This window comes from Paraburkholderia sp. BR10936 (assembly GCF_040965735.1).
Classification (GTDB): domain Bacteria; phylum Pseudomonadota; class Gammaproteobacteria; order Burkholderiales; family Burkholderiaceae; genus Paraburkholderia; species Paraburkholderia nodosa_A.
Window position 1 is genome coordinate 55,970 of sequence record NZ_JBFRCM010000010.1, and the last position, 222,582, is coordinate 278,551.

Below are 222,582 nucleotides of genomic sequence, written 5' to 3' on the forward strand. Positions count from 1 at the left end.
AACGTCGTCGGCCTTGGCCGGGTCGGTGTTCATCGTGATGCCGTTATCCGACTGCGCATGCGCAGCGCCCGCCAGTGCGGAAAGTGAAATCAGGACTGCGAGGGACACTTTTTTCATCTCTACCTCCGAAGGAGCGGTTTATGGACCCAGCCGGTGCCTGTCCAAGCAGGATGGACACCCCATTCTAACGATCAAATACTCGCTCCAGATGACATCACGTAAGCCGTTCGTGCGGGAGTTACATCTCGTTACATCTAACGTCGCCTAACGGTCATATTAGAACCAGCCGATCATCCGATACACATAGAACTGGGCAACCCCAATCGATTCGTGGAGCGCCGTTTCAGCGGACTTGAGATTTGCGAGGCGCGGAAGCAGGCCGCGCTCGACATGCCGCACGCTGGAAACCGCAGGCAGCGGGTCCATGTCGAAACGCCGGAAATCGAGCATCGCACGGCGCATCTGGTACGAGGACGTGACGAGCAGGAGCGTTTCGTCATTCCCGGCGCGGACGATGGGCGCGACGTTGCGCGCGTTCTGATACGTCGTGAGGCTCTGGTTTTCGAGCACGAGATCGGCGCTCGGCACACCGGCGCGCAGCAGGTAGGGCGCGTAGTTGTCGGCCTCGGCGCTCGCATGGTGCTCCGGGTTGCCGCCACTCACGATCACGCGGCAAGTGCCGCCCGCGCGCGCGCACTGTGCGTACAACTCGGCGGCAAGCGCAATGCGCGCGTAGACGTCGCGCGCGGGGACCAGTCGGCCGCCGTGCGATTCGGTGCCGCCGCCCAGCATGATGATGGCGGTGCGCGCACCGAAGTGCGCCGGGCCGATTTTCGCCTGATCGTAGGGAGTGCGATACAACTCCGGCTGGGCGATATCGAGCAGCACCGCGGTGAGCCAGCCGGTCGCGAGCAGCCAGAAGACCGCGGCCGCGCAGACCGCGACACGCCAGCGCGCGCTGCGCCACAGCAGGCCGAGCGCAACAAATAGCACAAACAAAACGAATAGAATCAATTTGGATGAGGTAACGTATTGTTTTCGGGAAAATGCGCGTCCAACCGACCTTTGCGCCGCGAGCGTGGCGCGGCGTTGGCCGTGCGGGAAGCGGTGAAGCCGCTTTCACGGGGGCCCGGATAACCTGCAGTCCCTGCCGCTGCTCATCGCACGGATAGGGCGCGTGGGCCCGCCAGGGCACAGACTGCGCCATTCTCAGGTCCGCGTTGCGCCGCAGCCGGCTCGCGTGAGACTCAATGATCGCAGGACTGCATTTTAAGAAAGAAGTGAGATGACCACGTATTCCAACGAAGCAGTACTCGAAGCGCTGAGGCGGGTGCAGTATCGGCAGGTCCCGTGGGCGCGTCGTCCTGAAGTGTTCCAGTATTTGCGCGATCTCGGCATGATGGACATCGTCCGGCAGCGCACGGTTGCGCCGGCGCCGGGTTTCCATGCGCCGGTCGATATCGCGGTGCTGACCGATCGCGGCCGCGCCGAATTCGCCCGGCTCGCTCGCGACGAGCGCACGGTGCAGTGGAGCGCGCATCGCGTGGCCGACTATGTCGCGGAGCGCGTACCCCAATCCGGCCTCGAAGCCAGCCAGTAGTACCCCCGTTTGTACCCCCGTCCTCTTCGTCCCGCCAAAAAAAAGCCCGCATCGAAAGATACGGGCTTACCGGAATTACTGCTGCCACGCTGTGCTTGATGGCGTAAGGATAGACCGCACATGAAGCGCGGTGGTTCCCCGGGGCAGGGTATTTGCTGAGCCCGCGACGTGCCGGACGCTCTTACCGTCCTGCGTCATCGCTGCTCGTTCGTCGGTTCCGGCCGTCCTCTCGATGGTGTTTCGCTGGCCGGCTTACCGGCGCTGCGCTGGTTCCTGCCTCTGCGGCGCGCTGCGGCGGGCATTGTCCGCAATATCGCCCCGCAAGTCGCCGCGCGGCACTGGCGGTTTGCTCGCGTTCGGGCCAGGCGCTACGGGCGGCATGGCGTGCGCGCCGGTGCGCGCGATCGACCATGTCGGTACGGAGGCATGCGGCGGGTGGGCCGCGGCGCTGAACGACACGAACGAAGCGGTCGGCGCGAAAAGGGCGAGGGCGAACAGCGAAACCATGATGCCCCGGATGTGCAGGTTCATGGATTTCATGGTGGTTCCCCGTCAATCCAGTTTCTTGACGTTAGTGGACATGCTCCTAAGCTAACGTCGGGCACGAAAGCGCGCTGTAAATATTAGTAAAGAGATGTATCGCGCGATGCCGATCGCCTGGTTGCGGACGCAGCGACGTCGATGCGGCCCGCATCAGTGGGGAGGGGTGGCGCTGCTGGCACGACCGGAAAGCGGTCTGCAGCGGCCATGAAATACGCAAAGGATGGGGAGATAAACACGCCGGGCGCACGATGCGCCCGGCGGAAAAGCAGTTTAAGCGTGGCTCAGGCCATCTTGACCGGCGCGCGCCACGATTCCGGATTGGTCCAGAACGCGCCGCGCAGGCGATCACGGCTGGGCGGTGCGGGCGGCTTGGTCGCCGTGGCGCCGATACGGCCGCGCAGCGAAATTTCGCGCCCGTTCGTGCTCAGTCGCTTGACGATCTCCGCAAGCGTGCCGTCTGCCTGCCACTCGTCGAAACGACGGCGGCAAGTCGGCGGCGAGGGGTAGCGGCCCGGCAGCTTGGACCAGCCTTCACCCGTCGAAAGCACCCAGAGCACCGCGTTGACCACAGCACGCGCTTCGACGCGAGGCCGTCCGCGCCGTTCGCTCCGTGCCGGTTCAGCACAGAACAACGCCTCGACCAGCGCCCATTCGTTGTCTCTCAAATCGTCGAACAGCATCATGTTTCACCTCAGCGAAGCTATCTCCGGTGCGCTGCCCCGCGCTGCGCACTCTTCATGGACTCCCGGCCGGATGCCGGAGTACCAGGCGGGCCCGGCTGGATCGTCCCGGACTGCATGCTTCCGGTACGTCCATCGAACCTGTGCGTGCCTTAATGCGAAAACCGTGCCAGCACGTACGTTCTCGTCTTGAAGCCGCGTGGCGCCAAGCCCGCGCGGGAGATTGCCAGGGGCGTATAAGACTCGAAAACACTTATCGAGAAAATCGGGAGAATCACCAATCTTGTGCAGACAAGCCCGTCCGCCGTGCGTTTGCGCCGTATTGCTGCATTGCGGCGAATAATGGGTGCGAGGTTCCTCTATACGTAACGAGGGGTGACCGGCATAAAATTGCATGAAAACGGACAATTCATGAGGCAAGCGGATGAATGTGACGCTGCGGCAGTTGCGGGTTTTCATCGAGGTTGCCCGGCTGCAGAGCTTTAGCCGGGCCGGGGACGAAATCGGGCTCACGCAGTCGGCGGTGAGCCGATGTGTACGCGAGCTCGAAGCCGAGATTGGCGTGAAGCTCGTCGACCGGACCACGCGCGAGGTGCAGCTCACCGATGTCGGCGCGAACCTGATCGCGAGCATTCCGCGCCTGCTGGGCGATCTCGATGACGCCCTGCGTGAAATTCGCGAGATCGGCGAGCAGCGGCGCGGCCGCGTCGTCGTGGCGGCCAGTCCGACGGTCGCGTGCCGCTTGATGCCCCAGGTCGTCGCCGCGTGCGGGCGGCAGTTTCCCTACATCACGCTTGGCTTGCGCGACGACGTGCAGAGCGACGTCGTGCGCAAGATCCGCTCGGGCGAGGTGGACTTCGGCGTCATCATCGGGCCCTTTGCCGCTGAGGATCTCGAAACCGAATGCCTGACCACGGACTCGTTCTGCGTGGTCGTGCGCGGCGATCACGCGCTCGCGCTGAGCCAGGAAGTCTCGTGGAAGGAGCTGGACGGCGAGCGTCTGGTGATGCTGGATTACGCTTCGGGCAGCCGCCCGCTCATCGACGCCGTGATGAGCGAGCAGGGCGTGCGTGCACGCGTGGTGCAGGAGCTGGGCCATCCGGCCACGGTCTTCGGACTCGTCGAAGCGGGGGTGGGCATCAGCGTGTTGCCCTGGCTCGCGCTGCCCGTGCCGGCGGGTGCTCCCTTGCTTGCGCGGCCGCTCGTGCCGCGCGCGCAGCGCACTGTCGAACTCGTGCGGCGGCGCGACCGCTCGCTTTCGCCGGCCGCCGAGGCGGTCTGGTCGCTGATCCGTCAACTTGCCGGCCAGCCCGAAGCGCGGCACTGAAACCGCTGCGCGTATGCCTGGAGGCGCGGAGCTCGTCGCGCGGGGCCGCGCGATACACTGCATGCTTCCCCACATTCTGTGCCACCCGGAACCCCGATGAGCGATTTCGAACCGTCGTCCTCCGTCTCCCTGCCCCGTGAAGCGGTGCGTGCGTTGCGCTCGTCGCAGATCCGCGAAGTGGCGAACGCCGGGTTCGGCGTTCCCGACGTGCTGCCGTTCTGGTTCGGCGAGTCCGACCGTGTGACGCCACCGTTCATCCGAGAGGCGGCGGCCGACGCGCTGGGGCGCGGCGACACGTTCTATACGCACAACCTCGGCATCGCGCCGCTGCGCGAATCGCTCGCGCGCTACGTGAGCGAACTGCACGGCGCAACGTCGGTGGATAACGTGGCGGTCACGAGCGCGGGCGTCAACGCGTTGATGCTGGCGGCGCAGCTCGTCGTCGGCGCGGGCGACCGGGTGGTGGCAGTGACCCCGCTGTGGCCGAACCTCGTCGAAATCCCGAAGATTCTCGGCGCCACGGTCGAGACGGTCTCGCTCGACTACGGCGAGCGCGGCTGGACGCTCGATCTCGACCGGCTGCTGGCGGCGCTCACGCCCGAGACGCGTCTTCTCATGATCAACTCGCCGAACAATCCGACCGGTTGGGCGATGACGCGCGACCAGCAGCGCGTGGTGCTCGAGCATTGCCGGCGCCTCGGCATCTGGATCGTCGCCGACGAGGTCTACGAGCGCCTTTACTACGGCGCCACGAGCGAGCGCACCGCGCCCTCGTTCCTCGATCTAGCGTCGCGCGAAGAGCGCCTGATCTGCGTCAATTCGTTCTCGAAGGCCTGGCTCATGACCGGCTGGCGGCTCGGCTGGATGGTCGTGCCGCGCACCTTGACCGACGATCTGGGCAAGCTGGTCGAGTACAACACCTCGTGTGCGCCCTCGTTCGTGCAGCAGGCCGGCATTGCGGCCGTCGAGCACGGCGAGCCGTTCACGCGTGCGCTGGTGGCCGATCTGCGCGCCTCGCGCGACCACCTCGCCGCGGCGCTGGCGAAGCTGCCCGGCGTCGATGTGAAAGTGCCGCACGGGGCGATGTACCTTTTTTTCCGGCTGGCGGGCGCGCAGAACAGCCTCGAGTTGTGCAAGGCGCTGGTGCGCGACGTGGGCCTCGGCCTCGCGCCGGGAAGCGCGTTCGGACCGCAAGGGGAAGGCTTCGTGCGCTGGTGCTATGCGTGCGACCCCGCGCGGCTCGACGCCGGCGTCGAGCGTCTCGCGCGCTACCTCGAGACGGTGCGAGCGCATTGAGCGTGCGTCGGCGCGGCTTGCACCGCGCCATGCACCGGCGTGGCGCGAGCGGGCATAAAGCGGTGACGGGGCCCGGATTAAAATGATGCCCCTCATGCGGAATGGCGTCTTTACGCACCCGGCGTTTTTGCGTAATATGGCGCTCAGTCAAGCGATTCCCTGCGGGAACTTCGCGGCTCCCTCCGGCTGGGTCTGGCTCTTTGCCTGAATTTCGGCCCCCCGGTGCGTGCTCCCATCAATATGACCGATCAGAATCGGGCGAGCGCGTCTCCAAGTTCCATATCGTCTTTCGTCTGTCTGATCCGGTTCCTTGAACCTGATTTACCTTACTTAGGGTCTGACCTGGCTGCATGAATACCCAAGAGGCGAAAATCGTCCTCGAGACTGCATTGATCTGCACGCAGGAGCCGTTGAAGATCGGCGAACTGCGCAAACTGTTTGCCGACGACATTTCGGCCGACACGGTCCGCAACCTGCTCGAAGACCTGCGGCATGAATGGTCCGGGCGCGGCGTCGAGCTGGTGGGGCTCGCGTCGGGCTGGCGCTTTCAGAGCAAGCCGGCCATGCGGACGTACCTTGACCGGTTGCACCCCGAAAAGCCGCCGCGCTATTCGCGCGCGGTCCTCGAAACGCTCGCGATCATCGCGTACCGGCAGCCGGTCACGCGCGGCGATATCGAGGAAATTCGCGGCGTCACGGTCAACACGCAGGTCGTCAAACAGCTCGAGGACCGTAACTGGATCGAAGTCATCGGTCATCGTGACGTCCCGGGCCGCCCGGCGCTCTATGCAACGACACGGGAGTTTCTCGACGATCTCGGCCTGAAGTCGCTCGACGAATTGCCGCCGCTCGACGATCCGTCGAGCCAGTTCGGCGAGCAACTGCTTGCCCAGCATGCGATCGAATTTCCCGATAGCGCTGCGGCACAGTTCGTTGCGCAAGGCCAGCCCGAGGCTGCCTCCAGTGTCGCGGGCGCGGAAGATGCGCTGACGCCGGTAGCGGAAGGCGAAACGCCGGGCGATGAAACGCCCGCACAGCCCGAAAGCGAAGCGCACGAGACGCACGCAACGGAAGAAGCGGAATCAACGCACGAGGCGGCAGGCGCAAACGTTGCATACGCAGCCGATGCCCCGGGCGAAGCGGTACATGACGAAGCAAGCCTCGCGCAGCACGGGTCAGCCCCGGACGCTCACGCGCAGGATGCCGCGCACGCAGCAGATGCGGCGGGCGAAGAAGAACACGAAGACCGCCGCGACGCGGCGCAGGACGACCCCGTCTCGACGACGGACGACGAAGCCGCACGACGCGGCATCTGAAGCAACAAGTATTTTTGACGCGCCCCGCAAGCGGGCGCGCAACCTGACATTTTGAGGTTGTTTTGACTGATATCCACGACACCGATTCGACCGACGCGTCCTCCGCGCGCGACGACGACACGCGGGCTTCGCAGGTCGAAGGCGAAGCACAGGGCGGCGAGGGCGAAGAGCGTCCGCGCCGCGGCCTGCGCCGCGGGCCGCGCAGCCTGATCGCGCGCCGCCGCGCGGGTGCGAAGGCCAAGGCCACAGAAGGCGCGGAGGGCACCGACGCGCCCGCAGCGCCCGCTGACGCGCCGCAAGCGGCGCCTGAGCGTGCTCCTGCCGGGCGCGCACCGCGCAACAAGGACGCAGGCGCGAAGAAGCCGGGCCGCCGGCAGAATGCGGGCGCTGCCGCTCAAGGTGAGCGTCAGGGCGAACGCCAGCAGGGCGAGCGCCAGCAAGGCGCGGGCAAGCGACAGAAGGGCCAGGTGCGAGGCGAAGGCCAGCCGGCCGCCGCCGCGGGCGAGTCCACGCAGGACGACCTGTTCCTGTACGTGACGTCGCCGGCGTTCGACGCCGACAACGGCGCCGGTTCGGGCGTGCGCGCGCCGATGCTGCGCCGCGGCCGTGCCCAGCAGCCCAAGCGCGTGCTGAGCCCGGACGACGACGCACCGAAGCTGCACAAAGTGCTGGCGGATGCGGGCATGGGCTCGCGCCGCGACATGGAAGAGCTGATCATCGCCGGGCGCGTCTCGGTGAACGGCGAGCCCGCGCACATTGGCCAGCGCATTCTGCCGACCGACCAGGTCCGCATCAATGGCAAGCCCATCAAGCGCAAGCTGCAGAACAAGCCGCCGCGCGTGCTGATCTATCACAAGCCGACCGGCGAAATCGTGAGCCACGCCGATCCGGAAGGCCGTCCGTCGGTATTCGATCGCCTGCCGCCGATGAAAACGGCGAAGTGGCTGGCCGTCGGCCGTCTGGACTTCAACACCGAAGGTCTGCTGATGCTGACCACCTCGGGCGATCTGGCCAACCGTTTCATGCACCCGCGCTACAGCGTGGAGCGCGAATACGCCGTGCGCGTGGTGGGTGAGCTGACCGAGGGGAATCGCCAGAAGCTGCTCAAGGGCGTCGAGCTCGAGGACGGCCCCGCGAGTTTCCTGCGCATCCGCGACGGCGGTGGCGAAGGCACGAATCACTGGTATCACGTCGCGCTGGCCGAAGGCCGTAACCGCGAAGTGCGCCGGATGTTCGAGGCGGCAGGCCTGATGGTGAGCCGCCTGATCCGCACGCGCCACGGCCCGATCGCGCTGCCCAAGGGTCTCAAGCGCGGCCGCTGGGAAGAGCTCGAAGACAACCAGGTGCGCGCGCTGATGGCAGCGGTCGGCCTGAAGGCGCCGAGCGAAGAGAAGGGCGGTCGCGGCGGCAAGGAGCAGGAGCGTCGCCAGCCCGATCCGATGCAGACGTCGATGGGCTTCATCAACCGCGAGCCGGTGCTGAGTTCGCACGGTGCGATGGGTCAGCCGCGTCAGGGCCAGGGACGGCGCGGTGCGGCGGGCGGCTTCGGCGGCGGCGCGGGTGCCGGTCACGGCAATTTCGGCGCGGGCTCCGGTTTCGGCGGCCGTGGCGGCAACCGTGCGGGCGGCCGCGAGGTCGACGGCAACCGTGCGCCGGGCGCGCAGGGCAAGCGTGCGGGCGGCAATGCCGGCGGCAACCGCCGCAGCGGTCCCGGCAACGGCGGCAACGGCGGCAATGCCAACCCCAACGGCAACCGCGCGGGCGGCAACAGCCGTGGCGGCCCGCGTGGCACGCCGCGCAATCGCACGCGCGGGCACTGACGCGTGAAGCGCGCGACGCCCGGCTGCGACATGCGGCGGGCGTCGCGGCGATGCAACGGCGGCAATGCGCGCGGTTCGCGCATAAAACACCGGAAAATCCCCTTGCTAGCCCATAAATAACGGTAAAAGGCGGCTTGGGCTTGACCGGTGATTTGCGTTAATGTGCAAAAAAGGCTAGAATCACAAAGTCGCTGGGCGTGCGGCTGTTTTTCTGCGCTGTAATACGCGCCCCAGGTGCGACCACCTGGCTAAGTGAGAAGATGGGCGTTTCGCCCATTTTTTTTTGGTTCGCCCCAAATTGGATACCAACAGATGCCGACGTTTCACGTTCGGCATTGTCAATTTGGGGGCCTCCAATCATCCGGGTCGTTCGTCATCGTGGGGCAGGTAGGTGAGAAGCGCGCGCGCTCACCTGGCGCGCGGCCCGCGAATCCCTAGCGAAGCAAGAATTAGAGCGAAGGAAGTTGCTGGCCCGCTGCGCAGAACATCTGGAGTGGGCATTGTGCAACTGACGGAACTGATTGAAACCACGGTCACCGGGCTCGGTTACGAGCTGGTCGACCTCGAGCGCACCGGGCGCGGCATGCTGACCATCTTCATCGATCAGCCCGCGGGGATCGCGATCGAGGACTGCGAGAAGGTCACGCGTCAGCTGCAGCACGTTCTGACGGTCGAGAACATCGACTACGAGCGACTCGAGGTTTCGTCGCCCGGTCTCGACCGTCCGCTGAAGAAACTGGCGGACTTCGAACGCTTCGCAGGCTGCGAAGCGGTAATCACGTTGAAAAAGCCATTGGACGGACGGAAATCGTACCGGGGTATCGTGCATGCTCCCGAAGGCGAATCCATCGGTCTGGAATTCGAAGGGAAGGCGGGTCCCGCGATGCTCGATTTCACGCTCGCGGACATCGACAAAGCACGCCTTGTCCCCAAAGTTGACTTTAGGAGCCGCAAACAATGAGTCGCGAAGTGTTGATGCTGGTGGATGCGCTGGCACGCGAGAAGAATGTCGACAAGGACGTGGTGTTCGCCGCCCTTGAAGCGGCGCTTGCGTCGGCCTCCAAGAAACTCTTCGACGAGGATGCGGATATCCGCGTGCATATCGATCGCGAAAGCGGCGAACACGAAACGTTCCGCCGCTGGCGCGTCGTGCCGGACGAGGCGGGCCTGCAGGAGCCGGACCAGGAGATCCTGCTGTTCGAAGCGCGCGAGCAAGACCCGGAAGCGCAGATCGACGGTTTCGTCGAGCAGCCGGTACCTTCGGTCGAGTTCGGCCGTATCGGCGCGCAGGCCGCCAAGCAGGTCATCCTGCAGAAGGTGCGCGACGCCGAGCGCGAGCAGATCCTGAACGACTTCCTCGAGCGCGGCGAAAGCATCATGACCGGTACGGTCAAGCGCATGGACAAGGGCAACTTCATTGTCGAATCCGGCCGTGTGGAAGCGCTGCTGCGCCGCGACCAGTTGATTCCGAAGGAAAACCTGCGCGTGGGCGACCGCGTGCGCGCGTGGATCGGCAAGGTCGATCGCACCGCTCGCGGCCCGCAGATCGAACTCTCGCGCACGGCGCCCGAGTTCCTGATGAAGCTGTTCGAAATGGAAGTGCCCGAAATCGAACAGGGCCTCCTCGAGATCAAGGCGGCGGCGCGCGATCCGGGCGTGCGCGCCAAGATCGGCGTGGTGGCTTACGACAAGCGCATCGACCCGATCGGCACCTGCGTCGGCATCCGCGGTTCGCGCGTGCAGGCCGTGCGCAACGAGCTCGGTGGCGAAAACGTCGACATCGTGCTATGGTCGGAGGATCCCGCCCAGTTCGTGATCGGCGCGCTCGCGCCGGCTGCCGTGCAGTCGATCGTCGTCGACGAGGAAAAGCACTCGATGGACGTCGTGGTCGACGAGAGCGAACTCGCGGTCGCGATCGGCCGTAGCGGCCAGAACGTGCGTCTCGCCAGCGAACTGACCGGCTGGCAAATCAATATCATGACGCCGGACGAATCCGCGCAAAAGCAGAATCAGGAGCGCACGGTGCTGCGCGACCTGTTCATGGCGCGTCTCGACGTGGATGAAGAAGTCGCCGACATCCTGATCGACGAAGGCTTCACGAGCCTCGAAGAGATCGCCTACGTGCCGCTCAACGAAATGCTGGAAATCGAGGCGTTCGACGAGGACACCGTGCACGAACTGCGCAACCGCGCTCGCGACGCGCTGCTCACGCAGGCGATCGCGAACGAGGAGAAGGTGGAAAGCGCCGCGCTGGACCTCAAGAGTCTGGACGGTATCGACCCGGACCTGCTCGCGAAACTGGCGCAGCATGAAGTTCACACCCGCGACGAGCTCGCCGAGCTGGCCGTGGATGAACTGGTCGAAATGACGGGAATGGAAGAGGACGCCGCCAAGGCGTTGATCATGAAGGCACGTGAGCACTGGTTCCAGTAACCCGCCAACGGGAAACTGCATCAGGGCGCGACGAGCAGGAAGCGACCATGACCCACTGAACTGAACGCGGCGGAGCCTTGCAGAACGCGAGGCACCGAAGGCCGCATGACCCGATGTCAACCGCAAGGAATCGGTCCTTGCATTAAGAGGAATGAATGGCGAGTAACAACGTAGCCCAATTTGCCGCGGAACTGAAAATGCCTGCCGGCGTGCTGCTCGAGCAGCTGCAGGCGGCGGGCGTCACGAAAGCGAGCGAGAGCGATGCCTTGTCGGAGACCGACAAGGCGCGTCTGCTCGATCACTTGCGCAAGTCTCACGGCTCGACTGATGCAGACAAACGCAAGATCACGCTGACGAAACGGCATACGTCGGAGATCAAGCAGTCCGATTCGACGGGTAAGGCACGCACCATTCAGGTCGAGGTGCGCAAGAAGCGCACGTTCGTCCGCCGCGACGAGTCCGCCGGAGAGGCGGAGGCATCGAATCATGCAGCCGACGCAGCTGCTGCCGCCGAAGAGGCGGAGCTGCAGCGCCGCGAGGAAGAAGCGCGTCGCGAGGCAGAACTGCTCGAGCGTCAGGCCCAGGAGCTCAAGGAGCGCCAGGAACTGCTCGCCCGTGAAGAGTCGGAGCGCCGTGCGCGCGAAGAGGCCGCCGAGGCCGAACGCCGCCGCGCCGAAGAAGAAGCTGCAAAGAAGAGGGCGGCGGCCGATACCGCCGCTCGCGAGCTGGCCGCTCAGGCCGTGGCTGCGCAGCGCAATGCCGAAGCGGAAGCGAAAGAAGTGAAGCAAGCGCAGGATCAGCAGGAAGAACAGCGCGCCGCAGCCGAGCGCGCCGCGCAGCGCGAGGCGGCCCAGAAGGCCGAAGCCGCCGCACGCGAAGCCGCCGATAAGGCGCAGAAGGAACAGGACGAGATCGCCCGCCGCCGCGCGGCTGCAGAAGCCGAAGCGCGCGCGATCCGCGAAATGATGAACACGCCGCGCAAGGCGCAGGTGAAGGCGCCCGAGCCGCCCAAGCCCGTCGAGCCGGCCAAGCCCGCCGAAGCCAAGGGCACGCTGCACAAGCCGGCCCGTCCGGAAGGTGCGCCGGCACGTCCGGCCGCCGGAGCAGGCGCCGCGGCGAAGAAGCCGGCCACGACGGCCGCGCCTTCGACGAGCGCGCCGGGTGCCGGTGCGGGCGACCGCAACAAGAAGCCGGGCGCAGGCAAGGGCGGCTGGCAGGACGACGCGGCCAAGCGCCGTGGCATCAAGACGCGCGGCGACTCGTCGGGCGGCGTGGACCGCGGCTGGCGCGGCGGCCCGAAGGGCCGTGGCCGTCACCAGGACGCGTCGACGTTCCAGGCGCCGACCGAGCCGATCGTGCGTGAAGTGCACGTGCCGGAAACCATCACGGTGGCCGACCTCGCGCACAAGATGTCCGTGAAGGCATCGGAAGTCATCAAGGCGATGATGAAGATGGGCCAGATGGTCACCATCAACCAGATGCTCGACCAGGAAACGGCGATGATCATCGTCGAGGAACTCGGCCACCGTGCGGTTGCCGCGAAGCTCGACGATCCGGAAGCGCTGCTGGTCGAAGGTCAGGGCACGGCTACGGATGCCGAGCAGCTGCCGCGTCCGCCGGTCGTCACGGTCATGGGTCACGTCGACCACGGCAAGACCTCGCTGCTCGACTACATCCGCCGCGCCAAGGTTGCCGCGGGCGAAGCGGGCGGCATTACGCAGCACATCGGCGCTTACCACGTCGAAACGCCGCGTGGCGTCATCACGTTCCTCGACACGCCGGGTCACGAGGCCTTCACGGCCATGCGTGCTCGCGGTGCGAAGGCAACCGACATCGTCATTCTGGTGGTCGCAGCCGACGACGGCGTGATGCCGCAAACCAAGGAAGCGATCGCGCACGCCAAGGCTGCGGGTGTGCCGCTCGTCGTGGCGATCAACAAGATCGACAAGCCGGACGCGAATCTCGAGCGCGTGAAGCAGGAGCTCGTCGCAGAAGGCGTCGTGCCGGAAGAGTACGGCGGCGACTCGCCGTTCGTGCCGGTGTCGGCGAAGACCGGCGCAGGCATCGACGACCTGCTCGAAAACGTGCTGCTGCAAGCCGAAGTGCTGGAACTCACGGCACCGGTCGCAGCGCCGGCCAAGGGTCTCGTGATCGAAGCGAAGCTCGACAAGGGTAAGGGGCCGGTTGCAACGATCCTCGTCCAGTCCGGCACGCTGAACCGTGGCGACGTCGTGCTCGCTGGCAGCGCCTACGGCCGCGTGCGCGCCATGCTCGACGAAACCGGCAAGCCCACGAAGGAAGCGGGCCCGTCGATTCCGGTCGAGATCCAGGGTCTGTCGGAAGTGCCGGGCGCGGGCGAAGAAGTCATCGTGCTGCCGGACGATCGCAAGGCGCGTGAAATCGCCATGTTCCGTCAAGGCAAGTTCCGCGACGTCAAGCTCGCGAAGCAGCAGGCCGCGAAGCTCGAAAACATGCTCGAGCAGATGGGCGAAGGCGAAGTGCAGAACCTGCCGCTCATCGTCAAGGCGGACGTGCAGGGTTCGCAGGAAGCGCTGGTGCAATCGCTGCTCAAACTGTCGACCAGCGAAGTGCGCGTGCAGATCGTGCACAGCGCGGTCGGTGCGATCAGCGAGTCGGACGTCAACCTGGCAACGGCTTCGAAGGCGGTCATCATCGGCTTCAATACGCGTGCAGATGCGCAGGCGCGTAAGGTTGCCGAGGCGAATGGCATCGACATCCGTTACTACAACATCATCTATGACGCAGTGGATGAGGTGAAGGCGGCGATGTCGGGCATGCTGGCGCCGGAGAAGCGCGAGACGGTCACGGGCATGGCCGAGGTGCGTCAGGTGATTCGCGTGCCGAAGGTCGGCCTGATCGCAGGTTGTATGGTCACGGACGGTTTCGTCAAGCGTTCGTCGTCGGTGCGCGTGATCCGCAACAACGTCGTCATCCATACCGGCGAACTCGACTCGCTCAAGCGCTTCAAGGACGACGTCAAGGAAGTCAAGCAAGGCTTCGAGTGCGGTATGTCGATCAAGAACTTCAACGACATCGTCGAAGGCGACCAGTTCGAAGTGTTCGAGATCACCGAAGTCGCGCGTACGCTGTAATACAGCGGCGCCTGCGGGCAGACCTTCGGGTCGCCCGCCTGACCGCGGGTTTGCCGCGGTTTTGCCGATAACGGGCGGGGCAGGCGCTGGCCAGCCCCGCCCGTTTTGTTTTTTGCGCGGCCGTGTGCGCCTTCATGGACGCAACGCCGCCCGAATGCCTCGCAGATCAAGAGGTGGAACCATCATGCCGAAAAAACGTACTTCCCCGAATCGCAACGTGCAGATCGCGGATCAGATCCAGCGCGATCTGTCTGAGCTGATGCGCGAAGTCAAGGACCCGCGAATCGGGCTCGTGACGATCCAGAGCGTGGAACTCACGCCCGACTATGCGCACGCCAAGGTCTACTTCACGACCCTCACGGGCGACCCGAAGACCACGCAGGAAGCGCTCAATCACGCCGCAGGTCATCTGCACAACCAGCTCTTCAAGCGCCTGCATATTCACACGGTGCCGACGCTGCATTTCCACTATGACCAGTCGGTCGAGAAGGGTGTCGAGATGTCGCGCCTGATCGACGAGGCGAACGCGACGCGCGCGAAGGACGACTGACGCGGGCAATGACTGGATCATCGAAACAGAATCAGGGCGGGCAGCGATCTGATGCGGCGCGACCGAGAGTCCCGCGCCGCCTGCTCGACGGCGTGCTGCTGCTCGACAAGCCCGTTGGCCTCTCCAGCAACGACGCGTTGATTCGTGCGAAGCGCCTGTACCGCGTGAAGAAGGCCGGCCACACCGGTACGCTCGACCCGCTCGCGTCGGGTCTGCTGCCGCTGTGCTTCGGCGAGGCGACCAAGTTTTCGCAGGATCTGCTCGAAGCCGACAAGACCTATGAGGCGACCATGCGCCTCGGCATTCGCACGGCCACCGGCGACGCCGAAGGCGAGGCGATCGAAACGCGCGAGGTCACCTGCGACGAAGCCGCCGTGCGTGAGACGATGACGCGCTTCCTCGGCGACATCGTGCAGGTGCCGCCGATGTATTCGGCGCTCAAGCGCGACGGCAAGCCGCTCTATGAATATGCGCGTGCGGGCCAGACGGTCGAGCGCGAAGGGCGCGAGGTGAAGATCCTTGCGTTGGAGATGATCGCCAGCGCGCTTCCCGAGGTTCCCGAGGTGACGTTTCGCGTGACCTGCAGCAAGGGCACGTACGTCCGCACGCTTGCCGAAGATATCGGCGAGGCACTTGGCTGCGGCGCGCATCTCGTGATGCTGCGGCGTACCGGTGTGGGCGCGCTCACGCTCGAGCATGCAGTGACGCTCGACGCACTCACCGCCGCCGACGAGCCCGAGCGCGACACCTGGCTGCGTCCCGTCGATGCGCTACTCTCCACGTTCCCCGCCGTGACGCTCAATGTAGAGGCGGCGCGCCGCTTCACGCATGGCCAGCGCTTGCCGCTCAACGAGCTGGTGCTCGATCGCGCGGTTTGCGAAGCGGCTGAACGCGTGCGCGTCTATGCAGAGGATGGGCGCCTGCTTGGCGTCGCGAAGGCCGCGAACGGCGTGCTTGCGCCGGAGCGGCTGGTGGTCAGCGGCGCAGCCTGAGTACGCTTGCGTCGCGCCCGGAGCGCACGAAAAAAAACGGCACGTCGGTGAGGAACCGGACGTGCCGTTTTGCTATGGACACCTGCAAGCGCTAGCGCATCGACCTCAGTGCGCTGCCGAAGCCGCTGCACCCGCGTCCGCACCGCCGGCGCGCTCGGGCCGCGTGATCCAGATGAGTGCGATCAGCACGATGAAGATCATCGAGGAAATCCAGAACAGGTCGTTCACGCCGAGTTGCGCGGCCTGCTGCGAGAGCATCCGGTCGAAGAGCCCGTGCGCCTGGGAAGGATCGAGACCCGCGCCCTGGAACTGCTGCATCGACTCGTTGAAGACCGGGTTGGTCGGCGTAGCCACTTCGTTCAGGCGCGCGTGGTGAAACGTCGTCCGGTGATCCCACGCTGTTTCGAAGATCGAGGTGCCGATACCGCCGCACATGATCCGCACGAAGTTCGACAGGCCCGAGGCCGCGGGAATGCGATGGCCCGGCAGACCCGACAGCGTGATCGACACGAGTGGAATGAACAGACCCGCCATGCCGATGCCCTGGATGAGCGTAGGCAGCGTAAGCGCCCACGTGTCCACGCCCGTCGTATATTGCGAGCGCATCCAGAAGCACAGCGCGAACACGATGAAGGCTGTCGTCGCGATATAACGCGGGTCGGTGCGCGGCAAGATCTTGCCCGTGATCGGCGAGAGCAGGATGGCGAAGAAGCCCACGGGCGCCATCACGAGGCCCGCGTCCGTTGCGGTGTAGCCGAGCGTGGTTTGCAGCCACAGCGGCAGTAGCACGAGATTGCCGAAATACAGCCCGTAGCCCACCGAAAGCGCAATCGTGCCGCCCGTGAAATTGCGTCGCGCAAACAGCGACAGGTCGACCACAGGGTGATCCGCGGTCAGCTCCCACACCACGAAGAACGCGAATGCGATCACGGCGGTGAGCGCGAGCACGACGACCGTGGTGGACGAGAACCAGTCGAGGTCCTTGCCCTTGTCGAGCATCACCTGCAGCGAGCCCACCCAGATGATGAGGAGCGCGAGGCCCACGCCGTCGATCGGCGCCTTCCTCACCTCCGAATCGCGATTGCGGAAGATCGCCCACGTGGCGAGCGCCGCGACGATGCCCACCGGAATGTTCACGTAGAAGATCCAGGGCCACGAAATGTTGTCGGAGATCCAGCCGCCGAGAATCGGGCCGGCCACCGGCGCGATCAGCGTGGTCATCGACCACATCGAGAGCGCCATGGGCGCCTTCGCGCGCGGGTAGCTCGCGAGCAGCAGCGTTTGCGAAAGCGGGATCATCGGGCCGGCCACGGCGCCTTGCAGCACGCGCGAGGCGAGCAGGAAGGGCAGCGTGGGCGCGAGGCCGCACATCCATGACGAGATCACGAACAGGATGATCGACGCCATGAACAGGCGCACCTGGCCGAAACGCTGTGTGAGCCAGCCGGTGAGCGGCACGGAGATCGCGTTGGCCACCGCGAACGAGGTGATGACCCACGTGCCCTGGTCCGACGACACGCCGAGGTCGCCCGAGATCGACGGGATCGACACGTTCGCGATCGAGGTGTCGAGCACGTTCATGAACACCGCGAGCGACACCGCGATGGTGCCGATCACGAGTTGCGCGCCCTGTAGCGGCGGATGCGCGACGGGTTGTTGTGCTGCTGCCATGGCGTCCTTTCTTGTTGACCTGTTGGAGGCCGCGCGAAACAAAGCGGCGCGGGCTGACGATCAGCCCGCGCCGGCGTCTGCGAGTGCTTTTATCAGGGCTTCAATCAGCCTTTTGCGCCCGGCTTCGCCGCGTGAGCGGACGACACCTGCGCCTTTGCGGATGCGTTGCCGGTCGCGCCGCTGGCGTTGTTGCTGACGCTAGCCGCCTTGTGCGCGTTCGGACCGGCGTTTTCGGCGATGATGCGCGCGATTTCCGCGTCGGCTTCCGCGCCGTACTTGGCGAACACATCGGTCTCGTAGACGGTGTTCTGCGCATTGCCGAGCTGCGTGCCCGAATCGTTGCGGATGCTCACGTCCACCTGCATCGAGAGGCCGATACGCAGCGGGTGCTTCTGCAGGTCTTCCGGATCGAGCGAGATACGCACCGGCAGGCGCTGCACCACCTTGATCCAGTTACCCGTCGCGTTCTGCGCCGGCAGCAGCGAGAAGGCCGAACCCGTGCCCGCCGAGAAGCCCACCACCTTGCCGTGGTAGACGACCGACGAGCCATAGACGTCGGCCGTCATCTCGACCGGCTGGCCGATGCGCATGTGCTTGAGCTGCACTTCCTTGAAGTTGGCGTCGACCCACAGCGAGTTCAGCGGCACCACCGACATGAGCGGATTACCCGGCGAGACGCGCTGGCCCACCTGCACCGAGCGCTTGGCCACGTAGCCGGTAACCGGTGCGGGCAGCGTGTTGCGCGCATTCGCCAGATAGGCGTCGCGCACCTTGGCGGCGGCGGCTTCCACGTTCGGGTGATTGGCGATGGTCGTGTTCGCGGTCAGCGCGCGGTTTGCGGCGAGCTGCTGCTGTGCGGCTTCGAGCGCGGCTTCGGCACTGCGCACGGCGTCGCGTGCGTGCGAGATCTCTTCCTGCGAGACGGCGCCCGTCTGCGCGACCTGCATGCGGCGGCGCAGGTCGTCCTGCGCACGCGAGAGGTCGGACTGACGCTGGGCGACTTGCGCTTCGTACTGGCTGTCGTCGGCGAAGAGGCCGCGCACCTGGCGCACCGTCTGCGCGAGTTGCGCTTCGGTTTGCTCGAGCGTTACGCGTGCGTCGGCCGGATCAAGCAGCACGAGCGGGTCGCCGACGTTCACGGTTTGCGTGTCGTCTGCTTTCAGTGCGATCACCGTGCCGGTGACCTGCGGCGTAATCTGCACGACGTTGCCATTCACGTAGGCGTCGTCCGTGCTTTCGGTGAAGCGTGCGACGAGGAAGTAGTAGAGGCCGTAGGCAACGGCTGCAATCACGATCACGAGGACAAGCAGCGTCATCATGCGCTTGCGCTTGCCGCTGTTCGCGTTCGGCTGCGGGTTGGCCGCCGGCTGCTGGGGGGTGCTCATGGAAGGATCTCCGGATGCTTGCGTGCTGTTCGTTCAGTTTTTGATGTTCGTGTGCTGCTCGGCGCTCAGTTCGACACGGGCGCGGCGTTTGCAGCGTTCGCCGCCGCTGCCGCGTTCTGCGGCGAGCGCGTACCGCGCCACGGTGCGCCGTTCACGTCGCTCTGGCCGCGCGCTTCGCTGCCGACTTCGGCCGGCGGCGTGAGCCCCGCGCCTTGCGCTTCGAAGCCGCCGCCAAGCGACTTGATGAGCGCCATCTGCTGGTCGCGGCGCTGCGCCTTCAGGTTCGACACCGTCTGCTCCGCGGCGAGGCGGTTCTGGTCGGCGGTGAGCACCTGAAGCTGCTCGGAGAGCCCCGCCTTGTAGCGGATCACCGCGAGCTGCCAGGCCTTGGTCGACGCGTCGAGCGCGCGATCGGCGTCCACCAGTTGCCGGTCTGCCGAACGGATCGTCGACACGTTGGTCGCCACGTCCTGGAACGCGCCGATCAGCGTCTGGTTGTAGTTCGCGACATCGAGCTCGAAGTCGGCGTAGCGGCCCTTCAGTTGCGCGCGCAGCGCGCCCGCGTCGAAGAGCGGCAAATGCACGGCCGGGCCGATGTTCGCCTGGCGGCTCGTGAAGTTCAGGAATTTGCCCCAGCCGAACGCGTCGAAGCCGAAGCCGGCCGCAAGGTTCACGTCGGGATAGAACTCGGCCTTGGCTTCCTTCACGTCGTGCATCGCGGCTTCCACCTGCCAGCGCGCGGCGACGATGTCGGGGCGGCGCGCGAGCAGGTCGGCGGGCAGATTGTCGGGCAGGGCGACGTTGGCAACCGGGTTGAGCACCGGTTGCGCGATCTGCAGGCCGCGGTCGGGGCCCTTGCCGAGCAGCGCGCCGAGCTGGTAGCGCACGGATTCGATCTGGCCGTCGATCTGCGAGAGGTTCGCCTGGCTCGTCGCGATGTTGCCGTTCGCGGTCTGCTTCTCGACGTTGGTGTCGAGGCCCGCCACCACGCGGCCGTTCGTGATCGTGCCGATGGTCTTGCGGTTGTCGATCTCGTGCACGGCGATGTCGCGCAGTTCGTAGAGCTGGGCGAGCTGGTTGTACGTGCGGGCGACCGAAGAGGCGAGCGTGATGCGCGCCTGCTGCATGTCGGCCTCGGCGGCACGCTGCGAGGACACGGCTTGCGCGAGGCGCTGACGGTTCTTGCCCCAGAGGTCCAGATCCCACGAGGCGCTGGCGAGCACGTTGTTCTCGCTGTACCAGGTGCCGCCATACGGGGGCGGGAACAGGGCGTTGGCCGAGTACAGCTCGCGGGTCCACGAGTAGCTCAGGTTGGCCTTCGGGAAGAGCGCCGAGCGCGAGGTTTCGATATACGACGAGGCCTTGGCGAGGCGCGCCTGCGCCTGAGCGATGGTCGGGCTGCCTTCGAGCGCCTCGTCGATCAGCTTGGGCAGCTGCGGGTCGCCGAACTGGTTCGCCCAGTCGAGCGTCGGCCACTGGCCGCCTTGCGCCGGAATGCTCTGCGAGCTTTCGAACTGCTGCGGCTGATCGATGGTCTTGTCGCTCTTGATGCCGATGTAGTTCGCGCAACCCGCAAGGGCGAGCGCCGCGACCGCGGCGGCGACCGCCGCCCGGCAGGACAGTGCCCGCACGGCCGGAACTGGCGCAAACTCGGTTTGGGATTTCATTGCTCGTCTCGATGCGTGAGAGTGTGTGGTGATACTGGACGCTGCAGCTATTTTCTTGTTCGGCGATTTCAAATTTGCTTGCCCCGTCATCGATTCTCGGGCGGATTCGGGTTCGAACTCTGGCTAGCTTCGCAGCTATTCGAAAGAATCCGCCGCAACATGCTCTTCAGGAAGCCCACTTCCTCAGGCGTGAATCCGGCCGACAGATGCTCGGTGACACTGCGGAAAATCGCCGGCATGCGCGCGGCGATGGCAAGGCCCTCGGGCGTCAGCGCGAGGCGCACCGCGCGGCGATCTTCGGAGCTGCGCACGCGCTTGAGGAGCCCGCGCTTCTCCAGCCGGTCGACGAGACGTGTGACGGCGCTTGCGTCGATGCCGTACTCGCGGGCGAGTTCGGCTGCGAGCGTGCATTTGCCGGTCGCCACCATGAAGAGGATGCTGGCCTGCTGGCTCGTGACGCCGAGTTCGGCGACGGCGCGCTGGGTGACCATGTTCGACATCGTCGATTTCACCCGCGAGATCAGGTAGCCGACGCTTTCACCGAGGTCGTAGTCGCGGACTTCGGGCGGGGGCGTGGGAGTCGGATCCGTCATGATTCTGCTGCGAGTGCAATGGTTGACCAGGCAGGGATTATAGGGGCGGTTAGTTGACGCGGCAAGGTTTATTCTGCCTTTGCCGAGAAACCTTTGCAGAGTAGGGGCTTAATCCGGCCCCGTGGGCATGGGAAAATCCGGCGTAAACGGCGCGCGGCGGCGTCCGTCGAATCTTTGCCCGCGTTGCGCGGTTGCGACGCCGGCCGCCCCGATCAGGGTGCTTCCTGATATGCGCGAGATCAATTCATCTGCGCGTGCTATAATTTCAGGTTCCCAAAAGTGCGTCATCGCAGCGATGCTGAATTGACCCGCCGGCAGCAAGTCCGGGGCGGGTCGAAGCGGCGGCCGCGCGCCCTCGCCGGGCCTGCCAGCAGGGCATGCGCGACGCACTCAACTGTACCCAGGTTCCTATGTCCCGCGCTCTTCGCAACATCGCCATCATTGCCCACGTCGACCACGGCAAGACCACGCTCGTCGACCAACTGCTGCGCCAGTCCGGCACCTTCCGCGACAACCAGCAGATCGCCGAACGCGTCATGGACTCGAACGACATCGAAAAAGAGCGCGGGATCACGATTCTCTCGAAGAATTGCGCCGTCGAGTACGAAGGCACCCACATCAACATCGTCGACACCCCGGGCCACGCCGACTTCGGCGGCGAAGTGGAACGCGTGCTGTCGATGGTCGACTCGGTGCTGCTGCTCGTCGACGCCGTCGAAGGCCCGATGCCGCAAACGCGCTTCGTCACGAAGAAGGCGCTCGCGCTCGGCCTCAAGCCGATCGTCGTCGTGAACAAGATCGACCGTCCGGGCGCCCGTATCGACTGGGTGATCAATCAGACCTTCGACCTGTTCGACAAGCTCGGCGCGACCGAAGAGCAGCTCGACTTCCCGGTGGTCTACGCTTCGGGCCTGAACGGCTACGCTTCGCTGTCGCCGGATGCGCGCGAAGGCGACATGCGCCCGCTGTTCGAAGCCGTGCTCGAGCACGTGCCGGTTCGCGACGCCGATCCGGAAGGCCCGCTGCAGCTGCAGATCACCTCGCTCGACTACTCGACCTACGTCGGCCGTATCGGCGTGGGCCGTATCAAGCGTGGCCGCATCAAACCGGGTCAGCCGGTGGCGCTGCGCTTCGGCCCGGAAGGCGAGGTGATGAACCGCAAGATCAACCAGGTGCTGTCGTTCAGCGGCCTCGAGCGCGTGCAGGTCGAATCGGCCGAAGCCGGCGACATCGTGCTGATCAACGGCATTGAAGACATCGGCATCGGCGCGACGATCTGCGCGGTCGACACCCCCGAAGCGCTGCCGATGATCACGGTGGACGAGCCCACGCTGACGATGAACTTCCTCGTGAACTCGTCGCCGCTCGCCGGCCGCGAAGGCAAGTTCGTGACGAGCCGCCAGATCCGCGACCGTCTCACGAAGGAACTGAACCACAACGTCGCGCTGCGCGTGAAGGACACCGGCGACGAAACCACGTTCGAAGTGTCGGGCCGTGGCGAACTGCACCTCACGATCCTGATCGAAAACATGCGCCGCGAAGGCTACGAGCTGGCCGTGTCGCGTCCGCGCGTGGTGCTGCACGAAGTCGACGGCGTGAAGCAGGAGCCGTACGAAATGCTGACCGTGGACGTCGAAGACGGCCACCAGGGCGGCGTGATGGAAGAACTGGGCCGCCGCAAGGGCGAAATGCTCGACATGGCTTCGGACGGCCGCGGCCGCACGCGTCTCGAGTACCGTATTCCGGCGCGTGGCCTGATCGGCTTCCAGGGCGAATTCATGACGCTCACGCGCGGCACGGGCCTGATGAGCCACGTGTTCGACGCCTACGGTCCGATCAAGGAAGGCTCGCTCGGCGAGCGCCGCAACGGCGTGCTGATCTCGCAGGACGACGGCGCCGCTGTCGCCTACGCACTGTGGAAGCTGCAGGACCGCGGCCGCATGTTCGTGAAGCCGGGCGACGCGCTGTACGAAGGCATGATCATCGGCATTCACAGCCGCGACAACGACCTCGTCGTGAACCCGATCAAGGGCAAGCAGCTCACCAACGTGCGCGCCTCGGGCACCGACGAAGCCGTGCGCCTCGTGCCGCCGATCCAGATGTCGCTCGAATACGCCGTGGAATTCATCGACGACGACGAACTCGTGGAAGTCACGCCGCAGTCGATCCGTCTGCGCAAGCGTCACCTCAAAGAGCACGAGCGTCGCCGCGCGAGCCGCGAAGGCGCTGCCGAGTAATTGGCATTTTTAGCGCTTTTTTCTGCACTGCAATGCACAAAGACTCACAGAAAAGCCGCCGCTTTATGGGCGGCTTTTTTGCGTCTGGCGGGGATTGTATTGCGGTGCGGGAAGAGTGCGTTGCGAATGCCGCAAGGGCCCGTGGAAAAAGGGTTCCCGCGTGGTGTTCGGTCGCATTGCATCCTGTGGCGAGATGCGCATATGCGCTATACTCCGCGGATGCATGATTTAGGTCCTTCCAAGCAGACTTGATTCGCAATCCGCTAAACGGTCAGGCCGTGGCGCGGAAGGTTGAGTAACCCGCTATTTCTCGAGAAACTCGAAGAAAGGTGAGCGTAAATGTCGGAAACGATGAAGCAATTCCAGCTGAACTCCTATTTGTTCGGCGGCAATGCTCCGTATGTCGAAGAGCTATACGAAGCATATCTTGATAACCCTGCGTCCGTTCCGGACAACTGGCGTGAGTACTTCGACGCACTGCAAAACGTGCCGTCGTCGAGTGGCACGGCAGACAACGACATCGCCCACGGGCCGATCGTCGAATCCTTCGCTCAACGCGCGAAGGCCAATGCATTTGTTCCGCGCGGCGGCGGCGAAGATCTCGCCACGGCACGCAAGCAAGTCTACGTTCAGTCCCTGATTGGCGCTTATCGATTCCTCGGCTCGCAATGGGCCAATCTCGATCCGCTCAAGCGTCGCGAACGTCCGAACATCCCCGAACTCGAGCCTGCGTTCTACGACTTCACCGAAGCCGACATGGACCAGACGTTCAGCGCCACGAACCTGTACTTCGGTTTCGAGCGCGCGACGCTGCGCGAGATCGTCAAGGCGCTGCGCGATACGTACTGCGGTACGATCGGCGCCGAGTACATGTACATCAGCGATCCTGAACAGAAGCGCTGGTGGAAGGAGCGTCTCGAGTCGATCCGCTCGACGCCGAACTTCTCGAACGACAAGAAGAAGCACATCCTGCAGCGCCTGACGGCCTCCGAAGGCCTCGAGCGCTTCCTGCACACCAAGTACGTCGGCCAGAAGCGCTTCTCGCTCGAAGGCGGCGAGTCCTTCATCGCCGCGATGGACGAAGTCGTTCGTCACGCGGGCGCGAAGGGCGTGCAGGAAATCGTCATCGGCATGGCTCACCGCGGCCGTCTGAACGTGCTGGTCAATACGCTCGGCAAGATGCCGGCTGACCTCTTCGCCGAATTCGAAGGCAAGCACGTCGACGACCTGCCGGCAGGCGACGTGAAGTACCACAAGGGCTTCTCGTCGGACGTCGCGACCGAAGGCGGTCCGGTCCACCTGTCGCTCGCGTTCAACCCGTCGCACCTTGAAATCGTCAACCCGGTGGTCGAAGGCTCGGCGAAGGCCCGTATGGATCGCCGCGGCGATGCAGACGGCCTGCAGGTGCTGCCGGTGCAGATCCACGGCGACGCGGCCTTCGCAGGCCAGGGCGTCGTGATGGAAACGCTGAACCTCGCGCAAACGCGCGGCTACGGCACGCACGGCACGCTGCACATCGTCATCAACAACCAGATCGGCTTCACGACCTCGGACCCGCGCGACGCGCGTTCGACGCTCTACTGTACCGACGTGGTCAAGATGATCGAAGCGCCGGTGCTGCACGTGAACGGCGACGATCCGGAAGCGGTCGTGCTGGCGATCCAGCTCGCGGTCGAATTCCGCATGCAGTTCCACAAGGATGTCGTCGTCGACATCATCTGCTTCCGCAAGCTGGGCCACAACGAGCAGGACACGCCCGCGGTCACGCAGCCGCTGATGTACAAGACGATCGCGAAGCACCCGGGCACCCGTGCGCTGTACGCCGAAAAGCTCGTGCAGCAAGGCGTGATCACGGCTGAGGACGCGGACAACTACGTCAAGGCCTACCGCGCCGCGATGGACGAAGGCCACCACACGGTCGACCCCGTGCTCTCGAACTACAAGAGCAAGTACGCGGTGGACTGGGTTCCGTTCCTGAACCGCAAGTGGACCGACGCAGCCGATACGGCTGTGCCGCTCGCCGAACTCAAGCGTCTGGCTGAGCGCATCACCACGATCCCCCAGAACTTCAAGGTTCACCCGCTGGTCGAGCGCGTCATCAACGACCGCCGCGCGATGGGCAAGGGCGAAGCGAAGCTCGACTGGGGCATGGGCGAGCACCTCGCGTTCGCGTCGTTGGTCGCTTCGGGCTACGCAGTTCGCCTGACGGGCCAGGACTCGGGTCGCGGCACGTTCACGCACCGCCACGCCGTTCTGCATGACCAGAACCGCGAGCGTTGGGACGACGGCACGTACGTGCCGCTGCAGAACATCGGCGAGAACCAGGCGCAGTTCACGGTGATCGACTCGGTGCTCTCGGAAGAGGCAGTGCTGGGCTTCGAATACGGCTACTCGACTGCCGAGCCGAACACGCTCGTCGCGTGGGAAGGCCAGTTCGGCGACTTCGTCAACGGTGCGCAGGTCGTGATCGACCAGTTCATCTCGTCGGGCGAAGTGAAGTGGGGCCGCGTTTCGGGTCTCACGATGCTGCTGCCGCACGGCTATGAAGGCCAGGGTCCGGAGCACTCGTCGGCGCGTATCGAGCGTTTCCTGCAGCTGTGCGCCGAGCACAACATGCAGGTCGTTCAGCCGACCACGCCGGCCCAGATCTTCCACGTGCTGCGCCGCCAGATGATCCGCCTGTTCCGCAAGCCGCTCATCATCTTCACGCCGAAGTCGCTGCTGCGTCACAAGGAAGCCGTGTCGGACCTGTCCGAACTCGCGAAGGGCACGTTCCAGCCGGTCATCGGCGAAGTGGACGAAGCCATCGACTCGAAGAAGGTCAAGCGCGTGGTCGCCTGCTCGGGCCGCGTGTACTTCGACCTCGTGGCACACCGCCGCGAAGCGAAGGCGAACGACGTCGCGATCATCCGTATCGAACAGCTCTATCCGTTTGCTCACAAGCAGTTCGAAGCCGAGCTGAAGAAGTACGACAACGCGACCGAAGTGGTCTGGGTGCAGGACGAGCCGCAGAATCAGGGCCCGTGGTTCTACATCGAGCACCACCTGAAGGAAGGCATGAAGGAAGGCATGAAGCTCGCGTACAGCGGCCGTCCTGCTTCCGCATCGCCGGCTGTCGGCTACTACGCGAAGCACTACGAGCAGCAGAAGGCGCTGATCGAAGGTGCATTCGGCCGCCTGAAGGGCGCGCAGGTCGCGAAGTAAGCACTAGAGCAAATCGAACCGGGAAGGCGTGCTGAACGACGCGCGCTTTCCCGCGCTCACGTGCGCGACCCGGTTCGTACCCAGATACGTATTCAGGAAAATCACATGGCTATCGTAGAAGTCAAAGTTCCGCAGTTTTCGGAGTCGGTGTCGGAAGGCACGATGCTGCAGTGGAAGAAGAAGCCGGGCGAAGCTATCGCCCAGGACGAAGTTGTCATCGAGATCGAAACCGATAAGGTCGTGCTCGAAGTGCCCGCGCCGGCTGCCGGCGTGCTGGCCGAGATCATCGTGGGCGACGGCGCTACCGTCACCAGCGAACAGGTGATCGCGAAGATCGACACGGAAGCCAAGGCTGGCGCCGTTGCAGCGCCCGCAGCCGCAGCCGCGCCGGCTGCCGCCGCGGCTCCCGCAGCTGCACCGGCTGCCGCCGCCGCAACGACGGCAAGCAGCACGGTCGCCTCGCCCGCAGCGACGAAGCTGATGGCAGAGAAGGGTCTCGCAGGCGGCGACGTCGCCGGCACGGGCCGTGACGGCCGCATCACGAAGCAGGACGTGCTCGGCGCAGGCGCGCCGAAGGCCGCTCCCGCAGCCGCCCCGGCTGCGAAGCCGGCTGCCGCCAAGCCGGCGCTGCCGCAAGTCAACGCACCGGCATCGGCTGCGAACTGGCTCAACGACCGTCCGGAACAGCGTGTGCCGATGTCGCGTCTGCGTGCGCGTATCGCCGAGCGTCTGCTCGAGTCGCAGCAAACCAACGCCATCCTCACGACGTTCAACGAAGTGAACATGGCGCCGGTCATGGACCTGCGCAACAAGTACAAGGACAAGTTCGAGAAGGAACACGGCGTGAAGCTCGGCTTCATGTCGTTCTTCGTGAAGGCTGCGGTTCACGCCCTCAAGAAGTTCCCGCTCGTCAACGCGTCGATCGACGGCAACGACATCGTCTACCACGGCTACTTCGACATCGGTATTGCGGTCGGCTCGCCGCGCGGTCTGGTGGTGCCCATCCTGCGTAACGCAGACCAGATGAGCCTCGCCGACATCGAGAAGAAGATCGCCGAATTCGGCCAGAAGGCCAAAGACGGCAAGCTTTCGATCGAAGAAATGACGGGTGGTACGTTCTCGATCTCGAACGGCGGCGTGTTCGGCTCGATGCTCTCGACCCCGATCATCAACCCGCCGCAGTCGGCGATCCTCGGCGTGCACGCGACGAAGGAACGCGCTGTGGTGGAGAACGGCCAGATCGTGATCCGCCCGATGAACTACCTCGCGATGTCTTACGACCACCGCATCATCGACGGCCGCGAAGCCGTCCTGTCGCTCGTCGCGATGAAGGATGCGCTGGAAGATCCGGCTCGTCTGCTGCTCGACCTGTAAAGATCGGCCTCATCAAGCATCAAGTCTCACACTGAGCGCCGTGCGCGCGGATTCCGGAAACCGGGCTCCGCGTGCCGCGCTCACGTCTCGAAAGGATGACCATGTCCAAAGAATTTGACGTCGTCGTGATCGGCGCCGGCCCCGGCGGCTATATCGCGGCGATCCGCGCCGCACAGCTCGGCAAGTCGGTTGCGTGTATCGAAAAGTGGAAGAACCCGGCCGGCGCGCTGAAGCTCGGCGGCACCTGCCTGAACGTCGGCTGCATTCCGTCGAAGGCGCTGCTCGCCTCGTCGGAAGAGTTCGAAAATGCCGCGCATCATCTCGTTGACCACGGCATCAGCGTGGGCGACGTGAAGATCGACGTCGCGAAGATGATCGCCCGCAAGGAAGGCATCGTCGAGAAGATGACGAAGGGTATCGAGTTCCTGTTCCGCAAGAACAAGATCACGTGGCTCAAGGGCCACGGCAAGTTCACCGGCAAGAACGAAGCCGGCGTGCAGATCGAAGTGAGCGGCGAAGGCGAAACCGAAGTCGTCACGGCGAAGAACGTGATCATCGCGACGGGCTCGAAAGCACGCCATCTGCCGGGCATTCCGGTCGACAACAAGATCATCTCCGACAACGAAGGCGCGCTCACGTTCGACAGCGTGCCGAAGAAGCTCGCTGTGATCGGCGCAGGCGTGATCGGTCTGGAGCTCGGCTCGGTGTGGCGCCGTCTCGGTGCCGACGTCACGATCCTCGAAGCGCTGCCGGAATTCCTCGGCGCGACTGACCAGGCGCTCGCGAAGGAAGCCGCGAAGCTCTTCAAGAAGCAGGGTCTCGACATTCACGTTGGCGTGAAGGTCGGCGAAGTGACGACGACCGACAAGAGCGTCACGATCAACTACACGGACAAGGACGGCAACGCGCAGAAGCTCGAAGCCGACCGCCTGATCGTGTCGGTTGGCCGCGTGCCGAACACCGACAACCTCGGTCTCGAAGCGATCGGGCTGAAGGCCAATGAGCGCGGCTTCATCGACGTGGACGACCACTGCGCAACGTCGGTGCCGAACGTGTACGCGATCGGCGACGTGGTGCGTGGCCCGATGCTCGCGCACAAGGCAGAAGACGAAGGCGTGCTGGTGGCCGAGATCATCGACGGCCAGAAGCCGCACATCGACTACAACTGCATTCCGTGGGTGATCTACACCGAGCCGGAAATCGCATGGGTCGGCAAGACGGAGCAGCAGCTCAAGGCGGAAGGCCGCGACATCAAGACGGGCCAGTTCCCGTTCATGGCGAACGGCCGCGCGCTCGGCATCAACAAGGCCGACGGCTTTGTGAAGATGATCGCCGACGCGAAGACCGACGAACTGCTCGGCGTGCACATCATCTCGGCCAACGCATCGGACCTGATCGCGGAAGCCGTGGTGGCGATGGAATTCAAGGCTGCCGCCGAAGACATCGGCCGCATCTGCCATCCGCACCCGTCGCTGTCCGAAGTCATGCGCGAAGCTGCACTCGCCACTGACAAGCGCGCGCTCAACATGTAAGCGCCAAGGGCAGGGCGGCCGACTTTTTTGGCCGCGCTGCCCCGCAGTACCCAGCATCACGTACGGAGGCGGGTGGGCTTTTGCTCTCCCGCCTTTCCTCATTTGCGGCCCAGAAAATGAACGTCACCGAATACTACGAAAACGAACTGCAGAAGCGGGGATACAAGCCCGATACGGCGCAACGCGCCGCGATCGACCGGCTGCAGCGGTGCTACGACGAGTGGGTCGCATACAAGTCGCGGCGTTCGAACGCCTTCAAGAAGTTTCTTATTCACCCGGACCTGCCGCGCGGCGTGTACATGTGGGGCGGTGTTGGGCGCGGCAAGAGCTTCCTGATGGACAGCTTCTATGCTGTCGTGCCGCTGCAGCGCAAGACGCGTCTGCACTTTCACGAATTCATGCGCGAAGTGCACCGTGAGCTCGAAGAGCTCAAGGGCCAGGCCGATCCGCTCGACGAACTCGCACGCCGCATTGCGAAGCGTTATCGCCTGATCTGCTTCGACGAATTCCACGTCTCGGACATCGCCGACGCGATGATCCTTTACCGTCTGCTCGACCGTCTCTTCGAGAACGGCGTGCAGTTCGTGATGACGTCCAACTACGATCCCGATCTGCTCTATCCCGACGGGCTGCATCGCGACCGCATGCTGCCTGCGATCGAGTTGATCAAGAGCAAGCTCGACGTGCTCAACGTCGATGCGGGCATCGACTATCGTCAGCGCACGCTCGCGCAGGTCGAGGTCTATCACACGCCGCTCGGCGCCGCCGCCGACAAGGCGCTGCGCCACTCGTTCGCGGAGCTGGCCGCCGTCCCCGACGAAAGCCCGCTGCTGCGCATCGAAAAGCGCGAACTGAAGGCGCTGCGCAAGGCCGACGGCGTGGTGTGGTTCGATTTCGCGACGCTGTGCGGCGGTCCGCGTTCGCAGAACGATTATCTGGAGCTGGCAAGCCGCTTTCACGCCGTGATCCTCTCCGACGTGCCGCAGATGACGCCTCGTATGCAGTCCGAAGCACGCCGCTTCACCTGGCTCATCGACGTGTTCTACGACCACAAGGTCAAGCTGCTGATGTCGGCCGCGGTGCCGCCCGAGGAACTCTATGTGGAAGGCCCGATGGCCAACGAGTTCACGCGCACGGTGTCGCGCATCGTCGAAATGCAGTCGAAGGAATATCTCGAAACGCCGCGCCGCATCGTCGATACGGCCCTGACCTGAGCGCACGGCGTCCGCGCCGGTCCAGGGGGTGTCACGCAGGCGTCGAGCCAGTCTCAAAAGAGCGCGGCGGCACCCTTTTCAAGATTCGGACTCGTCTGATATGGATGGCGGGGGTGAGTGGATATCGTTTGTCAGCACACCGTCTGACAAAGGACCTTCCATGACCCCGCATCGCGATATTACCGACGAAGAGTGGCAGCGCGTGATGCTGCTCCTGCCCGAACTGCGTCCGCGCACCGAGTTGCGCGGACGGCCGCTCGCCAATACGCGCTCGGTGCTCAACGGCGTGCTGTGGGTCATGTATAGCGGCGCGAACTGGTCGGCCATGCCGCGCCGCTACCCCTCGTATCAAACCTGCCATCGCCGCTTCAAGACCTGGCACTACAACGGGGCGCTCAAGCGCGTGATGGGCGAGTTGTTCGGCGAAGACGGCGTGAGGTTGTGCGACACCATCGAAACGCGCATGCGCAAGCACGCGAGCCGTGCAGAAAAAGCGGCGCGCAGGCAGGAAGCGGCGCGCAACGTGCCGCGCAATTCGCCGTTCGTCCTGGTGGCGAGCGCGTCCGCGCAGTCGCAGCCTTTCACCTGTCGCTCCGTGTATCGCCACACAGCGTAATACCGGCGCTGATGAAGTCCGGCCGAAGCGGCTCATGTGCGCGCTTCGGCCGGTTTCGTCTCCCAGGTCCCCTGGCTGGTTTGTGCACCGGTCCTCAGGTCGATCCGCTCACGCATGCAGTCACTGCTGACGCACCCAGGTTTGCGAGCGGCCAAGCAGCGAAATACCCATATAGCCGCGCACGACGAGTTTCTGGCCGCCGTCTTCCGTATGCATCTTGCAGCGGTACACCTTGCCGTTCTCAGGGTCGAGAATGTGCCCGCCGTCATACCCCTCAGCGGTCTTTTTCATGCTGTCGATGATCGTCATGCCGAGGATCAACTGATCCTTGCGCGAGTCGGTGCAGGCCGTGCAGCGCCGATCGGGCTGATCAGTCGCGCCGAGGCCCTTGATGACCTTGCCGCTCAGGTCGCCGTTGGCGTCGGCGCTGATCTGCACGAGCGCTTTCGGCTGGCCGGTGTGATCGTCGATGGTCTGCCAGACGCCGACGGGCGTGTCGGTTTGAGCGTGCGCGGCGAGGGCGCCGCATAGCAGTGCACTCGCAAGCGCAACGTGGCGCGCCGCGCGTCCGATGACTCGATTCATGTCTTCCTCCACTGATGTTGTTTGTCGTGTCGACGCTGACCGTGCGTCGCGCCAGGCACGCCTGGCAAGCCGCAAGGTCAGGGCAGGATACTGGAAAGCATCGCGCGCGTTTGAGAGAAGGAACTCTAGTTTGGTCGGCCCTGGCCGCGCTGGACCAAAACGGCTGGCGATGCAAGGACAGCGCGCAATTCCCAGGAAATTCTTGCTATGTGTTGTGGGAAAAGATACGTAATCGGCAAATTTTCTACGAGTGGCCCGAAACACGTGAAAGTGAGTAATAATTGTGCCGATTTGTAAAAATTAGAACTGTTCAAAGCAGGTACTACATGGACTACAAGTGGAGAGTTCGTCGCACCGCTCTGGCGGCGCTGGTATTAATCGGGGGAATCGGTACGGGCTGCGCACAGACGCCGCCTGACAATTCAGCAGCAGCGAATGCAGCAGCAGCGGCGCCCGTAGCACAGACCACCGCCGCACCCGCAGTGCAGGACGATCAGGCCGCAACCCCTGCGTTGCCTTTGGCAGCGAGCCAGCCGGGCGTACTCACGCCGGATGAAGCGAAGCAGAACGCCGCGGGCAACGTCGCCGAGCTGCAGGAGATGCTGCGAGGCTCGGATCTCGCCGAACTGCGCACGACCTACAACGGCTCGTATGGCGCAAGCTTGCTGTTTTACGGCAAGGAAATGACGTACTACGTCACGCTGTTCCAGAACAAGACGTTCTGGCGCGTGATCAAGACGAGCGACGAGACGCGTGCTGAAGCCATCTATCGCGACTTCGCGGTGAAGTCGGGCCAGCTCGCCGAAGTGGAAATTCGCCGCACGCGCCTCGAAGCGCAGAAGGCGTTCACGGACCGCATGATCGCGCTCACGCAGGACCACGCGAACCGGCTCCAGGCGGATCTGGCTATCGCGCGCGAGCAGCAGGCGCTTGTCGCCGACCGGCAGAAGCAGGGCCGCGATCAGGCGAACGCGTTGCAGGCGCAGAAGACGGCCGCCCAGGCGCAACTGCGCACGGTCCAGCGTCAAGTGCGCGAACTGCAGCAACAAGTGGAAGGCGGTCTGCCGATCCGCTAATCGCCGGTGCGCGGTGTGGCCAGCGTGCTCACCCGGCGCCCGGCTGTGCAACGGGTTGCGCGGAACACGCGTATGCGGCACGCAAAAGGCGGAGCGTCATGGGCGCTCCGCCTTTCTTTATGGTGCGATCGTTCGGGTCGCGCTCAGTGCTTGCCGTGGCGATGCGTGTCGCGACCCTTGCGAGTTTCGTCTGCGGAATGGGGCTTCGGTTGAGAGCCGGCAGGCGAGGGGTCGACGGCGATCGGATCGCTCGCGGGGAAGGTTTCTTCGAGCGCTTCGTCGAGCGGGTCTTGTTGCGAGGGTTGCGGGGCTTTCGGCTTGGATGCGCTCATGGCGGTCTCCGTTGCGATATTCGTCACGCCCAGAATAACGCAAAGCCGGAATCGTGACCGCGAGTCACGGCTGTCAGAGCGCGTCGGAAGACGGTGGAACGAAACTGAACGCAACCGCACCGTAGCTGTAGGAAACGCGCGCACAAACAAGCAGGCGCGCCAAGGCGCGCCCGTACTGTACTGAATGTCGGCGTGATCGGCGTACCGTGCAGCGAGTACGCCAGCCAGCAGCGGCTTAGCTGTTGCCCGAGCCTTCGCCGCCGTTGCCGCCGTTGTTCACCGCGCCGTAGAGGCGGCGGCGGCGCGTGACGACGACCGGGCCGTCCTGAGAGCCACGGTCATTGCCGGGGGCGCTCGATGCGCCCGACGGCGCGCCCGACGGCGCCGACCAGTTTTCACGTGGCTCGCGCGGTTCACGCGGTTCTCGTTGTTCACGCGGGCCATGGCCACCGTGGCTGCCGTGCGGGCCGCGGCTCGTATGCTCGCCGTGCGAGCTGCGAGCGCCGCCCGGGCGCGGACCCGGACGGGTGCCGGTGTCGAGCTGGATGGTCGAAATGGCGCGCTTGTAGATGCCTTGCAGGCCAACGGGCGTGCGCAGCATCACCAGATACTGATCGAACGACTCGATGCATCCGGTCAGGCGAATGCCGTTGACCAGATAGATTTCGACGCGCTTTCTTTCCTTACGCGCGGCGTTCATGAAGTCGTTTTGCGGGTGCGATTCTGCGGAAGGCATGGACTAGATTTGGCCAGGCGGCGCAATGCCGCAATCAGTTGGAAACGTTTGCTCGCCGCGATTCTACCTTGTGTCGGCGAAGCGCGCGTGCGGGAAAGTAAGCTTACTGCAGAACTATACCGGCTCGCGGCCGCGACCGCAGATTGACGAAAAATGCATCGCTGCGTCCCTTGTCGTCGGCTGCCGGGAAGGGGCGTGTCCGGATGACAGGTAGCGATGGGCAGCGACAGCGGTTTTCGGAAAGAGGCCTGCCGACGACAGGCCCGCGGATTGACAGACCCGCGCGACCTTTCGACGCGCATGCACTCACTCACACAGCGTAGTCCAAGACGGCCAGCCATGCTCGACCGATTCGAGGCGGATCACACGCTTATACGATGACACGATGGTTTTCGATCCGCTTGCGATGATTCTCGCGGTGCCCGAGGGCTTCGTTCCGTGCGGCGGCACACGAAAACCGAAATCGCCGCCTGCGCGGAATAAGCGCACCCGCTGCAACGTTTAACGCGATATCGGTGATGAACCCAGTGGAGGTGATCATGGAGCGGCTTCGCAAAGGTCTCGCGTGTCTCGTTTGTGTGGCGCTGGCAGGCGTCGCGGGAGCCGGCCTCACGGCTTGCAGCGACATGAATTCAGGCGGGGCGTCGTCGAGCAGTTCGGGCGGCTCGTCGGGCGGCGGCTACTGAGCGGCGTGCGGCGTGTTGCGTCATCCGTCGCCGGAGTTCGAAGCGCAGGTCGTGGCGCAGCTCGGACCCATGCGCCGCTATGCGCGCGCCTTGACGGGCGACGCCGCCTGGGCTGACGACCTCGTGCAGGACGCCGCGGAGCGTGCGCTTTCGCGCTGGACTTCGTTTCGCCCGCAGAGCAATCTGCGCGCGTGGCTGCTCACGATCCTGCGCCATCTGTACATCGATCAGTTGCGCGGCCGGCGTGAGATTGCCGTCGACGACGAAGCTGCGCCGTGGCGCACGCTCGAGGCGCCGCACGGCGAGGTCGACGGTCTCGTGCTGCGCGATCTGCAGCGCGCGCTCTATGCGTTGCCTGCGGCGCAGCGCGAGGTGCTGCTGCTCGTGTGCGTGGAGGAGTTGAGCTACAGCGAGGCGTCGGCGGTGCTCGGGGTGCCGGCCGGCACGGTGATGTCGCGCCTGTCGCGAGCGCGCGAGCATCTGCGAGCGTTGCTCGATACGGGGCCGGTGCAGGATCCGGGGCGCGATCCGGCGCAACGCGCGGCGCCGCTCAGGGTGGTGGGGACGCTACGATGAACGACAACGATCTCGGCCACGAACGCGACGGCGAAGGCGTGCCGCCGGCTTCGCCAGAAGAGGACCTTACGATGCTGGGCGCTTTCGTCGACGGCGAACTGCCCGCGGGCGAGTGCGAGGCGCTGCAGGCGCGCCTCGCCGACGATCCGCGGGCAGCGGCGCGCGTCGCGGCCTATCGCGCGCAGAAGGCCGCGCTGCAGGCGTTGTGTGAAGGCGCGCGCGTCGCGGGCGAGGGTGCCGCGCCCGGCGCAGCCGAACCGGCAGGCAGCGCGCCCGCCGTGTTCGTCCTGCGTGGGGGCGTGCCGTGGTGGTGGCGCGCCGGCATCGCGGCGTCGTGGGTGGCGGTGGGCGCGGGGCTCGCGGTGGCGGCCACCGCGCTCGTGCCGCGGCTCGCGCCGGGCCTGGCTCCAGAACTGGCAGCCGTCTCCGCGCCGGCGGCCGCGCGCAGCGAAACGCCCGAAGCGTTTGCGCGCCGCGCCGACATCGCCTACGCGGTGTATTCGCCGGAGCAGCGGCATCCCGTGGAAGTGGGCGCGGCCGACGAGGCGCATCTCGTCGCGTGGCTCTCCAGGCGGCTAGGCAAGCCGCTCTCGGTGCCGTCGCTGGCCGAATACGGCTATACGCTGGTGGGCGGGCGTCTCTTGCCCGGCAACACGGGGCCGGCCGCGCAATTCATGTACGAGAACGATGCGGGCGAGCGCCTCACGCTCTACGTGGCCAGTTCGGCCCGGGACCGGGACCCCGTGCGCCTCTTGCGCGACGGCAACCGCCGGACGTTCTACTGGAGCACCGAACGCACGGGCTATGCGCTCTCCGGGCCGCAGACAGAACCGAAGCTGCGCGAGATCGCGCTGGACGTATGCGGCGCGCTGGGCGGCAAGCCCGGGCAGTGGTGATGCGCGACGCCGGCGGAGCAGGCCCATGAGCGACCCCGCGCGCCGTGCCGCGCCCACCTTGCCTCCTGGCATCGACGAGGCCCGTTTCGCGCGTGCGCTCGCCGCGTTCGAAGGCATCGTGGGCGCGCCGAACGTCTGCCGTGGCGGCGCAGCGCTCGATCCGTATTTCGATCCGTTCGTACCGCTCGCCGATGCGCACGCCTTCGCCCCTTCCGCTGCGATCCTCCCCGCAAGTGTCGAAGAGATCCGCGCGATCCTGCGTGTCGCGAACGAAACGCGCGTGCCGCTGTGGACCGTTTCCGCGGGGCGCAACTTCGCCTATGGCGGTGCCGCGCCGCGTCTGGCGGGCTCGGTCGTCCTCGACCTGCAGCGCCTGAACCGGATCCTCGAAGTGGACGAGCGCCTCGCATGGGCGCGCGTCGAGCCGGGCGTGAGCTACTTCGATTTGCACGCACATCTGCGCGAACAGCATCTGCGCCTGTGGGTCGATCCGCCCGCGGCGGGCTGGGGCAGCGTGGTCGGCAATACGCTCGAGCGCGGCTTCGGGACGACCGCCTATGGCGACCACGCCGCCTCGCAGTGCGGCATGGAGGTCGTGCTCGCCAACGGTGATGTAGTGCGCACCGGCATGGGGGCGATCGAAAACGGCACGGCGTGGCAACTCTACCGGCCGGGCTACGGGCCTTCGTTCGATGCGCTCTTTACGCAGTCGAACTACGGTGTCGTCACGAAGATGGGGCTCTGGCTCATGCCCGCCCCGCGGGCCTTCGTGATCGGCGAGATCCAGTTCGCGCGTGAGGACGATCTCGGCGTGCTCGTCGATACGCTGCGAGCGTTGCAGCTCGGCGGCACGATACGTCAGCACGCAGCGATCGAAGGCGCGATCCGCCGCGCCGCGAGCCTCGCGCCTCGCGCTCGCTGGTACGAAGGCGAGGGCGCGATGCCCGAGGCCGCCGTCGCCGCGATGCAGCGCGATCTGGGCGTGGGCCGCTGGAATCTGCACTATGCGCTTTATGGCGAGCCCGAGGTGATCGACGTGGAACGGCGCATCGTCGAGCGTGCGTTTGCCGGCGTACCGGGTGTGCGTTTCTCGGCGCGTCGCTATGCCGAAGGCGACGAACCGCGGGGCGGCGCTGACCGCAATCTCGCCGGCATTCCCGCGATGAGCGCGTTTCGCATGCTCGACTGGCGCGGTGGCGACGGCGCGCACGTGGACTTCTCGCCGCTGTGTCCCGCTGATGGCCGCGACGCGCTGCGCCAGTACGCGCTCGTCAAGGCGCGCGCGGCCGAGTACGGTTTCGATTACTACGGCGGTTTCACCGCGGCGGGGCGCTATCTGCATCATGTATTCGCGGCGATCTTCGCGCGCGAGCGCCGCGACGATGCAGCCCGCGCGGGGGACCTGCTGCGCGCGCTGATGAGCGACGCGGGCGCGGCCGGCTACGGTGTCTACCGCTCGCATCTGCTCTACATGGACTACGCCGCGGCGCAGTACGCCTTCAACGACGGCGCGCTGTTGCGTCTTGCGCAAACCGTGAAAGACGCACTCGATCCGCAGGGCGTCCTCTCGCCGGGCAAGCAGGGCATCTGGCCCGAGGCGTGGCGTGCGGAGCGCGGCTATACGTGATCGATTTAATCAAGACTGCGTAGCGATTGGCGGGAAGGATTCGTTGCAAGGCGCACGGAGGACACGATGGACAGACGGGCTTTTCTCTGCGATGCCGGGGCCGTGGCGCTAGGCGCGGCTTGGCAGGCGCATGCGCTCAGCGTTGCGTTGGGCGTACGCGCGCCTCGTGCGGGTGCAGCGTTGGATGCGCCAGGCGCCGCAGTGTTCGACCCGGCGCTCGAGCAGGGCCGCGTGCTCGCGCGCGCAGCGGCGCGCGCGGGATGTGTTGCGTGGGCCATCGGCGACGGCTGCGCCGACACGGCCGATAGCGACATCGGCACACTGTGGCACGCGCGGATCGCCCGGCGCCTCGAGCCTGGCGCGGACTTGACTGGCGCGTTGCGTCCCTCGGACCGATTCGTACTCGCGCGGCTAGCCAGCGCGCGCGGGGTGACGCTGCGCGACTTCGCTTAGGCAACCTTAGCAATAGCGCATCGACATCTCATGTCTGCGACTTCTTCGCCGCTTTTGCGATTTCTTCGTCGCGCAGCTGGCGCCGCAGGATCTTGCCGATGGTCGATTGCGGCAGCGACTCACGGAACTCCACGATGCGCGGCACCTTGTAGCCCGTGAGCTGCTGGCGGCAGAACTGGATCAGCGCGGCTTCCGTGAGCGCGGGATCGCGCTTCACGATGAACACCTTGACGCGCTCGCCCTGCACCGGATCGGGCACGCCGATCGCCGCCACCTCGCGCACGCCGGGGTGCATCGCGACCACGTCCTCGATCTCGTTCGGATACACATTGAATCCCGACACGAGAATCATGTCCTTCTTGCGGTCGACGAGACGGATATAACCGCGCGCATCCATCATGCCGATGTCGCCGGTCGTGAGCCACCCGTCGGCAAACACCTCTGCCGTTTCGTCCGGGCGATTCCAGTAGCCCTTCATCACTTGCGGACCCTTGACACAGAGCTCGCCGGCTTCGCCGATGCCGGCCCACGTGCCGTCGTCCCTGCGAAAGCGCACCTGCGTGGACGGCGCGGGCAGCCCGATCGAGCCTTCCGGATGCGCCTCGTCTCCCTCTGCATGCGCGATATCGACGGGATTCATCGAAACGATCGGCGAGCACTCGGTGAGACCGTAGCCTTCCACGACGGGCTTGCCCGTGACGGCCCGGAACCGGTCGGCAACGGCCTTCTGCATGGCCATGCCGCCCGCCATCGCGAGTTTGAGGCCCGAGAAGTCGCGCTGGCGGAACGCCGCGTTGTCGAGCAGCGCGCTATAGAGCGTGTTGACCGCGCTGATGCAACTGAACGTCTCGTGCTCCAGTACCTTCATCACGCGCTTCATGTCGCGCGGATTGGCGATCAGGATGTTGCGTCCGCCGAGCGCGAGGAAGATCAGCGCATTGATGGTGAGCGAATAGATGTGATAGAGCGGCAAGGGTGTAAGCACCGTCTCGGCGTTGGCGTCGAACTGGTTGCCAATCCACGCCTTTGCCTGCTGCACGTTCGCGAGCACGTTGCCGTGCGTGAGCATCGCGCCCTTCGCGACACCCGTGGTGCCGCCCGTGTACTGGAGGAACGCGAGATCGTCGGCGTGGGTCGCCACCGGCGCGTGCGGGGCGCGCGCGCCTTGCGCGAGTGCATCGAGCAGGCGCACGGCACGCGGCAGGTGGTAGGGCGGCACCATCTTCTTCACGTGGCGCAGCATGACGTTGACGAAGCGGCCCTTGAGGTTTAGCCCTTCGCCCAGCAAGTCGCCGAGCGCCGTCACGACGATGCGTTGCACCTGTGTGCCGGGCAGCGCCGCTTCGAGCGTGGCGGCGAAGTTCTCGAACACGACGATGGTCTGCGCGCCGCTGTCCTGCAACTGATGCTCGAGCTCGCGCACGGTGTAGAGCGGGTTGACGTTGACGATCACGGCGCCGGCCTTGAGCGCGCCGAAGAGGGCAACCGGATACTGCAAGGTGTTGGGCAGCATGATCGCGACTCGCTCGCCTGGCTGCACGCCCGCGCCTTGCAGCCAGGATGCGAACGCCGTGGCCTTGCGGGCGAGTGCGGCGTAGGTCATCGGCGAGCCGGCGCTCACGTAGGCGACGCGCTCGCTGAAGCGCGCCGTGCAGTCGTCGAAGTAATGGGTGAGCGAGGCGTACTGGCTTGCGGGGATTTCGCGCGGCACGCCGGGAGGGTACGAGGCGTACCAGATGCCGTCGGTGTTGGGAGGGGCCGCCTGAGGTGGGGCCGCCTGAGGTGCGCAAGCTGCCACCGGGCTCGCCGGATCGGGCTGGGGCGTGTCGCTCATAGTGGATCTCCGGACGGTAGCGCAACCGAGTGCCTTTCATCATGCAACGCCGCGCGCCGTGCGGCCAGGAGGTCTTACCCTGTGTGCGCACGCGGGTGTTCGACCATCGTCAAAACCAGCAAAAAGGCCGTGCGGGCGAACCCGGCACGGCCTTTCATGGTGGTGCTGCGGTGCGGCGTTACGGGGCCGCGGGCACGTCAGACGCCCGACACCTCTTTCGCGGTCTGCGTCATGTCGATGCCTCGACGTTCGCGGCTGAACGGGATCAGCACAGCGATCACGATGGCGACCGTGCCGGCGACGATCGCCATGGCCATCGAGTAGTCCTGGTTGTGCGTTTCGGCGAGCGACGCCTGCAGCGTGGCGTTCACCGAAGCGAACAGGTTACCGAGCTGATAGACGAGGCCGGGGAAGGTCGCACGCACTTCGTCAGGCGAGATTTCATTGAGGTGAACCGGGATCACGCCCCAGGCGCCCTGCACCGAAATCTGCATGAGGAACGCGCCGAGCGCGAGCAGCACCGGCCCTTGCGAGAACGCCCACAGCGGCAGCACCGGCAGCGCGATCAGCGCGGCGATGAAGATTGCCTTGCGGCGGCCGATACTTTCGGAAATCCGACCGAAGAAGAGGCCACCCACGATCGCGCCGATATTGAGCACGATGGTGATGATTGAAACCGTGTGCGGATCGAAGTGATGCTGTTCGCGCAGGAAGGTCGGATACAGATCCTGCGTGCCGTGTGAGAAGAAGTTGAACGCCGTCATCAGCACGATGGCGTACAGGGAGAGCTTCCAGTTGTGCTTGAGCGTGGTGAGCAGGCTCGGACGCGGGCGCTTTTCCATCTCCTTGAAGGCCGGCGACTCGGGCACGTGCATACGCACATAGACCACGAGCAGCGCGGGCAGCACGCCGACGAAGAACATGCCACGCCAGCCGATGTACTGGTACAGCACACCGAACACGATCGAGGCGAGCAGATAGCCGCTCGGATAGCCCGCCTGCAGCAGCCCGGAAATGATGCCGCGCGACTTGGGCGGAATGGTTTCCATGGTGAGCGCCGAGCCCACGCCCCACTCGCCGCCCATCGCGACGCCGAAGAGCGCACGCAGGACGATGAAGGTCGCGAGGTTGGGCGAGAAGCCCGTGAGCAGTTCGAGTATCGAGTAGCACGCGATGTTGACCATCAGCGTGGGACGACGGCCGTATTTGTCGGCGAGGCGGCCGAATATCAGCGCGCCGAGCGGACGCATGGCCAGTGTCAGCGTAATGGCAAAAGCCACTGCGGGGATTTTGGTGTTGAATTCGGTGGCGATGTCTTTCAGAACGAAAACCATCAGAAAGAAATCGAATGCATCGAGCGTCCATCCCAGGTACGCCGCGATCGTGACGTTCTTCTGTTCACGCGTCCAGCTCATGTTGATTGTTCTCCTGTGATACTGGGGGCAATGCCATGTCTCCTGTCGATCGCAATTGGCGCTTGCGCACCTCGCGCGATCTCATGCATGTGTCGGCATTGCCTTGTGTGGCTTGATTGTGTGGCTTGGAGCGGCCCCCCCGCAATGGGCTACGCGCCAGCAGTGTACGCCCGGCATTAAACATTTGCATGCATGTTGACTGGAACCCGTAGTAATCCCTGGGGGATTCAGCTAAATGCGAAAGCTTTTTGTTTTATTAGTAATTTAAATGTAATTTAAATGAAGGTCACTCAATGTGCGAATGAGTTAATCGATGCGCATGAATGAATGCAAACGAGCGGGCATTTGTCCGCTCGTTTGCGTTGAGAAGGCGCGCGTTGACACTCGTGTGCGCTATCCAGATGCCCCGCCGCCGCCGTGCCGGTCATCAGACCCGGCGAGGCAATCCGCTATTAAAAGATGTTGCGAAAGCCGACGGCGACGCCGGTCTGGTTGTTGCGACCCGGAAAGTCGGCCGTTGCCGAACCGGTGCCGCGCATGAAGTCGACCGTGCCATAGACTTCGGTGCGCCTCGACAGCGAGTACTCGGCCAGCAGGACTGCCGAGTAGCGCACGCCGGTGCTGAGCGTCACGCCGTCTTCATTGAGGCCGTTCTTTGCGTGGTCGTAGTAGTACGCTGCGGTCAGCAACAGCGGCGAGCTGACCTGCCACGTGGCACCCGCATAGAGACCGTTGTCGATACGGTTGGTTTTCGTCACGGGCGTCACGAAGTTGATCGCCGCGGGCGAGTTTGCGGCTGCCATGTACTGGTCGACCACGCCCGTATTGTCCTGCCCCCACAGCCAGCCGCCGTACAGGTGCACAGGACCGAGCGCATAGACCGCGCCGAGGTTGGCCACGCGGTACTTGTTGTTGTGTGCGTCGCTATTCTGCTGGTAGCCCGCGAGCAGCGAGACCGGACCGGCTGCGTAGGTGGCCGTGAAGCCGTACATGTTGCTCGCGCCGACGCTGCCCGCCACGCCGCCGAAGCTGTACATGCCTTCGACTTCGAGGCCGCCGAACTTGCCGTCGTACTTGACCGAGTTGTTCTCACGCAGACCGTAGCCGAGTGCGCCCGGCAGCCAGCCGTCCTGGTCGAAGTTGCCTACGGTCAGCGGGTCGAAGGTGTTACCCAGTTGATCGAACAGGGGCGTGTTCTGACGGCCCATCGTGACCGTGCCGTACTTGTTGCTCGACAGCCCCACGTACGCCATCCGGCTGAACAGCGTATTCGAGCTGGCCAGTTGGCCGTTCCAGAGATTGAACCCGTTCTCGAGGCGGAATACGGCCGAGAGGCCGCCGCCCAGATCCTCGGAGCCCTTCAGGCCCCAGCGGCTGCCGGTGACCGGACCTTGCGTCATCTGCAGTTCGTTGTCGTTGTGCGAGTTGGCGTTCGTGAGGTAGCGGATGCTGGTGTCGACGATGCCGTACAGCGTGACCGAGCTTTGCGCGAAGCTGTGCTGGCAAGCCAATGCGAGGGCGAGGCCGCCGAGGGCGGATGCGATCTGGGTATGTCTCACGGTGGAATCCTTTCTTCTGCTGCGTGTTGTCAGTGCGTCGGGCCGCCGGGGTGCCGGGGCCCGAATTTTTCGTATGCCGGGCCAGTGGATGCCGGCCGGGGGGCCGATGATAGACGCTTGGTGAAGGGGTGAAAACGCTGGCTGTCGCGCGATTGCAACGGTTGCGCGCGCAATTAACTCGCCGCATGTTTGTTTTTTCAGCCGACCCAACCCGCATATCGCCGGCGGCAAAGGCACAAATGCCGTTTAATGAACGGTCGTGCTTTTCCCTATTTTCCTGACTAGCGGGCCTCGCTAGAATCCTTGGTATCTCATCGCGTTCCGCAATCCGGAACGTCGGCCGGTCGACAGACATCAAGGAGACGAAAGCATGCGGGTCAGGGAAATGTTCGAGCTGGGCGGTCAGGTCGCACTCGTTACCGGCGGCTCGCGCGGGCTGGGTCTACAGATGGCGCAGGCGCTCGGCGAGATGGGCTGCCACGTGGTGATCACGGCGCGCAAGGCCGACGAGCTGGCCGAGGCGGCGGCCCATCTGCAGGCGCTCGGCATCAAGGCGACCACGATCGTGAGCGACCTGCAGCGCGCCGAGGCCGTCAAGCCGCTCGTGGACGAGACGCTGGCGGCCGGCGGGCAGATCGACATTCTCGTGAACAATGCGGGCGCCACGTGGGGCGCCCCTGCGGAGGACTATCCCGACGAGGCGTGGCACAAGGTCATGAACCTGAACGTGAACGCGCCGTTCTTCCTCGCGCGCGAAGTGGGCAAGCGCAGCATGATCCCGCGCCAGCGTGGCAAGATCATCAACGTGGCTTCGATTGCCGGCCTGAAGGGGGCGCTCGGACCCATGCAGACCATCGCGTACAACACCTCGAAGGCGGCGGCCATCAACTTTACGCGTGCGCTGGCTGCCGAATGGGGCAAGTACAACATCAACGTGAACGCGATCTGCCCGGGCTTCTTTCCCTCGAAGATGTCGGCGGGCCTGCTCGACAAGCTGGGACAGGTGGTGATCGACCATACGCCGCTGCACCGTCTCGGCGACGACGACGATCTCAAGGGCGCCGTGGTGTTTCTCGCGAGCCAGGCGTCGCGGCATATGACGGGTCAATATCTCGCCGTGGATGGCGGCGCGAGCATCGTCTGATTCCGCACGGTACGCGGCGCCAGCGCTCAGCGAGCAGTTGGCGGCCGCGTTCTTCACAAGTCTTGCCCGACGGAGCCCGCCATGTCCACGTCCGCCCCGACGCCTTCTGCACATTCACCGTCATCGCCGCTGCCGGCCTCGCCGCATTGGCCCTCGCATCTTTCCCCGCATCTGAGCATTCCGCAAACGAACCTCTTCTATAACGCAGAGGTGTCGGCGGCACGCTATCCCGACAAGCCGTTCATCGTCTTCTACGACACGCCCGTCACGTTCGCGCAGTTCAAGGACGAGGCCGAGCGCGTAGCCGGCTATCTGCAGCAGGAATGCGGCGTGAAGGCCGGCGACCGCGTGCTGCTCTACATGCAGAACAGCCCACAGTGGGTCATCGCTTACTACGGCATCCTGCGCGCCAACGCCGTGGTCGTGCCGGTCAACCCGATGAACCTCACCGAGGAACTCGCGCACTACGTGGAAGACAGCGGCGCGACCACGGCTTTCGTCGCGCAGGACCTCTACCCGCGTATTGCGCCGCTCGTGCAGGAAGGTGAGGGCCTGCAGCATCTGCTCGTTGCGACGTATAGCGACTATCTGAAGTGCGAGCCGTTTTCGCCGCCGCCCGAGTTCGTGAGCGCACCGCGCACTGTGAGCGGTCCGGGCGTTGCGCACTGGGTCGACGTGCTCGAGGCGCGCTGCGTACCCGGCGCGCTGACCGCCGGTCCCGACGACCTCTGCGTGATGCCGTACACCTCGGGCACGACGGGCAAGCCCAAAGGCTGCATGCACACGCATCGCAGCGTGATGGCGACGGCCGTGGGCGGTTGCAACTGGTTCGGAAGCAATCAGGATGCCGTACAGCTTTCGGTGCTGCCGCTCTTTCACGTAACCGGTATGCAGGGCGGCATGAACAGTCCGATCTACAACGGCTCGACGGTGGTGTTGCTGCCGCGCTGGGATCGCGACGCTGCAGCGCGTGCGATCGAGCATTACCGCATCAACGGCTGGCAGGCGATCTCGACGATGGTGGTGGACTTCATCTCGAACCCGCGCATTCACGAGTACGACCTGTCGAGCCTCGCCTGGATGCGCGGCGGCGGCGCGACGATGCCCGACGCAGTCGTCAAGAAGCTCAAGGATCTCACCGGGCTCGACTTCGTCGAGGGCTACGGCATGTCGGAAACGATGGCAGGCACCCATATCAATCCGCCGCAGCGTCCCAAGCCGCAATGTCTCGGCATTCCGGTATTCGATGTCGACTCGCGCGTGATCGATCCGATCACGCTGGAGGAGGTCCCGCCAGGCGAATCGGGCGAGCTGATCATGCATGCGCCGCAAGTGATGCGGGGCTACTGGCGCAACCCCAAGGCGACGAGCGAAGCGTTCATCGAACGCGACGGCAAGCGCTTCCTGCGCACGGGCGACCTCGTGCGGCGCGACGAAGAAGGCTATTACTTCATGACCGACCGCCTCAAGCGCATGATCAACGCGTCGGGGTACAAGGTCTGGCCGGCCGAGGTCGAGGCGCTGATGTACCGGCATCCGGCGATCAACGAGGTGTGCATCATTGGTACCCAGGACGCGCGCCGCGGCGAGACCGTGAAGGCCGTGGTCGTGCTCGATCCGAAACAGGCCGGCAGCGTGAACGAAGACGACATCATCGCCTGGGCGCACGACAACATGGCCGCGTACAAAGCGCCGCGCATCGTGCAGTTCGTGGACGCCCTGCCGAAGTCGGGCAGCGGCAAGATTCTGTGGCGCAAGCTGCAGGAACAAGAGGCCGAGGCGCGCCGCAACGCCTGAACGCGCAGTTCTCCTTCGTTGTCCTTCAATATCGAGCCCGCCTGGATAGCGCGCTAACGCGCGCGAATCCAGCCGGGTTTCGTCTTTATCGGGCTCGCACTTCGCCCTTGCGCATCAGGCGCCGGCAAGTGCAGGCAAACCGCCTTCGCGCCAATCCTGCTCCATCGCGGCTGCCATTCCCCATTCCTGTGAACCGCGTTGAGCGGGCGCGGCCAGCGGCCATTCACCGGGCGCCTGTGCGTTCTTGCGAGCAAGGATCGCCTCGCACAGGAACTCCATGCTGTACGCCTTCAGCAGATGCGGGTGATTCGTCTCGATATAGGCGGCGACGCGCGCATATTCGCCGGCGATCGATGCGAGCGAGTAGAGCGTACGTGCATCCCAGCGAAAACGCAGGCCGAGTTCGGCGAATGCCGTATTGAACGCGCACAGCTGCGCTTCCAGTTGACGATCTTGGCGGGTGTCCAGGTGGCTCATGGCTGTCTCCTCATGTCGAGTGGCGTGAAGCAAGAGTAGAAGCGCCAATGAATAAACGATAGTTAAAGTTTTTTTAGAAAAATATAAGTAAGGCTGTATGGGTTGAGGATTAGGCTGGCCAATCTAGCGAGACCTGCATCCGGTCCGCGTAAACCCCGCTTAGCCACGAGCGCTGTACTGATATATTGTATTGGAAATATGAAATCACCCAGCAGCGCCGGCTAAACAGAACGTTGGAGACAAACGACCGATGTCCGCCGAAAGAGAATTCGTCACCGGGATGCCCCCGGTCACCTTGACGCTGGAGCCGATCAACGCAACCGCTTCGCTGCGCGATCAGGCTTACGCGAAGCTCAAGCAGGCCATTGCCGAAACCGACATCTACCGCTCGCGAGACGAGATCCGGCTAGACGAGAAGGAATTGACCGAGAAGCTCGGCGTGAGCCGAACGCCGGTTCGCGAGGCGATGACGCTGCTGGAACAGGAGGGCTTTCTGCGCACGGTGCCGCGCCGCGGTGTTTACATCCTGCGCAAGACGCGCAAGGAGATCGTGGAGATGATCTATATGTGGGCCGCGCTCGAAAGCATCGCCGCGCGCCTCGCCACGCAACGCGCCTCGGACGACGACATCGCGGGTCTGCGGCGCATGTTCGCGACCTTCGGCGATTCGACGCCATCGGACCACATAGAGGAGTACTCGGAAGCGAACATCATGTTTCACCAGTCACTGGTGGAGCTATCGAAGTCGCCCATCATCGTCGACACCATCAAGAACATCTTCATGCATGTGCGCGCGATCCGGCGCATGACGATCGCGCAGAGCGATCGCGCGTCGCGCTCGATCGTGGAGCACATGCGCATTATCGAAGCGCTCGAGGCGCGCGACACCGAGCGCGTCGAGCAGCTCGTGCGGCAGCACTCGATCGAACTCGCGCTGTTCGTGGAAGCCAACTGCGATTTTCTGGACTGACACGTAGGGGCGCCGCGTCGATCCGCCGGTTCATATCGGCTCGGCGCATGAGTCAGGGGCATCGATACGCAGGTCGTCTGAATGAGCGTCGCAATGCTGAAAGAAAAGTATGGAGTCCGTAACAAGTTCGTTGGGACGTTTGGGCCGATTGTAGGTGCTTGCCCATGGTGTGCCGCATCAACGTTTGCCGCTTGGCGAGCGATCGAACGAGACCGCAACGGTGCAGCGCGGCGCGATGCAGTGCAGCAAACGCGGCATGGATAAAAAAACGTCTTGACTAATACTGTGTGTGGAATATTGTATATCACGGATCGCACAACGCCCCGCCAAAGAGGAGACGTCATGGCAGAAGCAGGCATCAACGAGGCACAGCAGAACCCTGTGCCCCAAGCGCAGCAAACGACCGATGGTTTTCATCTCGTCATCGACGCGCTGAAACTCAACGATATCGACACGATCTTCGGTCTCGTCGGTATTCCGATTACCGATCTCGCCCGTCTCGCGCAGGCCGAGGGCATGCGCTTCATCGGCTTCCGGCATGAGCAGAACGCCGGCAACGCCGCGGCCGTGGCGGGCTACATGACGAAGAAGCCGGGCATCTGCCTGACCGTCTCCGCGCCGGGTTTCCTGAACGGCCTCACGGCACTGGCCAACGCGACCACGAACTGCTTCCCGATGATTCTCATCAGCGGTTCGAGCGAGCGCGAGATCGTCGACTTGCAGCAGGGCGACTACGAAGAGATGGACCAGCTCAACGCGGCGAAGCCTTATGCCAAGGCGGCGTATCGCGTGCTGCACGCCGAGGACATCGGCGTCGGCATTGCGCGCGCGATTCGCGCGGCCGTCTCGGGCCGCCCCGGCGGCGTGTATCTCGACCTGCCGGCCAAGCTGCTTGCGCAGACCATCGACGCGGTGAAGGGCCAGCAATCGCTCATCAAGGTCGTCGACGCGGCGCCGCGCCAGATTCCCGCACCGGATGCGGTGCAACGCGCTATCGAAGTGCTCAGGAATGCAAAGCGTCCGCTGATCCTGCTCGGCAAGGGCGCCGCCTACGCCCAGGCCGACGCGCAAATCCGCGAACTGGTCGAGAAGAGCGGTATTCCGTATCTGCCGATGTCGATGGCCAAGGGGCTCTTGCCCGACACGCACGAGCAGTCGGCGTCGGCCGCGCGCTCGTTCGTGCTGGCCGAGTCGGACGCCGTGGTGCTGATCGGCGCTCGCCTGAACTGGCTGCTCTCGCATGGCAAGGGCAAGACCTGGGGCGCGGCCGCCGGACCGAAGAAGTTCGTGCAGGTCGACATCGCCCCGACGGAAATCGACAGCAACGTCGCCATCGAAGCGCCGGTGATCGGCGACATCGGTTCGTGCGTGGAAGCGCTCGTGGCCGGCCTCGGCACTGACTTCCCGAAGCCGCCGGCAGAGTGGCTCGATGCCGTGGCCGAACGCAAGAACAAGAACCTCGAAAAGATGGCCGCGACGCTCGCGAAGAACCCGTCGCCGATGAACTTCCACAGCGCGCTGCGCGCCATCCGCGACGTGCTCAAGACGCGCCCCGACATCAACGTGGTCAACGAAGGCGCGAACACGCTCGACTACGCGCGCAGCATCATCGACATGTACCAGCCGCGCAAGCGCTTCGACTCGGGCACGTGGGGGATCATGGGCATCGGCATGGGCTTCGCGATCGGCGCGGCGGTGACGAGCGGCACGCAGGTCGTGGCGATCGAGGGCGACAGCGCGTTCGGCTTCTCGGGCATGGAGCTGGAAACGATCTGCCGTTACAACCTGCCGGTCTGCACCATCGTGTTCAACAACAACGGTGTGTATCGCGGCACGGACATCAACCCGAGCGGCGGCTGCGACGTCGCGCCGACGGTGTTCGTGAAGAACGCGCGCTACGACAAGATGATCGAGGCCTTCGGCGGCATCGGCCATCAGGCGACGACGCCCGAAGAACTCACGAGCGCGCTGCTCGAAGCGATCGCGTCGGGCAAGCCCACGTTGATCAACGCAGTCATCGACGAATCGGCCGGGACCGAAAGCGGTCGTCTCACGAATCTGAATCCGCAAAGCGCGGCCATGAAGAAATAAGCCCCCATAAATCAGCTAGATCAGATCGATCAGGTAGACCAGGAGATACGAGAAATGAGCAAACCCCTCGACGGTATCAAGATCATCGACTTCACGCACGTACAGGCCGGTCCCGCCTGCACGCAGATGCTCGCGTGGTTCGGTGCGGACGTGATCAAGGTGGAGCGCCCCGGCGCCGGCGACGTGACGCGCTCGCAATTGCGCGACATTCCCGAAGTCGATGCCCTGTACTTCACCATGCTCAACAGCAACAAGCGCTCGCTCACGCTCGACACGAAGAAGCCCGAAGGCAAGGAAGTGCTGGAAAAGCTGATTCGCGAATCGGACGTGATGGTCGAAAACTTCGGCCCCGGCGCACTGGACCGCATGGGCTTCACGTGGGAGCGCATCAAGGAACTCAACCCGAAGATGATCGTTGCTTCGGTGAAGGGCTTCAGCGAAGGCCACCACTACGACGACCTCAAGGTCTACGAGAACGTCGCGCAGTGCGCGGGAGGCGCAGCCTCGACCACGGGCTTCTGGGACGGTCCGCCCACGGTGAGCGCCGCTGCGCTCGGCGACAGCAACACGGGCATGCACCTCGCCATCGGCATTCTCACGGCGCTGATCGGCCGGGACAAAACGGGTAAGGGCCAGAAGGTGGCCGTGTCGATGCAGGACAGCGTGGTCAACCTGTGCCGCGTGAAGCTGCGCGACCAGCAGCGCCTGGACCGCCTGGGCTACCTCGAGGAATACCCGCAGTACCCGCACGGCACCTTCAGCGACGTCGTGCCGCGCGGTGGCAACGCAGGTGGCGGCGGCCAACCGGGCTGGGTTCTGAAGTGCAAGGGCTGGGAGACGGACCCGAACGCGTATATCTACTTCACGGTGCAGGGCCACGCGTGGGAGCCGATCTGCCGTGCTCTGGGCAAACCCGAATGGATCGACGACCCGAACTACGCTACGGCGCAGGCGCGCCAACCGCATATCTTCGACATCTTCGCGACGATCGAAGCGTGGCTCGCCGACAAGACCAAGTTCGAAGCGGTCGACATCCTGCGCAAGTTCGACATTCCGTGCGCGCCGGTGCTCAGCATGAAGGAAATTGCTAATGACCCGTCGCTGCGCGCGAGCGGTACTATCGTCGAAGTGCCGCACAAGGCGCGCGGCTCGTACCTCACGGTGGGCAGCCCGATCAAGTTCTCGGACCTGAAGCCGGAAATCACGGGTTCGCCGCTGCTCGGCGAGCACACCGACCAGGTGCTGGCCGACCTCGGCTACACGGCGCAGCAGATCGCGGCGCTGCACGAGGTGCGCGCGGTTTGAGCTCCGCGTCGAGTTCCGCAAGCTGAATGCAGGAAGCGGGCGCGGCCAACGCTGCGCCCGCGCAGCACCGCAATACCAGAGTGGCAGGCAGGACGCCGCGCGGCATGTGCAATGCGTGCCGCGCGGCGCCGATAAACGACATCCCCCACAGAGTCATCGCATGCAATCCGCCATCGATTTCGAGCAGCTCGCAAACGCCATCGGGGACGCCATCGTCATCTCGGACGCAGCCGGCGACATCACATTCTGGAATCCGGCGGCCACGCGTATGTTCGGCTATACGCAGGAAGAAGCGCTCGGCAAGACGCTCGATCTGATCATTCCCGAGCGGCTGCGCGGCCGCCACTGGGAGGGCTATCACAAGACGATGGCGACCGGCCAGACGCGCTATGGCAACGACGTGCTGCGCGTGCCGGCCGTGGACAAGGCGGGCAAGGCGCTTTCCATTGCCTTCACCGTGGCGTTGCTGCACTCGCCGCAGGGCGAACTCGATGGCATCGTCGCCGTGATCCGCGACGAAACGGCGCGTTTCCAGGAGGAGCGCGCGCTCAAGAAACGCATCACCGAACTCGAAGCACAGGCCCAGCAATCCTGAAACCTCGGGAGCTCTTCGATGCATACCGAAAGACTCGGACATTTCGAGGTCGAACTCTCGGCCCGACAAATGATTCACAACGGGGGCTGGGCCGCGTTCGCCGCGATCCACGCGGTCGAGCCCGCTGCCGACGAACCGGCGGCGGCTGTATTGCCCCGTCAATGGGTGGTCGACGAAACCGTATTCGAAAGCGAGGCGGCTGCGATTGCCGGTGCGCGCCAGGCGGCGCTCGCTTTTCTCAAGAGCGGCAATTCGCCCAGCCTGGGCACGTCATAGGGCAAAGCCGTCATCGAGCGGCGGCATACAGCATTCCAGCATCAGGCAAAAATCCAAACTGCGTTGAACCAGAATAAGGCGCTGAAGCGCCAACTCTGGCCGACATAGGAGACGTTTCATGAAGTCGTGGCTACGCTTTCGGCGCGCCAGATGCATTGGCGCGCCGCCGATTCCGTTTGTTCTCGCCGCAGCGCGCGCTCTTGTGCAGCAGGGAGGCGCATCATGGCGATGACGATTGCGGTCCCACGTGAGATACACGAAGGCGAACGACGCGTAGCGGCGACGCCAGAAAGTGTGGCACAACTGATCAAACTGGGCTACGCCGTCGAAGTGCAAACGACGGCGGGCGCCAGTGCCTCCTACCCGGACGACGCTTACCGTGCGGCGGGCGCGCGCGTCGTGGACGACGCGCAGGCGCTCTTGAGCGGCGCGGATATCGTCATCAAGGTGCGTCCGCCTTCGAGCGAAGAAGTGCAGCGACTCAAGCCCGGCGCGACGCTGATCGGTTTCATCTGGCCCGCGCAAAACGCCGCGCTGCTCGAACAACTCGCGGCGCGTGAGGCAACGGTGCTCGCGATGGACTGCGTGCCGCGCATCTCGCGCGCGCAGAAGCTCGACGCGTTGAGTTCGATGGCGAACATGGCCGGCTATCGCGCGGTCGTCGAAGCGGCCCAGCATTTTGGGCGCGTTTTCACCGGGCAGATCACGGCAGCCGGCAAGATGCCGCCCGCCAAGGTGCTCGTGATCGGCGCAGGCGTGGCGGGGCTTGCGGCGATCGGCGCCGCGCGCGGTCTTGGCGCCATCGTGCGCGCGTTCGATACGCGCCCCGAAGTCGGCCAGCAAGTCGAAAGCATGGGCGCGGAGTTCCTGAGCATCGACATCGAGGAGGAAGGCGGCGGTTCGGGCGGGTACGCCAAACAGATGAGCGCGAAGTTCATCGAAGCGGAGATGGCGCTGTTCGAGGCCCAGGCGCGCGAGGTCGACATCATCATCACGACGGCGCTCATTCCCGGCAAACCGGCGCCGCGCCTCATCGATGCGAAGACGGTGGCGTGCATGCGCGCGGGCAGCGTGATCGTCGACATGGCGGCCGAGCAGGGCGGCAACTGCGAACTCACTCGCCCGGGTGAAGTCGTGAATGCGAACGGCGTGACCGTCATCGGTTACACGGATCTGCCAAGCCGCATGGCGAACCAGTCGAGCCAGCTTTACGCGACCAACGTCCGCCATCTGCTGACCGATCTCACGCCTGCCAAAGACGGCGAGTTGAAGGTCGATATGGACGACGTCGTGCAGCGCGGCACCACTGTCATTCAGCGCGGCCAGGTGTGCTGGCCACCGCCGCCGGTGCAGGTCTCGGCCACGCCGCAAGCGGTTGCACAGGCGAAGTCCGTCGCCGTCGCGACCGGCAACGGGAAAGAAGCCGCCGCGCAGGCCGCGCGCCGCAACGGCGTCTGGTCGCTCGCGGCGCTCGTCGTTACCGCGTTGCTGCTGCTCGCGCTCGGCGCGGTCGCGCCGCCCGCGTTCGTTGCGCACTTCACCGTGTTCGTGCTGGCCGTTTTCGTCGGCTATCAGGTGGTCTGGAACGTCACGCCCTCGTTGCATACGCCGCTCATGAGCGTGACGAATGCGATCAGCGGGATCATCGTGATCGGCGCGTTGCTGCATCCGGGCAACGCCGGCACGATCGTGACCGTGCTGGCGGGCATTGCGCTCGTCGTCGCGACCATCAACATCGCGGGCGGCTTTCTCGTCACCCAGCGCATGCTGAAGATGTTCCAACGGACCTGAGGAGACGTCATGCTCAACGGAATCGGCAACATGGCGTGGCTCGGTGCGGCGACGCTCTTCATCCTCAGTCTGCGCGGGCTGAGTCATCCCGCCAGTGCGCAGCGCGGCAACCTTTATGGCGTGACCGGCATGGTGATCGCCGTGCTCGCCACACTGCTCGTCACGGGCGGTGCGGGCCTGCAAATCGCGCTCATCGCCGCGCTGGTGGGCGGCGGGATGGGCGCGATGCTCGCGCGCCGCGTGGAGATGACGCAGATGCCGCAGCTCGTCGCGATGTTGCACAGCTTCGTGGGTCTTGCGGCCACGCTCATCGCCTTTGCGAACTTTCTCTCGCCCAAGGCGCCGATGAGCGGCGTCGAGCGCGCGATTCACGACACCGAGATCTATGTCGGGGCTTTCATCGGCACGGTCACGTTCAGCGGTTCGATCGTCGCGTTCCTGAAGCTGCAGGGCACGGTGAGCGGCAAGCCGTTCGTGCTGAGCGCGCGGCATCTGCTCAACGCGGTCGTGCTGGGCGCGTGCATCGCGCTCGGCTATCGCTTCGTCAGTGCTCCTGATGGCGGCGACGCGCTCTACGCGCTCATCGTGATGTGCGTGCTGGCGGCGGCGCTCGGCGTGCATCTCGTAATGGCGATCGGCGGCGCGGACATGCCCGTGGTGGTCTCGATGCTCAACAGCTATTCGGGCTGGGCCGCAGCGGCAACGGGCTTCATGCTCGACAACGATCTGCTCGTCACGACGGGCGCGCTGGTTGGATCGAGCGGCGCGATTCTCAGCTACATCATGTGCCGCGCGATGAATCGCAGCTTCGTTTCGGTAATCCTCGGCGGTTTCGGTACGGTGAGTTCCACGGCAAGCGAGGCGCCGCAAGGCGAAGTCGTGCCGACCAGCGTGGACGAAGTGGGGTCGCTGTTGCGCGATGCGCAGGAGGTCGTGATCGTGCCGGGCTATGGCATGGCCGTCGCGCAGGCGCAAGGCACCATCAGCGAGATCACGCGGCGGCTGCGCGCGCTCGGCATTCGCGTGCGTTTCGGCATTCACCCCGTTGCGGGGCGCTTGCCTGGCCACATGAACGTGCTGCTCGCGGAAGCGAAGGTGCCCTACGACATCGTGCTCGAAATGGACGAAATCAACGAAGACTTCACGAGCACCGACGTCGTGCTCGTGATCGGCGCGAACGATATCGTCAACCCGGGCGCGCAGGAAGATGCGGGTAGTCCCATCGCCGGCATGCCGGTGCTGGAGGTGTGGAAGGCGCGTACCGTGGTCGTCTCCAAGCGCAGCATGGCGACCGGCTATGCGGGCGTGGACAATCCGCTCTTCTATAAGGACAACACACGAATGCTGTTTGGCGATGCGAAGGGCAGCGTCGACGCGCTGCTGCGGCAACTCGAAGCCGCTTGACGTTTGAAGCAAGGCGCGGCGGGCACACGTCTGCCGCGCTCGCTGTAACGCGGGAAGTGGCGGACGCACCGGCGTCGAGGCGATGCGCAACCAGCCCGCGCGCAATCACAACAGATGGAGGCAGACAACGTGGCATATACCGATCGTATCGATGGCGGCTACACCGCCCGGCGGCACAACCGCTGGGTGCAGCTCGTCGCTGGCATTCTCTGTATGGGGCTCGTGGCGAACCTGCAGTACGCATGGACGCTCTTCGTCGTGCCGATGGATGCACGGCATCACTGGGGGCAGGCTGCGATTCAGCTCGCCTTTTCGATTTTCATCGTGACGGAAACGTGGCTCGTGCCGGTGGAGGGTTGGCTCGTAGACCGCTTCGGCCCGCGCCCCGTGGTCATGGGCGGCGCCTGTTGCGTGGCGCTCGGCTGGGTGCTCGACGCGTGGGCGCCCGCGCTGCCGGTGCTCTACGTCGCGGCAGTGATCTCGGGGATCGGCGCGGGGTGCGTGTATGGCACGTGCGTCGGCACTGCGCTCAAATGGTTTCCCGACCGGCGTGGTCTCGCCGCCGGCATGACGGCGGCAGGTTTTGGCGCGGGCGCGGCGCTCACGGTGATTCCGATCTCGAACATGATCCAGCAGTCGGGCTATGAGCGCGCGTTCGTGTTCTTCGGACTCCTGCAGGGTGCCTGCATCATGCTGCTCGCGCTGGTGATGGTGCGGCCGAAGCCTCCCGCTCACGCGGCGGGCATGAAGCGCATCGTCGCGACGAAGACCGACTACACGACGAGGCAAATGATTCGCGCGCCCGTCTTCTGGGTGATGTATGCGATGTTCGTCTGCGTGGCGGCGGGCGGCATCATCGCGACGGCGCAGATCGGCCCGATCGCGAAGAGCTACGGCTTCGCCTCGATGCCGGTCACGCTTGTCGCGGCGACGCTGCCGCTGCTCACCATGACGCTCTCGATCAACAATCTCTGCAACGGCTTTACGCGGCCGCTGTGCGGGTTGATTTCGGATCGCATCGGCCGCGAGAATACGATGTTCATCACGTTTCTCGGCGAGGGACTCGCGCTGCTGGGCTTGCGCGCGTTCGGCCACGACCCGTATCTCTTCATGTTGTTCTCGGGGCTCGTGTTCCTGTTCTACGGCGATATCTTTTCGAACTTTCCGGCGACCTGCGCCGATACGTTCGGAGCGAAGTACGCGGCCGGCAACGCGGGCACGCTCTATACCGCGAAGGGGACCGCGGCGATGCTCGTGCCGGTCGCTACGCTGCTGGCGATCCACGGCGGGTGGAACATGGTGTTCGACATGGTCGCCTGCGTGGCGATGATGGCGGGCGTGAGCGCAAAGGTGATCTTGCAGCCGATGCGCCGGCGCTGGATCTTTCAGTCGGGTGAGGAGTCGAGGATTGCCGATTCGGCTTTCGTCCGTTCGCCGCTGGGTTCGCGTGAGTGAGCGCGATTGAAGCGCGTCCAGAAGCGTTACGGGCGGGCGGTGCGGTCGTGATCGCGGCGAGCGATTGCGGGGCGCAACGCCCGCATCATCCGCGCGGCGCCCTGTATTCTTGCGCGCACGCGTGAGCGCCGTACGCGCCGCGTATCGATGCGAGCTTGCTCGCGACGCGGGTCCGCTTCGGCGGCGCGCTCGTTTTCCAACCCGAGATGGGCATAACGGCCCTCACTGGCGCTCTTGTCGAGCCAGTGTTCGGGCAGCCGGGTTGCGAGCAGCCAGGTCGCGGCGGCGCCAAAGCTGACGGCGACGATCGCTGCGACGACAACGAGTTCCATTCGGTCTTCCTCAATCGGCTTGTCATGGGTTTGCACGCACGCGCCGTGCCGTGTGGCAATGTATACCATGAAACATAACGGAGCGAGGCAGGCGGATACAGGCCGCAAAACGAAAAAGCCCGCAGATTTGCGGGCTTTTTCGATGAATCCTGTGTGCTGCTAACTTCTGCTTGATGAGACGTGGTGCCCAGGAGAGGACTCGAACCTCCACAGTGTTGCCACCGCCAGGACCTGAACCTGGTGCGTCTACCAATTCCGCCACCTGGGCACGTCTTCAAGCTAGAAAAAGATTGTGACGCGATTTCGCGTGCCTGTCAATAAATCTTTTCAAAAAATCTTCATCCCGGGAACGCGGCTGCTGCGTTTTACGCGATAGCAGGGCAGTTGTACTCGCTGCTGCCGCCGGAAATGAAAAAGGCCGGCATGAAGCCGGCCTTTTGAATCTGGTGCCCAAGAGAGGACTCGAACCTCCACAGTGTTGCCACCGCCAGGACCTGAACCTGGTGCGTCTACCAATTCCGCCACCTGGGCAAGGTGTCGTTTGCTGTTCAACGTGTTGTGCAGCAAAGACCAAAATTATAGCGGGATCGGAACGGCTGTCAAGCGTTTTATGGAAGGCGATAAAGCGCGGCTGCCCAGGCGTTGCAGACCGCGTGGAGTGGCCGTCTCGTCGCGCCGCAAGGCCGCTCCCACGGCTCGTAGGGTGCGATGCGGGTGTTAGAATGCCTCGCAGAAGTTCCGCCGGCCAAAGTCCGTGATTCTGGTGCTGCGTGCAGCGTGGCGCACGCAGCGCGAGCGGTCAGGCAATCCACGTACGGGCCGGCAGATTGCAGCACTCGAAGACCGGGCGCCGCCCGCATGTATCACACATTCGGGCCGCGCGAAATCCGACGTCCACGCAACGAGAACAACCATCGATAAGCCCTTGAGCAAATATCCGTATCCGATTCCCAGCCGCGAAGAGATTCTCGGCGTGCTGCGGACCAGCGACTCGCCGTGCACTGCGAACGATATCGCCGAGGCGCTCTCCATCAAGCGCCAGGAGCGTGAAGGGTTCTTCAGGCGGCTCGCCGCCATGGAGCGCGACGGGCAGATCCGGCTCGACTCGCGCGGCCACTACCAGCTCGCCCATCCTTCGAATTTCGTCGCCGGTCGCGTGCAGGGGCATCGCGACGGCTACGGCTTCCTCGTGCGCGACGACGGGCAGGACGATCTGTTCCTGCCGCAAGGCGAAATGCAGAAGGTCATGCACAACGACCGCGTGCTCGCGCGCATCGTCGGCTATGACCGGCGCGGGCGGCCGGAAGGGCATATCGTCGAAGTCACCGACCGTGCGAACCGCAGTGTCATCGGGCGCCTGCTCAACGAGAACGGCGCGCTGATCGTCGCGCCGGAAGACAAGCGCATCGGCCACGATATCCTCGTCACGCAGAATCCCAAGAAGGCCAAGGTCGGCCAGGTCGTTGTCGTCGAGCTCACCGATTTCCCCAGTCGCCACTCGCAGCCGCTCGGCCGCGTGATGGAAGTGCTTGGCGACATCGACGATCCGGGCATGGAGATCGAGATCGCCGTGCGCAAGTACGGCGTGCCGCACGAGTTCAGCAAGAGCGCGCTCGACGAAGCCGCGAAGCTGCCCGACGCCGTGCGTCCCACCGACATTCGTTATCGCGTGGACTTGCGCGACGTGCCGCTCGTCACCATCGACGGCGAAGATGCGCGCGACTTCGACGACGCCGTGTATTGCGAGCCGATGCAGGTGGGCAAGGGCGAGGGCTTCCGCCTGATCGTCGCCATCGCCGATGTCTCGCATTACGTGCTGCCGGGCGGCGGTCTCGATGTGGACGCGATCGAGCGCAGCACGTCGGTGTATTTCCCGCGCCGCGTGATTCCGATGCTGCCCGAGAAGCTCTCGAACGGGCTCTGTTCGCTCAATCCGCACGTCGACCGCTGTGTGCTCGTGTGCGACATGGTGATCACCGCGCGCGGCGAGATCAAGGCCTACCAGTTCTATCCGGGCGTCATGCACTCGGCGGCGCGGCTCACGTATACCGAAGTCGCGGCGGTGCTGACCAACACCAAGGGCCCCGAGGCCACGCGCCGCGCGGCGCTGCTGCCGCAACTGCAGAATCTCTATGGCGTGTACAAGTCGCTCTTCGCCGCGCGCCAGAAGCGCGGCGCGATCGATTTCGATACGACCGAGACGTACATCGTCTGCAATGCGCAAGGCAAGATCGAGCAGATCGTGCCGCGCCAGCGCAACGATGCGCACAAGCTGATCGAAGAGTGCATGCTCGCGGCCAACGTGTGCGCGGCGGACTTCATGAAGCGCCACAAGCACCCGGGCCTGTACCGCGTGCACGCGGGGCCGACCGCCGAAAAGCTCGAAAACCTGCGCACCTTCCTGCGTGGCATGGGCCTTTCGCTCGGCGGCGGCGACACGCCGCACGCGAGCGACTACGCCGCGCTGATGGCGCACATCCGCGACCGCCCCGACGCGCAGATGCTGCAGACCATGCTGCTGCGCTCGATGCAGCAGGCCGTGTACAGCCCGGACAATATCGGTCACTTCGGTCTTGCGTACGAGGCTTACGCGCACTTCACGAGCCCGATTCGCCGCTATCCCGACCTGCTCACGCACCGCGCGATCTACGCGATCCTGCAGGGCAAGAAGTACCAGCCGCAGGCGCCCGAGGGCGTCGAGCTCAATACCGCGCTCTCGCCGCGCGCCCGCGCGCTGCAGGCCGAGGACGAGGAGAAGCGCGGCAAGCGCGCCCGCGGCGCCAACACGGCGATCTGGGAAGAACTGGGCCTGCACTGCTCGGCGAACGAGCGCCGCGCCGACGAAGCCTCGCGCGACGTCGAAGCCTGGCTCAAGTGCTACTTCATGCGCGACAAGCTCGGCGAAGAGTACGGCGGGATGGTGAGCGGCGTGACGTCGTTCGGCATTTTCGTGCAGCTCGACGCGCTCTTCATCGAAGGTCTGGTGCACGTGACGGAACTGGGCTCGGACTACTTCCAGTACGACGAGATCAAGAACGAACTGCGTGGCGAGCGCACGGGCATTCGCTATCGTCTGTCGGATCGCGTGCGCGTGCAGGTGAGCCGCGTGGATCTCGACGCACGCAAGATCGACTTCCGCCTCGTGCGCGATACGCCCGTGAAGCCGGGCGGCAACCGGCCGATGCCGGTCGACAAGAGCACCATGGAAGGTGGACCGCGTGTGCGCGCGCTGCCGGGCGGCGACATGGCGCGCCAGAAGAAGGCTGCGCCGGCGCCGAGCGTCGCGGTGAAGGAGGCGCGCGCGGCCCGCGGCGCCGCCAAGACCGCGAAGAAGCGCTCGGCCGTGAAGCCGGCGCCCAAGAAGCAGGCGCCGCGCAAGAAGCGCTGAGCGCCATGCATGCGGAGCGTCAAACGCGCTCCGCAGCCAGTACCTATCCGGGCCGCGCCGCCGTGCGCGTGCCCGGTTTTTTCACTTGCTTGCCGCGCCGGGTTTTGCCGCATGGGCGCGCGGCTTGCATACGCCGGACCGCACGATGCGTGCCGGCTGACTATCGTTGCTGGCGGCGCTGTGTCTGCGCCGCGAAACGTTCATCAGGGGTTGTCTCAGTCATGTCACGTCTCAAGGTTCTTTACGGGTTTCATGCGGTGACCGCACGCTTGCGGCACGACGCGTCCACGGTCGAGGATGTCTACTACGATCCGACGCGCCGCGACCGCCGCATGCAGGACTTCCTGCACACCGCGAAGGAAGCCGGCGCGCGCGTGATCGCAGCCGACGAAACGCGTCTCTGGGGTCTCGCGCACACGGAGCGCCACCAGGGCGTGGTGGCCCGCGTGCACGATCTGGCGCTCGCGCAGAATCTCGCGGAGCTGCTCGACGGCATCCAGGGCTCGCCGCTCTTGCTCGTGCTCGACGGCGTGACCGATCCGCACAATCTCGGCGCGTGCCTGCGTGTAGCCGACGCGGCCGGCGCGCACGCGGTGATCGCCCCGCGCGACCGCGCCGTCGGTCTGAACGCCACGGCCGCGAAGGTGGCGAGCGGCGCGGCGGACACCGTGCCCTATATCACCGTGACGAACCTCGCGCGTGCGCTGCGCGAGCTCAAGGACGCGGGCGTGTGGGTGGTCGGCACCGCCGACGACGCGAGCGCGAGCCTCTACCAGACGAAGCTCGACGGTCCGGTCGCGCTCGTGCTGGGCGCCGAAGGCGAGGGCATGCGCCGCCTCACGCGCGAAACCTGCGACGAAGTCATGCAGATTCCGATGGCGGGCACGGTCGAGAGCCTGAATGTTTCCGTCGCTTCGGGCGTCTGCCTGTTCGAAGCGGTGCGCCAACGCTCGGCCGCGCGCTGACCGCCGGCAGGATCAGCCGTTTCGCGATCCTGCGAGATGCGGGCAGCCCGTGCCCGCATCTCCGGTAAACTATGCGGATTCCGCGTTTTTCTCCTCCTCGGGCTGTACTCCCATGACTCAAGACGAACTCAAGCAACTGGTCGGCCAGGCCGCCGCCGACTATGTCAACGCGAACGTGCCGGAAGGCGTCGTAATCGGCGTCGGCACGGGCTCCACTGCGAACTGCTTCATCGACGCGCTGGCGGCGAGCAAGGGCCGCTACCGCGGCGCCGTGTCGAGCTCGGTCGCGACCACCGCGCGCCTCGAAGCACACGGCTTCAAGATTTTCGACCTCAACGAGATCGAATCGCTGCCCGTATACGTGGACGGCGCCGATGAAATCGACGGCGCCGGCGCCATGATCAAGGGCGGCGGCGGCGCGCTCACGCGCGAGAAGATCGTGGCTTCGGTGTCGGACGTGTTCGTCTGCATCGCCGATGCGAGCAAGCGCGTCGACGTGCTCGGCCAGTTCCCGCTGCCCATCGAAGTCGTGCCGATGGCGCGCACGGCCATTGGCCGCCGCGTGACGGCGCTCGGCGGCGTGCCGGTGCTGCGCGTGCAAAAGGACGGCTCGCCCTTTATCACCGACAATGGCAACGAGATTCTCGACGTGAAGGGCCTGCGCATCAGCGACCCGCGCACGCTCGAGGCGCATGTCAACGCATGGCCGGGCGTGGTGACGGTGGGGCTGTTCGCCGCACGCGGCGCGGACTTCTGCCTGCTCGGCGGCGAATCCGGCGTCGAGCGCATTGATTACCGCAAGGCCTGAGCGGCCTCGCGCGAGCGGCGCGTGCAACAGGCTTGCGCCTGATTGCCTGTGCGCTGCCGCTCTTTATCCGGCAGGCCTGCGTGGCCTGCCGAACCGAACGTCGCGATTAATCATTAAAAGAACGCGATTTTCCGGATCTGGTTGTCCGCGCATCTATCTGAGACTTCAATTTGCCCTTCAATGATTTTTGAAAGGGAATCTCCGAATTCAAGGCGTTCGCAATTCGCTACGTTGAGAGCCGCACACAAAAATGCGAATGACGTAGCAATAATCTGACTGTCTGAGATATAAATTCACCGTCCGGCGGCGTTATGCAAAAAGTTCGCTAAAAGAGACGTCGAAGCGACCGGACAGGGGAAGGGCGGCGCGCGAAAATGCGCGGCGGCCCATGGGTTTCGGTCAGGCGGTGCGTGAAAGTTGCTGGCGTACGCTGCGTGGCGCACGGGGAAATAATGACAACAGCGGGTGTTGAGCGATTTGTGTCGGACTACTATTCAATGCGGGTCCGAAAAAAAGGCACAGGGTTTTACGGGGTATTCCTTTTTGCTCTCTGGATTTTCAATTCTGCATGATCGCCTGATTTGCGCGAATGCGTAAAGCTTGGTGGCGTTCTGCGCGCGAATCTAATCTGGTAACTCCATTAAACGGTCTTCCTATATCGGGCTGGTCCGCGGGGATATTTGCGCGTAGTAGATGCAGTGATTTTATCGGCATTGCAATTGAAGTCGTGTTAAATGCGCCCGCACTATCAGGGGAGTGTGCGCGCATTCATCCAACGTTCCCCTGTCTTATCAGGAAGACCACAATCATGAAGAAGATTCAGGCCATTTCGCTCGCCGCCATGCTCTCTTTCGCTTCGGCTGCCGCATTCGCAGGCGGTGCCGGCGGTATGGGCGCGCCGTCGTCCTCCACCACGTCGGCGGTGGGCGCAGCGGGCGTCGGCTTTGGCGCTACGGCACTCACGTCGAACTCGACCTCGTCGGTCAACGGCAGCTTCACGTCGGCGCTGACGGTGCCGGGCCATATCGACGCTACGGTGTCGCAAGGCAACCAGTCGTTCTCGAACGCGAGCCTCACGTTCGGTTCGAGCTACACGACGCAAAACGGCAACTCGCAGACTTACGGCCAGACGGCTAACGGCAACGTCGGCCAGACCGGCACGACGACCACGAACCAGAATTCGTCGACGCTCGGCTTCACGAGCGCCACGCAGTCGGGTTCGCAGAACTTCAATTCGTCGGTGATCAACACGTCGTTCAACGGTTCGAGCGGCAGCTACGGCGGCTCGGGCTTCACGTCGAACGCGAGCGCGAACGGCACCGGCACGGCCAATGCCGATGGCGGCGTCGGCATCGTCGCAGCGGGCGGTTCGGGTTCGCTCACGGGCGGCATGCACTGGTAATCCGAACGGGTCAGCCGTTCACTAGCGCGTCGGAGAGGGGGCGCTGCCCCCTTTCCGTTCACGGAGAGAAGAATGAGCAAGCTGAAACAAAAAATGGCCGTTGCCGGGGTGTTGCTGTTTGCAGGCGCCGCGTGGGCGCAAACCACGCCGACGATGACGTCGGGGACCACGTCCACGTCGAGCCAGACGAGCACCGTCTCCAATACCGTCGTATTGCCGAGCGGCGGTACGTCGGACGTCACGTATCACGGCGGCTACGATGTGCGCACGACGCCGACGGTCTATGCGCCGGCCTTGACGGCCTCGGTGACCGAGACCTGCTGGGGCAGCATTTCCGCCGCGGTGTCGGTGGTGGGCGTGGGCGCGACGGCGGCGGGCACCATCAAGGACATGGACTGCAACAAGCGCTTGAATGCGGCTGTGGCATGGCGCATGGACCGCAAGGACATTGCGTTCAACATCATGTGTCAGGAAGAGGACTTCCGCGAGGCTGCCGCGTTGACCGATCATCCTTGCGGCGACAATCGCAAGGTCGCGAAGAACGACGGCGCACCCGTGGAGTTGCGCAGTGCCGACACGAGCCCGGACTCGAAGCTTCAGGAGCCGACCGACCCGTTCGTGCGCGAACGCGAGCATTTGCCCGCCTTGCCGCTTGCACAGGCGGTCGTGCCTTCGGCTCATTGAATCGCGCAAGGCTGAAGAGGAGAGGGCGCGCTCCTGTTCTCTTCAGCTGGCACCGCAAGATACGATCGATTCGGAATCCTGTGCAATCCCTTCCGTGCCTGACGAGACGCGAGTGAACTCGCGGCGCGCAACGAAAACGCGCGCGCGATTACGCGTTCACTCGACCGTTTCCGCCTGGTGCAGGCGCGGCAGCAGCCGGTCGAATTCGCGGCGCACGAGCCCGTAGCACTCGCAGGCGCGGGCTTCGAGGCCCTCGCGATCGAGCACGCGGATATGGCCGCGGCTGTGATGGATCAGGCCTTCGTCGTGCAGCTTGCCGGCCGCTTCGGTAACGCCTTCGCGGCGCACGCCGAGCATGTCGGCGATGAGCTGCTGCGTGACGCTGAGATCGTTGGACGCCACGCGGTCCACTTCGATCAGCAGCCAGCGGCACAGCTGCTTGCTGAGCGAGTGGTGACGATTGCACGCAGCGGTCTGTGCGACCTGCGTGAGCAGCGCGTGCATATAGAGCAGCATGAGGCGGCGCAGGAAGTCCGAGCGCGCGAATTGCTGCTTGAGGGCTTGCGCGCTCATGCGATAGGCGAAGCCCGCGCATTGCACCTGCACGCGGTTCGGCATCGTTTCGCCGCCCGTGAGCACGGGCACGCCCGTCATGCCTTCGCGGCCGACTGCCGCGATTTCGACCGAACTGCCGTCCTCCATCGTCGAAAGCAGCGAGACGATCGCGGTAGTCGGAAAGTACACGTGATGAATGCGCTGGCCGGAATCGCAGATCAACTGTTCGGTGCGCAGATGAACGAGTTCGAGGTGCGGGGCGAGAGCCTGCCATTCGTGCGACGGGAGGGCGCCCAGCAAATGGTTGCCGTGAAGATCGGATTGAAGGGTTAACATGACTGGTCCTCGTGCGAAGCGGCGCGAGCCGCCTCCTGTTTTTTGATTCCGTGCGCCGAACTCGTTGTTGTCTGCCGTTTCCCGTGCGGCTCTTGTGTTCGTCGTGCCGGCCCCATAGTCCCGCTTGTTCGTGCCTCGTCCCACTCTCGCGTTTGTCTGCGCGGTTTCGTTCGTCCGCATCTGCGCTCGTGTGGCGATCTCTCTTTAGCAGGGTGTGTGCCAGTTGGTGCGAAAGCACGCATTGAAGCGGCTGAGCGCGAGTCGGCCATGCGGCAGCGCGGCGAAACACCGCATTTTTGTTTCAGTTTTGTACGGCGAATTTGCGGACCACCGCCCTGCGCATCGCCTCGGTGGAAGTCGCAAGCCGGTGATTTCATTGAATTATTTCCCCTGTCGAGCGGGGGATTCAGAAATGGCTCCTCGTTGAAACATGGCTCCGGGGCGATTCGGGCAGCGACCAGAAAACAAGCGGTTTTGATTCAGTTCTGTTGCAACGCAAACGAAGCCGCCGAAAAAAAGTTCGGCGCTGAAACGTCGCGTGCGAGTGGCTTTACGGCGCGCCCGCCGTTGCGCATGCGATCAGTGTGGGTATGCGTACAGATTGGCATGCCGAGGTTTGCTCCAATGAGGTCCGTAAAAAGCCTCGAGGCGTTGCGAGGCTTTAGAGGTCCGGGAGGCGCGTGACGCTTCGCACGAGCCCGCCGGCAGGCAGGCGCGGCGTTCGTCGACGTGACCCGACGTATTTCAACGGGGAGCTCACTGCATGAATCAGCTTGTGACGCCTGCCGGTTTGATCGCGGCAGCCAATGAACCCGAAGTCGCGCTCATCGTTCAGCCCGTGGTGCTGGCCGGGGGCTCGGGCACGCGGCTTTGGCCGCTCTCGCGCGAGCACTGCCCGAAACAGCTGATTGACCTGCTCGACGGCGAGTCGCTGCTCGAAGCCACGGTCCGGCGGCTCGACGGGGTGTATGCCGAGGCGGGCGCGGCGATCCGCAAGGCCGCGCCTGTCGTCGTGAGCAGCGAGGAGCTGCGGCTCATGACCGTCGACCGGCTCGGCCGCAGCGGCACGCCCGCTCGCGTCGTGCTCGAACCGGTCGCGCGCAACACGGCGCCGGCGCTCACTGTGGCGGCGCTGGCGGCGCGCGCCGGGCACGAGGCGACGCTCGGTCGCGATGGCGCGCTTGCCGGATGCGACAGCGACCCGGTGCTCATCGCCATGCCGGCGGACCACCTGATCGCGGATCGCGCCGCGTTTGCCGCCGCGCTCGAGGAAGCAGTGGGGTATGCGGCGCGCGGCGCGATCGTCACGCTGGGCGTGCCGCCGCAGCGCGCGGAGACCGGCTACGGGTACATCGGCGCGGGCGCGGCGCTCGGCGCGAGCGGCGCACGCGTGATCGAGCGCTTCGTGGAAAAGCCGGGCGCCGAACTCGCGGCGACTTACGTGGCCTCCGGCGATTACCTCTGGAATAGCGGCATTTTCGTGGTGCGCGCATCGGTGTGGCTTGCCGCGATCGCGCACTGCCGGCCGGCTATCGCGGCGCAATGCGCGGCGGCGTTCGAGGCGGCCGCCATCGACGCCGACGGCACCGTGCATCTCGACGCCGCAGCGCTCGCCGCGTGCCCGTCCGATTCCATCGACTACGCGGTGATGGAGTCGCTCGGCGCCGACGCACGGCTCGCGGGCGTGGTCGTGCCGCTCGTGGCCGGCTGGTCCGACGTGGGCGCGTGGGATGCGGTGTGGCAGGTGTCGAACAAGGACGAGAGCGGCAACGTGGCCCGCGGGCGCGTGATGTTCGAAGACGTGACCGACACGTTCGCACATTCGGACGGACGGCTCGTGGCCTGCGTGGGTGTCCACGGCGTGGTGGTGGTCGAAACGGCCGACGCGGTCCTCGTCGCGGCGAGAGATCGCGTGCAGGACGTCAAGGCGATCGTGGGCAAGCTCAGGCAGGAGCGCAGCGCGGTCGCGCAGCATCACCGGCGCGTGGAGCGGCCGTGGGGCTGCTACGACTCGCTCGATCAGGGCGAACGCTTCCAGGTCAAGCGCATCGTCGTGAAGCCGGGCGGGCGGCTGTCGCTGCAGATGCATCATCACCGCGCGGAGCACTGGACCGTGGTGCGTGGCACGGCGCGCGTCACGCGCGGCGAGGAGGTTTTCCTGCTTTCGGAAAACGAATCGACCTATATCCCGCTGGGAGTGAGGCACCGGCTGGAGAATCCGGGCAAGACGCCGCTCGAGATCATCGAGGTGCAGTCAGGCGGTTATCTGGGCGAAGACGACATCGTGCGCTTCGACGATGAGTACGGCCGGATACAACGGTGAACAAGTACAACATTGAAAAGCACGATGTTGGGCCGCGCGCGAAAAAGCGTGCGCAGAAGAAACATGCACGCCGGCATCCCTGCATATGCACAGCCAGGGACTGCCGATCGATTTGAAGCCAGTTGAAAGCGTGCCGATTGAAGTAAGCGGGCGATCCATACGATCGCCTTACAAAAACAGCAGCGCAAGGGCCGACGTAACACGCGTAAATACGAACAAGATGCATGCCGCAAGCATCATGTCAGGAGATATCCTGGCTGGCGAATTATGCGAAGCGCATGCAACGTAATACCTAAGTTCGACGACGCACGAGGGCCCGCGCAGTATCCGGCAAACAGGGGCGATAACGCCCACATCGGGGGGGGTAGGGTCATGGAACTGGGGAACAAGGAACGCTCGCTCGTCAGCAAGGTGATGGACGGGCTGATTTCAGGCATCGTCGAGGAGCGGTATGGCGCCGTGCTGCCACCGCAGGACATCCTCTCGAAGGAGTTCGACGTGAGCCGCACGGTGATGCGCGAGGCGCTCTCCATGCTGCTCGCGCGTCATATGCTCGACGTGCGGCCGAAAATAGGCACGCGCATCCGGCCCATGCGCGACTGGCGCATGATCGACGAGGACGTCGTGAACTGGCGTTTCCGCTCGAAACCGGACAAGACGTTTTTGCGCGACGTAATCGAATTTCGCGGCCTGATCGAACCGGCGGCGTGCGCGCTCGCGGCCACACGCGCGAGCGCGGCGGACATTGCCGGCATTCGCGAGGCGTTCGAGGCGCTGCGCCAGACGAGCACCGACGATCCGAATTTCCAGACCGCCGACGCGCTTCTGCACACGCGCATCCTCGCGGCGAGCGGGAATCAGTTTTATCAGCAGATGGCCGCGATCATTCGTGGCGCGCTCTCGCTGGTGAATCCGATTCTCAGCACGCGTGACGGCGGCTGGAACAACGTCGTGGCGGCCCATGGGCGCATCGTCGAAGCGATCGAGCGGCGTGCGCCGAAAGAAGCCGAAGCGGCCGCGCTCGCGATGATCGAATACACCGCCGACGAACTCACTCGCGCGCTCGCGCCGGAGTTGGAGCAGCGCTAAGGCCGTTCGCGGCGTCGCTTCGCTCGCATCGATCCAGGCGCTGAGCGTGGATCGATGCGAGCGCATTGCGGCGCGCCGCGTGTGCCGGTATCGTGCGTGTCTTTGGGTGCGCCGCGCGTGACGTACATGACGTACGTCGTGCGGCCGCCCTCGACTTCACAGCCGGAGCACGCAGCACATGAGCGAAACACAAACGATACGGTGGGGCATCGTCGGCGCGGGCCGCATTGCGCATCGCTTCGCGCAGGGCGTCGCGCACGTGCCGCATGCGCGCGTCGAAGCGGTCTGGTCGCGGCGCGCGGCCACTGCGCAGGCGTTTGCCGCGACCTGCGGCGCGCAGGCGTGCGAGAGCGTGGATGCCCTCTTCGCGAGCGGCATCGACGCCGTGTATATCGCCACGATGCAGGACAGTCACGCCCAGTACGCCATTGCCGCGCTCGAAGCCGGCCTGCCCGTGCTGTGCGAAAAGCCCGCCACGGTCAACGGCGCGCAGCTCGAACGCGTGCTCGACGCGGCGCGCCGCGCGCAGCGCCTCTTCATGGAGGCGATGAAGCCGCCGTTTTATCCCCTCTATCGAAAGTTGCGCGCGCAACTGGACGATGACCCCATCGGGCCGGTCGGGCTCGTGCGCGCGGGCTGTTCGGTGGCCAGCGTGCCTGCTGACCATCCATCGCTTTCGTTCGAGCAAGCGGGCGGTGCGCTGCTCGACATCGGCGTGTACGAAATGTTTCTTGCCGTCGACTGGCTCGGCGCGCCGCGCGAGGTGCAGACCGTCGGGCGCCTCGGCTCGACTGGCGTGGATACCTTCGCGAGTCTCAATTGCCAGCATGAGCGCGGTATTGCGCAATTATTCTGCGGGCTCGATCTGCACGGTTATGGCGACGCACTGCTGGCGGGGCCGCACGGCAACGTGACGATACACGCGAACTGGTGGAATCCGGTTCGCGCAACGGTGCGCTATGTGGATGGCCGCGTCGTCGAACTCGACGAGCCGTTCGAGGGTGGCGGCCTCAACTACGAAACGGCGCACTTCTGCGAGCTGCTGCGCGCGGGTGCGCTCGAAAGCCCGGTGATGACGCACGATACCTCGCGCCGCATGCTCGCCATGGCCGACGCGGCGCGAGCGGCGCTCGGACTGCGTTTTCCGTGCGAATGACACGCTAAACAGCGGCCCGTAAGCGAAACGGCCCGCATGTGCGGGCCGTGTCTGTAAACGCATGTGCTATCAGTGGCGCGCAGGCAGCGCGAGGCGCCTTTCGTACCAGTGCTGCACCCATTCGAGCACCTGGCAAAGCACCCAGTACACGGCGGCGGCCGCGAGATAGAGCGGCAGCGGCTGATACGTCGAAGCGATGATTTCCTGCGCGCTGCGCAGCAGCTCTGTCACGGTGATGACCGAAACGAGCGAGGTGTCCTTGATGAGGCTGATGAGGCTGTTCGAGAGACTCGGCACGGCGATGCGCAACGCCTGCGGCGCGATCACGTAGCGCAGCGTCTGCGTGCGCGAGAGGCCTAGGCTATAGGCCGCGAGCCACTGTCCGCTATGAATGCCGAGAATCGCGCCACGCATGCTCTCCGAGAGATACGCCGCCACGTTCGCAGAGAGCGCGATCACGCCTGCGGGCGTCGGGTCGAGCGAGATGCCGACGCTCGGCAATCCGTAATAAATGACGAAGATCTGCACGAGCAGCGGCGTGCCGCGCATCAGGCTCACATACACGCGCGCGATGAACACGAGCGTGCGGTTCGAGCTGATGCCCATGAGCGCGAGCACGGCACCGCCGATGAGCCCGAAGATCATCGAAAGCACGGCGAACTTGACCGTCAGCACCGCGCCCTGTGCGAGCACCGGCAGCGACTGGATGATGAGCGTATAGATGGGCATGGGCGTGGGTAACGAATGGAAGTGGCGCGGTTTGCAATGGAGGCGTATGTGCGAAGGGCGGCATCGTGCGATGCCGCCCTTCGCGTCAGCCGGACTGTGCGGCGCTCGCGATCATTGCCGGATCATTGTGAGATCGGCTTGGTCACGTCGATGCCGAACCACTTGTCCGAGATCTTCGTGAAGGTGCCATCGGCTTCGAGTTGCGTCATCGCGTCGTCGATCGCCTTGGCGAACTTCGGATTGCCCTTCTTGAACGGGATGGCCGACGGGTTGCCGGCGCCGACCATCGCGCCCGTGCGCAGCGGCAACTGCGAGTTCTTCAGCAGGTAGGCGAGCATCAGGCGGTCGTTGAGCGCCGCGTCGAGGCGGCCCGCTGCGAGGTCGCGCAGATACTCGGGGGCGCCCGGGTAGGTCTTCACGTCGATGCCAGGCACCGACTTGGCCATGTCCATGTAGTTGGTGCCGAGGCCGACGCCGAGCTTCTTGCCCTTCAGGTCTTCGAGCGTCTTGAACTCGCGCGTGTCGTCCTTGCGCTGGATGAGCTGCGCGGCCGAGTACGTGTACGCCGGCGAGAAGTCGAGCACGGCCTTGCGCTGGTCGGTCACGCCGACCTGGTTCACGATCACGTCGAACTTGCCTGCCTGCAGGCCCGCGATGATGCCGCTCCATTCGGTCGTGACGAATTCGGGCTTGAGGCCCATTTTCGCGGCGACGGCTCGGGCGATGTCGACGTCATAGCCGACCAGTTCGCCGTTGGGCGCCTTCGAGTTGAACGGGGGGAACGTGCCTTCGAGACCGATGCGCAGCGTGCCGCGCGCCTTGACCTGGTCGAGCAGGTCATCGGCGTGGGCGCTGGCTGCGACGAACGATGCGCCAACGATTGCAAGTGCAAGGAGTTTTTTCAGCAAACCGGATTTCATGTTTTCCTCTTGTTCTGCTGCTGCGATTCTGGTGCTAGTGCACAGCGCCTCCGATGCGCCATGACTAGCCTGCCACTATAGCTTTACGCGCGGCCCGGGGCCAGCGCCCGCGCACATTCGGCGACGAGTGCCGGGCCGCGGTAGATGAAGCCCGTGTAGACCTGCACGAGCGAGGCGCCGGCCGCGATCTTCGCGCGCGCGTCGTCGCCCGAAAAAATGCCGCCCACGCCGATGATCGGCACGTCGCCGCCCAATTCGGCGCGCAGCTTGCGGATCACGTTGTTCGAGGCGTCGAACACCGGGCGTCCCGAGAGGCCCCCCGTTTCGTTCGCATTTGGCATGCCTTCCACCGCCGCGCGCGAGAGCGTGGTGTTGGTCGCGATCACGCCTTCGATCTTGTGGCGCAGGAGCGTATCAGCGATTTCCTTGACCTGCTCGTCGTCGAGATCGGGCGCGATCTTCAGCGCGAGCGGCACGAGCTTGCCGTGCATGTCTGCGAGACGCTGCTGCTTGTCCTTGAGCGCGGCGAGCAGGGCGTCGAGTTCGCCGCCGCCTTGCAGCTGGCGCAGATTCTTCGTGTTCGGCGACGAGATGTTGATCGTCACGTAGCTCGCGAACGGATAGACGCGCTCGAGGCAGAAGAGATAGTCGTCGGCGGCGCGCTCGATCGGCGTGTCGGCGTTCTTGCCGATATTCAGGCCGAGAATGCCGCGATAGCGTGCGGCCTGCACGTTCTTCACGAACTGCTCGACGCCGTGGTTGTTGAACCCCATGCGGTTGATGATGCCGCCCGCCTGCGGCAGCCGGAAAATGCGCGGGCGCGGGTTGCCCGGCTGCGGGCGCGGCGTCACGGTGCCCACCTCGATGAAGCCGAAGCCGAGCGCGGCGAAACCGTCGATCGCGGCGCCTTCCTTGTCGAGGCCCGCGGCGAGTCCCACCGGGTTGCGGAAGGTGAGGCCCATGACGGTGCGCGGCGAATCGGGCACGCGCGGGGCGAGCAGGCCCGCCATGCCGGTGCGGCCGGCGGCGCCGATCATGCGCAGCGTGAGGTGATGGGCGTCTTCGGCGTCCATGCGAAAGAGCTGGTCGCGGACGAACGGATAAAGGGTGCTGAACACGGGAAGAAGGCGCGGGCGCCAGAAAATGGGAACCCGCTATTTTAGCGGTAACGCGGACCCTGGGCGATGCGCCGCGGGCTCAGGCTTCGGGCGTGAGCGGCGTGAGCGGCGTGAGTGGCGTGAGTGGCGCCCATGCGCCGTCGAAGAGCCCTTCGAGCGGCTGAAAGTGCGCCTTGTAGGCCATTTTCGGGCTCTCGCGGATCCAGTAGCCCAGATACACGTAAGGCAGCTGAAGGCTGCGGGCCTGCTCGATCTGCCAGAGGATGTTGTAGGTGCCGTAGCTCGTGTGGAGCGTGTCCGGGTCGAAGAACGTGTAGACCGACGAGAGCCCGTCGCCGAGGATGTCGATCATGCTCACCATGCGCAACGCGCCGGGCTCGTCCGGATGCGCAGGGTCCGGCTCGCGGAATTCGACCAGCCGTGAGTTGATCCGGCTTTGCAGCAGGAACTGCTCGTACTGGTCGCGGCTGTCGCGATCCATGCCGCCGCCCGCGTGGCGCGCGGACTGATAGCGCATGTAGAGCGCGTAATGCGCCTCGTCGTAGTGCAGCGGCGCGACCGTGGCGACGAGCGCGCCGTGCCGCTTCCACGCGCGACGCTGCGTGCGGCTCGGCGTGAAGCGCTCGACCGGCACACGCACCGGCACGCACGCGCGGCAGCCATCGCAGTAGGGGCGATAGGTGAACACGCCCGAGCGCCGGAAGCCGGCCTTCACGAGATCGGTATAGACGTCGGAGTTGATGAGATGACTGGGCGTTGCCACCTGCGAGCGCGCGATGCGCCCCTCCAGGTAACTACAGGGGTAGGGCGCCGTTGCATAGAATTGCAGCGCGGAAAGCGGTGAAAGCGGCAGCTCGTTTGGATGCGTCACGTTGGCAGCTCTCGTAGCAGTTCGGATCGTCGCGTGGCGCGCGCGTCGCGCACCCAGCCTCACGCGCAAGCCTTGCCAGGCCATACGGCGCGCCGCACAGGGCGTGCCAGGGAAGGCCGGGCTGCGATGGGTTCGCTATTCAGTCTAACATTGACGCCGAACATGTATCCATCGAATTGCGTGGGCTGTCGCAAGCTCGCACGCGAGCGATCATACGCCGCTCATGTGCCACTCATTTGCCGCTCGCCTGCCATTCACGCTGCGGGCAAGAACTCGTCTGGCGCGCCCCTGCCGCCGAGCAGATCGGCGAGCACGGCTTTGTCGAACTTCCAGGGAATGGGCGCGGCATTCACGTGCGTGCGCACGTGGGCGATGAACGCCTTGCGCGAGATTTCGCGCCCGCCGAGCGAGGCGAGATGCGCGGTGTTCTGCTGGCAATCGATCAACTCGACGCCGTGACGGCGCAGATGCGCGACGAGTGCCGCGAGCGCGATCTTTGACGCGTCGGTCATGGAAGCGAACATCGACTCGCCGAAGAACATCGTGCCGAGCGCCACGCCGTAGAGGCCCCCCACACGCTCGCCGCCGAACCAGGCCTCGACGCTGTGCGCGTCGCCCACGCGGTGCAGGGTGGAGTAGGCGTCGATCACGTCGCCGGTGATCCACGTGCCGCGCTGGCCGCGCCGCGGCGCGTTCGCGCACGCGCGCATCACGGCGGCGAAATTGTTGTCGACGCGAATTTCCCACGCGTCCTCACGCAGCACGCGCTTGAGCGTTTTTCTGAAGGAGGGCGAGACCTTGAATTCGTCGGGGCGCAGGATCATGCGCGGGTCGGGGCTCCACCAGAGCACCGGCTGGCCGTCCGAGTACCACGGGAAAATGCCGCGCCGGTAGGCATCGATGAGGCGTGACGGCAGCAGGTCCGCGCTGGCGGCGAGCAGGCCTGGCGCGCCGCTCGACGCGCCGAGTGCGCGCTCGACGGCGGGAAACGGTTCGTCGGGCGAAAGCCAGGGGACCATCGTCGCGGGCTTGGTTAGAAGGGCGATCAGCCGTCGCGCAGCGAGCGCAGGACGTCGCCGGTGTGCAGCCCGAAGCTGCCCGACTGGCGATCGGCGAAGAAACAGCGCAGGGTCTGCCCGACCGTTGGGAACGCAATGTCGTCCCAGGGAATTTCGTGCTCGTCGAAAAGCCGCACTTCGAGACTTTCCTCGCCGGCTGCGATATCGATGTCGAGCAGGCGCGCGAGATAGAACAGATGCACCTGATGCACACGCGGCACGTTCAGGAGTGAAAAGAGGTTCTGCACCTCGACGCGCGCGCCGGCTTCCTCGAGCGTTTCGCGTGCCGCGGCTTCGGCGGTCGTCTCTCCCATCTCCATGAAGCCGGCGGGCAGCGTCCAGTAGCCGTAGCGCGGCTCGATCGCGCGGCGGCACAACAGCACCTTGTCTTCCCAGACCGGAACCGTGCCGACCACGTTGCGCGGATTCTGATAGTGGATGGTGCCGCAGTGTGAGCAGACGTAGCGTTCGCGATTGTCGCCGGGCGGAATGAGCAGGCTGACCGCCTGACCGCAAGTCGAGCAGAATTTCATGGGCACGATAGGGGGATGGGTGATGCGAGTTTATCACCGCTCAGCGGCTTCGCTCATGTGCCCAGCGATGGGAAGACCGCGCCTGGAAGAGGCGTAAACGGAAAAAGGGTTACAGGCCAATGACCTGTAACCCTTTCGAATTCTGCTGGTTGCGGGGGTAGGATTTGAACCTACGACCTTCGGGTTATGAGCCCGACGAGCTGCCAGACTGCTCCACCCCGCGTCCGTCGAAGAAAAGATTATATGACAGTTCGCGCCGCGTTGCAACAACAAATGACGAGCGCCTTTCCACGCGTTTGCAAATAGTTTGCAGGACGCGCGTGGATGGCTTCTTGAATCGTCAGGATAGAATCGGGGCTCGTTCGGCGCCGTGCACGCTCTTCGCGATGTTCACGCTGCGCCGTTGCCTTGTACAACGCACTGCGACAACGCACTGCGCCTCATTTGCCTCTTCCATGGACATTCCCCTCGATCTGCAATCGATAGCCGCGCAAGAGCATGCGCTGGTGTTCCCGCGTTTCGACGCCGATCGTGCCTGGCAGCTCGGCTCGCATCTGCATGAACTCGCGCGCGCCCGCGCGCTGCCCGTCGCCATCGATGTGCGCACCTTCGGCCAGCAGCTCTTTTTTTGCGCGCTGGACGGCGCCACGCCCGACAATGCCGACTGGGTGCGCCGCAAGTCGCGCGTGGTCGAGCACTTTCGGCGCAGCTCCTATGCGATCGGCCTGCGCATGCAGCAAACCGGTTCGACGCTTGCCGACAAGCACGGCCTGCCGATCGCCGATTTCGCGCCGCATGGCGGTTCGTTTCCGCTCACGGTGGAGGGTACGGGCGTGATCGGCTCGATCACGGTCTCGGGCCTGCCGCAGCGCGCCGATCACGAACTGGTAGTCGAAGCGCTCTGCGCGCAACTCAACGCCGACTACGCGCAGCTCGCGCTCGCGAAGGTCTGAGACGATGCGCATTCCTCCGTTCTCGGCCTGGACCTGGCTCGTCATCGCGATCGTCGCGGAAGTCATCGCCACTTCTGCGTTGCGCGCGTCGAATGGCTTCACGCGGCTCGTGCCGTCGGCGATCGTCGTGGTGGGGTATGGCATCGCGTTCTACGGGCTCTCGCTCACGTTGCGCAGTTTGCCGGTGGGCATCGCCTATGCGGTGTGGTCGGGCGTGGGCATCGTGCTCATTACGCTCGTGGCGATGGCGCTCTATCGGCAGGTGCCCGATCTGCCGGCCGTGCTCGGGCTCGGGCTCATCGTGGCCGGCGTGGTCGTGCTGAATCTGTTCTCGAAGATGCAGGCGCATTGAAAGACGGCGGCCGAACCGGCCACCGCACTGGCCACATTCGCGCCAGACATTGCGCCTCGCGCGTAACATGGCCGGTTACCGCCGTGCACCGCGTCGTCCTCCGGCGGCAGTGCTTTCTGCTGATTTTCCCCATTGGGGCTGGACATGATCATTCGTTTTCCCGCCGACGCGCCGCTCTATCGCGACGCTAATCTGACCGTGGTCTTTCCCGCGCTCGTCGACGGCACACGCGTTCCCTGCGCGATTTCCGTCGAGGCGCTCGAGGACCATTTCGGTGCGCTGCCCGCGAACCGCGACGCGTGGATGCAGGCGTTCGACGCCGGCCGATCGCGCATCGAAGCTGTGGCGCGCGCCCATCTCGAACTCAGCAACGGCACGCCGGTGCTGCTCAAGAGCGGTCACTTTCCCCCCGGACGCCTGGACTCGTAGGCTTGTACGCGTAGTCAGGCACGCCCCGCACGGGCGTCACGGGAAATTTCGGTTGCCGCAACTGGCTAGCGTCGTCATGAGCATCGTCGAACGCAAGGACCGCGAACTCCACGCAAGGCACGCAGCACGCGCGCACGATCAGCGCGAGCGCATCCTCGACGCTGCGCGCCGCATCGTCATGCGCGACGGGCTCGCCGCGCTCTCCATGCGCAAGATCGCCGACGCGATCGGTTATTCGCCTGCGTCCCTCTATCTTTATTTCGCCGGCCGCGACGAGATTGCCGAGGCGCTCGGCCGCGAATGTTACGCGCAACTGCTTGCGCAGCTCGAACCGCTCGGGCTGATCGCCGACGCGCGCGAACGGCTTCATGCCCTCGCGCATGCATACGTGGCGTACGGCTGCGACCATCCGCAGACTTACGAACTCATCTTCATGGCGCACAAGACGCGCGCAGAGCACGTGGGACCGGCCGCACGCCGTCATCGCGCCGCGCTGGCCGAGGCGGCGGGCGAGCCTGAGGCGGGCGCTGCGCCGGCCTGCGGCGCACGACTCTTTGCCGCGACGCTGTCCGTGCTGACGCCGCCAAGCGGGGCGCATGTCGATGGGCCCCTGCTTGCGCAGTCGCTTTGGGCCACGCTGCACGGCGCGGTGATGCTCACGCTCGCGCGTGCCGGCTTTGAGCACGCGGCGCCCGGTCCGTTGATCGACGCCACGCTCGATGCGTGGTTCGGCGCGCGCGCCGCTGCGGCTGCGTCGCCGGCCGCGCAAGCGCCCGGTGTGGCGTCGTGATAGCCTCAGAGTGCCTGTGATCGCGCCTCGCCCGATTCAGGCGCCGCTCATCGTTCTGCCTTGCCAATCGCCATGTCACACGAAGCCAACGCAAGCCCGACCGCAGCCAACGCCGACTCGCACGTGCTTACGCGCGTAGCGAACCGCATCGGCTATATCGAACTCGAGCGCCCGCAGGCGCTCAATGCGCTCACCACCGCCATGGTCCGCACGATGCACGCCGCGCTCGATCGCTGGCGCGACGACCCGGGCGTGCTCGCGGTGATCGTGCGTACGCGCCACCCGCGCGCGTTCTGCGCGGGCGGCGACATTCGCTTTTTGTACGAGTCGTACCGCGCGGGCGACCAGGCGGCGCTCGACACGTTCTTCGCCGACGAATATCGCCTCAACCACGCCATCTTCACGTTTCCGAAGCCGTACATCGCGATGCTCAACGGCGTGGTCATGGGCGGCGGCATGGGCATTTCGCAGGGCGCGCATCGCACGGGCGGGCTGCGGCTCGTGGGTCCGACCACGCGCATGGCGATGCCGGAGACGCGCATCGGCCTCTTTCCCGATGTCGGCATGGGCTGGTTCCTCGCGCGCACGCCTGGCGCGATCGGCCGGTATCTCGCGGTGACAGGCGAGACGCTCGATCAGGCCAGCGCCGTGTATGCGGGCCTGGCCGATGCGTCGCTCGACGAGTCTGCGTGGCCGGCGCTGCTCGATGCGCTGGAGAGCGAGCCGTTTGCGAGCGGCGCGGAAGTGGTCGCGCGCATGCGCCAGGCGGCGCTGCCCGCGCCCGAATTGCGGCGACTCGCCGAAGGATCGTCGCTGGCCGCGGTGCGCGGCTGGATCGACCAGCATTTCTCGCTCGCCGATGTGCCGGCCATGCTGGCATCGCTCGAAGCCGCTCGCCATGCGCGCGCGGGCGACGAGGCAAAATGGGCCGGGCAGATGGTGGACGTTCTGCGCGAGCGTTCGCCGCTTTCCATGGCGGTGTCGCTCGAGGTAGTCTCGCGCGCGGAGGGCACGATGGCCGACTGCCTGCGCCGCGACCTCGACCTCACGCGCTCGAGCTTCGCGATTGGCGACGTGCTGGAGGGCATCCGTGCGCGCATCATCGACAAGGATAATCAACCGCATTGGCGCTTCGCGAATATCGAAGACGTGCGCCGCGAAGACGTCGAGCGGATGTTCGAGAGCCCCTGGCGCTTGATGGAGCACCCGCTGCGCGAACTCATCGGTTGAGCTGGCTGGCGCGAGGGAGCAGTGGAGGAGGTGTGAGGGGGAAAGCGCGGTGGGAAAACGCGGGCCGCGCATGGCGCACGGCCCGCAGGCGCAGTCAGTCTTCGGCCGTTTCGCTCATGAACGCGCGCATGAAAACCAGCGCGCCCCAGCCCCACATCGCATTCGAGGCGAAGCCCGTGGCAAGCCGCGGCAGCATGTTGCCGGTCGGCCAGATGCCGCGCAGAGGATCGACGACGAACACCATTGCCGCAGTGAGGACGATGCCGCCGAACACGAAGGCCTGAACCCACGGCGCGGGCCGCGAAGGCGACACGCGCAGCAGCCACGCCATCAGCACGGCCCAGATGGCGCTCCAGATCGCATTCACGAGGAACTCGGGCAGCCCGAGCGGCTGGAATGGGTTCGTCGAAAATCCGGCCGCGTCGATGACCTGGGCCGCATGCAGGAGCGCGAGCGTCGCCTCGCGAAAGAAGAGCGACGCGAGAAAGCCGGATACGAACGGCAGAATCAGTTTTTGCATGGAATCGTGCGAGAGCTTCTTGGCCTCGCTGCGCAACGCGCCTTATGGAGCGTGATGCGCGCGGCGTGCCGGTGTTTTTGTGGGTGCGTGCGCCATTATATCGGCGCGCGGTGCGCGCGAGGCGCACCGTACGCTAAAGCGTCGGGTAAAGCACGAAAGTGGAAAACCTAAGCTCAAAAAAATCGTTCTAAAGGGTGCGAGCGGTCCCTAGACTGGTTCCCCATGAAGACGGCGCCGCCGTCGCCGGGCGCTCTCGCGAGGCGCACGGGGAACGCGCCGGCGCATTCCGTCTGCTGTCGAATCCTCTCAATCGAGCCACGAGCGGCGCATTCGCTTGCGCGGCGTGCCCGCGCGTGCTCGCTGGCCGGCAGTCACCCGATTCGTTTCGAATTTCCAGGCAGGAGCAATGCATGAATGTGTTCTGGTTCATCCCGACCCACGGCGACAGCCGCTATCTGGGCACGACCCAGGGCGCGCGCGCGGCCGATCTCGCGTATTTCCAGCAGATCGCCGTCGCCGCCGATACGCTCGGCTATGAAGGCGTCCTGCTGCCTACCGGGCGCTCGTGCGAGGACGCGTGGGTCGTGGCGTCGAGCCTCATCGCCGCGACACGGCGCCTGAAGTTCCTCGTGGCGATCCGCCCCGGCCTCTCGTCGCCGGCACTCTCCGCACGGATGGCCGCGACGTTCGACCGGCTCTCCAATGGCCGTCTGCTCATCAACGTCGTGACGGGCGGCGACACGGCCGAGCTGGAAGGCGATGGCCTCTTCGTCGATCACGACACGCGCTACGAAATCACCGACGAGTTCCTGCATATCTGGCGCAAGCTGCTCGCCGCGTCGCACGCGAACGAGGCGATCGATTTCGAGGGGCGACATCTGCGCTCGGTAGGCGGCAAAGTGCTGTATCCGCCAGCGCAGCATCCGCATCCGCCGTTGTGGTTCGGCGGCTCGTCGCCGGCCGCGCATGCCATGGCGGGCGCGCACATCGACACCTATCTGACGTGGGGCGAGCCTCCCGAAGCCGTCGCGCGCAAGATCGCCGACATCCGCGCGCGCGCCGCCGAGCACGGCCGCACGATCCGCTTCGGCATTCGCCTGCACGTGATCGTGCGCGAGAGCGAAGACGAAGCGTGGGCCGCCGCCGACAAGCTCATCAGCCACCTCGACGACGAGACGGTTGCGCGCGCCCAGGCCGCATTCGCGAAGATGGATTCGGAAGGCCAGCGCCGCATGGCCGCGCTGCACGGCGGCAAGCGCGGCACGCGCAAGGACCTCGAGGTGTATCCGAACCTGTGGGCTGGCGTGGGCCTCGTGCGCGGCGGCGCGGGCACGGCGCTCGTCGGCAATCCTGAACAGGTGGCCGCGCTCATGAAGGAATACGCGCAGCTTGGCATCGAGACGTTCATCTTGTCCGGCTATCCCCATCTCGAGGAATCCTACCGGTTTGCGGAACTCGTGTTCCCGCTGCTGCCTGGGCGCACGGCGAAGGGCGCGGGCGGCCCCCTTTCGGGGCCTTTCGGCGAAGTGGTCGGGAATCACTATCTGCCGAAAGTGAGCCAGAGTTGAGGCGCTGGAGAACGGCAGCAATCGTGGAGGATGCAACGATGACGCAATCCGTAGTAAGGGCCGCACCCGCGCGCGATCACACCACCGCAGGCGGTGCGCTGCGCGCCGCGCGGAGATTCGTGCGGGGGAGCCGGCGGCGGCTCGCGCCCTGGCTAGTGCCGCTGGCGGTGCTGGTGATCTGGGAGATCGCCGCAAGAAGCGGCGCGCTTTCGACGCGCGTGCTGCCCGAGCCGCTCGCCGTGGTGCGGGCGGCCTGGTCGCTGATCGAGTCGGGCGAAATGTGGGCGGACGTGCGCGTGAGCACGTGGCGGGCGCTTTCGGGGTTCGCGATCGGCGGCGGCATCGGGCTCGTGCTCGGATTGGCTACCGGGCTTTTCAAGCCCGCGGAAACCGCGCTCGATTCGACCGTGCAGATGGTCCGCAATATCCCGGCGCTCGCCATGATTCCGCTCGTGATCCTGTGGTTCGGCATTGGCGAGGAGGCGAAAGTCTTTCTCGTGGCGCTGGGCGTGTTCTTTCCCGTCTACGTGAATACGTTTCACGGCATCCGCTCGGTGGACGCCAATCTCGTCGAGATGGCGCGCAGCTATGGGCTCAAGGGTTTCGCGCTCTATCGCGAGGTGATATTGCCGGGGGCGTTGCCATCGATTCTCGTCGGCGTGCGCTTTGCGCTTGGGCTGATGTGGGTGACGCTGATCGTCGCCGAAACGATCTCCGCGCAGTCGGGCATTGGCTACATGACGATGAACGCGCGCGAATTCCTGCAAACCGATGTGGTGGTGGTCGGCATCCTGCTCTATGCGGCGCTCGGCAAGCTCGCCGACTGGCTTGCGAAGTCGCTCGAGCGCGTGGCGCTGCGCTGGCACCCCGCTTATCAACAGGAGAACGAAGCATGAGCGCGAGTCAACTGGCGCCGAACTACGGCGGGGGGTGGGAAGACGCCGGGCGCGTGCAGGCGCGCGAGCGCAACGACAGGGCGCAAGCGGCGCGCGAGGGCGTGGCACCGCGTACGCCCGAAGTGGACGCCGCCGTTGCCCTTCGCGGCGTGGGCAAGCGCTACGGCGAGCACGCCGTGCTCGCCGGCTTCGACCTCGCGATCGAGCGCGGCAGTTTTGTGTCGATTGTCGGACGCAGCGGTTGCGGCAAGTCCACGTTGCTGCGCCTGATCGCCGGCCTCGAAACGCCCGACGAGGGCGTGGTCGAGCGGCGCGGCGCAGATGGCGCGCCGCTCGATACGCGCATCATGTTTCAGGACGCGCGCCTCTTGCCGTGGAAGACCGTCTTGCAGAACGTGATGCTCGGACTCGGGCGCGGCGCGCGTGACGACGCCCGCGCGGTGCTCGACGAAGTGGGCCTGCTCGCGCGCGCCGACGAGTGGCCCGCGCGCCTCTCGGGAGGCCAGCGCCAGCGCGTTGCGCTCGCCCGTGCGCTCGTGCATCGTCCGAGCCTGTTGCTGCTCGACGAGCCGCTCGGCGCACTCGACGCGCTGACGCGCCTCGAGATGCATGCGCTGATCGAGCGCCTTTGGCGCGAGCATCGCTTCACCGCGTTGCTGGTGACGCACGACGTGCACGAAGCTGTCGCACTCGGCGACCGTATTCTGCTCGTCGAGGCAGGGCGCATCGCGCTCGATCAGCGCGTGCCGCTCGAGCGCCCGCGGGCGCGCGTCGACGCACGCTTTGCTGCGCTCGAGGAGAGCGTGCTGCAGCGCGTGCTAGGCCACGGCCCACTGCCAGCCGCCGGGCGGCCAACGGGCGCAGTGGTCTGAATTATTCATCAGGAATCCTGTTGTTTTTACTCGAACCCACGGAGCCGAATCTATGAGCATTACCGCTATCAACGTGCGCAACCAGTTTCGCGGCAAGATCAAGGAAATCATTCGCGGGCCCGTCGTTTCGGAAGTCGATGTCGATACGGCATTCGGCATCGTCACCTCGGTCATCACCACGCGCTCGATCGACGAACTCGAGTTGAAGGTGGGCTCGGAAGTGGTCGCGCTGGTGAAGTCGACGGAGGTGTCGATCGCGCGCCTGTGAAGCGTGCCCGCGCCGGCGCCGCCTGCGAGTCGCGGCGCGCGCAAGTGCTAGCATGAACCGTCAACGGAAGACGGAAGAGGCGAGCATGGAGCCGAAGGGCATCGACATGGGCGACTACCAGGAGCGCTACAAGGACTACGATATTGAAGTCGCAGTCGAGCAGGTGCTCACGGGCGTGAAGGCGCACTATCGTGTGCTGAAGGACGATACGATCGTGGAGGACTGGCAGCTCGTGCCTATCACGCGCCTCTGGTCCACCGAGCACGCGGCGGCCGAGGCGGGCTTCGGAGCGGCGCGCGCGTGGATCGATGCGCGCGGCACGCAAGCGAGCTAGCGTTTGCCTTGCGAACTCGCGCTGGGCGACTGGCTTGCCCGGCGCGCTGCATCGGCGAACATGTCGCGTAGTTGCTGGCGCTCGGCCCCGGTCAAATGTGCAGCGGCGGCCGGCATCGTGAGGACCAGGTGCAGCGTGAGGTTGCCGCGCCCGCCGTTGCGGTCCGCGAGTCCAAGACCCGGCAGACGGATCGGCGTGCGCGCATTCGCGTTCGCCGGAATTTTCACGTCGAACGTGCGGCCGAGCACCTTGGCCTGAACGCCGCCGCCTAGCATGGCCGTCACGAAGTCGACTGGAAGCTCGCAAGCGAGATCGAGCCCGTTGCGCGTAAAGCCCGGGCCGCAAACGATGGAGACGGAGAAAGTCGCGTCTCCCGGTGGGCCGCCGTTCACGCCGGGGTGGCCGCCGTCGGCCACCACCAGACGCTGGCCGTCCCATGCGCCGTGTGGAATTGCGACCACTTCCGACTTGCGCCATGTCTTTACGCCGGTGCCGTGACATTGTTCGCAAAGCGCGCCGCGATCTTCCTGTTCGCACGCGGGACACGGACCTTTGACAGGGTAGTGGGCTTGAACGCCGCCGCCATTGATCGCGACTTCTAGCGGCACGAATAGCTCGACGAGGCAGTTGGCGCCGCGCATGGGCGGCGCCGCGCGACGCTGACGCGGTTGCGCTTCGCCGTTGCGGGTCTTGCCGGCCGAACTCGCGGCGCCAGTTGTCCTCGCCGTTGGCGCGATGCGCCTGCCGCTCAGAATCTCGAAGGCCTCCTGAATGAGCTTGAAGACCGGCTCGACTGCCGCCTCGCGACCCTTGTTGCGGTCGGGGTGGTACTTCGCGCGCAGTTGACGGTAGGCGCGCTTGATTTCTGCCGGGGACGCAGTCTCCGGCAGGTGCAGCCGCCTGTAGTATTGCTCGAAGCTCAAAGACGTTCCCGGGTGTCTCTCGTGCACAGACGCAATTGAGCCCGCAACCCGTGCGGGCTCATTTGTTCACTGCTGAATTCTTTGGGGTGGCTGATGGGACTCGAACCCACGACAACAGGAATCGCAATCGAGTCGGCGAACAGCAAATTCAGGTTAAAAATCAAAGCGCTGTGATTTTGATTTCGGAATATGGCCCACTTTATCGACCCACACCGGTGTGGGTTTGCGGCGGGGCATTCCGAAATGCTGTCGCTATTTTAGCCGCTCCTCCTAATTTCGTTGCTCTGGTATCCGCACTGAGTCCAAGCCAGTCGGCGAGTTCGTGGTCAGGTCGTCGCTCAGCGATTGCTCTATTCGCTACTTGCCTTGAGTGCGTGGGTTCCCAGCTATTGGGGGGCGATTACCTGTTACATGCATAACTGCGACGTCGGCCATGCTACTATTTCCTTTCAATTTGAAAGGAGACTGCCGATGGGCTGGAACGTGCGTTTTACCGACTACCGTGGTTACGACCTCCATTCGGAAACCCTTGAGTGCCCCAATGAAATGTGGGTATGGCGCGCGAAAGTAAGCAGGGGCCCAGAACGCGAGATCGCTTCGAGTGAAGACCTGAAGACGAGCCACAGGACTCGGGACGATGCCGAAAGCGCCGGGTTCGCTTGGGGGCGCGCGATGGTCGATGAAATCTTGATGGGCTAGGCAAACCTGTTTCACTCGGCGCTCTCGTCGCATCGGAAGGCGCGAGAGCGGCTCGTTCGCCGGTTGCTGCTATGACGCTGCCGCGCGCTTCGCTTGTCGATCTCGGCGTAATACGCAGTCATCTCTCTTCCGCTATGTGATGGGGGGATTGCCCCAAGTCGCTAAAGGTTGCTGCCACAGCGGCCGTTAACGATTTCCGTGGCGCGTCCACATTCACTTAACGATCTCTAAAAATTCACCCTCGGCGCCGGTGTTAGATTGCAACCGGGAGGAGAGCCAATGAACAATCACGTCATTCGCTACAAGGGATACATCGTCGATTTCACGCCGTTTGATGTTGGCAACGGAGAATTCGGTCCGCGGTGGGCCATCGCAATGGACGATACTGTCTGGGCTGGCAGTGTCCCGTTGTCTAGTGGTCGTTTGATGCATCGCGGTACCTACGAAGAGGCAACAGCAATCGGGAAGCTGCAAGCTTTGCAAATGATTGACCTCGACTAATGCTGCGTGTCAGGTTACGCAACCATTGCGCTGCGTATTGATTTGATTGATCTCGTCGTCGTACTTGGCCATCTCTCTGCTGTTGTCTGGCAGGGATCCGGCAGCGCACGAATGTACTGAACGCTGCCTCGAAAATCCTTGGTCGTTTCCGACGCAAATGTGTGATTAACTTGCTCCCGCTCGCGCCCATGCGAGCGGCGCAGCAAGCGAAATCGGTGCAATGGTTCGGAGAATCATTGCCAGTCGTCGGGGACAGACTTTGGACAAAGTTGACGAGCTCACAACTGCCTACGAGGCTTGGGTTGCGGCACGCGAAGGATTGGCGCGTGATCTGCCGCCGCTGATCCTCGAAAACCCAAACGACGATTTGATACGCGCCCTGATCGCGCGCGAGGTCGCTACCCATCGCCAATTCGTTGCTGCGAAAGAGCGGGCAAACGGCATTACTTAGGCGACGGTTCGAAAGTGTTTCATGCCGGGCTCAGGCTGACGACCCAGGCCAGCTACGCGCACACTCAAAAGATTGCAGCGTCGCATGCGGGATCGCTTTCGCGACCAACCGCTCGCGCCGCTTCGACTTGAATTGCTTGCACCGGCGCTTAAACGGATTCCAGAAAGCAAAAAGCCCAGTTCATCGAACTGGGCTAAGTGCTTGAATTCTTTGGGGTGGCTGATGGGACTCGAACCCACGACGACAGGAATCACAATCCTGGACTCTACCAACTGAGCTACAGCCACCGCTGTTTTCTCAACTAGCGCTGCTTCGAAAGCGGCGTCAATCAAGAAGCAAGATTATATACATACTAAAGTTGCCTTGCCTAGCCCTTTATTCAAGAATTTCGTCCGGAACGCGCAGATATTCGCGGGCCTCGTCGAAGATCGCGAGATCTGCCTTCGCGAGCTTGCGGCTGTCCGAGAGGATGCGGCGCCAGCCGCGCGCGCCGGCCACGCCGCGGTAGAGGCCCAGCGCATGGCGCACGATCGCGCCCAGGTAAGTGCCGCGTGCGATTTCGCTCGCGCAGTACTCGATGAGCTTCGCTTCCACTTCCTCGCGCGTAAGCGCAGCATCGGTCGAGCCATAGAAGCGCGCATCGACGTCGGCGAGCACGTAGGGGTTGTGGTACGCCTCGCGGCCGAGCATCACGCCATCGACGTGCTGTAGATGCTGCTCGACTTCGTCGAGCGTCTTGATGCCGCCGTTGATGATGATTTCGAGCTGCGGGAAGTCGCGCTTGAGCTGGTATGCGTAGTCGTACTTGAGCGGCGGGATCTCGCGGTTTTCCTTCGGGCTCAAGCCCTTCAGGATCGCGTTGCGCGCGTGCACGATGAAAACCTCACAGCCCGCTTCGGCAATCGTGCCGACGAAGTCGCGCACGAACGCATAGTCCTCGACCGTATCCACGCCGATGCGGTGCTTGACCGTCACGGGTACCGATACGACATCGCGCATCGCCTTCACGCAGTCCGCCACCAGTTGCGGTTCGTTCATCAGGCATGCGCCGAACGCGCCGCGCTGCACGCGCTCGGACGGGCAGCCGCAGTTCAGGTTGATCTCGTCGTAGCCCCACTGTTCTCCGAGCTTCGCGGCGCGCGCGAGGTCGTCGGGTTCGCTGCCGCCCAGCTGAAGCGCGACCGGCGCCTCGGCCGGCGTGAACGCGAGATGGCGCGGCACGTCGCCGTGGATGAGGGCGCCCGTCGTCACCATCTCCGTATACAGCCACGTGTGCCGGGAGATGAAGCGATGCAGCGAACGGCAGTGGCGATCGGTCCAGTCCATCATCGGCGCGACGGAAACGCGGCGGGGGCTGGCTTGACGGGTGGCGGACATGGCGATGGGAAACCGGGAAGTAACGGCTGACGTGGGATCAACCTTGCATTTTAACGCATGCGGGCCTGGCTCTTCGTACCCTTTGCGCACTGCGCCAATTTGCGGGATACCTAAGCAGGATGTGCGCCCGATGGCCATTTTCGGCCGAAAAACCCTATCTGCGTTATGTAATCCGTCCGCAATTTGCTGCGTCGCGCAAATTTTTTTGAGAGCACTTTTAGGGTCTGTTCGGCGCTCAGCCCCGTCAGATCTGCCTGACAGGATTGTTGTGGAACGGAGAATAGTAAATTCGGATTATCGCGATTATTTTCCGATAGTAGGTGTATACACTGAGTTTCGTTGACGCAGCTCGTGGGCACTGACCTCCCAGGCGCGGCGCCTTCCCGATCCGCAACTGAACCTGATATTGGAGTCCACCATGAAGACCAAACTCATCGCAGCGCTGCTGGTCGCAGCTACCGCTTCTGTTGCCGCTCCGGCGTTCGCCAGCGGCTACGGCCCGGCACCGTTCTATCGCCCGGACGTCGGCGCGCCCGCTTCGCAGCGTGGCCAGAGCGTCCAGACCGTGGCCGCCGAACGCGTCCAGGAACAAGGCGCCCAAACGGCTTACGGCGGTGTCGCCGGCTCGGCTTCGCAGTCGGGCAGCCACGCAAAGGCCACGGGCCCGCAATCGGTTTTCTTCGGCCAGTAAGTCGCGCCGAAGTTTCCGATTCGTTGCTGAGCCGCCCGTGAGTCGGGCGGCCTGAAAGCCGGATGTCGTTGCGACGTCCGGCTTTTTGCTTTTCTGCGGCCGTTCTGTTTCTTTCCCGTGCGCCGCTCAGGAAGCGGCGCGCAGGCGCTTGTCGATCGCTTCGCGAATGCGATCGAAGGCCGCGTCGAAGGCGTTGTCCTGGGTCGGAAAGCGGCCAGCGGCGATGCCGTCGACCGGCACGTTGGCGTTTTCGGCGTCTGTGAGGCTCTGGATGATCTGCGTCGAGACGTAAAAACCGGCTTCGTGATCGCCGTCCACGCCGGCTGTCATGTCGAAACCCATATATTCGTAGCTGCGTCGGTTTTCCATGCCGATTTCTCCTGGTAGGCGCACGTGCGGATTCTGGCACGTCTGTCGCCGAGCGGCGCCGCGACCGCCGCGGCGCATTGCGCCACTTGCGGAAGCATGCGGTCGTATTCTGCAACTCCTGAAAAATTTCCCGCGTCGTGGTAGTTTCAGCGCTCCCCAACCGAACTGATGGACAACGTTTCCATGGAATACCGCACACTCGGCGAGACCGACGTCAAGGTGAGCCTGATCGGGCTCGGCACGATGACGTGGGGCGAGCAGAACACGGAGCGCGAGGCGCATGCGCAGATCGACTACGCGCTCGACCAGGGCGTCACGCTGATCGATGCCGCTGAAATGTACCCCGTGCCGCCGCGCCCGGAGACACAGGGACAGACCGAGCGCTTCATCGGAACGTGGCTCGCGCAGCATCGCGCGGCGCGCGAGCGTATCGTGCTCGCCACCAAGATTGCAGGCCCGGCGCGCCAGCCGCACAATCCGCAGCACATTCGCGGGCCGCAGAACCAGTTCGACCGCAAGAACCTGACCGAAGCGCTCGACGGCAGCCTGAAGCGCCTGCAGACGGACTACGTCGACCTGTATCAGCTGCACTGGCCCGATCGCAGCACGATGACGTTCGGCCGCAGCATGTACCCGTATCTCGACGATGCATACACGGTGCCGATCGAGGAAACGCTCAGCGTGCTCGCCGATTTCGTGAAGGCGGGCAAGATCCGCCATATCGGCGTGTCGAACGAAACGCCGTGGGGCGTCGCGCAGTTCCTGCGTGCGGCCGAAAAGCTCGGGCTGCCGCGCATCGTCAGCATCCAGAATCCGTACAGCCTGCTCAACCGGACGTTCGAGAGCGGCCTGTCCGAATTCGCGCACCGCGAAGCCGTGGGCCTGCTCGCGTATTCGCCGCTCGCGTTCGGCTGGCTTTCGGGCAAGTACGAGGGCGGGGCGCGTCCCGAAGGCGCGCGCATCACGCGGTTCGAGCGCTTCAAGCGCTACAGCAAGCCGGAATCGGTGGCCGCAACGACGCGTTACGTGGAACTCGCCCGCGCCCATGGCTACACGCCTGCGCAGTTCGCGCTCGCGTTCGTCAACAGCCGGCCGTTCCTCACCAGCAATCTGATCGGCGCGACCTCGCTCGAGCAGTTGAAGGAAAACATCGCCAGCGCCGACGTCAAGCTCACCCCCGAAGTGCTCGCGCAGATCGACGCGCTGCACGAGCAGCAGCCGAATCCGGCCCCTTAAAGGGAAAGCGGCAAACCGCGCTGTCCCTCACCGGGCCGCGCGGCGTCGCGTGAGGCGCCAACGCAGCAAAGGCGTTGGCGATTCGCAAGGCATACACTACGATCCAGCATGCGCCGCCGGGGCGCCATCACGCCTCGCGTGACGGCGCCCCGTCGGCCGTTCATACGCTCAATCCCGGAGAATTTTTACAATGACGAGCGCACGTCCAGCGCAATCGCCCCCGTCTTACGGCTGGCCCATTTTTATTTTGCTGGCGGTGGCCGGCCTCTTCTACGTGAAGTGGTTCCCGTACTATCACCGCGCATTTACCGCCGAGGAGACGCACTCCATCGGCAAATCGATCCTGATGGGCGGCGCGGCCACCGCCCCCGATCCCTCGTTCTCCGCCGCGCTCGATTACGCCTACGCCTATGGCAAGGCGATCTGGCAGGCCATGGTGCTCGGCCTGCTGCTCGGTTCCGGCGTGCAGGCGCTCCTGCCCGTGCAATGGGTCGCGCGCGTGCTTGGCCGACGCGGCTTCGGCAGCGTCGCGGCGGGCGGCCTGCTCGCCGTGCCCGGCATGATGTGCACCTGCTGCGCCGCGCCCGTGGTCGTGGGCCTGCGCGCGCGCAATGCGTCGGCTGGTGGCGCGATTGCGTTCTGGCTCGGCAACTCCGTGCTCAATCCCGCGACGCTCGTGTTCATGGGCTTCGTGCTCGGCTGGCAGTGGAGTGCGCTGCGTCTCACGCTGGGCCTGCTGATGGTGTTCGGCCTCGGCTGGGTCTGCAACCGGCTCGTGACGCCCGAGGAATCGCGTGCCGCCGACGATCGCCTCGCGCAACTCGCCCAGCAGCAGGCCGAAGGCGGCAACGTCTTCGTGCGCTGGGCGCGCATCTTTGCGCGCATGGCCGTGCGGCTGGTGCCGGAATACATCGTGCTGGTGCTGTTGCTTGGCGCCGCTCGCGCATGGCTGTTCCCGCATATCGGCCCGGAAGTCACGAGCGGCCTTGGGTGGATCGTCACGTTCGCCGTGGTCGGCATGCTGTTCGTGATCCCTACGGCCGGCGAGGTGCCGATCATCCAGGCGATGCTGGCGCTCGGCATGGGTGTGGGTCCAGCGGGCGCGCTGCTGATGACGCTGCCACCCGTGAGCGTGCCGTCGTTCGCGATGCTGGCGGGCTCGTTCCGGCCGCGCATGCTCGCGGTCGTGGGCACGACGGTGGTGTTCTTCGGCATCGCCGCCGGGCTCGCGGCGGTGGCGCTAGGCTTCTAGGGACGCCGGGACGAGGCAGGCGCCATGCGTTCAGCGTTGGCATTCTTGTAATACGCGGGCGGTTCGCCGTCCGCCACGGAGCGGGCCGCGGCCCGAAAACCAGCATGGCAAAGCAAAAAACCAATCCGAAACTCGAGCAGGCGCTCACGCGCGGCGATCTCGCCATTCGCCAGGCCAATTCGGCACGCGCCACGGCGGTGCTTCGTGCACTCGGCAAGATGATCGTCGAGGCTTCGGCCACCATCGGCGTCGAGGCGGATACTTCGATCCCCGACGGCGATCGCATCTACGACCCGGCCGACGGTCTCTGGCCGCAGTCGCTGCTGGTCTCGCTCGATGGCCCGGTGGAGGAGTCGGATCCCGAAGAGATCCGCACGGTGCGCTTGCTCGCCCAGACCCAATCGACGATGTTCCGCGTGGAATGGCATCGCGCCGACGGCAAGGTCGGCCGCCAGGAAGGCGGCCCGTTCGCGACGGTCGCGTTTATTTCGGACGTCGATATTCCCTGGGGCGACGACGAGGACTGAACGCCGCGCTATGGGGTGTCAGCGCATCATGCGCCGGCGGAACAGCACGGATGCGATCGCGAACGGCACCACTACGTAGATCGCGAGCACGAGCAGGTGCAGGCCGGCCTGCTCGACAGGCCGGTCGAGCATGGCGGGGCGGATCAACGCAACGGCATGCGCGAGCGGTAGCATCAACGTGATGTGCTGCGCGGCGGCGGGCAGTTGCGCGATCGGAAAGAACACGCCGGAGAGCAGCAGCATCGGCGTGAGCACGAGCGTCTGATAGAACATGAAGAAGTCGTAGGACGGTGCGAGCGCGGTGACGATCATCGCGCAGCTCGCGAACGCGAGGCCCGCGAGCGCGATCACGGGCAGCGCGAGCAGCATGGAAGGAAAGCTCGCGTAGCCGAGCAGGCCCGCCACCACCATGATCGCCACGCCCGATAGCATCGACTTGCTCGCGGCCCACATCACCTCGCCGAGCACCACGTCGCCGAGCGTGAGCGGCGTGTGCATGATCGCTTCCCAAGTGCGCTGCACGTGCATGCGCGAGAAGCCCGAGTACATCGACTCGAAGCTCGCCGACATCATCACCGAAGACGACACCGTGCCTGCCGCGAGAAACGCGATGTACGAGACGCCGTCGACGTGCCCGACCATCAGCCCGAGCCCGAAGCCCAGACCGAAGAGATAGATCATCGGATCGGCGAGATTGCCGAACATCGACGCGAGGGCGAGCTTGCGCCAGACCAGATAGTTGCGCCGCCACACGGCCATCCAGTGCGTCGCGTTCGAAGGCAGCGCAGCGCGCGGCTCGCGCACGCTCGCATGTTCGGGGCGCGAGGGCGTCGGGTTGTTGGTGCGTGTCTGCATGGTGTCCTTGGCGATTCGTACGCGGGCGTTGATCCTGCCGCCGTTAATCCTGCATCTCGCGGCCCGTGAGCCGCAGGAACACGTCTTCGAGATTCGCGGGCCGGTGCAGATAGCGCAAATCAGAGCGATGGCGCAGCTTCGCATGGACAGGCGCAGGGTCGTCGACATAACAGAACAGCGTCTCGCCGCTGATCTCGGTGCGCTTCGCGTCGGCCGCAAGTTCATCGCGCAACGCGACCGGGTCCGGTCCGTACACCTCGATCACATCGCAGCCGATCTCCGATTCGATCAGCGCCTTGGGTGCGCCCTCGGCGATCTTGCGGCCTTCCTCGATCACGCAGACCCGATTGCAAAGCCGTTCGGCCTCCTCCATGAAATGCGTGGTGAGGAGAATCGTTTTGCCGCGCGCGAGCAGCGAGCGCAGCCGCTCCCAGATCAGATGCCGTGCCTGTGGATCGAGGCCCGTAGTGGGCTCGTCCATCACAAGCACGTCCGGGTCGTTCACGAGCGCGCGCGCGAGTGTGAGACGTCGGCGCATGCCGCCTGAGAGTTCGCCCACGCGTGCGTCGGCCTTGCTTTCGAGGCGCGCGAATTCGAGCAACGGCGCGACGAGGTCGCGCGTTTCGCGCGCAGACAAGCCGAAGTAGCGGCCGAACACGAGCAGGTTCTCGCGCACGGTGAAGTCGGGGTCGAGATTGTCGAACTGCGGCACCACCCCCACGCGCTGGCGGGCGTGGCGCGCGCGCGCCGGCACCGGCTCGCCGCACAGGCTGATGCGACCCGCATCGGGCGAAACGATGCCGAGCAGCATGCGCAGTGTCGTGGTTTTTCCCGCGCCGTTCGGGCCGAGCAGTCCGAAGCACTCGCCGGGAACGACGTCGAACGACAGGCCGTTGACGACCGTCCTGTCTCCATAATGTTTGATGACCTGCTCGAATTCGATGGCGGGTGCGGGCATGGACCGGTTGAACGTGAGTCGATCGGGCATCGCGCGAGTCGCTCGAAGTACCGAACGAAAAATCGCACGAAACGAGGCGGCCCATTTTAGTGCATTGCTGCGCGGCGGGTCGGGCGTCGCTCACAGGTGTTTTGACGACGCACGAGGTAAATGCATGTCGCGGCAAGCATCCAGCACTGTGCAAGATGCGTGCGCCGATTGAGACGTGCCTGGCGTTTTTCGATGCACACCTGGCGTTTTCCAGCCCTTGCGTGTGGAATTGCGGCGCACCATCATGAGAATCGCACAGCCTGCAAATCACGCGGGCGGGGAGAAGCGATCATGGCGAGCTATAAAAAAATTCTGCTCTGTTACGACGGCTCGCGCGAAGGCCGCAAGGCGCTGCGGTGCGGCGCCGATCTTGCACTCGATCTGCAGGCCGAGACGCACTTGCTCTCGGTCGTCGACATGCGTTCGACGATCGCCCAGAGCGCCGGCCTGTTGACCGACGTGGCCTGCGGCCGCTTCGAGGAAACGGCGCGCGAGATTCTTCAGGAAGGCGTGGACTGGCTAACCGAGCGCGGCGTGCGCGCTCAGGGGCATTTCGCGTTCGGTCATCCGATCGACGAAATCGCGAATCTGGCCAACGAGCTGAATGCCGACCTCGTGGTGGTGGGCCACCGCTGCCGCACAGGGCTCTCGCGTTGGTGGATGGGCGCCGGCAACACGCCGCTGCTCGACCGCGTTTCGTGCAGCATTCTCGTGGCGTGTTCGTCGGCGGCTGAGGAAAAGCAGCAGCAAGCCGCCGCGTAGGGGATCAAGCGGGCCGGCTCGCCTGGAACCGGCCTGTTAGCGCTGCCACTGCCGATCTATCTCAGTTCGAGACGTTTCCTTCGCTTAGCTCGACCGCCGAGAGCTTCCACGAGAAGAGCCCGTGACGCTGCAGAATGGCGGCGTAGTGCTCGCCCGTACTGCCGCGGTCCCACGTGAGCGCGAACTCATTGAGGCCGCGATAGCCCGCCGTGGTCACCGGCCGCGCCTCGGGCGCGGGGGTGCCGGATACGGCCGGGGCCGGTGGCGCGGCGGAGGCGGGTGCCGATTGCGGCGGCTCTGCCGATTGCGCGGATGGCGCGCCGGATTCCGCTGGCGGCGGCGCGTGTGGCCGGTCGCCGGGCTTGCCCGTCGGCGGCATGCCATCGAGCAGGGCGGCCACGCCTTCCGGTGTGGCGTAGGCATCCACGAGCGGACTAATCAGTGCCGCGCCAATTACGGCGCCGAGGATCAGCAACGGATTGCTGCTGTGCTGCCCCTCGACGCGCCGGTGCAGCATCTCGCCCACCTGCTGTTTCAGGCTCAGGCGCAGCGCAGGGTAATCGACGTATTCGTTGAGCGCGACGGCGTCACGCGCGTCGGCCGCGGCTTTCATGTGTTTCACCGCGATATAGGGCGACGCATAGGCGTAGCCGATCGCGGCAACGACCATTGCGACGGCGACCGTGATCGCAACGGGCTTTTTCCAGCCTTGGGTCTTGCGCGGGGTAGAGAGAGATTCCGTCATCGGCATAGGGCAAATCGTTTAAACACGGTGTTGACCGCAAACCGGGCTAAACGATCCCGCCCGTAACCTCTTCTCACATTTGTGCAGCGTTGCTGCTTACTTCGCGAGTGCCGCGGGCAGGTCGCTGTGCTGCTCGGCGATGCAGCGGTCGATTGCGCGGCAAACCGCGTCGACCGTGCCGACGAGGATGAGCCGCGACGGACCCTGATAGACGCGCACGGGCGCGCGGCGCATGGGCTGTTCGGTGTTGAGCGTGCTGTTGAGCGACACGCGCGCAAACGCCGGCTGTGCCGAGGGCAGCACGGGCAGGTCGGCTGCGCTGGCCGCCACCATCTCAGGCGAGTCTTCGAAGAGCGAACCGCTCAGTGCGGCAGCCGAATCGCGGACTTCGCGGACCGCGCACGAGGCGATTCCACGGAGATGGCGAAGGCGGCCGAATTGGCGGAAGGGCAGCAGGCGGGCAAGACGTTCCATGACTCTCTCCAGGTATGCGCAGATGGTGCGCAAACAATGTGCAAACCGCGCTCAGACGGATTCCTTAGAATTCGGTGGGGCGGATCAGCCCGACCGCGATGCCTTCGAGCGCGAATTCCGCGCTGCCGGCCTCGACGAAAATATTGTCGTAATCGGGGTTCTCGGCGATCAGCTCGAGCCCGTTCGGACGGCGCTTCAGGCGCTTGACGGTCACGTCGTCGCCGAGGCGCGCCACGATGATCTGGCCGTCTTTCGCTTCGGCCTTTTTCTGCACGGCGAGCAGGTCGCCGTCGAGGATGCCGGCGTCGCGCATGGAAAGGCCGCGCACCTTCAACAGGTAGTCGGGGCGGCTCGAGAAGAGCGCCGGGTCGCACATGTAGTTCTGCGAGATGTGCTCCTGCGCGAGGATCGGGCTACCCGCAGCGACGCGGCCGACGAGCGGCAGCGAGAGTTGCATGATGCTCGGGTGCGGGAGCGTGAACTGGTGCGGCAGGTCGTCGGGCCCCGGCACGAGGCGGATGCCGCGCGAGGCGCCCGCAGCCAGTTCGATCACGCCCTTGCGCGCCAGCGCACGCAGATGCTCCTCCGCGGAGTTGGCGGAGCTGAAGCCGAGTTCCGCCGCGATCTCGGCGCGCGTGGGCGGAAAGCCCGTGCGCTCGATGGCCCGGCGAACCAGATCGAAAACCTGCTGCTGTCGTGCGGTGAGTTTGGTCATGGCGCCACTGTATGTTTGAACAGGTAACTGTATTTTTATACAGTACTCGCCACTTTTCAAGTGTTACTTGAAATTCATCGACTGAACGTTGCCATCAGGCCGTTTTCCCGTGTTTGCGCGGATGAAACCGCGCTCCAACAGCGACTTCCTCTGTCCTTACCACTTTTGCGTATTAAAAAATAAGAAAACATCATTTTTAATAATGTAAGGGGATCGCTAGACTGGCCTCCATCGTTAGCTGCAGTTTCATCAATGAGCGCAAACGAGCACACACGAGAACGGAGAACAGATAGATGGGCACGACACATACGGGGCGCGCGGGCTGGCTGAAAACACTGGCGGCAAAACTGGTCATCGGCGTTGCGCCGCTCGTCGGCGTCACGGCGATGGCGGCTATGGTGCCGCTGGCCGCTCACGCGGATACATCGCTGCTCAACGTCTCCTACGATCCGACGCGCGAGCTGTACCAGGACATCAACGAAGCCTTCATCAAGCAGTGGAAGGCGAAGACGGGCGAAACGCTCACCATCAAACAGTCGCATGGCGGCTCGGGCGCACAGGCGCGCTCGGTGCTCGACGGTCTGCAGGCCGACGTCGCGACGCTCGCGCTGGCATGGGACATCGACGCACTCGCCAACAAGGGCATCGTCGCGAAGGACTGGCAAAAGCGCCTGCCCGACAACGCCTCGCCATACACGTCGACCATCGTGTTCCTCGTGCGCAAGGGCAACCCCAGGCACATCAAGGACTGGGACGATCTGACCAAGCCGGGTGTCTCGATCGTCACGCCGAATCCGAAGACCTCGGGCGGCGCGCGCTGGAACTATCTCGCGGCGTGGGCGTATGCGCTGCACCAGCCGGGCGGCGACGAGCAGAAGGCGAAGGACTTCGTCACGAAGCTCTACAAGAACGCGGGCGTGCTCGACTCGGGCGCGCGGGGAGCCACGACGAGCTTCGTGCAGCGCGGCATCGGCGATGTGCTGATCGCATGGGAAAACGAAGCATTTCTCTCGCTCAAGGAGTTCGGCCCGGACAAGTTCGAGATCGTGGTGCCTTCGGTGAGCATTCTGGCTGAGCCGCCGGTTGCCGTGGTGGACAAGGTCGTCGACAAGAAGGGCACGCGCAAGGAGGCCGAAGCCTACCTGCAGTTCCTCTATAGCGAAGAGGGCCAGGAGATCGCCGCGAAGAACTTCTACCGTCCGCGTTCGGACAAGGTCCCGGCGGCGCTCACGGCGAAGTTTCCGAAGCTTAAGCTCTACACGGTCGACGACACGTTCGGCGGCTGGCCCAACGCGCAGAAGACGCATTTCGCGGATGGCGGCGTGTTCGATTCGATCTATCAGCCGCAGTAAAGCTGTCGAGCAGTCAAGCAGCAGGCGGTCAAGCAGTAAGCGGTCCGCATAACGACGTGACCGCATAACAACGAAGCGCGCCTACGGGCGCGCTTTTCGGCGCGAATCTGCAACGCACGAATCGCGCAACCCATGTCTGGACGATGAGCATGACAACGTTTCGATTGCGCAAGCCCAGTGCGCTGCCTGGCTTCGGTTTGACGCTTGGCATCACGGTGGCCTATCTGAGCCTCGTGGTGCTCATTCCGCTTGCCGCCACCTTTCTCAAGACGGCGACACTCGACTGGAGCCAGTTCGTGCGCGCCGTGTGGTCGCCGCGCGTGATCGCGTCGTACCGGCTCACGTTCACCGCCGCGCTCGGCGGGGCGCTGATCAACGCGGTATTCGGCTTCCTGCTCGCGTGGGTGCTCGTGCGCTATAGGTTTCCGTTCAAACGGGTGATCGATGCGCTCGTCGATCTGCCGTTCGCGCTCCCGACTTCCGTGGCGGGCATTTCGCTCGCCGCCGTGTATGCCGGCAATGGCTGGATCGGCCAGTTCCTGCAGCCGCTCGGTCTGAAGATCGCCTTCACGCCGCTCGGCGTGCTCGTGGCGCTGACCTTCATCGGCTTGCCGTTCGTCGTGCGCACGGTGCAGCCGGTGCTCGAGGACTTCGAGCGCGAACAGGAAGAGGCCGCTGCGTGCCTCGGCGCCTCGCGCTGGCTCACGTTCCGCCGTGTCGTGCTGCCCGCGGTGCTGCCGGCGCTCCTCACGGGTTTCGCGCTCGCGTTCGCGCGTGCGCTGGGCGAGTACGGCTCGGTCATCTTCATCGCCGGCAACGTGCCGATGAAGTCGGAGATCACGTCGCTGCTCATCATCACCAAGCTCGAGCAGTACGACTATGCGGGCGCAACGGCGCTTGCCGTGATGATGCTCTGCGTCTCGTTCGTCATGCTGCTGCTCATCAATTCGCTGCAGTGGTATTTGCAGCGCCGCACGAGCCGGGGTGTAACGGCCGGCAGCGCGCCGAGTGCCGTGGTGGGCGCAACCGTCGCGGGAGGTGCGCAATGAGCACGCTGCCGCAACAACGAAGCACGCGCCGGCCGGACCCGGTCACCGAATCACCGTGGGTGCGCTGGCTGCTGACCGGCATTGCGCTCGCGTTTCTCGCGCTGTTTCTCGTGGTGCCGCTCGTCGCGGTGTTCTGGCAGGCGCTGTCGAAGGGTATCGGCTTCTACTTCACGTCGCTCGTCGATCCCGACGCGCTCTCCGCGATCAAGCTCACGCTCATCACCGCGGCGATCGCGGTGCCGTTGAATCTGGGCTTCGGCCTCGCGGCGTCGTGGGCGATCGCGAAGTTCGAGTTTCGCGGCAAGGCGCTGCTCACCACGCTGATCGACCTGCCGTTTTCAGTTTCGCCCGTGATTTCAGGTCTCATCTACGTGCTGCTGTTCGGCGCGCAGGGCTGGCTCGGGCCGTGGCTCGAAGACCGCAACGTGCAGATCATCTTCGCGGTGCCGGGTATCGTGCTCGCCACCATCTTCGTGACGTTCCCGTTCGTCGCGCGCGAGCTGATTCCGCTGATGCAGGCGCAGGGCAACGACGAAGAAGAGGCCGCCCACGTGCTGGGCGCCTCGGGCTGGCAGATGTTCCGCCGCGTGACGCTGCCCAATATCCGCTGGGGTCTGCTGTACGGCGTGATTCTCTGCAACGCGCGCGCCATGGGCGAGTTCGGCGCGGTGTCGGTGGTGTCGGGTCATATTCGCGGCCAGACCGACACGATGCCGCTGCACGTCGAGATTCTTTACAACGAGTACAACTTCGCGGCGGCGTTCGCCGTGGCATCGCTGCTCGCGTTGCTCGCGCTCGTCACGCTCGGCCTGAAGCTGCTCGCGGAGCGCCGCCTTTCGGCGGAACTGCGCGGCGCGGACGAGATTCCCGCCTACGCCGGCCCGCAACCCGTGGCCGTGCAACATGTTTCACAACACGCAGCGCCTCGCGCCGTGCGCCAACCGATTCAAGTAGGGGAGCAGTAAACATGGGCATCACCGTCAGCAATCTGCACAAGCGCTTCGGCGACTTCACCGCCCTCGACAACGTCTCGCTCGACTTTCCGCCGGGCGAACTGGTTGCGCTGCTCGGACCTTCCGGTTGTGGCAAGACCACGCTCCTGCGCGTCATTGCGGGCCTCGAATACGCCGACGCGGGCCAGGTCGTGTTGCAAGGCCAGGACGTGGGCGAGGTGGGCGCGCGCGAGCGCCAGGTGGGCTTCGTGTTCCAGCATTACGCACTGTTCCGCCACATGACGGTGTTCGAGAACGTGGCGTTCGGCCTGCGCGTGAAGCCGCGCAGCGAGCGGCCCTCGGAGGCCGTGATTCGCGAGAAGGTGCATGAACTGCTCAAGCTCGTGCAGCTCGACTGGCTCGCGCAGCGCTATCCGTCCGAGCTGTCGGGCGGCCAGCGTCAGCGCATCGCGCTTGCGCGCGCGCTCGCCGTCGAGCCGAAGGTGCTGCTGCTCGACGAACCGTTCGGCGCGCTCGACGCCAAGGTGCGCAAGGAGTTGCGCTCGTGGCTGCGCCGCCTGCACGACGACCTGCATATCTCGACGATCTTCGTCACGCACGACCAGGAGGAAGCGCTCGAGGTGGCCGATCGCATCGTCGTGATGAATCATGGGCACGTGGAGCAGGTCGGCAGCCCGCAGGACGTCTATGATCATCCGCAGACGGCCTTCGTCTACGAATTTCTGGGCGCCGCAAACCGGCTGCGCGGCAGCGTCGATGCACGCGGTTTCGTCGCCGAGGGCGCGGCGCAGCCGATCTCCGTGCATGCGAGCTTCGAAGGGCCCGCGCTCGCCTACGTGCGGCCGCACGACCTCGTGCTGCACCGCCAGGCGAGCGATCATCGCGACGGCATCGTCGTCGACGTGCGCCGCGTGGTGACGCTGGGCGGCTCGGTGCGCGTGGAGCTGGAAAGCCGCACGGGCGGCGCGCTCGAAGCCGAGCTCGACCGCGAGTCGTGGCGTGCGCTGGGCCTTTCGGTCGGCGAGGGCGTGACGGCCGTGCCGCGCGGGCTTCGCGTATTTCCGGCGCAATGAGCGCTGTAAAAAGCGGCGCAGCAAGCGTTACAGTGCTCACATCGACAAAAACGAATAATCGGTCAGCAGTCCCGGAGAGAAGACCATGAATTTTCAGCAGTTGCGTTTCGTGCGCGAAGCCGTACGGCAGAACATGAACCTGACCGAAGTGGCGAACGTGCTGTATACGTCGCAATCAGGCGTCTCCAAGCAGATCAAGGATCTCGAAGACGAGCTCGGCGTGGACATTTTCATTCGCCGCGGCAAGCGCCTGACCGGCCTCACGGAGCCTGGCAAGGCCGTGCATCAGCTGATCGAGCGCATGCTGCTCGACGCCGAGAACCTGCGCCGCGTGGCGCGCCAGTTCGCAGACCAGGACAGCGGCCACCTCGTGGTCGCGACGACGCACACGCAGGCGCGTTACGCGCTGCCTAAGGTCGTGCACCGGTTCCGCGAAGTGTTTCCGAAAGTCCATCTCGCGTTGCGTCAGGGCAATCCGCAGCAGATCGCGCAGATGATCATCAACGGCGAGGCCGACATCGGCATCTCGACCGAGGCGCTCGACCGCTTCCCCGACATCGTCACGTTCCCGTGCTACTCGTGGCATCACGTGGTGGTCGTGCCGAAGTCGCATCCGCTCGTGGGCCGCGAAAATCTCACGCTCGAAGACGTGGCCGAGTATCCGGTCATCACCTACGACCAGGACTTCACGGGCCGCTCGCACATCGACCAGGCGTTCGCGAAAGCGAGCGTGGTGCCCGACGTGGTGCTGACCGCCATCGACGCGGACGTGATCAAGACCTACGTCGAACTCGGCATGGGCGTGGGCATCGTCGCGGCGATGGCCTACGACCCGAAGCGCGACAGCGAACTCGTCGCGCTCGACACGGAGCATCTCTTCGATGCGAGCACGACGCGAGTGGGCCTGCGCAAGGGCGCATTCCTGCGCCAGTACGCGTACCGGCTCATCGAAATGTTCGCGCCGCAGCTCACCGAGCAGCAGATCGCGAGCCAGCTGCGCGAGGCAACCTGAAAAGCGCGCTGACTTTCTCGGCGGGCGGCGGATCGCTTAAAATCGCCGCCATGAATACTTCCACTTCCTCCTCAGCGGCGGCGCCCAGGCTGCCGCGCATTGCCGTGCTCGCCACGGGCGGCACGATTGCGGGCTCCGCCGCGGACGCCGCGAACACCGCGGGCTACCAGGCCGGCGTGATCGGCGTTGCGCAGCTGCTCGCAGCCGTGCCGGGCCTCGACGCCATCGCCCAGATCCATGCCGAGCAGGTCGCGAGCATCGACAGCAAGGACATGTCGCTTGCGCTATGGACTACGCTCGCGCAGCGCGTGAACGAACTGCTGGCCAGCGACGAGATCGACGGCGTGGTGATCACGCACGGCACGGATACGCTCGAAGAAACCGCGTACCTGCTGCATCTCACGGTGAAGAGCGCGAAGCCATGTATCTTGACGGCCGCCATGCGGCCCGCCACGGCGCTTTCCGCCGACGGCCCGCTCAATCTGCTCAATGCCGTCACGCTCGCGGTGAGCGAGGCGGCGGCGGGACAGGGCGTGCTGGTGGCGTTCAATAACCGCATTCATTGCGCACGCGACGTCGCGAAGATCAGCACCTATGCGGTGGATGCATTCCAGTCGCCGGAAATCGGCGCGCTGGGCTGGGTGCAGGATGGGCGCGTGGAATTCCAGCGCCGCGCGCTGCGCCCGCATACGGTCGATGCGCCGTTCACGGCACCGGTCCAATGGCCGCAGGTCGAGATCGTGACGAGCTACGCGGGCGTGTCGCGCGCGGCGGTCGAAGCACTCTTTGCCGCCGGTGTAGATGGGTTCGTCGTGGCCGGCACGGGCAACGGCTCGATTCACGGCGCGTTGCAGCAGTCGCTGGCCGAAGCGGCCGCCAAGGGCGTGGCCGTCGTGCGCGCCTCGCGCGTCGGCTCGGGCCACGTGATGCACAACGGCGCGGCCAAGGACGATACGCTCGGCTTCGTGTCTTCGGGCACGCTTAGCCCGTACAAGGCGCGTGTGCTGCTGCTGCTCGCGCTGGCGGCTGGCACGACCGACAAGGCGGGGCTGCAGGGCGTGTTCGACACGTACTGAGCCTGGCCGCGTACAAAGTAAAAACGGGCCTGGCGGATCGCTCCGCCAGGCCCGTTTCGTTTCTGGCCCTGTTCGTGTGTCGCCGCACTTACTGCAGCGGCGGAATCACGAGCACCTGACCCGGATAGATCTTGTCCGGGCTCTTGAGCATCGGCGTGTTCGCCTCGAAGATCGCGTCGTTCTTCGCGCCGCTGCCATAGTACTTTTCGGCGATCTTCCAGAGGTTGTCGCCGGCAACGACCGTGTGGTGCTGCGCTTCGGGCGCGGGGTTGGTCACGGTCATCTGGTCGTCGACCTTGTCGACGTTCTGCACGTTGCCGGCCGCGACGAGGATCTTCTCCTTGGTGGGCTGGTCGGCGGCGTTGCCGGTGACCGTCACCGTGTGCGAGACGCCGTCGTAGGTCACGCCGAGGTTGTCGGCGTCGAGGCCCTGCGAGCGGATATAGGCCGCGATCGCGTCGCCGGCCTTCTGGTTCAGCTCGGCGAGATTCGCGGCGGGGTCTGCCGGTGCGGCAGCGGGTTCCGCGGCGGCGGCCGGCGCGGCAGCCGTGCCGAAGAGTTTTTCGCCTGCTTCCTTGATGAAATTGATAATGCCCATCGATCACACTCCTCACGTGCTGGAAATGACTGGGTGGTCACGCGTCGGGTCCACATTGACCCGTCGGCATGACAGCCCGATGAAAGCACGATTCTAGAAACGCGGTCGCGAACGCGTCCATCGGGGCAGCGTCAAAGAGTGTGAAACCGGGGAAAGAAGAGAGAAGGCAAAGAAAAACGGGCATCCGACACGCGGACACCCGATGACGACGTCTGACCGACCAAGGCTTCCCCGCCGTCACCGGGCGCCGCTTTCGGACCCCACTGGCCGCCCTCAGCCCAGAGCGGCACCGATTTGCCTCGCGACGGTTGCCGCCGCCGCGAAGCGCCCCACGGGAGGCTGATGCACACGCTCGAATGCCTGCGCACCAGCCGGTATGCGTGATCCGGTTCTACAGGCGGTCCGCACGTTGCGTCGCGCGAACCGCCGTGCTGCTACCTGCTACCGCTGAAAATCAAGCCACCTTCACCTGCGCTTGCGGCTCGGCGATCTCGAAGTTCGCCATGATCTCGAGCGCGCGGATCATGGCCGAGTGGTCCCATGCCTTGCCGCCGTTCGCGGCGCACACGCTGAAGAGCTGCTGCGCGCTCGCGGTATGCGGCAGCGCGATGCCCAGCTTGCGCGCGCCGTCGATCGCGAGATTCAGGTCCTTCTGGTGCAGTTCGATGCGGAAGCCCGGATTGAACGTGCGCCTGGTCATGCGCTCGCCGTGCACTTCGAGAATGCGCGACGAAGCGAAGCCGCCCATGAGGGCCTTGCGCACGCGCTCGGGGTCCGCGCCCGAACGTGCTGCGAACAGCAGCGCTTCGGCCACGGCCTCGATGTTCAGCGCGACGATGATCTGGTTCGCCACCTTGCAGGTCTGGCCCGCGCCGTTGTCGCCGATGAGCGAAATATTCTTGCCCATCAATTCGAACAACGGCTTGGCAAGATCGAACGACTTCTGCGGGCCGCCCACCATGATCGTGAGCGTGGCTTCGCGTGCGCCGACTTCACCGCCCGAGACCGGCGCGTCGAGATAGTCGCAGCCGAGTGAGTTGATCTGTTTGGCGAACTGTTGCGTTTCGAGCGGCGAGATCGAGCTCATGTCGATCACGAGCTTGCCGGCCGAGAGACCCTTGACGACGCCGTCGTCGGCGAACAGGACGTTGGCGACATCAGGCGTGTCCGGCACCATCACGATGACGATGTCCGATACCTTCGCGACAGCCGTCGAATCGGCGACGACTTCGGTTTGCGTGCGCAGGTCGTCGGGCACCGGATACTTGCCGTTCACGGCGAGCGTGTGGCCGCCCTTGATGAGGTTGCGCGCCATGTGCGCGCCCATGATGCCGAGTCCGATAAAGCCAATCTTTGCCATCTTGTGTCTCCGTTAAAGCGAATGCGTGAATGTGCGTCGTTGCGTCCGATTGCGGGCTCAGGCGAGTTCGGCGGTGCGCTGCTTCGCGCTGCGCAGCCAGCCGAGGCCTTCGACGGTCGTCGTGCGCGGCTTGTACTCGCAGCCGATGTGGCCTTCGTAGCCGAGCGAGTCGAGCAGATCGAACAGGAACGGGTAGTTGATTTCGCCCGTGCCGGGTTCGTTGCGGCCAGGATTGTCGGCGAGCTGGACGTGGGCGATTTTCGCGAAGTGCTTCTTGATCGTCGCGGCGAGTTCGCCTTCCATACGCTGCATGTGATAGATGTCGTACTGAAGGAACAGGTTGTCCGAGCCGGTCTTTTCGATCACGTCGAGCGCTTCGCCCGAGCGGTTCAGCGCGAAGCCGGGAATGTCGTACGAATTGCACGGCTCGACCAGCAGGCGGATGCCTTCGCGTTTCAATTCGCCCGCGGCGTAGCGCAGGTTCTCGACGATCGTGGCGAGCGCCGTGTCGCGATCGACGCCTGCCGTCGGAATGCCGACGAGGCAGTTCAGTTGCGGCACCTTCAGCGCCTTTGCGTATTCGATCGCGCGGCCCACGCCTTCCTGGAACTCGCCGCGGCGCTCGGGCAGGCAGGCAATGCCGCGCTCGCCCGCTTCCCAGTTGCCGGCGGGCAGGTTGTGGAGGACGAGCTTCAGCCCGTTGACCTCGAGGCGCTCGGCCAGTTCGGCGGCCTTGTACGGATACGGGAACAGGAACTCCACGGCGTCGAAGCCCGCTTGTGCGGCCGCTGCGAAGCGGTCGAGGAAGGGCACTTCGTTGAACAGCATGGTGAGGTTCGCGGCGAATTTTGGCATGGTGCTGGGTCTCGCTGGTCGGTCAATGAAAGAAGTCAGGCGGAAGGTCACGCAGTCAATCATTCAGGCAGCGCGCCGATGCCGGGCGCGCTGCTCGTGCTGCGTTGATGCGGGCTCGAGTGCGCTCAGTCGAGGGCATTGATCGCGCTGATGGCAGTCGGCGCGTGCTCGGGTTTTTCGGCCAGTTCCTCGAACTCGTTGATGGCGTCGATCTCGGTGCCCATCGAGATGTTGGTCACACGCTCGAGTATCACTTCGACGACGACCGGCACGCTGTGCTCGGCGGCGAGCGCCTGGGCCTCTTTGAGCGCCGGGGCGATCTCTTCGGGCTTGAACACGCGCAGCGCCTTGCAGCCGAGGCCTTCGGCGACCGTCACGTGATCGACGCCATAGCCGTTCACTTCAGGCGCGTTGATGTTCTCGAACGCGAGCTGCACGCAGAAGTCCATGTCGAACGCGCGCTGCGCCTGGCGGATCAGTCCGAGATACGAGTTATTCACGACGACGTGCACGTACGGCAGCTTGAACTGCGCGCCCACGGCCAGCTCTTCGACCATGAACTGGAAGTCATAGTCGCCCGAGAGCGCCACGATGGGACGCGTCGGATCGGCTGCGCGCACACCGAGCGCCGCGGGAATCGTCCAGCCGAGCGGGCCCGCCTGGCCGCAGTTGATCCAGTTGCGCGCCTTATACACGTGCAGGAACTGCGCGCCGGCGATCTGCGAAAGGCCGATGGTGCTCACGTAGCAGGTGTCGCGGCCAAACGCCTTGTTCATCTCTTCGTACACGCGTTGCGGCTTGATCGGCGTGTTCTCGAAGTGCGTCTTGCGAAGCATCGTGCGCTTGCGCTCCTGGCAGTCGGCCACCCACGCGCTGCGATCCTTCAGCTTGCCCGCGGCCTTCCATTCCGTGGCGATTTCGGCGAATAGTTCGAGTGCGGCCTTCGCGTCCGAGACAATGCCGAGATCCGGGCCGAACACGCGGCCGATCTGCGTCGGTTCGATATCGACGTGCACGAACTTGCGACCCTTCGTGTACACCTCGACGCTGCCCGTATGGCGGTTCGCCCAACGGTTGCCGATGCCGAGCACGAAGTCGGAGGCGAGCATCGTGGCGTTGCCGTAGCGATGCGAGGTCTGCAGGCCGACCATGCCGGCCATGAGCGGATGGTCGTCGGCAATCGCGCCCCACGACATGAGCGTCGGGATCACGGGCACGCCCACGGTTTCGGCGAACTGCACGAGCAGGTCTTCGGCTGCTGCGTTGAGCACGCCGCCGCCCGAGACGATCAGCGGCTTGTCGCTCGCGTTGAGCAGTTCGAGCGCGGCTTCGATCTGCTTGCGCGTCGCGCGCGGCTTGTAGACCGGCAGCGGCTCGTACGTGTCGATGTCGAATTCGATTTCGGCGAGCTGCACGTCGATCGGCAGATCGACCAGCACCGGACCCGGACGGCCCGAGCGCATCAGATGGAACGCCTGCTGGAACACGCGCGGCACGAGCGCCGGCTCGCGCACGGTGACGGCCCACTTGGTGACGGGCTTGGCGATCGACTCGATGTCGACGGCCTGGAAGTCTTCCTTGTAGAGGCGCGCGCGCGGCGCCTGGCCCGTGATCGCGAGGATCGGAATCGAATCGGCCTGGGCCGAGTAGAGGCCCGTGATCATGTCGGTGCCCGCGGGGCCCGAGGTGCCGATACACACGCCGATGTTGCCCGGCGTGGCGCGCGTGTAGCCTTCGGCCATGTGCGAGGCGCCTTCGACGTGGCGCGCCAGCACGTGCGTGATGCCGCCGGCCCTTTTCATCGCCGAATAGAACGGATTGATGGCGGCGCCCGGCACGCCGAAAGCGGTGTCGATGCCTTCTTTTTCGAGCACCAGAACGGCGGCGTCGACGGCTCTCATTTTGGCCATGATTGTCTCCTGAATGTCTCGTATGCGAGGAATGGCGATGCGTTGAGGCCCACTTTAGGGGCGCAGGAAAGGTTTGATAAGATCAGTCCAGGTCGTTTATTCCGAAACAAAAAGTATGGAATGCCGGCGGGAGGGGCTTTCCGGCTCGCAACCCGACGGGGGAGACACGCAATGGACCGATTCAAGCAGATCGAAACCTTCGTGCGCGTCGCAGAAGCGGGCAGCCTCGCGGCGGCGGCGCTCGAGGAAGGTGTTTCGCCGGTGATCCTCGGGCGGCGTATCGACGCGCTCGAAAAGCGTCTCGGCGTGAAGCTCATTTACCGTTCTACGCGCAGGCTCGTGGTGAGCGAGGAGGGCGCGGCCTTTCTCGAACGCTGCCGCGGCCTGCTCGCCGACTGGGATCAGGCCGAAAACGAACTATCCGCCGGGCGCCAGGTGGTGAGCGGCCATCTGATCGTCTCGGCGCCGGCGGCGTTCGGGCGCAAGCACGTCGCGCCGCTCGCGCCCGAGTTCCTCGCCGACAAGCCCGAACTGCAGGTGTCGTTCAACCTCACCGACCGCGTGGTCGATCTGGTGCGCGAGGGCTACGACCTGTCGATCCGCATCGGCGGCGCGGTGGACCCGAACTTCGTCGCCGTGAAGCTCGCCACCAACCGGCGCGTCGTGTGCGGCACGCCCGAATATTTCCGCAAGCACGGGCGGCCGAAAACGCTCGAAGACCTGCCAAACCACAATTGCCTCGCGTTCAACCTGCAGGGCGGCCAGAACCGCGGCTGGTACTTCAGCCGCGGCGGCAAGCTCGTCACCGTGCGCGTGGGCGGCACGCTCGACTGCAACGACGGCGAACTGCTGCACCGCTGGGTGACCGAGAGCCTCGGCCTTGGCTGGCGTTCGACCTGGGAGATCGACGCCCAGCTCGCGCGCGGCGAACTCGAAACGGTGCTCGACGAATACGCGCTGCCCGATTACGACATCCTCGCGGTGTATCCGCAGCAGCGCTACGTGCCGGCGCGCGTGCGCTACTTCATCGACTACCTAAAGGAGGTCTACGCGCGTCCGGGGTACTGGGCCGGCGCGTAGTCGCGCATTTCGCATTTATTTTTCGTTTTCGTGCACACGGAGCGGGAATAAACTGGCCCGAGCTTCGGTAGTGCCTGTATGCGGCCACGGTCGCGTAAGCCAAACGAAGACGCGAGGGGACGACGTGGGAGAAACCGCGTACGAGCAGGATGAGGCCGCACGCAGCCGCCGCTTTCAGGCGCTGGCGCTGCCGCATCTCGATGCGGCCTACAACCTCGCGCGCTGGCTCTCGCGTAACCCGGGCGACGCGGAAGATATCGTCCAGGAGGCGTTTCTGCGGGCGTTCCGCTTCTTCGACGCGTTTCGCGGCGACGAGGCCCGCCCCTGGCTGCTCGCGATCGTGCGGCGCGTCTGGTACGACGAATGGCGGCGGCGCGCGGGCGCGGAAGAGGTGGCGCCGTTCGACGAGTTGCGCGACGACGCGCCGCTCGAAGGCTGGGAAACGGGCGGCGTCGATCCCGAGACGCTCGCGATCCGCGCCGAAGACACCCGTTATGTGCAGGATGCGCTCAGGCGCCTGCCGGTGGAGTATCGGGAAGTACTGGTGCTGCGCGAGCTGGAGGAGCTGGGTTATCGCGAGATCGCGGCGATCGCCGATCTGCCGCTCGGCACCGTGATGTCGCGGCTCGCGCGTGGCCGCAGACGCTTGGCGACGCTGCTGGCGGCGTACCACGGCGGCGAGCGAAACAGGTCAGCGGCAGGTAGTGCAGTCGGTGAGACTGCAAACGATTCGGTTGTCCGCGCCCCCGGCTGCGCGGACGACAGGGCAGGAGTCGGGGGAAGCAGTCAAGCCAGGAGACCATCCGGCCGGGGGAACGGCGGTCGGTTCCGCGAGGAGCCGGCCGCCGACGGCGGAGCGCCGTTGCGCACTCGCTCTCAAACCGAAGGCCGAACGACGGAGGCGCCCGATGAACTGTAACGAAGCGCGCCCGCTGGTCGACGCGAGCGTCGACCGCGAACTCTCCGCCGCCGACGAATGGCGTGTGCGCGAGCATCTCGCAGGCTGCGAGCCATGCCGGCGTGTCGCCGACGACGCGCAGGCCATCTCTCGAATGACCCGATCCGCGCCATACCACCGTGCGCCGGCTGGGCTGGCTGCGCGTATCGTCGCGGCATTGCCGGCGACGGACGTACCGCCGGCGGAAGCAATGCCTTCGCCAACCCCCGCGCGCGCTTCGGGCGGCTGGCGCGCCTGGCTGCGCAACTGGTGGCCGGGCAGCGGCGGCGGGGCGCGAGGCGAGGCGGGCGGTCGTGGCTGGGGCGCTGCGTCCGTCAACGCGGGGCCGCGCGCGGCCACGCTCGCGTGGTTCGGCTGCGCGGTGTTGATTCTTTGCGCGCTGGCAGTGATTGCCACGCTGCAACTGCGCCGCCCGGCCGCTGAGATGGCCTTCGTCGACGATCTCGTGTCCAGCCACGTGCGGGCCCAGATTTCGGGCCGCGATATCGACGTGATCTCGACCGACCGCCATACCGTGAAGCCGTGGTTCAATGGCCGGATCGACTACGCGCCGCCTGTCTTCGATCTGGCGCAGCAGGGCTTCGCGCTCGCGGGCGGGCGCCTCGATTATGTGGGGCGCGAACGCGTCGCCGTGCTCGTCTATCACCATGGCAAGCACGTGATCGATGTCTATGTGTTCCCGCCAGGCGCGAACGGGCCGGCCGTCTCGGGCGCCGTGCCGCAGAGTTCGAGCGAAGGCTACGCACTTCTGCGCTGGCAGGCGGCGGGCATGACCTTGTGGGCGGTGTCGGACGCCGGTGCGGACGCGCTCGACGGCCTGCGCGCGGCGCTCGACGCCCGTCTCGCGGGCGGCGCGAGCGAGGCGGCCGGCAGCTAGGCTGTCGCCTCACACGGCCGCACAGGGGCGCCTTCATGGCGCTCCTCGCCGCGCAAGTCATTGAAAACACGCCCGAATCATCGCCCGAACGCACGATCTGTCTTGCGTGCGTAGCCCATGCGCGCTACAATCTTCGGCTTCTCACTTGCCGCACCGGTTCCGACGCCCGGGTGGCTTAAATCCACAAGGAGTGATACATGCGTCATTACGAAATCGTCTTCATCGTGCATCCCGATCAGAGCGAGCAGGTGCCCGCCATGATCGAGCGCTACAAGAGCACGATCACCTCGCACGGTGGCCAGATCCACCGCATCGAAGACTGGGGCCGTCGTCAACTGGCCTACATGATCGAGAAACTCGCGAAGGCTCACTACGTCTGCATGAACATCGAATGCGACCAGGCCACGCTCGACGAACTGGAACACGCGTTCAAGTTCAACGACGCTGTTCTGCGTCACCTCATCGTCAAGATGAAGAAGGCCGAAACCGGCCCGTCGCCGATGATGAAGGAAGTGCAGCGCGAAGAAGCCAAGAAGGCGGCTGCCCAGCCGACCGAAGCGCAGGCTTAAGTACGTAAGCCATCAGGATTCAAGCAAAGTCATAGCCAACCCCGCGTGAACAGGCTTCAACTTACCGCTAGCGTCGTCGAACGCGAACCGGTGCGGTATACCCCCGCCGGCGTTCCGATCGCAAGCGTCACGTTGCAGCATCGCACGGAGGTCGTCGAAGCCGGCATTCCCCGCTTCGTCGAACTCACGATGCCCGCGGTCGCGGCCGGCAAGGCCTGCGGTCTCGTAGAAAGCTGTGAGATGGGCGTGGAAGCGCTCTTCACCGGTTTTCTGGCGAAAAAGCACCGCAATGCGCGAACCCTGGTGTTTCACATCACCGAAATGCAAGGCACAGGAAAGGACTAATCATGCCCCGCCCGACTGGTAAGAAATTCGACAAGCGTCGTCAGCAACAAAACCCGCTCTTCAAGCGCAAGAAGTTCTGCCGCTTCACGGCTGCAAACGTCGAACAAATCGACTACAAGGACCTCGACACGCTGAAGGACTTCATCGGCGAAAACGGCAAGATCACGCCGGCTCGTCTGACGGGTACGAAGGCCCACTATCAGCGTCAGCTGGACACGGCTATCAAGCGCGCGCGTTTCCTCGCGCTGATGCCGTACACCGACCAGCACAAGGCCTAATAAGACGACGCGATAAGGAGCAATAGAATGCAGATCATTCTTCTGGAAAAAGTCGTCAACCTGGGTAACCTCGGCGACATCGTCAAGGTGAAGGACGGTTACGCACGTAACTTCCTGATCCCGAACAAGAAGGCACGCCGTGCTACGAAGGACGCAATCGCTGAATTCGAAGTCCGCCGCGCAGAACTCGAAAAGGTCGCCGCTGAAAAGCTGGCGGCAGCGCAAGCCGAAGGCGAAAAGCTGAACGGCCTGACCGTCCAGATCGGCCAGAAGGCCGGCGTGGACGGCCGCCTGTTCGGTTCGGTCACGAACGCGGACATCGCCGTTGCGCTCACGAAGCAAGGCTTCGCAGTGGAAAAGGCGCAAGTGCGTCTGCCGGAAGGCCCGCTGAAGATGGTGGGCGACCACCCGGTGCAGGTTGCACTGCACACCGACGTCCTCGTCGACGTCACGGTGTCGGTGCTCGGCGAGCACGCCTAAGTACCCACGTGCGGCCCTCACGGGCCGCGCGGTTTGACGCAAGACTCAGGAAGGGCAGGAGCCGCAGGGCTTCTGCCTTTTTTGTTGTGCGCGGCCTGGACGCTACGCGCGTTGCAAGTTTTCAAGCTTGTTCGAGGCACCCCCTTGTCCGATAATTGCCCTCCATGAACGCTCCGAAAGATCCCCAACTCGACTCGCTGAAAGTCCCGCCGCATTCGATCGAAGCCGAGCAATCGGTGCTCGGCGGCCTGCTGCTGGATAACGGCGCATGGGACCGGATTGCCGACTTCCTCTCGCAAAGCGACTTCTATCGCTACGATCACCGCATCATTTTCGAGCACATTGGCCGGCTGATCGCCGCCACGCGCCCGGCCGACGTGGTGACGGTGTACGAGGCGCTCGGCACCTCGGGCAAAGCGGATGACGTGGGCGGCCTCGCATACCTGAACGCGCTCGCGCAGAACACGCCGAGCGCCGCGAATATTCGCCGCTACGCGGAAATCGTGCGTGACCGTGCGGTGCTGCGCCGACTCGTGTCCGTCGCCGACGAAATTTCCGCCGACGCCTTCAACCCGCAGGGCAAGGAAGTGCGCCAGCTGCTCGACGAGGCCGAGTCGAAGGTGTTCTCGATCGCCGAAGACGGCGCGCGCGGCACCCAGGGCTTCCTCGAGATCGGGCCGCTGCTCACGCAGGTCGTGGAGCGCATCGACACGCTCTATCACACGGCCAACCCGAGCGACGTGACGGGCACGCCTACGGGCTTCATGGACCTCGACCGCATGACGTCGGGCATGCACGGCGGCGAGCTGATCATCGTGGCAGGGCGCCCCTCGATGGGTAAGACCGCGTTCTCGATGAACATCGGCGAGTACGTGGCCGTCGAGTATGGCCTGCCGGTGGCCGTGTTCTCCATGGAAATGCCGGGCACGCAGCTCATCATGCGTATGCTCGGGTCGGTGGGCCGTCTGGATCAGCACCGCATGCGTACGGGCCGTCTGACCGATGAGGATTGGCCGAAGCTCACGCACGCCGTGCAGAAAATGAGCGAGGCGCAGATCTTCATCGACGAAACCGGCGGCCTGAATCCGATGGAATTGCGCTCGCGCGCGCGGCGTCTGTCGCGCCAGTGCGGCAAGCTCGGGCTCATCATCATCGACTACCTGCAGCTGATGAGCGGCTCGGGCACGGGCGAGAACCGTGCGACGGAAATTTCAGAAATTTCGCGCTCGCTCAAGAGCCTGGCGAAGGAACTAGATGTCCCTGTGATCGCGCTCTCGCAGTTGAACCGCGGTCTGGAGCAGCGTCCGAACAAGCGGCCGGTGATGTCGGACCTGCGCGAATCGGGCGCAATCGAACAGGACGCGGACGTCATCCTGTTCATCTATCGCGACGAAGTCTACAACCCCGACAGCCCAGACAAGGGCACGGCCGAAATCATCATCGGCAAGCAGCGTAACGGTCCGATCGGACCTGTTCGCCTCACGTTCCATGGTCAATACACGAAGTTCGATAATTTTGCCGGGGCGCAGACCTTCTACGGCGAATAACGCAAAGCGTTGCGCGGCTTGCGCCAAAGTGGCGCAAATGCCGCGTTGGCGGCTGCCGATCCATGCGGCAGCTCCCGCCTGACGATACAATATTGCCGTTTTATGACAGCCATCTCTGTCACTTATTTTGCTGCCCGATTGCCGCGAAGTGACCGCGAAGTCACCGCTTCGTGACGGCAATCCGAGACCAATTTCCGGGATACCAATGTTCGGTCGATTCATGCCCACCGAGGGCAAGTTCTTCGAGATTTTCAATGCGCATGCGAAATGCATCGTTTCCGCGAGCCGCGAACTCGAACTCCTGATCGATAACCTCGCTGACGCCGAGGTTCACAAGCAGAATGTGCAGGCCTCCGAAAAGGCCGCCGACAAGCTCACGCACGAGGCGATCGACCTTCTGCACAAGACCTTCATCACACCGCTCGACCGCGACGAGATCCACAAGCTGATCACGACGATGGACGACTGCCTCGACCTGATGGAAGACGTCGCCACGGCCATCTCGCTCTACGACGTGCAAGCCGTGACCGCCGAGGCGAGCCAGCTGGCGCACGTGGTGACGGCCACGGCCGAGCGCGTGCAGCTGGCGGTGGGCCTGCTCTCCGACATGAAGCAGGCGCGCGAGATCCTGCAGGCCTGCGAAGACATCGACCGTCTGGAGTCCGACGCCGACCGCTTGCTGCGCGGGGCCATTTCGAAGCTCTTCCGCGAGGAAGACGACGTCAAGAACCTGATCAAGCTGAAGGCGATCTACGAACTGCTCGAAGCGATCACGGACAAGTGCGAGGATGTCGCGAACATCATCGAAGGCATCGTGCTAGAGAACGCCTGAGCACACTGCGATGCAATCGATACAACTCGCTCTCTGGGCGGTCGCGACGCTGGTCGCCATCGCTCTCGTCTTCGACTTCATGAACGGCTTTCACGACGCGGCGAATTCCATCGCCACGGTCGTGTCTACGGGCGTTCTGAAGCCGCAGCAGGCGGTGGCTTTTGCTGCCATGTTCAACGTGATCGCCTATTTCGTCTTCCACCTGAAGGTGGCGCAAACGGTAGGCAAGGGCACCATCGACCCCGATATCGTCGACCACTACGTGGTGTTCGGCGCGCTGATGGGCGCGATCGGCTGGAACGTGCTCACCTGGTACTACGGCATTCCATCGAGTTCGTCGCACGCGCTGATCGGCGGCCTCGTGGGGGCGGCGCTCGCGAAGTCGGGCTGGGCCTCGCTCAACTTCGACGGACTCATGAAGACCGTGGCGTTCATCTTCATCTCGCCGCTGCTCGGTTTCATCCTCGGTTCATTCTTCATGCTCACGGTGTCGTGGCTGTACTTCCGCACGCCGCCAAGCAAGGTCGACCGGCGCTTCAGGCGCCTGCAGCTTCTTTCCGCTGGCCTCTATAGCCTCGGCCACGGCGGCAACGACGCGCAGAAGACCATCGGCATCATCTGGATGCTGCTGATCGCAACGGGCTACTCGGCGATCGGTTCGGACGCGCCGCCCATCTGGGTGATCGGCGGCTGCTATCTGTCGATGGGTCTCGGCACGCTGTTCGGCGGCTGGCGCATCGTGCGCACGATGGGTCAGAAAATCACCAGGCTCAAGCCGGTGGGCGGTTTCTGCGCGGAGGCGGGCGGGGCGCTCACGCTTTTCACGGCTTCGTGGATGGGCATTCCCGTTTCGACCACGCACACGATCACCGGCGCGATTGTCGGCGTTGGCGCGACGCAGAAGCTCAGCGCGGTGCGCTGGGGCGTGGCGGGCAACATCGTCTGGGCCTGGGTGCTGACCATACCGGCCTCGGCCACGCTGGCCGCGGCCGCGTGGTGGCTCGGTCACCGCTTCATGTAAAAGCTGCGGCGCCTTCGGGCGCCGCAGTGCTTTTGAGGCCTCGCCCACGCGCTGACGCGCGCTTCAGATCAGCGGCGTGCTCGCCCCATCCATCGGAATGAGCGCGCCCGTGACGTAGCTCGCGCGGCGGCTCGCGAGGAAGAGCGCGACATCGGCAATTTCCTCCGGCTTCGCGTAGCGCCCGAGCGGCACCTTCGATTCGCCGTTCGCCAAGGCCTCTTGCGCACCGACGCCCGTGCGTTGCGCCTCCAGCTGAACGGCCTCCTGCAGCCGCTCCGTGAGCGTGGCGCCGGGGTTGATCGCGTTGATGCGGATGCCATAGCGCGCGTGGTAATGCGCGAGGCCCACGGTCGCGAGCATCAGCGCCGCGTTGGCCGCGCCGCCCGCGATATGGATGTCGCTCGCGAACTTGCCGCCCATGCCGATGATGTTGACGATCGCCCCGGGTTCCATGCTCTCGCCCGACTTGATCCGCTGCACCATGCGGCGCAGCACCTCCTGCTGCGGGTAGATGTAGGGGAAATATTTCGCCTCCATCGTGGCCCTGAACGCGTCCGCATCGAGGGTTTCCGGGTCGTAGCGGCGTGCCGCGCCCGCGCTGTTGATGAGGATATCGATGGGGCCGACCGCGGTGGAGACTTCTTCGACCACGTCGGCCGCGCTGTGCGCCTCGTGCAGGTCCGCGCGCGTGAGGTGCACGTGCAGGCCTTCGCTCGCTAGTTGCTCACGAGCACGCGCGAGATTGGCGGGGTCGCGCGAGACGATCGCCACGCGGGCGCCTTCCTGCGCAAAGGCGCGCGCGCAGGCAAGGCCAATGCCCTTGCTGCCGCCCGTCACGAGTACCACCTTCTTGCTGAGTCCAAGATCCATCGTCGCCTCGCTGCGCGAAAGTATGAAAAACGGTCCCAAAACGATAGCAGAGGCGCGGGGCGCCGCAAACCGCTGCAAGCATGCGCGGCCGTTCGGCCAGGGGCAACGTGCCGCGCAGCGCCGTGGCCGGGTCGCTTCAGTCGCCGCCGTTGGCAAAGCGCGCGATTGGGTCGTCGCTGGACTGGGTCGGGGCGGGCGAGGCCGGGCCGGCCGTCGAGGCGCGCATGATCTGCGCGCCTCCCGCGGCTGGCGACGTCGCCTGGATCGGCGTCGAGCCCACCTGGCCGGCCTGGCGCGCCGCTGCGCTTGCCGTGGGCGGAGGGGGCTCGAAGGCGTCGGCGGCGGCGTCGATGGCGTCGCGCGGGGCGCTGGCGGCGGGGTTGGTAGCGTATGCAGGCGCGTTGTTGGCAGGCGCGGCCGCCGGTGCGAGCGCGCCCGCGTCGCGTGCCTGCGTCTGCGCCGCGCCGAGCGAGGCGGGCGGGGGCTCGAACGCGTCGGCCGGAGCGGCGGTGGAAGCCGTCGGCGTGGTGGCTGGCGTTGTCGGTGGCGTTGCCGCATAGGCCGCCTGCGGTGCGCCGACGACGCGGTTCTGGCTCGCGGCCGCGACTCGCGGCACGGGCTGCGCCGCCGCAGCCGGCGCGACGCTCGCCATTGCGGCAGCCGGTGGCGCGGTGTTCGCGCCAGGCACGCGTTCAGCCGGCGCAGACGCGTCCCAGGTCGGCGTCTCGAAAGGCGTGCGTTTGGGCGGCGCCATGCGGCGGATCCCGTCGAAGCGCTTCGCCCAGTACGGGTTGGTCAGATAGTCGAGTCGCACTGTGCCGCCGGTCGAAGGCGCGTTGACGAAGCGCAGGTTGCCGACATATATCCCGACGTGCGAATGCGGCCGCCCCGTCGTATTGAAGAAGACGAGGTCGCCGGCGGCAATCTCGTCGGGCTCGATCGTTTCGCCGCGCATACTCATGTCGGCCGTGGTGCGGGGCAAGTCCACCGAGGCCGAGCGCGCGAGCACGTATTTGACGAGACCGCTGCAATCGAAGCCGCTGTCGGGCGTATTGCCGCCCCAGCGATACGGAATGCCGACGAGCCCCATCGCCTGGATCGAGATTTCCTCGCGGCCCACGCTGTGATCGACGAAATTGGGGAAGCCCGCAGGCTTGGTGCGCCACGCGTTTTCGCCGGCGGACGAACCGCTGCGCGATACCCTTTGCGGCGCACTGGAGCACGCGGCAAGCAGGACTGCGATCAGAAGCGGAAGCCAGAGTCGACGCATGAAGCGGAGGTGGCGCGCGCGACGCTCGCGCCATCGGGAAAACGGATCATGGGCGGATGGTAGCCCGCCCGTCAGCGCTTTCGCAAGAATTCTTCACAACTTACTTGAAGTTCGTGCGCCAACTGTTGTGCCTCGGGGACGCCTGGGCAATAAAAAAGGACCGTATCCGGTTCCCCGGATACGGTCCTCGCCATCTGCACGGGCGCCCCAGAAAGGCGGCGCCCAAGCGAATGGATTACAGGATATCGGACGCGTAATCGGCAAGCCGCGAGCGTTCGCCGCGTGCGAGCGTCACGTGGCCGCTGTGCGCCCAGCCCTTGAAGCGGTCCACCACGTAGGTGAGGCCGGAGCTGCCTTCGGTCAGATACGGCGTGTCGATCTGCGCGATGTTGCCGAGACACACGATCTTCGTGCCCGGACCCGCGCGCGTGACGAGCGTCTTCATCTGCTTCGGCGTGAGGTTCTGCGCCTCGTCGATGATCAGATACTTGTCCACGAACGTGCGGCCGCGCATGAAGTTCATGCTCTTGACCTTCAGGCGCGAGCGGATCAGTTCCTGGGTCGCGGCGCGCCCCCATTCGCCGGCGGCGTCATCGGTCTTCTGAAGCACTTCAAGGTTGTCGTCGAAGGCGCCCATCCAGGGCTGCATCTTTTCTTCTTCGGTGCCCGGCAGGAAACCGATGTCCTCGCCAACCGGCACGGTCGCGCGCGTGACGATGATCTCGTTGTAGCGCTTCTCGTCGAGCACTTGCGCCAGGCCCGCCGCGAGCGCGACGAGTGTCTTGCCCGTGCCGGCCTGGCCGAGCAGCGTGACGAAGTCGATCTCCGGGTTCATCAGCAGGTTCAGCGCGAAGTTCTGCTCGCGGTTGCGCGCCGTGATGCCCCACACATTGTTCTTGTGGTGGCCGTAGTCGCGCAGCGTTTGCAGGAGCGCCGTCTTGCCGTTGAGCTCGCGCACGATCGCGTGGAACGCCGGTTCGCCGTTCTGCGGTTCGAGATAGACGAACTCGTTCACGAGCATCGAGAGGCACTCGGGACCCGTCACGCGGTAGTACGTCGTGCCGGTCTTGGTGTCCTGCCAGGACTCCATGCCCTTGGCGTGCTTCGACCAGAAGTCCTGCTGGAGCGCACGCACGCCCGAGTAGAGCAGGTCCTTGTCTTCGAGAACCTGGTCGTTGAAGTAGTCTTCCGCAGGCAGGCCGAGCGCATGAGCCTTGATGCGCATGTTGATGTCTTTCGACACCAGCACGACGAGGCGGTCCGGCCGGTCGCGCTGCAGCGCGCGCACCACGCCGAGGATCTGGTTATCGGCTTTGCCCTGGGGCAGGCCGTCGACCGGATCGATATGCGTGAGCGTGGTCTGGAAGTACAGGCGACCAAGCGCCTCGCGGCTGCCGAGGCGGCCAAGCGAAATGCCTTCCGAGATCGGGCCCGCATTGGCGACCAGCTGGTCGAGCGTGCGGCTCACCTGGCGCGCGTTGCGCGCGACTTCCGACATGCCCTTCTTGTGGTTGTCGAGTTCTTCCAACGTCATCATCGGCAGATAGACGTCGTGTTCCTCGAAACGGAACAGGCAGGTCGGGTCGTGCATCAGCACGTTGGTGTCGAGCACGAAGAGCTTCTGGACTTCGGTGCTCTCTTCGGGATGCACGCGTTTTTTCGTGCCGGCGCGCGTGGCGGGCGCAGCGGCGCCGCCGGACGCTTTTGCCGAGGCGGGTTTGCCGCCGCGCGCAACGGGTGTCTCGTCGGCATCGGTGCGGGCCTCGAGAGGCTGCAGCAGCGCTGCCGTGACTTGCTTGCTGTGGTTGCGCTTGTTGCGCGCGGGCGCCGGTGCGACCGGTTCGAGCGCGGCCAGTTCGGCGCTGGCGCTCGAAAGCGGCACCGTGCGCAAGGTGGTTGCGGCGTTGGCGGCCTGCGTCATCGGCTCGGCAACACTGCCGGGGCCGTATTCTGCAACGTCGGCCGCGTCGTTCTCGCTCGCGGCCTTGCGTGTGCTGCGCGTCGTGCGGGCACGCGCCTTGTATTCTTCGGGCGGCAGCAGGTTGCCGAGCTTGCTGGGGGGAGTAGGCAAAGGCATGGTGTCCCTCGAAAAAATCGGGTCGAGTGGTCGCGGGGTTACCCAGTAAGGCGCGCTTTCGGGCGGTGCGTGCGGGTGCCGGGTAGGCCTCCGCCGTTACTGCGCAAGGTGCGCGCTCATGTCAGAAAATGCCGGTTCGCCTGGTTTTCGATCAGCTCCTTGATGTTTGCGCGCGCCGGGTCGCAAAGCCGGCACGAACGGGGAGAAAAGCGGAAGAGAACAGCATCGAACAAACAAAAAAGCCGCCGCCCCGGATGACGAGGCAAGCGGCTTCACTTCGGTGTTGTCCCGTTGCCTCGGATACGCCCTTCCGGTCATTCCATGACCGGCTGCGAAACCGCCGCAACGCGACGTAAAAAGGGTTGGACAGGCACTCATTGCAGCCCAATATAACGCTCCTCAAAGCGCTTGTACAGCCTCCAGCACTTCATCGACATGGCCCGGGACCTTGATGCCGCGCCACTCCTGGCGCAACACGCCAGTCGCGTCGATGAGAAAGGTCGAGCGTTCGATCCCTCGTACCTGTTTGCCATACATTTTCTTCAATTTGATGACGTCGAAGAGCGTGCACAGCGCTTCGTCGGCATCCGATACCAAGGTAAACGGCAGTTCGAGCTTGGCCTTGAAGTTATCGTGCGAACGCACGCTGTCGCGCGACACGCCCACGATCTGCGCGCCGGCCTTTTTGAACTTCGGATAGAGGTCGCGGAACTGCAGGCCTTCGGTCGTGCAGCCGGGCGTGTTGTCTTTCGGATAGAAGTACAGCACCACCTTGCTGCCCTTCAGGCTCGACAGCGTGAAGTCGCCGCCGGTAGCGGGGGCGGTGAAGTCCGGAACGGGGTGGTCGACTGCGATGGTCACGTCAGGCACGTGGCTCTCCCTTTGTTATTGGCTGGCTTTGCCGCAGCGCACGGCGCCGTTTCGCCGGGACGGCGTGCCGCAACGCGGCGGGCGGTGTTGCGCGGGCGCGGGTCCTGGCAGACACCCCGCGGCGCGCAGGCGGCGGATTCAGTCGGGCTGCACGATCAGCTGGCCGGAGCGGCCGGCGATCTCGCCCCAGGTGACAGGGTACGATGGCAGCGAATCCGGGTCCAGCGTCGCATGGTAGTCGCCCATCGTGGCAAACGTATGGCCTTGTGCGCGCCAGCCGGCGAGCAGCTGTTCGAACACCGGTGCGAGCTTCTGGCCTTCGAGTTCGGCGTGCAGCGTGAAGACCTGATCGTGCGGGTTGTTTTCGGTGCGCTTGAGCATCCACGCCGCGACCGTATCGGTATCGACGCCATCGACACCGAGCACCTCGTCGAGCGTGGGCAGCGTGGTGGGCATCTGCACGTGGTTCAGCGTGCGGCCCGCCACCACCGGACGGTAGGGCGAATGACCGCGCCCGTCGGAGGCGTAGCGCATGCCCCACGTGTCGATCTGCTCGAAGGCGGCTTCGTTCATCTGCCAGCCTGCCGCGCCGTGCGTGACGGGCGGCGTGCCGAAGATCCGCGTGAAGCGGTCGTGGCTCTTCTGCATCTGGCGCGCGGTCCACCGCGCGTCGCGCTTGCGCACGTTGTCCTGCCAGTACACGTGATCCCACGTATGGATGCCGCACTCGAAGCCGGCTTCGTGAATCGCGCGCATTTCCGCCGCGGCTTCTACGCCGATGTCGGGCCCCGGCAGCAGCACGCCGTACATCAGCTGCTTCACGCCGTAGTGCTCGACCACCGACGTGCGCGAGACCTTCTTGAGAAAGCCAGGTCGCAACACGCGACGCAGCGCCCAGCCCGTGTGATCGGGGCCGAGGCTGAACAGGAACGTGGCGCGCGCCTTGTAGCGGTCGAAGATGCGCGCGAGATTCGGCACGCCTTCGCGGGTACCGCGCAGCGTGTCGACGTCGATTTTCAGGACGATGCGGGCCAAGAGGCGATGACCTTTCTCTAACGCTTAATGTTGCTCGACGAGCGCACGCGCTTCGGCGACATGGCCGCGGTATGCTTCGAAGATCTTGCGCAGCGCTTCGTCGAAGGTCGACTTCGGCGCCCAGCCGAGTTCCTGCTTCGTGTTGTCGATCTTCGGCACGCGGTTCTGCACGTCCTGGTAGCCCGCGCCGTAGTACGCGCCCGACGACGTTTCGACCAGCTGCACCTTCTTGGCCGTTTCCGCGTATTCCGGGAATTCGGCGGCGAGCGCGAGCATCTTGTGCGCGAGTTCGCGCACCGAGAAGTTGTTGGTCGGGTTGCCGATGTTGTAGATCTTGCCCGTGGCGACGCCGTCCTTGTTCTCGATGATCTTCATCAGCGCCGCGATGCCGTCGTCGATGTCGGTGAACGCGCGCTTTTGCGCGCCGCCATCCACGAGGCTGATGTTCTCGCCGCGCACGATGTGGCCGAGGAACTGCGTCACGACGCGCGACGAACCTTCCTTCGGCGTGTAGATCGAGTCGAGGCCCGGGCCGATCCAGTTGAACGGACGGAACAGCGTGAAATTCAGGCCTTCCATGCCGTAGCCCCAGATCACGCGGTCCATCAGCTGCTTCGAGCACGCGTAGATCCAGCGCGGCTTGTTGATCGGGCCGTAGGTCAGGGCGGACGCATCCGGGTCGAACTGCTCGTCCGAGCACATGCCATAGACTTCCGATGTCGACGGGAAGACGAGGTGCTTGCGGTACTTCACGGCCGAACGCACGATCGGCAGGTTCGCTTCGAAGTCGAGCTCGAACACGCGCAGCGGCTGCTGCACGTAGGTGGCGGGCGTCGCGATGGCGACCAGCGGCAGGATCACGTCGCACTTCTTGACGTGGTACTCGACCCACTCCTTGTTGATCGTGATGTCGCCTTCGAAGAAGTGCATCCGCTCATGCTTGACGAGGTCGCCGAGGCGATCCGTCTGCATGTCCATGCCGAACACTTCCCAGTTCGTGCTTTCGAGGATGCGCTTGGAGAGGTGGTGGCCGATAAAGCCGTTCACACCCAGGATCAGAACTTTTTTGGTCATGGACGGGGGACAGATGAAATGAGTTCGGAGAACGCGGCGGGGCTGATGACGGTCTCCTGACCGTTATGCTGATGCCGCAGTTCGTGGATCGCGATGGCGCGTGCGTCGCCGCAAACGGCGAAAAGCGCATTATCGCTTACGTGGATGCCGGCGGGCAATCCGGCGAGGGGGCGGACCCTTTCGGCGTCTTGCGAGCCGGGGCGCACGAGACGCGCGCGGGCAATCACGAAACGTTCGTTGCCGATGTCGGTGAACGCGCCCGGATAGGGCGGCGCGACGGCGCGGATCAGGTTGTACACGTGCTGCGCGCTCTCGCCGAAGTCGATGCGGCCGTCTTCCGGCTTGCGCCCGCCGTAATAGCTGCCCTTCGTGAGATCGTTCGGCAGATGCGGCGCTTCGCCCGCGATCAGCGCGGGCAGCACGCGCCAGAGCGTCTGCTCGGCGGCGACCGTCACCTTGTCGAAGACCTGCGCGGCGGTGTCGTCGGGCAGGATCGGCACCGGGGTCTGCGCGACGATTGCGCCAGCGTCGGGCTTCGCGCCCATTTCGTGCAGCGTGGCGCCCGTTTCGGTTTCGCCGTTGAGCACGGCCCAGTTCGTGGGCACGCGGCCGCGGTATTTCGGCAGCAGCGAGCCGTGCACGTTGTACGCGCCGCGCCCGGCGAGGGCGAGCAGGTCCAAGGGCAGCATGTGCCGGTAGTAGAACGAGAAGATGAAGTCCGGGCGCGCCGCCGAAACGGCCGCGCGCAACTCGGCGCTCTTCGGGTCGGCGGGCGTGACGACTTCGATGCCATGCTCCTCGGCCACCGACTTCACGCTGCCGAACCAGATGTTTTCGGTCGGGCTGTCTTCATGCGTGACGACGAGCGCAACGTCGACGCCGCCCGCGAGCAACACCTGCAGACAGCGCACGCCCACGTTGTGATACGCGAACACAACGGCGCGCGGTTTCATTGGCCGGCTCCTTCATTGGCCGCGTTCGTGGTGGCCGGCCTCGCAGCCGCACCTGCCGCTCGCGCGGGTTCAGCCGGCTGCGCGAAGGCGGCGGCCTGCATGAAATCCTGGCGCGGCGTATCGACGACGGCGCGGCCATTGCGCTCCTCGAGGATCGTCTGGATCAGGTAACGCGGACGCGCGCGCACCTGCTGGTAGATGCGGCCGATGTACTCGCCGAGCAGCCCGAGCGCGAAGATGATCACGCCGAGCAGGAAGAACGTGATGGCGAAGAGCGTGAAGACGCCTTGCACTTCCGCGCCGAGGACGAAGCGGCGAATCAGCAGCAGCAGGAAGAGGCCCGCCGAGCCGAGCGAGAGGATCACGCCGATGAACGAGAGCCACTGCAGCGGCACGACGGAAAAGCCCGTCACGAGGTCGAAATTCAGGCGAATGAGGCTGTAGAGCGAGTACTTCGATTCGCCCGCGAAGCGCTCCTCGTGCGCGACCTCCACCTCGACCGGGTTCTGCGAGAACGTGTACGCGAGCGCCGGGATGAAGGTGTTGATTTCGCCGCAGCGGTTGATCGTGTCGATGATGCGGCGGTTGTACGCGCGCAGCATGCAGCCCTGATCGGTCATCTTGATGCGCGTGATGCGCTCGCGCAGACGGTTCATCGCCTGCGAGGCCTTGCGCCGCCAGAGGCTGTCCTGGCGCTGCTTGCGGATGGTGCCGACGTAGTCGTAGCCCTCGCGCATCTTCTCGACGAGCTTGCCGATTTCCTCGGGCGGATTCTGCAGATCGGCGTCGAGCGTGATGACGATCTCGCCGCGGGCCTGCTCGAAGCCCGCGAGAATCGCCATGTGCTGGCCGTAGTTGCCGTTGAGCAGGATCGCGCGCGTGGTATCGGGCCGCGCGCGGAACTGCTCCGCGAGCATCGCGGCCGAGCGGTCGCGGCTGCCGTCGTTGATGAAGATCACTTCGTACGAGGTGCCGAGCTTGTCGAGCGCCGGATACAGGCGCGCGAACAGCTCGGGAAGGCCAGCTTCCTCGTTGTAGACCGGAATGATGACCGAGACTTCCGGCGTGTCCGGGGTCAAGGTGCCTTGTTCCGTTTGACTCATGTGTGCGTCGATTCCGTTATTGGATGCTGCGGTTTGCTGCATGCGCAAATCGGCGGCGCATGCGCCGCGCCGTCCGCCTGCGTTTCCCCTGTGTCGACCCGAGTTGGCGCTTTAGCGCTGCCACGGGTCCCATGCCCGTCAGAGCGGCGTTATCCCGTCCCCGACTTCCGTTACTGCCTGTTTTGCCAACTACTTCGCAAACTTCGCGCAAATCTCGTTCACTGCGCTGCACACGCGCGCCACGTCGGCTTCGGTCATCTGCGTGAAGAGCGGCAGCGTGACCGTGCTCGCACCGAAGCGCTCCGCGTGCGGGAACATGCCCGCCTTGAAACCACGCTCGCGGTAGAGCGTGAAGAGGTGGATGGCCGGGTAATGCACGCCCGAGCCGATGCCGCGCTCCTTGAGTTCGCCCATGAAACCGGCGCGGTCGATCGCGAGCGTGTCGAGCGGCAGCGTGATCTGGAACATGTGCCAGTTGCTGTTGGCGAAATCGGCGAGCGGCAGGCCGACGCCGAGCTTAACCGCCGCGCCGCCTTCGAAGCCCGCGAAGTAAGCCCGCGCAAGCTCGCGGCGCTGCCGGATGAAACGCTCGATGTGCTTGAGCTGGCCGAGCCCGACGCGCGCCGCCACATCCGTGAGATTGTACTTGCCGCCGAGCACGTCGCAGTCCATGCCGTCGAAGCCCGTGCGCGTAATGCCCTGGAGACGGTATTTCTGCGCGAGCACGGCCTCGGCTTCGTCGTTGAGGACGAGCGCGCCGCCTTCGATCGACGTGAGGTTCTTGTTGGCGTGGAAGCTGAACGAGACGATGTCGCCGATCGCGCCGATGCGCTTGCCGTTCCAGCTCGAGCCGAACGCCTGCGCGGCGTCCTCGATTACGCGCAGCTTGTGCTGGCGGGCGATCGCGTAGAGCCGGTCCATGTCGACGGGCAGGCCCGAGAGAAAGACCGGGATGATGGCTTTGGTCTTCGGCGTGATGGCGGCTTCGAGCTTGTCGAGGTCGATGTTGCGCGTGACGGGATCGATGTCGGCGAACACCGGCGTCGCGCCCACCTCGTAGATCACGTTGCTCGTGGAAACCCACGACGCGGGCGTCGTGATGACTTCGTCGCCGGGACCCACGCCGGCAAGGCGCAAACCGATTTCGAGCGTCGCCGTGCCCGAGTTGAAAGTGCGCACCGGACGGCCGCCGCAATACTCCGAGAGCGCCGCTTCGAACGCCTGGTTCTGCGGGCCGGTCGTGATCCAGCCCGAACGCAGTACGTCGGCGACGCCCTGGATGGTTTCCTCGTCGATTTCGGGACGCACGAACGGCAGGAACGGAAGGGTCGACTGCGGGGATGACTGGGTCATGAGTGCTTTGCTCTTTGCTCGTCAGAAAGTGGGGGCCGGGCGGCAAGGCCGCCGCGGCGCATCTTACGAAATACTTATATGGGCGCAATATGCCGCGCTGCAAGCGGCCTCTCCACGCGCGCCACAGCGCGCCGCGGCGCGTCAGCTGCGCGCCAGCACGAACACGCCGATCAGGATGATGCCGATGCCCACGAGCCGCTGCACGCTCAGCACCTCGCCGAACAGATACCACGCCGCGAACGCGTTGACCACGTAGCCGAGCGAGAGCATCGGGTAGGCGATCGAGACGTCCACGCGCGAGAGCCCGACGATCCACACGACCACGCTGAACACGTAGCAGGTGAGGCCGCCGAGAATCGGCACTTGCGTCGCGAGCTTCAGGCCAATGGGCAAGATGTTCGCACGGCTGAATTCGAAGTGTCCAACGGCATTGACACCCGCTTTCAGCAACAGTTGCGCGCAGGCGTTGAGGCCGACGCCGGCGAGGATGCAGATGAGGGAAATCGGATTCATCGGAAAGGGTAGTTCAACGGGTTGTCGGGTTGGGGCGGGAGCCCGGGCTGCGCAGGCCGGTCGTGCCGTTCAGGCCAGCCCGGGCCGCCGCGCACCGGCGCGGCCCGGCCCGATTATCGCCCATGCGTCAATCGGGGCCAGGAAGCGCTCAGGATTGCGGCTTTTCAACGATCACGCGCCGCGCGTCGCGCGCGACAACCTGCATCGGCAGGCCCTGCGCGGCCAGCTCTTCGTAGCGCTTCACGGGAAGCAGCGCGAGCGCATAGCGGTCGGACTTCCAGCGCGCCTCCCAGTCGGCAATGGTCGGCACCCATTTTTGCGGCTCCTCGGAGATGCCGAAGGCCAGTTCGTCGGTGACCTCGACCATCGTCATCGTATGGCGCACGTAGAAAGGCATCGTATGGTCGAGTACGCCCACCGAGTAGAACGGCGTGTCGGGCGGCAACTTCGCAATGGCGGCGCGCACAGCGGGCGCGAGCGGCGCGCCGGAACTCAGCGTGCCGAACACGTCGTGGCCCGTGCCCGCAATGGTCGCGAGCAGCAGCCACGCGGTGCCGAGCGCAACCGCTGGCGCGCGCGCACCGGTTTCGGGCGTGCGTTTCGCGCGGTTCAGGCGCAGGCCGACCATGGTGACGACGAAGGCCACCGCGGCCGCGGCGAACACCCAGACCTGGAACTCGCGGTAGAGCGCGTTGGGATTGCGCGCGTCGCCAAGCCGCGTGAGCACGAACGAGCCCGCCATCAGCGCGACGGCGAACACCGCGTAGCCCGCGAGGTGCTTGTTCCACTGGGCGCGCGTCATGACCGGCAGATACATGCCGATGATGAGCGCCACGGGCGGCGCGATCGGCAGGACGTAGGAGACGAGCTTCGAGTGCGAGGCGCTGAAGAACAGGAAAATGAACACCGTCCACACGAGCATCAGCATGACGGGCGAGAACCCGTTGGGCTGGCGCGGCGCGCGCAGCGCATGGCGCACGCTCTGCACGCTCACCGAAAGCCACGGCAGGAAGCCCACCAGCATGACCGGCACGAAGTAGTAGAACGGGCCGGGGCGGTTCTGCGCGGGCGTGAGGTAGCGCTGGAACTGCTGGACGATGAAGAAGAAGTTGAAGAACTCGGGATTGCGCTGCTGCACGAGGATGAACCACGGCGACACGATCGCGAAGAAGACGATCAGACCGCTCACGAGATAGAGGCGCTTCCAGAGCGCCCAGTCGCGCGAAATCGCCGTATAGAGCACCAGCACGGCGCCTGGCAGGATCAGGCCGACGAGGCCCTTGGACAGCACCGCCATCGCCATGGCGGCCCAGCACACCCACATCCACAGGCGCGCGTTCGCCTTGGGCAGGGTCGGGCGCTGGGCGAGCAGCAGCGCGCACAGCGTGAGCTGCATCCAGAATGCCAGGCCCATGTCGAGCGTGTTGAAGTGGCCCATCAGGTTCCAGTACGGCGCGCAGGCGAGCACGACCGCGGCGAAGAAGCCCGTGGCGGCGTTGAACACGCGCGCGCCGGTGAAGCCGATCAGCAGCACGCCCGCGAAGCCGGTGAGCGCCGTGTAGAGGCGCGCCTGCCACTCGCCGATGCCGAACCACGCGAAGGTGAGCGCGTTCATCCAGGTTTGCAGCGGCGGCTTTTCGAAGTACTTGTAGTCGTTGTAGCGCGGCGTGATCCAGTCGCCGCTCGCGAGCATTTCGCGCGCCATTTCGGCGTAGCGGCCTTCGTCGCTCGGCAGCAGGTGGCGCCAGCCGAGCGGCAGGAACCAGATCACGGCGAGGGCGAGGATCAGTAGCAGGATCGCGCTGCGGTTGAGCGGTAGCCTCGATGGCGTATCGTTCATGGGTTTCAGCCTGTTCTTGTTGCAGTCGTTGCGGTCGGGGTGCGAAGCGCGCGCTGGCCGCGCGCGGTGTGCGGCCGGGTCCGGGGCGCGCGCTACGCACTCGGCGCGCAAGTGTACTACGCCGCCGCGCGGCGACCTGATGGCAAGCTTAAGGGGCGTCAGCTTTCGATCAGAAGCGCGGCCGCCACACGGCGGCCTTCGGCCATGAGGATGTTGTAGGTGCGGCAGGCGGCCTTGAAGTCCATCGCCTCCACACCGATGCGCTTCCTGGCGAGCGCCGCGGTCAGGCGCGGATGCGGAAAGCGCAACCGCTCCCCGCTGCCGAAGACGACCACTTCGGGGTTCAGCGGGAGAAGCAGCTCGAAGAGTTCGGGCGTGAGGGCGTCGAACGACTGCACCGGCCAGGGGGTGACCGGCGATTCGGGCATCACGATGATGCTGCCCGTATGGCGTTCGAGGTTCACTTCGACGTAGTCGGCGCCGTAACCGGTCACGGTGTTCAGCGCGGCGCTGGAGTCCTGGTGTAATTTCAAAACGGGGTTCCGGGGTAAGGGCAGGTCGGGTGCGCAAGCGAGGGGCGCATATCCTGTGCCGCCGCCCGCCTCGGCGAACCGCCTTGCAGCCCGCCGTGTCACCCGCTTCGCGACCCGCCTCGTGGCCGATTGCGCATTGCGGAAGTTGGTCAAAATCCGCTAAATTATAGCTTTTTAGCCGCCGCTGCGGCGGCGCCCGCGGGTAGACCGCGCCGGCAGGCCGCTACGCGCGCCATCCGCGCATCGGGCGAGGGCAGCCACAAGCTGCTGGGGCGGTTTTGGGGTAGTCGGGTCGGCCAGCGCACGCTTTGCGAAGCGTCGCGCGTGCGCCCGGTGCTCCCCACGCAATCGTGCACGGCTTTTGTCCCGCCGGGGGCGCCCCTCCGGCTCCCTTGCATGTCCTGTCCACCAAGGCGCCATCCGCCGGCCGGTCGACGGCATTTCAGCCTGTTCCAGCCCTTTTACCGCGTCTTACTCGCCTCTGACGCCCTGACTGATTCTCTGACCGCTTTACTGACCGATAACCGATAGCCCGCCGTGAAACCGATTCTCAAATCCAACAAGCTGCAGAACGTTTGCTACGACATCCGCGGGCCGGTGCTCGAGCACGCGAAGCGCCTCGAAGAAGAAGGCCACCGCATCATCAAGCTGAACATCGGCAATCTCGCGCCGTTCGGTTTCGACGCGCCCGACGAAGTCATTCAGGACATGATCCTGAACCTGCCGGGCTCCTCGGGCTATTCGGATTCGAAGGGCGTGTTCGCCGCGCGCAAGGCGATCATGCATTACGCGCAGCAAAAGGGCATCAAGGGCGTCGAGCTCGACGACATCTACATCGGTAACGGCGCGTCCGAACTGATCGTGATGGCCATGCAGGCGCTCCTGAACGACGGCGACGAAGTGCTGCTGCCCGCGCCCGACTATCCGCTGTGGACGGCGGCGGTGAGCCTTTCGGGCGGCACGCCCGTGCACTACATCTGCGACGAGTCGAACGCGTGGATGCCCGACCTCGACGACATCCGCTCGAAGATCACGCCGAACACGCGCGCGATCGTCGTCATCAACCCGAACAACCCGACCGGCGCGCTTTATTCGGACGACCTGCTGCGCGGGCTCGTTGCGATCGCGCGCGAGCACGGCCTGATCCTGTTCGCCGACGAGGTCTACGACAAGATCATCTACGACGGCAAGACGCACACGGCGCTCGGCTCGCTCTCGGAAGACGTGATCACCGTCACGCTCAACAGCCTGTCGAAGAGCTATCGCGCGTGCGGCTACCGCGCGGGCTGGATGTTCCTCTCGGGCATGACGGGGGAAAACCGCCGCCGCTCGAAGGACTACACGGAAGGTCTCGGCATTCTCGCCTCGATGCGCCTGTGCGCGAACGTGCCGGGCCAGTACGCGATCCAGACGGCGCTGGGCGGCTACCAGAGCATCAACGAGCTGATCCAGCCGGGCGGGCGCCTCTATCGCCAGCGCGAACTGGCGTACAACATGCTCACGGCCATCCCGGGCGTGACCTGCGTGAAGCCGGAAGCGGCGCTCTACATGTTCCCGCGCCTCGACCCGAAGCTCTATCCGATCGAGAACGACCAGCAGTTCATCCTCGATCTGCTCTTGCAGGAGCGCGTGCTGCTCGTGCAGGGCACGGGCTTCAACTGGAAGCAGCCGGACCACTTCCGCGTGGTGTTCCTGCCGAACGTCGACGACCTGACCGATTCGATCAACCGCATCGCGCGCTTCCTCGACGGTTATCGCCAGCGGCACGGCACCTGAGCCAGTCACACGCATCCCCTTTTCAAACACTTGGACGAACACACGCTGCATGGATCCGATCAAAGTAGGTCTCTTGGGCTTCGGCACGGTGGGCAGCGGCACCTTCACGGTACTGCGCCGCAACCAGGAAGAAATCAAACGCCGCGCGGGCCGCGGCATCGAGGTGGCGCGCATCGCCGTGCGCAACCCGGCCAAGGCCACGACGGCGCTCGGCAGTGAAGCCGGGAGCGTCGAGCTGACGACCGACTTCAACGCCGTGGTCGACGATCCCGCGATTTCGATCGTCGCCGAAATGATCGGCGGCACGACGCTCGCGAGGGATCTCGTGCTGCGCGCCATTGCCAGCGGCAAGCATGTCGTCACCGCGAACAAGGCGCTGCTGGCGGTGCACGGCACCGAGATCTTCGAAGCGGCGCGCGCCAAGGGCGTGATGGTCGCGTTCGAGGCGGCGGTGGCGGGCGGCATCCCCATCATCAAGGCGCTGCGCGAAGGCCTCACGGCCAACCGCATCCAGTACATCGCCGGCATCATCAACGGCACGACGAACTACATCCTCTCGGAAATGCGCGAGCGCGGGCTCGACTTCGCGACCGCATTGAAAGCCGCGCAGGAACTGGGCTACGCCGAAGCCGATCCGACCTTCGACATCGAAGGCGTGGACGCCGCGCACAAGGCGACGATCATGAGCGCGATCGCGTTCGGCGTGCCCGTGCAGTTCGACAAAGCCTATGTGGAAGGCATCAGCAAGCTCGACGCCATCGACATCAAGTACGCGGAAGAACTGGGCTATCGCATCAAGCTGCTCGGCATCGCGCGCCGCACCGATCGCGGCATCGAGCTGCGCACGCATCCCACGCTGATTCCGGCCAAGCGCCTGCTCGCGAACGTGGAAGGCGCAATGAACGCCGTGGTCGTGCACGGCGACGCGGTCGGCACGACGCTCTACTACGGCAAGGGCGCGGGCGCGGAGCCGACGGCATCCGCCGTGGTGGCCGATCTCGTCGATGTGACGCGTCTGCACACGGCCGACCCCGAGCACCGCGTGCCGCATCTGGCGTTCCAGCCGGACAGCCTCTCGAACACGCCGATCCTGCCGATCGACGAAGTCACGAGCGGCTACTACCTGCGCCTGCGCGTGGCGGACCAGACCGGCGTGATGGCGGCCATCACGCGCATCCTCGCGGACAGCGGCATCTCGATCGACGCGCTGCTGCAAAAGGAAGCGGAGCAGGTCGACGCGCAAGGCAAGGCGGAAACCGACATCATCCTGATCACGCACGAGACGATCGAGAAGAACGTCAACGCGGCGATCGCGCAGATCGAAAAGCTCGCGACGGTGAAGTCGCAGGTCACGAAGCTGCGTATGGAAGGACTGAACTAAGGCAAGGGCTATGAATTACGTATCTACGCGCGGCGCGGGCGCCGGCGAGCATCATTCGTTTTCCGACATCCTGCTGGGCGGCCTCGCGCGCGACGGCGGCCTGTATCTGCCGGCCGGGTATCCGCAGATCAGCAAGGAAGAACTGGCGCGCTGGCGCGGCCTTTCGTACGCGGACCTCGCGTTCGAGATCCTCTCGAAGTTCGCGGGTGACATTCCGGCCGACGATCTGCGCGACATCACGCGCCGCACCTACACGGGCGAGACGTACCGCAACGTGCGCCATGGCGAAGACGCAAGCAAGATCACGCCGCTCACCACGCTCGGCGAGGAAAACGGCGCGCCGCTCTCGCTGCTCGAACTCTCGAACGGTCCGACGCTCGCGTTCAAGGACATGGCGATGCAGCTGCTCGGCAACCTGTTCGAGTACGCGCTCGCGAAGGCCGGCCAGGAGCTGAACATTCTCGGTGCGACGTCGGGCGACACCGGCAGCGCGGCGGAATACGCGATGCGTGGCAAGAAGGGCGTGCGCGTGTTCATGCTGTCGCCGCACAAGAAGATGAGCGCGTTCCAGACGGCGCAGATGTTCAGCCTGCAGGACCCGAACATCTTCAATCTGGCCGTGGAAGGCGTGTTCGACGACTGCCAGGACATCGTCAAGGCCGTTTCGAACGACCACGCGTTCAAGTCGCAGCAGAAGATCGGCACGGTCAACTCGATCAACTGGGCGCGCGTCGTGGCCCAGGTCGTGTACTACTTCGCCGGCTACTTCGCGGCGACGAAGTCGAACGACGAGCGCGTCTCGTTCACGGTGCCCTCGGGCAACTTCGGCAACGTGTGCGCGGGCCATATCGCGCGCATGATGGGTCTGCCGATCGAAAAGCTCGTGGTCGCGACCAACGAGAACGACGTGCTCGACGAGTTCTTCCGCACCGGCATTTACCGCGTGCGCGGCTCGGCCGAGACGTATCACACGACGAGCCCGAGCATGGACATCTCGAAGGCGTCGAATTTCGAGCGCTTCGTCTACGACTTGCTGGGCCGCGATCCGGCGCGCGTGACGCAGTTGTTCCGCGACGTCGAGGAGAAGGGCGGTTTCGATCTCGTGGCGAGCGGCGACTTCGTGCGCGTGAAGCAGTTCGGCTTCGTTTCGGGCCGCAGCAGCCACGACGACCGCATCGCCACGATTCGCGACATCTACTCGCGCTACAAGACGATGATCGACACCCATACGGCCGACGGCGTGAAGGTCGCCCGCGAACACCTGCAGCCCGGTGTGCCGATGATCGTGCTCGAAACCGCGCAGCCGGTGAAATTCGGCGAGACGATCCGCGAAGCGCTGGACCGCGAGCCGGAGCGTCCGGCGGCGTTCGAAGGCCTCGAGGCGCTGCCGCAGCGCTTCGAAGTCGTGCCTGCCGACGCGCAGCGCGTGAAGGACTATATCGCCGCGCACACGGCGCACTGATGGACGCAGCCGGGGCCGGATCGGTTCGCGGTCCCGGCGCGTGGACATCGCATCGGCTTTTACGCGTCGGCGGGTCGATCGCACCCGCGCGCTGCATCACTTCAGCCGGGCCTGCGCACTCGCAGGCATTGCGCGCCAGGGATATCCACGGCATAAGGCACGGCGCGCCGGTCGCGCCGCTACAATAACGACAGACCAACCGCTGCTGGCGGCCCCGCCGGCCACGTCCGAGACGACCTCGATGTCCACGCCTACGTCCCCGTCTTCCGCTGCGCCGGCGCCCGCACCGCGCGCGCCGATGCTCTCCACTGCCGACGCCCTCGCCACGCTGCTTGCCGCGGCGAAGCCGCTCGCCGGTGCCGAAACGATTTCGACGTTCGACGCGCTGAACCGCGTGCTCGCCGCAGACGTCGTCTCGCCGCTCGACGTGCCGCCGATGCATACGAGCGCAATGGACGGCTACGCGGTGCGCGTGGCCGATCTCGCGCAAGGCAGCCGCCGTCTGCCGGTTTCGCAGCGCATTGCCGCGGGCCACGCGCCACAACCGCTCGCGGCAGGCACGGCCGCGCGCATCTTCACGGGCGCGACGGTGCCGCCGGGCGCAGACGCCGTGGTGATGCAGGAGCAGACCGAGGCCGCGCAAGGCGCCGTCACCTTTGTGCACACGCCCAAGGCGGGCGAATGGATCACGGCGCAGGGCGCCGATATCCGCAAGAATACGGTGATCCTGCCGGCGGGCACGCGCCTCACGCCGGCGGCACTCGGGCTCGCGGCGTCGGTGGGGTGCGCCACGCTCACCGTCGTGCGCCGCGTGAAGGTCGCGGTGTTCTTCACCGGCGACGAACTGACGATGCCCGGCGAGCCGCTCAAACCCGGCGCGATCTACAACTCGAACCGCTTCACGCTCACGAGCCTCTTGCGCAATCTCGGCTGCGAAGTCACCGACTACGGCATCGTGCCGGACCAGCTCGAGCTCACGCGCGCGACGCTGCGCGAGGCGGCCGCTGGCCACGACCTCATCCTCACTTCGGGCGGTGTCTCGGTCGGGGAGGAGGATCACGTGCGGCCCGCCGTCGAGGCCGAAGGGCGCATCAACCTGTGGCAGATCGCGATGAAGCCGGGCAAGCCGCTCGCGTTCGGCGCGGTGCGTCGGACGCAGGGGGCGGCGGACGCGGAAACCGGCGAGGCGTTTTTCATCGGCTTGCCGGGCAACCCGGTGTCGAGTTTCGTCACCTTTCTGTTGTTCGTTCGTCCGTTCCTGCTGCGCCTTGCGGGCGCGACGCAGGTGAGCCCGCGCGCGCTCTCGCTGCGCGCCGACTTCACCCAGGCGAAGAGCGACCGCCGCAACGAATTCCTGCGAGCGCGCGTGAACCCGGCTGGCGGTCTGGACCTGTTCCCGAACCAGAGTTCCGCGGTCCTCACCTCCACGGTCTGGGGCGACGGTCTCATCGACAATCCGCCCAATCATGCGATCAGCGCCGGCGAGACCGTGCGCTTTATTCCGTTCACCGAATTGCTGTACTGAAAAGCCTCGAGCGATGAAGATCCAGTTGAAATTTTTTGCGAGTGTGCGCGAGGCGTTAGGCGTCGCGGACGAAACGGTCACGCTGCCAGATGCCATCGTGACGGTCGGCGATGTGCGCGGCTGGCTGCGTGCGCGCGGCGGTGTGTGGGCCGAGACGCTGGCGGAAGGCCGCGCGCTGCGCATGGCTTGCAATCACGTGATGACGGATCCGCGCACGCGTATCACCGAGGGCTGCGAAGTCGCCTTTTTCCCGCCGGTGACGGGCGGCTGAGCGCCACAGGAGACTCACGATGCCCGTGCGCGTACAAACGGAAGATTTCGATCTCACCACCGAAGTTGCGCAACTGCGCGCGCGCAATCCGGCGATCGGTGCGGTGGCGTGCTTCGTCGGCACGGTGCGCGATCTGAACGACGGCAGCACGATCGCCTCGCTCGAACTCGAGCACTATCCGGGCATGACCGAGAAGGCGCTGGAGGCGATCGTCGACGATGCACAACGACGCTGGGCCGGCATCGAGGTGCTGATCGTGCACAGGGTGGGCAAGCTCGCGCCGCTCGACCAGATCGTGCTGGTCGCGACGACCTCGAAGCATCGCGGCGACGCGTTCGCGTCCTGCGAGTTCGTCATGGACTACCTCAAGACCGAGGCGCCGTTCTGGAAGAAGGAAGAGACGGAGCGGGGCGCGCGCTGGGTCGATGCCCGCGAGAGTGACGATAAGGCGCTGGCGCGCTGGGGGGGGGCCTCGGGGAATGCGTCGCGGGAATCCAGCTAGGCGCTCGTCCGCAGGGGCGAAGGGACGGATTCAGCTCACCCGCGCCCCTATTTAACGCAACTAACCGCCGATTCGGATATACCGCTTGAAGCAGATGCGCTCACTCCGCGGGCGTGTTCTCGCCGACATCCATCTGGCGGCCGACGAAACGGGCCGGAAACGGCTCGCCGGTCGGGCGCGTTGGCAAGTCATGACCGTGCCCGGCGTGGCGCCTGCGAGGCGCCACGCGATCGAGAATCGCCTGTTGCTCGGGTGGAATCGTGTAGTCCCAGCCAAAGCGACTCAGTTGCAGGCTTTGCGCGATACGCAGCGCGGGTTCCATGAACTGCACCGCTGCCGCGGGCTCGTAGCGACCCTGAACCGTATCGAGGAAAAGATAGAGCCAGCGGCTGAAATGCTGCGGCTCGACGCCAGGCACCGGATCGTGCGCCTGCTGCACGTTGCCGCGGTAGCTTTTGGTGCCGAGCACGAGGCTCGACCAGAAGCGGCACATCTTGGGCAGATGTTCGTCCCAACGTCCAGCGAGCACGCCGTCGAACACCGGGCCGAGCATGGCGTCGTCGCGCACGCGGTCGTAGAACGCGTAGACGAGTTCGCGGATGTTTTCTTCAGTTGGCCGGGCGTGCAGCGCGGCAGCGGGAGGGGTGTCGGGGCGAGTCATTTGGGGCCTGGGTGATGCCTGAAGTGCCTGGAGTGTAGTCGGCGGCGGGGCGCCGGCACGATGCGACAACGGGCCGCATGCAAGCTGCCAAGCGCTGCGAAGCGTCCATCGGAGTGACAATGATACTCAGTCCAGGCAAAACCTGCATGCTAACTGCATGTTATTGTATGGGTTCTGTCACCTGCACCCTCTCTGTCATTGCGATCGCCATGAGACTGACCGACTACACCGACTATTCCTTGCGCGTGATGCTGTATCTCGCGCTGCGTCGCGACAGCCTGGCCACGATCCAGGAGATCTCGGACGCCTACGGCGTTTCGAAGAATCATCTGATGAAAGTGGTGCAGCGCCTGGGCGAACTCGGCTGGGTCGACACCGTTCGCGGACGCAATGGCGGCTTGCGGCTCGCACCGGCGTCGCTCGATCTGAGCGTTGGCGCCGTTGTCCGTGAGACAGAGAGCGACTTCTCGCTCGTCGGCTGCTTTCCGGACGAACATGGCGACCGGCGCAGCTGCGTCATCGAGCCGCAATGCCGACTCAAGCACGCGCTGGCCGCGGCGCGCGATGCGTTTCTCGCGGAACTCGACTGCCATACCATCGGCGAACTGGCCCAGCCTGCAGGCGAACTGACCGGGTTGCTCGGCCTCGCGCCGATCCAGTTCATGCCGCGCGCCCAGGCGGCTCGCTCCGCGTCTTCGCGCGAGCATTGAAGCGCGCGTCAGCGTCACCTCTTCGTTTTTCTTCCCCTACGAGTCGCGGCGTTCAGCCGTGACGCGCTGCCTCGCGCGGCAGCGGCCGCCTCGCATTCTTCCCCGTTTTCTCACGCCGCGGCAGCAACGGTAGACGGACGCTACCCGCGCCTGAATCGCAAAAATCGGAAAAAATGACGCCAGAGCGCTTGAAACCGGCGCGTCCCCCCTCAAATTTGGTGACAGTCTAGAAATCTGGAGGTCTCGCATCAAATGAGAATCGACAAACTCACCACCAAGTTCCAGGAAGCCATCGCCGACGCGCAAAGCCTCGCGGTGGGCCACGATAACCAGTACATCGAACCCGTTCACCTGCTGGCTGCGCTCGTCGCGCAGCAGGACGGCTCCGCGCGCTCGCTCATGTCGCGTGCGGGCGTGCAGGTCCAGGCGCTGCAGAACGCGCTGAACGACGCCATCAACCGCTTGCCGCAGGTGCAGGGCACCGACGGCAACGTGCAGATCGGCCGCGAACTCACGGGGCTGCTCAATCAGGCCGACAAGGAAGCGCAGAAGCTCAACGACACGTATATCGCGAGCGAGATGTTCCTGCTCGCCGTGTCCGAAGACAAGGGCGAGGCGGGTCGTCTTGCTCGCCAGCACGGCTTGACGCGCAAGGCGCTCGAAGCCGCGATCGTCGCGGTGCGCGGCGGCGCGCAGGTGCACAGCCAGGACGCCGAGAGCCAGCGTGAAGCGCTCAAGAAGTACACCATCGATCTGACCGAGCGCGCGCGTTCGGGCAAGCTCGACCCCGTGATCGGCCGCGACGACGAAATCCGCCGCTCGATCCAGATCCTGCAACGCCGCACCAAGAACAATCCGGTGCTGATCGGCGAACCGGGGGTGGGCAAGACGGCAATCGTCGAAGGCCTCGCGCAGCGCATCGTCAACGGCGAAGTGCCCGAAACGCTCAAGGGCAAGCGCGTGCTCTCGCTCGACATGGCCGCACTGCTCGCGGGCGCGAAATATCGCGGCGAGTTCGAAGAGCGCCTGAAGGCCGTGCTCAACGACATTGCCAAGGACGAAGGGCAGACCATCGTCTTCATCGACGAAATTCACACGATGGTCGGCGCCGGCAAGGCCGAAGGCGCGATGGACGCGGGCAACATGCTCAAGCCGGCGCTGTCGCGCGGCGAGCTGCACTGCATCGGCGCGACCACGCTCGACGAGTATCGCAAGTACATCGAAAAGGACGCCGCGCTCGAACGCCGCTTCCAGAAGGTGCTCGTCGATGAACCGTCGGTCGAGGCGACCATCGCGATCCTGCGCGGCCTGAAGGAGAAGTACGAGCTGCACCACGGCGTGGAGATCACCGACCCGGCTATCGTCGCGGCGGCGGAACTCTCGCATCGCTACATCACCGACCGTTTCCTGCCGGACAAGGCCATCGACCTGATCGACGAAGCAGCTTCGAAGATCAAGATGGAAATCGATTCGAAGCCCGAAGCAATGGATAAGCTCGATCGCCGCCTGATCCAGTTGAAGATCGAGCGCGAGGCCGTCAAGAAGGAAAAGGACGAAGCGTCGCAAAAGCGTCTGCAGCTGATCGAGGAAGAGATCGACCGGCTGAGCCTCGAATATAAGGATCTCGAAGAGATCTGGACCACCGAGAAGGCCGCGGTGCAGGGCGGCGCGCAGATCAAGGAAGAGATCGACCGCGTGCGCGCGGAGATCAATCGCTTCCAGCGCGAAGGCAAGCTCGAGAAGGTCGCGGAACTGCAGTACGGCAAGCTGCCGGAGCTCGAAGCGCAGCTCAAGCAGGTGACGCTCGCGGAGGCGAACGAGCAGAACAACCCCACGCGCTTGCGCCTGCTGCGCACGCTCGTGGGCGCCGAGGAAATCGCGGAGGTCGTGTCGCGTTCGACCGGCATTCCCGTTTCGCGCATGATGCAGGGCGAGCGCGAAAAGCTGCTGCAGATCGAAGAGAAGCTGCACGAGCGCGTGGTGGGTCAGGACGAGGCCATTACCGCCGTCGCCGACGCGATTCGCCGCTCGCGCGCCGGTCTCTCGGACCCGAACCGGCCGTACGGCTCGTTCCTGTTCCTCGGGCCGACGGGTGTGGGCAAGACCGAGCTGTGCAAGGCGCTGGCGGGCTTCCTGTTCGATTCGGAAGATCACCTCATCCGCATCGACATGAGCGAGTTCATGGAGAAGCACAGTGTGGCGCGTTTGATCGGCGCGCCGCCGGGATACGTGGGCTACGAAGAGGGCGGCTATCTGACCGAGGCCGTGCGTCGCAAGCCGTATAGCGTGATCCTGCTCGACGAAGTCGAAAAGGCGCACCCGGACGTGTTCAACGTGCTGCTGCAAGTGCTCGACGACGGCCGCATGACCGATGGCCAGGGCCGCACCGTCGACTTCAAGAACACCGTAATCGTGATGACGTCGAATCTCGGTTCGCACCTCATTCAGGCGATGGCGGGCGAGCCGCAGGAAGCGGTGAAGGACGCCGTGTGGAACGAAGTGAAGCAGCAGTTCCGCCCCGAGTTCCTGAACCGGATCGACGAGGTCGTGGTGTTCCATGCGCTCGATCGCTCGAATATCGAGTCGATTGCGAAGATCCAGCTGCAGCGTCTGCGCGAGCGTCTGGAGAAGCTCGACATGGAGCTCGTGGTGTCGGACGAGGCGCTGAGCCAGATCGCCAAGGTCGGCTACGACCCGCTGTTCGGCGCACGGCCGCTCAAGCGCGCGATCCAGCAGGAGATCGAGAACCCGGTCGCCAAGCTGATCCTCGCGGGCAAGTTCGGGCCGAAGGATGTCATCCCGGTCGGCGTGCACGACGGCAAGTTCGTGTTCGAGCGCGTGGTGCACTAACGCGAGTAGAAACCTCGGCTGAGGCGCGCGCCGGCAGGCGGCGCACTGAGCCGAAACGAAAAGGGCAGCGGAGTGATCCGCTGCCCTTTTTTCATGCCTGCAAGGAAGCGCTAATGGGCGCTCATGCCTGCTTGTTGCCGCCGCCGAGCAGCGACGCCAGCCCACCAAGCGTGCCGAGCACGCTTTCGGTGTTGATCTGGCCGCCTTGCGGCACTTCGCCGGTCGGCGTGCCCGCGTTGACCACGTGCGGCAGCACCTGGGCGAGCAGCCCGCTCACCTGGTCGGGCTGCATGCCGACCTTCTGCGCGAGACCCGAGACGACGTCCGAGCCGAGCACGTTGTGCAGCTGATCCGCCGAAACAGGCTGATTCTCGCCGTTGCCGACCCACGACTGCACGATGTCGCCGAGGCCGCCTTGCTGGAACTTCTCGATGAGGCCGTTCAGCCCGCCGGGCTGGTTGTTGACGAACTCCATCGCCGCGGCGAGGAGCTGGGCCTGGCCGCCGCCTTGCTGTTGCGACTGCGAACCGAGCAGGGAACCGAGGGTATCTAGCAGACTCATGACGATCTCTCTGGGTGATGGCCGCGACGGGGACGCGGCCGGTAAGTCGGACGGCGCACGCGAGGGTGGCGCCGCGTTTTCGAGATCCAGTGCACGGCTTGCGCGCGCCGGACGGTGGCGGCAATCAGGCGCCGGAAGCGGCCGCAGCGGACGCGGCCTTGTCTTTCTTCGACTTCCTGGGCTTTTTCGCCTTCGTATCGGATGCCGTGGCCGGAGTTGCCGCAGCGGAGCCCGCTTCGGGCGCGCTGGCAGCGGCGGCCGTCTTGTCCTTCTTGCTCTTGTGCTTCGACTTGCCGGCGGCCGTGTCCGAGGCGGCTTGCGCCGTGGTCGCGGCCGCCGGCGTCTGCGCCGTCATCGGATTGGCCGTGGTCGCAGCGGGCGCGGCGCTCGTGGCAGCGGCGCTCTTGCCGCTCTTCGCGCTAGCCGTCTTGCCCGCGGGCGGCGCCGAGGAGCCGTTGATCGTGAGCCCCGCCGCCTCGAGGTTCTGCACCGACTTCGGGCCAATGCCCTTGACGCGGTTCACCAGGTCGTCGGCATCCTTGAACGGGCCGTTCTTCGTGCGTTCGTCGATGATCGCCTTGGCATGGACGGGGCCGATGCCCTTGACCGATTCGAGCGCGGTTTCGTCGGCGGTGTTCACTTCCACGGCTGCGGCGAGCACGGCGGACAGCGACAGGCCGATTGCGAGGAAGAGCATCAGCAGCTTCTTGAGCATGGCAATCACTCCATTGAGGGCATTTTCAGTGAGCCGGGAACGGACGACGCATCCAGCGGAGGGGGCTGCGGTACAAGAATAGGCCAGATGGCGTATCTGTGGATCGCGAGCGCTCGATTTATACCGGCCGGAGTGTGGCAAGTAAATCGCGCCGCACAATATTTAATACTTCTGTGCACTCTGGCGACGCGAAACGCGCGGAAGTCAGCGCAATCCGGCTCAAACGCGATGGGGCCCGACGATGGCGAGCTTCGCCATGCGCCGGTAGAGCGTCGCGCGCGAAATGCCCAGTGCCAGTGCGGCGGCGTTCGGACGCCAGCGGTGCGCCGTGAGCGCCGCGACGATGCGTGCGCGCTCGTCCTCGTCGGAGAGCGGCGACGCTGGCGGAATGCCGGCTGGGCAGCCGGATGCGGCCGGCGCTGCGAGTGGCGGCAGGCGCGCCGCGAGGTCGCCGCTCAGGTGCCGCGCTTCGACCAGCACGGTGTCGCAGACGGCGCATGCGTAACGCATCGCATTGCGCAGTTGCCGCAGGTTGCCGGGCCACGCGAACTTCGCGAGCCGCGCCGCGAGCGTGGCGTCGAGTGCGAGCGGCCGGCCGGCGGCCTGCGCTTCTTCCGCGAAGACCGTGTCGATGAGGATCGCGATGTCGCGCCGCTCGCGCAGCGGCGGCAGCGTGAGCACCGCGCCGCTCAGGCGATAGTAGAGATCGTCGCGGAATGCGCCCGCGCCGGCCATCTGCGCGAGGTCCCGGTGCGTTGCGCAGACCACGTCGATATCGACGCGCATCGGCGTTTCGCTCCCGAGCGGCAGGACTTCGCCCTCGGCCAGCACGCGCAAAAGGCGGGTCTGCAGCGCGAGCGGCATGTCGCCGATTTCGTCGAGAAAGAGCGTGCCGCCATCGGCCATCACGATCTTGCCGCGTGCGCCGTGCCGGCGCGCACCCGTGAACGCGCCCGGCGCATAGCCGAACAGCTCGCTCTCGATCAGCGACTCGGGCAGCGCCCCGCAATTCACCGCGATGAACGGCCGATTGCGTCGCGCGCTGGCGTCGTGGATGGCGCGCGCGAACACCTCCTTGCCGGCGCCGGTTTCGCCGAGCAGCAGGATCGGCAGGCGCTTGCCCGCCACGCGCTGCGCGATGCGCGCGTTTTCGGCCACGCGCGGGTCGGCGCTGCGCAGGAAGGGGCCGAGCGCGCTGCGGTCGTATTCGTGCGCGTCGGCGGCGTCGCGCCGCAGTGGCATTGCGCCATGCGCCGCGCCGGTGCCGCTGCGTGCGCTGTGTCCGCCGTAACCGCTCGTCCCAAGCGGCGCGCGGATGCGCGCATACAGCATCGAGCCGTTCGTGCGCAGGCGCAGTGCCGCGATGGTTTCGATGCGCCCGATGTCGCGCAACTGCACGTGCGACGAATCGAAAATCTCGTCGATATGACGCGGGCCGTCCAGGCACGGCATGCATTCGCGCGCGCGCCGGTTTGCGGCGACCACGTTGCCGTTTTCGTCGAAGGCGATCAGCAGCTCGGGCTGCGCTTCCACGTAATTGCGATTCTGGTGACCGAAGAGTATCCAGCACGACGCGAGGCGATGCAGGAAATAGCCGTCTTCGATGAGCGTGGCACTCTGGCGCACGAGCTGGTTGACGATGCGCTGACTCTCGCGATTGTCGGGCGATTGCACGGCCGACGCATCGAGTACGCCGATCAGCTCGCCGCCCGGCGCGAAGATCGGCGCGGCGCTACACGTGAGCGTGGTGAACGCGGCGCGGAAATGGTCGGTCTTGTGCACCGTGATGGGCGCGAGATCGGTGAGCACGTTCGCGATGCCGCAGGTGCCTTCCTCGCTCTCGGACCAGCACGAGCCGATATAGAGACCCGCGTGCTTGAAGTCGTTGCGGCGCTCCCGGTCCAGGCGATAGTCGATCGTCACGCCGTGCGCGTCGGTCAGCATCACGCAGTAATCGGCCTCGCGCACCATGTCGTGCAATCGCGTGAGGCACTGGCCGGAGGCGCGCAGAAAGGACTCCTCGCGATCGCGGATCTCGCGCAGCTCGGCGGCGCTCAGCACGCGCGGGCCGATCACGGAGCCGGGGTCCAGCTGATAGCGCTCGAACGAGCGCTGCCACGACGAGACGAGGCGCGGCGAGTCGGACGGCGCGGGCAGGCGGCCTTCTACGGCGCCGCGCACGCGCTCGGCGTGCCGGGTAGACGCAAGGGCGTAGGGCATGAGCGGTTCCAGGCGACGGCTCGCGGTGAGCGTCGGAGTAACGTCGGGTTACGTCGGACCGGAAAGCGTTCGGCGGGAGTCTTTTGTAGCACATCCTTTGCGCGCGATCACACCGCAGCGCAGCATGCGAGACGGCTGAGACGATCGTCTCAGCGGCTCGTGTCGCGCCTTTCGGCGCGGCGGACCTGGGCGTTCTGTCGCCGCTCTGGCACGCCACGCGGGGCTATGCGCGTATTCCTTCACGCGGGCGCCTGGCGGTGCGACCGGCGCTTCGCGCATGCGAGAAGGCGGCTGAGACGCCACGCGCGACGCAATTCGTGCCGACGCTACGGCGTGCAATTGGCGCGGAACCCCGTCACGCGGCCTTCTGCGCTATCGCCGCGCTTTCTCGACGTCATTGGCATGACGCTTGCAGAGTCTGGCGGCAAAGGCGGCGCACGGCAATGCACGGTGCGACGCCATCAGGAGACAAAATCCGTGACGACGCCCGTGACTGTAGGCGTGATCGCCAACCCCGCATCGGGCCGCGACATTCGCCGTCTCACTTCGCATGCTTCCGTCTTTCCCACGGCCGAGAAGGCGAACATGGTCGTGCGCCTGCTCGCAGGCCTGGGCGCGCTCGGCGTGACGCGCGTGCTCACGTTGCGCGACAACACCGGCGTGGCCGCGCTGCTCCTGCGCGCAATCGAGACGCACACGGCCATTGCCGCGCACGAACCCTGGCCCGAGGTCGTGTTCGTCGATCTGCTCGTGGACGAAAGCGTTGCCGATACGCACGCCGGTGTCGATCACATGGTGCGAGAGGAGGTTGCGCTGATCGCGGTGTTGGGCGGCGACGGCACCCATCGCGCGGTCGCGGCCCATTGCGGCGCGACGCCGCTGCTCGCGCTCTCCACCGGCACCAACAACGCCTTTCCCGAACTGCGCGAGGCCACCGTCGCGGGCCTCGCGGGCGCGCTCGTCGCGACCGGCGCGGTGCCCGCCGAGTCGGCGCTTTCGCGCAACAAGCGGCTCGTCGCGCGCTGCGTGGAAGGGCCGTCGCGCGGGCGCGAAGAAATCGCGCTCGTCGACATTTGCGTGGCGCGTCAGCCGTTCATCGGTGCGCGTGCGATTTCTGAAAGTTCGGATATCGAATCACTTTTCCTGACCTTCGCGCCGCCCGACGGCATCGGTCTCTCGTCGATCGGCGGGGCTTGGGCGCCGGTCGGGCGCGATGCGGCGCACGGCCTGCATATGACGTTCGCCCAGCCTGGCGCGCCCGAGGGCAGCGGCGCAGGCGTGCCGTTGCTCGCGCCGATTGCGCCGGGCCGCGTCGAGCGCCTGACGATGCTTACCTGCCAGCGCCTCGAAGTCGGCGTGGCGCTGCCGCTCGAAGCGGGCCACGGCACGCTCGCGTTCGACGGCGAGCGTGAGATCGAACCGGCGCGCGGCGACCGCTATGAAGTGACGCTCGACTGGCACGGTCCGCTGACCGTCGATGTCGCGCGCACGCTGCGTTACGCGGCGTCGCATCAGCTGTTGCGCGAGGCCGCCGCGCGCGCATAGCGATTGGGCTTGCTTCCTCCACGCATCACCGAAAGAAGGAGACATCGCATGGACACACCCCTGAAAGGCCAGGTCGCGATCGTGACCGGCGGCGCGCGCGGCATCGGCCGCGGCATTGCGCTCACGCTCGCGCAAGCCGGCGCGGACGTGCTGCTCGCGGATCTGCTCGAAGAACCGCTTGCCGCGACTGCGGATGAGATACGGTCGCTGGGCAGACGCGCCGCCTTCGCCAAGGTCGACGTCACCCAGGCTGTCCAGCTCGAAGGGATGGTCTCGCAGGCGCTTTCGGAATTCGGTGGCTTCGATATTCTCGTGAACTGCGCCGGCGTGATTTCAATTAGTCCGGTATCCGAATTAACAGAGCGGGACTGGGACTTCGTCATGGGCGTCAACGCGAAAGGCGTGTTCCTCGGCTGCAAGGCTGCACTGCCGCATTTCCGTACGCAAAAGCGCGGGCGGATCATCAACGTCGCTTCGATCGCGGGCAAGGAAGGGTTCCCGAATCTTGCGCACTACAGCGCGTCGAAATTTGCGGTGGTTGGCTTCACCAACGCGCTCGCCAAGGAAGTCGCGCGCGAGGGCATCACCGTGAACGCGATTTGCCCGGGCATCGTGCGTACGTACATGTGGGACCGGCTCTCCGACGAATGGAAGACAGAAGGCGAGAGCGTCGAAGAGTCCTGGCAGCGCCATCAGCTCACGCTGATTCCGCAGGGCCGCGCGCAAACGCCGGAGGACATGGGCCGGCTCGCCCTGTTCTTCGCGACGATGGACAACGTCACAGGCCAGTCGGTGAACGTCGACGGCGGTTTCACTTTTCACTAGGAGCAGTCGCATTTCCCCGCAGCAAGCCAATCCAGAGCGGTACAAGCGTCGTACACCCAGGAGACAACCATGTCAGTTCAGTTGAACAAGGAGCAGTTGCTCACCGCGTATCGCTCGATGCGCACGATTCGCGAGTTCGAGGAACGCTTGCACGTCGAGTTCGCGACCGGCGAAATTCCAGGCTTCGTGCACCTGTACGCGGGCGAGGAGGCCTCCGCGGTCGGCACGATGAGTCATCTGAACGATAACGACTATGTCGCCACCACGCACCGCGGCCACGGCCACTGCATCGCCAAGGGGGTGGACGTGCGCGAGATGATGGCCGAGATCTATGGCCGGGCCACGGGGTCGTGCCGGGGCAAGGGCGGCTCGATGCATATCGCCGATCTGTCGAAGGGCATGCTGGGCGCAAACGGCATCGTCGGCGCAGGCGGTCCGCTCACGTGCGGCGCCGCGCTCGCCGCCAAGCAGAAGAAGACGGGCGGCGTGGGCGTGTGCTTCTTCGGTGACGGCGCGTCGAACCAGGGCGTGATCTTCGAGTCGATGAATCTCGCCTCCGTGTGGCGCTTGCCGGTGATCTTCGTCGCGGAAAACAACGGCTACGCCGAGGCGACGTCTTCCACGTGGTCGGTCGCGGCCGACAATATCGCCGACCGTGCGAACGGCTTCGGCATGCCGGGCGTGATCGTCGACGGCTTCGACTTCTTCGCCGTACACGAGGCGCTGGGCGAAGCCATTGCACGCGCCCGCAGCGGCGGCGGCCCGACGCTCGTGGAGATGAAACTCTCGCGCTATTTCGGCCACTTCGAAGGCGACGCGCAAACCTACCGAGCCCCTGGCGAAGTGCAGAAGCTGCGCGAAGAAAAAGACTGCCTGAAGCGCTTCGAAGAGCGCGTGGTGCGCGCCGAACTCGCGAGTACCGGCGATCTGCGCAAGGTGGACGCCGAAGTGAAGCAGCTGATCGACGATGCCGTGACGCAGGCCAAGGCCGCGCCGCTGCCGCCAGCCGAAGCGCTGCTCACTGACGTGTACGTGTCGTACCCTTAAGCGCTGCGCACTCAGGTCATCAGGATTCCAGATCAAGGAGACAGAAATGGCACGGAAAATCACCTATTCGCAGGCCATCAACGAAGCGCTTTCCCAGGAGATGGGGCGCGACGAAAGCGTGATCGTGATGGGCGAGGACAACGCGGGCGGCGCGGGCGCGCCAGGCGAGCAGGACGCGTGGGGCGGCGTGCTCGGCGTGACAAAGGGCCTTTACGGCAAGTTCCCCGGGCGAGTGCTCGATACGCCGCTCTCGGAAGGCGGTTTTATCGGCACGGCAGTGGGTGCGGCGGCGTGCGGCATGCGGCCGGTCGCGGAGCTGATGTTCATCGATTTCATGGGCGTGTGCTTCGACCAGATCTTCAATCAGGCGGCGAAGTTCCGCTACATGTTCGGCGGCAAGGCCGTCACGCCGGTCGTGATTCGCACCATGTATGGCGCGGGCCTGCGCGCGGCGGCGCAGCACTCGCAGATGCTCACCTCGCTCTTCACGCATATTCCCGGGCTGAAGGTCGTGTGCCCGGCCACGCCCTATGACGCCAAGGGCCTCATGATCGAGGCGATACGCGACAACGACCCCGTGATCTTCTGCGAGCACAAGCTGCTCTACACAATGGAGGGCGACGTTCCGGAGGAATCCTATTCGATTCCATTCGGCGAGGCCAACATCGTGCGCGACGGTGACGACGTCACGATCGTCACGTATGGACGCATGGTGCACTACGCGCTCGATGCTGCGCAGAAGCTCGCGAAAGACGGCATCGAGGCGGACGTGATCGACCTGCGTACGACCTCGCCGCTCGACGAGGAAACGATCCTCGAAAGCGCGCGCCGCACGGGCCGGGTCGTGGTCGTGGACGAAGCCAATCCGCGCTGCTCGATCGCGACCGACATTGCGGCACTCGTTGGCCAGAAGGCGTTCAAGGAACTGAAGGTACCGGTCGGCATGGTCACTGCCCCGCATACGCCTGTGCCGTTCGCGGCATCGCTCGAAGACCTCTACATCCCCTCGGCGGAGAAGATCGCCGACGCCGCGCGCGCAGCAAGGAGCTGAAGTCATGCCGATTCACATGATCACGATGCCCAAATGGGGCCTGTCGATGGAGCAGGGCCAGGTGAACGGCTGGCTCAAGTCGCCCGGCGACAAGGTCAGCAAGGGCGATGAATTGCTCGACGTGGAGTCCGACAAGATCGCGTCGGGCGTCGAGTGCGCGTTCGAAGGCGTGTTGCGGCGGCAGATCGCGCAGGAGGGCGAAACGCTGCCCGTGGGCGCGCTGCTTGGTGTGGTCGCCGATGCCGAAGCGGCCGACGCGGATATCGACGCCGCGGTGGCCGAGTTCCAGCGCGACTTCGTGCCGGCGCAGGCGGGCGACGCCGACGCGGGACCGCAGCCGGAAAAGTCGCAAATCGGCGGCAGGACCGTGCGCTACCTGAAGCAGGGCGAAGGCGAGGGCGTGCCTGTCGTGCTGATCCATGGCTTCGGCGGCGATCTCAACAACTGGCTCTTCAATCACACCGATCTCGCGGCGGAGCGCACCGTCTGGGCGCTCGATCTGCCGGGTCACGGCGAGTCGGGCAAGGCGCTCGAGAGCGGGAGCCTCGGCGAGCTCGCGCAAAGCGTGATCGCGTTCCTCGACGCGCAGAAGATAGACCGCGCGCATCTCGTTGGGCACTCGCTGGGCGGTGCAGTGGCCATGGCGGTGGCCGAGCAGGCGCCCGGGCGCGTGACTTCTCTTGCGCTGATTTCGAGTGCAGGCCTTGGCAGCGAGATCGATGGTGCGTATATCGAGGGCTTCGTCGCGGCGGGCAATCGCAATGCGCTCAAGCCGCACGTGACGAAGCTGTTCGCCGATCCCGCGCTGGTCACGCGTCAGCTCGTCGAGGACCTCGTGAAGTACAAGCGGCTCGAAGGCGTGCAGGCCGCGCTCGGCAAGATTGCCGGGCAGGCGTTCGAAGGCGGCGCTCAGCGGCGCGTGTTCCGCGAGCGGCTGGCGTCGCTCGCGCCTCGCGCGCTCGTGATCTGGGGTGAGGTCGACCAGATCATACCGGCGCGCCATGCGCAGGGCTTGCCGTCGCAGGTGCGCGTGGAGGTGATTGCGGGCAAGGGGCACATGGTGCAGATGGAGGCGGCGCAGGAGGTCAATCGCCTGCTCAAAGCCTTCTTCGACGAAGGAGCCTGAGCATGGAGGCCGCCACGTCTGGAGTGTCCCGCTCGTCGAGTACGGCGCTGGGTCAGGAGGGCCTGCGCAGCCGCGAGAAGCTCGCGCGCATTCCGGTGAAGATCGTGCCGCCTGCCAGCGCCGACGCGGTCTTGCCGAAGCCGCCCTGGCTGCGCGCGCGTCCGCTCATGAGCGAAACCGTAGCGGGCGTGGCGGCCGTATTGCGCGAGCATCGGCTTCATTCGGTATGCGAAGAAGCGATGTGCCCGAACATCGGCGAATGCTTTGCACAGCGCACCGCGACTTTCATGATCATGGGCGGGCTGTGCACGCGGCGCTGTCCGTTCTGCGATGTCGCTCACGGACGTCCCGCGCCGCTCGACGAGGACGAGCCCGCGCACCTTGCGGCAGCGGTCGCGGCGCTGGGCTTGCGTCACGTCGTCATCACCTCGGTCGATCGCGACGACTTGCGCGACGGTGGCGCGTCGCACTTCGCGCGTTGCATTGCGCGGGTGCGCGAGCGCGTAGCGGGAATCGGCGTCGAGGTGCTCACGCCCGATTTCCGCGGCCGTATCCCGCGCGCGCTCGAGGCGCTTTCGTACGCGTGGCCCGACGTGTTCAACCACAACATCGAGACCGTGCCCTCGCTGTATCGCGCGGCGCGGCCGGGCGCGGACTATCACGGCTCGCTCGATTTGCTTGCGCGCGCGAAAGCGGCGAACGGTGCGCTCGTCACGAAGTCGGGGCTGATGGTGGGGCTGGGCGAAACCGATGCGGAGTTGCTCGCGACGATGCGCGACCTGCTCGAGCATCGCGTAGAAGTGCTGACGATCGGGCAGTACCTTGCGCCGTCGCGGTTTCATTTGCCGGTGAAGCGCTACATGCATCCCGACGGATTCGCCGCGTTGCGCGCGGCGGGGCTGGCAATGGGATTTAGCGAGGTGGTGGCCGGGCCGCTGGTTCGCTCGTCGTATCACGCAGCACAGACCGTGGAGGCGGCGCGGCAGGCCGAGGCCGGGTGATCTGCATGCATTTGCAACTAACCGCCTAACGCCTCCGACGCCGACGAGCTAGGCGCGTTCTCTCATAAACCGCGTGCTCACCCGCGAGAGATAAAGCAGGAGTCCGGCACCGGCAATCAGGAGGCTCGCCATGTTGGCGAGCCAGAACCCGCGCGCGCCCGTCGCCCAGGCGGGCACCGTGCCGGTCACGTCGAAGCCCAGCGCGTAGCCGCCGCCGAGGCCCACGCCCCAGAGCGCAAGCGCATAGATGATGGTCGGCACGACCGCGACCCGGTAGGCGCGCAACGCGAAGGCGGTGGTGATCTGCAGGGCGTCGAACACGTGGTAGCAGGTGACGATGGCGACGAGCGGCATGGCTGCGACTGCCACGGCAGGGTCCGGCGTGTAGCCGCCGATGATGAGCGGCCGCAGTACGAACACGATCGCGCCATAGCAGCAGGCAATCGCTACGGCCGTCGCCACGCCGTGCCGCGCGAGCGTGCGCGCTTCGGCCGGGCGGTCGCCGCCCAGCGCCTGGGCGACGAGCGTCGAGGTCGCCACGCCGATCGAAAGCGGCGTCATGTAGAGCACGGCGCCGATGTTGCCGGCGATCTGATGGCCGGCGAGCGTGGTCGTGCCCATACGTGCGATGAAGATCGCCATGAACGTGTACGACGTCACTTCGATGAGGTACGAAAGCCCCATCGGAATGCCGAGCTTGAGCAGTTCGGCCTGGCGTTTCCACTCGGGCCAGCAGAAGTGCCTGAAGATTTCGAACGGTGCGAACACGTCCACCCGCGTGAGCGCGAAGGCCGCGCACAAGGCGAGCGCCCAGTTGATCGAGGTGCTTGCGAGCGCGCAGCCTGGGCCCCCGAGCGCCGGCACGCCGAGGCCGCCGAAGATGAGCCACGTGTTGAGCGGCACCTTGAGCATGAGCGCGCCGACTTGCAGGAACATCACGAGGCGCGGGCGCCCCACGGCATTGGCGAGCGAGCTATAGATGCGAAAGGCGAGCGCCGCGGGCAGCCCGAACGAGAGCAGCCGCAGATAGCCGACGGTGCGCTCGCGCAGTGCTTCGGGCGCGTGCGCGAGGTCGAGCAGCGGGCCGGGAAAGTAGAGGATCGTAAATCCGATCGCCATCAGCACGAGCGCGAGCCAGAACGCCTGGCGCACTTCGAGACCGATTTCCGTGTCCTTGCGCGCGCCATAGAGCTGCGCCGCTACGGGCTGCAGCGCGCTGAGAATGCCCGTGAGAGCGATATAGACCGAGATGTAGATCGACGAACCCAGGCCGAGCGCGGCGAGATCGAGCGCCGAGTAGCGACCGACCATCGCGGTGTCGATCACGCCGAACGCGATGATCGCGAGTTGCCCGACCAGCACCGGCCACGCGAGCGCGGCGATGCGCCGGACGTCGCCGGCGAAAGTCGTCGTCAGCACGGCCTCAGTCCGGACGCTTGCGCCAGACATGTTTCTTGAGCGGCGGCGTCGGACGGTCGATGCGCACGTACAGGCGGAAGCGCTCGTCGCGGTCGGCGACGCGGCGGCCTTCCCAGACGAGCTTCCACACGTAGTCCGGCATCGAGCTCGGCTCGCCGTATTCCTGCGTGTCCTGGCGCAGGATCACGTCGCAATCCTCGTTGAACGCGAAATGCATCCTGCCGAAGTACGCGAAGGTGGCGATCTGTGCATCGCCGAGGCGGACGGGCGAGATGCACTGATAGTCGGCGGGCAGGTGCGCGGCGATCTGCTCGGCCACGTCCTTGTAGGTCCGGCTGTAGTTGACGACCGGCAGCCACAGCGTCATGAGCAGCACCCACATGAGCGTGGTGCCGCCGCTCGAGAGCACGACGCTGCGCCACAGCACCTTCGGATGGCGCGCCACGCGCCAGCGCACGAGCACCATCCAGCACACGGTAACGGCCACCGCGCACACGAACGAGAGAATCTTGAACTCCGGCACGAAGCCGGGTGCGAGGCGCGCGAGGTTGCGCGCGAGCGGCGCCGGGAAACCGGTCATGCCCGCGAGCCACACGAGCCATACGAAGGTGCTGAGAATCGTGAAGCTCAGCACCGCGAACCAGTCGATCGCGTTGATCGCGCCGCGCTTGAGCGTGGGCAGCGCGAAGGTCGCGAGCACCGCCAGCGCGGGCAGCACGAGCATGAAGAGCCGGTTCGATTCGTGGCTCTGCACGACCACGAGGATGAGCAGCGGCACGATCACCGACAGCGGAATCGCGATGTGCGGTTTGCGGCGCAGTCCCGCCCAGCTCACGAAGGCCCAGATCGCGAGGGGCCACGCGGGCCACGTGAAGAGCGGCAGATTCTTGGCGGCGTAGCGCAGCACGTAGCCAGGGGGGCCTGCGAAGGCGTTGACGTTGGTGTGCGCCCACTGGTTGAGGAACCAGACGGCGTCGTCGGGATACAGGTGCAGCGCCAGCAGGGGCCACGAGGCCGAGACCACGAGCGCCACGGGCAGGCCCGCCACGAGCAGCCAGCGCGAGCGCGTTTCGGGGGCGATGGCGAGCATGGCGAGCGTGCCGATGAGGAGCGCGCCCACGAGCACCGGGCCGCTCGAGAGCATCACGATGCCGAGCGCGAGGCCCCACCAGAGGGCGCCCTGGACCGGCTTGTCGATGGCGCGCACGACGCCGTACAGCAGCATGGCGATGCCCACGAACTGCATGAGCTGCGGCGTGGTTTCGTGACCGCGCTCGGCGAGGCCGAAGCAGCCCAGCAGAACGAGCAGGGCGCCGTCGCCGAGCGTGCGGCCGTAGTCGCGCGGCTCGGGCTCGCCGCCGAACGCGTACTTGAACGGCTGCACTTCGGGGCGGCGGCCCAGCAGATACGCGCTGTACCAGACGAACGCGCACGCGAGGCAGAACAGCACGCCCGTGGCGATGCGCGAGGCGTTGCTCGCGTCGACCCATGGTGCGAAGAGACGGATGCACGCGGCGCCGAGCCAGTAGCCGAGCGGACCGTTCTCGGTCACGTACTTGCCGACGAGATTGGGTAGCAGCCAGTCGTGCGAGGTGCCCCCCGCCATCGTCCACATCACGCCGAAGCCCGCCGCATCCTCGTTCTTCCACGGGTCGCGGCCAAAGAGGCCGAACGCGGCGAAGACGATACAGATGGTCAGCAGCAGCCAGCGCGGCAGGGCGCTGGTGGCGGAGGCGGTCAGTCGAATGGCTGGCTTCATGCAGTACGAAGGGAGACGGATAAACCGGGCGTGTTCGAGCGGGCGGCTCGCACGCGGGGGTCAAGCAGGCATGCGCGGCAGACGGTACACCCGGCCGTGTGCCGTGGAGCAATCCGGCATTCTAGCCGGGCCGGCGACCGCGCGTCACGGCGTTAGCCGCGGGATAATCCACAGAAACATCTAAAAAGGGGCGGTAGGTCGCACCCTTATAGCTGCTGGACGGCGCAACGGTGGCGCGGGCAACAAAAAAGGGCAGCGTATGCTGCCCTTTTTGTGCACGTTCAATGCGGGACCGGCCAGCAGCCGGTGCGGCGAGGTGCTTACTTGCCGGCCTTGCCCGAGGCGCGTGCGCCGAACTTCTTGTTGAACTTCTCGACACGGCCTGCCGTGTCCATGATCTTTTGCGTGCCCGTGTAGAACGGATGCGATTCCGACGACACTTCGATCTTGGCGAGCGGGTAGGTCTTGCCGTTGAATTCGGCGGTTTCGCGCGTCTGGATGGTCGAGCGGGTCACGAACTTGAAGTCGTTCGAAACGTCGATGAACAGGACTTCGCGGTAATCCGGGTGAATGCCTTCTTTCATGGTTATTCCTTAAATCTGGCGGTAGCCAACCCGCGTGCCTGCAACACCATGTTGCCGACTTTGCCCGCGCGAGCCACTTACCCAAGGGTCGAAAAACGGCGATTATGCCAGATAATCAGCCGGTTGGCGAATTTTTGAGGCTCCCGCGCGTCAGGTTTCAGGCCGGCTGGCCGGACAGTGCGCCCACGCGCGCCGGGTCCTGGCGGTAATAGCGCGCGAGCAGCCGGTAAAGCTCGGGATATTCCGCCTCGAATGCCTTCGGTTTGACGAAAAGCGCCTCGCTGCACACCGCGAAGAACTCCGACGGGTGGTCGGCGGCATAGGGATCGATCAGCGAATCGCGCTCGAAGCGCGCCCAGCGCCGCTCCGGCACGGCGTCCACCTTGTCGCAGAACTGGTCGTAGGCGTTGTCGAACACGTCGGCCCACGCCTGCGCGTCGAGCGGGGCGTGCCAGCGCCGAAAGAGGGGCGGATGGCCGTCGGCCTCGCCGTTAAGCATATCGATCTTGTGCGCGAACTCGTGGATCACGACGTTGTACGCGTCGCTGCCATCGGTCATCTGCGCGTCTTCCCACGAGAGGATCACGGGGCCGCCTTCCCACGCCTCGCCGCTCGCGTCGTGTTCCACCTCGTGGACCACGCCGTCCTCGTCCTCCACGGTCTTGCGGATCACGAATTCGCCCGGATAGACGACCACGCCCACCCAGCCCTTGTAGAGATCGAGTGAAAGATTGAGCACGGGCAGCGACGCCTGCGCGGCGATCGCTACGCTCATCGGGTCGGTCAGCTCGAGATCGTGCGCCGTGGAGAACTCCTTTTGCGCGAGGAAAAGGCTCGTCATCTCGCGCAGACGCACGAGGTCGGCGGCGTCGAGGTGCTTGAGAAAGGGCAAGCCCGCGAGCGTCGCCTGCCAAAGCGCGTCGTCGATCGCGTAGGTGCGCAGCGCCTTTTCGCGGCGGCGCGCGTCGAACCAGTGAGAGAGTTTCGAAAGCATCGCTGGGTGTGTTTTCCCGTGCGTCTGGATGTCGTTCAATCGATCTGCTTTTGCCACGCGGCGAAGATCCCGCCGCACACCGCCACGCCGATCAGGAAGTAAAACCCGTCGAGCGAACTCAGGAAGCTCGCCTGCTGCGCGACCATGCGGCTCACCTGCGCGAGGGCAAGTCCGTGCGCTTCGCTCGCGGAGCGGCCCATCAGTTCGAAGGAATGCGTCAGCGCGGCGTAGGTGCTCTGGAACGCCGGGTTGAACGGATTCACGAACTCGGCGAGCCGCGTCTGGTGCAGCGCGAGCCGGTGCTGCTCGACGATGATAACGGTGGCTGTGGCGAACGATATCGTCAACTGCCGGACGATGTTTTTCAAGCGGTAACCGTGCGTGAATTCTTCGATCGCGAAGATGCGGAACGTGAGATTGGCGACGGGCAGCACGATGAAGAGCAGCAGCAGGCCACGCAGCAGCAGCGGCGGGATGAGCCAGGCTTCGCTAGCCTGCGGCGTGAGCCGCGTCATCCAGAACGAAATGAACGCCGAGAGCACGAAGCCGGGCACGATGATCCACTTTTTGTGCGTAATGAGCTTCGCGTAGCGGAAATAGAAAAAGAGGGCGCCGGCCGAGATGAGCGACGTGATGCCGGTGAGGCGTCCGGCGTTTTCGACGGGGTAGTTGAAACCGCCTTCGAGCAGCCGCGAGACCAGGTAGCTGAGCGCCGTGCTCAGGTAGTAGTAGACCATGTAGAGCAGCAGGCCCACCCGGAACGGCTTCTCGCGCAGTGCGTGCAGGCGCATGAGCGGCTTCGGATGATGCCACTGGTGCCAGCCGAACCAGGCGAGCGCCGTGATCCCAACGAGCGTGAGCAGAATGATTTCCGGCGACGCGCTGAAGAGTTCGAAGCGCACCTGCTGCATGGCGATCTGCAGCGCGCCCTGTGCAAACGCGAAGATGAGGTACGGCCAGAAGTGCGCTTCGCCGCGCTCCTCAGGCAGCAAGTGGCCCGTATCGGGCAGCGCGAGCAGGGCCAGCACGGCATAGAGCACGCCTGCGGGCGCGGAAAACGCGAACAGGGCGCGCCAGTCGAAATGCGCGACGAGCTGCCCGCCCACGAGCGGTGCGAGCGCGCTGGAGAGCACGATGAGAATGAGGAACGCGCGCGTTGCCACTGGACGCTGCTGCGGCGTGAAGCTGATCTGGATGAGGATGCGGCAGGTGCCCATCATCGGGCCGATGAAGTAGCCCTGGAAGCCGCGCGCGAAGGCAAGCTCGATCGACGATTCGCACAGTGCCGCCGCGATCGCGCCGACGGCATAGAGCAGCAGGCAGCTCCCCACGTAGCGGCGGTAGCCCATGCGCTCCACCCACCATTGCTGCTGCAGGATGCCCAGAACGGCGCACACGGCGTAGGCGCTCGACGACCAGACGAGCTCGTCGGGCGACGCGTTGATGCCGCCCGCGATATGGCTCGTGAAGAACGAGAAGATCGCGTTGTCGTAGTAGTCGAGACCGGTCGCGAGGGCGAGCACCCACGGGAAAAAGTCGCCGCGCAGGCGCGCCGCGCTGAAGATCGGCTCGCGAGGCTGGGCCGTGCTCATGCCGATTCGTCGTTCTCGCGTGCGTTGCCCGAAGGCTCTGCCGGTCCGCCGCCCGTCGCGGCCGCGGCCGCCTTGCGTCGCCGCGTGGCGGCGAGGCGCTGCTCGATCAGCTGATCGGACGGCTCTCCCGCGAGGCGCCGCTGCAGGTAGTCGAGGTCGTCGGCCAGCTCCATGCGCACCGTCTGCGCCTCCTTCAACTCGCGGCGCACGGCCGCGATGCGCGTGTCGAGCGTCTCGATCTGCTGCGCCAGTGCATCGGCGATCTGCTGGAGCGACTCGTGCGAATAGCGCCGGCGGCCTTCGCCAACCTGTTCGAGCGGCCGCTTGAGCATCTCGGTAATGCCGTGCAGCGAAAAGCCGAGCGCGCGCAGCCGCAGGATGCGCGAAAATTGCTCGAGGTCGTGCTCGTCGTAGAGCCGGTAACGGCCTTCACTGCGCGAGGGGCTGACGAGCCCCCGCTCTTCGTAATACTTGAGCGTGCGCGGCGTGACGTTCAGGCGCTCGGCGGCGTCGCGCACCGTGAGCAGCGCGGGGGAATCCTTGGGCATGGGGAACTCTTTTTTCGCCGGGACGCGATCAAGACACGCTGCGCATTATACTTCAACGTGAACGTGCACGTACAGGTTGCGAGGTGCAGCGATCCTCTGCCGGAAAAGAAAAACGCCCGCGAAGTCGCGGGCGTTTTGCGGTGATTCGAGCGGGCGAGGGCCTTTAGCCGCCGCGGCGCATCATGTCGAAGAACTCGGAATTGTTCTTCGTCTGGCGAATCTTGTCGAGCAGGAATTCCATGGCCTCGACTTCGTCCATGTCGTGGATGAACTTGCGCAGCACCCAGATCTTCTGGAGGATGTCCGGCTTGATCAGCAGTTCCTCGCGGCGCGTGCCCGACTTGTTCAGGTTGATCGACGGGTAGACGCGCTTTTCCGCGAGACGGCGCTCGAGGTGCACTTCCATGTTGCCGGTGCCCTTGAACTCTTCGTAGATCACGTCGTCCATGCGGCTGCCGGTTTCGATCAGCGCCGTGCCGATGATGGTGAGCGAGCCGCCTTCTTCGATGTTACGTGCCGCGCCGAAGAAGCGCTTCGGACGCTGGAGTGCGTTGGCATCCACACCGCCCGTGAGCACCTTGCCCGATGCGGGCACAACGGTGTTGTAGGCGCGCGCGAGACGCGTGATCGAGTCGAGCAGGATCACGACGTCGTGCTTCATTTCAACGAGGCGCTTGGCCTTCTCGATCACCATTTCGGCGACCTGCACGTGACGCGCAGCCGGTTCGTCGAAGGTCGAGGCGATCACTTCGCCCGCCACCGAGCGCTGCATTTCGGTCACTTCTTCCGGGCGCTCGTCGATCAGCAGCACGAACAGGACCACGTCGGGGTGGTTCTGCTTGATGGCGTGCGCGATGTGCTGGAGCATCACGGTCTTGCCGGACTTGGGCGAAGCGACCAGCAGGCCGCGCTGACCCTTGCCGATAGGCGCGATCATGTCGATGATGCGGCCAGTCACGTTCTCCTCACCGCGCATCTCGCGCTCGAGCAGCAGCACCTTGTTCGGGTGCAGCGGCGTGAGGTTCTCGAACATGATCTTGTGCTTCGAGGCTTCCGGCGGCTGGCCGTTGACCTTGTCCACCTTCACGAGCGCGAAATAGCGTTCGCCGTCCTTCGGCGTGCGCACTTCACCTTCGATCGTGTCGCCGGTGTGGAGGTTGAAGCGGCGGATCTGCGACGGGCTGATATAGATATCGTCCGTGCTGGCGAGATACGAGGTTTCCGGCGAGCGCAGGAAGCCGAAGCCGTCGGGGAGCACTTCGAGCGTGCCGTCACCGAAGATCGTTTCGCCCGTCTTGGCGCGCTTTTTGAGAATCGCGAACATGAGTTCCTGCTTGCGCAGGCGGTTCGCATTTTCGATCTCGAGGCCATTGGCCATCTCGATCAATTCAGACACGTGCAGAGACTTGAGCTCGGAAAGATGCATACGGAGAACCCGTCGGGGAGGAGTGCGACGAAAAGAATGGGGGAAAAGAAGCGAGCGGAACCGCTCAAGGACTTTTGGTTGAAACTTCGCTTCAAGCTTGCTTGAAACTTTTATAAGGGCGCCGGTAGACGCTTTATGAATTCTAGCATAGCACACGCCAGAAACCGTCAGTGAAGACCGACAGCAAGTTTCGGCGTGTTTTTATGGTGCGTGTTGTCGCGTGACAACACGCACCGTTGCTTGGCTCATCCCCTTGCTGGCCGGGCGATGCGCCCGGGCGGGGAGGGGCGGCCAGCGAGGAAGTTACAGGTGGCTGTCCAGGAACGCGGTGAGCTGCGACTTCGAGAGCGCGCCGACCTTCTGCGCCGCCACGGCGCCGTTCTTGAAGAGGATCAGCGTGGGGATGCCGCGCACGCCGAACTTCACCGGCGTCGACTGGTGCTCGTCGACGTTGATCTTCGCGACCTGAAGGCGCTCGCCATAGTCCTTCGCGACTTCATCGAGAATCGGCGCGATCATCTTGCACGGGCCACACCACTCTGCCCAGAAGTCCAGCAGCACGGGCTTGTCGGATTTCACGACGTCCTGTTCGAACGATGCGTCGCTGATATGCTTGATTTGTTCGCTCATTGTATGAATACCTCTTTCGATTCGAGGCCGAGTAAATTGCTCGCCACGATACACCAAAACTGAAAATTCTTCCGGGGCCGCCTGGGCGGCCAGACCGAACCCCAGTCATACGTCCGAATCACACGCCCTTCGCACGCAAACCGCGTGGCCCAGCCGATTGCCGACGCCAGTGTAGCCTAAATCCCTATGCGTTGCCGACGGTGATAGTACTCATGCCGCAAGCAGGGTTTCCGTCCTCCAGGCCACATTCGGCGGCACATTCTGGCGGCGGCGCGAGCCTTTTCGCGGGGGCCATTTCGTGCGGTACCTCGTGCTCCTGCACGCTATCTGGAGGCGATGCGAGCCATTGCAAGAGGGTAGCTACCTGGGCGCGCAACGATGCCCGGCGCGGCTCGGCGCGTTTTTTCGCACTGCAGCAGTCGCATTGGCGCGCGACCGATGTTAGAATGCGCCGTGACGGGCCTCCTCGCATGGAGGGGCGGTCAACCTGGTCAGGTCGGGAACGAAGCAGCCACAGCCGTTTTCCGCCAGTGCCGAGGGTCAGGCTCGTCACCTTCCTCTTTTTTCTTCCGTTTTTCTCCCCAGATACGAGATTGACGCCGCGCAATCGACTGCGCGACGCGGTTCTTCGTTCGTCGTGTTTGTCACGCCTGCATCGCCACTGTTTTCGTCGTCCGCAATCGCCGGCTCGCGCCATTGCGCGGCGGCCGCGAACCGGGCATTGGCCGCCTTTCGATTCATCTGGACGCGCGGGCGTTGCTGATACAATTTCCAGATGACCTATCAAGTTCTCGCACGCAAGTGGCGACCGAAGGATTTCGCTTCGCTCGTCGGACAGGAGCACGTGGTGCGCGCGCTCACGCATGCACTCGACGGCGGCCGCCTGCATCACGCGTACCTCTTCACAGGCACGCGCGGCGTGGGCAAGACGACGCTGTCGCGTATCTTCGCCAAGGCGCTCAACTGTGAGACCGGCGTGACGTCGAAGCCCTGCGGCGTGTGCCGCGCGTGCCGGGAAATCGACGAAGGGCGTTTCGTCGATTACGTCGAGATGGATGCGGCGAGCAATCGCGGCGTGGACGAAATGGCCGCGCTGCTCGAGCGCGCGGTCTACGCGCCGGTCGATGCGCGCTTCAAGGTCTACATGATCGACGAAGTGCACATGCTCACGAACCACGCCTTCAACGCGATGCTGAAGACGCTGGAAGAGCCGCCGCCGCATGTGAAGTTCATCCTCGCGACGACGGACCCGCAGAAGATTCCGGTCACGGTGCTCTCGCGCTGCCTGCAATTCAATTTGAAGCAGATGCCGGCGGGCAATATCGTGGAGCATCTCACGCATATTCTCGGAGAAGAGAAGGTCGAGTTCGAGGCGCAGGCGCTGCGCCTGCTCGCGCGCGCCGCAGACGGCTCGATGCGCGACGCGCTTTCGCTCACCGACCAGGCCATCGCCTATTCGGCCAACCAGGTCACCGAAGAAGCGGTGCGCGGCATGCTCGGCGCGCTCGATCAAAGCTATCTGATCCGGCTGATCGACGCGCTCGTGGCCGGCGACGGCGCGAACGTGCTCGCCATCGCCGACGAAATGGCGCTGCGCAGCCTGTCGTTTTCCGCCGCGCTGCAGGACCTCGCGAGTCTGTTCCATCGCATTGGCTGGGCGCAATTCGCGCCTTCATCGGTGCTCGACGAGTGGCCAGAAGCCGACGACATTCGCCGTTTCGCGGAAGCGTTGAGCCCGGAGCAGGTCCAGCTTTTCTATCAGATCGCGACCCTCGGGCGCAGCGAACTCGGCCTGGCACCCGACGAATACGCTGGCTTCACGATGACGCTCCTGCGCATGCTGGCGTTCGAGCCTTCCGTGAGCGCGGGCAGCGTGGGCAGTGCGCCGGCGTCGAAGCCCGCTGTGGCCGGCGCGGGCGCGCGTGCGGCGGCTCCGGTAGCGGCGTCGGCGCGCAGTGCGGCGCCTGCCGCTGCACAGCCAGTCGTGCCGAAGCCCGCCGCCCCGCTGCCGCAGCCGACCGAAGCCGCACCGGCGAAGATGCCCGATGCCGAGCCGCAAGCGAGCGCGTCCGCGCCTGCGCCGCTCGCGAGGCCCGCGGACGAAGCGCGCGTCGTCCCGCCCTGGGAGGACGCGGGCGAGTCCGCGCCGAACCCGGGCGCAGCGCCACAAGCTGCGCCTGTGGCACCGGTCGAGCCGGCTGCGGCCGCTCCCGCGCCAGAAGAGACACAAGCTGTGCAGAGCGTGGCCGCTGCGCCCGCGCCGCAATTCGAATCTCGTGAGGAACCCGCCGCTGCGGCATCCGCGCGTGGTGGTGCAAGCGCTGCGCTCGACGTGCTGCGCAACAAGGGCATGCGCGTTGCCACGGGCCGTCCCGCTGCCGCTGCAGGCGCGAGCGCCCCGGCGCCCGCGCCGAAGGCCGCACCGCGCATGGAAGTGAAGGTGCCGACGCCCGATCCGGCTCGCCGCGCCGCCGCGCACGAAGCGCAGGCACGACAGACGCCGCGCAACGCAAACGCGCAGCAAGACGCTTCGGGCGCGCCGCCGTGGGACGATATTCCACCCGACGACTACGTGCCGCTCGGCGCCGATGACGCGTACTTTGCGCCGCCCGACGACGGCTTCGTGCCTCCTTACGACAGCGAGCCGTCCGCGCCGCGCGCCGCCGCTGCGATGCTGACGCCGTCGCCGGCCGTGGTCGATGTGAGCAAGCTGCCGCCGGGCATTGCGCTCGATCCGATCGGTTTCAAGGGCGACTGGCCTGCGCTCGCCGCCACGCTTTCGCTCAAGGGCATCTCGTACCAGCTCGCGTTCAACAGCGAGCTGACGGCGCTCGAAGGCACGCTCCTCAAATTGAGCGTGCCGGTGCCGCAGTACGCCGAAGCCTCGCAGGTCGCGAAGCTCAAGACGGCGCTTGCCGAGCGTCTTGGCAAGACCGTTGAAGTGAGCGTGGAAGTCGGCCCCGCGCGCCGCACGGCGGCCGCGCTCGACGCCGCCGATCGCGCTCAGCGTCAACGCGAAGCCGAGCGCGAGATCGGCGCCGACCCCTTCGTGCAGCAACTGATTCGCGATTTCGGCGCGAGCATCGTGCCGGGCTCGATCCGGCCGGTCGCGCCGGAAGCCGCATCGGGCGGCACTCAGGCCGCCCACTGATTTGCGCCGCGCGGCGCGCAAAGCGTCGCGCGCTTTTGAGCGCATCGATTCGAACGACTACGATCCAGAAGGAGCAGTGACTATGTTGAAAGGCCAACTCGCAGGGCTCATGAAGCAAGCCCAGCAGATGCAGGAAAACATGAAGAAGATGCAGGAGCAGCTTGCCCAGATCGAAGTCGAGGGTCAGGCCGGCGCCGGTCTCGTCAAGGTCACGATGACCTGCCGCAACGACGTGCGCCGCGTGTCGATCGATCCGAGCCTGCTCACGGACGACAAGGACATGCTCGAAGACCTCGTGGCCGCGGCGTTCAACGACGCGGTGCGCAAGGCCGAAGCCACGTCGCAGGAAAAGATGGGCGGCATGACCGCCGGCCTGCCGCTGCCGCCGGGCTTCAAGATGCCGTTCTAAGGAACGTGGCGAGCGCCGCGTCTGCGTGAGGCAGGCCGGCGCCCGCGTGTCCCGCGTGCCTCGTCGCGACCCGGCAGGGCTGCGCGGGCGTCACGGCGTCGAAAGTAGCAAGCAGTAGCAAGCAACGCCAGGCAGCAGGAAGCACCCCGAAGCAGGTTCCGCTTCAAACCCCCGTCGCGCATCTCGCGCTGAATCCGCATGAAACAACCTTCCGCTCTCGCCGCTCTCGTCGAGGCGCTGCGCGTGTTGCCCGGTGTCGGGCCGAAGTCGGCGCAACGCATGGCCTATCACCTGATGCAGCACGACCGCGACGGCGCCGAAAAGCTCGGCAACGCGCTCCTGTTCGCGACCGGGAATCTGAAGCACTGCGAGAAGTGCAATACCTTCACCGAAGCTCAGGTATGCGAAACGTGCCTCGACGAGGAGCGTGACCCTACGCTGCTGTGCGTCGTCGAAACGCCGGCCGACCAGATCATGCTCGAACAGACCATGACGTACCGCGGTTTGTATTTCGTGCTGATGGGGCATCTGAGTCCGCTCGACGGCATCGGTCCGAAAGAGATCCATTTCGACCGGCTCGTGAAGCGCGCGTCGGATGGCGTCGTCAAGGAAGTGGTGCTCGCCACCAATTTTACGAACGAGGGCGAGGCGACGGCCCACTATCTCGGTCAGACGCTCAAGGCGCGCGGACTCGCCGTCACGCGTCTCGCACGCGGCGTGCCGGTGGGTGGCGAGCTCGAATATGTCGACGCGGGCACCATCGCGCGGGCCATGCTCGACCGGCGCTCGATGTAGCGTCCCGCCAGGCTTCGATCGCGGCGCACTCGATGTGGTGCCGCTCGCCGAACAGAATGAAAGGAGACCCCATGAGTGCAGCCGCCCCGTCCCACGAATCCCCCCATTCCCGGTCGAACGCATCCGCAGCGAAAGGCGCGGGCCCGCTCGCGGGCGTCAAAGTCCTCGAACTCGGCACGCTGATCGCCGGTCCGTTCGCCGCTCGCTTTCTCGGCGAATTCGGCGCCGAGGTCATCAAGATCGAAGACCCCAAGGGCGGCGATCCGCTGCGCAAATGGCGCAAGCTCTACCCGGAAGCGGGCGGCACGTCGCTCTGGTGGGCCGTGCAGGCGCGCAACAAGAAGTCCGTCACGGTGAATCTCAAAGCCGAAGAGGGCAAGGAGATCGTGCGGCGGCTCGCGAAGGAAGCCGACATCGTCATCGAGAATTTCCGACCCGGCCTGCTCGAAAAGCTCGGGCTCGGCTACGACGTGCTCTCGAAGCAGAATCCCGGCCTCGTGATGGTGCGGCTCTCGGGCTACGGCCAGAGCGGCCCGTATCGCGACCGTCCGGGCTTCGGCGCGATCGCCGAATCGATGGGCGGCCTGCGCCACATCACCGGCTATCCCGATCTGCCGCCGCCGCGCATCGGCATTTCGATTGGCGACTCGATCGCTGCGCTGCACGGCGTGATCGGCGCGATGATGGCGCTCCATCATCGCAACATGAACGGAGGCAGCGGCCAGATCGTCGATGTCGCGCTCTATGAGGCCGTGTTCAACATGATGGAGAGCGTGGTGCCCGAGTACGGCATGTACGGCATGGTGCGCGAGCGCACCGGCGCGTCGCTGCCGGGCATCGTGCCGTCGAATACGTACCCGTGCCGGGACGGTAGCATCGTGATCGGCGGCAACAGCGATCCGATCTTCAAGCGCCTGATGATGGCCATCGACCGCGCGGACCTCGCGAACGATCCGCAACTCGCCCACAACGACGGCCGCGTGCCGCGCACGGCGGAGATCGACGGCGCAATCGCGGCGTGGCTTTCCACGCGCACCATCAACGAAGCGCTCGACGTGCTCAATGCCGCCGACGTGCCCGTGGGCCGCATCTACAGCGTGGCCGACATGTTCGCCGATCCGCAGTTCGCGGCGCGCCAGATGATCCAGCAGTTCCGCTGGCAAGCGCCGGGGGAGCAAGAAGGCGAAGGCGTGGACATCGCGCTGCCCGCGGTCACGCCCAAGCTTTCGGCGACGCCCGGCGACACGCGCTGGCTTGGTCCCGCGTTGGGCGAGCATACGGATGAAGTCCTGAGGACGCTGGGCTACGACGCGGACCACATCGCACGGTTGCGCGAGCAACACATCGTCTAAGGCGAGTGCCTTATGCAAGACGGCTCGCCGGTGAACCACCGGCGAGCCGTTTTCGCTTTGCGTCCTGCGTGGCAGGAAACGTTCAGGGCTCGATCACGATCTTGCCCGTCACCTTGCGCGAGGCCATGTCCTTGAGCGCCTGCGCGGTGTCGGCGAGCTTGTAGCGCTTCGAGACGTACGGCTTGAGCTTGCCTTCACCGATCCAGCCCATCATCTGCGTGAACGCTGCCGCATTGTGCTGCGGTTCGCGACGCGCGAAATCGCCCCAGAACACGCCGACGAGGCTCGCGCCCTTGAGCAGCGCGAGATTGAGCGGCAGCCTGGGAATCTCTCCATTCGCGAAGCCGACCACGAGATAGCGGCCGCGCCAGCCGATGCTGCGGAACGCCGGTTCCGCATACTCGCCGCCCACCGGGTCGTAGATCACGTCGGGGCCTTTGCCGTCGGTGAGTGCCTTGATGCGCTCGCGCAAGTCCTCGGTGCTGTAGTTGATGGTGGCGTCCGCACCGAAGCGGCGGCAGACTTCGAGCTTCTCTTCGCTCGAGGCGGCCGCGATTACGCGCGCGCCGAGCACCTTGCCGATTTCGACAGCCGCGAGGCCCACGCCGCCCGCCGCGCCGAGCACGAGCATCGTTTCGCCTGCGCGCAGGGCCGCGCGATCGACCACCGCGTGATGCGACGTGCCATACGCGAGCGTGAAAGCGGCGGCCGTCGCGAAATCGGCGCCTTCGGGCAGCGCCACGCACGCCGATGCGTCCGCAAGCGCCTGCTCGGCGAACGCGCCAGTGCCCACATAGGCCACTACGCGCGTACCGGGCGCGAGCTTCACGCCTTCGCCCGCCGCGCGCACGACGCCCGCGAGTTCGGCGCCGGGCGTGAAGGGCAGCGGCGGCTTCATCTGATACTTGTTCTCGATGATGAGTACATCGGGAAAGTTCACGGCCGCGGCCTTCACGTCGATCACGACCTGACCGGGGCCCGGCACGAGGTCGGGCGAGTCTTCGAGCGTGAGCGAGTCGGGTGGTCCGTACTGGTTGCAGCGGATTGCGCGCATCGTGTCTCCTGTCTTTTCCGGTTCGGTTGCTTGCAGTTGCGTCGGTCATGCATTCGCTACCGCGGGACAGTGTACGGCAATCCGCCGCAATGCGAACGATCGTGCGATTTATTTCGCGTCGATGACCGGGTGTCTTTCGAGCCGTGCCGTGGATGCGAATGCGCCCCGCACCGGCGCATGATTTGGACGTGCAGCCCAGTGGCAGACACGCCCTGGCGTATGGGCCGGGCTGTCGTTCGCGTGCCTTCTTTCCTCGGTTACAATCGCTCGATGCGAATACTACTCAGCAACGACGACGGTTACCTCGCCCCCGGCCTTGCGGCGCTGTATGAAGCGCTCAAGCCGCTCGGCGAAGTCACGGTCATGGCGCCCGAGCAGAACTGCAGCGCCGCATCGAACTCGCTTACGCTGTGGCGCCCGCTGTCGGTTTTGCGATCGGCGAGCACCGGCTTCTATTACGTGAACGGCACGCCCACCGACTCGGTGCACATCGCACTCACGGGCATGCTCGACCAGCAACCCGACCTCGTGGTCTCCGGCATCAACAACGGCCAGAACATGGGCGAGGACACGCTGTACTCGGGCACGGTGGCCGCGGCGACCGAAGGCATTATGTTCGGCTTGCCGGCCATCGCGTTCTCGCTCGTCGATAAAGACTGGGTGCATCTCGGTTCCGCCGCGCGCGTCGCGGCCGAGATCGTTGCGCATTACCTCGCGAACCCGCTGCCGGGTCATCCGCTGCTGAACGTCAACATTCCGAACCTGCCGTACGAAGAGCTTGGCGACTGGCGCGTCACACGCCTCGGCAAGCGTCATCCTTCGCAGCCCGTGATCCGCGAGACCAACCCGCGCGGCGAGCCGATTTACTGGATCGGGCCGTCGGGCAGCGCACGCGATGCGAGCGAGGGCACGGACTTCCACGCGGTAGCGAACGGCCATGTGTCGATCACGCCGCTGCAACTCGATCTCACCCATACGCAAATGCTGTCCGCGACGCACGACTGGGCGCGCAAGGGCGGCAGTGCTTCATGACGGGCGAGCGCACGAAGCGTTTTCCGCTCGGGCTTGCGGATCTCGTACGCGAGCCGCGCCGGCGCGACGCGCGTCCGGGCGAAGCACGCCCCTCGCTCGCGAACGCGGGCAACAGCAGTCCGTCGAAACCGGGCGTCGGCACACTCGCGAAGCCCGGCGCGAAGGTAGGTAATCCGGCCGTCGCGAAGTCCTCCGTGAGCACACCGTTCAAGGCGCCGCCTGCGAAGCCGGTCAATGCGAAGCCGGTGAGCGCAAAGCCGGCGGGTTCGATCAAGCCTGCGCATCCTGCCGGCAACGCTGCCGCGCCGCGCGCCGCCATGCCGGGCGGCGTGAGTGTGCCGCGTGCTGCTGTGGCCGTCACGGGCGCGCCCGCCGTTGCGCTCAACGGCGCGCATGCGCTGACTTCGGAACGCATACGCGAACGCATGGTCGAACGCCTGCGTGCGAACGGCATCGCCGATGCGCGCGTGCTCCAGGCGCTCGCGGCCGTGCCGCGCCACATGTTCATCGATCCGGGTCTCGCGACCCAGGCCTACGAAGATGCGGCGTTGCCGATCGGTCATCACCAGACCATCTCAAAGCCTTCCGTGGTCGCGCGCATGCTCGAGCTCGCGGGCGCGGGCCGCGTGCTGGAGCGCGTGCTCGAAATCGGCACCGGCTGCGGCTATCAGGCAGCGGTGTTGAGCCAGATCGCACGCGACGTGTATTCCATTGAGCGCATCAAGCCGTTATACGAGCGCGCGAAGACGAATCTTCGTCCGCTGCGTATCCCGAATATCCGCTTGCACTACGGCGACGGACGGCTCGGTTTGCCGTCGGCGGCGCCGTTCGACGCGATCGTGATCGCTGCTGCGGGCTTCGACGTGCCGCAGGCGCTGCTCGAGCAGCTCGCCATTGGCGGGCGGCTCGTGGCGCCGGTCGCGGTGTCCGGCACCCAGAGTGCCGCCGGCGAAGCGACGCAGGTCCTCACGCTCGTCGAGCGTACGGGGCCGGCGCAGTGGCGGGAGTCACGCCTGGATCGCGTTTTCTTTGTCCCCTTAAAATCTGGAGTGATCTGAATCCGATGAGTATGTTGCGCGCGATCAAAAGAAACCGCCTGAATGTCGACCTGCCCGAAGCCACGCTGATCGCAGCCCAGCGCGGCGCCGCGGTCGCCGCGCTCTGTCTTCTGGCCGCCTGCGCCACGCGACTCGATCAGGCACCCGTGGTCGACCGCACCGCGCCGCTCGGCACGGCGGCTGCACAGCCTCCGGTGCCGCTCGGGCCGCCGCCTCCGGGATATTACCGGGTGAAGCCGGGCGACACTCTCTATAGGATTGCGCTCGAAAACGGCCAGAATTATCGCGACATCGCGACGTGGAACAATCTCACCAATCCGAACCAGATTGAGGTGGACCAGTTGTTGCGCGTCGTGCCGCCGGGTGCGAATCCGTCGGCGTATACGCCGGGTGTCGTGACCGCGCCGGTGCCGGGCGTGGGCGCTGCACCGGGCGCTCCGGCAGCGGGGACGCCGGCGCAGCCGCCGATCTACGGTTCGGGTGCGAACGCAGCCCCGCCGACGGCCGCCGTGCCGCCGCAGCCGGGTGCGAGCGGCGGCGATGTCGCCGCGGCGCCGGGCGGCAACATCGCGCTCACGTGGCCGGTGCGTGGTCCGGTGCTCAACGGCTTCGACGATACGAAGAACAAGGGCATCAATATTGGCGGTGCGTCGGGCGATCCTGTCAAGGCAGCCGGCGATGGACGCGTGGTTTATGCCGGAAATGGGCTGCGCGGTTACGGCAATCTCATTATCATCAAGCATGACGCGACGTTTTTGACCGCGTATGCACACAACCGGACTTTGATGGTAAAAGAAGGGGATGCGGTCACCAAAGGTCAGAAGATCGCCGAAATGGGCAATACCGACTCGGACCGGGTGATGCTGCATTTCGAAGTACGCCGTCAGGGTAAGCCCGTCGACCCACTGAAGTACTTGCCGCCGCAATAAAAGCGAGCCGACCATGCCGAAATCGAAGCGCCGTCTGCAGCAATCCGAGTCTGACAGCCAAGCCGCCCAGGTTTCGGTGGAGGACGGCGCGCAGGCGGGCGACGACGACGCGTCGCCCGAACTCGACGGCGGCCGCGACTACGAAGAGCGCGAGGAGCGTGAAGAGCGCGATTCGCAGTCCGACGAAGGCGGCTCGGGCGAGGGCACCGAAACCGCCGATGCCGCACCCGACGCCGACGATTTCCGCGCCATGCTGCAGGCCGAACTCACGGCCGACACCATCCAGCATTATCTGAACCGGATCAGCGTGAAGCCGCTCCTCACTGTCGAGGAGGAGCAGCGCTACTCGCGGCTCGCCAAAGCCGGCGAGTTCGAAGCGCGTCAGGTCATGATCGAGCGCAATCTGCGCCTCGTCGTCAGCATTGCCAAGGGTTACCTCAATCGCGGCGTGCCGCTGCTCGACCTGATCGAGGAGGGCAACCTCGGCCTCATGCACGCGATCGAAAAGTTCGATCCCACGCGCGGCTTCCGTTTCTCGACGTATGCGACCTGGTGGATCCGCCAGAGCATCGAGCGCGCGATCATGAACCAGGCGCGCACCGTGCGTTTGCCGGTGCACGTGATCCGTGAGCTCAACCAGGTGCTGCGCGCGAAGCGACATCTGGAGAAGAACTCGCTCAACGCCGATTCGGCCTCCGAGCGGCGCGACGCGAGCATCGACGACATCGCGTATCTCACGGGAAAGACCACCGAGGAAGTCACTGACATTCTCGCGCTCAACGAACACACGGCCTCGCTCGACGCTCCGCTCGACCTCGACCCGGCTAGCAGCCTGCTCGACCTGCTCTCGGACGACCAGAGCCAGTCGCCCGATGCCGAAGTGCAGCATCGCGAACTGGAAACGCTTACACGCGCGTGGCTCGGCCGGTTATCCGATAAGCATCGCCATGTCATCGAACGGCGCTTCGGGCTGAACCATATCGAGCCCGCCACGCTCGAAGAGCTGGCCGACGAAATGGGCCTCACCCGCGAGCGCGTGCGGCAGATCCAGCAGGAAGCGCTGGTGCGCCTCAAGCGCTTTTTCGCTTCGAACGGCGTGCGCAAGGACGCCGTACTCTAAACCCTCGCAGTCCATCTGAATGACAGTTCCTGTACTCGTATTCGACATCGAGACGATTCCCGATGTCGACGGCATTCGCCGTCTCGACGATCTGCCCGCCGCGCTCACCGACACCGAAGTCGCCGAGCACGCCTTCGCCGCGCGCCGCGAGAAAACCGGCAGCGATTTCCTGCCGCATCACCTGCAGCGTGTCGCTGCTATCTCGTGCGTATTTCGCGACGGCCAGGGCTTTCGCGTGCGCTCGCTCGGCACGCCCGAAGACGGCGAGGCGCGCCTGATCGATTCGTTCTACCGCACGATCGAGAAGTACTCGCCGCAGCTCGTGTCGTGGAACGGCGGCGGCTTCGACTTGCCGGTGCTGCACTATCGTGCGCTCGTGCACGGCATTCGCGCGGTGCGCTACTGGGAAACGGGTGAAGAGGACCGCGAGTTCAAGTGGAACAACTACCTTAGCCGCTACCACACGCGTCACACCGACCTGATGGATGTCCTCGCGATGTATCAGCCGCGCGCTAACGCACCGCTCGACGCGCTCGCGAAGCTCTGCGGTTTTCCGGGCAAGCTCGGCATGGACGGCGGCCAGGTGTGGGCCGCGTTTCAGGAAGGCCGCATCGAGGAGATCCGCAACTACTGCGAAACCGACGTGGTCAACACGTATCTGCTCTATTGCCGGTTTCAGATGATGCGCGGCGGTTTCACAGAGCGCGAATATGCGGATGAGATCGAGTTCGTGAAGCAGTCGCTCGCCGCGGAATCCGCACCGCATTGGGGCGAGTATCTCGAGGCCTTCGCGAGCTAGGCACGGCGTCGTCCCTCAGCCGAGTTCGAGCACGATCGGCTGATGATCCGAAGCCTGGGTCGCGCCGTCTATCTCGCAGTTTCGCAAGCGTGGGCGCAAATCCTCCGTGATGAAGACGAAGTCGCACGCGAGCGGACCGTCCGACCATTGCTTCGTGTCATACACGCCGGCCGTTGGCGGCGGCGTCGCGCCCGCATGCAGCGCGGTCCACGCGTCGATGAAGGCTGGGCTGCCCGCGAGCGGTTCGAGCATGCGCGTGTACGCCTCGCTGCCCCACGCGCTGTTGAAGTCGCCGCAGACGATCGCGGATAGCGGGCGCGCGGTGCGGGCGAACGGGCCCACATCGTTTTCGGCGGGCGCGGGATGCGCCGCGTGATCGGCGGCTTCCTGCTGCAGGCGCCGCAGCTCGTCGACTTGCGCGAGCCGCTGGCGCAGCGAATAAAACTCCAGATGCGTGACCAGCACGCGCAGCGCGCCGCCCGGCACGTCGAGCACGGCTTCGAGCGCCACGCGTTGCATTGAGGGTGCGGTGGAGTCGGCGGGCCACGGCAGAGCATGGCGAAAAACCTGCGCGAGCGGCAAGCGCGTGGCGAGCGCGTTGCCGAACTGGCGGCGCGGCATTTGCGCCGTGCCTTGACTAGAGGCTTGCGCGCCACGCGGCGCAGGCAAGTCGGCGCCAATCGCCTCGATGACCGTATAGCCGGGCAGCAGCGCGCGCAGTTCGGCGAACTGATCGTCGCCGGGACCACCCGGCAGCGCCCGGAAGCCGCGCGTGATCTCCTGCAGGCACAGCACGTCGAAGTCGGCGAGGCGCTGCGCCTCGCGCACCGTGCGCGCGAGATCGACGACGCCAGAAGCGTCGCGGCCCCACTGCACATTCCAGCTCACCAGTTTCATCGGCACGCTCCTCGTATGGTGCGGCGGCGGTTCGCGCACGCATGTTTAACCCTAGCCTGTTTTTCCCGATATGTCGTATGACGAATGCGATGGCCGCGGTGACTGCGGGGCGCAGCGAGCACGACCGGACCACCTCGAAAACAGCAGCGCCGCAGCGCGGGCGCCGACTTCGACTACAATCTCGCCTTCGCCCACAATTCACTCATCGTCAGTCAGGAATCCGCTGGTGTCTCAAGCTGCCCCCGACCCTCAAGCCGAGCCTGCCCAGGCCGAGCCCATGCCGTCCACGCCCCCGAAAAAGCGCAGCAAGCGCGAGCGCCGCGCCGAAAAGCGCGCCGCCATCGAAGCTTCGGTCGCTCATGCCCCCATTCTCGAGATCGAGTCGCTCGACATGGAGGCCCGCGGCGTTGGCCGCACCGTGACCGAGACGGGCGAGCCCGGCAAGGTGATCTTCGTCGAGGGCGCGTTGCCGGGCGAGCGCGTGACCTACCTGAGCTACCGCAAGAAGCCCACGTTCGAACAGGCGCAGGTGGTCGACGTGCTGCGCGAGAGCGCGATCCGCACGAAGCCGCAATGCGCGTTCTTCGGCACCTGCGGCGGCTGCTCGATGCAGCACCTCGACGTGCGCGCGCAGATCGCCGTCAAGCAGCGCGTGCTCGAAGATAACCTCATGCACCTCTCGAAGGTGCGCTCGGAGACGATGTTCCGGCCGATTCACGGGCCGTCGTGGGGCTACCGCTATCGTGCGCGCCTCACGGTGCGCAATGTGCCGAAGAAGGGCGGTGTGCTGGTCGGCTTCCACGAGAAGAAGAGCAGCTACGTGGCCGACATGACGAGCTGCGAAGTGCTGCCGCCGAACGTCTCGGCGATGCTCGTGCCGCTGCGTCATCTGGTGGCCGCGCTGTCGATTCGCGATCGCATGCCGCAGATCGAACTCGCCGTGGGTTCAAGCGTGACGGCGCTCGTGCTGCGTATTCTCGAGCCGCTCACGGCCGCCGACGAAGACCTGCTGCGCGCGTTCGCGGACGCGCACAACGTCCAGTTCTGGCTGCAGCCGAAGGGCCCGGACACGGTGTTCCCGTTCTATCCGCTCGACAAGGAGCTGGACTACACGCTGCCCGAATACGGCATTCGCATGCCGTTCAAGCCGACGGACTTCACCCAGGTCAATCACCAGATCAACCGCGTGCTGGTGGGCCGCGCGCTGCGCCTGCTCGCGCCCGAGGCCGGCGACCGTGTGCTCGATCTGTTCTGCGGCATCGGCAACTTCACGCTGCCGCTCGCGCGTCTCGCGCGCGAAGTGGTGGGGATCGAAGGCAGCGATACGCTGACGGCGCGCGCGCTGGAAAATGCCCGCGCCAATGGCGTGGACGGCCACACGTCGTTTGCGTGCCGCAACCTGTTCGAAGTCACCGCCGACGACATCCGCGCGCTCGGCCACTTCGACAAGTTCCTCGTCGACCCGCCGCGCGAAGGCGCGTTCGCCGTTTCCCAGGCGCTCGCGGAAATCGCGCAGAGCGGCAATGGTCCGCTGCCCAAACGCATTGTCTACGTGTCGTGCAGTCCCGGGACGCTAGCCCGCGACGCGGGCGTGCTCGTCAACGAGGCCGGCTATCGGCTCAAGGGCGCGGGCGTGGTCAACATGTTCCCGCACACGTCGCACGTGGAATCGATCGCGCTGTTCGAGCGCGACTGAGCAAACGCCGCGACAGCGCAGGCGCGTAGCCTGCGCTGCGGCCGCCGAAGCCAAAAAAAACGCCACGGGAAACCGTGGCGTTTTGCTTTGCTGCGGGCCTCAGGCTAGAGGCGCGGCGATCACCAGATCTGCCACCAGGACTTGTTTTCCTTGCCGGGACGCGCGTGACCGGTGATGTACGGGCTGTCCGGGAAGGTGCCGGCGAGCACGCGGCGCGTGTCTTCGGCGAGCTGCGGCTGATCGAGCTTCTGGTACGACAGGATCATGATGTGCAGCGCGTCTTCGATTGCCGGCGCGCTCTTGTAGTCCTGAATCGCGAGCTGCGCGCGGTTGATGGCCGCCACATAGGCGCCGCGGCGATAGTAGTAGTCGGCCGCGTGCACTTCGTGCGAGGCGAGCGCGTTCACGATGTAGCGCATGCGCTGGGCGGCGTCCGGCGCGTACTTGCTCTGCGGATACTTGTCGACCACCACCTTGAACGCGTCATACGACTCGCGCAGCGACTTCGGGTCGCGCTCGCTCATGTCCTGGCCCGAGAAGCGGCCGAACAGACCCAGGTCGTCGTTGAAGTGGATCATGCCCTTGAGATAGTACGCGTAGGCGATGTCCGGGTGATCCGGGTGCAACTGGATGAAGCGGTTGATCGCCTGGTCGGCGGCGTCGTTCTCGTTGTCCTTCCAGTTGCAGTAGGCCACGTTGATCTGCGCCTGCTGGGCGAAGTGGCCGAACGGGTCGCGGCCCTGGAGTGCTTCAAAATATTTTGCGCACTTGCCCCAGTCGCCGCCGGAGAGCGCGTCCTGGGCCTCCGTATATAATTTGTTGTTGTTCCACGCTGCCGTTTCGTCGGTCTTTTCCGGCAGGCCGTGGCAGGCCGCGACCACGGCGAACGCCGCGCCGCAAGCAGCAAGCCGAATGATGTTGCCAATCTTGCCGAGCGTGTTTGCTCGCGTCGCGCGCATTGCGTTTCGGGCCACCGCGTGTTGGGCCAGTTTCGTAATCGTGTTCAAGGCTCGCATTTATCCAGTCCAGCTTCAGGTCTACAGGTGACCCAGACTCAATGACCCGTACAGTTATTCCGGGGGCCGGCGCTCCCGGCGCCCAAAACAGCATCAGAGATTATAGCCTGGGCGATGCGCCCGATGACGCAGCCTCCAGTGAGGGGCTCGACGACGAACTCGCAGGCGAGGGCGTCGGCGGCGCCCCGCGTGCGCGCGGCGACGAAGCCCCGCGCTCGGTTCAGGTGCCAGATGAGCTCGCTGGCGAGCGCCTCGACAAGGTGCTCGCCAAGGTATTTCCGGAATTTTCACGCAGCCGTCTGCAGGGCTGGATCGAAGAGCAGCGCGTGCGCGTGGACGGCAAGCCGGCCAAGGTGCGCCAGCCGGTGCCGCTCGGCGCGACCATCGAGCTCGTGCCGGACCTCCTGCCCGAGCAGCTCGCGTTCACGCCCGAGCCGGTGCCGCTCGACATCGTCTACGAGGACGACGCCATCGTCGTCATCAACAAGCCCGCCGGGCTCGTCGTGCATCCGGCCGCGGGCAACTGGAGCGGCACGCTTCTCAACGGCCTCCTGCATCGCTATGGCGAAGCCGCGGCGGGTCTGCCGCGCGCGGGAATCGTGCATCGGCTCGACAAGGAAACGTCCGGGTTGATGGTCGTCGCGCGCACGCTAGAGGCGCAGACGGACCTCGTGCGCCAGCTGCAGGCGCGCACGGTCAAGCGCCGCTATCTCGCGCTCGTGTGGGGCAACATGGCCGAGGAAGGCACCATCGACGCACCCATCGGCCGCGACCCGCGCGAGCGCACGCGCATGGCGGTGGTGAAGGGCGCGTCGGGCAAGCCCGCGCGCACGCACTTCCGGCGCATCGACAAGACGCTCTGGCACAACCAGCCCGTGAGCGCCATTCATTGCGACCTGGAAACGGGGCGCACACATCAGATTCGTGTTCACTGCGCGCACATCGGTCATCCGCTGCTGGGCGATCCGGTGTACGGCCACGCGCGCGGCAAGCGCTCGGTCGCGGCGCTGCCCGATGGCTTCGCGCGCCAGGCGCTGCATGCGTGGCGTCTCGGCCTAGTTCATCCGGTCACGGGCCGCTCGATGCAATGGCGCGCCGAAGTGCCCGACGATCTGGACGCGCTGATCGAGGCGCTCGGCTTCGGCGGCGAGGAAGACGAGGACGAAGCCGGCTTCGATGAGGACATGTTCGACAGCGCGTACACCGACGAAGGCTACGTGATCGGCAGCGACGAAGAAGATGACGAAGACGACGAAGACGACGAGCAAACCGAGGATAAGCACGCATGACGACCTGCCCGGAACTGACATCCGACGCTTTGCTGCATCCCGACTGGCAGGTTTCGCCGCGCGTACGCGCCCTGGTGACGACGCGCGACGGCGGCGTGAGCGAGCCGCCATTCGGGCGTTGGCAGGCGGCGCAGGGCGGTGAAGGCGTGGATCTCCCCGGCGGCCTGAATCTCGGCCGCGGCTCCGGCGACGATCTTGCGCACGTCGAGGCGAACCGCGAGCGGCTCTTCGCGCATGCGGGTGTGCCGGCCGCGTGGCTCAAGCAGATCCACGGTCCGATCGTGGTCGACGCCGCGCAGGCGCTTGCGGCCGCGCGCGCGGGCGCCCCGCTCGAAGCCGATGCGAGCGTGAGCGCCGAGCCCGGCATCGCCTGCACGGTGATGGTGGCCGACTGCATGCCCGTCTTGCTCTGCGATGCCGAGGGCCGCGCCGTGGGCGCCGCGCACGCGGGCTGGCGCGGGCTGGCCGCGGGCGTCATCGAGCGCACGGCCGAGCGCGTCGCGGCGCTCGCGGGCTGTGCGACGGCCGACCTGCATGCGTACCTCGGCCCCGCGATCGGGCCCACGGCCTTCGAGGTCGGCGCCGATGTGCGCGACGCGTTCATGACCCATGCGGAGCAGGTCGACGCGGCGCGACGCGATGCCCATCGCGCCGCCACCGCGGCGGCCTTCGTGGCGCGCCCCGAGGCGAGTGGCAAATACCTTGCAGATCTTCCCGCGCTGGCGCGGCTGCGGCTCGATACGCTCGGCGTGCGCCACGTGAGCGGCGGCGACCTGTGCACGGTTACGCTGCGCGAGCGCTTCTATTCGTACCGGCGCGATCGCGTCACCGGCCGCATGGCCGCGCTGATCTGGCTCAATCCCTGACCTCGCTGCGCCGCGCCGCCGTCGTGAAACGGCGCGGCGGCGCGTGGCGAGTCAGACGATTTTTGTTGCGCTGCAGCTATTCCCGCAACGCACTGTGCTCCCCTCACGGTGCATTAGCTCCCCGATTACCGCATTGCACTGCAAACGCTTGCCGCCACGGCGAATTTTTGTGCGCCAGACCGCACAGCAATGTGTCGCGGCAGTTAAACAATTGATTACATCGGGAAAACGATAATTAAAAAAATATCGCAGCGCGGCAAAATCGGGCACAAGCATTGACACGCTTTGCAATGGGGAGCAAGAATGTCCTTCACCCACGGGACAGGTCGTGACGAGCGCCGCAACGGCGCCCGTATGCGTACCACCTGCCTCTCAACCAGTCCTTCGGGACACATCGGTCAAAAGCAGGCATGACGGCATCTCAACGTTCCAAGACTGCCCCGGGCACGGGCGCCTCAACTGATGGTGCGACGCGCGGCAATCCGCCTTTTGCTCCCGACGCAGCCGGCATGCAGCAGTATCTCGACGCGTGGACGAACGCCTGGAAGAGCGCCCTGAATGCTGCGCAGCAAACCGGCGGCGCGGCGCAGCAAGCGCCCTTCGCGGGACTCGCGGCCAACTGGTGGCCGCCGGCGGGCAACGGCGCGCCGGGCAATCCTTTCGCTGCGGGTAATCCCTTTGCCGCAGGCAACCCTTTCGCTGCGTCCAATCCTTTCGCTGCGGGCAATCCATTTGCAGCCGGCAATCCCTTCGCCGCGGGTAATCCGTTCGCTGCCGGCAGTCCTTTCGGCGCAGCCAATCCTTTCGGTGGCGCGAACCCGTTCGAAGGTTTCAAGCTTCCCACGGCATCGATCGAACCCACGCGCCTTCAGCATCTGCAGGCGGAATATTCGCGCGACGCGCTCGACTTGCTGCGTCAGGCCACCGACACCACGCCCAAGGCGCCCGAACTCAAGGACCGGCGCTTCAGTTCCGACGCCTGGAAGGCCACGCCCGCGTATGCATTCACGGCGGCGTGGTATCTGCTCAACGCGCGCTACCTGCACGAACTCGTCGACGCGCTCGATACCGATGCGAAGACGCGCGAGCGCATTCGCTTCGCCGTTCAGCAGTGGACCGCGGCAGCTTCGCCCAGCAACTTCCTCGCGCTCAATCCCGACGCGCAGAGCGCCTTGCTCGAAACCCATGGCGAGAGCCTGCGCCAGGGTGTGATGAACCTGATCGGCGACATGTCGCGCGGCAAGATTTCGCAAACCGACGAGTCGCGCTTTGTGGTGGGCCGCAACCTCGCGACCACCGAAGGTTCGGTCGTATTCGAAAACGCGCTATTCCAGCTGATCCAGTACAAGCCGCGCACGGCCACCGTGCGCGAGCGGCCGCTTCTGATCGTGCCGCCGTGCATCAACAAGTACTACATCCTCGACCTGCAGCCCGAGAACTCGCTCGTCGCGTATGCGCTGGAGCAGGGGCAGCAGGTGTTCCTCGTCTCGTGGCACAACGGCGACGCGTCGATCGCGGACCGGTCCTGGGACGACTACATCGAAGAGGGCGTGCTAACGGCGATCGAGACGACGCGCAGCATCAGCGAGCGCGAGCAGATCAACACGCTCGGTTTTTGCGTGGGCGGCACGCTCCTCGCCACGGCGCTGGCCGTCGCGGCGGCGCGCGGCGAACATCCCGCTGCATCGATGACGCTGCTCACCGCGATGCTCGACTTCGGCGACACGGGCGTGCTCGATGTGTTCGTCGACGAAGCCCACGTGCAGATGCGTGAGCAGACCATCGGCGGCAAGAACGGCGGCACGCCGGGGCTCATGCGCGGCGTCGAGTTCGCGAACACGTTCTCGTTCCTGCGGCCCAACGATCTGGTCTGGAACTACGTCGTCGACAATTATCTGAAGGGCCGTACGCCCGCGCCGTTCGACCTGCTGTTCTGGAACAGCGACTCGACGAGCCTGCCGGGGCCGATGTACGCGTGGTACCTGCGCAATACGTACCTTGAAAACAAGCTGCGTGAGCCGGGCGCGCTCACGGTGTGCGGCGAGGAAGTGGATCTGTCGCGCATCGACGTGCCGACCTTCATCTACGGTTCGCGCGAGGATCACATCGTGCCCTGGCGCACGGCCTATGCGTCGGTGCCGTTGCTGTCCGGGCCGCTGAAATTCGTACTTGGCGCGTCGGGCCATATCGCCGGCGTGATCAACCCGGCGTCGAAGAACAAGCGCAGCTTCTGGAGCGTCGAGGCCGACGCGAAGCATCTGCCGGAAGAAGCCGACGACTGGTTCGCGGCTGCCGAGGAAAAACCCGGCAGCTGGTGGCCGACCTGGGCCGAATGGCTCGATCAGTACGGCGGCAAGAAGGTGAAGCCGCGTGCGCAAGCCGGCTCGGCGGAATTCCCCGAGATCGAGCCGGCGCCGGGGCGCTATGTGCAGCAGCGCGATTGAGGCAATTGAAACGCTTGCTGCGGAATTCGGATTAACAACTTGACGGGCGGGGCGCATGGCGCGCCACCAAGTCGCCCGGAGGATCTGGAAATGACTGACATTGTGATCGTTTCGGCCGCACGTACGGCAGTAGGCAAATTCGGCGGTTCGCTCGCGAAGGTGGCGGCGCCCGACCTGGGCGCGATCGTCATCAAGGCCGCGCTCGAGCGCGCGGGTGTGAAGCCCGAGCAGGTGAGCGACGTGATCATGGGTCAGGTGCTGACGGCCGGTTCGGGCCAGAACGTGGCGCGTCAGGCGTCGATCAAGGCGGGCCTGCCCGCGGCCGTTCCCGCCATGACGATCAACAAGGTGTGCGGCTCGGGCCTGAAGGCGGTGATGCTCGCGGCCAACGCGATCATCGCGGGCGATTCGGACATCGTCGTGGCCGGCGGACAGGAGAACATGAGCGCCGCGCCGCACGTGCTGCCGGGCTCGCGCGACGGCTTCCGCATGGGCGACGCGAAGCTCATCGACAGCATGATCGTCGACGGCCTGTGGGACGTGTACAACCAGTACCACATGGGCGTGACGGCGGAAAACGTCGCGAAGGAATACGGCATCACGCGCGAAGAACAGGACGCGTTTGCGGCGCTCTCGCAGAACAAGGCGGAAGCCGCGCAGAAGGCGGGCCGTTTCGACGAAGAGATCGTCTCGGTGGAAATTCCGCAGCGCAAGGGTGAGCCGCTGCAGTTCAGGACCGACGAGTTCGTGCGCCACGGCGTGACGGCCGAATCGCTCGCGGGCCTGAAGCCGGCGTTCAACAAGGAAGGCACGGTGACGGCGGCGAACGCGTCGGGCATCAACGACGGCGCAGCCGCGGTCGTGGTGATGTCGGCGAAGAAGGCCGAGGCACTGGGCCTCACGCCGCTCGCGCGCATCAAGGCGTACGCCAGCGGCGGCGTCGATCCGAAGGTGATGGGCATGGGCCCGGTGCCGGCGTCGAAGCGGGCGCTGGAGCGCGCGGGCTGGTCGGTGAACGAGCTCGATCTCATGGAGATCAACGAGGCGTTCGCGGCGCAGGCGCTGGCCGTGAACAAGCAGATGGGCTGGGACACGTCGAAGATCAACGTGAACGGCGGGGCGATTGCAATCGGTCACCCGATCGGCGCGTCGGGCTGCCGGATTCTCGTGACGCTGCTGCACGAAATGCAGCGCCGCGACGCGAAGCGCGGCCTGGCCTCGCTGTGCATCGGCGGCGGCATGGGCGTGGCGCTCGCGCTCGAGCGCGCTTGATGTCACTGCCGGAGCGGACCGCGAGTGGTCCGCTGCGGCGCTTGTGACCAGCGGGGTGACCAATAACCGCGAACGGCGCAGCCGGAAAACGATAATGGAGTGTGGTTTATGTCAGAGCGTATTGCGTATGTAACGGGCGGGATGGGCGGCATCGGCACGGGCATTTGCCAGCGCCTCGCCAAGCAGGGTTTCAAGGTGGTCGCAGGCTGCGGCCCGCATTCGCCGCGCCGCGCGAAGTGGCTGGAAGACCAGAAGGCGCTCGGTTTCGACTTCGTGGCCTCGGAAGGCAACGTGGGCGACTGGGATTCGACGCGCCAGGCGTTCGACAAGGTCAAGGCCGAGGTCGGTGAAATCGACGTGCTCGTGAACAACGCCGGTATTACGCGCGACGTCGTCTTCCGCAAGATGACGCGTGAAGACTGGACGGCCGTGATCGACACCAATCTCACGAGCCTCTTCAACGTCACGAAGCAGGTGATCGACGGCATGGTCGAGCGCGGCTGGGGCCGCATCATCAACATTTCGTCGGTGAACGGCCAAAAGGGCCAGTTCGGGCAGACCAACTATTCCACGGCCAAGGCCGGCATTCACGGCTTCACGATGGCGCTGGCCCAGGAAGTGGCGACCAAGGGCGTGACGGTCAACACCGTTTCGCCGGGCTATATCGGCACGGACATGGTGAAGTCCATCCGTCCCGACGTGCTGGAAAAGATCGTCGCGACGATTCCCGTGCGCCGTCTCGGCGCGCCGGAGGAAATCGCGTCGATCGTGGCGTGGCTCGCGTCCGACGAGTCAGGCTTCGCAACCGGTGCTGACTTCTCGCTGAATGGCGGGTTGCACATGGGCTGATCCCGAGCGCAGCGCGCCTGCAGGGGACGCGCGAAGCTGGGATCGAGGACGGCAGCGGGCCTGTTTGCTCACCGGGGCAGGCCGTTTCCGGGCTAGACCAACGCGCGACGGCAATGGCCGCCGCGCGTTGGCGCTAACAAGGGCGACACATGACGACTACAAAGAAAACCGCCGAACGTCTCATCAAGAAATATCCGAATCGTCGGCTGTACGACACGGAGACGAGCACGTACATCACGTTGACGGACGTGAAGCAACTCGTGCTGGAGCAGGAGGAGTTCAAGGTCATCGACGCGAAGACCAACGAGGATCTGACGCGCAGCATCCTGCTGCAGATCATTCTCGAAGAGGAAAGCGGCGGTCTGCCGATGTTCTCGTCATCGATGCTGTCGCAGATCATCCGTTTCTATGGACATGCGATGCAGGGCATGATGGGCACTTACCTGGAAAAGAACATCCAGGCGTTCATCGACATCCAGAACAAGCTCGCGGACCAGTCGAAGAGCCTTTACGAAGGCAACGCGATGAATCCCGAAGTCTGGTCGCAGTTCATGAACATGCAGGCGCCGATGATGCAAGGCATGATGACGAGCTACATCGAGCAGTCGAAGAACATGTTCGTGCAGATGCAGGAGCAGATGCAGAACCAGGCGAAGAACATGTTCAGCAGCTTCCCGTTCAAGCCCGTGACGCCGGGCGGCGCGGCGGCGCCGGCACAGGGCGCGCCTGAAGGTGGCGAAGAAGAGAAGAAGTAAGCGGCGCGGCGCACACGGCGGGTGGCGCGCGCCGCCAGGTCGCGGTGCGCTGTCGCTTACCCGGCGCGCCGTGGCGGCGCGTTGCCGCGCGAGCGCTGTGCTTCGCTTTGCGAGGCGGCTGGCGCGGGTGCAATGCCGCCGCCCTCATTTGCCATCAAGCGCTTTGCAGGTCGCGCAACGCTTCAGGGTGCGCCACGGCCACCCGCAAGAGGGTTTGCGCGGCGCCGGTCGGCTTGCGGCGGCCTTGCTCCCAGTCCTGCAGCGTGCGCGTGGAAACGCCCAGCAGTGCCGCGAACGCGCTTTGCGAGAGGCCGGCCCCCGCACGCGCGAGCGCGGCGGCGGTGGGCTTGTGGCCCGTGACGCGCAATGCGCCACTCGAGGCACGGCGGCATGCTTTCAACTCGCGCGCCGGCTTTAGTAGTTCAGGCTGAAACAGTTCCATTTTCTCGTTCATGTTTTCGTTCTCTCCGCGCAACGGTCCAGGTTGCGTTGTCCGTGCTCGAGGCGCACTCGGCGAAAAATATCCGGATGCGCAGTTCACAGGCGAGCGATAGCTAAACGAAGTTTGATTCCGTCCATATTCAATCCGACCCCGGCGCCACAACGCGCGCATCCACCATGCTGCGCCGCACGATACGCCAAACGGGTAAAATGGCGGATTGGCTTGACCCCGCGCGGCGCTACCTTCGCCCTGCGCCCCACATCCGGACGTACACGTGAAAAACCCTGTTGAATCAACGACCTCCCGCAATCCTGCTCCGCGCGTCGGGATGGTTTCCCTCGGCTGCCCGAAGGCGCTTGTCGACTCCGAGCAGATCATTACCCAGCTGCGCGCCGAGGGGTACGAAATCTCGGGGTCCTACGACGGCGCGGATCTCGTGGTCGTCAACACCTGCGGCTTCATCGACGAAGCGGTGCAGGAGAGTCTCGACGCCATCGGCGAAGCGCTTTCCGAAAACGGCAAGGTGATCGTCACCGGGTGTCTCGGCAAGAAGGCGAGCGCGAGCGGCTCGAACCTGATCGAGGAAGTGCATCCGAAGGTGCTTGCCGTGACCGGCCCGCACGCCGTGGGCGAAGTCATGCAGGCCGTGCACAGCCACCTGCCCAAACCGCACGATCCGTTCGTCGACCTCGTGCCGGCGGCGGGCATCAAGCTCACGCCGCGCCATTACGCGTACCTGAAGATCTCCGAAGGCTGCAACCACCGCTGCACGTTCTGCATCATCCCGTCGATGCGCGGCGACCTCGTGTCGCGCCCGGTCGCCGAGGTCATGCTCGAAGCGGAAAACCTCTTCAAGTCCGGTGTGAAGGAGCTGCTCGTCATTTCGCAGGACACGAGTGCTTACGGCGTGGACGTGAAGTACCGCACCGGCTTCTGGAACGGCAAACCGATCAAGACGCGCATGACCGACCTCGTCGCGGCATTGGGCGAGCTGGCTGCGCAATATGGCGCCTGGGTGCGCCTGCACTACGTCTACCCGTATCCGAGCGTGGACGAAGTGATTCCGATGATGGCCGAAGGCCCGTTCAAGGGCCACGTGCTGCCGTATCTCGATGTGCCGTTCCAGCACGCGCATCCCGAGGTGCTCAAGCGCATGAAGCGTCCCGCGAACGCGGAGAAGGTCATGGAGCGCGTGAAGGCCTGGCGCGAAATGTGCCCCGATCTCACGATCCGCAGCACGTTCATCGCCGGCTTCCCCGGCGAGACCGAAGCGCAGTTCGAAACGCTGCTCGACTTCATCCGCGAGGCCGAACTCGACCGCGTGGGCTGCTTCGCCTATTCGCCGGTCGAAGGCGCAACGGCGAACGAGCTCGACGGCGCGCTGCCCGACGACGTGCGCGAGGAACGCCGCGCGCGCTTCATGGAAGTGGCGGAGCAGGTCTCGGCCAAGCGCATCCAGCGCAAGGTGGGCAAGACCCTCAAGGTGCTGATCGACGAGATCAACGTCGACGGCGGCATTGGCCGCACTGCGGCGGATGCGCCCGAGATCGACGGCGTGGTGTATGTCGCGCCGGCGACCAAGGCATCGAAGCGCTACAAGGTCGGCGACTTCGTTTCGGTGAAGATCACCGGCGCGGATGGCCACGATCTCTGGGGCGAGGTCTGAGGGGCATGACGAGCGTCGCTCCGCAAGTCCTCGCTTATGGCGAGGCCATGGTCGAGTTCAACCAGGCGTCGAAAGACCGCCCCGAGTATTTGCAGGGCTTTGGCGGCGACACGTCGAACTTCGCCATCGCGGCGGCTCGCCAGGGCGCACGCACGGGTTTCGTCTCGGCCGTCGGCGACGATCATTTCGGACGCCTCCTGACCGACCTGTGGACGCGGGAAGGCGTCGACACCTCGACGGTGCGGGTGGACGCCACGGCGCCTACGGGCGTCTACTTCGTCTCGCACGGCCCGGCCGGCCATGCCTTCGACTATCTGCGCAAGGGTTCGGCCGCGAGCCGTTACACACCGCGCGATTTGCCGCTCGACATCATCGCGGCTGCGCGTGTGCTGCATCTTTCCGGCATCAGCGTGGCGATCAGCGATAGCGCCTGCGACGCGGCACTCGCCGCCGTCGAGCATGCCCGCGCCAACGGCGTGCGCGTGAGCTTCGACACCAACCTGCGCCTGAAACTGTGGCCGCTCGCGCGCGCCCGCGCCGTGATGAACGAGGTGCTGCGCCTCACCGATATCTGCCTGCCCAGCTGGGACGACGTGGCGGTGCTCACAGGCCTCGACGATCGCGACGCGATCCTCGATTACCTGCTCGCGCGCGGCGCCCGAGTGGTCGCGTTGAAGCTGGGCAAGGACGGCGCCTATGTGGCGACGCCCGACGAACGGCGCGTCGTGCCGGGCCACGTGGTCGCGGCCGTGGATGCCACGGGCGCTGGCGACTGCTTCGGCGGCGCATTCGTCGCGCGGCTCGCAGCCGGCGATGATCCGTTCGCGGCGGCGCGCTATGCGAACGCGGCCGCCGCGCTTTCGACGCTCGGCTTCGGCGCGGTTGCGCCAATCCCGTATCGCCAGGATGTCGAGCGTTTGCTGGCAAATCTACCTGAAAGCGCAGCACACGAATAACAAGATTCATCCATCCAGGAAGACGAGGAGCAAGACTATGGAACGCGAAGTAGTGGTGGCAAGTGGCGTGCGCACGGCAATCGGCGACTTCGGCGGTAGCCTGAAGGACTTCTCGCCGACGGATCTCGGCGCGCGCGTGGTGCGCGAAGTGCTCTCGCGCGCGAACGTGGAAGGCGACGCGGTGGGTCACGTGGTGTTCGGCAACGTCGTGCACACGGAGCCCAAGGACATGTACCTCGCGCGCGTGGCCGCCATCAACGGCGGCGTTGCGCAGCACGCGCCGGCCTTGACCGTGAACCGCCTGTGCGGCTCCGGCCTGCAGGCGATCGTTTCGGCGGCGCAAACCATTCTGCTCGGCGACGCCGATATCGCGATCGGCGGCGGCGCGGAAAACATGAGCCGCGCGCCGTACTCGATGCCGGCCGCCCGTTTCGGCCAGCGCATGGGCGACACGCAGCTCGTCGACATGATGACCGGCGCGCTGCACGACCCGTTCCAGACGATCCACATGGGCGTGACGGCGGAAAACGTCGCGAAGAAGTTCGGCATCACGCGCGAGGCGCAGGACGCGCTCGCGCTCGAATCGCATCGCCGCGCCGAGCGTGCGGTCGTCGAAGGCCGCTTCAAGGATCAGATCCTGCCCATCTCGATCAAGTCGAAGAAGGGCGAAGTGCTCTTCGATGCCGACGAGCACGTGCGCCATGGCGCGACGCTCGAGGACTTCTCGAAGCTCAAGCCCGTGTTCGCGAAGGAGAGCGGCACGGTGACGGCGGGCAACGCGTCGGGCATCAACGACGCGGCCGCCGCGGTGCTGCTGATGAGCGCGGACGCTGCCCGCGCGCGCGGCGTGAAGCCGCTCGCGCGCCTCGTCTCGTACGCGCACGCGGGCGTCGATCCGGCGTACATGGGCATCGGCCCCGTGCCGGCCACGCAGAAGGCGCTCGAGCGCGCGGGTCTCGAGGTCAGCGACCTCGACGTGATCGAAGCCAACGAAGCCTTTGCGGCGCAGGCCTGTGCGGTGTCGCAGGAGCTCGGGCTCGACCCGGCCAAGGTCAATCCGAACGGCTCGGGCATCTCGCTCGGCCATCCGATCGGTGCGACCGGTGCGCTCATCACCGTGAAGGCGCTTTATGAACTGCAGCGTATCGGCGGCCGCTACGCGCTCGTGACGATGTGCATCGGCGGCGGCCAGGGTATTGCGGCCATCTTCGAACGGATTTGACGCCGACTCGTGACGCGCGGCTCGCGGCTCGCGCAAGGCCGCTGCGCAAGTGAAGGAAGGATGCAGATGGAAGGATTGACGCAAGCAGAGCGGCCGCCGCGCGCGGCCGCCCGACAGCGCAGCGCCAGCAAGGCGCGCGGCTGGATCGTGGCCGTGGCCGCAGCGGCCATGGTCCTCGCGCTGCCGATCGCGGCGCACGCGCAGGACGCAGGCACGCAGCCGCCGGTCAAATCCACGCTCAAGCCGAACCCCGAGTTCGCGAAGCTGCCGCAATACGTCGGCACGCTCGGCAAGCGCCAGATCGTCATGCGCCTTGGTGCAAAGGCCGGCGACGACGACCCGACCGGCGTGCATGGCGAATACCAGTTCACGGACACCGGCGAGGTGATCCTGATCGCCGGCGATCGTGCGGACGCGACGCTCGAAGCCGAAGACTCGGACGACGGCACGCATATCACCGGCAACTGGGTGGGCACGTTCGCCGAGGACGGCTCGCTTTCGGGCGACCGCATGGACCCGGACGATTCCCATCCGGTGCCGTTCGATCTGAAGCCGCTCGCGGCGGGCGCCGCGGCTCCGGCCGTCTCGACCGGCGCGGCGAGCGCGAGCGCGTCGACGTCGAACGGCGCACATGCCGTGAACGGCGTGAGCAATCTCATCCTCGGGCAGTAAGCGCCGCTGCGGGTGTTACTCTTCGGTATGCGGCGTTGCGCGCGCCATCGCGCAAGCCGCGCGCCGCAACGTCATCGCGCCTCAACCGAATACGCTCCGACATGACCAAATCCGACTCCAGCCGCGCATTGCAGACGCGCATCGTTCATCCGCAAGACGACCTCACGCCCGGCTTCGAGTCGTTCGCCGCGCCAGTCACGCGGGCGTCGACCGTGGTGTTTCCCGACCTCGCTTCGGTTCGCGCGCTCGACTGGCGCAACGACGCGCAATGGCGTTACGGCCTGCACGCCACGCCCACCTCGGCCATGCTGCAAAAGCGCATCGCCGAGATCGAAGGCGGCGAGCATGCGCTGCTGCAACCCTCGGGCCTCTCGGCCATCTCGAACGTCTACTTCGGACTGCTGAAGTCGGGGGACGATGTGCTGATTCCCGATAACGTCTATTCGCCGAACCGCGACCACGGCGATTGGCTCGCGCGAGACTTCGGCCTTACGGCACGCTATTACGATCCGATGATCGGCGCGGGCATCGCTGAGCTGATCCAGCCGAACACGAAGCTGATCTGGCTGGAAGCGCCCGGCTCGGTGACGATGGAAGTGCCCGACGTGCGCGCGATCACCGCGGCGGCGCGCGCACGCAACGTCGTGACGGCCATCGACAATACGTGGTCGGCGGGCCTCGCTTTCAGGCCGTTCGAGCACGGCATCGACATCTCGGTGCAGGCGCTCACGAAGTATCAATCGGGTGGCAGCGACGTGCTGATGGGCGCGACCATCACGGCCGACCGCGATCTCTATCTCAAGCTGAAGGCCGCGCGCATGCGGCTTGGCATCGGCGTCTCGGTCGACGACTGCTCGCTCGTGCTGCGCGCGCTGCCGAGCATGAAGGCGCGCTTCGAGGCGCACGACCGCACCGCGCTCGGACTCGCGAGCTGGCTCAAGACGCGCCCCGAAATCGCGGTGATGCTGCATCCGGCGTTCGAAGACTGCCCGGGTCACGAGTTCTACAAGCGCGACTTCACGGGCGCGGGCGGTCTCTTTTCCGTGGTGTTCGACGAGCGCTATAGCGCGGCGCAGATCGACACGTTCTGCGAGTCGCTCGAACTCTTCGCGTTGGGCTGGAGCTGGGGCGGGGCGCATAGCCTGGCAATGCCGTACGACGTCGGTTCGATGCGCACGGCCGAGAGCTGGCCGCATCGCGGCACGCTGGTGCGTTTCTACATCGGCCTCGAAGACGAAGCCGATCTGCGCGCCGATATCGAGCGCTCGCTGGCCAGGCTCGCGGAAAAAACAAGCACGCCTGAATAACCTGCATAAAGCCACAACGGCCGCTCGCGTCCACAAGGACACGAGGGGCCGTTGGCGTATCTGCCTGCCGCGAAACCCGAATCAGAACAGACGCAGCAAGCCGTCGAGCCCGACGAAGTTGAACGCGACGCTCGCCGCCTCGCGTACCACGGGCTTGGCGCGGAACGCGACCGACAAACCGGCCACGCCCATCATCTTGAGGTCGTTCGAGCCGTCACCCATCGCGATTGCGCGGCGCGGGTCGATGCCGATTTCGGCACAGGCTTCGACGAGCGTACGCGCCTTCACGTCAGCGTTGACGATCTCGCCCGTCACGCGACCCGTGAGCTTGCCGTCGACGATCTCTAGCGTATTCGCGCGCGTGTAGTCGAGCCCGAGACGCGCTTTCAGGCGCTCGGTGAAGAACGTGAAGCCGCCGGAAACCAGTAGCGTCTTCAGCCCCGCGGCCTTCGCGCCCGCGAGCATCGGCTCGGCGCCCGGCGAGAGCTGCAGGCGTTCCTCGTACACGCGCTCCAGCGCGCTCGCGTCGAGCCCCTCGAGAAGCGCCACGCGGCGTGTGAGGCTTTCGTTGAAGTCCTTGATCTCGCCGCGCATCGACGCTTCGGTAATCGCCGCGACCTCGGCCTTCAGACCGCAGAAGTCGGCGATTTCGTCGATGCATTCGATCGTAATGAGCGTCGAGTCCATGTCCATTGCCAGCAGGCCGAAATCGGCGAGCGTGCGGCCGGCGTCGACGAACGCATAGTCGAGCTGATGCGTGCCGCAGTAGACCTCGAGGTCGGCGCGCTGGGCCGGCTCGGCGTTCTCGATGCGCAGCGCGTGGGCGTCGATCGGCGCGAGGCGGCTGCCGCGGGCGAGGCCGAGGAGCGGCTTGTGATGGACGGTGTCGAGCGGGGCGGGACTCTGGATGACGAGGTTCATGGCAGGACGGGCAAAGCCGACGCGCGGCGTCGTCGGATCGATCGGATGAATAAGGGCGCAGTCGCGCGTGTGCGTGCAAGACCTCGCAGTGCTCCCTGCAATGCGCGGCAAAGCCCGTCATTGTAACGTCCCGCCGACCGCTGCGGTCGCCTGCGCCGCCCGTCGCGTTGGCGCGCCTGGCGGATGCTTCCCTGTTTTTGGCGTGCGTTTGCGAACACCTTACAGCGACGAAAGCGCCCATTCGAGGCACAATGAAAGTTCGTGCGGCGATCCGACGGGGGCGGCCGCCGCGTGCCGTCAACCGAACGTGTCGCGACTCGCGTCGCGCGATGCGTCATGTGCGCCAAGGCGCCAGGGGAACCGGTATGCAGGACGCTCGCAAGGCCCCAACCACGACATCTGCCCGAACGCCGCGCGGCGAGCGGGCCCCGACATCGGACGCCGCCGCACCGGCCACGCCTGGCGCGTCCGTGCACCGCTTGCCTCGTAGCGCACGGCCCCGGCGCGACGACTCGGCCGACAGCGAAATCGACGGCATACGCATCACGAGCGCAAGGCGCGTCATCGATGCGGACAGCGGCACGCACAAGCTCGAACTCGTCCGCTACTACGAGCGCGCCGCGCGCTGGATCCTGCCGCATCTGCGCGATCGCCCCGTGTCGCTCGTGCGCGCACCACGCGGCTTGAGCGGCGAGATGTTCTTTCAGCGCCATCGCGCTCGCGCCCCGCTGCCCGAACTCAGCGAACACGAAGGGCTCGACCCGGGCCATCCGCCGCTGCTCACGATCGATACGGCGCGAGCGCTGATCAGCGCCGCGCAGATGGATGTCATCGAGCTGCACACGTGGAACGCCTGCGTCCACGACATCGAGCGGCCGGATCGGGTCGTGTTCGACCTCGACCCCGATCCGGCAGTGGGCTGGGACCGCATGATCGAGGCGGCGCAGTCCACGCGCGCCTTGCTTGCGGAACTCAGGCTGGAATCGTTTTGCAAGACGAGTGGCGGCAAGGGGCTGCATATCGTCGTGCCGCTCACGCCGGAGGCGGGCTGGGACGACGCGAAGGCGTTCGCCCGTGCGATTGCGCAGCATCTGGCCTCCGTCTGGCCCACGCAGATCACGGCCACCATGGGCCCCGAACACCGCAAGAAGAAGATTTTCGTCGACTATCTGCGCAATGCGCGCGGGGCGAGCACGGCGCTCGCGTATGGCGTACGGGCGCGGCCGGGCCTGGGCGTGTCCGTGCCGATCGGCTGGGACGAACTGGAGGCGACGACGGGCGGCGCGCAATGGACGCTTGCGACGATCGACGCGCGCCTCGCGCAGATCGGGCAAGCCGACCCCTGGGCCGCCTATGGGCGCGTGCGCCAGACGTTGACGGCGGAACTGACGCTGGGTCTCGAAACCGCCGGCAAGTAGCGGCACCAGGTGAGGGTTGGCGCGTGCCGTGTATGCATGGCGAGTCGGCGATGCAGACGACGCCCGGCGCCAGCCGCGCGTCGTCGCACGGCAAGCAAATCGCTCGCGATGACAAGCAGGATAAAACCTGGTCCGCTCGATGCATGTGCTCGGCGCAAGGCGGCGCGCAGCGCGCTAGACTGCTAACAGACCATCCGCCGCACGGGAGCGGAGCGTCGTACCTCGCGTTTTCGCGGCTCGCCGCGTTCGTTGCGTACGCCGCTTTTCGCTCGCGGGCGCGGCCGTTCCCGCCAGGAGGTGACGCATGCCTTGCCGCAGCTCCCGCCATACTCGCCGCCGCCACGCGGCGCTCGTCCAGTTTGTCCTCGCCGCTTCCTGCGCGATCGCGCTGCCGGCACTCGCGGCCACGCCGATCACGGTCACCTCGAAGGCCGCAACCGACGGGCCGATCCGCTATACGGTTCGGGTCGCGTCGAAGGCGTTCGGCGACGCCCAGGAGACCCGCACGCTGCGTTCAGGCGATACCGACGACTTCACCTGGCGGACCACGCCGCCGGGCGGCGCGGTCGCGACGCCGCAAGGCTGCCCGGACTACGCTTCGTTGCCGCTCGACGCGAACGGCGCGATGGTCCGGCAGACCCAGTTGCGTCTTGCGCCAATCGTCGCGAGCAATGGCACGGCCACCGTGCAGGTGAGCTTCCGCGCCCAGGCGCCGCACGGCACGCAATCGGTGTCGAGCAACGGCGCTTCGATCACGTGCCCCGCCGTGGTCGCGCATAGCGAAGTCGCCCACCTTACGATGCCGACCAATGGCACCGCGAAGACGCTCAAGCTCGGCGACGGCACGCAGATCACCATCTCGGCGCAGCGCTAGGGCGCGCCTTGAGCGCGGGATGGCCGGCGAGGCGCACAACGCGCGCCGGCCGCGCACGGCGCCCCGGCGTTAAGCGCGTGCCTTGCGCTCGATGAGCCGCGCAGCGAGAAAGCGATGCTGGGGCGAGAAGAGGCGCCGGTACGCGAGCAGCACCGCGCCCACCGTGCCGAGTGCCGACGAAGCCGCGATCAGGAACATGATCACGATCTGATAGCGCACGGCCTGTAGCGGCGATTGCCCCGCGAGCACCTGGCCCGTCATCATGCCGGGCAGGCTCACCACGCCGACCACGGCCATCTGGTTGAGCGTCGGAATCATGCCGGCGCGCACGGCCTCGCGGGCGCTCGCCTGCGCGGCTTCCCAGCGTGTCGCGCCGAGTGCGAGCGCGCTCTCCACACGATCGCGCCGCGCGGTCAGCTCCTGCATCATGCGCTCCACGCCGAGCGACACCCCTGTCAGCGTGTTGCCGAGAATCATGCCTAGGATCGGAATCGCATATTGCGGCTCGTACCACGGCCGGATGCGGATCACCACGAACAGCCCGACCGCCGCGACGAGCCACGCGCTCACCCAGATCGACACGATGCTGTCCGCACGTTGCCCGCCATAGGTGCGCGCGCCGCGCTGCGCCCCTGCGAAGCCCGCGATCAGCGTCATGAGTGCCATGAGCGGCAGCACGACGTACCAGCGGTTGAACGCGAACACCCAGCCGAGCACGTAGCCGATCGCAAGCAGCTGCACGACGGTGCGCACGGCAGCCCACGCCAGCTTGCGTTCGAGATCGAGCTTGAGCAGCACGGAGACCGCGCCGTTGACGAACACGAGCAGCGCCGCAATGGCGACGTCGCCGATGCCGAGGTTCTGCAGCACGCCCGGGCTCATTGTGCGGCTCCCTGTGTGAATGCCGCGCGCGTGGCGGGTTCTTCGAGCACACCTGCACGCATCGCCAGATGCCGCGCGCCTACGCGCTGTGCCTGGGCGGGATCGTGCGAGACCCAGACCGTGGCGCGCGCCGTGCGCGCTTCGTCGAACCAGCCCGCGACGAGTGCTTCGACGGCGCGCGCCGATTCGGGGTCGAGAGACGCGGTCGGCTCGTCGAGCAGCAGCGCTTCGGGGTCGAGCTGGAGCACGCGCACGAGCGCCACGATCTGCGCTTCGCCGCCCGAAAGCTCGGAGGTGTCGCGCGCGAGGAAGTCGCTGGAACGGCCGGTGGCGGCGAAGAGCGCGCCGACGCGTGCCGGGTCGAATCGCGCGTCGCGGTATACCGCTAGCGTATAGGGGTAGCGCAGATTGTCCTCGACGCTGCCGTCCAGCAGCGCGGGCCGCTGCCGCAGGTACGCAATATGCCGCCGATAGTGGACAATGCGCCCGCGCGTGACCGGTTCGCCATGCCAGCGCACGTCGCCGCCGTCGAGCGGGTCGAGCAGCGCGAGCGCGCGCAGGAACACGCTCTTGCCGGAGCCGGACGGTCCCGTCAGCACGGCGCGCTCGCCCGCCCGCAGGGCGAAATCGGTGGGCTGCAGCAGCCACTGGCCGCGTTGCGCATCGCGCCGGGCGACCCGGTGCGCCTCGACGAGCGGCGCGCCATCAGTTTTGGGCGGGGGAAGCGGGTTGTGCTTGAGCATCGAAAGATTGCAAACAGGGTCGGCATACAGATCGTGCGAGGCAGACATGCCGATGTAACCGGGCACGCTGACTGCTCTTGCGGTATTGCAACATAGCAGGCCATACAACAACGCATAACGTGGAGTACGCATGACGTCATCGCAGCCCAAGCCTTTCCGCCTTGGCCGCACGCTCGCCAGGATCATCGCATGGCTCGCCGCGGTTGTCGTCGTGTTGATTGTCGTGCTCGTCGTTTTCATCCTGACATTCGACTGGAACCACGCCAAACCCTACGTGAACGAGAAGGTCACCGAGGCCATTGGGCGGCCGTTCGCAATCGAAGGCGACCTCAAGGTAGGCTGGCAGCGGCCGCCCGGCGAAACGGGCTGGCGCGCGTGGGTGCCCTGGCCGCGTTTTTCCGCCACGCAGATCCAGATTGCCAATCCCGAGTGGACCAGGTCCCCGCAGTTCGCCACGATCGACGAGATCGACTTCGAGGTGGCCGTGCTGCCGCTGCTCGCGCACGACATCGTGATTCCGGCGATCAATCTCGTGAATCCGTCGATCGACGTCGAGCGCCTCGTCGACGGGCGCAACAACTGGACCTTCAAGCTGCCCGCCTCGAGCGGGCCGTCGACGTGGCGGCTCGACCTGCACGACATCACGTTCGCGAGCGGCAATATCGCCGTGAGCGACCAGCAGACGAAAACCGACGTGAAGATCGGGGTGAGCCTGCTCGGCCACGGCATCCCGATCGGCAAGGTGATGGAGGAGCAGGCAGCGGCGTCGCGCCGGGGCTCCGAGCAGGTCATCGGACGTGCGGGCGCGAACCGGCTGACCCAGCAGGTCAACAAGGAGCAGGCTTCGGAGGCGGCGGCCGCCAGCGCGGCCAGCGAGGCGAGCGGAGCGGCGGCTTCGGGCGTGCCGGCGGCCGCGAGTGTTGCCGGCGCAACCACGGGTACGTCGAGCGCAACAAGCGCGCCCGCAGCCGGCTCCCAGTCGCTCGCCGCGAGCGGCGCCAGCGGCGCTGTGGTGGGCTCGGGCGCGGCGCCCGCGCAGCCGCCCGTGAAACAGCCGTTTTACGCGATCGGCTGGACGATCAAGGGCACGTATGGCAAGACGGCGCTTTCGGGCGATGGCAAACTCGGCGGCGTGCTCGCCCTGCAGGACGCGAAGCGTCCGTTCCCGATCCAGGCCGACGTGCGCGTGGGCGACATGCACATCGCGCTGGTCGGCACGGTCACCGACCCGATGCATCTGGCCGCCGTCGATCTGCGCCTGTGGCTGCAGGGGCAAAGCCTGGCGCATCTCTACAACCTCACCGGCGTGACGTTGCCCGAAACGCCGCCGTATGCCACCGAAGGCCGCTTCGTCGGCAATTTCAAGCGCGGTGCGAGCGTGTTCCGCTATGAGAACTTCACGGGCCGCGTCGGCGGCAGCGATCTGAACGGCACGGTGGTCTACGAACAACGCACGCCACGGCCGTTTTTGTCCGGTCAGCTAGTGTCGAACCTGCTGCAGTTCTCGGATCTCGCGCCGATCATCGGCGCCGACAGCAAAGCGAGCAAGGAAAAGCGCGGCGACACCGTGACCCAACCGGCCGATCGCGTGATTCCGGTCGAGCCGTTCCGCACCGACCGCTGGAACGCCATCGACGCCGACGTCAAGTTCACGGGCCGGCGCATCATCAAGCAGGGCAGCCTGCCGGTTCAGGATCTCTACACGCACGTCATGATGACGAACGGCGTGCTCGTGCTCGACCCGCTGCAGTTCGGCGTGGCAGGCGGCACGTTCGGCACGCGGCTGAACCTGGACGGCGGCGGCGCGCCGCTCAAGGCGCGCGGCACGCTGGAGGTGCGCCACCTGAAGCTCAAACAGCTTTTCCCGAACTTCAAGACGATGCAGTCGGCGCTCGGCGAGATCAACGGCGACGCCTCGCTCACGGCGACCGGCAACTCGCCGGCGGCGCTCGCTGCGACCTCGAACGGCGAGGTGAAGCTGCTCGTCACGCAGGGCACGATCAGTATGCTGCTCATGGAGGCGGCGGGCCTGAACGTGGCGAACGTGGTCTACGAAAAGCTGTTCGGCTCGCGCGACGTGAAAATCAACTGCGCCGCGGCCGATTTCGTCGCCACCAACGGCGTGCTCGATCCGCGCGTGTTCGCGCTCGACACCGACGACGCCGTGATCGACATCGACGGCCCGATCGATCTGCGCGACGAGTCGATGAACATGAAGGTCCATCCGCATACCAAGGGCTTTCGCGTTTTCACGCTGCGCTCGCCGCTCTACGTGAAGGGCACCTTCAAGAACCCGCACGTGGGCGTGGATGCGACGGCGCTTGCGCTGCGCGGCGGGGCGATGATCGGGCTCGGGCTGATCAACCCGTTCGCTGCACTGATTCCGCTCATCGCACCGAGCAACAACAAGCCGCTGCCGTGCGACACGCTGTTCGCGCAGATGCATCAGCATCCCGTGGCGCCGCCGCCGGGCCAGAAAATGCACGCGCTGCCGAAGCCCGACCTCGGCAGCGCCGGCACGGGCGCGAGCGCCGCTGCGGCGACTGACAAGGCCGGCAAGGCTGATAAGGGCGATAAGGGCGATAAGGGTGACAAGGGCGCGAAAGCGGGGCCGGCCACGCGCAACGCGCCGTCGCCCGCCTCGGCGGGTAAGCCGACGCAAGGGCAGGAGCCGCTCTACAAGGGAAGCTGACTCAGGAGGCTTAGGCGGAAAACCACTGCGCCGGGTCAATCGACCGGCGCAGTGGCATGGTGAACTTCGTTGGAAGCGCGCCCTAGCGCAACGAGCGCGGTGCAGTGTCGCCGGCGGCGTCCTGGCGGCGCGTCACGCGCCGTGTGGTCATGGTCGGACGCGCTGCGCCGAACTCGGGCAGGACCCGGCCGCGCGCGCGGCTCGCGAACACCAGAAAGCCGAAGCCGTCCGCCTCGTACCAGTAACCGCCGTTTTCGAGGCCTTCGATCGGCTGCTCGAGCGCGTGAGCGATCGATTCGATGCAGCGCTTGCGCAACTCGCTCGTGCCCGGATAGGGCGGCTGCGCACCGCGCACGCTGCACAGGAGCACGTCGAGCCCCGGCAGGATATGCGCATAGAGCACGGGCTCGTCCTGCGCGCGCGCACGCGCGATCTTGGTATCGAGTTGGCCGAACGGTTTGAAATGACTCAGCACGGCGAGAAATGACTCATCGCCGTCTGCCTTGACGCGTTTGCGCTTTTTCGGGAAGGACATAAAAATTCGCCTGAAAAAGGTGGATTGCAGTACACGCAGCGTTCCCATGCGACCACTCCCGGACTGGTGCGCCGCACGTCGATCCTTTATAGCACACGGATTTGCAGTGTTCATGAGGATAGAGATGGGGACGGTCCGCTTTGACGGCGCGCGGACCGCCTGAAGCGATCCGGCCTGCGCGGCGCGGTTTGCTGCCCCTGTTTCAAAACCCTCATCGCGTTCGCAAACGCCATGCCGGATCGCACGTCGCGCTCATGTAGATATCCCGGCGCTCTCTCGCTTGTCTCCGTCTCAATAATAGACCTGTGTGTGCGCTCGGTGTGGCGAATTGCCGCAAAAAAGCGGGTTTTCCACGACGGGAGGTGTGGGGTGCCACATACATTGTCATCCTGAAAAATCGCGCAGATAATGTTGCGGTTCTGGTGCCCGCGGTTGCCCCAGGGCGCCCTCAGCCAACTGGCATCGCGAGGGCGCACTCGGCGCGAGTACTTGCAAAACGCATTGCAAAAAGCATGGCGAAAAGCACGGCGCGCCGCCCGGACCCGCCACCGAACCGGACCGACATGAAACTCTTCGCCAAGGGGCTCTTGCTGATCGCGATTCCGAGCATCGTCGAACTGGCGCTGCTCGGCGTCGTGTTCGACACACAGGGAAAGGCCGCGCTCGCGGCCAAACGCGCCGAGAACACGCAGCAAATCCTTTGGCAAGCCAACAGTCTCGTCGACCCGTTGCTGCGCGAAGCCGCGCGCGTGCGCACCGGCATCGTGCTCGAAGACCCTTCCTTCATCGATCGTCACGCCGTCTGGACCGAGTTCTCCGATCGCATCACGCTGCTCGCGCGCATGGTCGCCGACAATCCGCCCCAGCTCGCGCGCGTCGAGCGCATGCGCGACGCCGCCTATGCATGGCGCAAGGAAGCGGGTGATATCGCCGATGCGCTGCGCACGGGGCATAGCGCGCCGTTTGCGCGCGCGGCGGCCAACGGCATGCCGCCCGAGATCGAGACGGTGCGCGAGGTGCTGGGCGAGTTCATCGCCGAGGAGACGCGGCTCGACGAGGCCCGCGCGGCGATGCTGCGCGAGACGCGCGAGCGCCAGCAGGACGCGCTGATTTTCGCCGTGGTGGGCTCGATGCTGATCTGGGCGTTCACGGCTATGGCGTTTGCGCGCAACGTGGGTGCGCGCCTCGCCGCGCTCGGCGCGAACGCCGAGCGTCTGGGCGATGGGGCGCCGCTCGCGCCGCCGCTCTCCGGCGACGATGAAATCGCGGCGCTCGATGCGGTGCTGCATCAGACCAGCGCGCGTCTGCGCGTGGCCGAGCGCGAACAGACCGCGCTGAAGGCGCAGCTGCAGGCGCGCGCCGCGGATCTCGCGAGCGCCAACGAGCATTTGCGCCAGGAGAGTCAGGACAACGAGATGTTCATCTACAGCGTGTCGCACGATTTGCGCTCGCCGCTCGTGAACCTGCAGGGTTTTTCGAAGGAGCTGCAGGTATCGTGCGACGACTTGCGCACGCAGGTCGAGGCGGCGGGGCTGCCCGAACACGAATATCGCGCGATGGCCGAAGTGCTCGACGGCGATGTCGACGAATCGCTGAAATACCTGCGTCAGGCGGTGGCGCGCGCGGCGGCCATCATCGACGCGCTGCTGCGCATCTCGCGCGCCGGACGCCTCGAATACCGCTGGCAGCGCGTCAACGTCGCGCGGCTCGTCGAGCGCGTGCTCGGTGGCCTCGCCGAGGAACGCACGAAGGCCGCGCGTATCGAAGTGGGCGAGTTGCCGCCCGCGTGGGGCGATCCCGCCGCGCTCGAGCAGATCTTCGGCAACCTCATCGAGAACGCGCTGCAGCATCTCGATACCGCGCGCCCGGGCCGGGTCGAGATAGGCGCGCTGGAGGCCGGCGCGCAATCCGCCGGCGAACCCGGCAAAAGCGCGGGAAAGGACCCCGGAAAATCAGCGGGCGGAGCGCCTGGCGAACGTACGCGGACTTATTTTGTGCGCGACAATGGCGTCGGTATCGCGCAGGCGTATCTGCCGAAGCTGTTCCGCGCCTTTCAGCGGCTGCACGGCGGAGAATCGCCCGGGCAGGGCACCGGCCTCGCGCTCGCCAGGCGGATTGCGGAGCGGCATGGCGGGCGCGTCTGGGTCGAATCGACTGAGGGCGCGGGCTCGACGTTCTTCGTCGCGCTGCCGGACCAGCCGTTGCGTACCACATAGCGGGTATCCTGGCCCGCTGCGCGGCAAGCTTTCAACAAGCCTTAAAAAATTCATGCAGGTCGTAGGAGAGTCGAGATGACGAACGGGGAACAGGTCAGCATCGTGCTGATCGAAGACGACGACGGGCACGCCACGCTGGTCGAGCGTAACCTGCGGCGTTCGGGGATCTCGAACGGTTTTCTGCGCTTTCGCGACGGCCAGGAGGCGCTCGATTATTTTTTCGGCACCCCGGGCGATCACCCGGCTGCGCACGCGAACTGGCCGTCGCGCGACACACTCGGCAATTTTGTCGTGCTGCTCGACCTGCGTATGCCACGTGTGGACGGCTTCGAAGTGCTGCGGCGCCTGAAAGCGGAGTCCGCCACGGCGTCGGTGCCGGTGATCGTGCTCACGACCACCGACGACCCGCGCGAAATCGAACGCTGCTATGAGCTCGGTTGCAACGTGTACATCACGAAACCGGTCGAATATGACGCGTTCATCGAGGCCGTTCGCCGGCTCGGCTTCTTTCTCCAGGTCGTCAAGCTGCCGCCGGGACATCGCTTCGTTCAGCCCCGGCCGGGCGGCGCCCGATAACGCACTACGCATGCATCAAGCATGGATTCATCACGCATTGGCAATCGAATGGAACAACGGCGGCAAGAACGGCGGCAAACCGGACCCGTGCCCGAAGGGACGCTTCGCGCATGACTGAGGAACCCACGATGCTGGACGGCGCGCGCGTGCTCGTCGTCGACGACGACGAAGGCATCCTGCGCCTCGCACGCAAATCGCTGCTGCGCGCCGGGGCGCGCGTGGACACCTGCACAGGTGTCGGGGAGGCGCGCGCGCTGCTCGCCGTGCAAACGCCCGACGTGCTGGTGCTCGACTATCAGCTCGACGGCGCGGAAACGGGCCTTGACTTCTTCCGCCGTCTGCGTGCCGACGACGTGCGCGTGCCGGCCATTCTCGTGACCGGTTTCACCGACGAGTCCCGCGTGATCGCCGCGTTGCGCGCGGGCGTCTCGGACGTGGTGCCGAAATCGGGTGACTACCTCGACTATCTGCCTGAAGCCGTCGCGCGCGTGCTATCGCAGGTCGCGCTGCAGCGCGCCTCCGACGAAGCGCTGCTCCTGCGCGACCGCGAAGAGCACTATCGCACGCTCTCCGAAGCCTTGCCGCACCTCGTGCTCACCTGCGGCGCGGACGGCAATTGCGACTTCGTCTCGAAGCAGTGGCTCGACTACACGGGTCTCGACGCGGGCCAGTCACACGGTCTCGCTTGGCTCGACGCCGTGCATGCCGACGACCGCGAAGAGATTCGCCACACCTGGCTCAAGGCCGTGAGCAGCGGCGCCGCCGATTATCGCCACGAATTGCGGATTCGCCGCCACGATGGCGCTTATCGATGGTTCGATGTCCGAATCGTTCCGATGCGCGACCCGCGCGGCGGCGTGAACAAATGGTTCGGCAGTTGCACCGACATCGACGCACAGCGTGAAGCGACCCAGGAGCGCGAGCGCCTGCTCGCCTCGGAGCAGGCCGCGCGGCAGACCGCTGAAGAAGCCAACCGCGCGAAAGACCGCTTCCTCGCCATGCTTTCGCACGAGCTGCGCACGCCGCTCACGCCGGTGCTCGCGGGCACGCGTCTGCTGGAGCAGATCCCGGGCCTGCCCGATGCGGCGCGCGCGGGCGTGCTGATGATCCGCCGCAATATCGAGCTCGAGGCGCGTCTGATCGACGACCTGCTCGATCTCACCCGCGTGGCCAACGGCAAGCTGAGCCTTGCGCTCGAGACCGTCGATGTCCACGAGGTGATCGAGGCCGTGCTCGAGCTCTTCCATAGCGAAATCCAGATCAAACAGCAGGACGTCCACGTCGATCTGCGCGCGCAGCAGCATTACGTGCGCGGCGACCGTGCGCGCCTGCAGCAGATGCTCTGGAACCTCGTGCGCAACGCCGCGAAGTTCACGCCAGACGGGGGCCACATCTACGTGCGCACGCGCGACGAGCGCATGCAGGTAGAGATCGAGGTCGAGGATACGGGCATCGGCATTGCGCCCGAGCAAATCGGCAAGCTCTTTCATGCCTTCGAGCAAGGCAGCCACAATCTCACGCGCCAATTCGGCGGACTCGGTCTAGGCCTTGCCGTGACGCGGGCGCTGACCGAGGCGCACGGCGGTAACGTGAGCGCGAAGAGCCCCGGCGCGCATTGTGGCGCGACCTTCACGATCGTGCTGCCGACTGCGGCGCGAGGCGAAGGGGCGGCCGCGACCGCCGAGCTGCGCGGGCGGCACCCGGTGGGCGCGATGAACATCCTGTTGATCGAAGATCACGAGGACACCGCCGAGGTCATGTCGCAACTGATGCGCGCGGGCGGCCACGAGGTGGCGGTGGCGGGCAGCGTGGCCGGCGCGCTCGCGCTCACGGCCAGCATGGCCTTTGACCTCGTGGTGAGCGATATCGGCCTGCCGGATGGCTCGGGCATCGACTTCATCCGGGCGTTTCGTGCGCAATCAACGGCGCCCGCCGTTGCGCTCACCGGCTTCGGCACCGACGACGACGTGCGACGCAGCGTGGAAGCGGGCTTTACCGCGCACCTCACGAAGCCCGTCAACTTCGAGCAGCTCGAACGGCTCATTGAAGAGGCCGCAGCGGCGCGCAGCGCGGCGGCCGAGTCCGATTCCGCCGCGCCTCGTCCCTGACGCTGTCTCGATCCGGGCACAAAAAAGCCCGCGCGACCTTGCGGCGGCGCGGGCTTTTGTCTGGGCGCTCGTGCGGGCTTAGCGCGGATTGTTCTGCAACGAATCGCGGATCTCGCGCAGCAGCAGCACGTCTTCCGGCGTGGGCGGCGGCTCGGCGGGCGCGGCGGCTTGCGGCTGGCGCAGCTTGTTGATGAACTTCACCATCAGAAAGATGATGAACGCGAGAATGACGAAGTTGATCACCGCGGTAATGAACGAGCCATAGCCGAACACGGCCACGCCCGCGGTCTGCAGATCCTTGTACGACTCGGGGTTGCCTTTGTAGCTGGCCGGAATATGGCCGAGCCGAACGAACATGTTCGAGAAGTCGAGGCCGCCCGTGATCACGCCGATGACCGGCATGATGAGGTCTTTCACGATCGAGTTGACAATGCTCGAGAACGCACCGCCGATGATCACACCGACGGCGAGATCCATCACGTTGCCTTTGACGGCGAATTCCTTGAACTCCTGGACGATGCTCATGAGCGGGCTCTCCCTGAATGGTGCAGCACGGGGCTGGGGTCAATACGGCGTATTGGCGCAATCATAGCGAACGCATCCGTATCGCGGTAGCAATTTGACATTCCCTGACCTTTTGACGGGGACCGGCGACGGAGTCCCGGCGAACGCATGCGGCGTGCCCACCGCGCGTGCGCTGAGTTAGCGCGCAAGCGAGATCTGCTGGTGAAAGGTCGCTGGATCGGTGTTGGTGCCACACAGCAGCACGCCGACGCGTTTGCCTTGCAGCGTGTCGCGCAGCGGCCCGAGCAAGCCCGCCGTGGCGGTGGCGCAAGCAGGCTCGACGGCGAGTTTGAGTTGCTCGAAGAGCACGCGCATCGCGCTGCGCAAGGCGTCGTCGGAGACCGTAACGACGCGCTCGAGATGACGGCGGCACAGCGTATAGCTGTATTGCTCCGCATGCGGCGCCATGAGCGAGTCGGCGATCGAGTGCATGTGGGTCAGGCGCACCGTATGGTTCGCGGCGAAGCTGCGCGCCATCACGTCCGCGCCCTCGGGCTCGACGCCATACACGTGCACGCGGGGATTCGCGAGCCGCAGCGCGGTGGCGACGCCCGCTGCGAGCCCGCCGCCGCCGATGGGCACGACGACCGCGTCGAGATCGGGCGCCTGGGTGGCCCATTCGTAGCCGAGCGTGGCCGTGCCGAGCACCGTGCGATAGCCGTTGAAGGGATGCACGAAATAGCGTCCCTCGTCGGTCTCGATACGGCGCACGATCTCGAACGCCTCGCTGCTGTTGCCCGCCACGACGATTTCTGCGCCAAAGCGCTTGCACTGCGCGACGCGTGCCGCGCTCGCGGAGCGAAAGAGCACGACCTTCGCGCTGATGCCAAGGCGCATCGCCGCGTACGCCACTGCAATTGCGTGATTGCCGCCCGAAACGCACGTGACGCCCGCGCTGCGTTGCGCGGCGTCGAGGGCGAGCAGATGCGTGAATGCGCCGCGCACCTTGAAGGTGCCGCTCGACTGCAGCAGCTCGAACTTGAAGTTCACGAGTGTCGCTTCGAGCGTGGACAGATCGTGGCGGTCGAATACCGGCGTGCGCAGCACCCACGGCGCGAGCGCGAAATGCTGCGAGGCGATCTCGTCGAGCGTGGGGATCGCCTCACCGTCGATCGTGTGACTGGTGGGCAGCGGCGCGGCGGTGGACATGATGGAGCGCGTCCGACGTGGTTACTGTGCGAGGGCTTCGACGGACATGCCGTGCACGAGCTTGCGCAGGAAACCTTCGCAGGCCGCGAGCTGTTCGAGCGAGACGTATTCGTTCGGCTTATGCGCCTGCTGGATGTCGCCGGGGCCGCACACCACGCTCGGAATGCCCGCGCGTGCGAACAGGCCCGCCTCGGTGCCATAGGCCACCTTGCGTCGCGCCTGATCGGCAGTGAGCGCGCGCACGAGCTGCGTGATCGCGGCCTGCTCGGTGGCGTCGAGGCCGGGGGCGGCGGCGATCTTCGTGAACTCGATTGCGCCCACCGCGTGCTCGCGCTGCATCTTCGGCACGAGCGTTTCGCGCGCGTACTGCTCGATGCGCGCGAAGATCGTGTCGGGATCGAGCGTCGGCAGATTGCGGAACTCGAACGCGAAGCGGCATTCGGCGGGCACCGTGTTGATCGCGTTGCCGCCTTCGATCGTGCTCGTCTGCGCGGTCGTGAACGGCACGTCGTAAAGCTCGTCGAACGGACCGTTCGCGCGGAACTCGTCGGCCATGTCGCGGATGTAGCAGATGAGGCGCGCCGCGTACTCGATCGCGTTCAGGCCGCGCGGCGTGAGCGACGAATGAGCGGCCTGCCCGCGCACGCAGCACTGGTACGCGTTGATACCCTTGTGCGCGACGATGGGGCGCATGCTCGTGGGCTCGCCCACGATGCAGCCTTCAGGCTTCACGCCGCGCTTCACGAGTTCTTCGATCATGAGCGGCGCGCCTACGCAGCCTACTTCCTCGTCGAACGAGAGCGCGAGGTGCAAGGGCTTGGCAAGCTTCGTCTGCTGGATCTCAGGCAGGAGCGTGAGCGCCGCGCCGATGAAACCCTTCATGTCGCAGGTGCCGCGGCCATAGAGCAGCCCGTCGCGAATCTCGGGCTTGAATGGGTCGCTGTCCCATTTCTGGCCGTCCACGGGCACCACGTCGGTGTGCCCGGAGAGCACGATGCCGCCGTTCGTTTCGCCGTTGTGCGCGGGGATCGTGGCGAACAGGTTGGCCCATTTGCCGTCGCGGCCATAGGTGAGCGTCGATTCGATGCCGCGCGCGCGCAGATCGTCGCGCACGGTCTCGATCAGGCCGAGATTCGGATGGCGGCTGACCGTATCCATCGAAACCAGACGGGTGACCCAGGCAAGCGAGGCGGGAAGGGAGGCGGAAGGCGTGGACGACTGCGCTGTTTCAGCGGCGAGGGACATGTTGGACTCCAGCTTGCTTGTATTCTTCATCTTACCCAAAAAGAATACGGCAAGCCAAAGCCGCGAGCCGTATGGCGTCCCACGCAGCGGGCAACTGCGCTGCGCATGGCGCGCTGCAGCATGACGTGAAAACGCCCGCGCAGAGGGCAATCCGCGCGGGCGTCCGAAGATGATGAAAAGGCGTTCAGCGCGATGCGCCAGCGCGATTGGGCGCACCGAGCGCGCGCAACGTCTCCTTCACGGTCGCCACGCGTACCGCGAGATCGGGGCTGCGCGTTTCGATGCGCAGCTTGTCCTGCCCCGCGAGCTTGATGTGCTTGTGCTTCTGCACCATCTCGATGATGCGCATGGCGTCCACGGGCGGATTCGGCACGAACTGCAGGCCGATGACCGCTTCGCCCGCATCGATCTTCGTGATGCCGAGGGGCCTGGCCGCCAGACGCAGACGGTGCGTTTCGATCAGCGCATGCGCTTGCGCGGGCATCTTGCCGAACCGGTCGATCAGCTCTTCCTGAATGCCGTCGATCGAATCGTCGTGCTCGCAGTTCGCGAGCCGCTTGTAGAGCGACAGGCGCTCCTGCACGTCGCCGCAATAGTCGGCGGGCAGGATGGCGGGCGCGTGCAGGTTGATCTCGGTGGTCGCCGCGAGCGGCGCGTTGAGATCGGGCTCGCGGCCGTCTTTCAGCGCCTTCACGGCGTCGTTGAGCATGTCCGTATACAGCTGGAAGCCGATCTCCTGGATCTCGCCCGACTGCTTGTCGCCGAGCACCTCGCCCGTGCCGCGAATCTCGAGGTCGTGCATCGCCAGATAGAAGCCCGAACCGAGTTCCTCCATCTGCTGAATGGCTTCGAGCCGGCGTTGCGCCTGCTTCGTGAGCCCTTGCGGATCGTGCACGAGCAAATACGCGTACGCCTGGTGGTGCGAACGCCCGACACGGCCGCGCAGCTGGTGCAGCTGCGCGAGGCCGAACTTGTCGGAACGGTGGATGAGGATCGTGTTCGCCGTCGGCACGTCGATGCCGGTCTCGATGATCGTCGTGCAGAGCAGCACGTTCGCGCGTTGCGCCACGAAATCGCGCATCACGGCTTCGAGTTCACGCTCGTGCATCTGGCCGTGCGCCACGGCGATGCGCGCTTCCGGCACGAGCGCTTCGAGCATCGCACGGCGGTTCTCGATGGTCTCGACCTCGTTGTGAAGGAAGTACACCTGACCGCCGCGCTTGAGTTCGCGCAGCATGGCCTCGCGAATCACGCTGTCTTCTTCGCGGCGCACGAACGTCTTGATGGCGAGGCGCTTTTGCGGCGCGGTCGCGATCACGGAGAAGTCGCGCAGGCCTTCGAGCGCCATGCCGAGCGTACGCGGAATCGGCGTGGCGGTGAGCGTGAGCACGTCGACTTCCGCGCGCAGCGCCTTGAGCGCCTCCTTCTGACGCACGCCGAAACGGTGTTCCTCGTCGATGATCACGAGCCCGAGGCGCTTGAACTGTACATCGGACGAAAGCAGCTTGTGCGTGCCGATCACGATATCGACGCTGCCGTCGTTGATCTGCTGGATCGAGCCGCTCACTTCCTTGGCGGACTTGAAGCGCGACAGCTCGGCGATGCGCACGGGCCAGTCGGCGAAGCGGTCCGTGAAGGTCTGCGTGTGCTGCTCGGCGAGCAGCGTGGTGGGCGAGAGAATTGCCACCTGCTTGCCGCCCATCACGGCGATGAACGCCGCGCGCAATGCCACTTCCGTTTTGCCGAAGCCCACGTCGCCGCAGACGAGGCGGTCCATCGGCTTGCCGCTCGTCATGTCGCCGATGACCGCGGCGATCGCGGCGGCCTGGTCCGGCGTTTCCTCGAAACCGAAACTCTCCGCGAACTTGACATAGTCTCGCGGCTCGAGCGCGAACGCGTGGCCCTCGCGCGCGGCGCGGCGTGCGTAGAGGTTCAGGAGTTCGGCGGCCGTGTCGCGGATCTGCTGCGCGGCCTTGCGGCGCGCCTTTTCCCACTGGCCCGAACCGAGCGCATGCAGCGGCGCGCTATCGGGATCGGCGCCGCTGTAGCGCGAAATCACATGCAGTTGCGATACCGGCACGTAGAGCTTGCTGCCGTTCGCGTATTCGAGGTGCAGGAACTCGGTGTCGCCTTCGCCGAGGTCCATCGTCACGAGACCGTGATAACGGCCGATGCCATGCTGCGCGTGGACCACCGGATCGCCCACTTTCAGCTCGGAAAGGTCGCGCACCATCGAATCGACGTTGCTCGCCTGTTCCTGGCGACGGCGCCCGGCGCGGCGCGCGAGCGGGCCGTAAAGCTCGGTCTCGGTGATGACCGCGAGTTCCTCGCCCGGCAGCGAGAAGCCCGTGGAGAGGGGCGCTACGCCCATCGTGAAACGCTCGTCGCCGGTGAGCCAGTCCTCGAAGCTGTCCGCGCCCGCGGGGCGCAGATGGTTGTCGGCGAGCAACTGCGCGATGGTTTCGCGCCGGCCCGCCGATTCCACCGCGAACAGCACGCGGTTCTTCGTCGTTTCGAGGTACGTGCGCAGTGAAGCGAGCGGGTCGTCGGCGTGGCGGTCGATCGCGAGGTTCGGCAGCGCCGTGGCCCAGCCGCCCGCGCTCGTGGCGGGCAGCACGAGACGTGCGAACGGCTTCGCGAACGTGAAGAAGTCCTCGTCGGTCAGGAAGAGTCGCTGCGGCTCCAGGATCGGCCGCTCGCGGTCATGCGAGAGGAAGTTGTGGCGCTGCTTCGTGTCGTTCGTGAAGCGGCGGATCGAGGCGTCGAGGTCGCCCGAGAACACCAGCTGCGCGTTTTCCGGCAGGTAGTGGAAGAGCGTGGCCGTTTCTTCGAAAAAGAGCGGCAGGTAGTATTCGATGCCCGCTGACGGCACGCCGTTGCCCATGTCCTTGTAGATCGTCGCGCGGCTCGGGTCGCCCTCGAACACCTCGCGCCAGCGGCTGCGAAACGCCGTGCGCGCGGCTTCGTCGAACGGGAATTCGCGGCCGGGCAGCAGGCGCACGTCCTTCACGGGATAGAGGCTGCGCTGGCTGTCCGGATCGAACGCGCGGATCGAGTCGACCTGGTCGTCGAAGAGGTCGATGCGGTAGGGCAGCGGCGAGCCCATCGGAAAGAGGTCGATGAGCGAGCCGCGCACGCAATATTCGCCCGGGCGCACCACCTGGCTCACGTGCTCGTAGCCCGCGAGCGTGAGCTGCGACTTGAGCTTCGCTTCGTCGAGGCGTTCGCCCTGCGAGAACGAGAACGTATACGCCGCGAGGAACGAGGCGGGCGGCATGCGGTAGAGCGCCGTGGTGGCCGGCACGATGAGAATGTCGCAGCGGCCTTCGCCGAGATCGTGCAGCGTCGCGAGGCGCTCGGAAACGAGGTCTTGATGCGGCGAGAACGTGTCGTACGGCAGCGTTTCCCAGTCGGGCAACAGGCGCACGCGCGCCTCGGGCGCGAAGAACGGAATCTCCTGGGCGAGGCGCTGCGCGTCCACGGCGCTCGCGCAGATCACGGCCAGCAGCGGCGCACGGGCGGCGCTGGCGCGCGCGGCCTCGCGGTAGCGGGCGATCAGGAGCGCGTCGGACGAGCCGTGCGTGCCATCGAACGCGTAGCGCTGGCCCGGCTTGACGACGGCAACGGGGGACGGGGATTGCGAGGAAGCGGCGATATCGGACATGGGCAACAGGGTGGCCGACGTTTGTGTCGGCGCTTGTGTCGGTATGGTGGCCAGTTCAGTTCGGGCACGGTGCAACACCGGGATATGGGGGCCGGTTTGCGGTCTTCAAGTGAATTCGGCGCGCTTTTCCTTACGTTGCGCGGGCATTCCAGGGCCGTTTTGCTGGCGTCCGGCGTGCGGGTAACGGACCTATTATAAAATCCGTCCTTTAATTTGACTCATGCGGCTCGCGACACCGTGACTTCACGCCTCTTTGCCCTGATTCCGTGCGCCGGTACCGGCAGCCGGTCGGGCTCGGCCATGCCGAAACAATATCGAATCGTTGCCGGACGCGACCTCCTGCACTATACGCTTGCCGCTTTTGACGCCTGCAACGAATTCTCGCAGACGCTCGTGGTGATTTCTCCCGACGATAACCACTTCGACGCCCGGCGCTTCGGCGGCCTGCGCTTTGCCGTGCGCCGCTGCGGCGGCGCCTCGCGCCAGGCTACGGTCTATAACGGCCTCGCCGCGCTCGCCGAATTCGGCGCAACCGACGACGACTGGGTGCTCGTGCACGACGCCGCGCGTCCCGGCATCACGCCGGCGCTGATCCGCGCGCTCGTCGAATCGCTCAAGGACGACCCCGTGGGCGGCATCATGGCGCTGCCGGTGGCCGACACGCTCAAGCGCGTCGCGCCGAAGGACCCCGCGGCGCCCGGCGCGCATATCGCGCGCACCGAATCGCGCGACGGCCTCTGGCAGGCTCAGACCCCGCAGATGTTCCGCATCGGCATGCTGCGCACGGCCATCGAGCGCGCGCAGCAGGACGGCCACGATCTCACTGACGAAGCGAGCGCGATCGAGTGGCTCGGCCACGCGCCGCGACTCGTGCAGGGCAGCCTGCGCAACTTCAAGGTGACGTACCCCGAAGATTTCGCGCTCGCCGAAGCGATCCTCAGCCGGCCCGCGGAGTAAGCGCGCCGCAATCCCTTTACCCGGAACCCCAAACATGGACATCAGAATCGGACAAGGCTACGACGTGCACGCGCTGGTGCCGGGCCGCCCGCTCGTGCTCGGCGGCGTGACGATCCCCTACGATCGCGGCCTGCTCGGCCACTCGGACGCCGACGTGCTGCTCCACGCCATCACCGACGCGCTGTTCGGCGCCGCCGCGCTCGGCGACATCGGCCGCCATTTCCCCGACACCGACAAGCAGTTCTACGGCGCGAACAGCCGCGTGCTGCTGCGCGAATGTCTGCGCCGCGTGCAGGAGGCGGGCTTCACGCTCATGAACGTCGATACCACGGTGATCGCACAGGCGCCCAAGCTCGCGCCGCACATCGAATCGATGCGCAAGACGATCGCCGAAGACCTGAACCTGCCGGTCGAGCGCGTCAACGTGAAAGCGAAGACGAATGAAAAGCTCGGCTATCTCGGCCGCAGCGAAGGGATCGAAGCGCAGGCGGCGGTACTGCTGCTGCGCGCATGAGCGGTTATTCAACCGTCATTTTGAAGGGTTGAGCGGCGCGAGCAGGACCCGTGCCTGCTCCGCACCTGACGGCGATGATTGCAGCTGCAATCATCGCCGTTGCTTTTCTTGCCGATTAATTTCCGTTTTTTTCGTCCCATACTGAACCGGTATCCGGAAGTGGGGAGGACGATGGCGGGAGTTGAAAGACGCGTGAAAGGCCTCGATGGCCTGCGGGCGCTGGCAGTGGTGCTCGTGTTCCTCTCGCACAAGGCCCACGTCGACGCGGTCGATGCGGGCAAGATCGGCGTCTGGCTGTTCTTTCTGATCAGCGGCTATCTGATCATCGGTGAGTTGCATCGCAATCGGGTCCGCATCGAGCAGCACAGCGCGCGCACGGCCGCGCTGCTGTACGTCTTTTTCATGAAGCGCACGCTGCGCATTTTTCCCGTGTATTACCTGCTGCTCGTCGCGCTCACCATCGCGCATGCGAGCTTCTATCAGCGCGATGTCGATCTCGGGCTCGCCTGGCATTTCGTATTCCTCTCCAATTACTGGATCGGCGTAGTGCACGACGGTTGGCCCGGCACCGTGTCGCATTTCTGGAGCCTCGCGGTCGAGCAGCAGTTCTATCTCGTCGCGCCGTTTGCGCTGCTGTTCGTGCGCGCGTCGCGCCATCTCGCGCTCTGCGCGGTGGTCATCGCGGCGGCGGCGTGCGCGCATCTCGCGCTCTACGAAGCAGGGGCGATCGCGCCGCTCATCTACGCATTCTCGCCGTGGAATTTCGCCATGCTTGCGCTCGGTGGCGCACTGGCGATCGGCGGCGCGCGCGTGCCATTACGCCCGGGGGTGTTGAGCGCGTTGTGGTTCGTCGGGGCGTGTGCGGCGGTTGCCGGCTTCGCGCTGGCGCGCGCCGATTGTGCTGACTGCGCCGAAGGCGTGACGTGCGTGACGATGCTGCCGGGCTGCTTCGACATCGGGCTCGCGCTCGCGCTCGGCGCGCTGTTCCTGTGGCTCGTGCGCCGACAGGACAGCGTACTGGTCGCAGCGCTGGAACTGCGGCCGCTCGCATATCTCGGCACGATCAGCTACGGCTTCTATCTGTTTCACAACCTCGTGCCGGCGCGCCTTGGCATGGCGCCGGGGCTCTATGCGAGGCTCCATGTGCCCGATATTGCACAGCCGGCCCTCGCGCTCGTGTTGCAGTTCGCGCTGGCCGTGTTGCTCGCCCATCTGTCGTGGCAGGTGCTGGAAAAGCGCGTGCTCGAGTGGAAGCGGCCGCTCGAAACGGCCATACGCAACCGCCTGCCCACCCGCACCGCCGCGAGCCAGACGTGATGCGCCACGGCGCGAGACCTAGAGCGTTCCGCCGCCGACTTCGCGCCCGTCCGGACACAGCTCGCCGGTCTGCAACCCATCGAGCACGCGCAGCACTTCTTCGGCGCTGCGCCCGACGTTCAGGTTGTTCACCGTGACATGCTGGATCGTGTTGTCGGGATCGACGATGAACGTCGCGCGCAGCGCCACGCCCGCTTCCTTGTCGCGTATGCCGAGCTGATCGATGAGTTCGCCCTTCACGTCGCCGAACGAATAGTGATTGAGGCGATCGAGCGTCTTGTCCTCGCGTCGCCAGGCGAGCTTCACATATTCGTTATCGCAGCTGCCGCCCATCACGACGGTTTCGCGGTCATCGAATTCCTTGATGAGCCGTGCGAACGCGACGATCTCGGTGGGGCAAACGAGCGTGAAATCCTTGGGGTAGAAGTAGATGACCTTCCACTTGTTGGCGAAGGTCTGCTCGGTGATCTCGGTGAACGCCGACTCGCCGTTTTCTTCGGGATGGTTGAAGCCGGGTTTCGCGGCCGTGACGGTAAAGGCTTCGAGTTTGTCGCCGACGGTTTTCATGGCGGAGGTCCTCAGACGAAAGACGGGCCGGCGGCCCGCTTTGACGCCACGCGCTGCGTGGCGTGCCCAGGAAAACGATTGTCGCAGGTGCGGGCGGCGCGTGGTGCGGCGGTGCGCCGCCGCCGGGTCTCGATCAGGAGGGGACGAGCCTCAGGCGCCCTTGGCGAGCGGGAACTCGATCGTCACTTCGAGGCCCGGGCCCGGCAGCCGGTTGCGCAGGCGCAGCGCGCCGCGATAGCGGCCCACGAGGCGCTGCACGATGGCCATGCCGAGTCCCGTGCCGTTGGCCTGCGTGCGGGCCGTATCGACGCGGTAAAACGGCCGCGTGACGAGCGGGAGCTGATCCTCGGGAATGCCCGGGCCTTCGTCGACCACCGAGAGCTCGACGCGCGAATGCGAGACGCGCGTTTCGAGCATGATGTGCGGAATGCCGTCGGTTTCGCTCGCGCCGTACTTGCGCGCGTTCTCGATCAGGTTGCCCACGACGCGGCGCATGTCGGTGTCGTCGGCTTCGATCATGGCCGAGGGCGCGAGTCGCGTGATGAGACGCACGCCGTCTTCGCTTGCCATGCGCGCGGCCATCTCGCCGGCAATGACCGAGAGGTCGACGCGCTCGGGCATGCGCTGGGTGGGCCGAGCGTAATCGAGGAAGCGGCCGATGATCATGTCCATCTGCTCGATGTCGTCGATCATCGCGTCCTTGGTGGCCTGGTCGGACGGACTCATCTCCGTCTCGAGGCGCAGGCGCGCGAGCGGCGTGCGCAAATCGTGCGAGATGCCCGCGAGCATCAGCGCGCGGTCGGCCTCCAGCTGCTCGAGGTCGCGCACCATCTGGTTGAACGAGCGATTGGTTTCGGCCGCGACGCCCATGCCGCTCTCAGGCAAGGGCGCAGGCGGCTGTCCCGAGCCCAGCATGCGCGCCGACATGGCGAGCCGCGCGAATGGCCGGTTCACGAGACTCGTGATGAAGGCCGCCCCGAAAAGCGATAGCGCAAGCGCCGAGACACCCCATCCGACCCACTGCAAACCGGTGACGTTGTCGAGCTGGTCGCGGTCGAGCGCGACCCAGTAGTCGTCTTCGTCGATCTTGAAGCTGATCCACACGCCCGGAATGTCGTTCACGGACTGCGCGATCACGGTGTCGTCGCCAAGACGGCCGCGGATGTCGTGCTCGATCAGGCGATTGAGCGACTCATCGGGCTGGAGCTTGTATTTGTCGGTGGTTTCGCGCGGGTACACGCGCACGCCCTCGTTACTCTCGAGATCCTGCAGCAGTGCGCGGCGCAGATCGGGATCGGAGTAGAGGAGTGCGGTGCGCGTGAGCTTCACGATCGCGACGAGCTGGAGCGCCACGCGCTGCGCGCGCGGCTCCCGTTCGATCACGCGAAAGCTCTGGAACCACGCGGCGAGACTGACCGCGATGAGAAGGGCGATCAGCAGGAAGGTGCGCCAGAACAGATCGCCGAACGCGAGCGTGAGCAAACGCCGGTCAATCCGCATGGGCCCTTCCCGTTTCAACAGAGGCAGTGCAGACAACGAGACACCATTCAGGATCACGCGGCGCCGTCGGGAATGAACACATACCCGAGGCCCCAGACCGTTTGAATGAAACGCGGGCTGCCCGGATCGGGTTCGATGAGCTTGCGCAGGCGCGAGATCTGCACGTCGAGGCTGCGGTCGAACACTTCGTATTCACGGCCGCGCGCCAGTTCCATGAGCTTTTCGCGCGAGAGCGGCTGGCGCGGATGACGCGCGAACACCTTGAGCACCGAGAATTCGCCCGTGGTGAGCGGAATTTCCTGGCCGGCCTTGGTGAGCGTGCGCGTGGCGAGGTTCAACGCGAATTCACCGAACTCGAACACTTCGGTGGTTTCCGAGGGCGCGCCCGGCAGTTCGGACGGCGCCTGACGGCGCAGCACCGCGTGAATGCGGGCGACGAGTTCGCGCGGGTTGAAAGGCTTGGGCAGATAGTCGTCGGCACCCATTTCGAGGCCGACGATGCGATCCACGTCCTCGCCCTTGGCGGTGAGCATGATGATGGGCGTGCGGTCGTTGCTACCGCGCAGGCGGCGGCAGATCGACAGGCCGTCTTCGCCTGGCAGCATGAGGTCGAGCACCAGCAGGTCGAAACGCTCGCGCACCCACAGCTTGTTCATGGCGGGGGCGTTTTCGGCCACATAGACGTTGAAGCCTTGCTCGCCGAGGTAGCGGCGCAGCAGGTCCCGCAGTCGGGGATCGTCATCGACAACGAGAATTTTGGACGGGTTTTTGGTTTCCATGCCTGGCATCTTAGCGCGATTGGATAGTGGTGCGAGTTTGCACCAATTATCAGGTTACAGTCAGTTACAAAATTTACCCGTGCTGTGCCACGACCGCAAGCACCGACAGATAGACTTCTTTACGGAAAGCGGCAGTTCGGTAGATACTTCATTCGACTTTAAAATTCATGCCCGCGCCGAGCCGGGTTCGCACATGTATTCGAGGTAGCCGTTTGCCGCGTCAAGAAGGGAACAAAACGATGGGAGGGGTCAGGCCGACAATGCGCCACACCATGCTTGCACTGGCGCTAGCCGGTGGCGTGGCGGCTGCACTGGAGTCGGTGCCGGCCCGGGCCCAGCCCTCCGCAGACCGCTACGAGAACTCGCAGTCTTCCGCTCGCTCGCCGTTCGGCAAATCGTCGATGCGGCGCGTACGCAGCGACACGATCCCGCGCCCCGCGTCGGACATCAACCAGCGTCCCGCGGTTCCCCCCGATCTCGATCAGCGTCGCCGCGACGGCCATATGACGCCTGATGAGCGGCGCCTCCTGCGCCAGCACATCGAAGACGCCGTGCGCGAACTGTACAAGCGCTAATACCGCTGAGGCGGTGTAAATGCCGCTCTGCTGCGAAAGTGCCGCAATAACGTTTACGCGATTTTCTCTTCGCACCTCATGCACGCCTTTCTCACGCCTTTCATGATTTTACCGGCTTCGAAGCGCGCATTCGCGCGCTTGCGCCGCCGAAACGCGCTGAAAAATACCGTAGCAATTGCACTGTCAACATCCGTTTCGTCGCCGCCGTTAAGCCGGTACCTTCAATGATTGCGCCGGCGGATTCGTCGTGCGCCCATTCATCATGAGCGACTCCAGACGGTCGAAGGCAAGCGCGCAGTCCGCCGCCCGCGCAGCGGCGCCCGACGACGGCGCGGATGCACTGCTCGATGCCGACGACGCCCGCCATCTTCTCGTGCGCACGGGCTTCGCGCCGCGCGAGAGCGAAGTCGAGCCTTACGTGGGGCTCTCGCGAGAGCAGGCTGTCGCGCGGCTCGTCGGCAACGCGCGCCGCGAGGCGCTCACGCCGCTGCCCGCGTGGACCGCCGAAGTCCCGCCGAGTCGGGCACAGCGCAACGCGTGGACCCCTGAAGAGCGCCAGCAAGCGCAGCGCCAGCGCGGTGCGCGCTATGACGAATTGCGCGCATGGTGGCTGCGCGAAATGCTCGTCACGCCTTCGCCGCTGACCGAGCGCATGACGCTCTTCTGGCACAACCACTTCACCTCGGGTCAGGACAAAGTCGGCGAACCGCAGTTGATGGCCGCGCAAAACGCGCTGTTGCGGCGCGATGCGCTGGGCAGTTTCGCGAGCATGCTGCATGCGGTCGCGAAGGACCCCGCAATGCTGCTTTACCTCGACGGCGCGAGCAATCGCAAGGGCCGGCCCAACGAGAATTTCGCGCGTGAAGTGATGGAGCTGTTCACGCTGGGCGAAGGACAGTACGCGCAGCGCGACGTTGCCGAAGCGGCGCGCGCCTACACGGGTTGGAGTCTCGATCCCGACACCCAGGCGTTCGTCTGGCGCGCCGATTTGCACGACGACGGCGAGAAGACCGTGCTGGGACGCAGCGGTCCGTTCGACGGCGACCAGGTGCTCGACATCCTGCTCATGCAGCCGCAAACTGCCAGGTATGTGTCGGCGAGGCTTTGGCGCGAGTTCATCTCCGCGACGCCCGACGATGCGCAGCTTGCAAGCGTCGCCGATCGTTTTCGCGCAAGCGGTTATGACGTCGGCGCCGCGCTTCGCGCGCTCTTCGTCACTTCCGCGTTCTGGGATGAGCGCAATCGGGGTGTGCTCGTGAGTTCGCCTGTGGAGTTCATCGTCGGCACGCTGCGGCGCTTCGATGTGGCCTATGGCGATACGCTGCCGTTCGCGCGCCGCTCGGCCGCGTTGGGCGAGAACCTGTTCTATCCGCCGAACGTGAAGGGGTGGCCCGGCGGGGCATCGTGGATCAATAGCTCGACGCTGCTCGCGCGCAAGCAGTTCGTCGAGCAGCTGTTTCGTGCGACGGAAGCAGGGCGGCCGCATGCTTCGGCCGCAGCGACCAGGATCGCCGCAAGCCTGCCGCAAAACATGCAGAACGCGCCGAACGCGATGCGGCGTGACGCGTTGCAAGGCGGCATGCGCTTCGATCTGGATGGCTGGCTCTCGCGCTACGGTCTCACCGCCGATGCCACGCCAGGCTTGTCCGCGCAGTTGCAAATGCAGCATGCAGTCCTGCCGCTGGCGCCCGTCGATGCGATTGCAGTTGGCAGCCGTGCGGGTTCGTATCTCCAGGCACTGCTGATGGATCCGGTGTATCAGTTGAAGTGAAGCAATGAATACGAATAGCCGAATCCCTGGCGGCAATGTGCGCCGCCGCACTGACGAGCGAGGCAAGCCATGAAGCGACGCGACTTTCTTGCAGCCGGTGCGACGGCCGCCGCGGTGGCGGGTACTACGCTATGGTTGCCTCGCGCTGCGCGCGCGCAAGGCACGGTGTCCATGCATGCGGGCACGGCGAGCGGCTACGAGAACCTGCTGATTCTCGTCGAGCTCAAGGGCGGCAACGACGGCCTCAACACCGTCGTGCCGTTTGCCGATCCGCTCTACTACAGCTACCGGCAAACGATCGGCGTGCCGCGCGCACAGGCGATTCAACTGGACGAGCGCACGGCGCTGCATCCGGCGCTCGCGCCGCTCATGCCGATGTGGCGCGCGCACGAGCTCGCGATCGTGCAGGGCGTGAGCTACCCGCAGCCCAATCTTTCGCATTTTCGATCGATCGAGATCTGGGACACGGCTTCGCGCTCCAACGAATATCTGCGCGAGGGCTGGCTCACGCGCGCGTTTGCACGCGAGCCGGTGCCGTCCGGATTCGCCGCCGATGCGCTCGTGCTCGGCAGCGCCGAGATGGGGCCGCTCTCGAACGGCGCGCGCGCCATCGCGCTCGTCAATCCGGCGCAGTTCGCACGCGCTTCGCGCCTCGTGACACCGGTCTCGCTCAAGGAGCGCAATCCCGCGCTCGCACATATCCTCGACGTCGAGAACGACATCGTGCATGCCGCCGATGCGCTGCGGCCCCGCTCGGGCAATTACGCGCTGAAGACTGCGTTTCCGACAGGCGCGTTCGGCACCTCGATCAAAACGGCCATGCAGGCGCTCGCCTCGAGCGACACCCCGCAAGGTACGCCGATGGCGGGGCGCGGTGTCGCGGTGATTCGTCTGACGCTGAACGGCTTCGACACGCATCAGAACCAGCCGCAGCGTCACGCCGACTTGCTGCGCCAGTTCGCGACGGGCATGGCGGCGATGCGCTCGGCGCTCGCAGAACTCGGGCGTTGGGACCGCACGCTCATCGTGACGTATGCGGAATTCGGGCGGCGGGTGCGCGAGAATCAAAGCCGCGGCACCGATCACGGTACGGCTTCGGCGCACTTCGTCGCGGGCGGGCGGGTGGCGGGCGGGCTCTATGGCCAGGCGCCGCAACTCACGCGGCTCGACGGCAACGGCAATCTGCCGGTGGGCGTCGATTTCAGGCAGATCTATGCGACCGTGCTAGGCCCGTGGTGGGGCCTCGACGCGCAGGCCGTGCTGCAGCAGCGCTTCGAGCCGCTGCCCTTGCTGCGCGCGTAGCGCGGGCGTCAACCGCGCCGCGCGGCCCGCCAGGCGATCCAGAGCTTGCGCACTGGCGTGAGCACGATCTGCTGATGCAGCACCTGGTAGCCTTCGCGCTCGACTTCGTCGAGCAACGCGAGTTCGAGCGCAGCGAGCGCACGCAAGGTGCGCTGGTCCCGCCGTGCCGAAGCGGGAATCGCGTCGAGCGCTGCCTGAACCGATTCGCGCGCACGCGAGGTCTCGAACTGCATCAGCTCGGTGAACTCCGTGCTATAGCGCCGGTTGATGAGATCGGCGGCGGTGACGTTGTAGCGCTGCAGTTCGTCGATGGGCACGTAGATGCGGCCATGGCGCGCGTCGTTGCCGATTTCCGGCACGAACTGCGCGAGCATCAGCGCGTTGCCGAGCGGCGCGGCCCAGCGTGCGGCATTCTCGCGATCCTCGTCGGTGCGCGCGCTCAGTTGCGCGACGAGGGACGCGAACGTGCCACCCACGCCCTGCATATAGCGGCGCAGATTCGGCAGATCGAGATAACGCGCCTGCTCGAAGTCCATTTCGAAGCCGGCGAGCAGCGCTTGCAGATCGGGATAGACGGCGCTCGCATCGCCGAGATGCGCGGCGAGCGCCTGGGTGACCGGATGCGCGGGTTTGCCCGCGGCGAGCGCGGCCAGTTCCTTTTGCCACCAGGCGAGCTTCGTGCGGCCGACGGTGGGATCGCTCGTCTCTTTCGCGGTTTCCTCGAGTTCGCGGCGCAGTGCGAAGAGGGCGGTCAGGAGCGGCTGGCGCGCAGCGCGGGCCTGACGCAGCGCATAGTAAGTGCTCGAACCAGGGGGAGCCGCCTTTTGCAGGCAGTAGTCGTCGAAGTTCACGGCGTTCGGAGATGTGGGGCGAAGCGGCTTGCGCGGCGGCCAGCGCGCGCCGCGACGGTAGAGCCGCGATTCTAGCATCGGCGCGGCTTTCGGCCGGCCCTGGAGGGCGCCCCGGCGCGTGGGTCGATGCGCTGTCGTGCCCCGTCGTGCACTGTTTTCGGGATGCAGACAAGCGCCAGTCAATCGGTTAGAATCTCGCGCTTGCGCTTTCTGACGCTTAGCTGGAATCGCGCAGCCGGCCCATAATGAAGCATCGCTGCCGGCGGGCGCAGTCAGAAAGCAGGCTGTATTGCGGGCGAGGTGGACAACACCGCGCCCGGCGTCTCACGAGGACTCGATCAGTCGGCATGTCGCACAGGGTTGTATCGCACGCGTTGTTGGCAGCGGTCCTGCCGGGCGCAAGAAGACAAGCGCAAAGAATTCGCGTGAGTGGCGAAATTGGTAGACGCACCAGGTTTAGGTCCTGTTGCTCGTTGTAGGAGCGTCAGGACTGAAATTGGCTGCAAGCCGTGCTGGACAATGGATTTGAAGTTGTATCGCAGTTGTTCGCCGTCTCGCAGCAGGCCGTATCGCATGCGATATCGCAGCGGTCCTGCCTACAGCATATAAAGTTGAAAGAATTGCGTGAGTGGCGAAATTGGTAGACGCACCAGGTTTAGGTCCTGACGGGAGCAATCCTGTGTCGGTTCGAGTCCGACCTCACGCACCATAAACGAGGGCCACGTTCGGCAGCGAGCGTGGCCCTCTTGTCTTATTCCAGTTCTCGGAATAGGCCGCTGGTCATCCGTGCAGCGATTGTGGCGGAGTCGGCGCTGCTGCCCCAGCCATACTCCCGGGCTGCAGCAACAAACTGCTCATTGAACTCCGCAATGCCGATAAAGCCGTCGCGCGCAAATGCACGTCGAAGGTAAAACTCGTAGACTTCGAAGGCCTTTTCGTTGAAAACGCTATCGAGCGACTTGTCCTCGTCCGCCATCACTTACGCTCCAGGACCGCTGCCTTCGCGAGGCCCGCTGCTTCCTCAAGCGCACGTGCGTAGCCGCGCAGGTCGCCCTTGTCGACAAAGCCTTGCGCCACTGCCAGCACAGCGCGAGCGGCTTCTTTTTCCGCATGAGTCATCTGGATTGGCTGTTCTTCGGTACGCATCATGCCTCCAGTTCGGCTGCGCCGATTTCGGCGAGAATTCCATCAGTCGACACGCCAAGCTTTGCAAAGCGTGCGGCACCGCCTTCGACCAAGTCCTTATCGAACTCGGGCAGGTTTTCCGTTGCGTCGAACGCTTCCTTCATCGCTGCCTGCAGTGCTGCTTCTGCGCGCACGTCGTTCTTCGCTTCTTCGCATACCTTCACTGCGTCCAGAATCTTGATGGCAGCAGCGATAAAGCCCACGCTGCGCGCATCTTGGCCCGCCTTGTAGTTGCCCATTGCGTCGCGGCACATGGCGGTAGCCAGCGACGTAGCCTTTCTAGTCAATGCGCTCAATTTGTCATCCTCTTGCTTGCACCAAATACAGCAGGCTCGCGCCTGTACCGACACACCGCCGGTACGCAGGTTTACGGTCCGGCTTTCAAAAACTTAAGCATGCGATTACAACCCCAGAGGGCGTAGACTCATGCTGGTGCGCTGACAAGCGGAGGCGGGGATGATTTGGTCACAGCTGAGCTATTGGGGACACCTTGTCGTGCCGCTGCTGCCGTTGCTGTACCTGCCAGTCGGCGCCGCGGCAGTGGGCTTTGCCCTTGGGCGACTCATTCGTGGCCGGCCGTACGTCGGGCGGCATATAAATGAGCCGCTCCGTTGACATCATCGGTGCGCTGGCGCGTCACGGTGCTTTCCCAAACCGGAGGGTGTGATGGATTGGTCGCAAGTGCATTGGGCGCAGATAATCCTGCCAACACTGCCGGTTGCGCTTATCCTCGTTGGAGCAGCTGTCGTGGGCTTTGCCGTTGGGCGACTTATTCGCGGCCGGCCGTACGTTGGCAGGCATTAGCCTCAGCGCCGCAGTTGACACAGACCCGGTTGACGCGCGCTATGCGGCAAACACTGCTTCGGACCAACTGCGTATAAATCTGCGAGCACGCCGATAGCCGTCACCGCGGCGCACCAGCTGTGCAGGTGACCTGTCACCAAGCGAGCCCCTTCGTGCGGACAGTAGGTCATACTTAGTCACGGGTGGCGTCCCTGACGGCAGGCGTCTAAGTAGCTTCGTCAGTCTGCGCCTAATCGGTGCAGGGCCTGCTAGCACAGCAGGGTAGTGCGGCTTGTGGTCAACGGTCACAACAGCGAACACCTCGTGGCGTTTCAGCAGCAGAACGAGCTGCGCTCGCGAAATGCCTCTTTGCCTGCAAAAAGCCTCCGCCGATAGCAGTTTGCTCTTGCGAACCAGCTTGCGCCTGTTGCAAGCAGCCTGGCGGCTTATGCTTTTCGGCGTGGCAACTGGCGGCAGCGCTGTAGTTAAATACACAAAGCCTGGCTCGCTTGGCTCCGTTTTAACCCCGTAAATTTCCGCGGGGCACTCCGGTAAGTCGTAGGGCCCCAGGTGGCACACCGTAAAATGCGGGTCTTGCTGCTGCAGCAGCGCTATCAACTCGAACACCATCATCAGGTCACCTGTCCGGCTAGGATTTTGCGCACAATTTCGACCGCGTCGTTGTCCGGCGCGTATGTCACCGGCTCCGTGCTCCACGAGGGCGCCGTGCCAATGACGTGTGCGCTCGCCCAACCGTTGTGGGCATAGCCGTCGAGACGCACCAGCGGCGTCACCTCGGGACCCTCTTTGCGGCCAATCGCAACCGTAAAGCACCGACCCCTCAGGCGCGGAGTGCTGTATCGCTCCTCGCACATCTGGAGCACGCGTAGCGCCTCTTCCAGGGTGGAAAAGTGAGGTCTGTCGTAGGCTTCGACGTACCCCTCGATGTCGCACAGATGTACCAGGGTGTCGGGCTCGGCGGCTTCGCCATCAAAAATCGTTATTTGCAGCATTGGGTCTCCTTCACGCGTACATTGCTGCCAGCTTTGCCTTCAACTCAGCCAGCACGTCGGGCCGGCTGATACCAAGTACCTCGTCTGTTCGCACGAGGTTGTCACGGCACCACGGCGGCCACCCCTCATCGTCGTCATCCACAGCGAGCCACGCTTTGGGCTTGCGCCGCAGTACGTCGCTCCAAATCTGCATGCCGCGAGATGCCTCCAAAAAGTCGGGGCTGTGCATGCGCGAGTGGTAGGTTGCGCCCACAACTCTTGCTCGCAAGCCGGGCGGGAGCCACCTCGACGTACGGCGCAGACTTCCGCGATACCGCCGTACCCAGCTTGTCGACAAAACAATCTTTAGGTTCGGGTAGGGCTCGAGCACGGACTCCAGCAGCGGCGCGTGCTCGAACAGCTTGTGTCCAGGAAAACCAACGAGAAATGGACCATAACCGGGCTTTTCGTGGACGGGATGGGGATGCAGGCATCCGTCGTAATCAAGAAAGAGCACGTAGCCACCCATCTGCCGTGGCGCAGGGATGTGCAGCGACTCGCCCGGCAACCCTGTCTGCATTTAGCCCCGCGCTCCATTCGCTTTGTGCACACGCTCGGCGAGCGCGACCGCTTCGCTTGGTGGCATCGGCAGTGGTCCCATTGGCGCGACGTTTTGCACCCAGTTGCGCAAATCGATAACAAGCGCAGTATCAGCTCGATTGACGTCGAGCGTCTCGAGCGTCTCGTCTAGCGTGGCCGCGGGCTGGCAGCAAAGATATATGGCGTCAAACGCGGCGTGAAGACGCGTCGATGCCATCAAGGTCTCGTTGCGAGCATCGCGTATCAGGTCATCGTATTGCACACGGTTCTCCTGCGTTAATTGCATCAGTCGATGCTAGCATAAGATTCGGACTGCATACTTTGTTGCACCGTGCAACTAAGAAGAGGAGGGCCCCATGAAGGTACAAGGCTTATTAGACTTGCTGGCGCACGCGGACCCGCAAGCAGAGGTACTTTTCCTGAGCGAGCACGCTGACGCCGACGAGGCGGAGGTAGTGCGCGTTGTCGACATCCGGCAGGAGCCTTGGACGCACGAGCGCGGACGATATGGCAGCAGTGAGCCCTACGAGACTTATTACTCTGGTAAGCCGTGCGAACGTGACAGCAGTTATCGCGACGTTGTTACCAAGAGCGTTAGGGCCGTCGTGCTGTCAGCGGGACCTACCAACCTTTTGGAGACCAGCGTATGAAGGTACGACGCCAGCACCGCTTCAAGCGCCAGTTCGCATCGCCTGCGGCGATGCACTTGATAGAGCAGATTGCGCGCGCTGTTGTTACTGGTAACGCTCCTGACATTGCTCGCAAGCTTCAGCGCCTTAGCAACCGTCACGTCGGTGAAGTCGTGAAGGCGGCATTGCGCGCAAAAGGGTAGGCTGTTTTACAGGCGTCGCTATATTTACCAGACCAACGACAAGCAAAACCACATGACGGCAGCAGCGCTTGCAATCAGTCTTATCGGCGAAGTCTTCGGGGAGTTGTTCGGCCCACTGAGCCTTCCAGTTGATGAACCGTTCTTTGACCGCAATACGTTGACTGCAGATAGCGCGGCTAGCGCTCTTGGAGGCAATGGCCGCGCAGCGGCTCTGGTAACAGCAGCGGGACTTGATGGTGCTGACTTCAGTGGCGACGACTACGCGGGACTGGTGGCTGTATTGGAAGCAGCTGTGGCGCTCGTCGAGCGCTATGAGTTGGCAGCGGGGTGACTGGTTTAGACGTCAAAATCGGTCCAAATTTGGGTGATTCGGCTGTCAAAGTCGACCGATTTTGACGGCAAAAGTAATGTACCTAATCTGTTTCTGTACAGAAACAAAATCGAACGAGCGTGCTGTTTCTGCGCTGCCTTAACCTAGTTTTAGACCGGGTTTTTGCGTGCAAGCCATTGGATATAAACGACTTGTTTGAAATTCGTGTGGCCGCTTTGAACGCAGAAACGCACTGGTTCGCGCAGAAACACGGTGTTTTCTGTGAGCAAGGCGCGGAAACGCCCAGTGAATCACTAGATTCGCGGGGTGAATCACTAGGCTGATGCCCGGTGAACCACTAGGCGACCCGGGTGAATCACTAGGTCATCGCATAAACGTGTGCACTAGACGAAGCCCGAATACACGAGCCGAGTCTCATGCCGCGCAAACCTGCACAACCTGGCGCGAAGCGCCAACCCGTCCTTGTCGACACGCCTTCCATCACCGACACCCCGTCTTTGTCCGCAATCAGCGACGACACCGTCTCTGTTATCAACCTCGACCTCGCACCGTTGCCGGCAGCGGTCGTCCTGTGGTCAAAGAGCGGCCGCGTCACGGCCGCATTGATGCACTCAAGGCACATTGCACGCTTGCAGGCAGACCTCGATGAGCTGAGCGAGGCCTTCGTTGCCAACCACCTGTCGCGCTGCATCCCCAGCGCGCATTGGTTTCTAGTCCCAGTGCAGGGCTCTGGCAGCAGCTCTGCAGAAGCTGTCGCCAATCTGCGCGCTCGCGTGACACTAACGCTCGAGGACAGGGCCCGCACCGACGGCGGCGCGATGGCGCGCCTCGCACGGTCTTTTGCTGACAAGCAATGGTCGGAGGGGCTGTGAGCATGAGCGGAATGGCCCAAGCACTCGCACGAGC

Annotated in this window: 208 protein-coding genes, 5 tRNA genes, 1 other RNA gene and 2 pseudogenes (1 of these 216 running past the window's edge); 128 read left to right on the forward strand and 88 right to left on the reverse strand. The window is 65.3% G+C overall.

Going from position 1 to position 222,582, the window contains the following annotated elements; translation table 11 throughout:
- On the reverse strand, positions 1-117 hold the 5' portion of the coding sequence (locus tag AB4Y36_RS21120) for a hypothetical protein (protein ID WP_368684003.1). The gene continues 111 nt to the left of window position 1, outside the view; only the first 117 of its 228 coding nucleotides appear in the window; the start codon lies at positions 115-117; its stop codon lies beyond the left edge, outside the window.
- Between the two features lie 159 nt (positions 118-276).
- Complete coding sequence (locus AB4Y36_RS21125; protein ID WP_368616156.1) at positions 277-999, reverse strand: YdcF family protein; 723 nt, start codon at positions 997-999, stop codon at positions 277-279.
- Between the two features lie 286 nt (positions 1,000-1,285).
- Between AB4Y36_RS21125 and AB4Y36_RS21130 the strand changes: the two genes are divergently transcribed.
- Positions 1,286-1,600: a hypothetical protein gene (locus AB4Y36_RS21130; RefSeq protein ID WP_069267881.1), complete on the forward strand. Its 315-nt coding sequence runs from the start codon at positions 1,286-1,288 to the stop codon at positions 1,598-1,600.
- A gap of 252 nt (positions 1,601-1,852) precedes the next feature.
- Here AB4Y36_RS21130 and AB4Y36_RS21135 read toward each other — a convergent pair whose 3' ends face one another.
- Complete coding sequence (locus AB4Y36_RS21135; protein ID WP_141710846.1) at positions 1,853-2,140, reverse strand: hypothetical protein; 288 nt, start codon at positions 2,138-2,140, stop codon at positions 1,853-1,855.
- A 296-nt stretch (positions 2,141-2,436) separates the two neighbouring features.
- Positions 2,437-2,823 (reverse strand): annotated as a pseudogene (locus AB4Y36_RS21140) (transposase); the annotation flags it as partial.
- A gap of 424 nt (positions 2,824-3,247) precedes the next feature.
- On the opposite strand from AB4Y36_RS21140, the gene AB4Y36_RS21145 reads away from it, so the two are divergent.
- The 4 genes from AB4Y36_RS21145 (at position 3,248) to rluB (ending at position 8,582) form a co-directional block, all read left to right on the forward strand.
- Positions 3,248-4,150, forward strand: a complete 903-nt coding sequence (locus tag AB4Y36_RS21145; protein WP_069267879.1) for a LysR family transcriptional regulator — start codon at positions 3,248-3,250, stop codon at positions 4,148-4,150.
- Positions 4,151-4,246: 96 nt separating this feature from the next.
- The gene (locus AB4Y36_RS21150) at positions 4,247-5,446 is read left to right on the forward strand and encodes a pyridoxal phosphate-dependent aminotransferase (RefSeq protein WP_069267878.1); all 1,200 of its coding nucleotides are present in this window, start codon (positions 4,247-4,249) and stop codon (positions 5,444-5,446) included.
- Between the two features lie 350 nt (positions 5,447-5,796).
- On the forward strand, positions 5,797-6,762 hold the full coding sequence (gene scpB, locus AB4Y36_RS21155; protein WP_342945601.1) for an SMC-Scp complex subunit ScpB: 966 nt from the start codon (positions 5,797-5,799) through the stop codon (positions 6,760-6,762).
- Positions 6,763-6,824: 62 nt separating this feature from the next.
- Positions 6,825-8,582, forward strand: coding sequence for a 23S rRNA pseudouridine(2605) synthase RluB (gene rluB / locus AB4Y36_RS21160; RefSeq protein WP_368684004.1), 1,758 nt, complete (start codon positions 6,825-6,827; stop codon positions 8,580-8,582).
- A 157-nt stretch (positions 8,583-8,739) separates the two neighbouring features.
- On the opposite strand, the gene AB4Y36_RS21165 is transcribed toward rluB, so the two are convergent.
- A complete protein-coding gene (locus AB4Y36_RS21165; RefSeq protein WP_141710845.1) occupies positions 8,740-8,943 on the reverse strand; it encodes a hypothetical protein in 204 nt (67 codons plus the stop codon).
- Between the two features lie 141 nt (positions 8,944-9,084).
- On the opposite strand from AB4Y36_RS21165, the gene rimP reads away from it, so the two are divergent.
- The 5 genes from rimP to truB all read left to right on the forward strand — a co-directional run bounded on the left by rimP (position 9,085) and on the right by truB (position 15,670).
- Entirely contained in the window at positions 9,085-9,543 is a 459-nt protein-coding gene (gene rimP / locus AB4Y36_RS21170) for a ribosome maturation factor RimP (RefSeq protein WP_028204813.1), read from the forward strand.
- Positions 9,540-11,015: a transcription termination factor NusA gene (gene nusA, locus AB4Y36_RS21175; RefSeq protein WP_069267875.1), complete on the forward strand. Its 1,476-nt coding sequence runs from the start codon at positions 9,540-9,542 to the stop codon at positions 11,013-11,015. Before rimP ends, nusA begins: the two co-directional genes overlap by 4 nt.
- Before the next feature lie 155 nt (positions 11,016-11,170).
- Positions 11,171-14,128, forward strand: a complete 2,958-nt coding sequence (gene infB, locus AB4Y36_RS21180) for a translation initiation factor IF-2 (protein WP_069267874.1) — start codon at positions 11,171-11,173, stop codon at positions 14,126-14,128.
- A 184-nt stretch (positions 14,129-14,312) separates the two neighbouring features.
- Positions 14,313-14,678 carry a 30S ribosome-binding factor RbfA gene (gene rbfA, locus AB4Y36_RS21185; protein WP_042272510.1) on the forward strand — a complete coding sequence of 122 codons (366 nt, stop codon included), beginning with the start codon at positions 14,313-14,315 and terminating at the stop codon, positions 14,676-14,678.
- Between the two features lie 8 nt (positions 14,679-14,686).
- Positions 14,687-15,670: a tRNA pseudouridine(55) synthase TruB gene (truB, locus tag AB4Y36_RS21190; RefSeq protein ID WP_368684005.1), complete on the forward strand. Its 984-nt coding sequence runs from the start codon at positions 14,687-14,689 to the stop codon at positions 15,668-15,670.
- Between the two features lie 105 nt (positions 15,671-15,775).
- On the opposite strand, the gene AB4Y36_RS21195 is transcribed toward truB, so the two are convergent.
- The 4 genes from AB4Y36_RS21195 to AB4Y36_RS21210 all read right to left on the reverse strand — a co-directional run bounded on the left by AB4Y36_RS21195 (position 15,776) and on the right by AB4Y36_RS21210 (position 20,986).
- Positions 15,776-17,341, reverse strand: a complete 1,566-nt coding sequence (locus AB4Y36_RS21195) for a DHA2 family efflux MFS transporter permease subunit (protein ID WP_368684006.1) — start codon at positions 17,339-17,341, stop codon at positions 15,776-15,778.
- A 104-nt stretch (positions 17,342-17,445) separates the two neighbouring features.
- Positions 17,446-18,726 carry an EmrA/EmrK family multidrug efflux transporter periplasmic adaptor subunit gene (locus AB4Y36_RS21200; protein ID WP_368604100.1) on the reverse strand — a complete coding sequence of 427 codons (1,281 nt, stop codon included), beginning with the start codon at positions 18,724-18,726 and terminating at the stop codon, positions 17,446-17,448.
- A gap of 65 nt (positions 18,727-18,791) precedes the next feature.
- Complete coding sequence (locus AB4Y36_RS21205) at positions 18,792-20,393, reverse strand: efflux transporter outer membrane subunit (RefSeq protein WP_342945606.1); 1,602 nt, start codon at positions 20,391-20,393, stop codon at positions 18,792-18,794.
- Between the two features lie 86 nt (positions 20,394-20,479).
- A complete protein-coding gene (locus AB4Y36_RS21210) occupies positions 20,480-20,986 on the reverse strand; it encodes a MarR family winged helix-turn-helix transcriptional regulator (RefSeq protein ID WP_069267870.1) in 507 nt (168 codons plus the stop codon).
- Between the two features lie 410 nt (positions 20,987-21,396).
- Between AB4Y36_RS21210 and typA the strand changes: the two genes are divergently transcribed.
- The 6 genes from typA (at position 21,397) to AB4Y36_RS21240 (ending at position 31,163) form a co-directional block, all read left to right on the forward strand.
- Positions 21,397-23,223, forward strand: a complete 1,827-nt coding sequence (typA, locus tag AB4Y36_RS21215; RefSeq protein ID WP_069267869.1) for a translational GTPase TypA — start codon at positions 21,397-21,399, stop codon at positions 23,221-23,223.
- A 339-nt stretch (positions 23,224-23,562) separates the two neighbouring features.
- Positions 23,563-26,427, forward strand: a complete 2,865-nt coding sequence (locus AB4Y36_RS21220) for a 2-oxoglutarate dehydrogenase E1 component (RefSeq protein WP_368684007.1) — start codon at positions 23,563-23,565, stop codon at positions 26,425-26,427.
- Positions 26,428-26,532: 105 nt separating this feature from the next.
- A complete protein-coding gene (gene odhB / locus AB4Y36_RS21225) occupies positions 26,533-27,801 on the forward strand; it encodes a 2-oxoglutarate dehydrogenase complex dihydrolipoyllysine-residue succinyltransferase (RefSeq protein ID WP_368684008.1) in 1,269 nt (422 codons plus the stop codon).
- Between the two features lie 101 nt (positions 27,802-27,902).
- Complete coding sequence (gene lpdA, locus AB4Y36_RS21230) at positions 27,903-29,333, forward strand: dihydrolipoyl dehydrogenase (RefSeq protein WP_342945608.1); 1,431 nt, start codon at positions 27,903-27,905, stop codon at positions 29,331-29,333.
- Positions 29,334-29,449: 116 nt separating this feature from the next.
- Entirely contained in the window at positions 29,450-30,547 is a 1,098-nt protein-coding gene (gene zapE / locus AB4Y36_RS21235; protein WP_368684009.1) for a cell division protein ZapE, read from the forward strand.
- Positions 30,548-30,707: 160 nt separating this feature from the next.
- A complete protein-coding gene (locus AB4Y36_RS21240) occupies positions 30,708-31,163 on the forward strand; it encodes a transposase (RefSeq protein ID WP_368604102.1) in 456 nt (151 codons plus the stop codon).
- A 120-nt stretch (positions 31,164-31,283) separates the two neighbouring features.
- On the opposite strand, the gene AB4Y36_RS21245 is transcribed toward AB4Y36_RS21240, so the two are convergent.
- Positions 31,284-31,748, reverse strand: a complete 465-nt coding sequence (locus AB4Y36_RS21245; protein WP_069267864.1) for a DUF2147 domain-containing protein — start codon at positions 31,746-31,748, stop codon at positions 31,284-31,286.
- Between the two features lie 140 nt (positions 31,749-31,888).
- On the opposite strand from AB4Y36_RS21245, the pseudogene AB4Y36_RS21250 reads away from it, so the two are divergent.
- Together AB4Y36_RS21250 and AB4Y36_RS21255 are read left to right on the forward strand one after the other, a co-directional pair.
- Positions 31,889-32,026, forward strand: a pseudogene (locus AB4Y36_RS21250) (Fis family transcriptional regulator); the annotation flags it as partial.
- A gap of 48 nt (positions 32,027-32,074) precedes the next feature.
- Positions 32,075-32,824 (forward strand): DUF2968 domain-containing protein, encoded by a 750-nt coding sequence (locus tag AB4Y36_RS21255; RefSeq protein ID WP_069267863.1) that lies wholly within the window; start codon positions 32,075-32,077, stop codon positions 32,822-32,824.
- 143 nt (positions 32,825-32,967) lie between these two features.
- Here AB4Y36_RS21255 and AB4Y36_RS21260 read toward each other — a convergent pair whose 3' ends face one another.
- Both AB4Y36_RS21260 and hfq read right to left on the reverse strand, forming a co-directional pair.
- On the reverse strand, positions 32,968-33,156 hold the full coding sequence (locus AB4Y36_RS21260) for a hypothetical protein (RefSeq protein WP_342945610.1): 189 nt from the start codon (positions 33,154-33,156) through the stop codon (positions 32,968-32,970).
- Positions 33,157-33,391: 235 nt separating this feature from the next.
- Entirely contained in the window at positions 33,392-33,892 is a 501-nt protein-coding gene (gene hfq, locus AB4Y36_RS21265; protein WP_342945611.1) for an RNA chaperone Hfq, read from the reverse strand.
- A 539-nt stretch (positions 33,893-34,431) separates the two neighbouring features.
- Between hfq and AB4Y36_RS21270 the strand changes: the two genes are divergently transcribed.
- The 5 genes from AB4Y36_RS21270 (at position 34,432) to AB4Y36_RS21290 (ending at position 38,130) form a co-directional block, all read left to right on the forward strand.
- Positions 34,432-34,578 (forward strand): hypothetical protein, encoded by a 147-nt coding sequence (locus tag AB4Y36_RS21270; protein WP_342945612.1) that lies wholly within the window; start codon positions 34,432-34,434, stop codon positions 34,576-34,578.
- A 69-nt stretch (positions 34,579-34,647) separates the two neighbouring features.
- The gene (locus AB4Y36_RS21275) at positions 34,648-35,154 is read left to right on the forward strand and encodes a sigma-70 family RNA polymerase sigma factor (RefSeq protein WP_069267926.1); all 507 of its coding nucleotides are present in this window, start codon (positions 34,648-34,650) and stop codon (positions 35,152-35,154) included.
- 71 nt (positions 35,155-35,225) lie between these two features.
- Positions 35,226-36,050: an anti-sigma factor gene (locus tag AB4Y36_RS21280; protein ID WP_368684085.1), complete on the forward strand. Its 825-nt coding sequence runs from the start codon at positions 35,226-35,228 to the stop codon at positions 36,048-36,050.
- A 25-nt stretch (positions 36,051-36,075) separates the two neighbouring features.
- The gene (locus AB4Y36_RS21285; RefSeq protein ID WP_368684010.1) at positions 36,076-37,677 is read left to right on the forward strand and encodes an FAD-binding protein; all 1,602 of its coding nucleotides are present in this window, start codon (positions 36,076-36,078) and stop codon (positions 37,675-37,677) included.
- A 66-nt stretch (positions 37,678-37,743) separates the two neighbouring features.
- The gene (locus AB4Y36_RS21290) at positions 37,744-38,130 is read left to right on the forward strand and encodes a hypothetical protein (protein ID WP_368684011.1); all 387 of its coding nucleotides are present in this window, start codon (positions 37,744-37,746) and stop codon (positions 38,128-38,130) included.
- A 28-nt stretch (positions 38,131-38,158) separates the two neighbouring features.
- Here AB4Y36_RS21290 and AB4Y36_RS21295 read toward each other — a convergent pair whose 3' ends face one another.
- The 3 genes from AB4Y36_RS21295 to AB4Y36_RS21305 form a co-directional block, all read right to left on the reverse strand.
- A complete protein-coding gene (locus AB4Y36_RS21295; protein ID WP_342945615.1) occupies positions 38,159-39,964 on the reverse strand; it encodes an AMP-binding protein in 1,806 nt (601 codons plus the stop codon).
- A gap of 197 nt (positions 39,965-40,161) precedes the next feature.
- Positions 40,162-41,379 (reverse strand): MFS transporter, encoded by a 1,218-nt coding sequence (locus AB4Y36_RS21300; RefSeq protein WP_069267857.1) that lies wholly within the window; start codon positions 41,377-41,379, stop codon positions 40,162-40,164.
- Positions 41,380-41,831: 452 nt separating this feature from the next.
- Positions 41,832-42,938: a porin gene (locus tag AB4Y36_RS21305; RefSeq protein WP_368684012.1), complete on the reverse strand. Its 1,107-nt coding sequence runs from the start codon at positions 42,936-42,938 to the stop codon at positions 41,832-41,834.
- 370 nt (positions 42,939-43,308) lie between these two features.
- On the opposite strand from AB4Y36_RS21305, the gene AB4Y36_RS21310 reads away from it, so the two are divergent.
- Positions 43,309-44,082 (forward strand): SDR family oxidoreductase, encoded by a 774-nt coding sequence (locus AB4Y36_RS21310; protein WP_342945617.1) that lies wholly within the window; start codon positions 43,309-43,311, stop codon positions 44,080-44,082.
- A gap of 81 nt (positions 44,083-44,163) precedes the next feature.
- Positions 44,164-45,879 (forward strand): long-chain fatty acid--CoA ligase, encoded by a 1,716-nt coding sequence (locus AB4Y36_RS21315; RefSeq protein ID WP_368684013.1) that lies wholly within the window; start codon positions 44,164-44,166, stop codon positions 45,877-45,879.
- 114 nt (positions 45,880-45,993) lie between these two features.
- Here the strand turns inward: AB4Y36_RS21315 and AB4Y36_RS21320 are convergent, their stop codons facing one another.
- On the reverse strand, positions 45,994-46,389 hold the full coding sequence (locus tag AB4Y36_RS21320) for a hypothetical protein (RefSeq protein ID WP_342945619.1): 396 nt from the start codon (positions 46,387-46,389) through the stop codon (positions 45,994-45,996).
- A 217-nt stretch (positions 46,390-46,606) separates the two neighbouring features.
- Between AB4Y36_RS21320 and AB4Y36_RS21325 the strand changes: the two genes are divergently transcribed.
- From AB4Y36_RS21325 to oxlT, 8 genes are all read left to right on the forward strand, one after another.
- Entirely contained in the window at positions 46,607-47,326 is a 720-nt protein-coding gene (locus AB4Y36_RS21325; protein ID WP_069267852.1) for a GntR family transcriptional regulator, read from the forward strand.
- Positions 47,327-47,668: 342 nt separating this feature from the next.
- Positions 47,669-49,417, forward strand: a complete 1,749-nt coding sequence (gene oxc / locus AB4Y36_RS21330; protein ID WP_368684014.1) for an oxalyl-CoA decarboxylase — start codon at positions 47,669-47,671, stop codon at positions 49,415-49,417.
- Positions 49,418-49,471: 54 nt separating this feature from the next.
- Positions 49,472-50,722 (forward strand): formyl-CoA transferase, encoded by a 1,251-nt coding sequence (gene frc / locus AB4Y36_RS21335; protein ID WP_069267850.1) that lies wholly within the window; start codon positions 49,472-49,474, stop codon positions 50,720-50,722.
- A 160-nt stretch (positions 50,723-50,882) separates the two neighbouring features.
- Complete coding sequence (locus AB4Y36_RS21340) at positions 50,883-51,317, forward strand: PAS domain-containing protein (RefSeq protein WP_368684015.1); 435 nt, start codon at positions 50,883-50,885, stop codon at positions 51,315-51,317.
- A gap of 18 nt (positions 51,318-51,335) precedes the next feature.
- Positions 51,336-51,593, forward strand: a complete 258-nt coding sequence (locus tag AB4Y36_RS21345; protein ID WP_069267849.1) for a hypothetical protein — start codon at positions 51,336-51,338, stop codon at positions 51,591-51,593.
- 222 nt (positions 51,594-51,815) lie between these two features.
- Positions 51,816-53,384: a Re/Si-specific NAD(P)(+) transhydrogenase subunit alpha gene (locus AB4Y36_RS21350; RefSeq protein ID WP_368684016.1), complete on the forward strand. Its 1,569-nt coding sequence runs from the start codon at positions 51,816-51,818 to the stop codon at positions 53,382-53,384.
- Positions 53,385-53,393: 9 nt separating this feature from the next.
- On the forward strand, positions 53,394-54,788 hold the full coding sequence (locus AB4Y36_RS21355; protein ID WP_368684017.1) for an NAD(P)(+) transhydrogenase (Re/Si-specific) subunit beta: 1,395 nt from the start codon (positions 53,394-53,396) through the stop codon (positions 54,786-54,788).
- Positions 54,789-54,917: 129 nt separating this feature from the next.
- Complete coding sequence (gene oxlT / locus AB4Y36_RS21360; RefSeq protein WP_368684018.1) at positions 54,918-56,243, forward strand: oxalate/formate MFS antiporter; 1,326 nt, start codon at positions 54,918-54,920, stop codon at positions 56,241-56,243.
- Positions 56,244-56,269: 26 nt separating this feature from the next.
- Here oxlT and AB4Y36_RS21365 read toward each other — a convergent pair whose 3' ends face one another.
- The 3 genes from AB4Y36_RS21365 to AB4Y36_RS21375 form a co-directional block, all read right to left on the reverse strand.
- Positions 56,270-56,575, reverse strand: a complete 306-nt coding sequence (locus AB4Y36_RS21365; protein ID WP_069267846.1) for a hypothetical protein — start codon at positions 56,573-56,575, stop codon at positions 56,270-56,272.
- Between the two features lie 181 nt (positions 56,576-56,756).
- Positions 56,757-56,843: transfer RNA gene (locus AB4Y36_RS21370), tRNA-Leu, on the reverse strand.
- A gap of 176 nt (positions 56,844-57,019) precedes the next feature.
- Positions 57,020-57,106, reverse strand: a tRNA-Leu gene (locus AB4Y36_RS21375).
- A gap of 394 nt (positions 57,107-57,500) precedes the next feature.
- On the opposite strand from AB4Y36_RS21375, the gene rnr reads away from it, so the two are divergent.
- The 5 genes from rnr to AB4Y36_RS21400 all read left to right on the forward strand — a co-directional run bounded on the left by rnr (position 57,501) and on the right by AB4Y36_RS21400 (position 63,822).
- Complete coding sequence (gene rnr / locus AB4Y36_RS21380) at positions 57,501-59,963, forward strand: ribonuclease R (protein WP_069267581.1); 2,463 nt, start codon at positions 57,501-57,503, stop codon at positions 59,961-59,963.
- A gap of 221 nt (positions 59,964-60,184) precedes the next feature.
- Complete coding sequence (gene rlmB / locus AB4Y36_RS21385) at positions 60,185-60,928, forward strand: 23S rRNA (guanosine(2251)-2'-O)-methyltransferase RlmB (RefSeq protein WP_069267580.1); 744 nt, start codon at positions 60,185-60,187, stop codon at positions 60,926-60,928.
- A gap of 112 nt (positions 60,929-61,040) precedes the next feature.
- On the forward strand, positions 61,041-61,736 hold the full coding sequence (gene rpiA / locus AB4Y36_RS21390; RefSeq protein ID WP_069267579.1) for a ribose-5-phosphate isomerase RpiA: 696 nt from the start codon (positions 61,041-61,043) through the stop codon (positions 61,734-61,736).
- Positions 61,737-62,544: 808 nt separating this feature from the next.
- Complete coding sequence (locus AB4Y36_RS21395; RefSeq protein ID WP_069267578.1) at positions 62,545-63,138, forward strand: hypothetical protein; 594 nt, start codon at positions 62,545-62,547, stop codon at positions 63,136-63,138.
- A gap of 72 nt (positions 63,139-63,210) precedes the next feature.
- Positions 63,211-63,822 carry a hypothetical protein gene (locus AB4Y36_RS21400; protein WP_368684019.1) on the forward strand — a complete coding sequence of 204 codons (612 nt, stop codon included), beginning with the start codon at positions 63,211-63,213 and terminating at the stop codon, positions 63,820-63,822.
- Positions 63,823-63,978: 156 nt separating this feature from the next.
- Here the strand turns inward: AB4Y36_RS21400 and AB4Y36_RS21405 are convergent, their stop codons facing one another.
- A complete protein-coding gene (locus AB4Y36_RS21405; protein WP_069267576.1) occupies positions 63,979-64,713 on the reverse strand; it encodes a Crp/Fnr family transcriptional regulator in 735 nt (244 codons plus the stop codon).
- A 763-nt stretch (positions 64,714-65,476) separates the two neighbouring features.
- Here AB4Y36_RS21405 and AB4Y36_RS21410 point away from each other — a divergent pair.
- The 3 genes from AB4Y36_RS21410 (at position 65,477) to AB4Y36_RS21420 (ending at position 69,281) form a co-directional block, all read left to right on the forward strand.
- Positions 65,477-67,036 carry a mannose-1-phosphate guanylyltransferase/mannose-6-phosphate isomerase gene (locus AB4Y36_RS21410; RefSeq protein ID WP_368616173.1) on the forward strand — a complete coding sequence of 520 codons (1,560 nt, stop codon included), beginning with the start codon at positions 65,477-65,479 and terminating at the stop codon, positions 67,034-67,036.
- Between the two features lie 372 nt (positions 67,037-67,408).
- Positions 67,409-68,125, forward strand: coding sequence for a FadR/GntR family transcriptional regulator (locus AB4Y36_RS21415; protein ID WP_069267574.1), 717 nt, complete (start codon positions 67,409-67,411; stop codon positions 68,123-68,125).
- Positions 68,126-68,303: 178 nt separating this feature from the next.
- The gene (locus tag AB4Y36_RS21420) at positions 68,304-69,281 is read left to right on the forward strand and encodes a Gfo/Idh/MocA family oxidoreductase (RefSeq protein ID WP_342945628.1); all 978 of its coding nucleotides are present in this window, start codon (positions 68,304-68,306) and stop codon (positions 69,279-69,281) included.
- Between the two features lie 69 nt (positions 69,282-69,350).
- On the opposite strand, the gene AB4Y36_RS21425 is transcribed toward AB4Y36_RS21420, so the two are convergent.
- From AB4Y36_RS21425 to AB4Y36_RS21455, 7 genes are all read right to left on the reverse strand, one after another.
- Entirely contained in the window at positions 69,351-70,010 is a 660-nt protein-coding gene (locus AB4Y36_RS21425; RefSeq protein ID WP_028204859.1) for an amino acid ABC transporter permease, read from the reverse strand.
- A 122-nt stretch (positions 70,011-70,132) separates the two neighbouring features.
- Positions 70,133-70,930: a cystine ABC transporter substrate-binding protein gene (locus tag AB4Y36_RS21430; protein WP_342945629.1), complete on the reverse strand. Its 798-nt coding sequence runs from the start codon at positions 70,928-70,930 to the stop codon at positions 70,133-70,135.
- 83 nt (positions 70,931-71,013) lie between these two features.
- The gene (locus AB4Y36_RS21435) at positions 71,014-72,048 is read right to left on the reverse strand and encodes a quinone-dependent dihydroorotate dehydrogenase (RefSeq protein ID WP_342945630.1); all 1,035 of its coding nucleotides are present in this window, start codon (positions 72,046-72,048) and stop codon (positions 71,014-71,016) included.
- Between the two features lie 79 nt (positions 72,049-72,127).
- On the reverse strand, positions 72,128-72,919 hold the full coding sequence (locus AB4Y36_RS21440) for an arginyltransferase (protein ID WP_368684020.1): 792 nt from the start codon (positions 72,917-72,919) through the stop codon (positions 72,128-72,130).
- 254 nt (positions 72,920-73,173) lie between these two features.
- Positions 73,174-73,938 (reverse strand): leucyl/phenylalanyl-tRNA--protein transferase, encoded by a 765-nt coding sequence (gene aat, locus AB4Y36_RS21445; RefSeq protein ID WP_069267569.1) that lies wholly within the window; start codon positions 73,936-73,938, stop codon positions 73,174-73,176.
- A 26-nt stretch (positions 73,939-73,964) separates the two neighbouring features.
- Positions 73,965-74,510, reverse strand: a complete 546-nt coding sequence (locus AB4Y36_RS21450; RefSeq protein ID WP_069267568.1) for an NUDIX hydrolase — start codon at positions 74,508-74,510, stop codon at positions 73,965-73,967.
- 146 nt (positions 74,511-74,656) lie between these two features.
- A tRNA-Met gene (locus tag AB4Y36_RS21455) sits at positions 74,657-74,733 on the reverse strand.
- 232 nt (positions 74,734-74,965) lie between these two features.
- Between AB4Y36_RS21455 and AB4Y36_RS21460 the strand changes: the two genes are divergently transcribed.
- The 5 genes from AB4Y36_RS21460 to AB4Y36_RS21480 all read left to right on the forward strand — a co-directional run bounded on the left by AB4Y36_RS21460 (position 74,966) and on the right by AB4Y36_RS21480 (position 78,264).
- Complete coding sequence (locus tag AB4Y36_RS21460) at positions 74,966-75,463, forward strand: heme-degrading domain-containing protein (protein WP_342945649.1); 498 nt, start codon at positions 74,966-74,968, stop codon at positions 75,461-75,463.
- Between the two features lie 4 nt (positions 75,464-75,467).
- The gene (locus tag AB4Y36_RS21465) at positions 75,468-75,815 is read left to right on the forward strand and encodes a multidrug efflux SMR transporter (RefSeq protein ID WP_368684021.1); all 348 of its coding nucleotides are present in this window, start codon (positions 75,468-75,470) and stop codon (positions 75,813-75,815) included.
- Positions 75,816-75,959: 144 nt separating this feature from the next.
- Positions 75,960-76,244 (forward strand): DUF1488 domain-containing protein, encoded by a 285-nt coding sequence (locus AB4Y36_RS21470; RefSeq protein ID WP_069267565.1) that lies wholly within the window; start codon positions 75,960-75,962, stop codon positions 76,242-76,244.
- 76 nt (positions 76,245-76,320) lie between these two features.
- Positions 76,321-77,034, forward strand: a complete 714-nt coding sequence (locus AB4Y36_RS21475; protein ID WP_342945650.1) for a TetR/AcrR family transcriptional regulator — start codon at positions 76,321-76,323, stop codon at positions 77,032-77,034.
- Positions 77,035-77,106: 72 nt separating this feature from the next.
- Positions 77,107-78,264, forward strand: a complete 1,158-nt coding sequence (locus AB4Y36_RS21480) for an enoyl-CoA hydratase/isomerase family protein (protein ID WP_368684022.1) — start codon at positions 77,107-77,109, stop codon at positions 78,262-78,264.
- A gap of 94 nt (positions 78,265-78,358) precedes the next feature.
- On the opposite strand, the gene AB4Y36_RS21485 is transcribed toward AB4Y36_RS21480, so the two are convergent.
- Entirely contained in the window at positions 78,359-78,784 is a 426-nt protein-coding gene (locus AB4Y36_RS21485; protein ID WP_069267614.1) for a hypothetical protein, read from the reverse strand.
- Between the two features lie 410 nt (positions 78,785-79,194).
- Here AB4Y36_RS21485 and ssuD point away from each other — a divergent pair, with 410 nt between their 5' ends.
- From ssuD to AB4Y36_RS21510, 5 genes are all read left to right on the forward strand, one after another.
- On the forward strand, positions 79,195-80,352 hold the full coding sequence (gene ssuD, locus AB4Y36_RS21490) for an FMNH2-dependent alkanesulfonate monooxygenase (protein WP_342945652.1): 1,158 nt from the start codon (positions 79,195-79,197) through the stop codon (positions 80,350-80,352).
- A gap of 38 nt (positions 80,353-80,390) precedes the next feature.
- The gene (gene ssuC, locus AB4Y36_RS21495; protein WP_368684023.1) at positions 80,391-81,248 is read left to right on the forward strand and encodes an aliphatic sulfonate ABC transporter permease SsuC; all 858 of its coding nucleotides are present in this window, start codon (positions 80,391-80,393) and stop codon (positions 81,246-81,248) included.
- Entirely contained in the window at positions 81,245-82,120 is an 876-nt protein-coding gene (locus tag AB4Y36_RS21500; RefSeq protein ID WP_368684024.1) for an ATP-binding cassette domain-containing protein, read from the forward strand. The genes ssuC and AB4Y36_RS21500 overlap by 4 nt, the downstream gene beginning before the upstream one ends.
- Before the next feature lie 52 nt (positions 82,121-82,172).
- The gene (locus AB4Y36_RS21505; protein WP_028204871.1) at positions 82,173-82,388 is read left to right on the forward strand and encodes a molybdopterin-binding protein; all 216 of its coding nucleotides are present in this window, start codon (positions 82,173-82,175) and stop codon (positions 82,386-82,388) included.
- Positions 82,389-82,473: 85 nt separating this feature from the next.
- A complete protein-coding gene (locus AB4Y36_RS21510) occupies positions 82,474-82,722 on the forward strand; it encodes a DUF6566 family protein (RefSeq protein WP_368684086.1) in 249 nt (82 codons plus the stop codon).
- Here the strand turns inward: AB4Y36_RS21510 and AB4Y36_RS21515 are convergent.
- On the reverse strand, positions 82,719-83,645 hold the full coding sequence (locus AB4Y36_RS21515; protein WP_368684025.1) for a DnaJ C-terminal domain-containing protein: 927 nt from the start codon (positions 83,643-83,645) through the stop codon (positions 82,719-82,721). The two genes, AB4Y36_RS21510 and AB4Y36_RS21515, sit on opposite strands and share 4 nt — an antisense overlap.
- Positions 83,646-84,116: 471 nt before the next feature.
- Here AB4Y36_RS21515 and AB4Y36_RS21520 point away from each other — a divergent pair, with 471 nt between their 5' ends.
- The 3 genes from AB4Y36_RS21520 (at position 84,117) to AB4Y36_RS21530 (ending at position 85,296) form a co-directional block, all read left to right on the forward strand.
- Positions 84,117-84,344 (forward strand): hypothetical protein, encoded by a 228-nt coding sequence (locus AB4Y36_RS21520; RefSeq protein WP_069267558.1) that lies wholly within the window; start codon positions 84,117-84,119, stop codon positions 84,342-84,344.
- Positions 84,345-84,623: 279 nt separating this feature from the next.
- Complete coding sequence (locus AB4Y36_RS21525; protein WP_069267557.1) at positions 84,624-84,845, forward strand: hypothetical protein; 222 nt, start codon at positions 84,624-84,626, stop codon at positions 84,843-84,845.
- 259 nt (positions 84,846-85,104) lie between these two features.
- Positions 85,105-85,296 (forward strand): hypothetical protein, encoded by a 192-nt coding sequence (locus tag AB4Y36_RS21530; RefSeq protein ID WP_141710819.1) that lies wholly within the window; start codon positions 85,105-85,107, stop codon positions 85,294-85,296.
- A 211-nt stretch (positions 85,297-85,507) separates the two neighbouring features.
- On the opposite strand, the gene AB4Y36_RS21535 is transcribed toward AB4Y36_RS21530, so the two are convergent.
- Positions 85,508-85,583, reverse strand: a tRNA-His gene (locus AB4Y36_RS21535).
- A gap of 88 nt (positions 85,584-85,671) precedes the next feature.
- Positions 85,672-86,673 (reverse strand): tRNA dihydrouridine(20/20a) synthase DusA, encoded by a 1,002-nt coding sequence (dusA, locus tag AB4Y36_RS21540; protein WP_368616194.1) that lies wholly within the window; start codon positions 86,671-86,673, stop codon positions 85,672-85,674.
- A 418-nt stretch (positions 86,674-87,091) separates the two neighbouring features.
- Between dusA and AB4Y36_RS21545 the strand changes: the two genes are divergently transcribed.
- Entirely contained in the window at positions 87,092-87,364 is a 273-nt protein-coding gene (locus AB4Y36_RS21545) for a hypothetical protein (protein WP_028204875.1), read from the forward strand.
- Between the two features lie 126 nt (positions 87,365-87,490).
- On the opposite strand, the gene AB4Y36_RS21550 is transcribed toward AB4Y36_RS21545, so the two are convergent.
- Positions 87,491-87,733, reverse strand: a complete 243-nt coding sequence (locus tag AB4Y36_RS21550) for a hypothetical protein (protein WP_342945658.1) — start codon at positions 87,731-87,733, stop codon at positions 87,491-87,493.
- Positions 87,734-87,916: 183 nt separating this feature from the next.
- Between AB4Y36_RS21550 and AB4Y36_RS21555 the strand changes: the two genes are divergently transcribed.
- The 3 genes from AB4Y36_RS21555 to AB4Y36_RS21565 all read left to right on the forward strand — a co-directional run bounded on the left by AB4Y36_RS21555 (position 87,917) and on the right by AB4Y36_RS21565 (position 90,748).
- Positions 87,917-88,969: an NADP(H)-dependent aldo-keto reductase gene (locus tag AB4Y36_RS21555; RefSeq protein ID WP_069267612.1), complete on the forward strand. Its 1,053-nt coding sequence runs from the start codon at positions 87,917-87,919 to the stop codon at positions 88,967-88,969.
- Positions 88,970-89,159: 190 nt separating this feature from the next.
- Positions 89,160-90,221 (forward strand): permease, encoded by a 1,062-nt coding sequence (locus AB4Y36_RS21560; RefSeq protein WP_069267553.1) that lies wholly within the window; start codon positions 89,160-89,162, stop codon positions 90,219-90,221.
- Positions 90,222-90,325: 104 nt separating this feature from the next.
- A complete protein-coding gene (locus AB4Y36_RS21565; protein ID WP_042268617.1) occupies positions 90,326-90,748 on the forward strand; it encodes a hypothetical protein in 423 nt (140 codons plus the stop codon).
- An 18-nt stretch (positions 90,749-90,766) separates the two neighbouring features.
- Here the strand turns inward: AB4Y36_RS21565 and AB4Y36_RS21570 are convergent, their stop codons facing one another.
- Entirely contained in the window at positions 90,767-91,603 is an 837-nt protein-coding gene (locus AB4Y36_RS21570; RefSeq protein WP_133184261.1) for an ABC transporter permease, read from the reverse strand.
- A gap of 43 nt (positions 91,604-91,646) precedes the next feature.
- Positions 91,647-92,561, reverse strand: a complete 915-nt coding sequence (nodI, locus tag AB4Y36_RS21575; protein WP_368684087.1) for a nodulation factor ABC transporter ATP-binding protein NodI — start codon at positions 92,559-92,561, stop codon at positions 91,647-91,649.
- Between the two features lie 321 nt (positions 92,562-92,882).
- Here nodI and AB4Y36_RS21580 point away from each other — a divergent pair, with 321 nt between their 5' ends.
- A complete protein-coding gene (locus AB4Y36_RS21580; protein WP_069267551.1) occupies positions 92,883-93,353 on the forward strand; it encodes a universal stress protein in 471 nt (156 codons plus the stop codon).
- Positions 93,354-93,414: 61 nt separating this feature from the next.
- On the opposite strand, the gene AB4Y36_RS21585 is transcribed toward AB4Y36_RS21580, so the two are convergent.
- The 3 genes from AB4Y36_RS21585 to lexA all read right to left on the reverse strand — a co-directional run bounded on the left by AB4Y36_RS21585 (position 93,415) and on the right by lexA (position 95,287).
- Positions 93,415-94,098 (reverse strand): DUF2939 domain-containing protein, encoded by a 684-nt coding sequence (locus AB4Y36_RS21585; protein ID WP_342945661.1) that lies wholly within the window; start codon positions 94,096-94,098, stop codon positions 93,415-93,417.
- 96 nt (positions 94,099-94,194) lie between these two features.
- Positions 94,195-94,572 carry a hypothetical protein gene (locus AB4Y36_RS21590; RefSeq protein WP_368604199.1) on the reverse strand — a complete coding sequence of 126 codons (378 nt, stop codon included), beginning with the start codon at positions 94,570-94,572 and terminating at the stop codon, positions 94,195-94,197.
- A 64-nt stretch (positions 94,573-94,636) separates the two neighbouring features.
- A complete protein-coding gene (gene lexA, locus AB4Y36_RS21595) occupies positions 94,637-95,287 on the reverse strand; it encodes a transcriptional repressor LexA (RefSeq protein ID WP_042268621.1) in 651 nt (216 codons plus the stop codon).
- A 293-nt stretch (positions 95,288-95,580) separates the two neighbouring features.
- Here lexA and AB4Y36_RS21600 point away from each other — a divergent pair, with 293 nt between their 5' ends.
- The 6 genes from AB4Y36_RS21600 (at position 95,581) to AB4Y36_RS21625 (ending at position 101,802) form a co-directional block, all read left to right on the forward strand.
- Positions 95,581-96,639: a sulfate ABC transporter substrate-binding protein gene (locus AB4Y36_RS21600; RefSeq protein ID WP_342945662.1), complete on the forward strand. Its 1,059-nt coding sequence runs from the start codon at positions 95,581-95,583 to the stop codon at positions 96,637-96,639.
- A 149-nt stretch (positions 96,640-96,788) separates the two neighbouring features.
- Positions 96,789-97,688, forward strand: a complete 900-nt coding sequence (gene cysT / locus AB4Y36_RS21605; protein WP_368616197.1) for a sulfate ABC transporter permease subunit CysT — start codon at positions 96,789-96,791, stop codon at positions 97,686-97,688.
- Positions 97,685-98,653, forward strand: a complete 969-nt coding sequence (cysW, locus tag AB4Y36_RS21610; protein ID WP_069267548.1) for a sulfate ABC transporter permease subunit CysW — start codon at positions 97,685-97,687, stop codon at positions 98,651-98,653. The genes cysT and cysW overlap by 4 nt, the downstream gene beginning before the upstream one ends.
- A 2-nt stretch (positions 98,654-98,655) precedes the next feature.
- The gene (locus tag AB4Y36_RS21615; RefSeq protein ID WP_368616198.1) at positions 98,656-99,714 is read left to right on the forward strand and encodes a sulfate/molybdate ABC transporter ATP-binding protein; all 1,059 of its coding nucleotides are present in this window, start codon (positions 98,656-98,658) and stop codon (positions 99,712-99,714) included.
- Between the two features lie 85 nt (positions 99,715-99,799).
- Positions 99,800-100,726 carry a CysB family HTH-type transcriptional regulator gene (locus AB4Y36_RS21620; RefSeq protein ID WP_069267546.1) on the forward strand — a complete coding sequence of 309 codons (927 nt, stop codon included), beginning with the start codon at positions 99,800-99,802 and terminating at the stop codon, positions 100,724-100,726.
- A 50-nt stretch (positions 100,727-100,776) separates the two neighbouring features.
- Positions 100,777-101,802, forward strand: coding sequence for an asparaginase (locus tag AB4Y36_RS21625; protein WP_368684026.1), 1,026 nt, complete (start codon positions 100,777-100,779; stop codon positions 101,800-101,802).
- 88 nt (positions 101,803-101,890) lie between these two features.
- Here the strand turns inward: AB4Y36_RS21625 and lysM are convergent, their stop codons facing one another.
- From lysM to gcl, 4 genes are all read right to left on the reverse strand, one after another.
- Complete coding sequence (gene lysM / locus AB4Y36_RS21630; RefSeq protein ID WP_069267544.1) at positions 101,891-102,400, reverse strand: peptidoglycan-binding protein LysM; 510 nt, start codon at positions 102,398-102,400, stop codon at positions 101,891-101,893.
- 454 nt (positions 102,401-102,854) lie between these two features.
- Complete coding sequence (locus AB4Y36_RS21635) at positions 102,855-103,760, reverse strand: 2-hydroxy-3-oxopropionate reductase (RefSeq protein ID WP_368684027.1); 906 nt, start codon at positions 103,758-103,760, stop codon at positions 102,855-102,857.
- 57 nt (positions 103,761-103,817) lie between these two features.
- Positions 103,818-104,615, reverse strand: coding sequence for a hydroxypyruvate isomerase (hyi, locus tag AB4Y36_RS21640; RefSeq protein ID WP_368684028.1), 798 nt, complete (start codon positions 104,613-104,615; stop codon positions 103,818-103,820).
- Positions 104,616-104,740: 125 nt separating this feature from the next.
- On the reverse strand, positions 104,741-106,525 hold the full coding sequence (gene gcl / locus AB4Y36_RS21645) for a glyoxylate carboligase (RefSeq protein WP_368684029.1): 1,785 nt from the start codon (positions 106,523-106,525) through the stop codon (positions 104,741-104,743).
- Between the two features lie 171 nt (positions 106,526-106,696).
- Between gcl and AB4Y36_RS21650 the strand changes: the two genes are divergently transcribed.
- The 10 genes from AB4Y36_RS21650 to AB4Y36_RS21695 all read left to right on the forward strand — a co-directional run bounded on the left by AB4Y36_RS21650 (position 106,697) and on the right by AB4Y36_RS21695 (position 114,512).
- Complete coding sequence (locus tag AB4Y36_RS21650; RefSeq protein ID WP_069267540.1) at positions 106,697-107,605, forward strand: substrate binding domain-containing protein; 909 nt, start codon at positions 106,697-106,699, stop codon at positions 107,603-107,605.
- A 124-nt stretch (positions 107,606-107,729) separates the two neighbouring features.
- Positions 107,730-108,524, forward strand: a complete 795-nt coding sequence (locus tag AB4Y36_RS21655) for an RNA polymerase sigma factor (protein WP_083245505.1) — start codon at positions 107,730-107,732, stop codon at positions 108,522-108,524.
- Complete coding sequence (locus AB4Y36_RS21660) at positions 108,514-109,440, forward strand: anti-sigma factor (protein WP_368684030.1); 927 nt, start codon at positions 108,514-108,516, stop codon at positions 109,438-109,440. The genes AB4Y36_RS21655 and AB4Y36_RS21660 overlap by 11 nt, the downstream gene beginning before the upstream one ends.
- Before the next feature lie 197 nt (positions 109,441-109,637).
- Entirely contained in the window at positions 109,638-110,009 is a 372-nt protein-coding gene (gene rpsF / locus AB4Y36_RS21665; RefSeq protein WP_028216785.1) for a 30S ribosomal protein S6, read from the forward strand.
- Positions 110,010-110,054: 45 nt separating this feature from the next.
- Positions 110,055-110,354 (forward strand): primosomal replication protein N, encoded by a 300-nt coding sequence (gene priB, locus AB4Y36_RS21670; RefSeq protein WP_028204898.1) that lies wholly within the window; start codon positions 110,055-110,057, stop codon positions 110,352-110,354.
- Positions 110,355-110,356: 2 nt separating this feature from the next.
- Positions 110,357-110,632, forward strand: coding sequence for a 30S ribosomal protein S18 (gene rpsR, locus AB4Y36_RS21675; protein ID WP_027797225.1), 276 nt, complete (start codon positions 110,357-110,359; stop codon positions 110,630-110,632).
- A 27-nt stretch (positions 110,633-110,659) separates the two neighbouring features.
- Positions 110,660-111,112 carry a 50S ribosomal protein L9 gene (gene rplI, locus AB4Y36_RS21680; protein ID WP_069267538.1) on the forward strand — a complete coding sequence of 151 codons (453 nt, stop codon included), beginning with the start codon at positions 110,660-110,662 and terminating at the stop codon, positions 111,110-111,112.
- A 164-nt stretch (positions 111,113-111,276) separates the two neighbouring features.
- On the forward strand, positions 111,277-112,659 hold the full coding sequence (locus AB4Y36_RS21685; RefSeq protein ID WP_069267537.1) for a replicative DNA helicase: 1,383 nt from the start codon (positions 111,277-111,279) through the stop codon (positions 112,657-112,659).
- A 205-nt stretch (positions 112,660-112,864) separates the two neighbouring features.
- Positions 112,865-113,491: a DUF47 domain-containing protein gene (locus AB4Y36_RS21690; protein WP_069267536.1), complete on the forward strand. Its 627-nt coding sequence runs from the start codon at positions 112,865-112,867 to the stop codon at positions 113,489-113,491.
- 10 nt (positions 113,492-113,501) lie between these two features.
- Entirely contained in the window at positions 113,502-114,512 is a 1,011-nt protein-coding gene (locus AB4Y36_RS21695; protein ID WP_342945668.1) for an inorganic phosphate transporter, read from the forward strand.
- A 63-nt stretch (positions 114,513-114,575) separates the two neighbouring features.
- Here the strand turns inward: AB4Y36_RS21695 and AB4Y36_RS21700 are convergent, their stop codons facing one another.
- The 12 genes from AB4Y36_RS21700 to AB4Y36_RS21755 all read right to left on the reverse strand — a co-directional run bounded on the left by AB4Y36_RS21700 (position 114,576) and on the right by AB4Y36_RS21755 (position 128,003).
- The gene (locus tag AB4Y36_RS21700) at positions 114,576-115,382 is read right to left on the reverse strand and encodes an SDR family oxidoreductase (protein ID WP_069267534.1); all 807 of its coding nucleotides are present in this window, start codon (positions 115,380-115,382) and stop codon (positions 114,576-114,578) included.
- A 136-nt stretch (positions 115,383-115,518) separates the two neighbouring features.
- Complete coding sequence (locus AB4Y36_RS21705) at positions 115,519-116,652, reverse strand: C40 family peptidase (protein ID WP_368684031.1); 1,134 nt, start codon at positions 116,650-116,652, stop codon at positions 115,519-115,521.
- Between the two features lie 235 nt (positions 116,653-116,887).
- Positions 116,888-118,729 carry a PhoH family protein gene (locus AB4Y36_RS21710; RefSeq protein WP_368616205.1) on the reverse strand — a complete coding sequence of 614 codons (1,842 nt, stop codon included), beginning with the start codon at positions 118,727-118,729 and terminating at the stop codon, positions 116,888-116,890.
- 399 nt (positions 118,730-119,128) lie between these two features.
- On the reverse strand, positions 119,129-119,590 hold the full coding sequence (locus AB4Y36_RS21715; RefSeq protein ID WP_028204906.1) for a peroxiredoxin: 462 nt from the start codon (positions 119,588-119,590) through the stop codon (positions 119,129-119,131).
- A gap of 147 nt (positions 119,591-119,737) precedes the next feature.
- Positions 119,738-120,634, reverse strand: coding sequence for a polysaccharide deacetylase family protein (locus AB4Y36_RS21720; RefSeq protein WP_342945672.1), 897 nt, complete (start codon positions 120,632-120,634; stop codon positions 119,738-119,740).
- A gap of 24 nt (positions 120,635-120,658) precedes the next feature.
- Positions 120,659-121,708, reverse strand: coding sequence for a bifunctional UDP-4-keto-pentose/UDP-xylose synthase (locus AB4Y36_RS21725; RefSeq protein WP_069267530.1), 1,050 nt, complete (start codon positions 121,706-121,708; stop codon positions 120,659-120,661).
- Positions 121,705-122,661, reverse strand: a complete 957-nt coding sequence (locus tag AB4Y36_RS21730; RefSeq protein ID WP_368684032.1) for a formyltransferase — start codon at positions 122,659-122,661, stop codon at positions 121,705-121,707. The genes AB4Y36_RS21725 and AB4Y36_RS21730 overlap by 4 nt, the downstream gene beginning before the upstream one ends.
- Complete coding sequence (locus tag AB4Y36_RS21735) at positions 122,658-123,764, reverse strand: glycosyltransferase (RefSeq protein WP_256094951.1); 1,107 nt, start codon at positions 123,762-123,764, stop codon at positions 122,658-122,660. The genes AB4Y36_RS21730 and AB4Y36_RS21735 overlap by 4 nt, the downstream gene beginning before the upstream one ends.
- Before the next feature lie 189 nt (positions 123,765-123,953).
- Positions 123,954-125,117 (reverse strand): DegT/DnrJ/EryC1/StrS aminotransferase family protein, encoded by a 1,164-nt coding sequence (locus tag AB4Y36_RS21740; RefSeq protein ID WP_069267608.1) that lies wholly within the window; start codon positions 125,115-125,117, stop codon positions 123,954-123,956.
- 141 nt (positions 125,118-125,258) lie between these two features.
- Positions 125,259-125,630 carry an SMR family transporter gene (locus tag AB4Y36_RS21745; RefSeq protein WP_028204911.1) on the reverse strand — a complete coding sequence of 124 codons (372 nt, stop codon included), beginning with the start codon at positions 125,628-125,630 and terminating at the stop codon, positions 125,259-125,261.
- A gap of 148 nt (positions 125,631-125,778) precedes the next feature.
- Entirely contained in the window at positions 125,779-127,470 is a 1,692-nt protein-coding gene (locus AB4Y36_RS21750; protein ID WP_342945675.1) for a glycosyltransferase family 39 protein, read from the reverse strand.
- A gap of 158 nt (positions 127,471-127,628) precedes the next feature.
- Positions 127,629-128,003: an Mth938-like domain-containing protein gene (locus tag AB4Y36_RS21755; RefSeq protein ID WP_368616209.1), complete on the reverse strand. Its 375-nt coding sequence runs from the start codon at positions 128,001-128,003 to the stop codon at positions 127,629-127,631.
- A gap of 537 nt (positions 128,004-128,540) precedes the next feature.
- Between AB4Y36_RS21755 and AB4Y36_RS21760 the strand changes: the two genes are divergently transcribed.
- The 6 genes from AB4Y36_RS21760 to AB4Y36_RS21785 all read left to right on the forward strand — a co-directional run bounded on the left by AB4Y36_RS21760 (position 128,541) and on the right by AB4Y36_RS21785 (position 134,920).
- Positions 128,541-129,779 (forward strand): pyridoxal phosphate-dependent aminotransferase, encoded by a 1,239-nt coding sequence (locus AB4Y36_RS21760; RefSeq protein WP_069267526.1) that lies wholly within the window; start codon positions 128,541-128,543, stop codon positions 129,777-129,779.
- Between the two features lie 49 nt (positions 129,780-129,828).
- Entirely contained in the window at positions 129,829-131,160 is a 1,332-nt protein-coding gene (locus tag AB4Y36_RS21765) for a homoserine dehydrogenase (RefSeq protein WP_069267525.1), read from the forward strand.
- A 10-nt stretch (positions 131,161-131,170) separates the two neighbouring features.
- A complete protein-coding gene (thrC, locus tag AB4Y36_RS21770) occupies positions 131,171-132,622 on the forward strand; it encodes a threonine synthase (protein ID WP_069267524.1) in 1,452 nt (483 codons plus the stop codon).
- A gap of 241 nt (positions 132,623-132,863) precedes the next feature.
- Positions 132,864-134,147: a gephyrin-like molybdotransferase Glp gene (gene glp / locus AB4Y36_RS21775; RefSeq protein WP_368684033.1), complete on the forward strand. Its 1,284-nt coding sequence runs from the start codon at positions 132,864-132,866 to the stop codon at positions 134,145-134,147.
- A 13-nt stretch (positions 134,148-134,160) separates the two neighbouring features.
- On the forward strand, positions 134,161-134,418 hold the full coding sequence (gene moaD, locus AB4Y36_RS21780; protein WP_069267522.1) for a molybdopterin converting factor subunit 1: 258 nt from the start codon (positions 134,161-134,163) through the stop codon (positions 134,416-134,418).
- A 19-nt stretch (positions 134,419-134,437) separates the two neighbouring features.
- Positions 134,438-134,920: a molybdenum cofactor biosynthesis protein MoaE gene (locus tag AB4Y36_RS21785; RefSeq protein WP_368616211.1), complete on the forward strand. Its 483-nt coding sequence runs from the start codon at positions 134,438-134,440 to the stop codon at positions 134,918-134,920.
- A gap of 100 nt (positions 134,921-135,020) precedes the next feature.
- Here the strand turns inward: AB4Y36_RS21785 and AB4Y36_RS21790 are convergent, their stop codons facing one another.
- On the reverse strand, positions 135,021-135,581 hold the full coding sequence (locus tag AB4Y36_RS21790; RefSeq protein ID WP_368684034.1) for a group III truncated hemoglobin: 561 nt from the start codon (positions 135,579-135,581) through the stop codon (positions 135,021-135,023).
- Positions 135,582-135,790: 209 nt separating this feature from the next.
- Between AB4Y36_RS21790 and AB4Y36_RS21795 the strand changes: the two genes are divergently transcribed.
- Positions 135,791-136,291 carry an Rrf2 family transcriptional regulator gene (locus tag AB4Y36_RS21795; protein ID WP_069267519.1) on the forward strand — a complete coding sequence of 167 codons (501 nt, stop codon included), beginning with the start codon at positions 135,791-135,793 and terminating at the stop codon, positions 136,289-136,291.
- Between the two features lie 252 nt (positions 136,292-136,543).
- Positions 136,544-139,141 carry an ATP-dependent chaperone ClpB gene (gene clpB, locus AB4Y36_RS21800; RefSeq protein WP_368684035.1) on the forward strand — a complete coding sequence of 866 codons (2,598 nt, stop codon included), beginning with the start codon at positions 136,544-136,546 and terminating at the stop codon, positions 139,139-139,141.
- Between the two features lie 121 nt (positions 139,142-139,262).
- Here clpB and AB4Y36_RS21805 read toward each other — a convergent pair whose 3' ends face one another.
- From AB4Y36_RS21805 to AB4Y36_RS21815, 3 genes are all read right to left on the reverse strand, one after another.
- Positions 139,263-139,703, reverse strand: a complete 441-nt coding sequence (locus AB4Y36_RS21805; RefSeq protein WP_069267517.1) for a YidB family protein — start codon at positions 139,701-139,703, stop codon at positions 139,263-139,265.
- A gap of 124 nt (positions 139,704-139,827) precedes the next feature.
- Entirely contained in the window at positions 139,828-140,418 is a 591-nt protein-coding gene (locus AB4Y36_RS21810) for a helix-hairpin-helix domain-containing protein (RefSeq protein ID WP_069267516.1), read from the reverse strand.
- A 219-nt stretch (positions 140,419-140,637) separates the two neighbouring features.
- Positions 140,638-142,638: a sigma-54-dependent Fis family transcriptional regulator gene (locus AB4Y36_RS21815; RefSeq protein WP_368684036.1), complete on the reverse strand. Its 2,001-nt coding sequence runs from the start codon at positions 142,636-142,638 to the stop codon at positions 140,638-140,640.
- Positions 142,639-143,115: 477 nt separating this feature from the next.
- Here AB4Y36_RS21815 and AB4Y36_RS21820 point away from each other — a divergent pair, with 477 nt between their 5' ends.
- The 6 genes from AB4Y36_RS21820 (at position 143,116) to lipA (ending at position 149,233) form a co-directional block, all read left to right on the forward strand.
- A complete protein-coding gene (locus AB4Y36_RS21820; protein ID WP_069267607.1) occupies positions 143,116-144,183 on the forward strand; it encodes an ATP-NAD kinase family protein in 1,068 nt (355 codons plus the stop codon).
- A gap of 48 nt (positions 144,184-144,231) precedes the next feature.
- Complete coding sequence (locus AB4Y36_RS21825; RefSeq protein WP_069267514.1) at positions 144,232-145,008, forward strand: SDR family NAD(P)-dependent oxidoreductase; 777 nt, start codon at positions 144,232-144,234, stop codon at positions 145,006-145,008.
- 69 nt (positions 145,009-145,077) lie between these two features.
- Positions 145,078-146,055 (forward strand): thiamine pyrophosphate-dependent dehydrogenase E1 component subunit alpha, encoded by a 978-nt coding sequence (locus tag AB4Y36_RS21830; protein ID WP_069267513.1) that lies wholly within the window; start codon positions 145,078-145,080, stop codon positions 146,053-146,055.
- Positions 146,056-146,101: 46 nt separating this feature from the next.
- Positions 146,102-147,106, forward strand: coding sequence for an alpha-ketoacid dehydrogenase subunit beta (locus AB4Y36_RS21835; protein WP_342945687.1), 1,005 nt, complete (start codon positions 146,102-146,104; stop codon positions 147,104-147,106).
- A gap of 4 nt (positions 147,107-147,110) precedes the next feature.
- On the forward strand, positions 147,111-148,232 hold the full coding sequence (locus tag AB4Y36_RS21840; protein ID WP_368684037.1) for an acetoin dehydrogenase dihydrolipoyllysine-residue acetyltransferase subunit: 1,122 nt from the start codon (positions 147,111-147,113) through the stop codon (positions 148,230-148,232).
- Between the two features lie 2 nt (positions 148,233-148,234).
- Positions 148,235-149,233, forward strand: a complete 999-nt coding sequence (gene lipA / locus AB4Y36_RS21845) for a lipoyl synthase (RefSeq protein WP_342945689.1) — start codon at positions 148,235-148,237, stop codon at positions 149,231-149,233.
- Positions 149,234-149,281: 48 nt separating this feature from the next.
- Here the strand turns inward: lipA and AB4Y36_RS21850 are convergent, their stop codons facing one another.
- The 8 genes from AB4Y36_RS21850 to trxA form a co-directional block, all read right to left on the reverse strand.
- Positions 149,282-150,652: an MATE family efflux transporter gene (locus AB4Y36_RS21850; protein WP_368684038.1), complete on the reverse strand. Its 1,371-nt coding sequence runs from the start codon at positions 150,650-150,652 to the stop codon at positions 149,282-149,284.
- Between the two features lie 4 nt (positions 150,653-150,656).
- Positions 150,657-152,411: an ArnT family glycosyltransferase gene (locus AB4Y36_RS21855; protein WP_368606710.1), complete on the reverse strand. Its 1,755-nt coding sequence runs from the start codon at positions 152,409-152,411 to the stop codon at positions 150,657-150,659.
- Between the two features lie 320 nt (positions 152,412-152,731).
- Entirely contained in the window at positions 152,732-152,995 is a 264-nt protein-coding gene (locus AB4Y36_RS21860; RefSeq protein WP_069267507.1) for a type B 50S ribosomal protein L31, read from the reverse strand.
- A gap of 157 nt (positions 152,996-153,152) precedes the next feature.
- A complete protein-coding gene (locus AB4Y36_RS21865; RefSeq protein ID WP_368684039.1) occupies positions 153,153-153,989 on the reverse strand; it encodes a M90 family metallopeptidase in 837 nt (278 codons plus the stop codon).
- Positions 153,990-154,024: 35 nt separating this feature from the next.
- Positions 154,025-155,581 carry an MFS transporter gene (locus AB4Y36_RS21870; protein WP_342945693.1) on the reverse strand — a complete coding sequence of 519 codons (1,557 nt, stop codon included), beginning with the start codon at positions 155,579-155,581 and terminating at the stop codon, positions 154,025-154,027.
- Positions 155,578-156,129 carry a MerR family transcriptional regulator gene (locus AB4Y36_RS21875; RefSeq protein ID WP_368684040.1) on the reverse strand — a complete coding sequence of 184 codons (552 nt, stop codon included), beginning with the start codon at positions 156,127-156,129 and terminating at the stop codon, positions 155,578-155,580. The genes AB4Y36_RS21870 and AB4Y36_RS21875 overlap by 4 nt, the downstream gene beginning before the upstream one ends.
- 163 nt (positions 156,130-156,292) lie before the next feature.
- Positions 156,293-157,555, reverse strand: a complete 1,263-nt coding sequence (gene rho, locus AB4Y36_RS21880; protein ID WP_027818379.1) for a transcription termination factor Rho — start codon at positions 157,553-157,555, stop codon at positions 156,293-156,295.
- Positions 157,556-157,858: 303 nt separating this feature from the next.
- Positions 157,859-158,185, reverse strand: a complete 327-nt coding sequence (trxA, locus tag AB4Y36_RS21885) for a thioredoxin TrxA (protein WP_069267503.1) — start codon at positions 158,183-158,185, stop codon at positions 157,859-157,861.
- A 455-nt stretch (positions 158,186-158,640) separates the two neighbouring features.
- Here trxA and ffs point away from each other — a divergent pair.
- Positions 158,641-158,739: signal recognition particle sRNA small type (gene ffs / locus AB4Y36_RS21890), an RNA gene on the forward strand.
- Here ffs and AB4Y36_RS21895 read toward each other — a convergent pair.
- Complete coding sequence (locus AB4Y36_RS21895) at positions 158,735-158,926, reverse strand: hypothetical protein (protein ID WP_342945695.1); 192 nt, start codon at positions 158,924-158,926, stop codon at positions 158,735-158,737. The genes ffs and AB4Y36_RS21895 overlap by 5 nt on opposite strands.
- Before the next feature lie 34 nt (positions 158,927-158,960).
- On the opposite strand from AB4Y36_RS21895, the gene dnaX reads away from it, so the two are divergent.
- The 4 genes from dnaX (at position 158,961) to AB4Y36_RS21915 (ending at position 163,892) form a co-directional block, all read left to right on the forward strand.
- Entirely contained in the window at positions 158,961-161,336 is a 2,376-nt protein-coding gene (gene dnaX / locus AB4Y36_RS21900; protein WP_368684041.1) for a DNA polymerase III subunit gamma/tau, read from the forward strand.
- Between the two features lie 82 nt (positions 161,337-161,418).
- Positions 161,419-161,745, forward strand: a complete 327-nt coding sequence (locus tag AB4Y36_RS21905; protein ID WP_069267501.1) for a YbaB/EbfC family nucleoid-associated protein — start codon at positions 161,419-161,421, stop codon at positions 161,743-161,745.
- A 198-nt stretch (positions 161,746-161,943) separates the two neighbouring features.
- The gene (gene recR / locus AB4Y36_RS21910) at positions 161,944-162,540 is read left to right on the forward strand and encodes a recombination mediator RecR (RefSeq protein ID WP_028204939.1); all 597 of its coding nucleotides are present in this window, start codon (positions 161,944-161,946) and stop codon (positions 162,538-162,540) included.
- A gap of 71 nt (positions 162,541-162,611) precedes the next feature.
- Positions 162,612-163,892, forward strand: coding sequence for a CaiB/BaiF CoA transferase family protein (locus AB4Y36_RS21915; protein ID WP_368684042.1), 1,281 nt, complete (start codon positions 162,612-162,614; stop codon positions 163,890-163,892).
- An 82-nt stretch (positions 163,893-163,974) separates the two neighbouring features.
- Here AB4Y36_RS21915 and AB4Y36_RS21920 read toward each other — a convergent pair whose 3' ends face one another.
- On the reverse strand, positions 163,975-164,946 hold the full coding sequence (locus AB4Y36_RS21920) for an NADPH:quinone oxidoreductase family protein (RefSeq protein ID WP_368684043.1): 972 nt from the start codon (positions 164,944-164,946) through the stop codon (positions 163,975-163,977).
- A gap of 270 nt (positions 164,947-165,216) precedes the next feature.
- Here AB4Y36_RS21920 and surE point away from each other — a divergent pair, with 270 nt between their 5' ends.
- The 5 genes from surE to AB4Y36_RS21945 are packed head-to-tail and all read left to right on the forward strand — an operon-like array spanning position 165,217 to position 169,884.
- Entirely contained in the window at positions 165,217-165,978 is a 762-nt protein-coding gene (gene surE, locus AB4Y36_RS21925; RefSeq protein ID WP_368684044.1) for a 5'/3'-nucleotidase SurE, read from the forward strand.
- Positions 165,975-167,036 carry a protein-L-isoaspartate(D-aspartate) O-methyltransferase gene (locus tag AB4Y36_RS21930; protein WP_069267498.1) on the forward strand — a complete coding sequence of 354 codons (1,062 nt, stop codon included), beginning with the start codon at positions 165,975-165,977 and terminating at the stop codon, positions 167,034-167,036. Before surE ends, AB4Y36_RS21930 begins: the two co-directional genes overlap by 4 nt.
- 5 nt (positions 167,037-167,041) lie before the next feature.
- Positions 167,042-167,965, forward strand: coding sequence for a peptidoglycan DD-metalloendopeptidase family protein (locus AB4Y36_RS21935; protein WP_069267497.1), 924 nt, complete (start codon positions 167,042-167,044; stop codon positions 167,963-167,965).
- Between the two features lie 13 nt (positions 167,966-167,978).
- Entirely contained in the window at positions 167,979-169,085 is a 1,107-nt protein-coding gene (gene rpoS, locus AB4Y36_RS21940; RefSeq protein ID WP_069267496.1) for an RNA polymerase sigma factor RpoS, read from the forward strand.
- A gap of 19 nt (positions 169,086-169,104) precedes the next feature.
- Positions 169,105-169,884: a 3'-5' exonuclease gene (locus AB4Y36_RS21945; RefSeq protein WP_368684045.1), complete on the forward strand. Its 780-nt coding sequence runs from the start codon at positions 169,105-169,107 to the stop codon at positions 169,882-169,884.
- 15 nt (positions 169,885-169,899) lie between these two features.
- On the opposite strand, the gene AB4Y36_RS21950 is transcribed toward AB4Y36_RS21945, so the two are convergent.
- A complete protein-coding gene (locus AB4Y36_RS21950) occupies positions 169,900-170,781 on the reverse strand; it encodes an endonuclease/exonuclease/phosphatase family protein (protein WP_368606702.1) in 882 nt (293 codons plus the stop codon).
- Positions 170,782-171,058: 277 nt separating this feature from the next.
- On the opposite strand from AB4Y36_RS21950, the gene rlmD reads away from it, so the two are divergent.
- Complete coding sequence (gene rlmD, locus AB4Y36_RS21955) at positions 171,059-172,477, forward strand: 23S rRNA (uracil(1939)-C(5))-methyltransferase RlmD (RefSeq protein WP_368606720.1); 1,419 nt, start codon at positions 171,059-171,061, stop codon at positions 172,475-172,477.
- A gap of 119 nt (positions 172,478-172,596) precedes the next feature.
- Here the strand turns inward: rlmD and AB4Y36_RS21960 are convergent, their stop codons facing one another.
- Positions 172,597-173,493 (reverse strand): outer membrane protein assembly factor BamD, encoded by an 897-nt coding sequence (locus tag AB4Y36_RS21960; RefSeq protein ID WP_083245503.1) that lies wholly within the window; start codon positions 173,491-173,493, stop codon positions 172,597-172,599.
- Between the two features lie 41 nt (positions 173,494-173,534).
- Between AB4Y36_RS21960 and AB4Y36_RS21965 the strand changes: the two genes are divergently transcribed.
- The 6 genes from AB4Y36_RS21965 to phaR all read left to right on the forward strand — a co-directional run bounded on the left by AB4Y36_RS21965 (position 173,535) and on the right by phaR (position 180,968).
- Positions 173,535-174,782: an RluA family pseudouridine synthase gene (locus AB4Y36_RS21965; RefSeq protein ID WP_368684046.1), complete on the forward strand. Its 1,248-nt coding sequence runs from the start codon at positions 173,535-173,537 to the stop codon at positions 174,780-174,782.
- Entirely contained in the window at positions 174,779-175,648 is an 870-nt protein-coding gene (gene pgeF / locus AB4Y36_RS21970; protein ID WP_368684047.1) for a peptidoglycan editing factor PgeF, read from the forward strand. The genes AB4Y36_RS21965 and pgeF overlap by 4 nt, the downstream gene beginning before the upstream one ends.
- A gap of 509 nt (positions 175,649-176,157) precedes the next feature.
- Positions 176,158-178,092: a class I poly(R)-hydroxyalkanoic acid synthase gene (gene phaC, locus AB4Y36_RS21975; protein ID WP_368684048.1), complete on the forward strand. Its 1,935-nt coding sequence runs from the start codon at positions 176,158-176,160 to the stop codon at positions 178,090-178,092.
- Positions 178,093-178,182: 90 nt separating this feature from the next.
- Complete coding sequence (locus tag AB4Y36_RS21980) at positions 178,183-179,364, forward strand: acetyl-CoA C-acetyltransferase (protein WP_368684049.1); 1,182 nt, start codon at positions 178,183-178,185, stop codon at positions 179,362-179,364.
- Between the two features lie 108 nt (positions 179,365-179,472).
- Positions 179,473-180,213, forward strand: a complete 741-nt coding sequence (locus AB4Y36_RS21985; protein ID WP_069268124.1) for a 3-ketoacyl-ACP reductase — start codon at positions 179,473-179,475, stop codon at positions 180,211-180,213.
- 149 nt (positions 180,214-180,362) lie between these two features.
- Positions 180,363-180,968 carry a polyhydroxyalkanoate synthesis repressor PhaR gene (gene phaR / locus AB4Y36_RS21990; RefSeq protein WP_133186007.1) on the forward strand — a complete coding sequence of 202 codons (606 nt, stop codon included), beginning with the start codon at positions 180,363-180,365 and terminating at the stop codon, positions 180,966-180,968.
- 154 nt (positions 180,969-181,122) lie between these two features.
- On the opposite strand, the gene AB4Y36_RS21995 is transcribed toward phaR, so the two are convergent.
- Positions 181,123-181,422 carry a DNA-binding transcriptional regulator gene (locus AB4Y36_RS21995; protein ID WP_069268122.1) on the reverse strand — a complete coding sequence of 100 codons (300 nt, stop codon included), beginning with the start codon at positions 181,420-181,422 and terminating at the stop codon, positions 181,123-181,125.
- A gap of 316 nt (positions 181,423-181,738) precedes the next feature.
- Here AB4Y36_RS21995 and rimO point away from each other — a divergent pair, with 316 nt between their 5' ends.
- From rimO to AB4Y36_RS22020, 5 genes are all read left to right on the forward strand, one after another.
- On the forward strand, positions 181,739-183,076 hold the full coding sequence (gene rimO, locus AB4Y36_RS22000) for a 30S ribosomal protein S12 methylthiotransferase RimO (protein ID WP_254314045.1): 1,338 nt from the start codon (positions 181,739-181,741) through the stop codon (positions 183,074-183,076).
- 5 nt (positions 183,077-183,081) lie between these two features.
- Positions 183,082-184,032: a sugar kinase gene (locus tag AB4Y36_RS22005; RefSeq protein ID WP_069268120.1), complete on the forward strand. Its 951-nt coding sequence runs from the start codon at positions 183,082-183,084 to the stop codon at positions 184,030-184,032.
- Between the two features lie 37 nt (positions 184,033-184,069).
- Positions 184,070-185,254, forward strand: a complete 1,185-nt coding sequence (gene bktB, locus AB4Y36_RS22010; RefSeq protein ID WP_368616228.1) for a beta-ketothiolase BktB — start codon at positions 184,070-184,072, stop codon at positions 185,252-185,254.
- 66 nt (positions 185,255-185,320) lie between these two features.
- Complete coding sequence (locus AB4Y36_RS22015) at positions 185,321-185,926, forward strand: hypothetical protein (protein ID WP_368684050.1); 606 nt, start codon at positions 185,321-185,323, stop codon at positions 185,924-185,926.
- Between the two features lie 101 nt (positions 185,927-186,027).
- On the forward strand, positions 186,028-187,233 hold the full coding sequence (locus AB4Y36_RS22020; protein ID WP_069268117.1) for a cystathionine beta-lyase: 1,206 nt from the start codon (positions 186,028-186,030) through the stop codon (positions 187,231-187,233).
- 81 nt (positions 187,234-187,314) lie between these two features.
- Here AB4Y36_RS22020 and serB read toward each other — a convergent pair whose 3' ends face one another.
- Positions 187,315-188,154, reverse strand: coding sequence for a phosphoserine phosphatase SerB (gene serB, locus AB4Y36_RS22025; protein WP_368616230.1), 840 nt, complete (start codon positions 188,152-188,154; stop codon positions 187,315-187,317).
- Between the two features lie 470 nt (positions 188,155-188,624).
- On the opposite strand from serB, the gene ligD reads away from it, so the two are divergent.
- Positions 188,625-189,572, forward strand: a complete 948-nt coding sequence (ligD, locus tag AB4Y36_RS22030) for a non-homologous end-joining DNA ligase (RefSeq protein ID WP_368684051.1) — start codon at positions 188,625-188,627, stop codon at positions 189,570-189,572.
- Between the two features lie 304 nt (positions 189,573-189,876).
- Positions 189,877-190,446, forward strand: coding sequence for a DUF6013 family protein (locus AB4Y36_RS22035; RefSeq protein ID WP_069268114.1), 570 nt, complete (start codon positions 189,877-189,879; stop codon positions 190,444-190,446).
- Between the two features lie 69 nt (positions 190,447-190,515).
- Here the strand turns inward: AB4Y36_RS22035 and fetB are convergent, their stop codons facing one another.
- Both fetB and AB4Y36_RS22045 read right to left on the reverse strand, forming a co-directional pair.
- Positions 190,516-191,328 carry an iron export ABC transporter permease subunit FetB gene (gene fetB, locus AB4Y36_RS22040; RefSeq protein ID WP_069268113.1) on the reverse strand — a complete coding sequence of 271 codons (813 nt, stop codon included), beginning with the start codon at positions 191,326-191,328 and terminating at the stop codon, positions 190,516-190,518.
- Entirely contained in the window at positions 191,325-192,071 is a 747-nt protein-coding gene (locus AB4Y36_RS22045) for an ATP-binding cassette domain-containing protein (RefSeq protein ID WP_368684088.1), read from the reverse strand. Before AB4Y36_RS22045 ends, fetB begins: the two co-directional genes overlap by 4 nt.
- A 130-nt stretch (positions 192,072-192,201) precedes the next feature.
- Here AB4Y36_RS22045 and AB4Y36_RS22050 point away from each other — a divergent pair, with 130 nt between their 5' ends.
- Complete coding sequence (locus tag AB4Y36_RS22050) at positions 192,202-194,763, forward strand: AsmA family protein (protein WP_368684052.1); 2,562 nt, start codon at positions 192,202-192,204, stop codon at positions 194,761-194,763.
- Positions 194,764-194,845: 82 nt separating this feature from the next.
- Here AB4Y36_RS22050 and AB4Y36_RS22055 read toward each other — a convergent pair whose 3' ends face one another.
- Positions 194,846-195,346 carry a hypothetical protein gene (locus tag AB4Y36_RS22055; protein ID WP_028206958.1) on the reverse strand — a complete coding sequence of 167 codons (501 nt, stop codon included), beginning with the start codon at positions 195,344-195,346 and terminating at the stop codon, positions 194,846-194,848.
- 515 nt (positions 195,347-195,861) lie between these two features.
- Here AB4Y36_RS22055 and AB4Y36_RS22060 point away from each other — a divergent pair.
- The 3 genes from AB4Y36_RS22060 (at position 195,862) to AB4Y36_RS22070 (ending at position 200,198) form a co-directional block, all read left to right on the forward strand.
- Positions 195,862-197,514, forward strand: coding sequence for an ATP-binding protein (locus AB4Y36_RS22060; protein WP_368616233.1), 1,653 nt, complete (start codon positions 195,862-195,864; stop codon positions 197,512-197,514).
- A 75-nt stretch (positions 197,515-197,589) separates the two neighbouring features.
- A complete protein-coding gene (locus AB4Y36_RS22065; protein ID WP_342945710.1) occupies positions 197,590-198,090 on the forward strand; it encodes a response regulator in 501 nt (166 codons plus the stop codon).
- 110 nt (positions 198,091-198,200) lie between these two features.
- Positions 198,201-200,198: a response regulator gene (locus AB4Y36_RS22070; RefSeq protein ID WP_368684053.1), complete on the forward strand. Its 1,998-nt coding sequence runs from the start codon at positions 198,201-198,203 to the stop codon at positions 200,196-200,198.
- A 78-nt stretch (positions 200,199-200,276) separates the two neighbouring features.
- On the opposite strand, the gene mscL is transcribed toward AB4Y36_RS22070, so the two are convergent.
- The 4 genes from mscL to mfd form a co-directional block, all read right to left on the reverse strand.
- A complete protein-coding gene (gene mscL / locus AB4Y36_RS22075; protein WP_069268109.1) occupies positions 200,277-200,723 on the reverse strand; it encodes a large conductance mechanosensitive channel protein MscL in 447 nt (148 codons plus the stop codon).
- A 177-nt stretch (positions 200,724-200,900) separates the two neighbouring features.
- Complete coding sequence (locus AB4Y36_RS22080; protein WP_069268108.1) at positions 200,901-201,911, reverse strand: threonine/serine dehydratase; 1,011 nt, start codon at positions 201,909-201,911, stop codon at positions 200,901-200,903.
- Positions 201,912-201,932: 21 nt separating this feature from the next.
- Positions 201,933-203,156 (reverse strand): acetylornithine deacetylase, encoded by a 1,224-nt coding sequence (gene argE, locus AB4Y36_RS22085; protein WP_368616234.1) that lies wholly within the window; start codon positions 203,154-203,156, stop codon positions 201,933-201,935.
- Between the two features lie 184 nt (positions 203,157-203,340).
- Positions 203,341-206,820 carry a transcription-repair coupling factor gene (gene mfd / locus AB4Y36_RS22090; protein WP_368684054.1) on the reverse strand — a complete coding sequence of 1,160 codons (3,480 nt, stop codon included), beginning with the start codon at positions 206,818-206,820 and terminating at the stop codon, positions 203,341-203,343.
- Between the two features lie 237 nt (positions 206,821-207,057).
- Here mfd and ispD point away from each other — a divergent pair, with 237 nt between their 5' ends.
- The 3 genes from ispD to AB4Y36_RS22105 all read left to right on the forward strand — a co-directional run bounded on the left by ispD (position 207,058) and on the right by AB4Y36_RS22105 (position 209,608).
- Positions 207,058-207,777, forward strand: coding sequence for a 2-C-methyl-D-erythritol 4-phosphate cytidylyltransferase (gene ispD, locus AB4Y36_RS22095; protein WP_069268106.1), 720 nt, complete (start codon positions 207,058-207,060; stop codon positions 207,775-207,777).
- Positions 207,778-207,811: 34 nt separating this feature from the next.
- Positions 207,812-208,291 (forward strand): 2-C-methyl-D-erythritol 2,4-cyclodiphosphate synthase, encoded by a 480-nt coding sequence (ispF, locus tag AB4Y36_RS22100; RefSeq protein ID WP_069268105.1) that lies wholly within the window; start codon positions 207,812-207,814, stop codon positions 208,289-208,291.
- Between the two features lie 192 nt (positions 208,292-208,483).
- Positions 208,484-209,608, forward strand: a complete 1,125-nt coding sequence (locus AB4Y36_RS22105) for an acyltransferase family protein (RefSeq protein WP_368684055.1) — start codon at positions 208,484-208,486, stop codon at positions 209,606-209,608.
- An 18-nt stretch (positions 209,609-209,626) separates the two neighbouring features.
- Here the strand turns inward: AB4Y36_RS22105 and AB4Y36_RS22110 are convergent, their stop codons facing one another.
- The 3 genes from AB4Y36_RS22110 to ompR all read right to left on the reverse strand — a co-directional run bounded on the left by AB4Y36_RS22110 (position 209,627) and on the right by ompR (position 212,454).
- Positions 209,627-210,175, reverse strand: coding sequence for a peroxiredoxin (locus AB4Y36_RS22110; protein ID WP_069268103.1), 549 nt, complete (start codon positions 210,173-210,175; stop codon positions 209,627-209,629).
- A 150-nt stretch (positions 210,176-210,325) separates the two neighbouring features.
- Positions 210,326-211,675: an ATP-binding protein gene (locus tag AB4Y36_RS22115; protein WP_069268102.1), complete on the reverse strand. Its 1,350-nt coding sequence runs from the start codon at positions 211,673-211,675 to the stop codon at positions 210,326-210,328.
- Positions 211,676-211,728: 53 nt separating this feature from the next.
- Positions 211,729-212,454 carry a two-component system response regulator OmpR gene (gene ompR, locus AB4Y36_RS22120; RefSeq protein WP_035514479.1) on the reverse strand — a complete coding sequence of 242 codons (726 nt, stop codon included), beginning with the start codon at positions 212,452-212,454 and terminating at the stop codon, positions 211,729-211,731.
- Positions 212,455-212,714: 260 nt separating this feature from the next.
- Here ompR and AB4Y36_RS22125 point away from each other — a divergent pair, with 260 nt between their 5' ends.
- The 3 genes from AB4Y36_RS22125 (at position 212,715) to AB4Y36_RS22135 (ending at position 216,102) form a co-directional block, all read left to right on the forward strand.
- The gene (locus AB4Y36_RS22125) at positions 212,715-213,029 is read left to right on the forward strand and encodes a hypothetical protein (protein WP_069268101.1); all 315 of its coding nucleotides are present in this window, start codon (positions 212,715-212,717) and stop codon (positions 213,027-213,029) included.
- A 262-nt stretch (positions 213,030-213,291) separates the two neighbouring features.
- Positions 213,292-214,800, forward strand: a complete 1,509-nt coding sequence (locus AB4Y36_RS22130; protein WP_368684089.1) for a DUF1800 family protein — start codon at positions 213,292-213,294, stop codon at positions 214,798-214,800.
- 69 nt (positions 214,801-214,869) lie between these two features.
- Complete coding sequence (locus AB4Y36_RS22135) at positions 214,870-216,102, forward strand: DUF1501 domain-containing protein (RefSeq protein ID WP_368684056.1); 1,233 nt, start codon at positions 214,870-214,872, stop codon at positions 216,100-216,102.
- Between the two features lie 8 nt (positions 216,103-216,110).
- Here the strand turns inward: AB4Y36_RS22135 and AB4Y36_RS22140 are convergent, their stop codons facing one another.
- Positions 216,111-216,953: a squalene/phytoene synthase family protein gene (locus AB4Y36_RS22140; protein WP_342946004.1), complete on the reverse strand. Its 843-nt coding sequence runs from the start codon at positions 216,951-216,953 to the stop codon at positions 216,111-216,113.
- 622 nt (positions 216,954-217,575) lie between these two features.
- On the opposite strand from AB4Y36_RS22140, the gene AB4Y36_RS22145 reads away from it, so the two are divergent.
- A tRNA-Leu gene (locus AB4Y36_RS22145) sits at positions 217,576-217,662 on the forward strand.
- 42 nt (positions 217,663-217,704) lie between these two features.
- Here the strand turns inward: AB4Y36_RS22145 and AB4Y36_RS22150 are convergent.
- The 6 genes from AB4Y36_RS22150 to AB4Y36_RS22175 all read right to left on the reverse strand — a co-directional run bounded on the left by AB4Y36_RS22150 (position 217,705) and on the right by AB4Y36_RS22175 (position 220,775).
- The gene (locus AB4Y36_RS22150) at positions 217,705-217,929 is read right to left on the reverse strand and encodes a hypothetical protein (protein WP_368684057.1); all 225 of its coding nucleotides are present in this window, start codon (positions 217,927-217,929) and stop codon (positions 217,705-217,707) included.
- Positions 217,929-218,099, reverse strand: coding sequence for a hypothetical protein (locus AB4Y36_RS22155; RefSeq protein WP_368684058.1), 171 nt, complete (start codon positions 218,097-218,099; stop codon positions 217,929-217,931). The genes AB4Y36_RS22150 and AB4Y36_RS22155 overlap by 1 nt, the downstream gene beginning before the upstream one ends.
- A complete protein-coding gene (locus tag AB4Y36_RS22160) occupies positions 218,099-218,377 on the reverse strand; it encodes a hypothetical protein (protein WP_368684059.1) in 279 nt (92 codons plus the stop codon). Before AB4Y36_RS22160 ends, AB4Y36_RS22155 begins: the two co-directional genes overlap by 1 nt.
- Before the next feature lie 1,176 nt (positions 218,378-219,553).
- Positions 219,554-219,934, reverse strand: a complete 381-nt coding sequence (locus AB4Y36_RS22165) for a hypothetical protein (RefSeq protein ID WP_368684060.1) — start codon at positions 219,932-219,934, stop codon at positions 219,554-219,556.
- Between the two features lie 10 nt (positions 219,935-219,944).
- A complete protein-coding gene (locus AB4Y36_RS22170; protein ID WP_368684061.1) occupies positions 219,945-220,493 on the reverse strand; it encodes an HAD domain-containing protein in 549 nt (182 codons plus the stop codon).
- Positions 220,494-220,775 carry a hypothetical protein gene (locus AB4Y36_RS22175; RefSeq protein ID WP_368684062.1) on the reverse strand — a complete coding sequence of 94 codons (282 nt, stop codon included), beginning with the start codon at positions 220,773-220,775 and terminating at the stop codon, positions 220,494-220,496. It lies immediately after the preceding gene.
- 94 nt (positions 220,776-220,869) lie between these two features.
- Here AB4Y36_RS22175 and AB4Y36_RS22180 point away from each other — a divergent pair, with 94 nt between their 5' ends.
- The 4 genes from AB4Y36_RS22180 (at position 220,870) to AB4Y36_RS22195 (ending at position 222,548) form a co-directional block, all read left to right on the forward strand.
- Positions 220,870-221,163 carry a hypothetical protein gene (locus AB4Y36_RS22180; protein WP_368684063.1) on the forward strand — a complete coding sequence of 98 codons (294 nt, stop codon included), beginning with the start codon at positions 220,870-220,872 and terminating at the stop codon, positions 221,161-221,163.
- A complete protein-coding gene (locus tag AB4Y36_RS22185) occupies positions 221,160-221,345 on the forward strand; it encodes a hypothetical protein (protein WP_368684064.1) in 186 nt (61 codons plus the stop codon). The genes AB4Y36_RS22180 and AB4Y36_RS22185 overlap by 4 nt, the downstream gene beginning before the upstream one ends.
- Positions 221,346-221,397: 52 nt before the next feature.
- A complete protein-coding gene (locus tag AB4Y36_RS22190; RefSeq protein ID WP_368684065.1) occupies positions 221,398-221,676 on the forward strand; it encodes a hypothetical protein in 279 nt (92 codons plus the stop codon).
- A gap of 416 nt (positions 221,677-222,092) precedes the next feature.
- Positions 222,093-222,548 carry a hypothetical protein gene (locus AB4Y36_RS22195; protein ID WP_368684066.1) on the forward strand — a complete coding sequence of 152 codons (456 nt, stop codon included), beginning with the start codon at positions 222,093-222,095 and terminating at the stop codon, positions 222,546-222,548.
- Positions 222,549-222,582 lie beyond the last annotated feature (34 nt).

What these genes read in the sequence shown, in the direction of transcription:
- trxA (WP_069267503.1), bottom strand. Translation starts at nt 158,185, where the DNA reads ATGAGCGAACAAATCAAGCATATCAGCGACGCATCGTTCGAACAGGAC.
- frc (WP_069267850.1), top strand. Translation starts at nt 49,472, where the DNA reads ATGAGCAAACCCCTCGACGGTATCAAGATCATCGACTTCACGCACGTA.
- odhB (WP_368684008.1), top strand. Translation starts at nt 26,533, where the DNA reads ATGGCTATCGTAGAAGTCAAAGTTCCGCAGTTTTCGGAGTCGGTGTCG.
- AB4Y36_RS21350 (WP_368684016.1), top strand. Translation starts at nt 51,816, where the DNA reads ATGGCGATGACGATTGCGGTCCCACGTGAGATACACGAAGGCGAACGA.
- aat (WP_069267569.1), bottom strand. Translation starts at nt 73,938, where the DNA reads ATGGTCCCCTGGCTTTCGCCCGACGAACCGTTTCCCGCCGTCGAGCGC.
- mfd (WP_368684054.1), bottom strand. Translation starts at nt 206,820, where the DNA reads ATGTCCGATATCGCCGCTTCCTCGCAATCCCCGTCCCCCGTTGCCGTC.
- lexA (WP_042268621.1), bottom strand. Translation starts at nt 95,287, where the DNA reads ATGACCAAACTCACCGCACGACAGCAGCAGGTTTTCGATCTGGTTCGC.
- AB4Y36_RS22020 (WP_069268117.1), top strand. Translation starts at nt 186,028, where the DNA reads ATGACCAAATCCGACTCCAGCCGCGCATTGCAGACGCGCATCGTTCAT.
- AB4Y36_RS21615 (WP_368616198.1), top strand. Translation starts at nt 98,656, where the DNA reads ATGGGCATCACCGTCAGCAATCTGCACAAGCGCTTCGGCGACTTCACC.
- AB4Y36_RS21545 (WP_028204875.1), top strand. Translation starts at nt 87,092, where the DNA reads ATGAAGACCAAACTCATCGCAGCGCTGCTGGTCGCAGCTACCGCTTCT.
- ssuC (WP_368684023.1), top strand. Translation starts at nt 80,391, where the DNA reads ATGACGCAATCCGTAGTAAGGGCCGCACCCGCGCGCGATCACACCACC.
- AB4Y36_RS21635 (WP_368684027.1), bottom strand. Translation starts at nt 103,760, where the DNA reads ATGGCAAAGATTGGCTTTATCGGACTCGGCATCATGGGCGCGCACATG.
- dusA (WP_368616194.1), bottom strand. Translation starts at nt 86,673, where the DNA reads ATGTCCGCCACCCGTCAAGCCAGCCCCCGCCGCGTTTCCGTCGCGCCG.
- rplI (WP_069267538.1), top strand. Translation starts at nt 110,660, where the DNA reads ATGCAGATCATTCTTCTGGAAAAAGTCGTCAACCTGGGTAACCTCGGC.
- AB4Y36_RS21325 (WP_069267852.1), top strand. Translation starts at nt 46,607, where the DNA reads ATGTCCGCCGAAAGAGAATTCGTCACCGGGATGCCCCCGGTCACCTTG.
- AB4Y36_RS21195 (WP_368684006.1), bottom strand. Translation starts at nt 17,341, where the DNA reads ATGGCAGCAGCACAACAACCCGTCGCGCATCCGCCGCTACAGGGCGCG.
- recR (WP_028204939.1), top strand. Translation starts at nt 161,944, where the DNA reads ATGAAACAACCTTCCGCTCTCGCCGCTCTCGTCGAGGCGCTGCGCGTG.
- AB4Y36_RS21700 (WP_069267534.1), bottom strand. Translation starts at nt 115,382, where the DNA reads ATGGATCTTGGACTCAGCAAGAAGGTGGTACTCGTGACGGGCGGCAGC.
- AB4Y36_RS21425 (WP_028204859.1), bottom strand. Translation starts at nt 70,010, where the DNA reads ATGCCCATCTATACGCTCATCATCCAGTCGCTGCCGGTGCTCGCACAG.
- AB4Y36_RS21785 (WP_368616211.1), top strand. Translation starts at nt 134,438, where the DNA reads ATGCCCGTGCGCGTACAAACGGAAGATTTCGATCTCACCACCGAAGTT.
- AB4Y36_RS21585 (WP_342945661.1), bottom strand. Translation starts at nt 94,098, where the DNA reads ATGACGGAATCTCTCTCTACCCCGCGCAAGACCCAAGGCTGGAAAAAG.
- AB4Y36_RS21255 (WP_069267863.1), top strand. Translation starts at nt 32,075, where the DNA reads ATGGACTACAAGTGGAGAGTTCGTCGCACCGCTCTGGCGGCGCTGGTA.
- bktB (WP_368616228.1), top strand. Translation starts at nt 184,070, where the DNA reads ATGGAACGCGAAGTAGTGGTGGCAAGTGGCGTGCGCACGGCAATCGGC.
- phaR (WP_133186007.1), top strand. Translation starts at nt 180,363, where the DNA reads ATGACGACTACAAAGAAAACCGCCGAACGTCTCATCAAGAAATATCCG.
- rpoS (WP_069267496.1), top strand. Translation starts at nt 167,979, where the DNA reads ATGCCGAAATCGAAGCGCCGTCTGCAGCAATCCGAGTCTGACAGCCAA.
- AB4Y36_RS22170 (WP_368684061.1), bottom strand. Translation starts at nt 220,493, where the DNA reads ATGCAGACAGGGTTGCCGGGCGAGTCGCTGCACATCCCTGCGCCACGG.
- rbfA (WP_042272510.1), top strand. Translation starts at nt 14,313, where the DNA reads ATGCCGAAAAAACGTACTTCCCCGAATCGCAACGTGCAGATCGCGGAT.
- AB4Y36_RS21795 (WP_069267519.1), top strand. Translation starts at nt 135,791, where the DNA reads ATGAGACTGACCGACTACACCGACTATTCCTTGCGCGTGATGCTGTAT.
- AB4Y36_RS21465 (WP_368684021.1), top strand. Translation starts at nt 75,468, where the DNA reads ATGCGCATTCCTCCGTTCTCGGCCTGGACCTGGCTCGTCATCGCGATC.
- AB4Y36_RS21685 (WP_069267537.1), top strand. Translation starts at nt 111,277, where the DNA reads ATGAACGCTCCGAAAGATCCCCAACTCGACTCGCTGAAAGTCCCGCCG.
- moaD (WP_069267522.1), top strand. Translation starts at nt 134,161, where the DNA reads ATGAAGATCCAGTTGAAATTTTTTGCGAGTGTGCGCGAGGCGTTAGGC.
- AB4Y36_RS21345 (WP_069267849.1), top strand. Translation starts at nt 51,336, where the DNA reads ATGCATACCGAAAGACTCGGACATTTCGAGGTCGAACTCTCGGCCCGA.
- AB4Y36_RS22115 (WP_069268102.1), bottom strand. Translation starts at nt 211,675, where the DNA reads ATGCGGATTGACCGGCGTTTGCTCACGCTCGCGTTCGGCGATCTGTTC.
- AB4Y36_RS21290 (WP_368684011.1), top strand. Translation starts at nt 37,744, where the DNA reads ATGGACAGACGGGCTTTTCTCTGCGATGCCGGGGCCGTGGCGCTAGGC.
- AB4Y36_RS21405 (WP_069267576.1), bottom strand. Translation starts at nt 64,713, where the DNA reads ATGTTAACCCTTCAATCCGATCTTCACGGCAACCATTTGCTGGGCGCC.
- AB4Y36_RS21355 (WP_368684017.1), top strand. Translation starts at nt 53,394, where the DNA reads ATGCTCAACGGAATCGGCAACATGGCGTGGCTCGGTGCGGCGACGCTC.
- AB4Y36_RS22180 (WP_368684063.1), top strand. Translation starts at nt 220,870, where the DNA reads ATGAAGGTACAAGGCTTATTAGACTTGCTGGCGCACGCGGACCCGCAA.
- AB4Y36_RS21555 (WP_069267612.1), top strand. Translation starts at nt 87,917, where the DNA reads ATGGAATACCGCACACTCGGCGAGACCGACGTCAAGGTGAGCCTGATC.
- rlmB (WP_069267580.1), top strand. Translation starts at nt 60,185, where the DNA reads ATGTCACGTCTCAAGGTTCTTTACGGGTTTCATGCGGTGACCGCACGC.
- clpB (WP_368684035.1), top strand. Translation starts at nt 136,544, where the DNA reads ATGAGAATCGACAAACTCACCACCAAGTTCCAGGAAGCCATCGCCGAC.
- AB4Y36_RS21740 (WP_069267608.1), bottom strand. Translation starts at nt 125,117, where the DNA reads ATGACCCAGTCATCCCCGCAGTCGACCCTTCCGTTCCTGCCGTTCGTG.
- AB4Y36_RS21310 (WP_342945617.1), top strand. Translation starts at nt 43,309, where the DNA reads ATGCGGGTCAGGGAAATGTTCGAGCTGGGCGGTCAGGTCGCACTCGTT.
- AB4Y36_RS21165 (WP_141710845.1), bottom strand. Translation starts at nt 8,943, where the DNA reads ATGATTGGAGGCCCCCAAATTGACAATGCCGAACGTGAAACGTCGGCA.
- AB4Y36_RS22135 (WP_368684056.1), top strand. Translation starts at nt 214,870, where the DNA reads ATGAAGCGACGCGACTTTCTTGCAGCCGGTGCGACGGCCGCCGCGGTG.
- AB4Y36_RS21745 (WP_028204911.1), bottom strand. Translation starts at nt 125,630, where the DNA reads ATGAATCCGATTTCCCTCATCTGCATCCTCGCCGGCGTCGGCCTCAAC.
- AB4Y36_RS21410 (WP_368616173.1), top strand. Translation starts at nt 65,477, where the DNA reads ATGAATCAGCTTGTGACGCCTGCCGGTTTGATCGCGGCAGCCAATGAA.
- AB4Y36_RS22185 (WP_368684064.1), top strand. Translation starts at nt 221,160, where the DNA reads ATGAAGGTACGACGCCAGCACCGCTTCAAGCGCCAGTTCGCATCGCCT.
- scpB (WP_342945601.1), top strand. Translation starts at nt 5,797, where the DNA reads ATGAATACCCAAGAGGCGAAAATCGTCCTCGAGACTGCATTGATCTGC.
- AB4Y36_RS22110 (WP_069268103.1), bottom strand. Translation starts at nt 210,175, where the DNA reads ATGAAAACCGTCGGCGACAAACTCGAAGCCTTTACCGTCACGGCCGCG.
- AB4Y36_RS22015 (WP_368684050.1), top strand. Translation starts at nt 185,321, where the DNA reads ATGGAAGGATTGACGCAAGCAGAGCGGCCGCCGCGCGCGGCCGCCCGA.
- AB4Y36_RS21430 (WP_342945629.1), bottom strand. Translation starts at nt 70,930, where the DNA reads ATGAAATCCGGTTTGCTGAAAAAACTCCTTGCACTTGCAATCGTTGGC.
- AB4Y36_RS21280 (WP_368684085.1), top strand. Translation starts at nt 35,226, where the DNA reads ATGCTGGGCGCTTTCGTCGACGGCGAACTGCCCGCGGGCGAGTGCGAG.
- AB4Y36_RS21420 (WP_342945628.1), top strand. Translation starts at nt 68,304, where the DNA reads ATGAGCGAAACACAAACGATACGGTGGGGCATCGTCGGCGCGGGCCGC.
- argE (WP_368616234.1), bottom strand. Translation starts at nt 203,156, where the DNA reads ATGTCCCTCGCCGCTGAAACAGCGCAGTCGTCCACGCCTTCCGCCTCC.
- AB4Y36_RS21805 (WP_069267517.1), bottom strand. Translation starts at nt 139,703, where the DNA reads ATGAGTCTGCTAGATACCCTCGGTTCCCTGCTCGGTTCGCAGTCGCAA.
- AB4Y36_RS22150 (WP_368684057.1), bottom strand. Translation starts at nt 217,929, where the DNA reads ATGGCGGACGAGGACAAGTCGCTCGATAGCGTTTTCAACGAAAAGGCC.
- AB4Y36_RS21945 (WP_368684045.1), top strand. Translation starts at nt 169,105, where the DNA reads ATGACAGTTCCTGTACTCGTATTCGACATCGAGACGATTCCCGATGTC.
- glp (WP_368684033.1), top strand. Translation starts at nt 132,864, where the DNA reads ATGTCCACGCCTACGTCCCCGTCTTCCGCTGCGCCGGCGCCCGCACCG.
- AB4Y36_RS21995 (WP_069268122.1), bottom strand. Translation starts at nt 181,422, where the DNA reads ATGAACGAGAAAATGGAACTGTTTCAGCCTGAACTACTAAAGCCGGCG.
- hfq (WP_342945611.1), bottom strand. Translation starts at nt 33,892, where the DNA reads ATGCCTTCCGCAGAATCGCACCCGCAAAACGACTTCATGAACGCCGCG.
- thrC (WP_069267524.1), top strand. Translation starts at nt 131,171, where the DNA reads ATGAATTACGTATCTACGCGCGGCGCGGGCGCCGGCGAGCATCATTCG.
- AB4Y36_RS21705 (WP_368684031.1), bottom strand. Translation starts at nt 116,652, where the DNA reads ATGCGTCGACTCTGGCTTCCGCTTCTGATCGCAGTCCTGCTTGCCGCG.
- AB4Y36_RS21960 (WP_083245503.1), bottom strand. Translation starts at nt 173,493, where the DNA reads ATGCGAGCCTTGAACACGATTACGAAACTGGCCCAACACGCGGTGGCC.
- AB4Y36_RS21600 (WP_342945662.1), top strand. Translation starts at nt 95,581, where the DNA reads ATGGGCACGACACATACGGGGCGCGCGGGCTGGCTGAAAACACTGGCG.
- AB4Y36_RS21920 (WP_368684043.1), bottom strand. Translation starts at nt 164,946, where the DNA reads ATGCGCGCAATCCGCTGCAACCAGTACGGACCACCCGACTCGCTCACG.
- AB4Y36_RS21690 (WP_069267536.1), top strand. Translation starts at nt 112,865, where the DNA reads ATGTTCGGTCGATTCATGCCCACCGAGGGCAAGTTCTTCGAGATTTTC.
- infB (WP_069267874.1), top strand. Translation starts at nt 11,171, where the DNA reads ATGGCGAGTAACAACGTAGCCCAATTTGCCGCGGAACTGAAAATGCCT.
- AB4Y36_RS22060 (WP_368616233.1), top strand. Translation starts at nt 195,862, where the DNA reads ATGAAACTCTTCGCCAAGGGGCTCTTGCTGATCGCGATTCCGAGCATC.
- AB4Y36_RS22070 (WP_368684053.1), top strand. Translation starts at nt 198,201, where the DNA reads ATGACTGAGGAACCCACGATGCTGGACGGCGCGCGCGTGCTCGTCGTC.
- AB4Y36_RS21835 (WP_342945687.1), top strand. Translation starts at nt 146,102, where the DNA reads ATGGCACGGAAAATCACCTATTCGCAGGCCATCAACGAAGCGCTTTCC.
- AB4Y36_RS22080 (WP_069268108.1), bottom strand. Translation starts at nt 201,911, where the DNA reads ATGTCCACCGCCGCGCCGCTGCCCACCAGTCACACGATCGACGGTGAG.
- AB4Y36_RS21395 (WP_069267578.1), top strand. Translation starts at nt 62,545, where the DNA reads ATGAAGAAGATTCAGGCCATTTCGCTCGCCGCCATGCTCTCTTTCGCT.
- AB4Y36_RS22195 (WP_368684066.1), top strand. Translation starts at nt 222,093, where the DNA reads ATGCCGCGCAAACCTGCACAACCTGGCGCGAAGCGCCAACCCGTCCTT.
- AB4Y36_RS21865 (WP_368684039.1), bottom strand. Translation starts at nt 153,989, where the DNA reads ATGCTTTCGAAACTCTCTCACTGGTTCGACGCGCGCCGCCGCGAAAAG.
- AB4Y36_RS22065 (WP_342945710.1), top strand. Translation starts at nt 197,590, where the DNA reads ATGACGAACGGGGAACAGGTCAGCATCGTGCTGATCGAAGACGACGAC.
- AB4Y36_RS21905 (WP_069267501.1), top strand. Translation starts at nt 161,419, where the DNA reads ATGTTGAAAGGCCAACTCGCAGGGCTCATGAAGCAAGCCCAGCAGATG.
- lipA (WP_342945689.1), top strand. Translation starts at nt 148,235, where the DNA reads ATGGAGGCCGCCACGTCTGGAGTGTCCCGCTCGTCGAGTACGGCGCTG.
- AB4Y36_RS21985 (WP_069268124.1), top strand. Translation starts at nt 179,473, where the DNA reads ATGTCAGAGCGTATTGCGTATGTAACGGGCGGGATGGGCGGCATCGGC.
- AB4Y36_RS21830 (WP_069267513.1), top strand. Translation starts at nt 145,078, where the DNA reads ATGTCAGTTCAGTTGAACAAGGAGCAGTTGCTCACCGCGTATCGCTCG.
- AB4Y36_RS22190 (WP_368684065.1), top strand. Translation starts at nt 221,398, where the DNA reads ATGACGGCAGCAGCGCTTGCAATCAGTCTTATCGGCGAAGTCTTCGGG.
- AB4Y36_RS22160 (WP_368684059.1), bottom strand. Translation starts at nt 218,377, where the DNA reads ATGGGCAACTACAAGGCGGGCCAAGATGCGCGCAGCGTGGGCTTTATC.
- fetB (WP_069268113.1), bottom strand. Translation starts at nt 191,328, where the DNA reads ATGAGCCCGGGCGTGCTGCAGAACCTCGGCATCGGCGACGTCGCCATT.
- AB4Y36_RS21365 (WP_069267846.1), bottom strand. Translation starts at nt 56,575, where the DNA reads ATGGAACTCGTTGTCGTCGCAGCGATCGTCGCCGTCAGCTTTGGCGCC.
- AB4Y36_RS21950 (WP_368606702.1), bottom strand. Translation starts at nt 170,781, where the DNA reads ATGAAACTGGTGAGCTGGAATGTGCAGTGGGGCCGCGACGCTTCTGGC.
- AB4Y36_RS21560 (WP_069267553.1), top strand. Translation starts at nt 89,160, where the DNA reads ATGACGAGCGCACGTCCAGCGCAATCGCCCCCGTCTTACGGCTGGCCC.
- hyi (WP_368684028.1), bottom strand. Translation starts at nt 104,615, where the DNA reads ATGCCAAAATTCGCCGCGAACCTCACCATGCTGTTCAACGAAGTGCCC.
- AB4Y36_RS22130 (WP_368684089.1), top strand. Translation starts at nt 213,292, where the DNA reads ATGAGCGACTCCAGACGGTCGAAGGCAAGCGCGCAGTCCGCCGCCCGC.
- AB4Y36_RS21295 (WP_342945615.1), bottom strand. Translation starts at nt 39,964, where the DNA reads ATGAGCGACACGCCCCAGCCCGATCCGGCGAGCCCGGTGGCAGCTTGC.
- AB4Y36_RS21520 (WP_069267558.1), top strand. Translation starts at nt 84,117, where the DNA reads ATGGGCTGGAACGTGCGTTTTACCGACTACCGTGGTTACGACCTCCAT.
- AB4Y36_RS21450 (WP_069267568.1), bottom strand. Translation starts at nt 74,510, where the DNA reads ATGAAATTCTGCTCGACTTGCGGTCAGGCGGTCAGCCTGCTCATTCCG.
- AB4Y36_RS21275 (WP_069267926.1), top strand. Translation starts at nt 34,648, where the DNA reads ATGCGCCGCTATGCGCGCGCCTTGACGGGCGACGCCGCCTGGGCTGAC.
- dnaX (WP_368684041.1), top strand. Translation starts at nt 158,961, where the DNA reads ATGACCTATCAAGTTCTCGCACGCAAGTGGCGACCGAAGGATTTCGCT.
- AB4Y36_RS21730 (WP_368684032.1), bottom strand. Translation starts at nt 122,661, where the DNA reads ATGAAACCGCGCGCCGTTGTGTTCGCGTATCACAACGTGGGCGTGCGC.
- rpsR (WP_027797225.1), top strand. Translation starts at nt 110,357, where the DNA reads ATGCCCCGCCCGACTGGTAAGAAATTCGACAAGCGTCGTCAGCAACAA.
- AB4Y36_RS21260 (WP_342945610.1), bottom strand. Translation starts at nt 33,156, where the DNA reads ATGAGCGCATCCAAGCCGAAAGCCCCGCAACCCTCGCAACAAGACCCG.
- AB4Y36_RS21400 (WP_368684019.1), top strand. Translation starts at nt 63,211, where the DNA reads ATGAGCAAGCTGAAACAAAAAATGGCCGTTGCCGGGGTGTTGCTGTTT.
- AB4Y36_RS21620 (WP_069267546.1), top strand. Translation starts at nt 99,800, where the DNA reads ATGAATTTTCAGCAGTTGCGTTTCGTGCGCGAAGCCGTACGGCAGAAC.
- AB4Y36_RS21650 (WP_069267540.1), top strand. Translation starts at nt 106,697, where the DNA reads ATGGACCGATTCAAGCAGATCGAAACCTTCGTGCGCGTCGCAGAAGCG.
- AB4Y36_RS21245 (WP_069267864.1), bottom strand. Translation starts at nt 31,748, where the DNA reads ATGAATCGAGTCATCGGACGCGCGGCGCGCCACGTTGCGCTTGCGAGT.
- AB4Y36_RS22045 (WP_368684088.1), bottom strand. Translation starts at nt 192,071, where the DNA reads ATGCTCAAGCACAACCCGCTTCCCCCGCCCAAAACTGATGGCGCGCCG.
- AB4Y36_RS21565 (WP_042268617.1), top strand. Translation starts at nt 90,326, where the DNA reads ATGGCAAAGCAAAAAACCAATCCGAAACTCGAGCAGGCGCTCACGCGC.
- ispF (WP_069268105.1), top strand. Translation starts at nt 207,812, where the DNA reads ATGGACATCAGAATCGGACAAGGCTACGACGTGCACGCGCTGGTGCCG.
- ssuD (WP_342945652.1), top strand. Translation starts at nt 79,195, where the DNA reads ATGAATGTGTTCTGGTTCATCCCGACCCACGGCGACAGCCGCTATCTG.
- AB4Y36_RS21200 (WP_368604100.1), bottom strand. Translation starts at nt 18,726, where the DNA reads ATGAGCACCCCCCAGCAGCCGGCGGCCAACCCGCAGCCGAACGCGAAC.
- AB4Y36_RS21500 (WP_368684024.1), top strand. Translation starts at nt 81,245, where the DNA reads ATGAGCGCGAGTCAACTGGCGCCGAACTACGGCGGGGGGTGGGAAGAC.
- gcl (WP_368684029.1), bottom strand. Translation starts at nt 106,525, where the DNA reads ATGGCCAAAATGAGAGCCGTCGACGCCGCCGTTCTGGTGCTCGAAAAA.
- AB4Y36_RS21980 (WP_368684049.1), top strand. Translation starts at nt 178,183, where the DNA reads ATGACTGACATTGTGATCGTTTCGGCCGCACGTACGGCAGTAGGCAAA.
- AB4Y36_RS21135 (WP_141710846.1), bottom strand. Translation starts at nt 2,140, where the DNA reads ATGAAATCCATGAACCTGCACATCCGGGGCATCATGGTTTCGCTGTTC.
- AB4Y36_RS21150 (WP_069267878.1), top strand. Translation starts at nt 4,247, where the DNA reads ATGAGCGATTTCGAACCGTCGTCCTCCGTCTCCCTGCCCCGTGAAGCG.
- AB4Y36_RS21550 (WP_342945658.1), bottom strand. Translation starts at nt 87,733, where the DNA reads ATGGAAAACCGACGCAGCTACGAATATATGGGTTTCGACATGACAGCC.
- AB4Y36_RS21480 (WP_368684022.1), top strand. Translation starts at nt 77,107, where the DNA reads ATGTCACACGAAGCCAACGCAAGCCCGACCGCAGCCAACGCCGACTCG.
- AB4Y36_RS21470 (WP_069267565.1), top strand. Translation starts at nt 75,960, where the DNA reads ATGATCATTCGTTTTCCCGCCGACGCGCCGCTCTATCGCGACGCTAAT.
- AB4Y36_RS22005 (WP_069268120.1), top strand. Translation starts at nt 183,082, where the DNA reads ATGACGAGCGTCGCTCCGCAAGTCCTCGCTTATGGCGAGGCCATGGTC.
- AB4Y36_RS21460 (WP_342945649.1), top strand. Translation starts at nt 74,966, where the DNA reads ATGGACATTCCCCTCGATCTGCAATCGATAGCCGCGCAAGAGCATGCG.
- rpsF (WP_028216785.1), top strand. Translation starts at nt 109,638, where the DNA reads ATGCGTCATTACGAAATCGTCTTCATCGTGCATCCCGATCAGAGCGAG.
- AB4Y36_RS21130 (WP_069267881.1), top strand. Translation starts at nt 1,286, where the DNA reads ATGACCACGTATTCCAACGAAGCAGTACTCGAAGCGCTGAGGCGGGTG.
- AB4Y36_RS22035 (WP_069268114.1), top strand. Translation starts at nt 189,877, where the DNA reads ATGCCTTGCCGCAGCTCCCGCCATACTCGCCGCCGCCACGCGGCGCTC.
- AB4Y36_RS21695 (WP_342945668.1), top strand. Translation starts at nt 113,502, where the DNA reads ATGCAATCGATACAACTCGCTCTCTGGGCGGTCGCGACGCTGGTCGCC.
- AB4Y36_RS21765 (WP_069267525.1), top strand. Translation starts at nt 129,829, where the DNA reads ATGGATCCGATCAAAGTAGGTCTCTTGGGCTTCGGCACGGTGGGCAGC.
- cysW (WP_069267548.1), top strand. Translation starts at nt 97,685, where the DNA reads ATGAGCACGCTGCCGCAACAACGAAGCACGCGCCGGCCGGACCCGGTC.
- AB4Y36_RS22050 (WP_368684052.1), top strand. Translation starts at nt 192,202, where the DNA reads ATGACGTCATCGCAGCCCAAGCCTTTCCGCCTTGGCCGCACGCTCGCC.
- AB4Y36_RS21875 (WP_368684040.1), bottom strand. Translation starts at nt 156,129, where the DNA reads ATGCCCAAGGATTCCCCCGCGCTGCTCACGGTGCGCGACGCCGCCGAG.
- AB4Y36_RS21315 (WP_368684013.1), top strand. Translation starts at nt 44,164, where the DNA reads ATGTCCACGTCCGCCCCGACGCCTTCTGCACATTCACCGTCATCGCCG.
- lpdA (WP_342945608.1), top strand. Translation starts at nt 27,903, where the DNA reads ATGTCCAAAGAATTTGACGTCGTCGTGATCGGCGCCGGCCCCGGCGGC.
- AB4Y36_RS21750 (WP_342945675.1), bottom strand. Translation starts at nt 127,470, where the DNA reads ATGAACGATACGCCATCGAGGCTACCGCTCAACCGCAGCGCGATCCTG.
- AB4Y36_RS21825 (WP_069267514.1), top strand. Translation starts at nt 144,232, where the DNA reads ATGGACACACCCCTGAAAGGCCAGGTCGCGATCGTGACCGGCGGCGCG.
- lysM (WP_069267544.1), bottom strand. Translation starts at nt 102,400, where the DNA reads ATGGGCATTATCAATTTCATCAAGGAAGCAGGCGAAAAACTCTTCGGC.
- AB4Y36_RS21220 (WP_368684007.1), top strand. Translation starts at nt 23,563, where the DNA reads ATGTCGGAAACGATGAAGCAATTCCAGCTGAACTCCTATTTGTTCGGC.
- AB4Y36_RS21965 (WP_368684046.1), top strand. Translation starts at nt 173,535, where the DNA reads ATGACCCGTACAGTTATTCCGGGGGCCGGCGCTCCCGGCGCCCAAAAC.
- AB4Y36_RS21210 (WP_069267870.1), bottom strand. Translation starts at nt 20,986, where the DNA reads ATGACGGATCCGACTCCCACGCCCCCGCCCGAAGTCCGCGACTACGAC.
- nodI (WP_368684087.1), bottom strand. Translation starts at nt 92,561, where the DNA reads ATGCCCGCACCCGCCATCGAATTCGAGCAGGTCATCAAACATTATGGA.
- AB4Y36_RS21710 (WP_368616205.1), bottom strand. Translation starts at nt 118,729, where the DNA reads ATGCCTTTGCCTACTCCCCCCAGCAAGCTCGGCAACCTGCTGCCGCCC.
- rho (WP_027818379.1), bottom strand. Translation starts at nt 157,555, where the DNA reads ATGCATCTTTCCGAGCTCAAGTCTCTGCACGTGTCTGAATTGATCGAG.
- AB4Y36_RS21510 (WP_368684086.1), top strand. Translation starts at nt 82,474, where the DNA reads ATGGAGCCGAAGGGCATCGACATGGGCGACTACCAGGAGCGCTACAAG.
- surE (WP_368684044.1), top strand. Translation starts at nt 165,217, where the DNA reads ATGCGAATACTACTCAGCAACGACGACGGTTACCTCGCCCCCGGCCTT.
- AB4Y36_RS21205 (WP_342945606.1), bottom strand. Translation starts at nt 20,393, where the DNA reads ATGAAATCCCAAACCGAGTTTGCGCCAGTTCCGGCCGTGCGGGCACTG.
- AB4Y36_RS21240 (WP_368604102.1), top strand. Translation starts at nt 30,708, where the DNA reads ATGACCCCGCATCGCGATATTACCGACGAAGAGTGGCAGCGCGTGATG.
- AB4Y36_RS21810 (WP_069267516.1), bottom strand. Translation starts at nt 140,418, where the DNA reads ATGCTCAAGAAGCTGCTGATGCTCTTCCTCGCAATCGGCCTGTCGCTG.
- AB4Y36_RS21725 (WP_069267530.1), bottom strand. Translation starts at nt 121,708, where the DNA reads ATGACCAAAAAAGTTCTGATCCTGGGTGTGAACGGCTTTATCGGCCAC.
- AB4Y36_RS21870 (WP_342945693.1), bottom strand. Translation starts at nt 155,581, where the DNA reads ATGAGCACGGCCCAGCCTCGCGAGCCGATCTTCAGCGCGGCGCGCCTG.
- AB4Y36_RS21570 (WP_133184261.1), bottom strand. Translation starts at nt 91,603, where the DNA reads ATGCAGACACGCACCAACAACCCGACGCCCTCGCGCCCCGAACATGCG.
- AB4Y36_RS21625 (WP_368684026.1), top strand. Translation starts at nt 100,777, where the DNA reads ATGAATACTTCCACTTCCTCCTCAGCGGCGGCGCCCAGGCTGCCGCGC.
- AB4Y36_RS21815 (WP_368684036.1), bottom strand. Translation starts at nt 142,638, where the DNA reads ATGCCCTACGCCCTTGCGTCTACCCGGCACGCCGAGCGCGTGCGCGGC.
- nusA (WP_069267875.1), top strand. Translation starts at nt 9,540, where the DNA reads ATGAGTCGCGAAGTGTTGATGCTGGTGGATGCGCTGGCACGCGAGAAG.
- AB4Y36_RS21935 (WP_069267497.1), top strand. Translation starts at nt 167,042, where the DNA reads ATGAGTATGTTGCGCGCGATCAAAAGAAACCGCCTGAATGTCGACCTG.
- AB4Y36_RS21270 (WP_342945612.1), top strand. Translation starts at nt 34,432, where the DNA reads ATGGAGCGGCTTCGCAAAGGTCTCGCGTGTCTCGTTTGTGTGGCGCTG.
- AB4Y36_RS21145 (WP_069267879.1), top strand. Translation starts at nt 3,248, where the DNA reads ATGAATGTGACGCTGCGGCAGTTGCGGGTTTTCATCGAGGTTGCCCGG.
- ompR (WP_035514479.1), bottom strand. Translation starts at nt 212,454, where the DNA reads ATGGAAACCAAAAACCCGTCCAAAATTCTCGTTGTCGATGACGATCCC.
- pgeF (WP_368684047.1), top strand. Translation starts at nt 174,779, where the DNA reads ATGACGACCTGCCCGGAACTGACATCCGACGCTTTGCTGCATCCCGAC.
- AB4Y36_RS21915 (WP_368684042.1), top strand. Translation starts at nt 162,612, where the DNA reads ATGAGTGCAGCCGCCCCGTCCCACGAATCCCCCCATTCCCGGTCGAAC.
- serB (WP_368616230.1), bottom strand. Translation starts at nt 188,154, where the DNA reads ATGAACCTCGTCATCCAGAGTCCCGCCCCGCTCGACACCGTCCATCAC.
- truB (WP_368684005.1), top strand. Translation starts at nt 14,687, where the DNA reads ATGACTGGATCATCGAAACAGAATCAGGGCGGGCAGCGATCTGATGCG.
- AB4Y36_RS21735 (WP_256094951.1), bottom strand. Translation starts at nt 123,764, where the DNA reads ATGAGTCAAACGGAACAAGGCACCTTGACCCCGGACACGCCGGAAGTC.
- AB4Y36_RS21855 (WP_368606710.1), bottom strand. Translation starts at nt 152,411, where the DNA reads ATGAAGCCAGCCATTCGACTGACCGCCTCCGCCACCAGCGCCCTGCCG.
- AB4Y36_RS21485 (WP_069267614.1), bottom strand. Translation starts at nt 78,784, where the DNA reads ATGCAAAAACTGATTCTGCCGTTCGTATCCGGCTTTCTCGCGTCGCTC.
- AB4Y36_RS21840 (WP_368684037.1), top strand. Translation starts at nt 147,111, where the DNA reads ATGCCGATTCACATGATCACGATGCCCAAATGGGGCCTGTCGATGGAG.
- AB4Y36_RS21475 (WP_342945650.1), top strand. Translation starts at nt 76,321, where the DNA reads ATGAGCATCGTCGAACGCAAGGACCGCGAACTCCACGCAAGGCACGCA.
- AB4Y36_RS22055 (WP_028206958.1), bottom strand. Translation starts at nt 195,346, where the DNA reads ATGGGAACGCTGCGTGTACTGCAATCCACCTTTTTCAGGCGAATTTTT.
- AB4Y36_RS21300 (WP_069267857.1), bottom strand. Translation starts at nt 41,379, where the DNA reads ATGAGCTGGACGCGTGAACAGAAGAACGTCACGATCGCGGCGTACCTG.
- AB4Y36_RS21790 (WP_368684034.1), bottom strand. Translation starts at nt 135,581, where the DNA reads ATGACTCGCCCCGACACCCCTCCCGCTGCCGCGCTGCACGCCCGGCCA.
- AB4Y36_RS22155 (WP_368684058.1), bottom strand. Translation starts at nt 218,099, where the DNA reads ATGCGTACCGAAGAACAGCCAATCCAGATGACTCATGCGGAAAAAGAA.
- zapE (WP_368684009.1), top strand. Translation starts at nt 29,450, where the DNA reads ATGAACGTCACCGAATACTACGAAAACGAACTGCAGAAGCGGGGATAC.
- AB4Y36_RS21525 (WP_069267557.1), top strand. Translation starts at nt 84,624, where the DNA reads ATGAACAATCACGTCATTCGCTACAAGGGATACATCGTCGATTTCACG.
- AB4Y36_RS21930 (WP_069267498.1), top strand. Translation starts at nt 165,975, where the DNA reads ATGACGGGCGAGCGCACGAAGCGTTTTCCGCTCGGGCTTGCGGATCTC.
- rimO (WP_254314045.1), top strand. Translation starts at nt 181,739, where the DNA reads ATGGTTTCCCTCGGCTGCCCGAAGGCGCTTGTCGACTCCGAGCAGATC.
- rpiA (WP_069267579.1), top strand. Translation starts at nt 61,041, where the DNA reads ATGACTCAAGACGAACTCAAGCAACTGGTCGGCCAGGCCGCCGCCGAC.
- oxc (WP_368684014.1), top strand. Translation starts at nt 47,669, where the DNA reads ATGGCAGAAGCAGGCATCAACGAGGCACAGCAGAACCCTGTGCCCCAA.
- phaC (WP_368684048.1), top strand. Translation starts at nt 176,158, where the DNA reads ATGCAGCAGTATCTCGACGCGTGGACGAACGCCTGGAAGAGCGCCCTG.
- AB4Y36_RS21590 (WP_368604199.1), bottom strand. Translation starts at nt 94,572, where the DNA reads ATGGAACGTCTTGCCCGCCTGCTGCCCTTCCGCCAATTCGGCCGCCTT.
- AB4Y36_RS21505 (WP_028204871.1), top strand. Translation starts at nt 82,173, where the DNA reads ATGAGCATTACCGCTATCAACGTGCGCAACCAGTTTCGCGGCAAGATC.
- AB4Y36_RS22165 (WP_368684060.1), bottom strand. Translation starts at nt 219,934, where the DNA reads ATGCTGCAAATAACGATTTTTGATGGCGAAGCCGCCGAGCCCGACACC.
- AB4Y36_RS21340 (WP_368684015.1), top strand. Translation starts at nt 50,883, where the DNA reads ATGCAATCCGCCATCGATTTCGAGCAGCTCGCAAACGCCATCGGGGAC.
- AB4Y36_RS21895 (WP_342945695.1), bottom strand. Translation starts at nt 158,926, where the DNA reads ATGAATCGAAAGGCGGCCAATGCCCGGTTCGCGGCCGCCGCGCAATGG.
- AB4Y36_RS22125 (WP_069268101.1), top strand. Translation starts at nt 212,715, where the DNA reads ATGCGCCACACCATGCTTGCACTGGCGCTAGCCGGTGGCGTGGCGGCT.
- mscL (WP_069268109.1), bottom strand. Translation starts at nt 200,723, where the DNA reads ATGAGCATCGTCCAGGAGTTCAAGGAATTCGCCGTCAAAGGCAACGTG.
- typA (WP_069267869.1), top strand. Translation starts at nt 21,397, where the DNA reads ATGTCCCGCGCTCTTCGCAACATCGCCATCATTGCCCACGTCGACCAC.
- cysT (WP_368616197.1), top strand. Translation starts at nt 96,789, where the DNA reads ATGACAACGTTTCGATTGCGCAAGCCCAGTGCGCTGCCTGGCTTCGGT.
- AB4Y36_RS21415 (WP_069267574.1), top strand. Translation starts at nt 67,409, where the DNA reads ATGGAACTGGGGAACAAGGAACGCTCGCTCGTCAGCAAGGTGATGGAC.
- AB4Y36_RS21580 (WP_069267551.1), top strand. Translation starts at nt 92,883, where the DNA reads ATGGCGAGCTATAAAAAAATTCTGCTCTGTTACGACGGCTCGCGCGAA.
- AB4Y36_RS21860 (WP_069267507.1), bottom strand. Translation starts at nt 152,995, where the DNA reads ATGAAAGAAGGCATTCACCCGGATTACCGCGAAGTCCTGTTCATCGAC.
- rlmD (WP_368606720.1), top strand. Translation starts at nt 171,059, where the DNA reads ATGCCGTCCACGCCCCCGAAAAAGCGCAGCAAGCGCGAGCGCCGCGCC.
- AB4Y36_RS21660 (WP_368684030.1), top strand. Translation starts at nt 108,514, where the DNA reads ATGAACTGTAACGAAGCGCGCCCGCTGGTCGACGCGAGCGTCGACCGC.
- AB4Y36_RS21285 (WP_368684010.1), top strand. Translation starts at nt 36,076, where the DNA reads ATGAGCGACCCCGCGCGCCGTGCCGCGCCCACCTTGCCTCCTGGCATC.